This window comes from Microbacterium sp. Z11_20 (assembly GCF_057197605.1).
In genome coordinates, this window is sequence record NZ_JBXVOQ010000006.1 from 1 (window position 1) to 225,314 (window position 225,314).

At 70.2% G+C, this 225,314-nt stretch carries 216 protein-coding genes, 3 tRNA genes, 1 other RNA gene, 1 pseudogene and 2 riboswitches (1 of these 223 running past the window's edge); of the genes and pseudogenes, 97 read left to right on the forward strand and 124 right to left on the reverse strand.

What is annotated here, in order from left to right; all coding sequences use genetic code 11:
• Positions 1-945 precede the first annotated feature (945 nt).
• Positions 946-1,566, reverse strand: a complete 621-nt coding sequence (locus AC2DFQ_RS14340; RefSeq protein ID WP_484534354.1) for a hypothetical protein — start codon at positions 1,564-1,566, stop codon at positions 946-948.
• A 328-nt stretch (positions 1,567-1,894) separates the two neighbouring features.
• Here AC2DFQ_RS14340 and AC2DFQ_RS14345 point away from each other — a divergent pair, with 328 nt between their 5' ends.
• The 3 genes from AC2DFQ_RS14345 (at position 1,895) to AC2DFQ_RS14355 (ending at position 4,534) form a co-directional block, all read left to right on the forward strand.
• On the forward strand, positions 1,895-2,851 hold the full coding sequence (locus AC2DFQ_RS14345) for a hypothetical protein (protein WP_484534355.1): 957 nt from the start codon (positions 1,895-1,897) through the stop codon (positions 2,849-2,851).
• Positions 2,852-3,003: 152 nt separating this feature from the next.
• Positions 3,004-3,561 (forward strand): RNA polymerase sigma factor, encoded by a 558-nt coding sequence (locus AC2DFQ_RS14350; protein WP_484534356.1) that lies wholly within the window; start codon positions 3,004-3,006, stop codon positions 3,559-3,561.
• 85 nt (positions 3,562-3,646) lie between these two features.
• Positions 3,647-4,534, forward strand: coding sequence for a hypothetical protein (locus tag AC2DFQ_RS14355; RefSeq protein WP_484534357.1), 888 nt, complete (start codon positions 3,647-3,649; stop codon positions 4,532-4,534).
• Positions 4,535-5,029: 495 nt separating this feature from the next.
• Here AC2DFQ_RS14355 and AC2DFQ_RS14360 read toward each other — a convergent pair whose 3' ends face one another.
• From AC2DFQ_RS14360 to AC2DFQ_RS14370, 3 genes are read right to left on the reverse strand one after another with little or no spacing between them, the layout of a single operon-like run.
• Positions 5,030-5,488, reverse strand: coding sequence for a hypothetical protein (locus AC2DFQ_RS14360; protein WP_484534358.1), 459 nt, complete (start codon positions 5,486-5,488; stop codon positions 5,030-5,032).
• Positions 5,485-6,471: a hypothetical protein gene (locus tag AC2DFQ_RS14365; protein ID WP_484534359.1), complete on the reverse strand. Its 987-nt coding sequence runs from the start codon at positions 6,469-6,471 to the stop codon at positions 5,485-5,487. Before AC2DFQ_RS14365 ends, AC2DFQ_RS14360 begins: the two co-directional genes overlap by 4 nt.
• Entirely contained in the window at positions 6,461-6,967 is a 507-nt protein-coding gene (locus tag AC2DFQ_RS14370) for an RNA polymerase sigma factor (protein WP_484534360.1), read from the reverse strand. Before AC2DFQ_RS14370 ends, AC2DFQ_RS14365 begins: the two co-directional genes overlap by 11 nt.
• A gap of 327 nt (positions 6,968-7,294) precedes the next feature.
• Here AC2DFQ_RS14370 and AC2DFQ_RS14375 point away from each other — a divergent pair, with 327 nt between their 5' ends.
• From AC2DFQ_RS14375 to AC2DFQ_RS14390, 4 genes are all read left to right on the forward strand, one after another.
• Positions 7,295-7,960, forward strand: a complete 666-nt coding sequence (locus tag AC2DFQ_RS14375) for a hypothetical protein (RefSeq protein ID WP_484534361.1) — start codon at positions 7,295-7,297, stop codon at positions 7,958-7,960.
• Positions 7,961-8,081: 121 nt separating this feature from the next.
• Complete coding sequence (locus AC2DFQ_RS14380; RefSeq protein WP_484534362.1) at positions 8,082-8,606, forward strand: RNA polymerase sigma factor; 525 nt, start codon at positions 8,082-8,084, stop codon at positions 8,604-8,606.
• Positions 8,606-9,211 carry a hypothetical protein gene (locus AC2DFQ_RS14385; RefSeq protein WP_484534363.1) on the forward strand — a complete coding sequence of 202 codons (606 nt, stop codon included), beginning with the start codon at positions 8,606-8,608 and terminating at the stop codon, positions 9,209-9,211. The genes AC2DFQ_RS14380 and AC2DFQ_RS14385 overlap by 1 nt, the downstream gene beginning before the upstream one ends.
• 206 nt (positions 9,212-9,417) lie before the next feature.
• Entirely contained in the window at positions 9,418-9,966 is a 549-nt protein-coding gene (locus AC2DFQ_RS14390; protein ID WP_484534364.1) for a hypothetical protein, read from the forward strand.
• Between the two features lie 135 nt (positions 9,967-10,101).
• Here the strand turns inward: AC2DFQ_RS14390 and AC2DFQ_RS14395 are convergent, their stop codons facing one another.
• Entirely contained in the window at positions 10,102-10,920 is an 819-nt protein-coding gene (locus AC2DFQ_RS14395) for a hypothetical protein (protein WP_484534365.1), read from the reverse strand.
• A 196-nt stretch (positions 10,921-11,116) separates the two neighbouring features.
• Between AC2DFQ_RS14395 and AC2DFQ_RS14400 the strand changes: the two are divergent.
• Positions 11,117-11,724, forward strand: a pseudogene (locus AC2DFQ_RS14400) (recombinase family protein).
• A gap of 79 nt (positions 11,725-11,803) precedes the next feature.
• Here AC2DFQ_RS14400 and AC2DFQ_RS14405 read toward each other — a convergent pair.
• Positions 11,804-13,777 (reverse strand): PLL family lectin, encoded by a 1,974-nt coding sequence (locus AC2DFQ_RS14405; protein WP_484534366.1) that lies wholly within the window; start codon positions 13,775-13,777, stop codon positions 11,804-11,806.
• A 115-nt stretch (positions 13,778-13,892) separates the two neighbouring features.
• Here AC2DFQ_RS14405 and AC2DFQ_RS14410 point away from each other — a divergent pair, with 115 nt between their 5' ends.
• Positions 13,893-14,582, forward strand: coding sequence for a helix-turn-helix domain-containing protein (locus AC2DFQ_RS14410; RefSeq protein WP_484534367.1), 690 nt, complete (start codon positions 13,893-13,895; stop codon positions 14,580-14,582).
• A gap of 357 nt (positions 14,583-14,939) precedes the next feature.
• Here AC2DFQ_RS14410 and AC2DFQ_RS14415 read toward each other — a convergent pair whose 3' ends face one another.
• Together AC2DFQ_RS14415 and AC2DFQ_RS14420 are read right to left on the reverse strand one after the other, a co-directional pair.
• Positions 14,940-15,383 carry a nitroreductase/quinone reductase family protein gene (locus AC2DFQ_RS14415; protein WP_484534368.1) on the reverse strand — a complete coding sequence of 148 codons (444 nt, stop codon included), beginning with the start codon at positions 15,381-15,383 and terminating at the stop codon, positions 14,940-14,942.
• Between the two features lie 66 nt (positions 15,384-15,449).
• Entirely contained in the window at positions 15,450-16,166 is a 717-nt protein-coding gene (locus AC2DFQ_RS14420; RefSeq protein ID WP_484534369.1) for an SDR family oxidoreductase, read from the reverse strand.
• Between the two features lie 160 nt (positions 16,167-16,326).
• Here AC2DFQ_RS14420 and AC2DFQ_RS14425 point away from each other — a divergent pair, with 160 nt between their 5' ends.
• Entirely contained in the window at positions 16,327-16,914 is a 588-nt protein-coding gene (locus tag AC2DFQ_RS14425; protein WP_484534370.1) for a TetR/AcrR family transcriptional regulator, read from the forward strand.
• 269 nt (positions 16,915-17,183) lie between these two features.
• Here the strand turns inward: AC2DFQ_RS14425 and ssrA are convergent.
• Positions 17,184-17,552: a transfer-messenger RNA gene (gene ssrA, locus AC2DFQ_RS14430) on the reverse strand.
• A gap of 169 nt (positions 17,553-17,721) precedes the next feature.
• Here ssrA and AC2DFQ_RS14435 point away from each other — a divergent pair.
• Positions 17,722-18,372, forward strand: coding sequence for an SIMPL domain-containing protein (locus AC2DFQ_RS14435; RefSeq protein ID WP_484534371.1), 651 nt, complete (start codon positions 17,722-17,724; stop codon positions 18,370-18,372).
• A gap of 3 nt (positions 18,373-18,375) precedes the next feature.
• On the opposite strand, the gene smpB is transcribed toward AC2DFQ_RS14435, so the two are convergent.
• The 4 genes from smpB to prfB form a co-directional block, all read right to left on the reverse strand.
• Positions 18,376-18,852, reverse strand: a complete 477-nt coding sequence (smpB, locus tag AC2DFQ_RS14440) for an SsrA-binding protein SmpB (RefSeq protein ID WP_135067402.1) — start codon at positions 18,850-18,852, stop codon at positions 18,376-18,378.
• A 77-nt stretch (positions 18,853-18,929) separates the two neighbouring features.
• Positions 18,930-19,844, reverse strand: a complete 915-nt coding sequence (ftsX, locus tag AC2DFQ_RS14445) for a permease-like cell division protein FtsX (RefSeq protein ID WP_484534372.1) — start codon at positions 19,842-19,844, stop codon at positions 18,930-18,932.
• Positions 19,841-21,187 carry a cell division ATP-binding protein FtsE gene (ftsE, locus tag AC2DFQ_RS14450; RefSeq protein WP_484534373.1) on the reverse strand — a complete coding sequence of 449 codons (1,347 nt, stop codon included), beginning with the start codon at positions 21,185-21,187 and terminating at the stop codon, positions 19,841-19,843. Before ftsE ends, ftsX begins: the two co-directional genes overlap by 4 nt.
• 86 nt (positions 21,188-21,273) lie before the next feature.
• Positions 21,274-22,383: a peptide chain release factor 2 gene (prfB, locus tag AC2DFQ_RS14455; protein WP_484508945.1), complete on the reverse strand. Its 1,110-nt coding sequence runs from the start codon at positions 22,381-22,383 to the stop codon at positions 21,274-21,276.
• 224 nt (positions 22,384-22,607) lie between these two features.
• On the opposite strand from prfB, the gene AC2DFQ_RS14460 reads away from it, so the two are divergent.
• Entirely contained in the window at positions 22,608-24,011 is a 1,404-nt protein-coding gene (locus tag AC2DFQ_RS14460) for an HNH endonuclease (protein WP_484534374.1), read from the forward strand.
• Between the two features lie 51 nt (positions 24,012-24,062).
• On the opposite strand, the gene AC2DFQ_RS14465 is transcribed toward AC2DFQ_RS14460, so the two are convergent.
• The 8 genes from AC2DFQ_RS14465 to AC2DFQ_RS14500 form a co-directional block, all read right to left on the reverse strand.
• Positions 24,063-24,857 carry an ABC transporter ATP-binding protein gene (locus AC2DFQ_RS14465; RefSeq protein ID WP_484534375.1) on the reverse strand — a complete coding sequence of 265 codons (795 nt, stop codon included), beginning with the start codon at positions 24,855-24,857 and terminating at the stop codon, positions 24,063-24,065.
• Positions 24,854-25,720, reverse strand: coding sequence for an ABC transporter ATP-binding protein (locus AC2DFQ_RS14470; protein ID WP_484508942.1), 867 nt, complete (start codon positions 25,718-25,720; stop codon positions 24,854-24,856). Before AC2DFQ_RS14470 ends, AC2DFQ_RS14465 begins: the two co-directional genes overlap by 4 nt.
• Positions 25,717-26,757: an ABC transporter permease gene (locus AC2DFQ_RS14475; RefSeq protein ID WP_484534376.1), complete on the reverse strand. Its 1,041-nt coding sequence runs from the start codon at positions 26,755-26,757 to the stop codon at positions 25,717-25,719. Before AC2DFQ_RS14475 ends, AC2DFQ_RS14470 begins: the two co-directional genes overlap by 4 nt.
• A 4-nt stretch (positions 26,758-26,761) precedes the next feature.
• Positions 26,762-27,751, reverse strand: a complete 990-nt coding sequence (locus AC2DFQ_RS14480; RefSeq protein ID WP_484534377.1) for an ABC transporter permease — start codon at positions 27,749-27,751, stop codon at positions 26,762-26,764.
• A 27-nt stretch (positions 27,752-27,778) separates the two neighbouring features.
• The gene (locus AC2DFQ_RS14485; protein WP_484534378.1) at positions 27,779-29,452 is read right to left on the reverse strand and encodes an ABC transporter substrate-binding protein; all 1,674 of its coding nucleotides are present in this window, start codon (positions 29,450-29,452) and stop codon (positions 27,779-27,781) included.
• 11 nt (positions 29,453-29,463) lie between these two features.
• Complete coding sequence (locus tag AC2DFQ_RS14490) at positions 29,464-30,615, reverse strand: Gfo/Idh/MocA family protein (protein WP_484534379.1); 1,152 nt, start codon at positions 30,613-30,615, stop codon at positions 29,464-29,466.
• On the reverse strand, positions 30,612-31,361 hold the full coding sequence (locus AC2DFQ_RS14495; protein WP_484534380.1) for a sugar phosphate isomerase/epimerase family protein: 750 nt from the start codon (positions 31,359-31,361) through the stop codon (positions 30,612-30,614). Before AC2DFQ_RS14495 ends, AC2DFQ_RS14490 begins: the two co-directional genes overlap by 4 nt.
• A 285-nt stretch (positions 31,362-31,646) precedes the next feature.
• Complete coding sequence (locus tag AC2DFQ_RS14500; RefSeq protein WP_484534381.1) at positions 31,647-32,501, reverse strand: LacI family DNA-binding transcriptional regulator; 855 nt, start codon at positions 32,499-32,501, stop codon at positions 31,647-31,649.
• Positions 32,502-32,574: 73 nt separating this feature from the next.
• On the opposite strand from AC2DFQ_RS14500, the gene AC2DFQ_RS14505 reads away from it, so the two are divergent.
• The 3 genes from AC2DFQ_RS14505 (at position 32,575) to AC2DFQ_RS14515 (ending at position 37,682) form a co-directional block, all read left to right on the forward strand.
• Positions 32,575-33,783, forward strand: coding sequence for an ROK family transcriptional regulator (locus AC2DFQ_RS14505; protein ID WP_484508935.1), 1,209 nt, complete (start codon positions 32,575-32,577; stop codon positions 33,781-33,783).
• A 66-nt stretch (positions 33,784-33,849) separates the two neighbouring features.
• Positions 33,850-36,339, forward strand: a complete 2,490-nt coding sequence (locus tag AC2DFQ_RS14510) for a glycoside hydrolase family 2 protein (RefSeq protein ID WP_484534382.1) — start codon at positions 33,850-33,852, stop codon at positions 36,337-36,339.
• Positions 36,340-36,404: 65 nt separating this feature from the next.
• Entirely contained in the window at positions 36,405-37,682 is a 1,278-nt protein-coding gene (locus tag AC2DFQ_RS14515) for an MFS transporter (RefSeq protein WP_484534383.1), read from the forward strand.
• On the opposite strand, the gene AC2DFQ_RS14520 is transcribed toward AC2DFQ_RS14515, so the two are convergent.
• Entirely contained in the window at positions 37,673-38,272 is a 600-nt protein-coding gene (locus AC2DFQ_RS14520; RefSeq protein ID WP_484534384.1) for a helix-turn-helix domain-containing protein, read from the reverse strand. The two genes, AC2DFQ_RS14515 and AC2DFQ_RS14520, sit on opposite strands and share 10 nt — an antisense overlap.
• Positions 38,273-38,338: 66 nt before the next feature.
• On the opposite strand from AC2DFQ_RS14520, the gene AC2DFQ_RS14525 reads away from it, so the two are divergent.
• A complete protein-coding gene (locus AC2DFQ_RS14525) occupies positions 38,339-39,271 on the forward strand; it encodes an NAD(P)/FAD-dependent oxidoreductase (protein WP_484534385.1) in 933 nt (310 codons plus the stop codon).
• Positions 39,268-39,891 (forward strand): SAM-dependent methyltransferase, encoded by a 624-nt coding sequence (locus AC2DFQ_RS14530; RefSeq protein WP_484534386.1) that lies wholly within the window; start codon positions 39,268-39,270, stop codon positions 39,889-39,891. The genes AC2DFQ_RS14525 and AC2DFQ_RS14530 overlap by 4 nt, the downstream gene beginning before the upstream one ends.
• A gap of 13 nt (positions 39,892-39,904) precedes the next feature.
• On the opposite strand, the gene AC2DFQ_RS14535 is transcribed toward AC2DFQ_RS14530, so the two are convergent.
• Positions 39,905-40,792 (reverse strand): helix-turn-helix transcriptional regulator, encoded by an 888-nt coding sequence (locus AC2DFQ_RS14535; protein ID WP_484534387.1) that lies wholly within the window; start codon positions 40,790-40,792, stop codon positions 39,905-39,907.
• 162 nt (positions 40,793-40,954) lie between these two features.
• Between AC2DFQ_RS14535 and AC2DFQ_RS14540 the strand changes: the two genes are divergently transcribed.
• Positions 40,955-42,463, forward strand: a complete 1,509-nt coding sequence (locus AC2DFQ_RS14540) for a GMC family oxidoreductase (RefSeq protein WP_484534388.1) — start codon at positions 40,955-40,957, stop codon at positions 42,461-42,463.
• 16 nt (positions 42,464-42,479) lie between these two features.
• Here the strand turns inward: AC2DFQ_RS14540 and AC2DFQ_RS14545 are convergent, their stop codons facing one another.
• The 7 genes from AC2DFQ_RS14545 to AC2DFQ_RS14575 are packed head-to-tail and all read right to left on the reverse strand — an operon-like array spanning position 42,480 to position 46,928.
• Positions 42,480-42,896, reverse strand: coding sequence for a pilus assembly protein TadG-related protein (locus AC2DFQ_RS14545; RefSeq protein WP_484534389.1), 417 nt, complete (start codon positions 42,894-42,896; stop codon positions 42,480-42,482).
• Positions 42,896-43,369 (reverse strand): TadE/TadG family type IV pilus assembly protein, encoded by a 474-nt coding sequence (locus tag AC2DFQ_RS14550; protein WP_484534390.1) that lies wholly within the window; start codon positions 43,367-43,369, stop codon positions 42,896-42,898. Before AC2DFQ_RS14550 ends, AC2DFQ_RS14545 begins: the two co-directional genes overlap by 1 nt.
• Entirely contained in the window at positions 43,344-43,766 is a 423-nt protein-coding gene (locus AC2DFQ_RS14555; RefSeq protein ID WP_484534391.1) for a TadE/TadG family type IV pilus assembly protein, read from the reverse strand. Before AC2DFQ_RS14555 ends, AC2DFQ_RS14550 begins: the two co-directional genes overlap by 26 nt.
• 4 nt (positions 43,767-43,770) lie before the next feature.
• Positions 43,771-43,965: a hypothetical protein gene (locus tag AC2DFQ_RS14560; RefSeq protein WP_484508927.1), complete on the reverse strand. Its 195-nt coding sequence runs from the start codon at positions 43,963-43,965 to the stop codon at positions 43,771-43,773.
• A gap of 22 nt (positions 43,966-43,987) precedes the next feature.
• Positions 43,988-44,917 (reverse strand): type II secretion system F family protein, encoded by a 930-nt coding sequence (locus AC2DFQ_RS14565; RefSeq protein WP_484534392.1) that lies wholly within the window; start codon positions 44,915-44,917, stop codon positions 43,988-43,990.
• A complete protein-coding gene (locus AC2DFQ_RS14570; protein ID WP_484534393.1) occupies positions 44,914-45,771 on the reverse strand; it encodes a type II secretion system F family protein in 858 nt (285 codons plus the stop codon). Before AC2DFQ_RS14570 ends, AC2DFQ_RS14565 begins: the two co-directional genes overlap by 4 nt.
• Positions 45,768-46,928, reverse strand: coding sequence for a TadA family conjugal transfer-associated ATPase (locus AC2DFQ_RS14575; protein ID WP_484508924.1), 1,161 nt, complete (start codon positions 46,926-46,928; stop codon positions 45,768-45,770). The genes AC2DFQ_RS14570 and AC2DFQ_RS14575 overlap by 4 nt, the downstream gene beginning before the upstream one ends.
• Before the next feature lie 165 nt (positions 46,929-47,093).
• Here AC2DFQ_RS14575 and AC2DFQ_RS14580 point away from each other — a divergent pair, with 165 nt between their 5' ends.
• Both AC2DFQ_RS14580 and AC2DFQ_RS14585 read left to right on the forward strand, forming a co-directional pair.
• Complete coding sequence (locus tag AC2DFQ_RS14580; protein WP_484508923.1) at positions 47,094-47,777, forward strand: helix-turn-helix domain-containing protein; 684 nt, start codon at positions 47,094-47,096, stop codon at positions 47,775-47,777.
• A gap of 79 nt (positions 47,778-47,856) precedes the next feature.
• Positions 47,857-48,609 carry an SDR family NAD(P)-dependent oxidoreductase gene (locus AC2DFQ_RS14585; RefSeq protein WP_484508922.1) on the forward strand — a complete coding sequence of 251 codons (753 nt, stop codon included), beginning with the start codon at positions 47,857-47,859 and terminating at the stop codon, positions 48,607-48,609.
• A 96-nt stretch (positions 48,610-48,705) separates the two neighbouring features.
• On the opposite strand, the gene AC2DFQ_RS14590 is transcribed toward AC2DFQ_RS14585, so the two are convergent.
• The 3 genes from AC2DFQ_RS14590 to AC2DFQ_RS14600 form a co-directional block, all read right to left on the reverse strand.
• Positions 48,706-49,167, reverse strand: coding sequence for a winged helix-turn-helix transcriptional regulator (locus AC2DFQ_RS14590; protein ID WP_484508921.1), 462 nt, complete (start codon positions 49,165-49,167; stop codon positions 48,706-48,708).
• A gap of 22 nt (positions 49,168-49,189) precedes the next feature.
• The gene (locus tag AC2DFQ_RS14595; RefSeq protein ID WP_484508920.1) at positions 49,190-49,891 is read right to left on the reverse strand and encodes an SDR family oxidoreductase; all 702 of its coding nucleotides are present in this window, start codon (positions 49,889-49,891) and stop codon (positions 49,190-49,192) included.
• A gap of 100 nt (positions 49,892-49,991) precedes the next feature.
• Positions 49,992-50,795 carry an SDR family NAD(P)-dependent oxidoreductase gene (locus tag AC2DFQ_RS14600; RefSeq protein ID WP_484508919.1) on the reverse strand — a complete coding sequence of 268 codons (804 nt, stop codon included), beginning with the start codon at positions 50,793-50,795 and terminating at the stop codon, positions 49,992-49,994.
• Positions 50,796-50,867: 72 nt separating this feature from the next.
• Here AC2DFQ_RS14600 and AC2DFQ_RS14605 point away from each other — a divergent pair, with 72 nt between their 5' ends.
• The gene (locus AC2DFQ_RS14605) at positions 50,868-51,464 is read left to right on the forward strand and encodes a TetR/AcrR family transcriptional regulator (protein WP_484508918.1); all 597 of its coding nucleotides are present in this window, start codon (positions 50,868-50,870) and stop codon (positions 51,462-51,464) included.
• Here the strand turns inward: AC2DFQ_RS14605 and AC2DFQ_RS14610 are convergent.
• Positions 51,461-51,763, reverse strand: coding sequence for a hypothetical protein (locus AC2DFQ_RS14610; RefSeq protein WP_484534394.1), 303 nt, complete (start codon positions 51,761-51,763; stop codon positions 51,461-51,463). The two genes, AC2DFQ_RS14605 and AC2DFQ_RS14610, sit on opposite strands and share 4 nt — an antisense overlap.
• Positions 51,760-52,599, reverse strand: coding sequence for an LLM class flavin-dependent oxidoreductase (locus tag AC2DFQ_RS14615; RefSeq protein ID WP_484508916.1), 840 nt, complete (start codon positions 52,597-52,599; stop codon positions 51,760-51,762). The genes AC2DFQ_RS14610 and AC2DFQ_RS14615 overlap by 4 nt, the downstream gene beginning before the upstream one ends.
• A gap of 123 nt (positions 52,600-52,722) precedes the next feature.
• Here AC2DFQ_RS14615 and AC2DFQ_RS14620 point away from each other — a divergent pair.
• A tRNA-Leu gene (locus AC2DFQ_RS14620) sits at positions 52,723-52,804 on the forward strand.
• A 53-nt stretch (positions 52,805-52,857) separates the two neighbouring features.
• On the forward strand, positions 52,858-53,628 hold the full coding sequence (locus tag AC2DFQ_RS14625) for a DedA family protein (protein ID WP_484534395.1): 771 nt from the start codon (positions 52,858-52,860) through the stop codon (positions 53,626-53,628).
• Positions 53,629-53,632: 4 nt separating this feature from the next.
• Here the strand turns inward: AC2DFQ_RS14625 and ku are convergent, their stop codons facing one another.
• Positions 53,633-54,601, reverse strand: coding sequence for a non-homologous end joining protein Ku (ku, locus tag AC2DFQ_RS14630; RefSeq protein ID WP_484534396.1), 969 nt, complete (start codon positions 54,599-54,601; stop codon positions 53,633-53,635).
• A gap of 67 nt (positions 54,602-54,668) precedes the next feature.
• Between ku and AC2DFQ_RS14635 the strand changes: the two genes are divergently transcribed.
• Positions 54,669-57,146, forward strand: coding sequence for an ATP-dependent DNA ligase (locus AC2DFQ_RS14635; protein ID WP_484534397.1), 2,478 nt, complete (start codon positions 54,669-54,671; stop codon positions 57,144-57,146).
• Between the two features lie 3 nt (positions 57,147-57,149).
• Here the strand turns inward: AC2DFQ_RS14635 and AC2DFQ_RS14640 are convergent, their stop codons facing one another.
• From AC2DFQ_RS14640 to murI, 4 genes are all read right to left on the reverse strand, one after another.
• The gene (locus AC2DFQ_RS14640; protein WP_484508912.1) at positions 57,150-58,064 is read right to left on the reverse strand and encodes a cation diffusion facilitator family transporter; all 915 of its coding nucleotides are present in this window, start codon (positions 58,062-58,064) and stop codon (positions 57,150-57,152) included.
• A gap of 79 nt (positions 58,065-58,143) precedes the next feature.
• A complete protein-coding gene (gene rdgB, locus AC2DFQ_RS14645; RefSeq protein WP_484534398.1) occupies positions 58,144-58,743 on the reverse strand; it encodes an RdgB/HAM1 family non-canonical purine NTP pyrophosphatase in 600 nt (199 codons plus the stop codon).
• A gap of 3 nt (positions 58,744-58,746) precedes the next feature.
• Positions 58,747-59,481, reverse strand: coding sequence for a ribonuclease PH (rph, locus tag AC2DFQ_RS14650; protein WP_484508910.1), 735 nt, complete (start codon positions 59,479-59,481; stop codon positions 58,747-58,749).
• A gap of 79 nt (positions 59,482-59,560) precedes the next feature.
• Complete coding sequence (gene murI / locus AC2DFQ_RS14655; RefSeq protein WP_484508909.1) at positions 59,561-60,379, reverse strand: glutamate racemase; 819 nt, start codon at positions 60,377-60,379, stop codon at positions 59,561-59,563.
• A gap of 56 nt (positions 60,380-60,435) precedes the next feature.
• On the opposite strand from murI, the gene AC2DFQ_RS14660 reads away from it, so the two are divergent.
• Complete coding sequence (locus AC2DFQ_RS14660) at positions 60,436-61,773, forward strand: nicotinate phosphoribosyltransferase (RefSeq protein ID WP_484534399.1); 1,338 nt, start codon at positions 60,436-60,438, stop codon at positions 61,771-61,773.
• Here the strand turns inward: AC2DFQ_RS14660 and AC2DFQ_RS14665 are convergent.
• The 3 genes from AC2DFQ_RS14665 to AC2DFQ_RS14675 are packed head-to-tail and all read right to left on the reverse strand — an operon-like array spanning position 61,770 to position 65,191.
• Complete coding sequence (locus AC2DFQ_RS14665; protein WP_484508907.1) at positions 61,770-62,036, reverse strand: DUF3039 domain-containing protein; 267 nt, start codon at positions 62,034-62,036, stop codon at positions 61,770-61,772. The genes AC2DFQ_RS14660 and AC2DFQ_RS14665 overlap by 4 nt on opposite strands.
• A 39-nt stretch (positions 62,037-62,075) precedes the next feature.
• On the reverse strand, positions 62,076-63,635 hold the full coding sequence (locus AC2DFQ_RS14670; protein WP_484534400.1) for a hypothetical protein: 1,560 nt from the start codon (positions 63,633-63,635) through the stop codon (positions 62,076-62,078).
• Positions 63,611-65,191: an ABC transporter ATP-binding protein gene (locus AC2DFQ_RS14675; protein WP_484534401.1), complete on the reverse strand. Its 1,581-nt coding sequence runs from the start codon at positions 65,189-65,191 to the stop codon at positions 63,611-63,613. The genes AC2DFQ_RS14670 and AC2DFQ_RS14675 overlap by 25 nt, the downstream gene beginning before the upstream one ends.
• A 190-nt stretch (positions 65,192-65,381) precedes the next feature.
• Here AC2DFQ_RS14675 and AC2DFQ_RS14680 point away from each other — a divergent pair, with 190 nt between their 5' ends.
• Both AC2DFQ_RS14680 and AC2DFQ_RS14685 read left to right on the forward strand, forming a co-directional pair.
• Positions 65,382-66,074, forward strand: a complete 693-nt coding sequence (locus AC2DFQ_RS14680) for a phosphocholine cytidylyltransferase family protein (protein ID WP_484534402.1) — start codon at positions 65,382-65,384, stop codon at positions 66,072-66,074.
• Positions 66,075-66,118: 44 nt separating this feature from the next.
• Positions 66,119-67,090 (forward strand): hypothetical protein, encoded by a 972-nt coding sequence (locus tag AC2DFQ_RS14685; protein ID WP_484534403.1) that lies wholly within the window; start codon positions 66,119-66,121, stop codon positions 67,088-67,090.
• Here the strand turns inward: AC2DFQ_RS14685 and AC2DFQ_RS14690 are convergent, their stop codons facing one another.
• Positions 67,091-68,362: a CDP-glycerol glycerophosphotransferase family protein gene (locus tag AC2DFQ_RS14690; protein ID WP_484534404.1), complete on the reverse strand. Its 1,272-nt coding sequence runs from the start codon at positions 68,360-68,362 to the stop codon at positions 67,091-67,093.
• Between the two features lie 41 nt (positions 68,363-68,403).
• Here AC2DFQ_RS14690 and AC2DFQ_RS14695 point away from each other — a divergent pair, with 41 nt between their 5' ends.
• Positions 68,404-69,498, forward strand: a complete 1,095-nt coding sequence (locus AC2DFQ_RS14695) for a glycosyltransferase family 2 protein (protein WP_484534405.1) — start codon at positions 68,404-68,406, stop codon at positions 69,496-69,498.
• 39 nt (positions 69,499-69,537) lie between these two features.
• Here AC2DFQ_RS14695 and AC2DFQ_RS14700 read toward each other — a convergent pair whose 3' ends face one another.
• The 3 genes from AC2DFQ_RS14700 to AC2DFQ_RS14710 are packed head-to-tail and all read right to left on the reverse strand — an operon-like array spanning position 69,538 to position 73,875.
• Positions 69,538-71,016 (reverse strand): CDP-glycerol glycerophosphotransferase family protein, encoded by a 1,479-nt coding sequence (locus AC2DFQ_RS14700; RefSeq protein ID WP_484534406.1) that lies wholly within the window; start codon positions 71,014-71,016, stop codon positions 69,538-69,540.
• On the reverse strand, positions 71,013-72,257 hold the full coding sequence (locus AC2DFQ_RS14705) for a CDP-glycerol glycerophosphotransferase family protein (RefSeq protein WP_484534407.1): 1,245 nt from the start codon (positions 72,255-72,257) through the stop codon (positions 71,013-71,015). The genes AC2DFQ_RS14700 and AC2DFQ_RS14705 overlap by 4 nt, the downstream gene beginning before the upstream one ends.
• 40 nt (positions 72,258-72,297) lie before the next feature.
• Positions 72,298-73,875, reverse strand: a complete 1,578-nt coding sequence (locus AC2DFQ_RS14710; protein ID WP_484534408.1) for a S1C family serine protease — start codon at positions 73,873-73,875, stop codon at positions 72,298-72,300.
• 99 nt (positions 73,876-73,974) lie between these two features.
• On the opposite strand from AC2DFQ_RS14710, the gene AC2DFQ_RS14715 reads away from it, so the two are divergent.
• Positions 73,975-75,177: an aminotransferase class I/II-fold pyridoxal phosphate-dependent enzyme gene (locus AC2DFQ_RS14715; RefSeq protein ID WP_484534409.1), complete on the forward strand. Its 1,203-nt coding sequence runs from the start codon at positions 73,975-73,977 to the stop codon at positions 75,175-75,177.
• A gap of 12 nt (positions 75,178-75,189) precedes the next feature.
• Here AC2DFQ_RS14715 and AC2DFQ_RS14720 read toward each other — a convergent pair whose 3' ends face one another.
• Entirely contained in the window at positions 75,190-75,996 is an 807-nt protein-coding gene (locus AC2DFQ_RS14720) for a carbon-nitrogen hydrolase family protein (RefSeq protein WP_484534410.1), read from the reverse strand.
• Positions 75,997-76,171: 175 nt separating this feature from the next.
• Here AC2DFQ_RS14720 and AC2DFQ_RS14725 point away from each other — a divergent pair.
• Both AC2DFQ_RS14725 and AC2DFQ_RS14730 read left to right on the forward strand, forming a co-directional pair.
• Positions 76,172-76,245 (forward strand) — tRNA-Met (locus AC2DFQ_RS14725).
• A gap of 155 nt (positions 76,246-76,400) precedes the next feature.
• Entirely contained in the window at positions 76,401-77,966 is a 1,566-nt protein-coding gene (locus AC2DFQ_RS14730) for an MDR family MFS transporter (RefSeq protein WP_484534411.1), read from the forward strand.
• 86 nt (positions 77,967-78,052) lie between these two features.
• On the opposite strand, the gene AC2DFQ_RS14735 is transcribed toward AC2DFQ_RS14730, so the two are convergent.
• Positions 78,053-78,505 carry a MarR family winged helix-turn-helix transcriptional regulator gene (locus AC2DFQ_RS14735; RefSeq protein WP_484508894.1) on the reverse strand — a complete coding sequence of 151 codons (453 nt, stop codon included), beginning with the start codon at positions 78,503-78,505 and terminating at the stop codon, positions 78,053-78,055.
• 89 nt (positions 78,506-78,594) lie between these two features.
• Here AC2DFQ_RS14735 and idi point away from each other — a divergent pair, with 89 nt between their 5' ends.
• From idi to AC2DFQ_RS14770, 7 genes are read left to right on the forward strand one after another with little or no spacing between them, the layout of a single operon-like run.
• On the forward strand, positions 78,595-79,146 hold the full coding sequence (gene idi, locus AC2DFQ_RS14740; RefSeq protein ID WP_484534412.1) for an isopentenyl-diphosphate Delta-isomerase: 552 nt from the start codon (positions 78,595-78,597) through the stop codon (positions 79,144-79,146).
• Positions 79,143-80,210, forward strand: coding sequence for a polyprenyl synthetase family protein (locus tag AC2DFQ_RS14745; protein ID WP_484534413.1), 1,068 nt, complete (start codon positions 79,143-79,145; stop codon positions 80,208-80,210). Before idi ends, AC2DFQ_RS14745 begins: the two co-directional genes overlap by 4 nt.
• Entirely contained in the window at positions 80,207-81,076 is an 870-nt protein-coding gene (locus tag AC2DFQ_RS14750; protein WP_484508891.1) for a phytoene/squalene synthase family protein, read from the forward strand. The genes AC2DFQ_RS14745 and AC2DFQ_RS14750 overlap by 4 nt, the downstream gene beginning before the upstream one ends.
• Positions 81,073-82,623 (forward strand): phytoene desaturase family protein, encoded by a 1,551-nt coding sequence (crtI, locus tag AC2DFQ_RS14755; RefSeq protein WP_484534414.1) that lies wholly within the window; start codon positions 81,073-81,075, stop codon positions 82,621-82,623. Before AC2DFQ_RS14750 ends, crtI begins: the two co-directional genes overlap by 4 nt.
• Positions 82,624-82,625: 2 nt before the next feature.
• On the forward strand, positions 82,626-82,952 hold the full coding sequence (locus tag AC2DFQ_RS14760; protein WP_484534415.1) for a lycopene cyclase domain-containing protein: 327 nt from the start codon (positions 82,626-82,628) through the stop codon (positions 82,950-82,952).
• Positions 82,949-83,254, forward strand: coding sequence for a lycopene cyclase domain-containing protein (locus AC2DFQ_RS14765; RefSeq protein WP_484534416.1), 306 nt, complete (start codon positions 82,949-82,951; stop codon positions 83,252-83,254). Before AC2DFQ_RS14760 ends, AC2DFQ_RS14765 begins: the two co-directional genes overlap by 4 nt.
• On the forward strand, positions 83,251-84,141 hold the full coding sequence (locus AC2DFQ_RS14770) for a prenyltransferase (protein WP_484534417.1): 891 nt from the start codon (positions 83,251-83,253) through the stop codon (positions 84,139-84,141). The genes AC2DFQ_RS14765 and AC2DFQ_RS14770 overlap by 4 nt, the downstream gene beginning before the upstream one ends.
• A gap of 63 nt (positions 84,142-84,204) precedes the next feature.
• On the opposite strand, the gene AC2DFQ_RS14775 is transcribed toward AC2DFQ_RS14770, so the two are convergent.
• A complete protein-coding gene (locus tag AC2DFQ_RS14775) occupies positions 84,205-87,117 on the reverse strand; it encodes a UPF0182 family membrane protein (RefSeq protein WP_484534418.1) in 2,913 nt (970 codons plus the stop codon).
• A 58-nt stretch (positions 87,118-87,175) separates the two neighbouring features.
• Positions 87,176-88,300, reverse strand: coding sequence for a YlbL family protein (locus AC2DFQ_RS14780; protein ID WP_484534419.1), 1,125 nt, complete (start codon positions 88,298-88,300; stop codon positions 87,176-87,178).
• A gap of 126 nt (positions 88,301-88,426) precedes the next feature.
• Between AC2DFQ_RS14780 and AC2DFQ_RS14785 the strand changes: the two genes are divergently transcribed.
• A complete protein-coding gene (locus AC2DFQ_RS14785) occupies positions 88,427-89,818 on the forward strand; it encodes a zinc-dependent metalloprotease (protein WP_484534420.1) in 1,392 nt (463 codons plus the stop codon).
• Positions 89,819-90,573: 755 nt separating this feature from the next.
• Here AC2DFQ_RS14785 and AC2DFQ_RS14790 read toward each other — a convergent pair.
• A complete protein-coding gene (locus tag AC2DFQ_RS14790; RefSeq protein WP_484534421.1) occupies positions 90,574-92,325 on the reverse strand; it encodes an ATP-dependent helicase in 1,752 nt (583 codons plus the stop codon).
• Entirely contained in the window at positions 92,322-93,227 is a 906-nt protein-coding gene (gene nudC, locus AC2DFQ_RS14795) for an NAD(+) diphosphatase (protein ID WP_484534422.1), read from the reverse strand. Before nudC ends, AC2DFQ_RS14790 begins: the two co-directional genes overlap by 4 nt.
• A gap of 63 nt (positions 93,228-93,290) precedes the next feature.
• Between nudC and AC2DFQ_RS14800 the strand changes: the two genes are divergently transcribed.
• Positions 93,291-94,640: a protein kinase family protein gene (locus AC2DFQ_RS14800; protein ID WP_484508881.1), complete on the forward strand. Its 1,350-nt coding sequence runs from the start codon at positions 93,291-93,293 to the stop codon at positions 94,638-94,640.
• On the opposite strand, the gene AC2DFQ_RS14805 is transcribed toward AC2DFQ_RS14800, so the two are convergent.
• Both AC2DFQ_RS14805 and AC2DFQ_RS14810 read right to left on the reverse strand, forming a co-directional pair.
• On the reverse strand, positions 94,624-97,902 hold the full coding sequence (locus tag AC2DFQ_RS14805) for an ATP-dependent DNA helicase (RefSeq protein ID WP_484534423.1): 3,279 nt from the start codon (positions 97,900-97,902) through the stop codon (positions 94,624-94,626). The genes AC2DFQ_RS14800 and AC2DFQ_RS14805 overlap by 17 nt on opposite strands.
• Positions 97,899-101,021, reverse strand: coding sequence for an ATP-dependent helicase (locus tag AC2DFQ_RS14810; RefSeq protein WP_484534424.1), 3,123 nt, complete (start codon positions 101,019-101,021; stop codon positions 97,899-97,901). Before AC2DFQ_RS14810 ends, AC2DFQ_RS14805 begins: the two co-directional genes overlap by 4 nt.
• 128 nt (positions 101,022-101,149) lie before the next feature.
• On the opposite strand from AC2DFQ_RS14810, the gene AC2DFQ_RS14815 reads away from it, so the two are divergent.
• Both AC2DFQ_RS14815 and AC2DFQ_RS14820 read left to right on the forward strand, forming a co-directional pair.
• Entirely contained in the window at positions 101,150-101,374 is a 225-nt protein-coding gene (locus AC2DFQ_RS14815; protein WP_484508878.1) for a DUF3107 domain-containing protein, read from the forward strand.
• Positions 101,375-101,378: 4 nt separating this feature from the next.
• Entirely contained in the window at positions 101,379-101,669 is a 291-nt protein-coding gene (locus AC2DFQ_RS14820) for a hypothetical protein (RefSeq protein WP_484534425.1), read from the forward strand.
• Positions 101,670-101,697: 28 nt separating this feature from the next.
• On the opposite strand, the gene AC2DFQ_RS14825 is transcribed toward AC2DFQ_RS14820, so the two are convergent.
• The gene (locus AC2DFQ_RS14825) at positions 101,698-102,414 is read right to left on the reverse strand and encodes a ferritin-like fold-containing protein (protein WP_484508876.1); all 717 of its coding nucleotides are present in this window, start codon (positions 102,412-102,414) and stop codon (positions 101,698-101,700) included.
• 150 nt (positions 102,415-102,564) lie between these two features.
• On the opposite strand from AC2DFQ_RS14825, the gene AC2DFQ_RS14830 reads away from it, so the two are divergent.
• Positions 102,565-104,025 carry a DEAD/DEAH box helicase gene (locus AC2DFQ_RS14830; RefSeq protein ID WP_484508875.1) on the forward strand — a complete coding sequence of 487 codons (1,461 nt, stop codon included), beginning with the start codon at positions 102,565-102,567 and terminating at the stop codon, positions 104,023-104,025.
• Positions 104,026-104,078: 53 nt separating this feature from the next.
• Here the strand turns inward: AC2DFQ_RS14830 and AC2DFQ_RS14835 are convergent, their stop codons facing one another.
• Positions 104,079-104,942: a PHP domain-containing protein gene (locus AC2DFQ_RS14835; RefSeq protein ID WP_484534426.1), complete on the reverse strand. Its 864-nt coding sequence runs from the start codon at positions 104,940-104,942 to the stop codon at positions 104,079-104,081.
• 83 nt (positions 104,943-105,025) lie between these two features.
• Between AC2DFQ_RS14835 and AC2DFQ_RS14840 the strand changes: the two genes are divergently transcribed.
• Complete coding sequence (locus AC2DFQ_RS14840; RefSeq protein WP_484534427.1) at positions 105,026-106,057, forward strand: endonuclease/exonuclease/phosphatase family protein; 1,032 nt, start codon at positions 105,026-105,028, stop codon at positions 106,055-106,057.
• A gap of 29 nt (positions 106,058-106,086) precedes the next feature.
• On the forward strand, positions 106,087-107,505 hold the full coding sequence (locus tag AC2DFQ_RS14845) for an aminopeptidase P family protein (RefSeq protein WP_484534428.1): 1,419 nt from the start codon (positions 106,087-106,089) through the stop codon (positions 107,503-107,505).
• 40 nt (positions 107,506-107,545) lie between these two features.
• Here AC2DFQ_RS14845 and AC2DFQ_RS14850 read toward each other — a convergent pair whose 3' ends face one another.
• The gene (locus tag AC2DFQ_RS14850; RefSeq protein WP_484534429.1) at positions 107,546-108,223 is read right to left on the reverse strand and encodes an alpha/beta hydrolase family protein; all 678 of its coding nucleotides are present in this window, start codon (positions 108,221-108,223) and stop codon (positions 107,546-107,548) included.
• Complete coding sequence (locus AC2DFQ_RS14855; RefSeq protein WP_484534430.1) at positions 108,220-108,900, reverse strand: YflT domain-containing protein; 681 nt, start codon at positions 108,898-108,900, stop codon at positions 108,220-108,222. Before AC2DFQ_RS14855 ends, AC2DFQ_RS14850 begins: the two co-directional genes overlap by 4 nt.
• 69 nt (positions 108,901-108,969) lie before the next feature.
• On the opposite strand from AC2DFQ_RS14855, the gene AC2DFQ_RS14860 reads away from it, so the two are divergent.
• Genes AC2DFQ_RS14860 through AC2DFQ_RS14870 form a run of 3 tightly spaced genes read left to right on the forward strand, consistent with a single transcriptional unit; the run spans position 108,970 to position 111,964 of the window.
• Complete coding sequence (locus AC2DFQ_RS14860) at positions 108,970-110,283, forward strand: magnesium transporter MgtE N-terminal domain-containing protein (protein ID WP_484534431.1); 1,314 nt, start codon at positions 108,970-108,972, stop codon at positions 110,281-110,283.
• A complete protein-coding gene (locus AC2DFQ_RS14865) occupies positions 110,283-110,810 on the forward strand; it encodes a DUF1003 domain-containing protein (protein WP_484508868.1) in 528 nt (175 codons plus the stop codon). Before AC2DFQ_RS14860 ends, AC2DFQ_RS14865 begins: the two co-directional genes overlap by 1 nt.
• Positions 110,807-111,964: an Mrp/NBP35 family ATP-binding protein gene (locus tag AC2DFQ_RS14870; RefSeq protein ID WP_484534432.1), complete on the forward strand. Its 1,158-nt coding sequence runs from the start codon at positions 110,807-110,809 to the stop codon at positions 111,962-111,964. The genes AC2DFQ_RS14865 and AC2DFQ_RS14870 overlap by 4 nt, the downstream gene beginning before the upstream one ends.
• Before the next feature lie 11 nt (positions 111,965-111,975).
• Here AC2DFQ_RS14870 and AC2DFQ_RS14875 read toward each other — a convergent pair whose 3' ends face one another.
• Positions 111,976-112,356: a twin-arginine translocase TatA/TatE family subunit gene (locus tag AC2DFQ_RS14875; protein ID WP_484508866.1), complete on the reverse strand. Its 381-nt coding sequence runs from the start codon at positions 112,354-112,356 to the stop codon at positions 111,976-111,978.
• A gap of 71 nt (positions 112,357-112,427) precedes the next feature.
• Between AC2DFQ_RS14875 and AC2DFQ_RS14880 the strand changes: the two genes are divergently transcribed.
• A complete protein-coding gene (locus AC2DFQ_RS14880; protein ID WP_484534433.1) occupies positions 112,428-113,066 on the forward strand; it encodes an O-methyltransferase in 639 nt (212 codons plus the stop codon).
• Positions 113,067-113,121: 55 nt separating this feature from the next.
• Here the strand turns inward: AC2DFQ_RS14880 and AC2DFQ_RS14885 are convergent, their stop codons facing one another.
• From AC2DFQ_RS14885 to dapE, 3 genes are all read right to left on the reverse strand, one after another.
• The gene (locus AC2DFQ_RS14885; RefSeq protein WP_135067559.1) at positions 113,122-113,292 is read right to left on the reverse strand and encodes a DUF3117 domain-containing protein; all 171 of its coding nucleotides are present in this window, start codon (positions 113,290-113,292) and stop codon (positions 113,122-113,124) included.
• Between the two features lie 84 nt (positions 113,293-113,376).
• Positions 113,377-114,585 carry a hypothetical protein gene (locus AC2DFQ_RS14890; protein WP_484534434.1) on the reverse strand — a complete coding sequence of 403 codons (1,209 nt, stop codon included), beginning with the start codon at positions 114,583-114,585 and terminating at the stop codon, positions 113,377-113,379.
• Entirely contained in the window at positions 114,567-115,643 is a 1,077-nt protein-coding gene (dapE, locus tag AC2DFQ_RS14895; protein WP_484508863.1) for a succinyl-diaminopimelate desuccinylase, read from the reverse strand. Before dapE ends, AC2DFQ_RS14890 begins: the two co-directional genes overlap by 19 nt.
• A 60-nt stretch (positions 115,644-115,703) precedes the next feature.
• On the opposite strand from dapE, the gene dapD reads away from it, so the two are divergent.
• Positions 115,704-116,660, forward strand: a complete 957-nt coding sequence (dapD, locus tag AC2DFQ_RS14900; RefSeq protein WP_484534435.1) for a 2,3,4,5-tetrahydropyridine-2,6-dicarboxylate N-succinyltransferase — start codon at positions 115,704-115,706, stop codon at positions 116,658-116,660.
• Here the strand turns inward: dapD and AC2DFQ_RS14905 are convergent, their stop codons facing one another.
• From AC2DFQ_RS14905 to AC2DFQ_RS14945, 9 genes are all read right to left on the reverse strand, one after another.
• On the reverse strand, positions 116,661-118,265 hold the full coding sequence (locus AC2DFQ_RS14905; protein ID WP_484534436.1) for an L-lactate permease: 1,605 nt from the start codon (positions 118,263-118,265) through the stop codon (positions 116,661-116,663).
• Positions 118,266-118,367: 102 nt separating this feature from the next.
• Positions 118,368-119,663, reverse strand: a complete 1,296-nt coding sequence (locus tag AC2DFQ_RS14910) for a citrate synthase (RefSeq protein WP_484508860.1) — start codon at positions 119,661-119,663, stop codon at positions 118,368-118,370.
• Between the two features lie 189 nt (positions 119,664-119,852).
• Positions 119,853-120,959 (reverse strand): succinyldiaminopimelate transaminase, encoded by a 1,107-nt coding sequence (dapC, locus tag AC2DFQ_RS14915; RefSeq protein ID WP_484534437.1) that lies wholly within the window; start codon positions 120,957-120,959, stop codon positions 119,853-119,855.
• Between the two features lie 10 nt (positions 120,960-120,969).
• Positions 120,970-121,290 carry a ferredoxin gene (gene fdxA / locus AC2DFQ_RS14920; protein WP_484508858.1) on the reverse strand — a complete coding sequence of 107 codons (321 nt, stop codon included), beginning with the start codon at positions 121,288-121,290 and terminating at the stop codon, positions 120,970-120,972.
• 9 nt (positions 121,291-121,299) lie between these two features.
• A complete protein-coding gene (locus tag AC2DFQ_RS14925; protein WP_484508857.1) occupies positions 121,300-121,722 on the reverse strand; it encodes a histidinol dehydrogenase in 423 nt (140 codons plus the stop codon).
• Positions 121,723-121,789: 67 nt separating this feature from the next.
• Positions 121,790-122,104, reverse strand: a complete 315-nt coding sequence (locus AC2DFQ_RS14930; protein WP_484508856.1) for an AzlD domain-containing protein — start codon at positions 122,102-122,104, stop codon at positions 121,790-121,792.
• Positions 122,101-122,850, reverse strand: coding sequence for an AzlC family ABC transporter permease (locus tag AC2DFQ_RS14935; protein ID WP_484534438.1), 750 nt, complete (start codon positions 122,848-122,850; stop codon positions 122,101-122,103). Before AC2DFQ_RS14935 ends, AC2DFQ_RS14930 begins: the two co-directional genes overlap by 4 nt.
• Before the next feature lie 65 nt (positions 122,851-122,915).
• The gene (typA, locus tag AC2DFQ_RS14940) at positions 122,916-124,826 is read right to left on the reverse strand and encodes a translational GTPase TypA (RefSeq protein WP_484508854.1); all 1,911 of its coding nucleotides are present in this window, start codon (positions 124,824-124,826) and stop codon (positions 122,916-122,918) included.
• 88 nt (positions 124,827-124,914) lie between these two features.
• Positions 124,915-126,678, reverse strand: coding sequence for a dipeptide ABC transporter ATP-binding protein (locus AC2DFQ_RS14945; protein ID WP_484534439.1), 1,764 nt, complete (start codon positions 126,676-126,678; stop codon positions 124,915-124,917).
• A 62-nt stretch (positions 126,679-126,740) separates the two neighbouring features.
• On the opposite strand from AC2DFQ_RS14945, the gene AC2DFQ_RS14950 reads away from it, so the two are divergent.
• Positions 126,741-127,340, forward strand: a complete 600-nt coding sequence (locus AC2DFQ_RS14950; RefSeq protein WP_484508852.1) for a PH domain-containing protein — start codon at positions 126,741-126,743, stop codon at positions 127,338-127,340.
• Positions 127,341-127,354: 14 nt separating this feature from the next.
• Here AC2DFQ_RS14950 and AC2DFQ_RS14955 read toward each other — a convergent pair whose 3' ends face one another.
• The 3 genes from AC2DFQ_RS14955 to AC2DFQ_RS14965 form a co-directional block, all read right to left on the reverse strand.
• Complete coding sequence (locus AC2DFQ_RS14955; protein ID WP_484534440.1) at positions 127,355-128,434, reverse strand: ABC transporter permease; 1,080 nt, start codon at positions 128,432-128,434, stop codon at positions 127,355-127,357.
• A gap of 31 nt (positions 128,435-128,465) precedes the next feature.
• Positions 128,466-130,010: an ABC transporter permease gene (locus tag AC2DFQ_RS14960; RefSeq protein ID WP_484534441.1), complete on the reverse strand. Its 1,545-nt coding sequence runs from the start codon at positions 130,008-130,010 to the stop codon at positions 128,466-128,468.
• Positions 130,011-130,152: 142 nt separating this feature from the next.
• Positions 130,153-131,937 (reverse strand): ABC transporter family substrate-binding protein, encoded by a 1,785-nt coding sequence (locus AC2DFQ_RS14965; RefSeq protein ID WP_484508849.1) that lies wholly within the window; start codon positions 131,935-131,937, stop codon positions 130,153-130,155.
• Between the two features lie 174 nt (positions 131,938-132,111).
• Between AC2DFQ_RS14965 and AC2DFQ_RS14970 the strand changes: the two genes are divergently transcribed.
• Together AC2DFQ_RS14970 and AC2DFQ_RS14975 are read left to right on the forward strand one after the other, a co-directional pair.
• Complete coding sequence (locus AC2DFQ_RS14970; RefSeq protein WP_484534442.1) at positions 132,112-132,945, forward strand: CPBP family intramembrane glutamic endopeptidase; 834 nt, start codon at positions 132,112-132,114, stop codon at positions 132,943-132,945.
• Between the two features lie 204 nt (positions 132,946-133,149).
• Positions 133,150-134,121, forward strand: a complete 972-nt coding sequence (locus tag AC2DFQ_RS14975) for a hypothetical protein (protein WP_484534443.1) — start codon at positions 133,150-133,152, stop codon at positions 134,119-134,121.
• Between the two features lie 139 nt (positions 134,122-134,260).
• Here the strand turns inward: AC2DFQ_RS14975 and gcvP are convergent, their stop codons facing one another.
• From gcvP to AC2DFQ_RS14995, 4 genes are all read right to left on the reverse strand, one after another.
• The gene (gene gcvP / locus AC2DFQ_RS14980; RefSeq protein WP_484534444.1) at positions 134,261-137,185 is read right to left on the reverse strand and encodes an aminomethyl-transferring glycine dehydrogenase; all 2,925 of its coding nucleotides are present in this window, start codon (positions 137,183-137,185) and stop codon (positions 134,261-134,263) included.
• Entirely contained in the window at positions 137,182-137,592 is a 411-nt protein-coding gene (gene gcvH / locus AC2DFQ_RS14985) for a glycine cleavage system protein GcvH (protein ID WP_484534445.1), read from the reverse strand. Before gcvH ends, gcvP begins: the two co-directional genes overlap by 4 nt.
• Positions 137,589-138,713 (reverse strand): glycine cleavage system aminomethyltransferase GcvT, encoded by a 1,125-nt coding sequence (gcvT, locus tag AC2DFQ_RS14990; protein WP_484534446.1) that lies wholly within the window; start codon positions 138,711-138,713, stop codon positions 137,589-137,591. Before gcvT ends, gcvH begins: the two co-directional genes overlap by 4 nt.
• A 47-nt stretch (positions 138,714-138,760) precedes the next feature.
• A riboswitch (glycine riboswitch) is annotated at positions 138,761-138,869 on the reverse strand.
• Positions 138,870-138,964, reverse strand: a riboswitch (glycine riboswitch).
• 72 nt (positions 138,965-139,036) lie between these two features.
• On the reverse strand, positions 139,037-140,209 hold the full coding sequence (locus AC2DFQ_RS14995) for a MarP family serine protease (protein ID WP_484534447.1): 1,173 nt from the start codon (positions 140,207-140,209) through the stop codon (positions 139,037-139,039).
• 187 nt (positions 140,210-140,396) lie between these two features.
• Here AC2DFQ_RS14995 and AC2DFQ_RS15000 point away from each other — a divergent pair, with 187 nt between their 5' ends.
• The 6 genes from AC2DFQ_RS15000 to AC2DFQ_RS15025 are packed head-to-tail and all read left to right on the forward strand — an operon-like array spanning position 140,397 to position 147,051.
• On the forward strand, positions 140,397-141,125 hold the full coding sequence (locus AC2DFQ_RS15000) for an NUDIX hydrolase (RefSeq protein WP_484508842.1): 729 nt from the start codon (positions 140,397-140,399) through the stop codon (positions 141,123-141,125).
• An 11-nt stretch (positions 141,126-141,136) separates the two neighbouring features.
• On the forward strand, positions 141,137-142,462 hold the full coding sequence (gene nadA / locus AC2DFQ_RS15005) for a quinolinate synthase NadA (protein ID WP_484534448.1): 1,326 nt from the start codon (positions 141,137-141,139) through the stop codon (positions 142,460-142,462).
• Positions 142,459-144,117, forward strand: coding sequence for an L-aspartate oxidase (locus AC2DFQ_RS15010; RefSeq protein WP_484534449.1), 1,659 nt, complete (start codon positions 142,459-142,461; stop codon positions 144,115-144,117). The genes nadA and AC2DFQ_RS15010 overlap by 4 nt, the downstream gene beginning before the upstream one ends.
• Positions 144,117-144,974, forward strand: a complete 858-nt coding sequence (gene nadC / locus AC2DFQ_RS15015; RefSeq protein WP_484534450.1) for a carboxylating nicotinate-nucleotide diphosphorylase — start codon at positions 144,117-144,119, stop codon at positions 144,972-144,974. The genes AC2DFQ_RS15010 and nadC overlap by 1 nt, the downstream gene beginning before the upstream one ends.
• Before the next feature lie 2 nt (positions 144,975-144,976).
• Positions 144,977-146,116, forward strand: coding sequence for a cysteine desulfurase family protein (locus tag AC2DFQ_RS15020; RefSeq protein WP_484534562.1), 1,140 nt, complete (start codon positions 144,977-144,979; stop codon positions 146,114-146,116).
• On the forward strand, positions 146,113-147,051 hold the full coding sequence (locus AC2DFQ_RS15025; protein WP_484534451.1) for a glycosyltransferase family 2 protein: 939 nt from the start codon (positions 146,113-146,115) through the stop codon (positions 147,049-147,051). The genes AC2DFQ_RS15020 and AC2DFQ_RS15025 overlap by 4 nt, the downstream gene beginning before the upstream one ends.
• Positions 147,052-147,116: 65 nt before the next feature.
• Here AC2DFQ_RS15025 and AC2DFQ_RS15030 read toward each other — a convergent pair whose 3' ends face one another.
• Positions 147,117-149,015, reverse strand: coding sequence for an ABC transporter ATP-binding protein (locus AC2DFQ_RS15030; RefSeq protein WP_484534563.1), 1,899 nt, complete (start codon positions 149,013-149,015; stop codon positions 147,117-147,119).
• A 190-nt stretch (positions 149,016-149,205) separates the two neighbouring features.
• On the opposite strand from AC2DFQ_RS15030, the gene AC2DFQ_RS15035 reads away from it, so the two are divergent.
• On the forward strand, positions 149,206-150,699 hold the full coding sequence (locus AC2DFQ_RS15035; protein WP_484534452.1) for a DHA2 family efflux MFS transporter permease subunit: 1,494 nt from the start codon (positions 149,206-149,208) through the stop codon (positions 150,697-150,699).
• 64 nt (positions 150,700-150,763) lie between these two features.
• The gene (locus AC2DFQ_RS15040) at positions 150,764-152,413 is read left to right on the forward strand and encodes an FAD-dependent oxidoreductase (RefSeq protein ID WP_484508836.1); all 1,650 of its coding nucleotides are present in this window, start codon (positions 150,764-150,766) and stop codon (positions 152,411-152,413) included.
• 4 nt (positions 152,414-152,417) lie between these two features.
• Here the strand turns inward: AC2DFQ_RS15040 and AC2DFQ_RS15045 are convergent, their stop codons facing one another.
• Positions 152,418-153,248, reverse strand: coding sequence for a DNA-formamidopyrimidine glycosylase family protein (locus tag AC2DFQ_RS15045; RefSeq protein ID WP_484508835.1), 831 nt, complete (start codon positions 153,246-153,248; stop codon positions 152,418-152,420).
• A 119-nt stretch (positions 153,249-153,367) separates the two neighbouring features.
• Here AC2DFQ_RS15045 and AC2DFQ_RS15050 point away from each other — a divergent pair, with 119 nt between their 5' ends.
• Positions 153,368-153,868: a GNAT family N-acetyltransferase gene (locus AC2DFQ_RS15050; protein ID WP_484508834.1), complete on the forward strand. Its 501-nt coding sequence runs from the start codon at positions 153,368-153,370 to the stop codon at positions 153,866-153,868.
• A gap of 20 nt (positions 153,869-153,888) precedes the next feature.
• Here AC2DFQ_RS15050 and AC2DFQ_RS15055 read toward each other — a convergent pair whose 3' ends face one another.
• From AC2DFQ_RS15055 to AC2DFQ_RS15075, 5 genes are all read right to left on the reverse strand, one after another.
• Positions 153,889-154,632: a formylglycine-generating enzyme family protein gene (locus AC2DFQ_RS15055; protein ID WP_484534453.1), complete on the reverse strand. Its 744-nt coding sequence runs from the start codon at positions 154,630-154,632 to the stop codon at positions 153,889-153,891.
• 85 nt (positions 154,633-154,717) lie between these two features.
• The gene (locus AC2DFQ_RS15060; RefSeq protein WP_484508832.1) at positions 154,718-154,996 is read right to left on the reverse strand and encodes a GlsB/YeaQ/YmgE family stress response membrane protein; all 279 of its coding nucleotides are present in this window, start codon (positions 154,994-154,996) and stop codon (positions 154,718-154,720) included.
• Between the two features lie 197 nt (positions 154,997-155,193).
• Positions 155,194-155,592: a VOC family protein gene (locus AC2DFQ_RS15065; protein WP_484534454.1), complete on the reverse strand. Its 399-nt coding sequence runs from the start codon at positions 155,590-155,592 to the stop codon at positions 155,194-155,196.
• Positions 155,593-155,633: 41 nt separating this feature from the next.
• Positions 155,634-156,335, reverse strand: a complete 702-nt coding sequence (locus AC2DFQ_RS15070; protein WP_484508830.1) for a hypothetical protein — start codon at positions 156,333-156,335, stop codon at positions 155,634-155,636.
• 112 nt (positions 156,336-156,447) lie between these two features.
• Positions 156,448-156,594, reverse strand: a complete 147-nt coding sequence (locus tag AC2DFQ_RS15075; RefSeq protein ID WP_484508829.1) for a hypothetical protein — start codon at positions 156,592-156,594, stop codon at positions 156,448-156,450.
• Between the two features lie 147 nt (positions 156,595-156,741).
• On the opposite strand from AC2DFQ_RS15075, the gene AC2DFQ_RS15080 reads away from it, so the two are divergent.
• From AC2DFQ_RS15080 to AC2DFQ_RS15105, 6 genes are all read left to right on the forward strand, one after another.
• A complete protein-coding gene (locus tag AC2DFQ_RS15080) occupies positions 156,742-156,969 on the forward strand; it encodes a hypothetical protein (RefSeq protein ID WP_484534455.1) in 228 nt (75 codons plus the stop codon).
• Positions 156,970-157,019: 50 nt separating this feature from the next.
• A complete protein-coding gene (locus AC2DFQ_RS15085) occupies positions 157,020-157,646 on the forward strand; it encodes an SRPBCC family protein (protein ID WP_484534456.1) in 627 nt (208 codons plus the stop codon).
• Positions 157,643-158,311 (forward strand): DUF4166 domain-containing protein, encoded by a 669-nt coding sequence (locus tag AC2DFQ_RS15090; RefSeq protein WP_484508826.1) that lies wholly within the window; start codon positions 157,643-157,645, stop codon positions 158,309-158,311. Before AC2DFQ_RS15085 ends, AC2DFQ_RS15090 begins: the two co-directional genes overlap by 4 nt.
• A 102-nt stretch (positions 158,312-158,413) precedes the next feature.
• A complete protein-coding gene (locus AC2DFQ_RS15095) occupies positions 158,414-159,772 on the forward strand; it encodes an APC family permease (RefSeq protein ID WP_484508825.1) in 1,359 nt (452 codons plus the stop codon).
• Positions 159,773-159,856: 84 nt separating this feature from the next.
• Positions 159,857-160,156, forward strand: a complete 300-nt coding sequence (locus AC2DFQ_RS15100; protein WP_484508824.1) for a hypothetical protein — start codon at positions 159,857-159,859, stop codon at positions 160,154-160,156.
• Positions 160,157-160,312: 156 nt separating this feature from the next.
• Positions 160,313-160,657, forward strand: a complete 345-nt coding sequence (locus tag AC2DFQ_RS15105; protein ID WP_484508823.1) for a LysR family transcriptional regulator — start codon at positions 160,313-160,315, stop codon at positions 160,655-160,657.
• 10 nt (positions 160,658-160,667) lie between these two features.
• On the opposite strand, the gene abc-f is transcribed toward AC2DFQ_RS15105, so the two are convergent.
• The 3 genes from abc-f to AC2DFQ_RS15120 all read right to left on the reverse strand — a co-directional run bounded on the left by abc-f (position 160,668) and on the right by AC2DFQ_RS15120 (position 163,478).
• Positions 160,668-162,326, reverse strand: coding sequence for a ribosomal protection-like ABC-F family protein (gene abc-f / locus AC2DFQ_RS15110; RefSeq protein ID WP_484534457.1), 1,659 nt, complete (start codon positions 162,324-162,326; stop codon positions 160,668-160,670).
• 62 nt (positions 162,327-162,388) lie between these two features.
• Positions 162,389-162,643 carry a PLDc N-terminal domain-containing protein gene (locus AC2DFQ_RS15115; protein WP_484534458.1) on the reverse strand — a complete coding sequence of 85 codons (255 nt, stop codon included), beginning with the start codon at positions 162,641-162,643 and terminating at the stop codon, positions 162,389-162,391.
• A 55-nt stretch (positions 162,644-162,698) separates the two neighbouring features.
• Complete coding sequence (locus tag AC2DFQ_RS15120; protein ID WP_484508821.1) at positions 162,699-163,478, reverse strand: alpha/beta fold hydrolase; 780 nt, start codon at positions 163,476-163,478, stop codon at positions 162,699-162,701.
• A 52-nt stretch (positions 163,479-163,530) separates the two neighbouring features.
• On the opposite strand from AC2DFQ_RS15120, the gene AC2DFQ_RS15125 reads away from it, so the two are divergent.
• Positions 163,531-164,046 carry a hypothetical protein gene (locus AC2DFQ_RS15125; protein ID WP_484534459.1) on the forward strand — a complete coding sequence of 172 codons (516 nt, stop codon included), beginning with the start codon at positions 163,531-163,533 and terminating at the stop codon, positions 164,044-164,046.
• A gap of 83 nt (positions 164,047-164,129) precedes the next feature.
• Here AC2DFQ_RS15125 and AC2DFQ_RS15130 read toward each other — a convergent pair whose 3' ends face one another.
• From AC2DFQ_RS15130 to AC2DFQ_RS15140, 3 genes are all read right to left on the reverse strand, one after another.
• Complete coding sequence (locus AC2DFQ_RS15130; RefSeq protein WP_484534460.1) at positions 164,130-164,819, reverse strand: SDR family oxidoreductase; 690 nt, start codon at positions 164,817-164,819, stop codon at positions 164,130-164,132.
• 42 nt (positions 164,820-164,861) lie between these two features.
• Entirely contained in the window at positions 164,862-165,326 is a 465-nt protein-coding gene (locus AC2DFQ_RS15135) for an aromatic ring-opening dioxygenase LigA (protein WP_484534461.1), read from the reverse strand.
• A gap of 189 nt (positions 165,327-165,515) precedes the next feature.
• Complete coding sequence (locus AC2DFQ_RS15140; RefSeq protein ID WP_484534462.1) at positions 165,516-166,034, reverse strand: hypothetical protein; 519 nt, start codon at positions 166,032-166,034, stop codon at positions 165,516-165,518.
• A 774-nt stretch (positions 166,035-166,808) separates the two neighbouring features.
• On the opposite strand from AC2DFQ_RS15140, the gene AC2DFQ_RS15145 reads away from it, so the two are divergent.
• Positions 166,809-167,834 (forward strand): DNA cytosine methyltransferase, encoded by a 1,026-nt coding sequence (locus AC2DFQ_RS15145; protein ID WP_484534463.1) that lies wholly within the window; start codon positions 166,809-166,811, stop codon positions 167,832-167,834.
• A 41-nt stretch (positions 167,835-167,875) separates the two neighbouring features.
• On the opposite strand, the gene AC2DFQ_RS15150 is transcribed toward AC2DFQ_RS15145, so the two are convergent.
• Positions 167,876-169,825: an ATP-binding protein gene (locus tag AC2DFQ_RS15150; protein WP_484534464.1), complete on the reverse strand. Its 1,950-nt coding sequence runs from the start codon at positions 169,823-169,825 to the stop codon at positions 167,876-167,878.
• Between the two features lie 685 nt (positions 169,826-170,510).
• Here AC2DFQ_RS15150 and AC2DFQ_RS15155 point away from each other — a divergent pair.
• Positions 170,511-170,861, forward strand: coding sequence for a hypothetical protein (locus AC2DFQ_RS15155; protein WP_484534572.1), 351 nt, complete (start codon positions 170,511-170,513; stop codon positions 170,859-170,861).
• A complete protein-coding gene (locus tag AC2DFQ_RS15160) occupies positions 170,783-171,124 on the forward strand; it encodes a tyrosine-type recombinase/integrase (protein ID WP_484534465.1) in 342 nt (113 codons plus the stop codon). Before AC2DFQ_RS15155 ends, AC2DFQ_RS15160 begins: the two co-directional genes overlap by 79 nt.
• Here the strand turns inward: AC2DFQ_RS15160 and ychF are convergent.
• Together ychF and AC2DFQ_RS15170 are read right to left on the reverse strand one after the other, a co-directional pair.
• On the reverse strand, positions 171,076-172,149 hold the full coding sequence (gene ychF / locus AC2DFQ_RS15165; RefSeq protein ID WP_484534466.1) for a redox-regulated ATPase YchF: 1,074 nt from the start codon (positions 172,147-172,149) through the stop codon (positions 171,076-171,078). The two genes, AC2DFQ_RS15160 and ychF, sit on opposite strands and share 49 nt — an antisense overlap.
• Before the next feature lie 407 nt (positions 172,150-172,556).
• Entirely contained in the window at positions 172,557-173,306 is a 750-nt protein-coding gene (locus AC2DFQ_RS15170) for a class I SAM-dependent methyltransferase (RefSeq protein WP_484534467.1), read from the reverse strand.
• Positions 173,307-173,463: 157 nt separating this feature from the next.
• Between AC2DFQ_RS15170 and AC2DFQ_RS15175 the strand changes: the two genes are divergently transcribed.
• Entirely contained in the window at positions 173,464-174,063 is a 600-nt protein-coding gene (locus AC2DFQ_RS15175; RefSeq protein WP_484534468.1) for an exonuclease domain-containing protein, read from the forward strand.
• Positions 174,064-174,095: 32 nt separating this feature from the next.
• Positions 174,096-175,391: a DNA recombination protein RmuC gene (locus AC2DFQ_RS15180; RefSeq protein WP_484508810.1), complete on the forward strand. Its 1,296-nt coding sequence runs from the start codon at positions 174,096-174,098 to the stop codon at positions 175,389-175,391.
• A 17-nt stretch (positions 175,392-175,408) separates the two neighbouring features.
• On the opposite strand, the gene AC2DFQ_RS15185 is transcribed toward AC2DFQ_RS15180, so the two are convergent.
• Complete coding sequence (locus AC2DFQ_RS15185) at positions 175,409-175,618, reverse strand: UDP-N-acetylmuramyl pentapeptide phosphotransferase (RefSeq protein ID WP_484508809.1); 210 nt, start codon at positions 175,616-175,618, stop codon at positions 175,409-175,411.
• Positions 175,619-175,924: 306 nt separating this feature from the next.
• On the opposite strand from AC2DFQ_RS15185, the gene AC2DFQ_RS15190 reads away from it, so the two are divergent.
• Positions 175,925-177,277, forward strand: a complete 1,353-nt coding sequence (locus AC2DFQ_RS15190; protein WP_484534469.1) for an HNH endonuclease signature motif containing protein — start codon at positions 175,925-175,927, stop codon at positions 177,275-177,277.
• 31 nt (positions 177,278-177,308) lie between these two features.
• On the opposite strand, the gene glpX is transcribed toward AC2DFQ_RS15190, so the two are convergent.
• Positions 177,309-178,298: a class II fructose-bisphosphatase gene (gene glpX / locus AC2DFQ_RS15195; RefSeq protein WP_484508807.1), complete on the reverse strand. Its 990-nt coding sequence runs from the start codon at positions 178,296-178,298 to the stop codon at positions 177,309-177,311.
• Positions 178,299-178,483: 185 nt separating this feature from the next.
• Between glpX and fbaA the strand changes: the two genes are divergently transcribed.
• Positions 178,484-179,515: a class II fructose-bisphosphate aldolase gene (gene fbaA, locus AC2DFQ_RS15200; RefSeq protein ID WP_484534470.1), complete on the forward strand. Its 1,032-nt coding sequence runs from the start codon at positions 178,484-178,486 to the stop codon at positions 179,513-179,515.
• A gap of 49 nt (positions 179,516-179,564) precedes the next feature.
• Here fbaA and AC2DFQ_RS15205 read toward each other — a convergent pair whose 3' ends face one another.
• The 5 genes from AC2DFQ_RS15205 to AC2DFQ_RS15225 are packed head-to-tail and all read right to left on the reverse strand — an operon-like array spanning position 179,565 to position 182,984.
• Positions 179,565-180,116 (reverse strand): MOSC domain-containing protein, encoded by a 552-nt coding sequence (locus AC2DFQ_RS15205; RefSeq protein WP_484508805.1) that lies wholly within the window; start codon positions 180,114-180,116, stop codon positions 179,565-179,567.
• A gap of 9 nt (positions 180,117-180,125) precedes the next feature.
• A complete protein-coding gene (locus AC2DFQ_RS15210) occupies positions 180,126-180,803 on the reverse strand; it encodes a zf-HC2 domain-containing protein (protein WP_484534471.1) in 678 nt (225 codons plus the stop codon).
• A complete protein-coding gene (locus AC2DFQ_RS15215; RefSeq protein ID WP_484508803.1) occupies positions 180,800-181,303 on the reverse strand; it encodes a sigma-70 family RNA polymerase sigma factor in 504 nt (167 codons plus the stop codon). The genes AC2DFQ_RS15210 and AC2DFQ_RS15215 overlap by 4 nt, the downstream gene beginning before the upstream one ends.
• Positions 181,304-181,344: 41 nt before the next feature.
• Positions 181,345-181,926 carry a DUF6264 family protein gene (locus tag AC2DFQ_RS15220; RefSeq protein WP_484508802.1) on the reverse strand — a complete coding sequence of 194 codons (582 nt, stop codon included), beginning with the start codon at positions 181,924-181,926 and terminating at the stop codon, positions 181,345-181,347.
• Complete coding sequence (locus AC2DFQ_RS15225) at positions 181,923-182,984, reverse strand: 4-hydroxy-3-methylbut-2-enyl diphosphate reductase (protein ID WP_484534472.1); 1,062 nt, start codon at positions 182,982-182,984, stop codon at positions 181,923-181,925. Before AC2DFQ_RS15225 ends, AC2DFQ_RS15220 begins: the two co-directional genes overlap by 4 nt.
• 73 nt (positions 182,985-183,057) lie before the next feature.
• On the opposite strand from AC2DFQ_RS15225, the gene xseA reads away from it, so the two are divergent.
• From xseA to AC2DFQ_RS15260, 7 genes are read left to right on the forward strand one after another with little or no spacing between them, the layout of a single operon-like run.
• A complete protein-coding gene (xseA, locus tag AC2DFQ_RS15230; RefSeq protein WP_484534473.1) occupies positions 183,058-184,362 on the forward strand; it encodes an exodeoxyribonuclease VII large subunit in 1,305 nt (434 codons plus the stop codon).
• 10 nt (positions 184,363-184,372) lie between these two features.
• Positions 184,373-184,600, forward strand: a complete 228-nt coding sequence (locus AC2DFQ_RS15235) for an exodeoxyribonuclease VII small subunit (protein ID WP_484508799.1) — start codon at positions 184,373-184,375, stop codon at positions 184,598-184,600.
• Positions 184,600-185,229, forward strand: a complete 630-nt coding sequence (locus AC2DFQ_RS15240; RefSeq protein ID WP_484534474.1) for a DUF4245 family protein — start codon at positions 184,600-184,602, stop codon at positions 185,227-185,229. The genes AC2DFQ_RS15235 and AC2DFQ_RS15240 overlap by 1 nt, the downstream gene beginning before the upstream one ends.
• Before the next feature lie 35 nt (positions 185,230-185,264).
• Positions 185,265-185,876, forward strand: coding sequence for a carbonic anhydrase (locus AC2DFQ_RS15245; protein WP_484534564.1), 612 nt, complete (start codon positions 185,265-185,267; stop codon positions 185,874-185,876).
• Between the two features lie 34 nt (positions 185,877-185,910).
• Positions 185,911-187,305 (forward strand): class II fumarate hydratase, encoded by a 1,395-nt coding sequence (locus AC2DFQ_RS15250; protein ID WP_484534475.1) that lies wholly within the window; start codon positions 185,911-185,913, stop codon positions 187,303-187,305.
• A gap of 25 nt (positions 187,306-187,330) precedes the next feature.
• On the forward strand, positions 187,331-188,758 hold the full coding sequence (locus tag AC2DFQ_RS15255; protein ID WP_484534476.1) for a sensor histidine kinase: 1,428 nt from the start codon (positions 187,331-187,333) through the stop codon (positions 188,756-188,758).
• A complete protein-coding gene (locus AC2DFQ_RS15260; RefSeq protein ID WP_484508795.1) occupies positions 188,755-189,411 on the forward strand; it encodes a response regulator transcription factor in 657 nt (218 codons plus the stop codon). The genes AC2DFQ_RS15255 and AC2DFQ_RS15260 overlap by 4 nt, the downstream gene beginning before the upstream one ends.
• 202 nt (positions 189,412-189,613) lie before the next feature.
• Here AC2DFQ_RS15260 and phoH2 read toward each other — a convergent pair whose 3' ends face one another.
• Positions 189,614-190,918 carry an RNA 5'-3' helicase PhoH2 gene (phoH2, locus tag AC2DFQ_RS15265; RefSeq protein ID WP_484509980.1) on the reverse strand — a complete coding sequence of 435 codons (1,305 nt, stop codon included), beginning with the start codon at positions 190,916-190,918 and terminating at the stop codon, positions 189,614-189,616.
• A 277-nt stretch (positions 190,919-191,195) separates the two neighbouring features.
• Complete coding sequence (locus tag AC2DFQ_RS15270) at positions 191,196-191,981, reverse strand: isoprenyl transferase (protein WP_484534477.1); 786 nt, start codon at positions 191,979-191,981, stop codon at positions 191,196-191,198.
• A gap of 68 nt (positions 191,982-192,049) precedes the next feature.
• Between AC2DFQ_RS15270 and trhA the strand changes: the two genes are divergently transcribed.
• Positions 192,050-192,790 carry a PAQR family membrane homeostasis protein TrhA gene (gene trhA, locus AC2DFQ_RS15275; RefSeq protein ID WP_484534478.1) on the forward strand — a complete coding sequence of 247 codons (741 nt, stop codon included), beginning with the start codon at positions 192,050-192,052 and terminating at the stop codon, positions 192,788-192,790.
• A 3-nt stretch (positions 192,791-192,793) separates the two neighbouring features.
• Here trhA and AC2DFQ_RS15280 read toward each other — a convergent pair whose 3' ends face one another.
• Positions 192,794-193,078 carry a hypothetical protein gene (locus AC2DFQ_RS15280; RefSeq protein WP_484508792.1) on the reverse strand — a complete coding sequence of 95 codons (285 nt, stop codon included), beginning with the start codon at positions 193,076-193,078 and terminating at the stop codon, positions 192,794-192,796.
• 64 nt (positions 193,079-193,142) lie between these two features.
• On the opposite strand from AC2DFQ_RS15280, the gene AC2DFQ_RS15285 reads away from it, so the two are divergent.
• Positions 193,143-193,538, forward strand: coding sequence for a DUF4307 domain-containing protein (locus tag AC2DFQ_RS15285; protein ID WP_484508791.1), 396 nt, complete (start codon positions 193,143-193,145; stop codon positions 193,536-193,538).
• A gap of 93 nt (positions 193,539-193,631) precedes the next feature.
• On the forward strand, positions 193,632-194,123 hold the full coding sequence (gene greA / locus AC2DFQ_RS15290) for a transcription elongation factor GreA (protein WP_484534479.1): 492 nt from the start codon (positions 193,632-193,634) through the stop codon (positions 194,121-194,123).
• Positions 194,124-194,126: 3 nt separating this feature from the next.
• Here greA and ilvA read toward each other — a convergent pair whose 3' ends face one another.
• Both ilvA and AC2DFQ_RS15300 read right to left on the reverse strand, forming a co-directional pair.
• Positions 194,127-195,383: a threonine ammonia-lyase gene (gene ilvA, locus AC2DFQ_RS15295; protein WP_484534480.1), complete on the reverse strand. Its 1,257-nt coding sequence runs from the start codon at positions 195,381-195,383 to the stop codon at positions 194,127-194,129.
• Positions 195,380-196,600, reverse strand: a complete 1,221-nt coding sequence (locus AC2DFQ_RS15300) for an AI-2E family transporter (RefSeq protein ID WP_484534481.1) — start codon at positions 196,598-196,600, stop codon at positions 195,380-195,382. The genes ilvA and AC2DFQ_RS15300 overlap by 4 nt, the downstream gene beginning before the upstream one ends.
• Before the next feature lie 62 nt (positions 196,601-196,662).
• On the opposite strand from AC2DFQ_RS15300, the gene AC2DFQ_RS15305 reads away from it, so the two are divergent.
• Together AC2DFQ_RS15305 and AC2DFQ_RS15310 are read left to right on the forward strand one after the other, a co-directional pair.
• Complete coding sequence (locus tag AC2DFQ_RS15305) at positions 196,663-197,934, forward strand: winged helix-turn-helix domain-containing protein (protein ID WP_484534482.1); 1,272 nt, start codon at positions 196,663-196,665, stop codon at positions 197,932-197,934.
• Entirely contained in the window at positions 197,931-198,836 is a 906-nt protein-coding gene (locus AC2DFQ_RS15310) for a hypothetical protein (RefSeq protein WP_484534483.1), read from the forward strand. The genes AC2DFQ_RS15305 and AC2DFQ_RS15310 overlap by 4 nt, the downstream gene beginning before the upstream one ends.
• Positions 198,837-198,871: 35 nt before the next feature.
• Here the strand turns inward: AC2DFQ_RS15310 and AC2DFQ_RS15315 are convergent, their stop codons facing one another.
• The gene (locus AC2DFQ_RS15315) at positions 198,872-199,441 is read right to left on the reverse strand and encodes a LemA family protein (RefSeq protein ID WP_484508785.1); all 570 of its coding nucleotides are present in this window, start codon (positions 199,439-199,441) and stop codon (positions 198,872-198,874) included.
• Between the two features lie 187 nt (positions 199,442-199,628).
• Here AC2DFQ_RS15315 and AC2DFQ_RS15320 point away from each other — a divergent pair, with 187 nt between their 5' ends.
• The 3 genes from AC2DFQ_RS15320 to AC2DFQ_RS15330 are packed head-to-tail and all read left to right on the forward strand — an operon-like array spanning position 199,629 to position 201,222.
• Positions 199,629-200,222: a sulfite oxidase-like oxidoreductase gene (locus AC2DFQ_RS15320; RefSeq protein WP_484508784.1), complete on the forward strand. Its 594-nt coding sequence runs from the start codon at positions 199,629-199,631 to the stop codon at positions 200,220-200,222.
• Entirely contained in the window at positions 200,219-200,941 is a 723-nt protein-coding gene (locus AC2DFQ_RS15325; RefSeq protein WP_484508783.1) for an FAD-binding oxidoreductase, read from the forward strand. Before AC2DFQ_RS15320 ends, AC2DFQ_RS15325 begins: the two co-directional genes overlap by 4 nt.
• On the forward strand, positions 200,941-201,222 hold the full coding sequence (locus AC2DFQ_RS15330) for a DUF6510 family protein (protein ID WP_484508782.1): 282 nt from the start codon (positions 200,941-200,943) through the stop codon (positions 201,220-201,222). The genes AC2DFQ_RS15325 and AC2DFQ_RS15330 overlap by 1 nt, the downstream gene beginning before the upstream one ends.
• Before the next feature lie 381 nt (positions 201,223-201,603).
• Here the strand turns inward: AC2DFQ_RS15330 and AC2DFQ_RS15335 are convergent.
• From AC2DFQ_RS15335 to AC2DFQ_RS15385, 11 genes are all read right to left on the reverse strand, one after another.
• Positions 201,604-201,679 (reverse strand) — tRNA-Leu (locus tag AC2DFQ_RS15335).
• 28 nt (positions 201,680-201,707) lie between these two features.
• Positions 201,708-203,114, reverse strand: a complete 1,407-nt coding sequence (locus AC2DFQ_RS15340) for an NAD(P)/FAD-dependent oxidoreductase (RefSeq protein WP_484534565.1) — start codon at positions 203,112-203,114, stop codon at positions 201,708-201,710.
• Between the two features lie 26 nt (positions 203,115-203,140).
• Positions 203,141-204,412, reverse strand: coding sequence for a S8 family serine peptidase (locus AC2DFQ_RS15345; protein WP_484508781.1), 1,272 nt, complete (start codon positions 204,410-204,412; stop codon positions 203,141-203,143).
• The gene (locus tag AC2DFQ_RS15350) at positions 204,409-204,927 is read right to left on the reverse strand and encodes a DUF501 domain-containing protein (protein WP_484534484.1); all 519 of its coding nucleotides are present in this window, start codon (positions 204,925-204,927) and stop codon (positions 204,409-204,411) included. Before AC2DFQ_RS15350 ends, AC2DFQ_RS15345 begins: the two co-directional genes overlap by 4 nt.
• A 52-nt stretch (positions 204,928-204,979) precedes the next feature.
• Entirely contained in the window at positions 204,980-205,483 is a 504-nt protein-coding gene (locus tag AC2DFQ_RS15355; RefSeq protein ID WP_484508779.1) for an FtsB family cell division protein, read from the reverse strand.
• A gap of 33 nt (positions 205,484-205,516) precedes the next feature.
• Positions 205,517-206,797 carry a phosphopyruvate hydratase gene (gene eno, locus AC2DFQ_RS15360; RefSeq protein WP_484534485.1) on the reverse strand — a complete coding sequence of 427 codons (1,281 nt, stop codon included), beginning with the start codon at positions 206,795-206,797 and terminating at the stop codon, positions 205,517-205,519.
• A 93-nt stretch (positions 206,798-206,890) separates the two neighbouring features.
• Complete coding sequence (locus AC2DFQ_RS15365) at positions 206,891-207,571, reverse strand: O-methyltransferase (RefSeq protein ID WP_484508777.1); 681 nt, start codon at positions 207,569-207,571, stop codon at positions 206,891-206,893.
• Between the two features lie 31 nt (positions 207,572-207,602).
• Entirely contained in the window at positions 207,603-208,601 is a 999-nt protein-coding gene (locus AC2DFQ_RS15370) for a DUF1648 domain-containing protein (RefSeq protein ID WP_484534486.1), read from the reverse strand.
• Positions 208,598-208,948 carry a GntR family transcriptional regulator gene (locus AC2DFQ_RS15375; protein WP_484534487.1) on the reverse strand — a complete coding sequence of 117 codons (351 nt, stop codon included), beginning with the start codon at positions 208,946-208,948 and terminating at the stop codon, positions 208,598-208,600. The genes AC2DFQ_RS15370 and AC2DFQ_RS15375 overlap by 4 nt, the downstream gene beginning before the upstream one ends.
• 39 nt (positions 208,949-208,987) lie before the next feature.
• The gene (hisS, locus tag AC2DFQ_RS15380) at positions 208,988-210,244 is read right to left on the reverse strand and encodes a histidine--tRNA ligase (protein WP_484534566.1); all 1,257 of its coding nucleotides are present in this window, start codon (positions 210,242-210,244) and stop codon (positions 208,988-208,990) included.
• Between the two features lie 39 nt (positions 210,245-210,283).
• Positions 210,284-211,018: a nucleoside triphosphate pyrophosphohydrolase gene (locus tag AC2DFQ_RS15385; RefSeq protein WP_484534488.1), complete on the reverse strand. Its 735-nt coding sequence runs from the start codon at positions 211,016-211,018 to the stop codon at positions 210,284-210,286.
• 58 nt (positions 211,019-211,076) lie between these two features.
• Here AC2DFQ_RS15385 and AC2DFQ_RS15390 point away from each other — a divergent pair, with 58 nt between their 5' ends.
• Positions 211,077-213,746 carry a phosphoenolpyruvate carboxylase gene (locus AC2DFQ_RS15390; protein WP_484534489.1) on the forward strand — a complete coding sequence of 890 codons (2,670 nt, stop codon included), beginning with the start codon at positions 211,077-211,079 and terminating at the stop codon, positions 213,744-213,746.
• Positions 213,747-213,758: 12 nt separating this feature from the next.
• Here the strand turns inward: AC2DFQ_RS15390 and AC2DFQ_RS15395 are convergent, their stop codons facing one another.
• Complete coding sequence (locus AC2DFQ_RS15395) at positions 213,759-214,358, reverse strand: gamma carbonic anhydrase family protein (protein WP_484534490.1); 600 nt, start codon at positions 214,356-214,358, stop codon at positions 213,759-213,761.
• Positions 214,359-214,398: 40 nt separating this feature from the next.
• Positions 214,399-217,998, reverse strand: coding sequence for a transcription-repair coupling factor (mfd, locus tag AC2DFQ_RS15400; RefSeq protein WP_484534491.1), 3,600 nt, complete (start codon positions 217,996-217,998; stop codon positions 214,399-214,401).
• A gap of 104 nt (positions 217,999-218,102) precedes the next feature.
• Here mfd and AC2DFQ_RS15405 point away from each other — a divergent pair, with 104 nt between their 5' ends.
• On the forward strand, positions 218,103-218,651 hold the full coding sequence (locus tag AC2DFQ_RS15405; protein WP_484508770.1) for a hypothetical protein: 549 nt from the start codon (positions 218,103-218,105) through the stop codon (positions 218,649-218,651).
• 22 nt (positions 218,652-218,673) lie between these two features.
• Here AC2DFQ_RS15405 and pth read toward each other — a convergent pair whose 3' ends face one another.
• Together pth and AC2DFQ_RS15415 are read right to left on the reverse strand one after the other, a co-directional pair.
• A complete protein-coding gene (gene pth, locus AC2DFQ_RS15410) occupies positions 218,674-219,255 on the reverse strand; it encodes an aminoacyl-tRNA hydrolase (protein ID WP_484508769.1) in 582 nt (193 codons plus the stop codon).
• 42 nt (positions 219,256-219,297) lie between these two features.
• Complete coding sequence (locus AC2DFQ_RS15415; RefSeq protein ID WP_484508768.1) at positions 219,298-219,924, reverse strand: 50S ribosomal protein L25/general stress protein Ctc; 627 nt, start codon at positions 219,922-219,924, stop codon at positions 219,298-219,300.
• A 207-nt stretch (positions 219,925-220,131) separates the two neighbouring features.
• Here AC2DFQ_RS15415 and AC2DFQ_RS15420 point away from each other — a divergent pair, with 207 nt between their 5' ends.
• Positions 220,132-220,254, forward strand: a complete 123-nt coding sequence (locus AC2DFQ_RS15420) for a hypothetical protein (protein ID WP_484508767.1) — start codon at positions 220,132-220,134, stop codon at positions 220,252-220,254.
• Between the two features lie 19 nt (positions 220,255-220,273).
• On the opposite strand, the gene AC2DFQ_RS15425 is transcribed toward AC2DFQ_RS15420, so the two are convergent.
• Complete coding sequence (locus AC2DFQ_RS15425; protein WP_484534492.1) at positions 220,274-221,752, reverse strand: gluconokinase; 1,479 nt, start codon at positions 221,750-221,752, stop codon at positions 220,274-220,276.
• A 115-nt stretch (positions 221,753-221,867) separates the two neighbouring features.
• Here AC2DFQ_RS15425 and gndA point away from each other — a divergent pair, with 115 nt between their 5' ends.
• The 3 genes from gndA to AC2DFQ_RS15440 form a co-directional block, all read left to right on the forward strand.
• On the forward strand, positions 221,868-223,457 hold the full coding sequence (gene gndA / locus AC2DFQ_RS15430) for an NADP-dependent phosphogluconate dehydrogenase (RefSeq protein WP_484534493.1): 1,590 nt from the start codon (positions 221,868-221,870) through the stop codon (positions 223,455-223,457).
• Between the two features lie 57 nt (positions 223,458-223,514).
• Positions 223,515-224,513, forward strand: coding sequence for an NAD-dependent epimerase/dehydratase family protein (locus tag AC2DFQ_RS15435; RefSeq protein ID WP_484534494.1), 999 nt, complete (start codon positions 223,515-223,517; stop codon positions 224,511-224,513).
• A gap of 71 nt (positions 224,514-224,584) precedes the next feature.
• On the forward strand, positions 224,585-225,314 hold the 5' portion of the coding sequence (locus AC2DFQ_RS15440; protein ID WP_484508763.1) for a response regulator transcription factor. Its footprint extends 5 nt past the window's final position; 730 of the gene's 735 nt are visible here — the first part of the coding sequence; the start codon lies at positions 224,585-224,587; the stop codon falls past the right edge of the window.

The window sequence follows — 225,314 nt, forward strand, 5'->3', positions numbered from 1 at the left end:
CCTGCATCCAGGAAGTGTTGATCCCGCCCAGCAGGGCGCCGGTGTCGAGGCCCTGCATCCAGGAAGTGTTGATCCCGTCCAGCAGGGCTTCGCGCTCGGACCGATCAGTTGGAAGCTCGGGCAGGTCGGACTCGGTCACGCTTCTACTGAATCAGATCCCTGAGACACGGGGGTTTCGTAGCGGACGAGAGATCTCAAGCGTGCGACGCTCGGGCACATTATGTGAGCCGCACGATGAACGACCGGCATGCGAGCAGACCCTTGCTACCAAGACGAACGTCGCCGAGGGACGCTCGGTTGGGCCGCTCTGCTCAGTCGTGAAGTAGGCCAATGAGCAGGGCGGACACATCCGAATCTGGCCAGGTTTCCTGCTGTAGTCCGTCCGCCCCGTATGCGATCACGTCCCAGCCGTCAGGCTGCCACACCAAGACAACGATCATTCCGCCGTTGCAGACTGTACGAAGACAGGTCTGGGTCGACTGTGAGAAGTCGACCCAGTCGTCTGGAATGAATCGCTCGCCGGGAAGAGGGATCAGGAGCGGGCGGATTGACTCATCGCGATAACGCATTTAATCCAGGGGCTCCTTGCTGGGAAAATCTTTCTTGAGCTGAGGGGTTGGGACCTGCTGCCATCGCCGCAAAGTCTGGGCGTCGAAAATGGGAGACCTCATTGGCCACGCAACCCACGGTCGCGGACTGACGGCCCGCGTTGCTTGGGCTGCCAGAAAGACCCGCTCGAGTCCGCGTTGCACCTCGGCGATGTCAAGTTGGTAGTAGCCCTTTACATCCCCGTCTCGACGTATGTAGACGACCGGCAGCCAGATCGGCGTACCCCCGGTGTTGTCGGCATGGATCACCAGCTGATGACCGATCTCACCTCCGACTTGGTAGTTGCTCCACAGAGCAGTGTGGAAGCTGTCGGCGCTCGTACGCTGATCCCGGTGTCTACCCTGCATTGCCGTGCACAGTGGTCGAGAAGTGTTGGACGGCCGCCGGCGCGGGGTCGTGAACTGAGCCACCCATCTCCACCAACTTGCGGCCCTTTGCTGTCGGCCTGGGACGAGGTGGTGCTGCGTACTGGTCGACGCTCGGCCCTTCGATAAATCCCGCCTCTTCGAGCAGCGCGCCCGCCCCCTCGAGCTCTCCAGGCGTAAACAGCACTCCGTGGAGGTTGAGTTCGGTCGCAAGGAAGGCATCGGGATCCGGGGCGCCTCCTCGCACCTCCATTTCGTCATAGAGCCACTTCAAGTAGCGATCTTGCAGGCCCTGGCGACGCAGTACCGGGGCCCGGCGCAGGCGATCGAACTCCTCCGCCTTTGCCCTGCCGGCGGGCTGCAGCCACACGCCCTGAAGACCGGCGACAGAACGGAAACCGTTCACCAGCCCGCGCTGTCGAAGCAGTTCGAGATGGTGCTCGACGGCCTCGCGGCCAAGGTCGTCAGCATCAAGGTGCTCGGTGACTTGGTCGACGCTGACCGCTGCGGCCGTCGTGACCTGGGTGAGGTCACTAAGCGCGACGAGGACGCGGAGGGTTCGTGATGTCTCGGGCGAGATCTCCGGTGGCACGACTTCAGGCTATCGGTGGGCCGACCGCTTGATTGATGCAGGCACGATTGCTCGCCGTGATTTCGGTTGTGTCAGATGGGGATCCCCTTGCGCATCTCCCCACTTGCGCAGCGGAGAACCTCCGAATGTCCACCGGCCTGCGGCACGGGCAAGGTGGGCTCGGGCAGATTGTCGCCGAAAGCCAGGCCAGGATGAAGGAGACGGTCGCGTTTGAGCGCGAACCGTTGGTGTTGCCGTCACTGGAATCGTCGCCCCTGAGTGTCAGGATCTACTCCGTTGTCCAACCTTGGAGGGTGAGAGCTACCGAGCTCGGAAGAGAGTGTGCAGCGTGATCCACACCCGTCCTATCGCCCTGGTCGCCGTGGTCGGCCTGATGCTTCCCCTTACGGCGTGCGCGTCTGCGGCGGGCAGCTCGCCGTCACTGACGGCGACGTCGTCTCCGACGGCTGCGCCGTCTGCGGAGGTCGAGCTGCCGTCGCAGGATCGTTCTCGGTGGGTGATGCCGCTCGATGAGTTCCAGGACCCGTCGACGGATGCGCTTCTTAGCTATGCCGAGAACCTGCTGGTCGCGGATTGCCTTGGAGAGGAGGGCATTAGCTGGCCAATTCCGTGGCAACCGACCGATGATGAAAGCTACCTCGAGCCTGAAGCCAACATTTCTGGCTTCCCAGCGCTCACCGTTGCTCTCGCAACGGAGTCCGGGTACCACGTCAACTTCAACCCCGGCTGGAGAGGAATCTCCTATGAGTCCACACAAGAGCTGAACGCCATCGCACTCTCGACGCCGGGGTTCGAGCCTGTCGTCGCGGCGTGTCTCGACGAGGCTCGCCAGCAGGTGCCCACTCTCGCCGTAAGCGAATCCACCAACCAACTGCTCGCGTGGAGAGCCGAGACGGACTTTCTGGCAGAAGACCCTCCTGCTGTCGTGGACGCGGGGGCGCGGTGGCAGCGGTGCCTGAAGGATGCGGGGTACGTGTCGGTACCAGACTCACCGTACGAGAAGGTCGAAGCGGACTCCTGGATGCCCTCGGACGAGATGATGGCTGAGGTCGGAATTCCGCCTCGCGAGGCTGAATTGACGCAGAAGGAAATAGACCTTGCGGTGGCGGACGCCTCGTGCCGGGAATCCTCGGGCTGGTCGGAGGCGTACTACCAGAAGGTCTGGGAGGCGCAGGCGAAACTCGTGTCCGAGCATGCCGACGAGCTGATCCGCATTCGTGAAGAGTGGGAAGCAGCACGTGAGATCGTGCTGGATGTAGTCGCTGCCCACGCTCCTGAGCAGTGATCGTGCGTCAGGCGGTTCTCGCGGCACGCGTTCGGCCGGCCGAGACCCTTCGACAGGGAATATGACGATGTCGTGTCAGGATCGGGCGGCAATAACAACCTTTCTCGATGAATGCTCTACACAGCACACCAACTGCGGCCTGAAGGAGGCGGGTGAACGATCGACGCGACGCCTTCGAGGCGCTCTTCGCCGAACACCACGCTGCCGTGCTGCGGTATGTGGAGCGACGTGTTGATGACAGAGAACAAGCCCGCGAGCTGACCATGGACTGCTTCGAGATCGCCTGGCGCCGTTACGACCGAGCTGCGCCGTTCCGTCGCCCCTGGCTGCTGCAAACTGCACGCAACCTGGTCGGCGACTCCTACCGGCGCCGCGACCGCGAACGCGAGGGAATGCGAACACTCGCCGCAGCGTCCGACGGGCCGGACACCACTTTCCAGAACGTCGACCTGCGCCTCGCCTTACGACACCTTACGGCCGCGGATCGGGAAATCCTCGAGCTGTTCTACTGGGACGGGCTGACCGCACCCGAGATCGCCCAAGTCGTCGGATGCCGAACCTCAGCTGCCTGGAAACGACTCAGCCGGGCACGAGACGCCCTCCGATCACTCCTTGAAGAACCCCGCAGGCCTCCTACCAGCTCCGCCCCCATCAGGAGTGCCACCGCGCGGCAAGTGGGAGGGGGTGCGATGGGTTATGTCATGGACTGACGAGAAGATCGAGCGGGTCATGCGCGACATCGACCCGGCAAGGACGGCACCCGACGCATCCCCACTCCCAAGGGAATGGTCCCAAATGCGGAGCATCATGGTCTCCACTCCGCCGCGGCGAAGCATCCTTCGCCCCATCGCTCGATGGGGCTGGACCGTACCGGTTGCCGCCGCCGTGGTTGTCGTCGCGCTCACGGTAGGACCGATTGCCGCAACACCCTCATACGCCGCCACACCCCCACCGCTCACGATCCAGCCACTCGACGACACTATCGACGACGTCCTCAGCGAATCCCTCGACATTCTCCACGCGGCAACAGCGACGACACCATCACGGGATGCTGAGGTCGTCCGATGGTCGTTGCGGGAGGACGGCACCGATAACCCGGTCATCGTGCCGGAACGGCAAGAATGGGTGTGGAATGCGGACGGCACTGGCTACCTGTCAGCGAGAGCCGGCGCCCCATACTCCGTCACTAACGATGGGAAGATCGTCGAACCAGTCGGCGACGCGCCCGACGAAGGCGACCCGATCGAGACGGCTAGGTCGTCCCCGAGCGATTTCGGCTTCTTCCCCGACGAGCCACCCGCGGATGCTCGCGAGATGCGCGACTACCTCACCGTCCAAGCACACCTCCCCGACGATGCAGACGCGCTCGCTTGGTGGGGCGCGATCAGCCTGCTTCGAGACGAATGGACACTCACCGCGGATCAGCAAGCGGCCGCGCTCGAGATCCTTGCCGCCACAGGGGGACTGAGCGTGCTCGGCACCGTCGAAGACCGATTCGGCCGCGACGGCATCGCCCTCTCCGTGACGTCCGCCAACCGCGACCAATTCGGCGCCACCATCGTGCTGGACGAAGCCAGCCGCCAGATCATCGCAGCCGACATCACCTACAACGGCGGTAGCAACCGTCTCGACCTCGACACCGGATCCGTCATCGAGTACTCCGCCTGGCTCCTGCCCCGCTGAGCTCGGAGGCCACCCCCGCGTTGCTGCCGTTGTGCGCGGGAGGGGGACCACCAAGCCCGACGCCCACCCTCGACACCACACGTGAAATCAGACCAAGAGACAGGCAATGAGCTCATACCCGGTCGGTCCCGCTGACATCGAACTACCACCGACCGAGCCCATTGAGATCTCGTGGCCCCTAGATACACCCACGACGACCCCCAGCCAGCCTGAACGCTCCGACGTGTGATCGCGTCACACAGGCGTAGTAGAGGGGCACCTCGAACGGGGGTCGGTCACCGGGCTAGCCGGTGCCCGTAGATGGATCGATTAGCGGCCGTTCTGCGAGACGATTGTCAGCGATCAGTGATGAATGCGGGCCGCCCGCTCGGCCAGCGATGACCCGCTGGAAGCGGACGCGTGATGAAAAAGGGGCGGACGCAGCGACCCGAACACCGCGCCCGCCCGGTGCGCTCCCCGCCACCGCGAAGCCAGCGGGACGGGGGTTGGAGGCTCCTAGGAGCAGCGCACGTTCGTGACGACGCCGAAGACGTTCGCTGAGGTGTTGGCGTAGGCGGTTGCGACGACGGCGGTGCCGTTGCGTGCCTGCAGGGTGCCGGAGGAGCGGGCGTTGGCGATGGAGCCGACTCCGGGGAGAGCGGTGGTGGAGAACGTGCCACAGCTGGTCCAGCTGAGCATCGAACCTGTCAGGTTTGCTGACCGGTACGCGCACACCCTCCCGGTGGCGCAAGACCCGACCGCGTCGATTCCCACCTCGTCGGCGACGGTCAGCGTCATCCGCCGCTCCGGCCACGTGACGGTGTTCTCGTCGATGAGGACCCCGCCGGGCTGGTGGGCGAGAGCGTATTCGATGTCGGGGTGCAGGGGTTGTGTCCCGTGGGCGGCTGCGCCGGTGAGGACGCCTGCGACGATGACGGCCGTGCCGAGGATGACGGATGCGAGCTTGTTCTTCACTGGGCCTCCCACATGGTGTACGCGATCACAGCGCCGGCGGGGATGTCCCCGTCGGGTGTGACGCGCGTCGATTCGATACCGACGATTCGTCCGGTGTCGGCGCTGATGAGCAGCGTCGTGCGGATGTCTGGGTGCGCGGCGGAGTCCGCGGTGATGCCGAGCACTTCACGCCCCGCCCGGTCATGCCCTGTCCCGAGGACGTGCACGCCGTCCTGCGCGAGCACCAGGCGCAGCAGCGCGGCATGCTGGGCGGTCTCGAACGTCCACCACCGCATGGCGCTGTCGATGAAGTCCATGACGTCGGCCCCGTCGAAGGTGTCTGGGAGCCCGAGCCCGTGGAGCAGCGCCTGCATCGCTTCGGGGGTCTCCCCTGAGGGTTCCACCGGCGGGACCCCCATCTCACCCTGCTGGTAGACCGTCTCGGTGAGCACCGACCCCACCGCTGGGGCGTCCTGCTCCGGGATGGTGGAGGTGGCCCCGTCCGCCCAGTACGGCTCGGCCGCGACGACTTGCACCGTGCCGGAACCGTCCGGCTCCCAGGTGGTGGTGGTCACCTGCGGGCAGATGGCGACCGCCTGCCGCCCCTCCGGCATCTGGGTGATCTGGATGTACCAGCCGACGGTCTCGGTGTGCCGGCTCTGCGCTGCCCCTTCGGCCGCGTGCAGGCGGGTGGTGGCCATGGCTGTCACCTCCTCCACGGTCATCTCCTCGGCGTTCGAGAACGTGATGGGGCGCGGGGTCAGCGCCGCCTGCGCGCGGGGTCCAGGGGCGAGGAAGACGGTGACCACCGCGAGGATGACCACGAGGGCAGCTGCGGCCGGGAGCGCGATGAGCGCGGGGGTCCCCCGCAGGTGCCGGATGGGGGCGGGGCCGAGAGCGATCCGGTCCCGCAGCGCCATTTGCGCGGGGGTCAGGGTCGCATCCGCCGGGGTCCGAGCGGGGTCGGCAGCGCGGAGCAGGAGGTCGAGGTCCTCATCCCTCATCGTGCTCACCTCCGGTCCTGGCGAAGTCCGGTTGCAGGATGTCGCGCAGCTTCGCTCGTGCTCGGCTGAGGGCGACCCAGAGGGCGGGGGTGGAGCATCGCAGCACCTTCGCGGCTTCCGCCGCGGACAGCCCATCCCAGTACGTCAGCATGATCGCTTCGCGTTCGCGTTCGGACAGCGACAGCAGGGCGTCCCGGATCACGAGGCGTTCCAAGGTGCCCAAGTGCACCACCGGCTCCTCGACGAGCCGCTCGAGCGCGGCTTCGGCCGCCCGCCGCCGGCTGCCGCGCTTGTAGTGGTCGCGGAGCTTGTAGGAAGCCGTGAGGAACAGCCATGGCCTGTCCACCTCTCGTTCCTGCCCCAGTCGCACCCATGCCAGCTCGAAGGTCTCCGCGGCGATGTCCTCAGCGACCTGCTGATCGTCCACGCGACGTTCGGCGTACCGGAGTACAGCGAGGTAGTGCGCCTCGAACAGCAGCGTGAACGCTTCCGTCACCCTTACCCCGTTCGTCAGCGCGGACTCATCTGTACATGGACGCAGGGGCCGGATCCTTACACGCGCCAGCGAAATTGGTTCCGGCGGGCCGTCCCGAGCCCTACCGTTTCTGGACCGATCCAGATTCTGTCAAATCTGGACCCGGTACAAGATCCCAGATTTCGGTGTCTCCAGCCAAGCTGAAGCGTGGCAGGATAACTATGCCCGTGCGATTCCTGCCACTACGGCCCTGGCACTGCGGTCTGGGTGTTAGGACCGGCTTCCGGCGTCCATGTAGTGAGTGAACCGGCTCAACAGCAGCCAGGACCATCCATTCAAAGGAGAATCATGGATATTCGGCGCCATCTCACCATGGCCATGACCCCATTCGCGGTCGCCGGCCTTGTGTTGGGCGGGGGGATCTCTGCCCACGCCTCCCAAACCCCCGACGACCCGCTGGTGGCCGCGGCCCAGGAGGCCGACGAGCGCGGCTACATCGTGGTCGACCCAGCCGATGCCGAGGTGGTGGGTGGAGCCGTGTTCTACCCGACCGGCCCCATCGCCGAGGACACGCTGGTCGTGATTGCCGATGGGGACGGCTCACTCCCCGACGGGCTCACCGAGAGCAACCTCGCGCGGGTGGCTGACCAGGCCCGCTCAGCTCAGGCCGACGATGATGACGACTTCCACATCGCGGCGGTGTGGAGCGCCACGAGCGCCGGATGGTCCGGGGCGTACACCGGCGGCTCACTCATCGGCTGGGACGACACAGCGGTCGCCAGCTACTCGTTCCACACCGCGGCCGGCTACAACCAGCGGGCCTCTGGGAACGGGTTGGGCTACTACCGGGGGTACAACGGCAGCCAATTCGGCACCTGGTCGCAGTGGTACTACGTGGGCATCGCCTCCAGCACCGGCGCTGGCGGTTCCGTCCCGTGGGGCAACGTCGCTGCCACCAAGAAGTTCCGTGCCCTCTGCACCCAGACCACCGCCTGCTGGGGCAACTGGAACTGACCGGCGGGGACGACCAGGAGCTGGGGCGGACGGTGTCACGCCCCAGCTCCTGCTTCTTTTCGGCCCGACCGTGAACCTTTCACGCTGCGCCGGACACTATTAACCAAGAGGGAAGGTCACCATGGACGAGACAGAGCAGTGGGCGCGTGCCCGTCGCGGCGATCATGACGCGTTCGGTGCGATCTTCGACCTGTACCACTCCCGTGTCTTCGCGCGGGCCTACCGGCTGCTCGACAGTCACGAGGATGCCAAGGACGCCGTCGCCATCGCGTTCCTAGAGCTGTGGCGTAAGCGCTCGTCCGTCCGCGTGCTGGACGGCTCTCCCCTGCCCTGGCTCCTGACCACCGTCGCTCACGCCTGCCGGAACCTGGCGCGTTCCCGACGCCGCTACCAGTCGCTTCTGCGTCGCACCCCTCCCCCGCGATCTGTGGACCCTCCGACCGTTCCCGACGAGACCGGCGTCATCGCGGCGTTGAGGCGCTTGCCCGCCCGTGAGCAGAGCGTGGTGGTTCTCACCGTGCTGGAGGGCTACCCGCATCAGGCCGCGGCCGAAGCCCTCGGCGTCCCCGTGGGCACGGTCAAGTCCCGACTCAACCGCGCGAAGGCGCGGCTTCGCGACGAGATGAATGAGGTGGAGATCGCATGATGTTCGACAACGACCGCTTGGCAGAGCCCGAACGGGAGCGGCTGCGTTCGCTCGTCCTCGACGGGACCGCCGAGCTCGACGCTCGCCGCCAGCGCCGCGGCCGCGCTGTGGCCGCGGGCCTCTCCGTCGCCCTGGTCGCGGGAGTCGTTGCGGGAACGGGCTTGTTCCTCGGCAGCCAGAACGCGCAGGCGCCCGCCGCACCGGCCCCTCAGGGCGCGGAGGTCCCCCAGCCGTGCTCGGATTACGCCGGCACCGATGACCAGCTTGCGCCGGGCTCAGAACCTATCGCCGCGGCCGCGCGCGCAGCCACTCTCCCCAAGGGCTTCATCATCAGCCCCGCCATCAGCATTGCCGACTCCGGCGACGGGTGGGAGGTGCGGGTGCGAGTGTGCGGTGACGAGCCGACCCGGGCCGTCCTGGTCCAGGCGGGCAACACCATCGCTTCTCAGATGGCCGACGAGTCTGACCGCGTCACGGCCTTGACCATCGAGGCGTGGTCCCCCGTCGCTGAGGACGCCATTGCAAAGGACGCCGACGTTTCCGAGGTGACGGCCAACTTCCAGCTCACCGACTGGAACGCGCCGCCGGCGGATGCGTGGCGCTGACCCACACCCCGAGCAGAGCGTCCTTCTTCCCTGACGAGTAGACCCCGCCGTAGAACAGCTCTTCTCGGACGGTGAACCCGTGGGCTTCGAGGTCCTCAGCTGTGATGATGACGCGGTGGTGTCCGCGTGCTCGATTCACTTAGCCCCGCCGGAGGCGACTAAAACGCTCATCGGTCAATGTCGTCGACCTGCCCTAGCCTTCGAGAGTGGACTGGGGAAACGTTGCCGAATGGGTCGGTGCCGTCGGAACGATCGGCGCGCTCCTGTTGGGGATCGGTCTACTCGCCCGCGATCGCGCGATCTCCCGACGGAAGAGCGTCGACGACCTAGTCACGTGGCTCACCTGGCGCCAGGTCCCCGACCGCGAGCAAGGGGCGCGACTCGAGACCATGGTGCATGTCTGTAACCGCGGCTCTAGTGCGGTCTATGCTCCGCTGCTGTTCTACCCGGACGCGCGCGGCGGCTACGGTTCCGAAATCCTCAGCGCAGATGGACAGCCGACGATGCTGGCACCCGGCGCAGAGGTGGAACACGTCATGCAGGGCTCGCCTCGCAACACGGTTGCCCGGTACGTCCTGTTGACCAGCCACGAAGGACGAGTGTGGATCCGCAGGGTCGACGAGCACCGGTACGCCAATGCCCTGGGTCATATCCTGCTTGTTCTACTGTTTCTCATGTTCGAGCGCCACGACGGCGCAAGCTCTCGTCGACGTCGCCAGCGAGCAAGGGCCGCTCAGGCTTCGCTCACCGGCTAGCAGTTGCCCTCAGCAGGGGCCCTTGCCGCGCTGCGCCCGCATTGGGGTCGTCGAACGGTCCTGAAGCGGGCGTCCCGCGTATCAAGGGTGCTATTCCGAATGTGCGGCTACAGAGGGTAGACCGAGATCGTCTGTCTAGATTCTTTGGACGGTGAGACTTATCAGGTCGAGCGCGGCCATGCAGTCGACGCCCGCCAGTTGGAATACCCCGCCATCGTCGTTCGCATATGCCCGCAGTCGGATGACGACATTCACCCAACGCATCTCCCCGCCCGGGATGGTGAAGTCCACGCTCATCACCGGACAAGAGCCACCTTGGCCGCGTCGATTGGCGATGCCATTGCCTGGTGCAGCGCTGAAGCTCTCGTTCAGGAAGGGCACAACCTGCAGCGGAGAAATCGGGCCCCCCAGGTCGTACGCCTGTATTTGCACCTCACCCTGCACATGAGCAGACGGTGCTTCTCCGACGAAAGCGACCTCGACACCTGCGCACATAAGCCTCCAGGTGGCCCACACCGCTAGGCCCGGAGTGACCCGGACACGCGTCGTCTCACTCGCAAAGAGGCCGCGGCCCACCCATTCGATCGTGACGACCTCGTCGGGGTGGTCACCGCCGGAGAGACTCCCCGCGTTCGCCCATGCCTCGATCTTCGAGTTGATGTGCGATTTCTGGTCTACTGGCCAGGAGTACTCCCACCCAGGCAGAATCTGCTGGAAGGGCGCCCCCTGGGACACATCTACCTGGCCGCCCCCCGGCGGCCCAAAAAGGTACGGGAACGCGTCAGGCTTGAGTATGTCGCGCAGGAAACGCCGGGGCTTCACCGCTAACAAGTCCGGCCCGAGCCAATCGATTAGAGCGTCCGGGTCTCGACGCTCAATCGGCGGCAGAATCGGCGTGTTGGCGAGGATGATCTCGGCGGCAGGGCCGAGATTGCGTCGTGACTGGGCGTCCACAGCGAAACTCTCCCCAAAATTAGCGACTCGACACCGCCGTGACGCGGTGTGCGTACTGTCTACTCCGGCACCCGAGCCTTGTCCACGCGGGTCGCGGATCCCAGAACTGAGGACGGAGGCAACCGCGAGGGGTCCAGAATGTTCATTTGCGGATCCTCATCGTGTGGCGTCAGTAGCGCGGCACGACGCTGGGCCTATGGATGGAATGCAGATTGGATACGCCAGGGTCTCGACCACGGATCAGGACCTCACCGCTCAACGCGACGCACTGCTGCGTTTGGGCGTTCAGGACGCGCACATCTACGTCGACCACGGCATGACCGGCGCGAATCGCGCCCGACCGGGATTGCGGGAGGCGCTTGCCGCGGTGCGAAGCGGAGACACCCTCGTCGTGACGAAACTCGACCGGCTCGCCCGGTCGCTGAGAGATGCGCGCGAGATCGCGGATGAGCTGACGTCGAAAGGCGTCGCACTCAGCCTCGGCGGGAACCGGTACGATCCCACCGATCCCGTCGGTCGACTGCTGTTCAACGTGCTCGCCATGGTGGCGGAGTTCGAGCGGGACCTGATCAGCTGCGCACCCGGGAGGGGATGGCGGTCGCCCGCGCCAAAGGGAGGTTGAAGGGAAAGCAGCCGAAACTGTCGAAGACGCAGCGGGCCCTGCTGTTCGAGGTGCACGATCGAGGCGAGTACACCCAGACCGAGATCGCGGAACTGTTCAGCGTCTCGCGCGCCACCGTTCACCGCGAGCTTCAGCATCGCCGTGAGAAGTTTCTCGCATCCTGCGAAGCGCACATCTTCTAGCGCCCTCGGAGCCGCGGTCGCTCAACTCGGGCGCCCAACTCATTGTTGGATGAGCGGTTGAAGCCGTATCAGGCATCCATCAGTTCTGCCACCTATGCCACAGCGCATGGTCTGTGCCGCGAGCAAAGATCTCTAGTCGCCCGTCCTCGTTTGACGCTGCAGCGAGTTCGGACGTTAACACGCCCCCTAGGGGCGCCCAGTCAATCCACTTCCCGTTCGGGTCTTGCCATCGATGCCACAGTGCATTGTCCGTGCCGCGTGCAAAGACTTCGAGTCGTCCATCCGCATTGAGGGCGGCCACCGGGTCGGTGGTGATCAGGCCACCAAGACTCTTCCAGTCTGACCACTTCCCGTTCTGCGCCGTTTGCCAGACGTGCCAAAGAGCGTTGTCCGAGCCGCGCGCGAATGCTTCCAGACGGCCGTCCGTGTGGCGTGCGACGGCGACGTCGCTCGCCAGCGCACCGTTGAGGGGCGCGCCAAGGGTGCCCCAGTTTGACCAGGGTCCACTGCTCGGCGCCAATTGCCACATATGCCAGAGAGCGTTGTCAGTACCGCGGCCAAAGACTTCAAGCCGCCCGTCTTCGTTCGTTGCAACCGTGATGTTTGAGGCGAGCAGGCCGCCGCGGGATGCCCACTCAGACCACCGTCCACTAGGGGCGGTTTGCCACACGTGCCAGAGCGCGTTGTCAGGACCGCGCACGAACACTTCGAGGCGGCCGTCGGCGTTGCGTGCCACTGCGAGGTCGCTGGTCAGCGGTCCACCAAGCGGGGCTGCAAGTGGATCCCAGTTTGACCAGGGGCCTTTTCCCGCGCCCTTTTGCCACTTGTGCCAAAGTTTGTGGTCAGTTCCGCGCGCAAATATTTCCACTCGTCCATCGGCGTTCATCCCGACCGCGACGTTTGAAGTGAGCGCCCCGCCCAGAGGATCCCAGTCCGACCAGTCGCCATTCGGTTTCGTCTGCCACTTGTGCCACGCCGCTGTGTCAGCACCGCCCTTGAAGACCTCGAGACGGCCGTCGGCGTTCTTGATCACCGCGGTGTCCGTAGTTAGTTCGCCACCGAGGCTTGCCCACGCGGACCAGAAAGTGAGGGACTCGATCAGCAACCGCACCGTTGTCGGCGATGCCTCAGCGACGGACACACGGAGGTTGCCCTTGCTTGTGACTACGGATGCGCCCTGTGAGGCCGGAACAGCCCCGATCTGCACCGAGATACGCGACCGGTCATCAACCCCGGTGAGGTGGGCTACAACCCAACCGGTGCCTCCTTCCGGCAGCGCCCTGTCCCAATCCCGTCGAGCCCGGTACTCGATGAGCAAACGTTGATCGGGAACGAGGTCGTCTGCGTATACGCACACCCTCTGGGCCGATTCGGGCGTTGGTGCCCCGGGAAGCGCCGAGAATGTTACTTCGGCGGACCGGCTACCGGACTGAAGCTGGGGGCTGATGTTCACGCCAAATCTCGTCAAATCGAGCCACCCACAGGCGCGAAGTGTTGTGGCAGCAGCTCCGGGACCAGAATCGGCGTACTGCACCCCTACAGCGTTGTTCTGGAGCCTCGGCTCGACAAAGCTGAATTTTCCTCCTTCTAGGCCCATAACGCAGAACGGGTCGCCGTACTCGATCGGTCGAGTTGGAGTATCGAGGTTGGCGTGAAGCGCACCGAGCTTGTGTAGCAGTTCGTGTTGCACGATTGCGGGGTCGAGGTCCTTCGCAGCCATGTGCGTGTACTCGGCCGGTGTTGCTCCCAGGTTCGCGCCGATCTTGTCGATCAACAGAATGAAGTGGTCGTAGTGCGCGAGAGAGACACGGAGGATACCTTCCACCATGGGCCTGACCGAGGCTCCCGCCGTGAACGCCAAAGCGTCCCACTGCTGACCAGTCAGAGGCAACTGCACCCAGTCGAAGACGCGAAATTCAAACTTCTCCCGACCGCCAGATTGCTGCTCGATGAAATGGCCGGCGTTGGCGATGATCGGGTGAATGAACTGCCGCCCATAGCTGGTGACACGAGGCAAGTCACTGCAGTACACGGGGAGAACAGCAAGTTTCATTTTTCCTCCAACGAAACCTGAGCACTCTGTCAGGCTTGAGCACGCTCATCCTCTAGGCGTGCTCCGGAGCTCGCCTAGTAAAAAGGCGACACGTGCGGTGTAGGTGGGAGAGATCATGCGCCTTGTGCAGTCCGCATCCGCCTCGGTGGCGCTTCGCCGCCACGTTCGTGCGTTCGCGCAGCGCACCAGGGATGGGGCCTCCGAACACCAACCGATGCCGGCCTATCTGGAGACGATCATTCAGTTCGACTTCGGCGCACCGCCTGTCGTGCGATCACTGGGTGGAGGGTGGGAGACTGCCCGCCGCCGAAGCGTGGTGGGCCCGCACACCTCCGCCGATACCAGATTGCGGTTCGACGGCAAGACCGACACGTTCGCGATCTTTCTCGAGCCAGCGGCGCTGTGTTCGCTGTTCGGCATACCTATCAGCGCGGTGATGGAGACCCATTTCGACGCGGAAGATGTTCTCGGAACGCCAGTAGCTCACCTTTGGGATGCCCTCGCCGAAACGACTGACTTCCGACACCGGGTGCGACTCGCGGAAGCGTTCCTTCACCGACATGGTGACCTCGAATCGGCCAACACCATCACCCTCGCTGCTGTGAATCTTCTCGTCCAGCAGCGTGGTCGGACTGCCATCCCAGACATTGCGTCGAAGCTCAACGTCAGTGTTCGGCAGCTGGAGCGCTTCTTCGACCGGGATATCGGCATCACTCCCAAGCGATTCGCGCGAGTGGCGCGGTTTCAAACCGCTCTCGACGCCCGTGTCACAGCCGAACCGACCGTGGCTGCAGATAGCGCATGATGTCGGGTACTTCGACCAGATGCACCTCATACACGAGTTCCGATCTTTCGGCGGGTTACCCCCCACCCTCACCCTCGAGCGGCTGGGCGACTCCCGTCCCGCAGCCCTCGCCGCAGCGGCCGGCTAGCGCAGTCGGTCCAGACTTGCTGCAGGGGCGGCCTTTCCACCCTCAATCGACCCTGACCCGTTCCCAGCAAGCGAACGACGTCCGCGAGCACTTCCGCGCGCGCTGATGGTCGTCAACGGATAGCTCGTTGGTATCGGAACCGTCGCTCGATCAGCGACCGCTTATGGGCAGGGGATGACTCACTTGCCGCGGCGTCTATGTACGGCAGCGCGGCGGACCCGTCTTCGCGGTCACGAAACGCTCTTCGTCGATGTAGGGATGTCGGAGAAGACAATTTCCACGAGCGGGCTCCCGGCCATCCAGTCCTCGACGTGCTGGGGTTGTCGAACGATGGCGGGATTGTGGGGTTGGTTGAAGTCGTCGACGATGTACTCGAAGATTGGCTGCTTCTGCGCGGGATCGGTGATTGGCAGTGCGGTCGCCCGAAGGTCGGCTCGGATGCCGTGTTTGAGATGGAAGACGAACTCGGGGTTGGCCAGCAGGTTCGAGTACCAGTCGCGGCGTGCGGGGGTGCTGCTGAGGTACCACCGGCCATAGACGCGATGGAACCAGATCTCGATCCGGCGAGGCTTGCCTGACCGGGCGCCGATGGTGGTGATGTCGACGGTGCGCTGCCAGGCCGTGGAATCACGGCTGATGTTCAGCGCGCTCAGGATCTCGGTGGTGCTGGGCATGATTTCTCCTCGTGCGTCGCGCCTCGCCCTGGACGAATCCAGGGCGAGGCGGAGGATGGTGTGTGGTTAGACCGTGAGGTCCCATTCGGCGGACTGCGCTTCGCGGGTCTCGTGCTCCATCGACGGCGGGAACACGTTGCGGTATGTGGTGATCTCGCCGGTGATGATCTTGACGATCACGTCGACCATGTTCTGCGGGTCTTCCTGCCCGACCAGGGTGAACGGCGGTTCCCACCCCGGCAGGATGGCCGTCTCCGGGTCATACCAGTACGTCGACGCTTCGAGTGCGGTGTCGTTGAAGCCGGTCAGATAGAACCCGGGCTGCACGGTCGCCACGGTGATGCCGATGGGCTTCAGCTCCTCGCGCAGAGTCGCGGCAATTGCTTCAATGGCGTACTTCGTCGCGCTGTATGCGCCTCCGAATGGTGGAGTCTGCAGACCCGCGTCAGAGGAGTTGAACACGATCTTTCCACTGCCCCGCGCGGCCATCTGTCGGATGAAGCCCTTGGTCAGTTCCATCGGGGCGAACACGTTCGACTCGAAATTCGCCCGAAGGCGGGACATCGGGAGGTCCGTCAGCGTTCCGCTGTGGGCGACGCCGGCGTTGTTGAACAAGACGTCGACGTCGTAACGGAGGGCGTGAGCGACATCGATCTCGTCGAACAGGTCGAGCTTGATGACCTCGATGTTTTCCAAACCTGCTGCCGCGATCTCCTGACGCAGCTGCCATGCCTGCGGCCAGATCTGCACGCCGGCAATCACCCGATATCCGAGGCGACGCAAGGTCGAGTGCGGTGAGGCGGCCGAAGCCGCTGCCTGCGCCGGTAATAAGAACGGTCTTCATGATCTTCCCAACTTCTAAAAATACTAACTGGTCCGTATGTGACCGTAGCTCTAACCGTCCAGGATCTCAAACGGACTAGTTAGTAGTTATGCTGGAGGGATGACGACGAGGAGCAAGGGTGAAGCCACGATGCGGCGAATCCTCGACGCCGCCTCCACGGAATTCGCCCACTATGGGATCGCCGGAGCGCGGGTGGACCGGATCGCTGCCGCCGCGAACTCCTACAAGGGCCAGATGTACAGCTACTTCGGCAACAAGGACGCGCTCTTCGACGCGGTCTATGCCGAGCACATCGGTTGGATGATCAATTCCGTTCCGCTTCGCGGAGACGACCTGCCGGGCTATGCGGCTGAGTTGTACGACGCGTACCTCGCCCACCCGGAAATCGTCCGACTCACCACCTGGGCACGCCTTGAACGCCACCCCGTCGGCGACCTCTACAACGACGGCACCGACCACAACCGGGGAAAGACCGATGCGATCCGGCAAGGCCAGAAGTCCGGCAGCATCGACCCCTCCCTCGACGCCGACGACATCCTCTCGATCGTTACAGCCATGTCGATGGCATGGTCCCCGGCCAGCGCGCTCGTCGCAGCCAGCGCGGACGAACCCGGAACGGTGCACGCACGCCGCAAGAGCGCTCTCGTAGCGACGGTGCGCGGGGCGTTCTCCGCGCCCCATCGCTAACGAGCACGGCACTCAGGCGACCGCACCTTGGTAGCCGGATAGCCGTCGGGTGAGTGCGCATGATGCCCCCGCTACGATCTCTGCGGCCGGGACGAAGCCTCGCGACATCCCACCGTCGTCCGCTAACTACCGAGACAGCGCGATCGCCCAGCCGGAGCCACGAAGGGTCCCGCAACGTCGGTCTTGTCGAGGCACCTCATCGACAACAAACGAAGGCCCCGAACCCGCGTGATTACGCGGCAATCGAGGCCTTGTTCGGTGACAGCGGCTGGTGGAGATGGGGGGAATCGAACCCCCGTCCATCGCTGAGATATCGCGTCTTCTCCGGGCGCAGTCTGTGCAGACGTTCTGCTCGGCTCCGACCTTTGTCACAGACACCTAAGTCGACGAGCCCAGCCTGGGAAGAGTCCCGAGCGGCGTCCAGACGCCACCGCTCAGCAAGTCCCCTAGATGACGCCAGAATCCGTAGCGGGAACGCCTACGGTCTGACGGAGTTCAGGCTCGCTTAGGCAGCGAGGGCGAACTCAGTGCGCTTGGTTTCGGCACTTATTGTTTTACAGGGAGCGTTTACGAGATAACCCTGTATCCTCGGCCCGCTTCTCGCGAATTCACAGGCGATGTCGAAACCGATCATCCCCGTGATCCTCCGTGTGGAGGGGCCACTGTCACGCTGTGGAGTTGTGTATCCGGAAGCCGAAGCATCCGGCCTCACAGACTACAACGGATGCTGCGCCCGTGCCATTCCCGAAGGCCCCGCCGTGGGCCCTCCTCCCGCCTGACTCACACGATGCGCCGTATGCTCGCGGCATGAGCGAGGTCGTGGTCACCGTCCGGGGCGAGCAGGAACGGCGCGTTGCACCGGAGCACGCCGTCGTCAGCCTTGCGGTGCGAGCGGACGGCCCGGTGCGCGGTCCGGTCGTCGAGCGCGTCACGACGCTCGCCGCACCTCTGCGCGACGACCTCGTCGCGCACCAGCGCTCCGGCGAGGTGGTGGAGTGGTCGAGCGGTCGGGTGTCGGCGTGGTCCGAGCGCCCGTGGAACGCCGAGGGCCGCCAGCTGCCGCCCGTGCACCACGCGTCGATCGACATCGTCGCCACGTTCGGCGATTTCGTCGCCCTGTCGTGGTGGATCGGCGAAGTCGCCGAGGCCGATGCCGTCCAGGTGACCGACGTCCGGTGGGAACTCTCCCCCGCCACCCGCGCCGAGATCGAACGCGAGGTGGCCGCCGAGGCGGTGCAGGTCGCGGTCGACCGCGCCCGCGCCTACGCCGAGGCGCTGGGCCTGGAGTCGGTGACGCCGTTGGAAATGGCCGACGCGGGGCTGCTGCTGCCGCATCCCGAGCGCGGCCCGGTGATGATGCGGGCGATGGCGGCGGATGCGCCGGGCGCGGGCGTGGCGTTGCAGCCGGCCGACATCGTGGTCAGTGCCGCGGTCGAAGCGCGGTTCCTCGCCCGCTGAGCCTCAGTCGCCGAGGCGGTTGCGCGAACGCATCGCGCGCTCGGCCTCGCGCTTGTCTTCGCGCTCACGGATCGTCTGACGCTTCTCGAACTCGCGCTTACCCTTGGCGACGGCGATCTCGACCTTGGCGCGGCCATCGGAGAAGTACAGCCGCAACGGCACGAGGGTGTAGCCGCCCGCTGAGACCGCGTGGGAGATCTTGATGATCTCGTCCTTGTGGAGCAGCAGCTTTCGCGTGCGCTTGGTCGCGTGGTTGGTCCAGTGCCCCTGCGAATACTCGGGGATGTGCACCGCGTCGAGGAAGGCCTGACCACCGTCGATGTAGGCGTAACCGTCGGTGAGGTTGGCCCGCCCCTGGCGGAGCGACTTCACCTCGGTGCCGGTGAGGACGAGGCCTGCTTCGTACGTCTTCTCGATCGCGTAGTCATGACGGGCACGACGGTTGGTGGCGATGACCTTTTCGCCTTTTTCACGAGGCATGTCCCACCTCCCTCGGATCCCGGGCACACGCAGCCGTTCAGTCTACAAGGCCTGGGCCCGCCCTCGGTCGCTCCCGCTCAGGTGCGGAGCCAGCGGCGAATGGCAAAGCCTGCCGACAGGGCCGCGAGCACCACGCCGATGAGGACGATCACCGGCACCACGATCGCGATCTCGGCCGGACCCACCCACGTCGTGACGAACGTGATCCGGCTGCGGAGATAGTCATCGACCCCGAAGTTCACGATCGCCCACACCGCGGTGCTCGCCAACGCCGAACCGATGAGGGCGGCCAGAACGCCCTCCAGCACGAACGGGGTCTGGATGAAGCGGTTGGATGCTCCGACCAGGCGCATGATGCCGATTTCCCGCCGGCGCGCGAAGGCCGAGAGCCGGATGGTCGTCCCGATCAGGAGGACCGCGGCGATGAGCATCAGCCCAGCGATTCCGACCGCGATATAGGTCGCGACCGTCAGCGCCGAGAACAGTGGCTCGAGGTACTGCATCTGGTCCTGCACCTCTTCGACACCGTCCATACCGCCGAATCGCTCGGCGATCACGTCGGACTGGCTCTGGTCGATCAGGTTGATGAAGAAGCTCGCGTTGATCTGGTCGGGCGTCAGAATGTCGGCGTAGTCCTCGCCCAGTTGCTCGAGGGCATCCTCATAGGCGTCCGCGCTGGTGACATAGCGGTAGTCGCGGATCAGCGGGGCGAGCGCTTCTCCGTCGAGCGCACCGCGCACTTCCGCGATCTGCTCCTCGCTGGCGACGCCGTTCACGCAGGTATCCGAGTCGGACACGCTCGTGCACATGTGCACGGCGACCTGGGCGCGGTCGACCCAGAAGTCGCGCATCTGGCCGATCTGCATCTGCATGAGCATCGCCGCGCCGACGAAGGTCAGCGAGACGAACGTGACCAGGACGACGGAGATCACCATGGAGGCGTTGCGGCGGAGGCCCTGGAACGCCTCCGAGAGGATGAGGCCGAATCTCACGAGGTGGGCCCCACTTCGTCTTTGCTGTCACCGAGTCCGAGCCGATCGGCGAGCCCGAGCTCGTCGATGTCGACGGGTGGCAGATCGAGGGCCACCGGACGGGTGTGGGTCGAGAGCTGCTCGCCCTGCTCCATCGCCGCGGCCTGCTCTGGCGGCACCGGCATGTGGCTGTCGGATGCGGCCGGGGCGGCGGGCGCGGATGCCGCTGCCGCGCCAGCGGCGGCTGCGCCGGCTGCGGCGGCTGCGACCGGATCGGCTGACCGATCCCGTTCCGGGACGGCGGGTTGTTCCGGGCGCGCCGCGGCGGGCGCCGCCTGCTCCGGACGCGCCGCGGCCGCGGGGGCCGGTGCGGGTGGCCAGACGGCGGGTTCGGTGCGCGCACCGGGTGCGGGGGGCCACGCCTCGGCCTCATCGGCAGGGGATGCCCACGCGTCGGCCCCGGCCGCTTCCGCAGCGGGGGCGACCGACCCGTCACGCAACGCGGCCTCGCCGAGCGCCTCGGCCGCGACGGGGGCGAGCTCGTCGGCCGCCGCATCCAGGCCGGGGCCAGCGCCGGGCGCGACGTGGGCGACCTCGCGCTGCACCTCGAGCACGGCCGTGAGGGCGGCCACTGCCGCGGCGCCGCGCTCGACCTCGGGTGTGAGGCGGGGAAGTCCGGACGTGTCGCCGTATCCGCCGTGCCGCTCGTCGCGCATCATCTGGCCGTTCTGCAGCTCGATGACGCGTCGCTGCATCTGGTCGACGAATCCGGCCTCGTGGGTGGCCATGACCACCGTCGTGCCTCCGGCGTTGATCCGCGCCAGCAGCTGCATGATGTCGATGGAGGTGCCGGGGTCGAGGTTGCCGGTCGGCTCGTCGGCCAGCAGCACCTGCGGACGGTTCACGAGGGCCCGGGCGATGGCGACGCGCTGCTGCTCACCGCCGGAGAGCTCGTGCGGCAGCCGCTTCTCCTTGCCGCTGAGCCCGACGAGGTTCAGCACCTCGGGCACGGCCTGCTGGATGAACCCGCGGGATGCTCCGGTCACCTGGAGCGTGAACGCCACGTTCTGGAACACCGTTTTGGTCGGGAGCAGCCGGAAGTCCTGGAACACCGCGCCCACGTGGCGGCGGAAGTAGGGCACCTTGCGGTTCGAGAGCGTGCGCAGGTCGCGGCCGAGAACCACCACGCGGCCACTGCTCGGGGTCTCCTCGCGGAGGATGAGGCGCAGGCACGACGACTTCCCCGACCCGGAGGCTCCGACGAGGAACACGAACTCCCCGCGTTGCACCTCGAAGTCCACCGCATCCAGGGCGGGTTTGGAGGTACCGCGATACCGCTTGCTGACGTTCTCGAACCGGATCATGGCGCATTGAGCCTAAGCTCCGGCCGCGCCCCACCCCGCCGTGACGCGCCGCCGGGCGCGGATGCCACCGGCGTGCGCGCGAGGACTCAGTCGTCGTCTTTGCGCTTGCGCCACCGGATGCCGGCGGCGATCAGGCCATCGAGGTCGCCGTCGAACACCGAGGCGGGGTTGCCGACCTCGTACCCGGTGCGGAGATCTTTCACGAGCTGCTGCCCGTAGAGGAAGTAGGAGCGCATCTGGTCGCCCCAGCTGGCCGTGATCGTACCGGCGAGTTCCTTCTTCTTGGCGGCTTCCTCCTCGCGCTGGAGGAGCATCAGTCGGGTCTGGAGAACGCGCATGGCCGCCGCGCGGTTCTGGATCTGCGACTTCTCGTTCTGCATCGACACGACGATGCCGGTCGGAAGGTGGGTGAGGCGCACGGCCGAGTCGGTGGTGTTGACCGACTGCCCGCCCGGACCCGAGGAGCGGAAGACGTCGACACGCAGGTCGTTCTCCGGAATCTCGACCTGAACGGCCTCTTCCATGACCGGGATGACCTCGACCGCGGCGAAGCTCGTCTGCCGCTTGTCGGCCGACCCGAACGGGCTGATGCGCGCCAGGCGGTGCGTGCCGGCCTCGACGGACAGCGTGCCGTAGGCGTACGGGGCATCCACCTCGAACGTCGCGGACTTGATGCCCGCGCCCTCGGCGAAGGACGTGTCCATGACCTTCACGGGGTACTTGTGACGCTCGGCCCATCGCAGGTACATGCGCATGAGCATCTCGGCGAAGTCGGTCGCGTCGTCGCCGCCGGCACCGGAGCGGATCGTCACGACGGCACCGCGGTCGTCGTACTCGCCGTCCAGCAGCGTCTGCACCTCGAGCTGCCCGATGATGTCCTCGAGCTCGGCGAGCTCCCGGCGGGCCTCTTCGGCCGCATCCTCATCGTCCATCTCGTGGGCGAGCTCGACCATGACGTCGAGGTCGTCCAGACGCTGCTCGATCTCGGTGATGCGGCGCAGCTCCGTCTGACGGTGGCTGAGGGCGCTCGTGACCTTCTGCGCCTTGTCGACGTCGTCCCAGAGATCGGGCGCGCCGGCTTCCTCACTCAGACGCGCGATCTCGGTGGCGAGTCCCTCGACGTCCACGACGGATTTGATGTCGCTGAAGGTGGAGCGCAGGGCCTGGATGTCGGCGGAGGGATCGAATTCGAGCATGGCAGTTCAGCCTACCGCCGCCAGGTGCCGCCCGCCGCGGGCACGGCCTCCGCTCCCCCGTCCTCCGCCGTGTTCCCCGCTCCTCCCTCTGCTGCGCCTCGGCCCCTCCCCCGGCTCCTGCTCCGTCCTTCCCTCGGCTCGTTCCCCGGAACTTGGGCATTCGGGTTCTCCACAGATGCGCGGACATTCGAATGAATGTCCGAACCCCCTGCGACAATGGAGTCATGACCAGCCCCACCGCCGCCATCGCCGAGGCCCTCTTGGCACTGGAATCGGCGTGGGGCGATGCGCCCGACACGAGCGCCCTGCCCGACGCGACGGTGAAGCTCGTCAACGAACGTCTTGCCGATGTGCGCCGTCGCGTCGACGGGCTGCACGCGCGCGTGGCCGCGGAGGTCGCCGCGCGGTCGCGACCCGAACTCGGGACCGAGGGGCTGGCCCGGAAGAACGGTTTCCGCACACCGGCGAAGCTCATCGCCGAGGCGACTGGTGGCCACACGGCCGATGCCGCGCGGCTCATCCAGGTGGGCCAGGCCACCGCACCGCGCATGTCGCTGTCGGGTGAGATCCTCCCCGCGAAGCACCCCCACATCGCCGCCGCGATCGATGCCGGCCGCGTCAGCGTCGCCGCCGCGGGCGCGATCACCACGATGCTCGATCGGGTGTCGCTGCGCGTCGACGCGGCAACCCGCGACCACGCCGAGGAGACCCTCGCGCGTCAGGCTCCGCTTCTCACCTACGACGAGCTGCTCGCCGTCCTGCGTCGCGCGGAGGCGCATCTCGATCCGGACGGCCTCGAACCCAGGATTGCCGAGCAGCACGGCGAGCGGTCGCTGAAGATCACGCAAGACCCGGCGGGGATGACCATCCTCACCGCCCGGCTCGATCCCGAGTCGGCCGCGCCCGTCGTCGCCGCGATCGAGGCCATCGTCACGCACCAACTCCGTACGTCCCGCGGGCACAACGACTCGGACGCCGAGTCTTCCCACCGCGGCACCGGCGCTGCCGTCGAGGAGACGCGGGCACTCACCCAGATGCGCGCCGATGCCCTCGCCACGATCTGCCGTCATGCCATCGGCTGCGATCGTGACGCGCTCCCGGGTTCAGCCACCACGGTGGTGGTGCGGATGACCCTCGACGATGTACGCACCGGCGTCGGGGTCGCCACGATCGACGGGATGGAGGCACCCATCGACGCCGGAAGCGCACGGCGGATGGCCGCCGCCGCCGACATCATCCCCTGCGTACTCGGCACCGACAGCGAGGTACTCGATTGGGGTCGAGCCAAGCGCCACTACACGCGGGCGCAGCGGCTCGTCCTCGTCGAGCGAGACGGCGGCTGCTCGTCCTGCCACCTGCCTCCCGCCTTCGCCGAGGCGCACCACATCCGCTGGTGGGAGCGGGATTCCGGGCCGACCGACCTCGACAACGCGATCCTCCTGTGCACGTCGTGTCACCATCGGGTGCATGCCGATGGGTGGGAGATCCGCATCGACACCCCGCCGGGGGCGCCACCCAGCGCGGGCTCGGTCTGGTTCATCCCTCCCCCGCACGTCGACCCGAACCGCACCCCCCGACTCGGCGGCCGACGACGGTTCGACCCGCTCGCCTGGAGCCTGACGGCCTGACCCCGGGCCCGACAGCCTGACGCCGGGCGAGGCCTCGGGCGCCGCGGGCCCTCACGGTGCAGCGACGGCCCGGAAGTGGTGCTCGGGATCGGGAGAGGCCGCCAGGAGGCGCTTGGTGTAGTCCTGCTGGGGGTTCAGGATGACCTCGTCGGCGGGGCCGCGTTCGATCACCGACCCCTGGTACAGCACGAGGATCTCGTCGCTGAAGTGCCGGGCCGTCGCCAGGTCGTGCGTGATGTAGAGCACCCCGAGGTTCTCCTCTCGCTGCAGCCGGCCGAGGAGGTTGAGCACACCGAGCCGGATGGACACGTCGAGCATCGACACCGGCTCATCCGCGATCAGGATGCTCGGCTTCGGCGCGAGCGCTCGGGCGATGGCGACCCGCTGGCGTTGACCGCCGGAGAGCTCGTGGGGCTTGCGAGCGGCCATCGCCTGGCCGGGAAGCTGCACCCGGTCCAGCAGCGCCGCCACCTTCTCATCGAGGTCGCCACGATCCGCCTGCCCGTGCAGGAGGAGGGGGCGCTCCAGATGATGCGCGATCGTGTGGAAGGAGTTCAGCGACGCGAACGGATCCTGGAAGACCATCTGCACTTCGCCGCGATAGTGACGAAGGCCCGCCCCCCGCCTGGACACCGGCTCGCCGTCGAGCAGGATGCGCCCGCTCGAGGGCCGTTCGAGTTGAGCGAGCATCTTCGCGATGGTCGACTTGCCGCTCCCGCTCTGCCCGACGAGCGCGACCGTCCGCCCCGGCTCCAGACGGAAGCTGACGTCGTCGACGGCGCGGATCACCTTCCTCCCCCGGCCGCGATACTCCTTGGTCACGTTCTGGAACTCGAGCACGCTCATGCGATTCCTCCGAGGACGGGCGTCTCGTCACGTCCGCTGCGCACGAACCCCCCGCGCTCGCCCGTGAGGCTGGGGAACGACCGCAGCAGCTGCTGCGTGTAGGGATGCTGCGGGTCGCGGTAGATGGACTCCGCCGTGTTGAGTTCGATGATCTCCCCGCGCAGCATCACTGCGATGCGGTCGCTGATCTCCAGTAGGAGTGGCAGGTCGTGCGTGATGAAGATGACCGAGAATCCGAACGTCTTCCGCAGTTCGCTGATCTCGTGGAGGATGTCGCGCTGCACCAGAACGTCGAGGGCGGTGGTCGGCTCATCCATGATCATCAGTTGGGGCTTCAAGGCGAGGGCCATCGCGATCATGACGCGCTGGCGCATCCCGCCGGAGAGCTCGTGCGGGTATGACCGGATCCGGTCGCGGCCCACCCCGATGAGATCGAGCAGGGCTGCGCTCTGCTCGACGCGCTCCTTCTTCGGCATCTCCGGTCGGTGGGTGGCGAAGATGTCGACGATCTGCGAGCCGACGGTCGTCACCGGGTTGAGGGCGTTCATCGCCCCCTGGAAGACCATCGACACCTTGTCCCAGCGGTAACGCCGCAGCGCCGGGACGCTCAGGGCGTTGATGTCGATATCCGTGCCGTCGCGATCGTGGAGGACCGCCGAACCGGAGGTGATGACGGCGGGTGGCCGCAGCAGGCGGTTGATTCCGTAGGCCAGCGTCGTCTTCCCGCATCCGGATTCACCGGCCAGGCCGAGCATCTCCCCACGGCCGAGCTCGAGGTTGACGTCTCGGACGGCGTGGACCGGCTCGTCGACCTCGTACACGATGTTGTAGTCGCGAATGCTCAGCAGCGTTTCGCCGCTCATGCGATCACCCCGCCTTCGGAGACACCCTGGAATCGCCGCTTCAGGCGCTTCTTGTCCTTGTGCAGCTTCGCCGTCCGCAGCTTCGGGTCGACGATCTCGTCGATCGCGAAGTTCACCAGCGACAGGGCGCCCCCGAGAACCGCGATCATCACACCGGGCGGGACGAACCACCACCAGGCACCCAGCGTCAGCGCGAACCCGTTCTGCGCCTGGAAGAGCATGGTGCCCCACGTGAAGGTGCCCGACGCGCCGAGGCCGAGGTAGCTAAGCCCCGCCTCGCCCAGGATCGCGGCGATGATGGCGAGGACGAACTGCGCGGCGAGCACCGGAACGAGGTTCGGCAGGATCTCCACACCGATGATGCGCCATGACTTCTCCCCCGCCACCCGGGCGGCCGCGACGTAGTCGCGACTTCGGAGGCTCAGCGTCACCGACCGGAGCACGCGCGCCGACGCCGCCCAGCTGGTGATCGCCAGCACGATGGCCAGCACCCAGATGTTCTTGTCGGCGACATAGCTGGAGATGACGATCACGAGCGGGAGCCCCGGGATGACGAGCATGACGTTGGTGAAGAGCGAGAAGGACTCGTCGACCCATCCCCCCGCATAGCTGCCGATCACGCCGAAGACGACGGAGAGGAACAGTGCCACGACGCCGACCGTGATGCCGATCAGTAGGGATCCACGGGTCGCGTAGGCCAGCTGAGCGAAGACGTCCTGTCCGGTCTGGGTCGTGCCCAGGATGAACTCCGCCGACGGTGGCGTGCGGCCGGCGTCGCGGATCGCCAGCGGGCTGCCGACGAACAGGGGACCGAGGATTCCGAAGAGCGTGATGGCGAGGATGAGCCCGAGCCCGACGGCGAGCTTCGGGGGGATGGAGCGGAGAACCGCCCAGGGCGAGCGACGGGAGCGCGTCGCACGCGAGCGCTGAGCGGCGAATGCGCTCGTGACGGGCTCCATGCCGTCGCGGCGGACGGTCGAGGGCTCGTCGACCGGCGGCTCGGTGAGGATGCTGCCGGCGGGAGGCGGATTCGTCATGGGTTCAGCTCCTCGCTCGCGTGCGTGGGTCGATGAGGCCATACAGCAGATCGACGATGAGGTTCGCTCCGAGGACGGCGACGGTGATCACCAGGAACACGCTCTGCATGAGCGCATAGTCGCTGTTGTTCACCGCCTGGAGCAGCGTGCTGCCGATGCCGGGATAGGAGAAGACCTGCTCGGTGACGATGGAGCCCGACACGACGAAGCCCAGCGAGATTGCGAACCCGGCGACCGAGGGCAACACGGCGTTCCGCGCCGCGTAGTTCATCATGATCCGAGTGGGGCGGAGCCCCTTGGCCTCGGCCGTGACGATGTAGTCCTCGGAGAGCGTGGAGACCATCATGTTCCGCATCCCCAGGAGCCACCCACCGAACGACGACACCACGATCGTGATGGCGGGCAGGATGCCGTAGTAGATCGCGCTGGAGATGAAGGACCAGTCCCACCCGGGGCTCGAGGTGAGGTAGTTGTAGCCGCCGCTCACCGGGAACACGCGGGTGACCACGGCGAACAGGTACAGCAGCAGCAGCGCGAGCCAGAAGTAGGGCACCGCCTGGAACATCGTGGTGACGGGGACGAGGTTGTCCAGCCACGACCCGCGCTTCCATCCGGCCAGCATCCCGAGCACGATCCCGACGACGAACGCGATGATCGTGCTCAGGCCGATCATCGCGACCGTCCAGGGCAGCGCCTGACCGATGATCTCCACGACCGGTTGCGGATAGTAGGTGATCGACGTGCCCAGGTCGCCGGTGGCGATCCCCGCCAGATAATCCCAGTACTGCACGAGGATCGGGCGGTCCGTTCCGCCGCCGAGGAGGAGGGTGACGCTGTCGCGGAGCTCGGGGGTCACCGGCCCCCGAGCCGCGAGCTTCTGAATCAGGATCTCCACCGGATCCCCCGGCAGCAGCCGCGGGATCAGGAAGTTGATCGTCAGTGCACCCCACAGCGCCACGACGTAGAACCCGAGCTTTCTCGCCAGGTACCTCATCGTTGCCTCCTCCTCGACGCCGAACGGTCAGCTCGCCGGTTCGATGGTCTTCAGGACGATGCCGTTGTCCCAGGCGCGGTCAGGCCGCGGGTAGGCGTACATGTCCCCGTCGCTCGGCCACCCTTCCGCCTTGTCGGTGTTGAAGATCGACAGCGCCGAGTTCACCAGGATGGGGATGTAGGGCATGTCGCGGACGATCTCGCCCTGGATCGTGGCGTACTGCGCCGCCTTCTCGGTCTCATCCTGGGTGGCCGATGCGGCATCGATGGCCGCATCCACCACCGGGTTGGCGTACCGCACGTAGTTGCGGTTCGACGTCTCGCCCACCGGCGCGGTGTTCGCGGAGTGGAACGAGTTCAGGTAGACGTAGTACGGGTCAGCCGCGACGCCCTGGCCGACGGAGTCGAGCGAGAGCTGGAAGGTGCCCTTCACCTTGTTGTTGGTCCACTGCTGGTACGACACCTGGGAGGGGCGAAGCTCGATGCCCGCCTCGAGGAGCTGCTGCGCGGACGCGTCGATCGCGGCGATGTAGTCGGTCCAGCCGGTCACCACCTCGACGGTGAGGCTGACGCGCTCCCCGTCCTTGGCGAAGATCCCGTCTCCGCCGCGGACGTAGCCGGCGCCTTCGAGCGCGGCGATGGCTGCGTCGACGTCGGGGCTCCCCGGAACCGGCTCGCGGTACGCCTCCGCGATCCACTTGTCGTCACGGCCCAGCAGGGCGAATGTGGGCGAGGTCTGGCCGTTGTATCCGGAGAAGGCCAGTTCGTTCAGCTGATCCCGGTTGAGCGCGTGGTAGATCGCCTGCCGCACGGCCGGATCGGTCTGCGGGCCCTCGCAGCCCAGCTCGACGCTGGAGCAGGTGAAGAATGCGGTCTGGTTCAGCGGCGTGTTCGAGTACTCCAGTGGCGTGCCCGCGAAGACCTCGTCGATGTCGGGGAGGAAGATGCCCGCCCAGTCGATCTGCCCGGACAGGAGCGTGTCGGTCGCCGACTGGTTTCCGGTCAGGGAGATGTAGCGCACCGAGTCGATCTCGGGCCGTCCGCCCCAGTAGTCCTCGTTGGCAGCGAGCACGTAGTTCTGGGAGTTGAACTCCTCGAGCTGGAACGCCCCGGTGCCGACCGGTTCGGTGTTCTGGTTCGTCGTCGGGTCGTCCCACTCCGACCAGATGTGCTCCGGCACGATCGCGGTGTTGCCGAGGTACGACACGGCGTCCGTGAAGGAGGGCACCGGGAAGGTGAACACGACCGTGTTCTCGTCGGGCTGGCTCACCTCCGCGTCGAACCCGGCCGTGTTGAACGCGGGCGTCTCCTTGATCAGGTTGAAGGTGAATGCCACATCGGCGGCGCTGAACGGCTCGCCGTCGCTCCACGTGACGCCCTCGCGCGTGCTGATCGTCAGCACCGTTCCGTCCTCGTTGAAGGAGTACTCCTCGCCGAGCAACGGCTCAGGCTCCGTGCCGCTGACGATGTTGTAGTAGAAGAGCGGCTCGTAGATGACCCCGAGGGTCGACTGCAGTGCACCGGCGATGAAGGGGTTGAAGTTCTCGGCGAAGTCGCCCGTCACGCCCGTGTAGGTGACGACCTCGGTGCCTCCGGCCGCGTCGTCGGAGGAGTCCCCCGGCGTGCATGCGGTGAGGGCCAGCACGGAGGCGAGCGCGAGGCCCGTCCCGGCCAGCACCGCCTTTCTGATGCGAGTGCGCATGGTCTTTCCTTTCATCGTTGAATGGCTGCGGTACTGCGGGAAATGCCTGATGCTGCCTGCTCGAGCGGGATGGGCGCCGAGGGGTCCCACCCGTCGGGGAGCAGCGGGATCGGGGCGAAGGTGCTCTCGACCTCGACGATGCGTCCGGTCTCGGCCGCCTCATCCAGCGCCGAGAGAACGTCCACGAGGTGATAGGCCAGCTCGCCGTTCGCTCGCTCGGGGCGCCCCTCGGCGATGGCCTGAGCGAGTTCGGCGACGCCTGTTCCGCGGGTGAACCGAGGCGCGGCGGTGCGAATCACTTCGGGTTCGTCGCGTCCGGCACGCCAGAGCTGCACGTCTCCGGTGAAGGTGTTGGGATCGGGGTAGACCAGGGTTCCCTCCGTGCCCGAGATCTCCACGAACCCGACGCGGCGGCGTTTCGACTCGAAGCTGAAGACGCTCTGGGCGCTGGCCCCGCCGTGGAACCACAGCGTCGCCCCGATGTGGGTGGGAACCTCGACGGTGAACTCGTCGCCCGCCCGCGGACCGGACGCGATCACCCGACGCTCGTGAGCCTTCGACGCGCTCGCCGACACCCGGGCGACGGGGCCGAACTGCTGGAAGAGCGTGTACAGGTAGTACGGGCCCACGTCCCACATCGGCCCGCCCCCCGCCGCGTACAGGAACTCGGGGCTGGGATGCCACGATTCCGGGCCGGGCGTCTGGAACAGGGTGAGACCGGTCAGCGGGCGGCCGATCGCACCCGAGTCGACGAGGCCGCGCGCGGTCTGCAGGCCCGCCCCGAGGAAGGTGTCCGGGGCGGCGGCGATCCGCAGGCCCCGGGTCTCGGCGGCGCGCAGCAGCCGCGCAGCGCCGTCGCGGTCGAGCGCGAGCGGCTTCTCACTCCACACGTGCTTGCCCGCCGCGAGCGCCTGAAGACCCACCTCGACATGTGCGGCGGGAGTGGTGAGGTTCACCACGATGTCCACCTCGGCCGAGGCGAGGAGCTCGGCCGTGGTCCCGGCGTTGCGGATGCCGTACTTCTCCGCCTGTGCCCCCGCGCGGGACACGTCCAGGTCTGCCACGAAGGCGACGTCGAGGGAGGGGAACCGCGTGAGGTTGTCGAGGTACTCGGTGCTGATGACCCCCGAGCCGATGACGCCGACGCCCAGCCGGCCGGTCACGCGGCGACCTCCGCCTCGGCCAGGTACGCGTGGCTCTCGGCGACGGCTGTCCACATGTCACCGGTGTGGTCGTCCAGCTCCACGACTCGCAGAGCCGTCGGCGCGGCGGCGAGGACGGGAGCGAAGTCCATCGCGCCGGCCCCGACAGCGAGCTGATCCGTTTCGACGGGAGTGACGGGGCCGTCCTTGATGTGCAGCGCAGTGACCCTCTCCCCGAGCCGGCGGAGCAGGGCGGGGATGTCGGGCTCTCCCCCGACGGCGGCCCAGTACGTGTCGAGCTCGAGGTGCACGGCAGGGTCCAGGTCGGCCGCGAGGGCCTCGAACGCGCTCACGCCCCCGAACCGGTTCTGGAACTCGAAGGCGTGATTGTGGTGGCCGATGCGGAGCCCCTCATCCGCGGCGCGGCGCGCGATGTCGTTGAGGTCGGCCGCGATACCCGCGACGCCTGCCCGCGAGGTCCAGCGGCTCTCGTCGATGGAGGGCGAGTAGATCGTCCCGACACCCAGCTCCTTCGCGGCCCGGAAGATCGGATCGAGATCTTCCCCGACGAGGCGGGCGTGCGCGGACGGTGCCGTCATCCCGGTCTCAGCCAGCCCCGCACGGTAGGCCTCGGCGCGCTGCACGAATCCGTAGAGCTCGACCTGCCGGTACCCGATCTCCGCGATCCTCCGGAAGGTCGAGCCGGCGTCCGCGTCGAGCTCGGAGCGGAGCGTGTACAGCTGCAGCGAGATCCGGTCGGCGCTCACGAGGCGGCCCGGCCCGCGCTCCGGGAAGGGAATCGGCCACTGCGTCGGATCATCGCTGCTCCTCCATACCCGGCATCCGGGGTGTTGCCCTCGTTGGCGCGGCTTTCAGCCAGGCACTTTCTTATCCCAATTGAGAAAGCTATGTCAATCAATTTAAGAAAGTCGAACGCAGGGCAAGTCGCGGAATCGTCCGTCGACGTCGGCGCAGAGCCCGTGCAGACCCCGCGGACACAGGGGCCATCGCCGCGGACGGGATGGGGAGCGCGGGCTCGCCGGAGGGACGATTCAGGCGTGCGTGGGCGCGGGTCCCGTGCTCGCCCGCCCGATGACGACCGTGTCCTGGGTCACCGACTCGCCGCCCTCGACGTCCAGGAGCGCACGCCCGACCAGCTCCCCGAGTCCTCGCACGTCACGCGACACCGCGGAGAGCTCCGGCTCCGCGAGCTGGCAGACGGCAGAGTCGTCCCACGCCAGGATCGACAGGGTCTCGGGCACCGACCGTCCACGCTCCCGGGCGACACCGAGCGCCGCCTCGGCCATCACGTCGTTGTCGAAGATGATCGCCGTCAGTTCGGGATGAGCATCCAGCAGCGCGCGCGTGCACGCCGCTCCGGAGTCGGCGCTGTAGTCGCCTTCGACGACCCAGCCGGCGATGCCGAGCCTCGTCAGTTCGCGCTCGAAGGCATCCGACCGGACGCGGGTGTGCATGTATGCGGCGGGTCCGGCCACCCGCCCGATGGCCCGGTGGCCGAGCTCGGCGAGGTAGGTCAGCGCGCCGGTCATGGCCGCGTCGTTGTCGACGCGGATCGCCAGATGCCCGTCGTCGCCGCCGCCGCCGACGAGCACGGTCCGCAGCCCGAGGTCTCGGCACAGCGCCGGCCGAAGGTCGTCGTCGACGAGGTCGGAGAGCACGACGCCCTCCACGGTCCCGTTCTCCGCCCAGCGGCGGTACGTGGCGAGCTCCTCCTCGAGGGTCGTCACGATGTGGACGAGGATGTGGGCGTGATGCGCGTCGAGGAGGCCGTCCACGCCGTCGAGCAGGCCGGTGTAGAACGGGTCGAGACCTCGATGCCCGTGAACCCGGCGGCGGACGGTGCCGAAGGTGCGGTCCTGCACGGCGGGTTTGGCGGTGGCGGGCATGACAGCGATTATGGCCGGTATATCGTGCGGAGAAGGTGCACCCGCTTCATCCCGATCACGGAGGACCTTCATCGTGAACAGCCGCACGCCCCTCGGCGCGAGTCGCATCGCCGTGCTCGAGGCCATCCACGCCGCCGAGGCGGTGAGCCGCGTCGAGGTGGCGCTGCGCACGGGCCTCACTCAGGCGACGGTGTCGAACGCGGTGCGCGACCTCATCGACGCGGGCCTGGTCATCGTGACCGGCGAGCGCACGCCGACCCGCGGAAAGCCGCGCACCCTCCTCCAGGTGAACCCGCTCGCCCGCTGCGCCATCGGGGTGCAGCTCGGCGCTGACGCCATCGTGGTGTGCATCACCGACGCCGTCGGGGCAGTCGTCGCCCGTACGCGGCTTCGGGGCGCGCGCGAGGACGAGCCCGGCGAGGTGATCGACCGGATCGCCGCGACCATCGAGGCTCTCATCTCCACGACCGCGCTGTCCCGCGATGCCATCGTGGGCATCGGCGTCGTCAGCCCCGGTCTGGTCGACATCGACGACGGGGTGATCCTGCGCTCCCGTTCGCTGCGGCGCTGGGTCGGTTTCGCTCTGCGGGATGCTGTGGCCTCGGCGACGGGGTTCCGGGTGGTGATCGACAACGACGCCACCGCCGCGGCGCTCGGCGAATTCTGGCGTCGCAGCATCCCCGAGACCCTGGCGCACTGCACGGTCCACATGGGCGCGACCGTCGGCGTCGGCATCCTCGTCGGCTCCACCCCCTACCGCGGAGCCAGCGGGAACACCGGCGCGATCGGCCCCATGCGCATCCGCCGCGGCAACTCGTGGCAGGGCACCACGGTGGATGACGTCACCACCCCGCGGGCCGTGGCCGAGCGCGCCCACCGCGCCATCGCGCGGGGCGTGAGCACCGCCATCACCCTGAGCCCGGAGCGGGACTGGTACCTCGACTTCCAGAGCATCGCGATCGCCGCCGTGCACGGCGATCAGCTCGCCCTGGATCTCATCCTGGAATCGGCCGAGCACCTGGCCGACGCCCTCGTGGTCGTGGTGAATCTGCTCGACGTGGATTCCATCTCGCTGGCCGGCCCGGCGTTCGCGACGGCCGGAACCCTGTACCTCAAGCACCTGTCTCAGCGCATCGCCGACGAGGCGTTCGCCGCCGAACGTCACCCGATCCGCCTCCGTCTCACCGAGCAGCCATCCGACGCCGCGGCCATCGGCGCGGCCGCGCTGATCCTGCAGCAGCAGTTCGCTCGGCGGGAGGCGCCGGAGCCGATCAGCGGTTGACTTAGTTAACCCGGCGATGAAAGTATCGGGATCCCCGCCGTACACCGACGTTCGCTCGGAGCCCCGATGACCTCTTCGAACCTCTCGCTCGACGGGGCGTGGACGGCCACCGCCGTCTCGGGCCGCGTGCCGGACGACCTCCGGAAACGTGAGATCGCCGCGACGGTTCCGGGATGCATCCACCTCGACCTGCTCGCAGCCGGTCGCATCGCCGATCCCTTCGACGGCGACAATGAATCGGCTCAGCAGTGGATCGGCGACACCGTGTGGCGCTACGCGCGCACGTTCCGGTGGGAGCCGACCCGGGCCGACCGCCATGACCTCGTCGCCGCCGGCCTCGACACCCTCGCCACGGTCACTATCAACGGCACGGTGGTGGCCCAGACGGCCAACCAGAACCGCAGCTACCGCTGGAGCGTCGGGCACCTGCTGCGCGAAGGAGACAACCGCATCGAGGTGACCTTCGACGCGCCGGTCCCCGCCGCGGAGCGCGCGGAACGCGAGCACGGCGGGGAGAGGTTCCACGTCAACCACCACCCCTACAACGCGCTGCGTAAGACGGCATCGAACTTCGGGTGGGACTGGGGCATCGACGCGGCCACCAGCGGCATCTGGAAGTCCATCGGGATCCAGAGCTGGAGCGGCGTGCGCATCGACAGCGTGCGGCCGCTCGTGGAGGTGACCGGCACGACGGGGCTGCTCTCGGCGCACGTGCAGCTCGACGAGGTCGGGATCCCCCAGTGGCACGACGTGACGGTCATCGTCAGCCGCGACGGCGCGGAGGTCGCCCGTTCCGGCGCTGCGGTCCGCGGTTCCGGAGTGGTCGACGTCGCGGTGCCGGACGTCGAGCTCTGGTGGCCGCGGGGCCATGGATCCCCGACCCTCTACGACGTCGAGGTGCGTGCGGGCGATGATCTCTGCACGCACGAGGTCGGCTTCCGCACCGTCGCGCTCGCCACCGAGGCGGATCGGTGGGGAAGCGCGTTCGAGCTGCGAATCAACGGACGTCTCGTGCAGGTGCGCGGCGCGAACTGGATCCCGGACGACGCCTTCGTCCCGCGGATCGACCGCGAGCGGATCGAACGGCGTGTCGCCGACGCCACCGAGGCGAACATGAACCTCCTCCGCATCTGGGGCGGGGGCATGTACGAGTCCGACGACCTCTACGAGATCTGCTCCCGCGAGGGGGTGCTCGTGTGGCAGGACTTCCTGTTCGCGTGCGCGGCGTACGCCGAAGAACCCTGGCTCGCGGACGAGGTCGAGGCCGAGGCTCGCGAGGCGGTGACCCGCCTGTCCGCACACGCGAGCCTGGTGCTGTGGTGCGGGAACAACGAGAACCTCGTCGGGTACGCCGACTGGGGCTGGCGCGCGCACCTGGACGGGCGCACGTGGGGCGAGGGCTACTACACCCACCTCCTCCCCGGCATCGTCGCCGAGCTCGACCCCACCCGGCCCTACATCCCGGGGTCGCCTTCCTCGCCCTCTGCTCTTCTGCCGCCGAACGCGCCGACGGACGGCACCGTGCACATCTGGGATGTGTGGAACGCGAAGGACTATCGCGCGTACGCCCAGTGGCGCCCGCGCTTCGTCGCGGAATTCGGCTTCCAGGGACCGCCCGCCTACACGACGCTCTTCGACGTGGTGCACGATGATCCGCTGCATCCGGAGGGGCGGGATCTGCTCGTGCATCAGAAGGCCAACGACGGCAACGGCAAGCTCGAGCGCGGATACGCGGGTCACTTCCCGACGCCGCGGACCATCGACGACTGGCACCTGACGACGCAGATCAACCAGGCCCACGCGCTGCGCTTCGGCATCTCGTGGTTCCGCTCCCTCGCCCCGCTCAACACGGGCACCATCGTGTGGCAGCTGAACGACGACTGGCCCGCCATCTCGTGGGCCGCCGTGGACTGGGCCGAGCGCCGCAAGCCCCTCTGGTACGCCCTCCGCGACGTCCACGCGCCCCGCTTCGCGACCTTCCGGGAGCGGCAGAACCACGAGGACGGCGAGGACGGACTGCGGTTGGTCGTGCTCAACGACACCGCACACGGGTTCCAGAGCGGCGTCCGGTTCGCGCGCGTCGGGTTCGACGGCACGGTCCTCGCCGCGGCCGAGTCCCACGTCGCTGTCGAGCCGCGCGGGTGGGGCCACGTTCCCGTGCCCCGCCACGTCGCGGAGCCCGAGGACCCAGCGGCGGAAGTGCTCGTCGCCACGTTCTCGGACCCGTCGCTCGCGCGCGTTCTCGTCGACCTGGCGGAGCCGGTGGATCAACGGCTCGATCCCCGGGCACTGTCCGCGACCGCGCACGCCACGGCCGCCGGAGCGGTCATCGACGTCACGGCGAGCGCCTACGTGCGCGACGTCGTCGTGCTCGCCGACCGCGCCGATCCGAGCGCATCCGTCGACCGTTCGCTCGTGAGCCTCCTTCCGGGCGAGAGCGCCCGGTTCGTCGTCCGCGCTCAGGGGTCTCTGTCGCCCAGCTCCGTGCTGGATCCGCGGGTGCTCCGCAGCGTGAACCAGCTGCTCGGCGACCCGGTGGGCGCCCCCCTCCGCTAGGGCCGGAGCCGCCGCTCGGGCGGCCGGTCGCACCGCCGCGCGCCCGGCTGGCTAGGGTGGGAGCGATGAGCGACTCGCCGCGACACGTCCTCCGGCGGTTCGCGCCCATGATCTACGGGCCCACCGTGCTCTTCGCGGCCGGCGAGGGCGCCGTCCTCCCCCTCATCCCCGTCATCGCGAGCAACCTCGGCGCCGGCGTCGCGCTCGCCGCCCTCGTCGCCTCGGCGCTCGTCGTCGGACAGCTCTGCGGCAACATCCCGGCCGGGTGGGCCGTCGCCCGCTTCGGCGAGCGTGCGACGATGGCGACTGCCGGATTCCTCGCCCTCGGGGGCATCGTGGCCATGGCGCTCGCCCCGAACCTGCCGCTGTTCGCGGCGGCGGTCTTCCTCATCGGGTTCTGTGCGGCGGCCTTCGGGCTCGCGCGACACTCGTTCATGACCACGCGCGTCCCGCTCGCCTTCCGAGCACGCGCGCTGTCGCTGCTGGGCGGCACGTTCCGGCTGGGGATGTTCCTCGGCCCGTTCGTCTCTGCAGCCCTCCTGGCGATCTTCGGCGACGAGCACGCGGCGATCTGGTTCTTCGCCGTCGTCCTCGCCGCGGCCATCCTGCTCGTGCTGCTCGGTCGCGACCCCGAAGAGACCCTCGCGGCCGAGGAGAGCGCCGCACGTCGGACTGCCGCCGGCGGGCACGACGCCGAAGACAGCGGCGAAGCGGTGACCGGATCGATCCCGGTGGTGGAGCGCGTCGGCGTGTTCCGCACGCTGTGGCGCTTCCGGGGCGTCCTCAGCCGGCTGGGCCTGGCCGCCGCATCCCTTGCGGCCGTGCGTTCGGCTCGACAGGTGGTCCTACCGTTGTGGGGCGTGTCGATCGGCCTCGACGCCCAGACCATCGCGCTCGTCGTCGGGGTCTCCGGCGCGATCGACTTCGCGCTCTTCTACGCCAGCGGCCAGGTGATGGACCGCTTCGGCCGGCTGTGGGCGGCGCTGCCCGCCATGTTGCTGATGGGCGCCGGCTTCCTGGCACTCTCGGTCACGCACGACACCGCCGAGCCCGGGCTGTGGTTCGCGCTCTTCAGCGCCGTCCTGGGCGTGGGCAACGGCCTGTCCAGCGGCATCCTCCTCACCCTCGGCGCGGATGTCGCCCCGCCGGCCGATCCCGCACCCTTCCTCGGCTCGTGGCGCACACTCACCGACGCCGGCGGCGCGGCCGCACCCCTCGTGGTCTCCGCCATCACCGCGGTGGCCTCGCTTCCGGTCGCGATGGCCGTGGTCGGCGTCGTCGGCTTCCTGGGCGCCGCAGGGTTCGTCCGCTGGGTGCCGCGCTTCGTCCCGCGTCAGAACTGATCCGGGGCGAGCGCGCTCGGTGAATCCCCGCTGTCCCCCGCCGCCACGTAGGTGTGCATCCGGGCGCCGGCCTCGTTGAAGATGCTGATCACCACTGCCGGACGCGAACCGGCGGCTGAGAGGGCGTGCGGGGTGCGCGTGTCGAACTCGGCTGCCTCCCCACGAGCGAGGGTGAGGTCCTGCTCCCCCAGGCGCAGCCGGAGGCGACCGCTCACGACATAGAGCCACTCGTAACCGTCGTGCACCCGCAGGTCGGGGAGCTCGGCCACGGGCGGGTAGGTGACCCGGTAGGTGTGGATCGGTGAGCCCTCGGGCGCCAGCGGGGCGATGGTCATCCCCTCCCGCCGGATCACGGGGCGGCGCACCCGGGGGTCGGGTGTCTCCGGACGGACGAGATCGTCGATGCGGATGCCGAGCTGCCGGGTGAGCGGGAGCAGCAGCTCGAGGCTCGCCTGCCGCTTCCCCGACTCCAACCGCGACAGCGTGCTGGCCGACATCCCCGCCCGCGCGGCGAGCTCCTCGAGCGTCAGATCCCGTTGGCGACGCGCGTCGCGCAGCCGCACACCCACCTGTCGCAGCTCCTCCGACATGGCGCTCCTTTGCTGATTTCGCAAATCTGTTTGCGTTTCTGCCATTGTGCCGCGAGATTGGGGCGCATGGAAGACGAACAGTGGGATGTCATCGTGATCGGCGGCGGCGTGGCGGGTCTCAGCGCCGCCCTGATGCTCGGACGGGCGCGCCGCCGCGTGCTGGTCATCGACGCGGGGAGCCCCCGCAACCGCTTCGCCGCGCACCTGCACGGGGTGCTCGGTAACGAGGGGACCGATCCCGCGGCGCTTCTCGAACGCGGACGCCGTGAGGCTTCGACCTACGGCGTGCAGTTCCACGCCGCATCCGTGGCCCGGGTGGATGAAACGGCAGAGGGGATGCAGGTGGCCGTTGCCGGGAGCGGTATCCGCGCCGCCCGCGCGGTCATCGTGGCCACGGGGGTCTCCGACGACCTGCCCACCATTCCGGGGCTAGCGGAGCGGTGGGGGCGCACGGTGCTGCACTGCCCCTACTGCCACGGGTGGGAGGTGCGCGACCGGCACCTCGGCGTGCTGGCCACGTCTGCGCTGAGCCTGCATCAGGCGCAGCTGGTCCGTCAGTGGAGCGACCGCGTCACGGTCTTCACCGCCGCCCTCGGCGACCTCGACCCCGCGACCGAGCGGCGCCTCCACGCGCGCGGCATCGTCCTCGTGGCAGCGCCCGTCACCGCGATCATCGGCGACGGGGAGGAGATCTCCGCGGTCCGCACGCAGGACGGCGACGAGGTTGCGGTGGACGCGATCTTCACCGGCGGCACGCTCCGCCCGCACGACGACTTCCTGTCGCACCTCGGGCTCGCCCGTGAGGAGAACCCGATGGGCGACTTCTTGCGCGTCGATGCGATGGGCAAGACCAGCAGCGACCGCATCTGGGCCGCGGGCAACGTGGTCAGCCCGGGGGCGAACGTTCCCCTGTCCATCGGCGCCGGCACCTCGGTCGGCGCGGTCGTGAACGCCGCGCTCGTCTCCGCCGACTTCGACACCGCCGTGGCGGCATCATGACGACGCCGGAGGCCATGCCGGCGGAGTTCTGGGAGAACCGGTACGCGAACACCGAGCGGGTGTGGTCGGGCGCGCCCAACGTGACGCTCGCCCAGATCGTCTCCACCCTCCCGCCCGGTCGCGCCCTCGACCTCGGCAGCGGAGAAGGAGCCGACGTCCTCTGGCTCGCGGAGCACGGGTGGGAGGCCACCGGGCTCGACATCTCCCCCACCGCCGTGGCCCGCGCCCGGGCCGCCGCATCCGCCGCCGGACTCTCCCTCCGGGCGAGATTTGCCACCGTGGACCTCGCCGCGTGGATGAGCGACGAGGGCTACGACCTGGTGACCGCAAGCTTCTTCCAATCGACGGTCGCCCTCGCGCGCGCCGATATCCTGCGTCGCGCGGCCGGTCGCGTTGCGCCAGACGGCCACCTCCTCATCGTGTCGCACGCGGGGTTCCCACCGGGGGCGCACGTGCCGGAGGGTGCCAAGCGTCTCTTCCTCAGCCCGGCAGAAGAGATCGCGGCCCTAGCCCTCCCTCCGGAGGAGTGGACGACCGTGATCGCCGAGACGCGCGGGCGGCCGGCGACCGGGGGGCATCCGCCTCACGAGGACGCGGTCGTGATGCTTCGGAGAAGGTGATCGGCCGTCGGCGTCACGCCGGGCGCCCCACGCGCTCCCCCGCCGGGGCCTGCCCCCAGCTGGCGAGCATCAGGAGGCCGTCTTCCGACGGCGATCCCTCCGGCGCCATGTAGACGACGACTTTCTGGTCCTTCTCCCCGGGCACGTCGAGGGCCTGGTACTCGATCGTGAGCTTCCCGGAGATCGGATGGGTCATCCGGATCGTCCCGAAACTGCAGCGATGCACGCTGTACTCCGCCCGCACGCGGCGAAAGTCCTCGCTCTTCACCGTCAACTCGCCGATGAGTTCGTTCAGAGCGGCGTTGTCGGGGTGAGAACCGGCGTCGGCACGGAGAACGGCCGCGGCCTCGGAGGCCGCGGTCTCCCAGTCGTCGTAGAGGCCTCTCGCCTCGGGCGACAGGAAGATCCACCGGGCAAGATTCCGCTCACGCGAGGGCACCTTGGTGAAATCGAAATAGAGCGAGCGGGCCAGGGGGTTCATCGCGAGGATGCTCATCCCCAGTCCCATGACGAGCGCAGGGGACGTGTGGAAGGCGGCCAGCGTGCGGTGCACGTTCGGCTTCACGCGGGCGGTGTCCTCGCGCGCCGACCTGCGGGGGTCGTAGTTCTTCTGCGCGACGAGAGCGAACAGGTACTCGCGCTCTATCGGATTCAAGCGCAGGGCGGATGCGACCGAGGCGAGCACGGCGTCGGACACATGGCGGGTGCGTCCCTGCTCGATCCGCGAGTAGTAGTCGACGCTCACGCCGGCCAGGTGCGCGACCTCTTCACGGCGCAAACCCGGGACGCGACGGGACGAACCGGAGCCGCGCTGCACCGAGTCATCGAGCCCCACATCGGCGGGGACGAGCTTCGCCCGGCTCGCGTGGAGGAACTCTCTCAGTTCGTCTTCGATCGCCATATGCCCATCATCCACCGCGAAAGCGGGCAGGGGGCGGTGTGGGTGGCACTGCCAGACCTAGGCAGAACGGTGCGTGCTGCGGCCTCTCCCGGAGCCCGCCGCCCGGTTGAACTGGACATCGCGGTTCACAGAAGCGACCCGACGTTACGGAAGGACTATCCCATGACTCTCGACACCTATGACGTGCTCATCGTCGGCGGCGGATCGGCAGGCGCTGTTCTGGCCAACCGGCTCAGCAGCGACCCCTCCCGATCCGTGCTGTTGATCGAGGCAGGCACCGCTTACCCCGCAGACGGCAACCCCGAGGTCATCCTCACGGCGAGCATGGTCGGCGGCGATGCCGAGCACGACTGGGGCTACACCGGCCGTCACAATTCCCGCGTGCCGAACCAGGCGATTCCGCGGGGAAAGGTGCTCGGCGGGAGTTCTGCGGTCAACGCCGCCGTCGCACTCCGGGCCCGGACATCCGACTTCGCGAAGTGGGAGGCCCGCGGGCTTGCGGGGTGGTCGTTCGCCGACGTGCGGGAGACCTACAAGTCTCTGGAGAACACCCCGGACGGGGATGATGCGTTCCGCGGGCGCACGGGGCCTCTCCCCATCCGGCAGCGCCGCTACGAAGAGAGCACCGTCTCGATGCGCGCGTTCATCGACGCGGGCGTGGCCGAAGGCTTCGCTCGCGTCAACGATCCCAACGGCGCCGACCAGGACGGAGCCTCGATGAACCCCCTCAACATCGTCGACGGGGTGCGCCAGAGCACCGCTCTGACGTATCTGACCGCCGACGTGCGTTCCCGCCCCAATCTGACGATCCTCGGCAAGACGCACGTCGATCGTGTCGTTTTCGAGGGGACGACCGCTTCCGGCGTGATCACCGCCGACGGGCAGGCCTATTTTGCCGGCGAGGTCATCCTCTCGGCCGGCACGTACGGGAGCGCCGCGATCCTGATGCGCTCGGGCGTGGGCCCGGCCGAAGACCTGACCCGACTCGGTATCGACGTCGTGGCCGATCTGCCCGTCGGGCGGCGGCTGCAGGACCACCCGTTCTACTACAACGTCTACGCCTTGAAGCCCGGCGCCCTCGAGATGAGTCCCCAGTTCGGCGCCATGCTGTGGGTGAAGTCCAGTGACGCCGAGGATGGTGACCTCGACCTTCAGATCTCGGTGAGCCACCTCTTCGATCCGGCGAACAGCCCCACCGGCGGCGCCATCGTGCTGGCGGTCGCCCTCGTCCAGCCGGAGTCGTTCGGAACCGTGACCCTGCCGAGCACCGACCCGCTGGCAGCGCCCGTCATCGACCTCAATCTGCTCTCCACGCCGCGTGACCGCAGCCGTATGCTCGAGGCCGTCAAGCTCAGTCGTCGGGTCGCGCGTAACGAGATCTTCGCGGCTGTCGCCGAAGAGATGGTGCCCGGCGCGCAGGTGCAGTCCGATGAGGATCTCGCCCGAGCGATCGATGAGCAGATCGCCTCCTACGCCCACCCGACGTCGACGGTGCCGATGGGCGGACCGGATGACCGGTGGGCCGTGGTGGACGGCGGCGGTGCCGTGCGGGGGCTCGCCGGCATCCGCGTGATCGACGCCTCCATCATGCCGGTCGTGCCATCGGTGGCGACGAACGTGACGACGATCATGCTCGCCGAGCACATCTACAAGAACACCCTGGCGCGATAGGGCGGGGGTCCCCGCCTCACCGCAGCGCGTTACGGCTGGTGGCCGTCGCCGACAGAGCCACGCCGTCGGGGACGAACATCGTGATCACGGGCGGATGCCACGTGCCGGCGACGGTGACGCGGGCAGAAAGCCCGTCCGGCGTCGTCGCGGCCACCAGGGTCGCTTCCTCCCCGACGGCCGCCACCATGTCCGTCGCCTGCGCGAACACCCCGGCGTCCGTCAGGTCGGTGCGCGGCTGCCCCGACTCCACGGTCAGGGTGAAGCCGTCGGCGGCGGCGAGGGCGGCCGCATCGGCGAGCGAGTCCAGGCGTTTCTGCGCGAGGTACAGGCTCGTCGCGTTGGCGCACACCAGGACGAGCACGAGGGCGAGCACCGCATAGCCGATCGTGAGGAGGAGGATGCTCCCCTCCTCCTCACCGCGGCGGATCACCATCAGCCCTCGCCCCAGAATCGCGACACCTTCTGGGCCGCCGATGCCTCGATCGGGATGCGGGCGATCCGGTCCAGTCCCAGCACGGGAGGAACGAGCGGCAGCGACACCTCCGTCCGTACGGTCACCACGACGGTGGCCCCCGCCTCCGGGCACGCGGATGGCGCGTCGCGGCACGACACGTCGACATCGGCGCGGTCCGGATCGATGCCGTACTCGGTGACGACGGTCGCGAGGATCGCCGATGCCCGAGCGTCCGCCGCATCCGCCCCCTCCGCCGTCGCCACCGCACGGGCGATGTGCCGGGCGCCCGACTCGGCTCCGAGGCTCTGGCCCTGGATCATGCCGAGGGCAACGATCAGGTAGACGATGGGAACCAGGAGCAGCAGCCCCACGAAGATGAACTCCAGCGCGGCGGACCCGGTGTCATCCGCGATGCGCGTCCGCAGCTCACTCCAGAGTCTCGAGCGGCGCATGCCCAGTCACCTCCAGAGCCCGCTCGACGCCCATCAGTCCCAGGAGGGGCAGCGTCGTGCGCACCGTGACGCGGACGGCGGGGCTCCCCCCGCCATCCGTCTCACTCACGGCGATGTCGCGTGCATATGCCTCGCCCACCGCGCGGGCGACGATCCCCCGCGTACGCTCGGCACCCTCGGCGAGGCTCGTGTCGGCGAGGGCGGCATGGAAGGCCCCCTCCACGGCGGCGTCGTGCACGACGTTCCGCACGTAGACCCCGAGGGCGAGCTGGATCACGGCGAGTGTCAGGAGCGTCAGAAGCGCCCCGACGAGCACGAACTCGACCGGGCTGGAGCCGGCATCGTCGGCGAGCGCCCGTCGCACGCGGCGCTGCAGCGCCGCGCCGTGCCCGTGCATGGGGTCACAGCCCGGAGACGCGGGCGATGGCCTGCTCGAACAACTGCGCGAGCGCCGGCCCGGCCAGCGCCCAGATCACCACGACCAGGCCCGCCGTCATGAGCGTGATGAGCACCCAGCCGGGCACGTCACCGCGCTCATCGGCGAGCGCGTCCCCCCATGCGGTGCGCAGGCGGTGCATCAGATCGATCCGTCGCATGCGGTGTCCTCCTTTCCGGCGGTCAGCCGATTCCGAGTCGAAGCAGGAAGATCCCCGGGAACACCGCGTACAGGACGCTCAGAGGGAGGATGAGGAAGACCAGCGGGATGAGCATCAGGATCTCTTTGCGCCCAGCCTGCTCGATGAGCGTCCGCTTGGCGTCCTCGCGCGCGTCGCTGGCCTGCGCCTGCAGCACCTGGGCGAGCGGCGCCCCGCGATCCAGCGCCGCCACCACCTGGTCGAGGGCCCGCGAGAGCGCGGGGACCTGCACGCGGCGTCCGAGCAGAGTCAGCGCCTCGGTCAACGGTTCGCCGGTCCCCACCGTGAGGACGCTCTTGCGGATCTCACCCGTCAACTCCCCCGAGCCGACCTCGCCCACCCGCCGCAGCGAGTCGAGGATGCCTTCGCCCGCCGACAGGCACAGCGCGAGGAAGTCGAGCACCGTCGGCAGTTCCTCCTGGATCCGCTGCGTGCGTCCGCGGGCCGCCCACGTCAGCCGGGCGTCGCACAGCACGATCGCGGCGGCGGCCGCCACCGGTGCCACGATGACGGCCGCGGGCGTCAGCCGCCCGATCAGCGCCACCACGACGACCAGGAGGCTCCCGGCCCCGAGTCCCACCAGGCCCCAGATCAGTTGGCGCGCGCGGAAGGCCGCGGAATCCATCGCCCACCCCGCCTGGCCCAACCGATGAGAGAGCGCCTCGGCGCCCCCGAAGAGCGCTGCCGCACGGTGCAGCGCGCCGCGGACCGCTTCCCGCAGGGTCGGCACCGGCGACAGGGCGGGTCCGAGGCCGAGCGGGTCGGTGACGTCGCGGATGTACGGGGCGATGCGTCGCGCGAGGGTCGGGGCGCTGACACGGGGCGCGAGGGAGACGAGGAGGCAGACGCCGACGCCGAGTGTCGTTCCCAGCACCACGGCGATCGCGGACTCCGTGAGAGATCCCGGGGTCATCCGAACCACCTCCGCGGCTCGGGAAGTCGACCGATCCGCAGCATGAGCCGGAACGCGATGATCGAGACGAGCCCACCGGCGAGGATGAGTCCGACGCCCTCCGGGCTCGCGTACGCATCGGCGCCTTCGGGCCGCAACGCCAGCAGCACGAGGATGATCCACGGCGCGACCACGCCGAGCACAGCGGCTCCGCGGATCCACGACTGCCGGGCCTCGACTTCGCCGCGCAGCAGGGCGTCGGCGCGCACCGACGCCGCGAGAGAGCGCAGCACCGTCGGGAGTTCCGTGCCACCGACCTGGCGCGCCATCCGCAAGGTCTCGATGATCCGATCTGCGACCGGGTCGGCCAGCGCGGTCTTGAGCCGTCCGATACTGGAGTCGAAGTGCCCGGAGGCGTGGATGTCCACGGCGAAAGCGGAGAAGGCCGGGCGCAGAGAAGGCGGGGCCGCGCCGGCGAGGCTGGCGACCGCGTCGGGAAGCGACATCCCGGCCCGCACGGAGGCGATGAGGAGGTCGCACACGTCCGGCCAGAGGTTGCGCCGCGACCGCAGGAGGCGCAGGCGCCTGGCCCGCAACCAGACGATCGGCGCCGACGCCCCCGCACCGGCGACCACGAGCGCGAACGCCGGCACCGACGTCACGAGCCATGCCAGCGCGGCCGCGACGATCCCGCACGCCGCCGAGACCACGATGACGACGCGGGGACGCACTCCCGCGAACCCGGCCGATTCCAGCAGCCGCGACAGCGCACCCGGGGACGCGGCCTGGGCGGGACGCGTCGACGCCGGCCACAACCACGGGGAGGCCACGAGGAGGGCACCGGCGGCGAGAAGGGCGCCGAGGAGGATCGTCACCGCCTGCTCCCGGGGACGACGCGGCGCACCTCTGGGGCATCGCCGAGGATCCGGCCGGTGGGCTGGACGATCTCCGCCACGCGGCGCCGTCCGGAGGCGTCGCGTTCGCAGTGCACGACGAGGTCGACCGAGCGCGCGACGGCGGCGGTGACGAAGGTCGCGTCGATGTTGCGACCGGCCAGCAGCGGGAGGGCCGCGAGTTTGACGAGGGCCTCCGGGGCCGAATTCGCGTGGATGGTCGCGGCGCAGGGCACACCCGTGTTGAGGGCCAGAACGAGATCGAGGGCCTCTGCGTCGCGTACTTCGCCGATCACGAGCCGGTCGGGGCGCATGCGCAGCGCCTCCTTCACCAGGCGCCGCAGGGTGACTTCGCCGGTGCCTTCCAGGCTCGGCTGGCGTCCTTGCATCGCGACGAGATCGGGCGCGTCGACGGCCAGTTCGAATGTCTCCTCCACCGTCACGATCCGTTGCGCCGAGCCAGCCGCGGCGACGAGAGCGCCCAGGAGCGTCGTCTTGCCGGCGTGCGTGGCTCCGGAGACCAGGATGCTCCGCCCCTCGCGCATCGCGCGGGCGAGCAGGTCGGCGGCATCCGCGCCCACCGAGCCCGTGCGCACGAGATGCGCGAGGTCGCGGTACGCCGGGAGGAACTTCCGGATGTTCACGGCCCAGTGGCGCCGCGTGATGTCGGGGATCGCGACATGAAGACGCGACCCGTCCGGGAGCGACGCATCCACGAAGGGCTGGCTGAGGTCGACGCGGCGACCCGTCGTGTGGAGCATCCGCTCGACCAGGTCGCGCACGACGGCGTCGGTGAGCGCGAGCGGCACACGCTCGGCCTGCCCGCCTCGCGCGACGAACACGCGGTCCGGAGCGTTCAGCCAGATCTCCTCGATGGTCGGGTCGTCGAGATACGGCTGGAGGGGCCCGAAGCCCGACAGCTGCGCGAGCACGTCGCGGACGCATCCGGCTTCGTCGTCGATGGGGTCGAGGCCGCGGGCGAGGGCGTAGTCGTTGTGGCGGCGCACCTCGCCGACGACGATGCGGGCCGCCGCGTCGGGGTCGCGGGTGGGGTCCGCCTCCTCGGCGCGGAGCCGCTCACGCACCCGCTCGGTCACCGCGGCGACCGCGGAACCCGGGGAGACGTAGGCGAGGCTCACGCGGGAATCCTCGCAAAACCCAGATGGGCACGCAGAAGTTCTCCACACCCCCGCGGCGTTACCGGGCGGGTCTGGTGGTCCCGGCAGAAAAGGGAGGTGTGCCCCGGCGCCATAACGCGGCCCGTGAACGGGCCCCCCTCTCCCTGCGGTCGCTAGCGTGGAACGGTGAGTGATGCGGAACACGTCGAGGCGAAGACCCCGTCAGGCGCCCCTCGTTCGGTGATAGCGGGAGCATTCGCGATCGTGCGCACGCTGCTCGACCGCAACGAGACAGTGTCCTCGACGGCACTGGCCCGCGCGACCGGCATTCCACGGTCCAGCGTGATCCGGCTGCTGTACCAATTGGAGGGCGAGGGAGTCGTTCGCCGCGAGGACGGACACTGGTCGGCCCGCGTCCGCCTCATGGATCAGCACGGCAGCCGCGCCGCATACCCCCGTGCCGAGACAATGGGCCTGCTGCAGTGGCTGGGCGCCCAGAGCGGCGCGACCGTCTCCCTCGTGAGCGAAAGTCGCGGGACGTTCACGGCAGATGTCATGCTCGCCGGCCGCGACCTGCTGCCTATCCGGGCCAGGCACGGCTCGTGGATGCCACCGGACAGCGCAGCCGCGATAGCGATATCCGGCGCGCGGCGAAGCGGCGCACGCCGCTCAGTCGTCGCTGTGGACCGGGAGCGCTGCATCGCGGGCCTGACCTGCATCGCCGTGCCCCTCGATGGGGGCGGCAGCGTGCCGCCCCTGGCGCTCCAACTGGCGACCGCCCCGGAGAATGCCGCTGACCGGCATGCGCCTCTCCTTCTCCGTGCCCGCGAGGCTCTTCTCGAGATGGCCGGCGGCGCGTCCGCTGAGTGAACGATTCCGCCAATCCGCCCCCGGAATTGGCACGATGACATGGCCCGATTCGCGGCGCACACCCCCCGGAAGGCGCACCATGTCGAAGAGTGTTCTGATCACCGGCGCCGGGCGAGGGCTCGGACGAGCGGCCGCCCTGGCATCGCTCGCCGCCGGGTTCTCCGTGATCGGCACCACCAACTCCCATCCCGAGGATGCTGCTGAGGTCACGACGGCTGCGGGAGCGGGACGCGCCGGCGACCTCGAGTTCACGCATTTGGATGCGAAAGATGTCGGTTCGTACGGGCTCTTCGTGGACAGCATCCGCCGTATCCTGCAGCGTCGCGGCGCGACGGAGTTGTTCGCGGTCGTGAACAACGCCGGCATCGGCACCTACGCCCCCTACGGCGACACGAGTGAGGATCAGTTCGACGAACTCTTCTCCATCAACGTGAAGGCGCCGTTCTTTCTCACGCAGAGGCTGCTGCCACTCCTCGGCCGCGGGTCGCGGGTCGTGAACCTCACGTCTGCGATCACCCGCGGTGTCGTCCGCGGGATGTCGGCCTACGCCATGACCAAGGGTGCCATCGAGGTCATGACCAGGTACCAGGCCGCCGAGCTGGCCGAACGCGGGATCGCGGTCAACACGCTGATGGGAGGCGCGGTAAACACCGACTTCGGCGGTGGAATCATGCACAGCCCGGCCGTCCAGGCGATGGCGGCGGACGCCATCACCTGGGGACACATCGCCGAGCCGGCGTACATCGCCGACGCCGTCCCGCTCATCCTGTCGACCAACTTCTCCTGGGCGACCGGGAGCGTGGTGGATCTCTCCGGAGGGCAGTCGATCTGACGAACGGATGCCGCGCCGATGGCGACGACCCGTCGTGCTGCCACCGTTTCACCACCGCCCTCCACGGCCGCGGCGGCGGCCCACCCGGCTCCCAGGTCAGGAGCGGGGTTCCTTCACGCGCCGGGCGATCACGTCGACCGGAGATGAGCCCTGCGGCGACACGAAGGCGGCGGCTACCGGATCGCCTTCGCTGGTCGTGAAAGTGATCGACCCTTCCAGGCTGGATGGCGCGTGCCGTTCTCCCCACTGCTGGAGCGCGAAGATCGGGAGCGCCAGCTCTCTCCCGGCTTCGGTGAGCACGTATTCGTGCCGGGTGCGCTCTCCGGCGTCCTGGTAGGTCTGGCGCGTCATGATGGACGCGTCGACCAGGAGTAGGAGGCGGGCGGTGAGGATGTCGGGGGCGACGCCGAGCCGGGCTTTGAACTCGGCGAATCGGGTCACCCCCGCCAGGGCTTCACGGATGATGAAGAACACCCATCGCTCCCCGACGATGTCCACGGCCTTGGCGAGCGAGCACTTGGTGTCGCCGCGGTATTCGGTCGTGTTGTCCCCGGGCATTGACGGCCTCCTGTCGGTGTGGTCAGTGGGCGAATTGGGGGTACAGCTGAGGGATGCTCTCACCGAGCCGGCCCTTCCATACTGCCGTGCTGTCGTCCCCGAACAGGTCGAGGGCACCGGCCTCGAACTCGTCGAAGGCGCGACGAGCGACATCCTTCGGATCGTTCTTGGGGCCGTCGTACCAGGCCATCATGTCGGTGTCGGTGCTGGCGAGCGACAAGGAGGCCACCCGGGTCCCCTGCCCGGCCAGCTCGAAGCGGAGGCTGTTGGTCGCCGCCAACAGTGCCGCCTTGGATGCCCCGTAGCCACCGGAGGCGTCCATCGCCAGGTAGGCCATGATCGAGACGACGTTGATGATCGCGCCGCCGCTGTTTGCGGCCAGGACGGGCGCGAACTGGCGGACCATGTCCATCGTTCCGAAGTAGTTCGTCTCCATCTCGGCGCGGGCGTCGGCCGGATCGCTGCCAAGGAGCGGAGAAAGGGTCGTGAGGCCTGCGTTGTTCACCAGGAGCGTCGTGTCGGCGGCGAGTTCTGCGGCGGCAGCCACCGATCGCGGGTCTGTGATGTCGAGCTGTACGGGGATGATCCCCTCGATGTCGATCGTGGAGACATCGCGCGCCCCGCCGTAGACCTTGGCGCCGCGTGCGAGCAGCTCCACCGCGAGGGCCTTGCCGAGTCCGCGGGCGGCTCCGCTGACGAACGCCACCTGTCCGCTGATAAGCATTGTTTTCTTCCCCTTCTGAGTTGGAATGTCCTACCTAGGAAACTACTCCGCTGCGTAGGAAACCACAACTCAGGACTTCTGGGGGCGCAGATTTCTCGTCCTACGGCGCCATCAACCGCCCCATCATCGCGGTCATGCGGCGTCGTCCGAGGAGCGGTGCGACGGCTGCGACCACCCGGTTCCGGCCGCCGACGATCGCCGTGGGTCCGGCGATGCCCGGATCGAGCGCGTCGAGCGCGGTGTCGACAACGGCGCTCGCGGGCACGCGGCGAGCGCCGCCCCCCGCCGCATCGCCGGCGACGTCGAAGAACTCCGTCTGCGTCGCACCAGGGGACAGCGCCATCACCCGCAGACCGGTGTCGCGGGCTTCGTACCAGAGCGCTTCGGTGAAGCTGAGGACGAAGGCCTTGGATGCTCCGTAGACCGCCATCGTAGGACTGGCGGCATAGGCGGCCATGCTGGCGACGTTGATCAGGAAGCCATCCCCCCGCTCGCGCAGGGCAGGGAGGAACGCGTGGCTGATCTCTACGACGCTGGACACATCGAGCGCGATCTCCGCCCTCAGCCGCGCCAGCTCCTCCTCGTGGAACAGTCCGTGATTGGCGAAGCCCGCGTTGTTCACGACGCTCGTCACGTCGATCCGCCGTTTCGCGAACTCCGTCCGCAGCGTCTCGCCGATCCCGGGCTGCGCCAGATCGATCGGCACCGTCGACACCGCAACGGAGTGCGCGCTCCGGAGTTCGGCGGCCAGCGCGTCGAGCCGGTCGGCGCGACGGGCTACGAGCACCAGGTCGCTCCCCCGCGCGGCCAACCGCCGCGCGAACTCGGCGCCGATGCCGGCGCTGGCTCCCGTGATGAGTACGGTCTGGTCGGCGTAGTGGATGGATCTCTGTCGTCGGGTCATGAGTGCATGGTATGCCTCTTTGGCACTCGGTGCCAGGGAGGCATTTGAGATTGCGCAGGCTACGATGGGCCCGTGACACCAGTGGACGAGGCACCAGGACTGTGGGCGCGATCACGCCGACGCGCGTACGACGAGATCACCGCCGTCGCCATGGAGCTCTTCCTCACCGGCGGCTTCGAGCAGACGACGATCGATCAGATCGCTGCCGTCGCCGGTATCTCCCGCCGGTCGTTCTTCCGCTACTTCGGAACGAAGGAAGACATCGTCCTCGGCCACGTCGCCGCGGAGGGAAGCGCTCTGCGTCAGCAGCTTGAGCAACGACCGGAGGGCGAGGACATCTGGGCGGCGCTCCGCGGGGCTCTGGTCGCCTCGGAGACACGGGCACCCGACGAGAACCGAATGCTGGCGATCGCCCGGATGCTGTACCGGACGCCGTCCCTCCGCGCACGCAGCATCGAGAAGCACCTCCGCTGGTACGACGACCTCGTTCCGGAAGTCGAGCGACGCCTCGGCGGCGACGAGACGGGGATGGCGCTGCGGGCACGGGCGATCGTGGGCTGCGTCATCACGTGCCTGGACCTGGCCGGCGAGGCCTGGATGGAGGATGAGGCGACCGAGCCGCTCCTGGTCTACTTCGACCGCGCGCTCGCGGCTATCCGTCGCCCCTAGCGCCGCTCCCCCAGAACGCGCCGGATGTCCTCGGCGACGACGCGCAGGTCCGCGCCGACCTGGTGTCCCCCAGGCAGCGAGCGCGCAACGGCGCCCGGGATGGCTGCGGCGTAGAGGTCACGGTGGGCCTGGGCGATCGCCGAGTGCCACAGCCGATTGTCGGCGCCATCGTCGTCGGGCATCGTGGGGAAGTCGACCGAGTACTGCTCTCCCAGGTGTTCGGCGAGGCTGGCCGCCAGCGGAGCATCCTCCTCGTGAGCACCGGCTCCCGCACCATGGACGAAGACGACGCCGATCACGTCAGGGGGTCCTCGTCATCGGACGGCATTGACGCCAGCGCAGCGCGGGCCACGCGGGCCACGTCGAACAGGGCACGCGGGTCGGGGTCACTCTCCTCGGGCGAGAACACGATCGTCGTGAGCCCGGCCGAGACGAACGCGATGGCCTGCGCGGCGGGATCGGCAGCGGGCTCGACGTATCCGACCACCTGCAGGCGCTCGCCCTCCAGGGGCGAGCCGACGCGCCCCTCCCGCACGACAGCGACCGCCGCGGCGACGGCCTCCGCGGTCGGCACATCGCCGAGCACGACGCCGTCGGCGATCTCGCCCGCCAAGCGCAACGCCTTCGGCCCGTTCGCGCCGAGAAGGATGGGCGGCACAGCGGACGGCAACGGCGGGTGGCTGAGCTGCACCCGATCGAGCTGCACGTACCGGCCCGCGGCACTCACCTCGTCACCGCGCAGCAGGGCACGCACGGCCGCGGCATACTCCCGCATCAGGGTCAGCGGGCTCTCGACCGCGGCGCCGGCCTGCACCATCCACTCGCGAACGCCGTGCCCGAACGCCGGCACGAACCGACCGGGGTGGATCCGCGCCAGCGCCGCGATCTCCATCGCCGCGAGCGCGGGGTTGCGCAGCGGTGTCGGCATGAGCCCCAGACCGACCCGCACGCGAGAGGTGACCGACAGGGCCGCCGTCGAGGTGACCAGTCCCCCACCCCAGAAGCTGTCCTCCCACAACCACAGATCCTCGACCCCCTCGGACTCCACCGCCCTCACGGCGGCCAGGAGATCCTCGGGAGGCAGCTGCGGCCGGATGACAACACCCACCCGCGCACGCTGCTCCGCTTGCTGCACGGGCAGAGCCTATCCGAGACCCCCGACGCCCACAGCGGGGGCCGCCGCGGCCGCTGCCGGACGCGGGTTCGGGGGATTTCCCCACCGTCGGGGCAGGGGGGCTCACCTAGACTGAACCCACTCGCGGGAGTGGTGAAATCGGCAGACACGCAGGATTTAGGTTCCTGTGCCTCCGGGCGTGTGGGTTCAAGTCCCACCTTCCGCACGGCGGCGCCTGCGCGCCGGCCTCCTCGCCGACCGAACGACGGGATCGCCCTGATGCTCCACACCGCTCTCATCCCGTGGCTCGACCCGGAAACGATCATCACGGCCGCGGGTCCCTGGGCACTGCTGGTGGTGTGCCTCATCATCTTCGCCGAAACGGGGCTCCTCGTCGGGTTCCTCCTGCCCGGCGACACGCTGCTGATCATCTCCGGGCTGCTCTCCCACTCCACGACGGTCGCTCCTCACGGCGTGTTCGGGCTCAACGTGTGGGTGGTGAGCCTCCTCATCGGCCTGGCGGCCTTCCTCGGCGGCGAGGTGGGCTATCTCATCGGCCACAAGGCGGGCCCGGCGATCTTCGAGCGCAAGGAGTCCGGGATCTTCAGCGTCAAGAACGTTCAGCGCACGAATGCCTTCTTCGAGCGTTTCGGCGGTCTCACCGTGATCCTCGCCCGCTTCGTCCCGATCGTCCGGACGTTCGCCCCGATCGCCGCCGGCGTCGGCCACATGAACAAGTGGAAGTACACCCTCTACAACCTCATCGGCGCGGTGATCTGGGGGATCGGACTGACGATGCTGGGCTACGGCGTCGGCCTCATCCCGCCCGTCCGCGACTTCGTGACGAACTACATCGACGTCATCCTGCTGGCGGCGGTGGCCGGCACGATCGGATTCGTCGCCTTCCACTACTTCCGGGAACGGGCGCACGCCCGGCGGGCGCCGCACGGCGGCGACCCGGAGACCGACGCGAGCGAAGCGCAGTCGCTCGTGCTCGACCCCGATGCGACGGGTGACGCTCCGCGCCGTCCCGAGGCACCGCAGAGCTGAGCCGTCAGGAGGCCTTGGCGGTCTTCTTCTTCGCCGCGGTGGTCTTCGGCGCGGTGGTCTTCGACGACGACGCCGTCTTGCTCTTCTTCGGTGACGTGGCCGTGGATGGCGACGTCGACGCGGACTTCGACGAGCCGGATGCTGCGGCCGACGTCTTCGGAGCATCCTCGGTCGTGCCGCCTCGCGCGGCGCGGCTGCGCTCGACGCTCGCGCGGAGGGCCTCCATGAGGTCGATCACCTCGCCGCCGGAATCCTCGTCCTCGGTCTCGCCGAAGGTGGCGGCGGTGTCCAGGGCGTCTCCCTGCTCGAGCTTGGCGTCGATGAGGGTGCGGAGCTCTGCCTGATACTCGTCGGTGAACTCCTCGGCATCGAAATCCTTGGCGAAGCTCTCGACGAGAGCCGCCGACATCTCCAGCTCCTTCGCCGAAATCCGCACCGACTCGTCCAGCGCCGGGAACGCCGCCTCCCGCACCTCATCGGCCCACAGGAGGGTCTGCAGAACGAGCACGTCGCCGCGGACGCGCAGCGCCGCCAGCCGGGTCTTCTGCCGCAGCGAGAACCGGACGATGGCCGTGCGGTCGGTCTCCTCGAGCGTCCGCCGCAGCAGCACGTAGGCCTTCGGAGAGGCGGAGTCGGGCTCGAGGTAGTACGCGCGATCGAGCGTGAGCAGGTCGACCTGATCGCTCGGGACGAACTCGACCACGTCGATCTCGCGGCTGCGCTCGGAGGGGAGGGACTCGAGGTCTTCCTTGGTGAGCACCACCGTGCGGTCGCCGTCGTCGTAGGCACGGTCGATGTCGGAGTACGGCACGACCTCGCCGTCCACCTCGCAGATGCGCTGATAGCGGATGCGGCCGCCGTCCTTGTTGTGCACCTGATGCAGCGGTACGTCGTGGTCCTCGGTCGCGGAGTACACCTTGACCGGCACGTTCACGAGACCGAAGGTCAGCGCGCCCTTCCAGATCGCCCTCATCACACCAGTAGACACCTGTCACAGCAATCGCGGAAACCCCTTGCGATCGGCCGCTACGGTGGTGCACATGGCCGCGGGAGATCAGACGGTGCGCATCGACGGCCGGCGCCTGCGGATCACGAACCTCGACAAGGTGCTGTACCCAGAGACGGGGACGACCAAGGGCGAGGTCATCGCGTACTACACGCGCATCGCGCCCGCGCTCCTGCCCCACGCCGCCGGGCGGCCGGTGACGCGAAAGCGCTGGCCGGACGGCGTGGGCACGGCGGAGGACCCGGGCATGTCGTTCTTCGCCAAGGACCTGGAGGCTGGGGCCCCCTCCTGGGTTCCGCGTCGCCCCATCCCGCACTCCTCCGGCCCGAAGGATTACCCCCTCGTCGGCGACGTGCCGACCCTCGTCTATCTCGCGCAGGTGGCGAGCCTCGAGCTCCATGTGCCCCAGTGGCGGTTCGCACCCGACGGCGGCCGGGGCAACCCCGACCGCATCGTGCTGGACCTCGACCCAGGACCCGGCGTCGGACTCGCCGAGTGCGCCGAGGTGGCCCGGCACGCCCGCGCGATCCTCACCGACATGGGCATGGACCCGTATCCGGTCACCAGCGGCAGCAAGGGCATCCACCTGTACGCGGCGCTCCCGGGTGAGCAGTCCAGCGACGCCATCACGGCGTTCGCGAAGGAGCTGGCCCGCGCGATCGAGGCCGACTCCCCCGACCTCGTGGTCAGTCAGATGGCCAAGTCCGCCCGGCCGGGCAAGGTCTTCATCGACTGGAGCCAGAACAACGGCTCCAAGACCACGATCGCGCCGTACTCGCTGCGCGGCCGCGCACATCCGACGGTCGCCGCCCCCCGCACGTGGGAGGAGCTGGATGACCCGGGCCTCCGGCACCTGCTGTTCGACGAGGTGGTGGAGCGCGTCGACGCCGGCGGCGACCCGATGGCTCCGCTCGGCTTCGCCGCGGGGGCACGGGGCGCGGACGACGGCCCCCTGAGCGTGTACATCGCCAAACGCACTGCCGGGGCCACACCCGAACCGGTGCCGGAGAACCCCGTCGGAGCCACCGCATCGGAGGGGCTGCACCGCTTCGTCATCCAGGAGCACCACGCGACGCGGCTGCACTGGGACCTGCGTCTGGAGCACGACGGGGTGCTCGCCAGCTGGGCGGTGCCCAAGGGCGTGCCGTCGACCACGTCGCGCAACAACCTCGCCGTGCAGACCGAAGACCACCCGATGGAGTACGCGACCTTCTCCGGCACCATCCCGGCCGGACAGTACGGCGCCGGCACCATGACCATCTGGGACGAGGGCCGGTACGAACTGGAGAAATGGCGCGAGGATGAGGTGATCTTCACGCTCGAGGGCCGCGCCGGGGGCCCGGTGGGGAGGGTCCGCCTGGCGCTCATCCGCACCGACGGCAGCGGGGAGAAGTCGACGTGGCTGCTGCACCGCATGAAGATGGATGCGGCAGGTCATCCCCAGCCCGACGGGGAACCCGTCGTCGCCAGGGACCCGTCGGCGATCGCGCCGGCGGACGGGGAACCCGTCGTCGCCACCGACCCGTCGGTGATCCCGCCGCCCTCCGAGCTGAAGCCGATGCTGGCGACCTCCGCGGCCCCGGGCATCGCCCGCCAGGCGGCCAGTCGCTGGGGCCACCCGTGGGTCGAGGGGAAGTGGGACGGGATCAGGGCCATCGGCGTGTGGGACGGCACGCGCCTGCACCTGCGCGCCCGAAGCGGCAACGACGTCACGGCGAAGTACCCCGAACTGACCGCCGTCGACCTGGGCCTCGGCCCCGAGCCCGCGGTGCTCGACGGCGAGATCGTCGCGCTGGACTCCCGGGGCCGGCCGAGCTTCCCGCTCCTTCAGACGCGCATGAACCTCGCCAAGTCGCGGGAGATCGCCCGCGAGGCCACGCGCACTCCGGTGAAGCTCTTCCTCTTCGACATCCTCTCCCGCGGCGGCCGCGACCTCGCCCCGCTCCCCCTGTCCGATCGTCGGGAGCACCTCGAGGAGTACGCCGCCGCCGCATCCGAGCCGGTCGTCATTCCGCCCGTCTTCGACGACGTGGATGCAGCGCTGGCGGCCAGCCGCACTCTGAGCCTCGAGGGCATCGTCGTGAAGGACCCCGGTTCTCCCTACCGCCGCGGGGCTCGCTCCGAGCAGTGGCTCAAGGTCAAGCTGACGCGCACCCAGGAGGTCGTGATCGGGGGGATTCGCCCGGGAAAGGGCGGGCGCCACGGCACGATCGGCTCACTCCTCCTGGGCATCCCGGACGGCGAGGGCCTGCAGTACGCCGGCCGAGTGGGATCGGGGTTCAGCGAAGCGACCATCGCCCTGCTCGAGGCGGAGTTGCGTCCCCGGCGCACCGACGAGAACCCGTTCGTCGAGGTGCCGCGACCCGACGCGCGCGACGCCCTGTGGGTGCGCCCGGACCTCGTCGGCGAAGTCGAATTCGCCGAGTTCACTCCGGGCGGGATCCTCCGCCATGCCCGCTGGCGGGGTCTTCGCCCCGACAAGTCGCCGGACGAGGTCGTGCGCGAGTCCTGAGGATCACGCGTGTCGGGCGTCGTCGTGCTCGATGTGACCGGCCGGCTCGAGCTGGAACGTGGAGTGCTCGACATCGAAGTGCTGCGACAGGCACCCCTGGAGGGACGCGAGGATGCGGCCGGACCGACCGTCGGTGAGCGCCGCGTCCTCGACGATCACGTGCGCGCTGAACACCGGCGCCCCGCGGGTGAGCTGCCACACGTGCACGTCGTGCACGCCCACGACCCCGGGCGTGCTGAGCATGTGGTCGCGGATCTCCTGCACCTGCATCCCCTTCGGTGCCGCCTCCCCCAGCACCGACCCGACCTCGCGCAGGAGGCCGAGGGCGCGTGGCACGATCATCGCCGCGATGAGGAGTGAGGCCACCGCATCCGCCGGCGCCCACCCGGTCGCGAGGATCACGATCGCCGCGACGATGACGGCGGCCGATCCCAGGAGGTCGCCCAGCACCTCGAGGTAGGCGCCGCGGACATTGATGCTGCGACGCTGCGCGCCGCCGAGGAGCCACATCGCGGTGGCGTTCGCGATGAGGCCGACGACGGCGACGGCCAGCATGAGACCGCCGGAGATCTCCGTCTCGGCCGGGTTCATGAGGCGCAGCACGGCCTCGACGGCCACCCACACCGACAGGACCACGAGGATGATGCCGTTGGCCAGCGCACCGAACACCTCGGCGCGCTGATAGCCGAACGTGCGCCGGTCGTTCGCGGGCCGGGCAGCGACCGCGCTCGCCACGAGCGCGATGACGAGGGCGGCGGCGTCGGTGAACATGTGCGCGGCGTCGGCGAGGAGGGCGAGTGACCCCGACAGGGCCGCGCCGACGATCTGCACGACCATCACGACGGTCGTGATCGCCAGCGAGATCGCCAGCAGGCGGCGATTGCTGCCCCCGCGGATCCCCCGTGCGTGATCGTGCATACAGCCAGGCTACGACCGAGTCGCCGCCGTCAGCGGCGGAACCGCCCTCTCGGGAACGAGAACGGTTCTCTCTCGCGGCTCAGACGCGCTCGAGCAGCGGGACGAGCGCGGCGAAGGCACGCGCGCGATGCGAGACCGCGTTCTTCTCCGCCGCCGACCACTCCCCGACCGTCCGCTCGGCGCCGGGCTCCTGCCCGTCGGGGACGAAGATCGGGTCGTACCCGAACCCTCCCGCCCCGGATGCGGCGGGAGCGAGCCGCCCGGGCCACCGGCCCTCGACGGTGTCTTCGCTTCCGCCGGGAACGACGAGCGCGATGGTCGAGACGAACTGCGCGGTGCGGTGCGGATCGGCCACATCGGCGAGCTGGTCCAGCAGCAGCGCCACGTTGGTCGCGGCATCCTTGGCGTGGCCGGCCCAGTACGCCGAGAAGACCCCCGGCGACCCGCCGAGCACGTCGACGCACAATCCAGAGTCGTCTGCGAGCGCGGGGAGCCCCGTGTGCGCGGCGGCGGCACGGGCTTTGATGAGGGCGTTGTCCACGAAGGTCACGCCGTCCTCCACGGGTTCGGGGCCGTCGTAGGCGATCACCTCGAGGTCGGGCCGCACGGCGGCCACGATCGCCGCGAACTCCGCCACCTTGTGCGGGTTGTGGGTCGCCAGGACGATCTGCCGCGCCATGGGTCAGCCCGCCAGCGCCGCGGCCTGCGCGTCGCGCAGTCGGCCGCATCCGGCGACGCCGAGTTCGAGCAGCCGGTCGAGCTCGCTCTTGTCGAAGGGCGCGCCCTCGGCCGTGCCCTGCACCTCGACGAAGAGGCCGCGGCCCGTGACGACCACGTTCATGTCGGTTTCGGCGCGGACGTCTTCGACGTAGGCGAGGTCGAGCATGGGCGCGCCGTCGATGATGCCGACCGACACGGCCGAGACCGAGTCCACGAGCACTTCCGAGCGCTGCGCGATGAACTTCCGCTCCTTGCCCCAGGCGATCGCGTCGGCCATCGCCACGTAGGCCCCCGTGATCGCGGCGGTGCGGGTCCCGCCGTCGGCCTGGAGCACGTCGCAGTCCAGGACGAGGGTGTTCTCCCCCAGCGCCTTCGTGTCGACCACGGCCCGGAGGGCCCGGCCGATCAGGCGCGAGATCTCGTGCGTGCGGCCGCCGACGCGTCCCTTGATGCTCTCGCGATCGTTCCGGCTGTTCGTCGCCCGCGGAAGCATCGCGTACTCGGCGGTGACCCAGCCCTTGCCCTTGCCGGTCAGCCACCGGGGCACGCCGTTGGTGAACGACGCCGTGCACAGCACGCGGGTGCCTCCGAAGCTGATGAGAGCGGAGCCTTCGGCATGCGCCGACCAGCCGCGTTCGATCGTGACCGGTCGCAGTTGGTCGACGGCGCGGCCGTCTGCGCGGGTGATGTCGGTCATCGGGTGCCTTTCCTTCGGGTGATGTCGTCGTTCGGCAGTTCCCGTCGGGTCCTGCCGGAGTGGGTGGGGATGCGGCGCGTCAGCGGGGCAGGTCGATGGCGCCGGTGTGGACGAGGTGCACGTCGCGCACCTCGCGGCCCATGAGGCGGTGGGCGAGGCGGACGAAATCGTCGACGGAGTCGCCGGTGGCTTCGTAGACGTGGGAGGCGACGGCGTCCGGTCGCGTGAGCAGGTCGCGGCTCACCAGTTGGCGGTAGACGTCTTTCGCGGTCTCGGTGTCGCTGGAGACCAGGCTCACCTCCGGCCCCATGACATAGCTGATCGCGCCTTCGAGGAACGGATAGTGGGTGCAGCCCAGGACGAGGGTGTCGACGCCGGCGTACCGCAGCGGCGCGAGGTACTCCTCGGCGACGGCGAGCACCTCGGGCGAGTCGGTGACCCCGGCCTCGACGAACTCGACGAACCGGGGGCACGCCTGCGCGAACACCGTCAGCTGCGCGTTGACTTCGAGCATGTCCTGGTAGGCGCCGGAGGAGATCGTCCCCTCCGTGCCGATGACCCCGATGCGGCCGTTGCGGGTGGTCGACATCGCGGTACGCACGGCCGGACCGATCACCTCGACCACGGGAACGTCGTAGCGTTCGCGCGCGTCCCGGAGCATCGCGGCGGAGGCGGTGTTGCAGGCGATGACGAGCATCTTCACGCCCTGTTCGACCAGCGAATCGAGCACCTCGAGGGAGTACCGCCGCACGTCGGCGATCGGCTTGGGGCCGTAGGGCGACCGGGCGGTGTCCCCGACGTACAGGATGGACTCCCGCGGCAACTGCGCCGACACAGCCCGGGCGACGGTGAGACCACCGACACCCGAGTCGAAGATCCCGATCGGCGCCTCATCCACGACATCCCACCCTACCCGCGACTGCCGGCACGCCGATCGGTGGATAGGGTGACGGAATGAGCGCGAGCACCGCCCTGCACACGGACCGGTACGAGCTGACGATGCTGGAGGCGGCGTTGCGGGACGGCACCGCCGACCGGCGCTGCGTCTTCGAGGTTTTCGCGCGGCGCCTCCCCGGAGCCCGCCGATTCGGCGTGGTCGCCGGAACGGGGCGGCTCCTCGGGCTGCTGCGCGACTTCCGCTTCGGCGATGAAGAGCTTCGCTTCCTCCGCGACGAGAAGGTGGTCGACGCCCCGACGCTCGACTACCTGGCCGACTACCGCTTCGGGGGTTCGATCACCGGGTACCGCGAAGGCGAGCTGTACTTCCCGGGCTCGCCGGTCCTGACCGTCGAGGGCACGTTCGCCGAGGCGGTCCTGCTGGAGACCCTGGCGCTCTCGGTGCTCAATCACGACTCGGCGATCGCGACCGCCGCCGCTCGCATGAGCGTGGCCGCCGGCGATCGCCCCCTCGCCGAGATGGGCTCGCGCCGCGCCGGCGAGGATTCGGCCATCGCGGCGGCCCGTGCCGCCTACATCGCCGGATTCAGCGCGACGAGCAACTTGGCCGCGGGGCGCCGGTGGGGAATTCCCACCATGGGAACGGCGGCACACGCGTGGACGCTCCTCCACGACACCGAAGAGGACAGCTTCCGCTCTCAGATCGAGGCGCTGGGAACGGACACCACGCTGCTCGTGGACACCTACGACATCCGCACCGGCGTGGAGACCGCGGTCCGGGTGGCCGGCACGGGCCTCGGCGGTGTCCGCATCGACTCCGGCGACCTGCCGACCGTGGCCGCCGACGTGCGCGCGCAGTTGGACGGGCTCGGCGCGACCGGTACCCGCATCACGGTGACCAGCGACCTGGACGAGTTCGCCATCGCAGCCCTCGCCGCCTCTCCGGTCGACGCCTACGGGGTGGGCACATCGGTGGTGACCGGGTCGGGAAGCCCGACGGCGGGGATGGTCTTCAAGCTGGTGGCCCGACAGGATGCCGCCGGCTCGTGGGTGGGTGTCGCGAAGGCGTCCACCGACAAGGCGTCCAAGGCCGGGCGGAAGGCCGCCTTCCGCACGCGCGATGACGGTGTGGCCACCAGCGAGCTGATCGTCGTGTCCGACGGGTACGAGGAATTGGACGACGCATCCGCCCACCCGGACGCCCGCGCACTGCAGGTTCCCCTCGTGACCGAGGGCGAGATCGACACGTCAGCGGAGGGGCATGCGGGGGTCGCGGCCGCGCGGGCCCATCACGCGCATGTTCGAGAGGAGCTGCCGGTCCGCGCGCTGGCCCTCAGCCGCTCCGACCCCGCCCTGCCGACGGTGTTCCGCGACGCGGCCTCGATGGCCCGCTAGCTCTGCAGCGACTCGTAGATCTCTTTGCAGGTGGGGCACACCGGGAACTTCTCCGGATCGCGGCCGGGGGTCCACTTCTTGCCGCACAGGGCGCGCACCGGCTTGCCGGTGATCGCGGACTCCAGGATCTTGTCCTTCTTGACGTAGTGCGAGAACCGCTCGTGATCGCCCGGCTCGACGCTCTCCTCGCGGATGAGCTCTTCCAGCTCACGGTCGAGGGTGGCGATTCCGCCCGGATCGGGCTGTTCGACTGGCGTGCTCATGATGTGCCAGTGTAGCCGCGGGGAGGGGTCCGCGGCCCGTCAGGATGTCTCGGCGAGCTCCATGATGCGGTCGCCGCGGCGCGCGAAGACCGCCGCACCGATCGCGACGCCTGCCAGCAGGACGATCACACCCGCGGCCACCCCTGCCCACAGGGCCGGCATCGCGTAGGACACGTCGTCACTGACGGTCAGCCACCCCCACCACAGCGCCGGGGCGCTGAGGACGATCGCGCCGATCATGACCAGCGCCTGCGAGATCCCCCCGCCGGCGCCGGTGCGCTGAGGCTGCTGGAAGGGGCTGTCCCCGGGGTGCGACACGGCGTAGGGCGCGGCGGCCGAGGCGATGCTAGAAAGCCCCAACCCCGACAGGAACAGCGCCGCGCACACGCCCGCGAGGGCCGGGAGGACGGCCCAGCGACCGTGCACCGCAGCCGCGACCGAGACGGCGATGGCGAGAACCGGAACCGCGATCAAGACGATCGGAACGAGCCGCCCCACGCGGTCGGCCGCACCCCGCACACCGCTGGCGATGTGCATCCAGATCGCGGTGGAATCGTAGGCGACGTCGTTGTGCGGCATCCATCCGAAGAACAGCGCCAGAACCGGAACCGGCACCAGCGCCGCGATGGCCACCGGCACCCCGGCCACCAGGAGGGGGACGACGGTCAGGAGCGCCGCAACGGGCACGACGAGGATGTTGACGAGGTAACGGCGGTCGCGGAACCAGTACACCAGGCTCCGCGCGGCCACCACTCCCCCGGGCGTACCCGGCGTGACGGCGAACCACCCGAGCCCGCCGCGCTCGCGGACGGCGACGGGTCGCTCGACGCGCGTGAGCATGTGGTGGACCAGAGCCGCCCACGCCGCTGCGAGGGCCAGCACGGTCACGACGGCGACGACGAGCGAGACGGCCACAGCGGAGCCCGACTGGAAGGGCAGGCCCCACGCCGCCCCCAGCGGCGTGAGCGCCAGCACACCGGCGGCCTCCCGCAGCTGGGCGGGCACGGCGCCGCGCCATTCGAGGGAGGCGAGGAACACCCCCACCGGCACGACCACGACCAGCACCCCGACGAGGAATACCCCGGTCAGTTCGCGCGAGCGACGCTCCCGCACCACGAGGGCCGCGACCGCCTCGCTCACCCGCGCCAGAAGCGCGCAGGTCAGCACGCTGAGCACGACGGATGCGCCGCCCAGTCCCGGCGTGGCACCCTGCGTACGCCACATGAGGGCCGCGCACACCGCGAGGGCGAGCACGACCAGGATCGGCACGCTGACCACGCCGGTGACCGCCAGGGCCGCCGCGAGCGGGCCGGGCGGCAGGCCGACGACGGCGAACCGCCGCGGGTCGAGCGGGTCGACGGCGCCGAGCACGAGCGGGGCCGCCGCGAACCCCAGGGTGATGGCCGACCCGCCGAGCACCGTGACCACGTGCGCCGCGGCCGTGGAGGCATCGCGGAGGCTCAGGATGGCGATCCCCGCCACCGCAGTGGCCGCGGCCAGGACGATGAGTCCGACGGTCATCCGCAGGACGTGACGCCGGTCTCCTCGCAACGCGCCGAGGAGGGTGGCCAGTCTCAGTCGGAGAAGGCGTGCAACCACTCGAGCCCCTCCACGTCGCCCATGCCGCCGGACAGTTCGAGGAACCGGTCCTGCAGCGTTCCGGCGCCGCGCACCTCTTCCACCGTTCCCTCGGCGAGCACCTCGCCGGCCACGAGCACCGCCACCCGGTTGCAGACCCGCTCGACCAGCTCCATGCCGTGGCTGGAGAGGATGACCGTGCCGCCGTGTGCGACGTAGGTCGTGAGGATGTCCAGGATCACCGCACTGGAGACCGGGTCGAGGGATTCGAAGGGCTCGTCGAGCACGAGCAGGCGCGGCGAGTGGATCATCGCGCCGGCGATCATGACCTTCTTCGTCATCCCGGTGGAGTAGTCCGACACCGACCGACCGAGCGCGTCGGTCAGGTCGAAGGCGCGGGCGAGGTCGATGATCCGCTTCTCTACGACCGGCGCCGGCAGTCCCCGAAGAACCCCGTAGTAGTACAGCAACTGGCGACCCGTGAGGCGATCGAACGTGCGAAGACGGTCGGGGAGCACGCCCATCACCTGCTTGGCCTGGGTCGAGCGCGTGCGCGCGTCGAGACCGTTGACGGTGATGGTGCCCTCGTCCGGGCGCAACAGCCCCGCGATCATCGACAGGGTCGTGGTCTTGCCCGCGCCGTTGGGGCCCACGATCCCGTAGAAGGAGCCTGCGGGGACGGTGAAGCTCACCCCGTCCACCGCGCGCGTGCCGCCGAAGGTCTTCCTGACGCCCTGGAGGACCAGAGCGGGAACGGCGCCGTCGGCGTCGACCACCGGCTCCTCGAACACCGTGGCGAGGGCGGCGTCGTCGGAGCCGGGTTCCGGCTCCGGTGCGATCTCCGGCTCGGGCGCGGGTTCGACGAGGACGTCCGGCTCCGTCACCTCGACGAGCTCCGGCTCCGTCTCCGCGACCAGTTCGGGCTCCGTCTCCGCGACCAGTTCCGGCGCGGTCTCCGCGACGAGCTCCGGCGCCGTCTCCGCGACGAGTTCCGGCTCGGTCTCCGCGACGAGTTCCGGCTCGGTCTCCGCGACGACCGCCGGCGCGGCCGGGACGGGGGGAACGGGCGGAAGCGGAGGGCGGGGCGGGATGACCAGCCCGGGCGGCAGCGGCGGGGGCGGTCCGGGCGGAACGACGTCCGCCGCGTCCGTGGCCGGGTGCTCCGCGGGGGCGACCGCCACCGCGTTCGTCGGCTCCGACTCGGTGGTCACCGCATCCGCGGGCTGCGCCTCGGTCATCACCGCATCCGCGGGCTGTGCGATCGTCGCCGGCGCGTCGCTCACCGAGCGTGCGCGCGCGGCTGACGGCCGCGGGGCGGGCTTCTTGGTGGTGGGCTTCCGCGCCGCCGCGGGCTTCTTCGTGGCGGGTTTCTGCCCCTCGGCGGACGTCGAGGCGGGCTGGGCGATCGTCGGCCTCTTCGGAGCAGGCTTCTTCCCGGCCGGGGCAGCCGGGCGCGCGGACGCGCCCGTTCGCGCAGGCGTGCGGGGCTTGGGGGGCGTCGTGGGAGCCGCCTCCGCGTCGATCTCCGCATCGACGTCCGGGGGCGAACCGTCAGGCAGCGGCAGCGAGGCTGTCATCCGTCCAAACTATCAAGGTCACCCCGTGCACCGACCTGGTGTTCCCCTGTGAGACGGGGACACCGCGGGTCACGAATCGGCAACGGGTGAGGGATATTGTGCACCCTTCCAGCCATTATCGCTACCATGAGGGGCGCACAAAGGAGTGGCATTCCGGTGAACCGGAAGTGAACCAACCTCAGGAGCAACAGTGTCCCCTCAGATCGTCATCCTCGCCGCCGGCCTCGGCTCACGGCTCGGCCGCAGCCTTCCCAAGCCCCTCACGGAGCTCGGTGACGGTCGCAGCATCATGCAGCAGCAGCACGACAACGTCCACGCTGCCTTCGGCCCCGGCGCGCGGATCCTCACCGTCGTGGGGTATCGCGCCGAGACGATCGTCGATGCCTTCCCCAAGGCCGACTACGTCTACAACGAGCGCTACGACCAGACCAACACATCCAAGAGCCTCCTGCGCGCCCTGGCTCAGACGGGCAAGCGCGGCGTGCTGTGGATGAACGGCGACGTCGTGTTCGATCCGCGCATCCTCGGGCGGGCCATGCCGTTCATCGAACGCGACCAGTCCTTCGTCACCGTCAACACGGCGAAGGTCAGCGACGAAGAGGTCAAGTACACCGTGAGCTCCGAAGGGTTCATCAAGGGGCTGTCGAAGACCGTCGTCGGCGGGATCGGCGAGGCGGTGGGGATCAACTTCATCTCCGCCCGTGACAAGAGGGCGTTCCAGCGCCAGCTCGCCCGCGTGGGCGACCAGGACTACTTCGAGCGCGGCCTCGAGCTGGCCGTCGCCGAAGACGGCCTGCGCCTGGAGCCGATGGACATCTCCGACCTCTACGCCGTCGAGGTCGACTTCGCCGAGGACCTCGAGCGCGCCAACCTGTTCGTCTGACGACGCACGGGCACCCTGCAGACGCTCGTCATAGGATCGCCGTGATGAGCGACAAGGTCCACCGCATCCACTCCCTTCCGCAGGACGCACCGTGGTCCGGCGGGCTGCCGCCCGTGGGATCGGAGGAGCATCCGCGCACCATCCGCGCGCTCGACCGGGTGCTCGCCATCCAGCGTCCGGCCGTGCTGGCCCACCTCCGCAGCATCCGCCTCCGCCACCCGGATGCGTCGCCGCTGGAGATCGTCGGGATCCTGGAGCGTCGTTACCTCGCCGCCGTGACCGCGGGAGGCGCAGCGGTGGGCGCCACCGCCGTCGTACCCGGGGTCGGCACCGGCGTGACCCTCGCCCTCAGCGGGGCCGAGACCGTCGGGTTCATCGAAGCGACGGCGCTGTTCGCGCAGTCGATCGCCGAGGTGCACGGCATCGCCCTGGTCGATCCCGACCGCGCGCGCGCCTTGGTCCTCACCCTCATGCTCGGCAAGGAGGGCGTCGACCTTCTCGCCCAGCTCGCCGGTCAAGCCGGCGGGCGCGGCCCGACGCGGGCGGGCTACTGGGGCGAGATGGTGACCAAGACGCTCCCACGCGCCGCCGTCGGTCCTCTCGTGGACCGTCTGAAGTCCACCTTCATCCATCAGTTCGCCATCCGCGGCGGTGCCTCCTGGGTCGGGAAGGCCCTCCCCTTCGGAATCGGCGCCGTCGTCGGCGGGGCGGGGAACCACATCCTCGGTCGGCGCGTCCTCGTCGGATCGCGCCGGGCGTTCGGCGTTCCCCCGGTGCGGCTTCCGGCCGAACTGGAGCCCGCGCCCGGCACGCGCCGGGTCGAACAGTCCGCCCGCGCCGGCGCGCAGCGCATCGGCGGAGCGGTGGCCGGTGCCGCCGGTAGCGCCGCGCGCGGGGTCGCGTCGGCGGGCCGGACGGTCGGCGAGGCGACCCGCCGCGCAGGTGGCGCCGCCCGGCGGGCGCTCCCGGGGCGCTCGTCCTCGCCGGAGGGCGAGGACGGCGGATCACCCCGCTGATCAGTCCTCGATGTGGGGCTCGTCGCCGTCGTCGATGTCGTGTTCGGCGCCGGGCCGCGAGTGCCACTGCTCCCAGCGCTCCATGAGGGTCTCGATCGCCGCGGTGAAGCGGGCGGTCGCCGCCCCCGGGGCGGTGTCGCCGAAGTAGTAGCGCACCCAGTGCTGCAGCCGTGCCACCGACTCCGGGTCGGCCAGGACGCGGTCGGATTCGGCGACCACGGCTCCCGCATCCGCAGCATCCAGCCACTCGCACGCCGACAGGTATCCGTGCGTGTCGACGACCGCCTCGGGGTCGGCCGGCCGCGTGATCAGGAGCGGCTTGTCGGCGGCGAGGCGGTCGTAGACCATCGCGGAGATGTCGACGATCGCCAGATCGGCCACCGCCAGCTGCCACCCGAGTTCCGCACCGGCGTCGTGGACGTGGTTCGCGCCGGGGTCGGCGGCGTTGGCGGCCTCGAGCGCCGCGATGATGCGGCGGTTCGCTGCACCGTACTCGGGGTCGACGACGCCCGAACGCGGGTGCGGGCGATAGACCACGCGGTGACGCCCCGTGGCCAGGAGCGCCGAGACGAGGGCTTCCCCGTGCGAGCGGATCGATCCATAGTGCGCCGACGGGCGATCGCCCTCCCACGTGGGGGCGTAGAGCACGACGGTGCGGTCGTCGGGGGTGTACGGCAGCGCCCCGGAGTAGTGGTCGGCCTGGGGGCGGCCGATCGAGAAGGTCCGCGCGTCGAGGTCGTAGTCCCACAGCACCCGGTCCAGACGGTCGCGTGCGGCATCCCCGGCCACGAAGGCGTAGTCGTACGCCTTGAACTGATTGGTGGCCATGTACATCTTGTCGGACTCGCCGTGGTTGATGAACACGTGCCAGCGGTGCCCGTACCGGAACATCTGGAAGTTGCGGGTGTTCTGGTTGACGTAGAGGACGACGCGGATGTCCTGGGTCGCGACGAACTGTTCGAGGTCGCGCACGGAGGGCACGTACGCCACCGGCAGGGCGTCCTCGGCCATGAGCGCCCGCGCGCCGAACGCGGAGCGGGCCAGCACGACGACGGGCCAGCGCTCGGCGATGCCGGCCAGCGGCTTGTACCACTGACGCATCTGGTACATGTTCACCCCGCCATCGGCGAAGTACACCGCGATGCGATAGTGGTGCGGCGGATGCGGCGGCTGCGTCTGCACCACGCGGCGCACCGCGGCAACGGCCCCCCGGTTCGACAAACCCTTGCGGAAAAGGCTCCACGCGAGCTTGACGTCACTGAGCAGTCGCATCCTTCCAGCGTACCCAGGCGGCGCCGTGACATGATCGACGGATGCATGTCGCCGCTCCTGGACGCAGGGATGCGCCGGTCCCCGCGGACGGAGCCGGCGTCACGTTCGTCATGCCGGTCCTCAACGAGGAGCGGTACCTGCGGCGGGCCGTGGAGACGGTCCTGGCCCAGGATGTGCCCGGCCCGGTCGAGCTCGTCCTGGCACTCGGTCCGTCCTCCGATCGCACCGCCGAGATCGCCCGCGCGCTCGCCGACGAAGACTCACGGATCCTCCTCGTGGACAACCCCGCAGCAGACATCCCGATCGGGCTGAACCGCGCCATCCGGGCGGGCCACTACCCGACGATCGTGCGCGTGGACGCCCACTCCGAGATCGCGCCGGACTACACGCGGCGCGCTCTGGCCACTCTCGCCCGGGTGCGGGCCGCCAACGTGGGCGGAGTGATGCACGCCGAGGGGCGAACGCCCTTCCAGCGCGCCGTCGCCCGCGCGTACAACTCCCCCATCGGCCTCGGCGGCGGCGCGTACCACGGCGGCACGAAGGAGGGACCGGCCGAATCGGCGTACCTCGGCGTCATGCGCCGCTCCGTCCTCGAGGAAGTGGGCCTGTTCGACGAGTCCATCCGCCGCGGCGAGGACTGGGAGCTCAACCTGCGGATCCGCCGCGCCGGGTACCGCGTGTGGTTCGACCCCGAACTGTCCGTGGTCTATTGGCCCCGCGAGAGCTGGGTTCGTCTCGTCCGGCAGTTCCGCGCCACCGGGGCGTGGCGGGGCGAGCTGGTTCGGCGCTACGGCCGCCGCAACTCCCTGCGATTCTTCGCTCCCCCGGCGCTCGTCGCCGCCGTCGGGCTGAGCGCCGCCGTCGGGGCGTTGCAGGCCACCCGGGTCATCACCGGACCGTCGTCGCGGATCGCGTCGGTGCTACACCTGCCGGTCGCCGCCTACGCCGTGCTCATCGGCGGGGTCGCGGCGGGACGCGGGGGTGGCAAGGGATGGCGCGACAAGGTGTGGACGCTGGCCGTTCTCCCCACGATGCACCTGTCGTGGGGAGCGGGATTCGTCGCAGGTCTGTTCACCGGCGCGCGCGACACCGTCGACACGTCGCGGCTGGACGGGCGCAACACCCCCCTCCCCTGATCGCGCACCGCAGCACCCCGAGCGGGCCCTAGGGCCTCCTCACCGCGTGAGGCCGTCGGCCGCATCCTCGACGAGTCGCTGGTCCAGGATGCGCGCCACCACGCGCTCGGCGGCGCGGCCGTCGTCGCGGGCGTTGAAGGTTCTCCGCCAGCGGTCGTAGCGATCGGCGTGATCGGCGGGATCGCCGTCGCGGATGGCGGCGAGCAGTTCTTCCTGGGTGCGCACGACCGGCCCCGGAGCGGCGTCGACGAGGTCGAAGTAGAAGCCGCGGAGTTCCCCGCGGTAGTGCGCCATATCGGGCACCAGGAAGTACATCGGCTTGCCGGTGACGCTGAAGTCGAACATCACCGAGGAGTAGTCGGTGATGAGAGCGTCGGCAGCGGTGAGCAGACGTGAGGTGTCGGGGAATCCCGTGACATCGATCACCCGCGGTCCTTCGGCGTCCTTGCCGGAGAGGATCGTCCGGGAGTGGCCGCGGACGAGGACGACCGCCCCCAGTTCGTCGGCGAGCGCGGCCGGATCCAGGAAATCGACGATCTCGTCCCGGTCGTCGCGCCACGTCGGGGCGTAGAGCAGCACGCGAGCGTCGGCGGCGATGCCGAGATCGCGGCGGGTCGCCGATCCGTCGTCCGTGACCAGAACGTCGTTCCTCGGATATCCCTCCACCCAGATGGGGCGACGGAAGAACGCATAGGCCTTACGGAGGATCCGCCCCGCATAGGGGTTCTGCGCGAGCAGCACGTTCCAGCGCCGGGATTCCTTGATCACGGCCGCCGCCCGGCGCGGGTCGAAGCCGGGACGGTGCAGGGCGAGGCGCTTGAGGGGCGTACCGTGCCACGTCTGGAAGACGACCTGCCCCGGACGGCGGACGAAGCGCCGGCGCATCCAGTCGTTGATCACCAGCAGGCGCGATGCGCCGCGGGCGCGCCACCACTGCGGGCTTCCCTCGACCACGGCGATCGCGCCCTCGGGGACCTGCACCGACAGGTCGACGACGCTCCAGTACCGCGTGACGCCGGGCGCGCGGCGCGCCAGCTCCCGGTCGATCGCGAGCGGATTGCAGCTGGCGTTTCGGCCGTAGAAGCTCTCGAAGAAGACCGCGTTCTCGAGCTCGTCACGCCCTGCAGCGTAGCGTCGCTCGAGGGCGTCCTGGCCCTCGCCGGAATCGTACGCGGGGTCGACCGGCGGCCGGATCCGCACGTGGGTCCCGTCCCACGACGCCCGCAGCGTACCGAGCGCCGCCACCGGCAGCGCGGTGCCCGGTGGGTCGGTGTCGGTCGCCTCGCCGGGGTCGATCACGAGGGTGTACTCGCCCGAGGGAAGCGGCAGCTCAGGACCGCCCCAGCGGGACGCCGTCAGCGCGATGACCGCGCGCCACGTCTGCCCGTCACCGCTCAGGCGCGCGGAGGCCGAGGCCCGGCGGCCCACGAGCGACACCGCGTCGGGGCGGGGGCCGGTGCCGGACACGTCCAGCGTTGCGACGGCATCGTCGCCGACGTGGAAACGAGCGTCGGTCATGGGGCTCCTCTCGTCGCGCCGAGTGCGGCGCGGATGGCTTCGTAGACCCTCTCGGTGTTGCGACCGTCGCGGAAGGCATGCACGCGTTCGCTCAGAGCGAACGACCGGGCGATGCGGTCACCGGGATCGCGGAGCACCGCCTCGAGCTGGCCGGTGAGATCGTCCCACGACGCGGACCAGTCCGTCCCCGCGACATCGGAGTACCGGCCGTACATCCCCCGCCGCGCGCGATAGTCGTCCAGATCCGGCGCGAGGTACAGCACAGGGAGGGGGACGAGACCCGCGTCGAAGGCCAGCGAGGAATAGTCGGTGACGAGCACGTCCATCCCCGGCAGGAGTGGCGTGACATCGCGCACGAGGTCGCTTCCCAGCGCACGGACGCGGTCGGTGGGGAACGGCGGGCGGTACTCCCCCGCACCGAGCGGATGCGACCGCACGAGGAGCACGGCATCACCCTGCTCCAGCACGTCGACGATCGTGCGCCACTGCGCCGCCGTGGGCACGGCCGGGTCGGGCGCGCCGTCCCGCCAGGTCGGTGCGTACAGCACGAGGCGGGTGTGGGCCTCGACCGGCCCCGCCGCCTCCGTGATGGCCGCCAGCGCCGCGGCGCGGCGATCAGCCGGTGTGCCGCGGGAGAGCACGTCCACGCGCGGCTCCCCCGTGACGGGAACACGCTCCGCCGGCAGAGCGAACGCCGACTCGAGCCGCCCGCGCACGAGGTGGGAGGCTGCCGGCAGGATGCGGATGCGGCGCGTGGCGGCGGCGTACATCCGCCGGAGGAGAGCGCGCAGGAGGCGGGACCCCGGGAGGATGCGGCTGCGCAGCGTCTCCGGAGAATCCAGGCCGATGCGCTTGAGGGGGATGCCGTGCCACAGCTGAACGATGAGGGCCCCCGACACGGCATAGCGGTTGACGTCGCCGAATCCATGCGTGATGACCACGACACGGGCCCGTGCCGTGCGCCAGAATCCGCGGAGGCCCGCCTTGCGCACGTGCGGGATGCCGCGCCGGGCGGCATCCTCGGCCTCATCGGCGCCGGCGACGAGCCACACCGCCCGTTCCCCGGAGGCGGATGCGTGCTCCCACAGCGCGAGCGCACCGTCGGCGATGCCCACGGCGCATCCGAAGACCCACTCGTCGCGCGAACGCGGGATGACGGCGGTGGCGATCCGGCCCAGGGCGTAGATCGGCATGCTCAGGAGCTTCCGCGCATTTCCCGCGCCGAACGAGAAGGACGCCACCCCGCGAGCCTATCGCGGGGTGGCGTCCGAGCCTGAGCGCCTACGGGGTGAGCTCGCCGAGGGTCACGTCCGCGGTCTGCGGCTCGCCGTCGCGCACGTAGGTCAGTGCGGCCTCCGCGCCGGCGGCCAGTGCCCGCACCTGCGCGGTGAGGTCCGTGGCGTTGGTGATCGGCTTGCCGTCGAACTCGATGACCACGTCCCCTTCGCGGAGCCCCGCCTCCTCGGCCGCGCCTCCGGAGACGACGTCGGCGATGTAGGCACCCGCGATGTCGGAGCCTTCGACCGCCGCCGCCGGCTGTACCGTCGCGCCGAGCAGGCCGTGTGTCGCCGAACCGCCCTCGATGATCTCGTCGGCGACGCGTTCGACGATGTCGGAGGGGATGGCGAAGCCGACGCCGATGTTGCCGCTCTGCCCGGACGACCCGCCCGCAGAGGCGATCGCGACGTTGACGCCGATCAGACGACCTTCGGAGTCGACGAGGGCGCCGCCGGAGTTGCCCGGGTTGATGGCCGCGTCGGTCTGGATGACCGAGATGCTGATCGTCTCGGTCGATCCCCCCTGCTGGCCCTGACCGAAGTCGAAGTAGAACGGCTCCTCCTGGCCGGGCACTTCGGCCTCACCGTCGGTCTCCGCGTCGTCGGGGGCCGCGGCCGAGGCCACGGAGATCGAGCGGTTGAGCGCGCTGATGATTCCGGTGGTGACCGTGCTCGACAGGCCGAGCGGTGCGCCGACGGCCACCGCCTCGTCCCCGACGTTGAGGTCGTTGGAGTCGGCGAACTCGATGGGTGTCAGACCCGACGCATCCTGGAGCTGGATGACGGCCAGGTCGTAGACCGGGTCGGTGCCGATGATCTCGGCGTCGTACACCCGGCCGTCCGCCGTCGTCGCCGTGATGCGGGCGTCGGCGGTGGCACCGTCGAGAGTGACGACGTGCGTGTTGGTGACGACGTAGCCGTCGTCGCTCAGGATGACGCCGGAACCGGTGCCGCCCCCGCCGTCGCTGCTCGCGCTGATGGTCACCACGCTGGGAACCACCGTGGCCGCGATCGCGGCGGTCTGGTTGACGTCGTCGGTGTCGTTGAGCGTGATCGTCTGCGGGCCGGTGACCGGCGAGGACTCTGATCCGCCCCACATGCTCAGTCCGGCGTAGGCGCCGCCCAGTCCCGCCGCCCCGCCCACGAGGGCTGCCGCCACGATCAGTGCCACGACCTTGCCGGCGCCGGACTTGGTGCGGGGAGTGGACTCCTCCTCGCGTGCGAGCGGAGTGGTCGGCTGGGTCGTCGCGGTGGCGGGGCCGAAGGCGTGTGCCGCCGGCTCACCGGCGTACGCGGGTCGCGTGCCGTAGCCCGCCTGCGGCGTACCCGCGTAGGGCGCGCGCGGGGGCTGCGGTCCCCGTGGGGGCACACCCCACCCGGAGGGGGCCGGCGCGCCGTGCGGCGGCACGGCGCCGGGGTGCGGCGGCGTGGCCGCCTGCCCCGCACCGGGAGAAGCGGGCGCCGGGGCGGCGGAATCCGGCGCCGGCGTGACGGGGGTCTCGGTGGCGGGCGCGTCGGAACCGTCGTTCGGCGAGGATGCCGGGACGTGACGTTCGGGGCGCTCGCCCTGGTTGTCGCTCATGGGTGTGCTCCTTCTGTCAAGCGTGTACAGCCTGACTCCGGTTGCTGTGGTTTTTCTATGGTGCCGCCGGGATCCGACTATGCGACTAGCGTGAGGGGGATGCAAGAGATTCCGGGGGCCTGGCGGCGAGCTGCCGACGGTGCCGGCCTCCGCGCACCGGACGGATCGGTCGTACCCACCATCTTCGCCGAGATGAGCGCTCTCGCGGTGAAAACCGGCGCGATCAATCTCGGGCAGGGTTTCCCCGACGAGGACGGACCGGCCGTCGTGCTCGACGCCGCGCGCGACGCCATCGCCCACGGCGTCAACCAGTACCCGCCCGGCCGCGGCATCCCCGAGCTCCTCACGGCCGTCGCCGAGCACCAGGAGCGGTTCTACGGCCTCCGCCCCGACCCGCAGCGCGATGTCCTCATCACCGCCGGGGCGACCGAGGCGCTCGCCGCGACGCTGCTCGCGCTGCTGGACGGCGCCGACGACGAGGTCGTGGTGTTCGAGCCGTACTACGACTCGTACGCGGCGTGCATCGCGCTGGCCGGTGCCCGCCTCGTCCCCGTGCCGCTACGGTGGCCGGACTTCCAGCCCGACCTCGACGAACTCGCCGCCGTCGTGACCGACCGCACCCGGGTCATCCTGGTCAACGACCCCCACAACCCCACCGGTACGGTCTTCTCCCGGGAGGTCCTCGAGCGCATCGTGGAGCTGGCCGAGCGTCACGACGCCGTCATCGTGACCGACGAGGTCTACGAACACCTGGTCTTCGACGGTGCGCATGTGCCCATCGCGACACTGCCGGGCGCGTGGGATCGCACGGTCTCCATCTCCTCGGCGGGCAAGACGTTCTCGGTCACCGGGTGGAAGATCGGCTGGGTCACCGGACCGTCGGCGCTCGTGTCGGCGGTGCTGGCCGTCAAGCAGTTCCTGACCTACGTCAACGGGAGTCCCTTCCAGCCCGCCATCGCCACGGGGCTCCGCCTGCCCGATGAGTTCTTCACCGGCATCGCCGCGACCCTCCGCGACAAACGCGACCTTCTCGGCGCGGGGCTGCGCGCAGCGGGCTTCGACGTCTCCGTGCCGAGCGGGTCCTACTTCACGGTGGCGGATGCGGCGGCTGTGGGTGCCACGGACACCGACGAGTTCTGTCGCGCGCTGCCGGCACGGGCGGGGGTCGTGGGCGTCCCGCTGACCGCGTTCGCCTCCGCCCCCCACCGTGGGCGCTACCGGACGCTCGTGCGGTTCGCCGCGTGCAAACGCATCGGCGTCCTCGAGGACGCCGCGTCCCGGCTGTCGCGCCTGAACGCCTGAGCCGGCTCCCGGTCAGGCCGGCTCGACGCGGAAGCGACGCAGCTTCAGTGCCGGATTCACCCGCCGCACGCGCTCCACGGCCTCGCGGTCCAGGTGGGCGACGGCCACGTCGGTGGTCGTACCGACCCCCGCGGCGACCACGCCCTGCGGGTCGACGATGAGCGAGTTGCCCACGCCGAGGGGCGGCGGATGATCGGCTGCCGCGACGAACAGCGTGTTCTCGATCGCGCGCGCCTGGAGGAGCGTCCGCCAGTGGTGCTCTTTAAGGGGTCCGCGTACCCACTCCGCCGGCACGAGGATGACGTCCACGTCCGCATCCGCCAGCACGCGCGCCACCTCGGGGAACCTCAGGTCGTAACAGGTCATCAGCCCGAACCGCATCCCGCCGACCTGGAACGTCTCGGGGGGCGCGATGTCGCCCGCCTGCACCCAGTCCGACTCGCGCTGCCCGAACGCGTCGTAGAGGTGCAGCTTGCGGTAGACCGCCAGCAGTCCCGTGCGATCGACCGCGACCACGGCGTTGCGGACGCGGATGCCGTCATCGGCGCTTTCCAGCAGCCCCGCGACGATCGTGACGTCATGCGCCTCGGCGAGACCGACGAGGGCCGAGACGAACGGGCCGTCGACGGTTTCGGCATTCTCCGCCAGCGAGGAGTCGAAGGGATCGATGAAGCTGCTGGAGTACTCGGGGAAGACGACGACCTGGGCGCCGCGCGCCGCCGCCCGGGCGACCAGGCCCCCGATGACGTCCACGTTCGTGGCGACGGAGGCGGCGGGCGCGAACTGCGCCACCGCGACTCCGACCGAATCGCCGCTCATGCGTCTCCCCCTCCGTCGCGCCGGACGCGGATCGCCACGGGCACCACCACCCACAGTACGAGGATGCGGCCGCCAGGACGACGAGCGCGAGCCGCCCACCCCACCGCCTGCGTCCGTCACGCGGCCGGGGGCGGAGCAAGGCCCCTGCGGTTCCGTGATAAGCTTTTGATCGTGCCGCGGGGTGGAGCAGTTCGGTAGCTCGCTGGGCTCATAACCCAGAGGTCGCAGGTTCAAATCCTGTCCCCGCAACAAAGAATAGGCCCCGGATCAGAGATATTCATCTCCGATCCGGGGCCTATTGCTCTGCCTGACGCGATGACGTGAGCGGGCGACCGGGTGCGGACGCCCGCGGCCCGAAGCGCAAGGGGGTACGCGCCGGCGTGGCGTCGGGTAGAGACGTTCGCATGAGCCCCTCCGCGACCACCGACGACACGCCCGACGTGGGCATGTCCCGCCGCCGGGTCGGTGTGATCTTCGGCGCCCTGCTGGCGGCGATGTTCCTCTCCGCTCTCGATCAGTCGATCGTCGGCACCGCACTGCCCACGATCGTCGGTGAGCTGGGTGCGGCCGAAGGCGAGGGCTGGGTCGTCACGGCGTATCTGCTCGCGATCGCGATCGTGATGCCCATCTACGGCAAGACGGGGGATCTGATCGGTCGCCGCGTGCCGTTCCTGGTGGCGATCTCGCTGTTCCTGGTGGGCTCCACCGGCTCGGCCCTGGCGGGTTCCTTCGCGGAACTCATCGTCTGGCGCTCGGCGCAGGGCCTGGGCGCCGGGGGGCTGGTCATCCTGTCGCAGGCGACCATCGCCGACATCGTCTCGCCGCGCGACCGCGGGAAGTTCATGGGTCCGATGGGCGCGGTGTTCGGCATCGCCACCGTCGCCGGGCCGCTGCTGGGCGGCTGGTTCACGGAAGGTCCCGGGTGGCGGTGGTGCTTCTGGACCAACGTCCCCGTCGCCATCATCGCCCTGGCGATCGCGTGGTTCGCCCTGAAGCTCCCCTCGCGCCGACCGGCGCGACGCTTCGACGTGGGAGGCGCACTGCTCCTGGCGACCACGACCGCGGGGATCGTCTTCCTCACCAGCTGGAGTTCCCTCACCGGCGGAGCCGGCTACGATTGGCGCGACCCCCGGCTTCTGGCCCTGACCGCGGTGACGGTGGCCGCGTTCGGCAGCTTCCTCTGGATCGAATCCCGCGCGGCCGACCCGATCGTCCCGCTGCAACTGTTCCGCAGCCGCACGTTCACCGTGGCCGCGCTCATCGCCCTCGTGCTGGGCATGGCGATGTTCGCTGCGCTGTCGTTCCTGCCGACCTTCCTGCAGATGTCGGAGGGCGTCGGAGCGACCACATCCGGCCTGCTCATGCTGCCGATGACGGCGGGACTGATGATCAGCTCGCTGGCCTCGGGCCGGCTCATCACCCGCACCGGACGGTACAAGGTGTATCCGATCGTCGGGATGGCGCTCGCCACCGCCGGCCTGGCCTGGCTCACCCAGATCACCGGCGGAATGTCCACCGTGCTGTTCGGCGCCATGATCTTCGTGCTGGGGCTCGGGCTCGGCCTGGTGATCCAGACGATCGTGATCGCCGCCCAGAACGCCGTCTCGCCCGACCAGGTGGGCGTGGCGACCTCGACGAACAACTTCCTCCGCGAGATCGGCGCCGCCGTGGGAACCAGCGTCTTCTCCGCCGCCTTCACCGCCCGGCTCACGACCACGCTGAGCGAGGCGACCCGCAACGTCCCCGCATCCGACATACCGTCCGGATTCGGTGCCTCGTCGCTCACTCCCGCGGCCGTCGACACCCTCCCGGCGGACCTGCGCGATGCCGTCGTCACGGCGTACGCCGACGCTCTGGCGCCGTCCTTCTGGCTTCTCGTGCCGCTCGGGCTGGCCGGCTTCCTCATCGCCTTCTTCATGAAGGAGCTCCGCCTGTCGGACAAGCCCGCCCTCGCGTCGCGCGCCCGCTAGCGTCCCACGAGATCCCGTATCCGCGAGAATCCACTGCGGCGGCGAGAATCCCGCGCACGACCGCATCCTCGCCGGGCAGCTCGCGGTCAGTGGGGGTCGACGGCGTCGGCGATCTCGCCCAGGAAGCGTGCGATCACGGCGAGTTCCTCGTCGGTGTACTCCTGCGCGACCTCCCGCATGGCGTTCAGATGGGCCCCGAAGTGCTCGAAGAACTCCCGGCGGGTATGGTCGGTGAGTTCCACGACGCGGGCACGGCGGTCGTGCGGATGCGGGAGACGCTCCAGGTGTCCCGTCGCGGTGAGGCGATCCAGGAGCTTGGTCGTGGAGGCGGTGGAGATCCGCAGGTGCCGCGCGACATCGTGGGGGCTCACCGTCTCCCCGCGCTGCTCGCGGACGATCAGCATCCGCAGCGCCGCGAGGTCGGTGGCGTTCATGTCCATGTCGCCCTTCATCCCGCTGTGCATGCGATCCATCGCGTCGCTGAAGGCGCGCACGGCGAACAGCGCCTCGGTGACGCTCTCCCGCCTTGTACCAGGCATCGGCGCAGCGTGCGACAAGATGGACACTCCCTTCCTCCGCTTGTATAGTCGGCCCCACTCGCTAGATAAACTAGCAAATCGGAGGCCTGATGATCGAGACCGAACATGTCGTGCTCCTGGACGACGACGGCCGGGAGATCGGAACAGCCCCGAAGAGCAGTGTGCACGGTACCGACACCGCTTTGCATCTCGCCTTCTCCTGCCACGTCGTCAACGACGCCGGTCAGGTGCTCGTCACGCGCCGCGCACTGGGCAAGACCGCGTGGCCCGGCGTGTGGAGCAACTCCTTCTGCGGGCACCCCCGCCCGGCCGAACCGGTGATCTCCGCGGTGCGCCGTCGCGCGTCCGACGAGCTCGGCCTGACCCTGTCGGACCTCGAACTTGCCCTCCCCCTCTTCCGGTACCGCGCGACCGATGCCAACGGCATCGTCGAGCACGAGATCTGCCCGGTCTACACCGCGCGGACGAGCGACGAACCCGAACTGAATCCGCGGGAAGTCGCGGATGCGGAGTGGGTCGACCCCATCGACCTGGCCACCGCCCTGGACGCCACCCCCTGGGCGTTCAGCCCCTGGCTGGTGCTCCAGGCGGAGCAGCTGCGCCTGTTCGGCGCTCCCCGCGAACGGCGACGCGCGTCATGATCACGCAGGCCTCTGCCCCCGCGACCCGCGAGGCGATCGATGGGGCCATCGACACCGTGCTCGAGCGCCTTCGCCGGCGGATGGCGGGACGGGACGACTCCGCCGACGCCCTGGCCGCCGCCATCCAGCGGGCCGGCAGCGGGGGCAAGCGTTTCCGTCCCACCCTCGTGGTCGCGGCCTTCGAGACCCTCGGTGGTGCGTCCGGAGAGGAGTCGCTCTACCCGGTGGCAGCCGCCTTCGAACTCCTCCACACCGCGTTCGTCGTGCATGACGATGTCATCGACCACGACATCCTGCGCCGCGGCGTGCTCAACGTCGGCGGGGAGTTCCGCGCCCGTGCCCGCTCCCGGGGAGCGGATGCTGCCGGTGCTAGCGCGCTCGGCGACGCGGCGGGCATCCTCGCCGGCGACCTGCTGCTGCACGAAGCCATCCGGCTGGTGGCGCTGGCGGACGTGTCCACCGGCACCCGCAGGGAGCTGCTCGCTCTCGTGGAGGAGGCGGTCATCGTCTCGGCCGTGGGTGAGCTCGCCGACGTCGAGAATGCCGTGGTCGCCGACGCGGGCGTCGCCGCCGAGGCCATCCTCGTGGCCACCGCGAACAAGACCGCCGTGTACTCCTTCTCCGCGCCGCTGGAAGCCGGTGCCATCCTCGCCGGCGCACCCGTGTCGGCGCGCACGGCGCTCCGCCGCTTCGGCGCGCACCTCGGGCTGGCCTACCAGCTCGTGGACGACCTCATCGGCGCCTTCGGACCGGCCGCCGTGGCCGGAAGGACCGAAGGCGGAGACCTGCGCGAGGCCAAGCGCACGCCGCTCGTCGCCCTCGCGCGCGAAAGCGACCGGTGGCCCGAGGTCAGCGACGCGCTCGCGCGCGCACACACCGGACCGGTGGCCGTCCGCGCGGCGCAGCACGCGCTCGCCGCCTCCGGGGCACGCCAGCGCCTCGAGCTCCTTGTCGGGGAGACCCTCGACCAGGCCCGGGACATCGCGTTCGAGGCGCTGCTCCCCGGCGCGACACGGGCGATGCTCTTCGACCTCGTCTCCGCCGTGCGGGAGCGCGTTCCGTGAGCCGCCGGCCCGCCGGACTCGCGCTCTACGACCGCACGGCGCAGGATGCCGCAGCAGCGGTCATCGCGCGGTACTCGACCTCGTTCGCCCTCGCGTGCCGCCTTCTCGGTCCGCGGCCGCGGCCGCACGTCCGCAACGTCTACGCTCTGGTCCGCGTCGCCGACGAGGTCGTGGACGGTCCGGCCGCGGACGCCGGGCTCAGCCGCGCGCGGGAGCGCGACGTGCTCGATGCCCTCGAACGGGAGACGCTCGACGCCATCACGCGCGGGTTCAGCGCCAACCTCGTCGTCCACGCCTTCGCCCGTACCGCTCGCGAGTGCGGCATCGGGGAGAGTCTGATCTCCCCGTTCTTCGCGTCGATGAGGACCGACATCGACACAACGTCTCACGACGCCGGCTCCCACGATGCCTACGTGTACGGTTCGGCCGAGGTCGTGGGTCTCATGTGCCTCCAGGTGTTCCTCAACGCCGGTTCCCCCCGTCCCGCCGCGGCCCCCGACGGCCTCGCCGACGGCGCCCGGCGCCTGGGCGCGGCCTTCCAGGACGTGAACTTCCTCCGCGATCTCGACGATGACGCCGGGCGGCTGGGCCGGGACTACCTGTCGGGTGCGGCCGCGGGCGCGCGGCGCATCGAGGTGCTCGACCGCATCGACGACGACCTCGCCGCCGCGGCGGCCGTGATCCCGCGGCTCCCCCGCGACTGCCGCCGCGCCGTGTCGAGCGCACACGATCTGTTCGCCGAACTGTCCCGGCGTCTGCGCCGCGCCCCTGCCGGCTCGGGGCGCGTGCGCGTCCCCGATGCGGTCAAGGCCGCCCTGACCGCACGGGCGGCGGTGACCGCCCGCCCGCAGGGGCGGAGCCGATGACGCGCACGGTCGTCGTCGGTGGCGGGATCGCGGGACTGGCCTGCGCAGCACTCCTCGCCGCCGAGGGGCACGACGTGACCGTGTGCGAAGCGCGCGCGGAGGTCGGCGGGCGGGCGGGCTCGTGGGAGCAGGACGGGTTCCGCTTCGACACCGGCCCCAGCTGGTACCTCATGCCGGAGGTCTTCGAGCACTTCTTCGCGCTGCTGGGCACCAGCGCCGAGGAACAGCTCGACCTCGTGCCGCTGCATCCGGCCTACCGCGTGTTCGGCGCGGAGGGCACGCATCCGCTGGATGTGGTGTCGGGGCGGGATGCGGCGACCTCGCTGTTCGAATCCGTCGAGCCCGGCGCCGGCGCCCGGCTGGACGCCTACCTGGATTCGGCTGCCGACGCGTACGACCTGGCCGTCAGCCGTTTCCTGTACGACCCGTACTCGTCGACCGCCGGGCTCCGCGATCCCGCCGTGGTGCGCCGCCTGCCGCGCCTCCTGCCGCTGTTGACCCGCTCCCTGGCCCGGCATGTCGAGTCGCGCTTCACCGACCCGCGGCTGCGGCAGATCCTGGAGTACCCGGCCGTCTTCCTCGGCGGATCGCCCTACGGGGTGCCGAGCCTCTACCACCTGATGAGCCACCTCGACATGAACGACGGCGTGCGTTACCCGCGAGGCGGATTCACCGCTCTCATCGCGGCCATCGAGCGCCTCGCCCGCCACAACGGCGCGCTCGTGCGCACGGCGGCGCCGGTGGCGGAGATCCTCGTACAGGGCGGCGCGACCCGTGGGGTGCGGCTGGGATCCGGCGAGGTGGTGCCGGCCGATGTGGTGGTCTCCACCGCGGATCTCCACCACACCGAGACCCGCCTCCTCTCCGACCCGGCCGACCGGACCTATCCGGAGAGCTGGTGGCGCACCCGCACGCCCAGCCCGGGCGCCCTCCTGGTGCTCCTGGGCGTCCGCGGGTCCCTTCCCCAGCTCGCCCATCACTCGCTGCTGTTCGCCCCCGCCTGGCGGGAGAACTTCGAGGCGATCTTCGGTCCGGACTCCCGCATCCCCTCGCCCGCGTCCCTGTACGTGTGCCGGCCCAGCGCGACGGACGCCACCGTCGCCCCGGACGGCGACGAGAACCTCTTCGTGCTCGTGCCGGTGCCCGCCGACCCGGCGCTCGGGCGGGGCGGGGTGGGCAGCGGCGGGGACGCGGCCATCGAGGCCGCCGCCGATCGCGTGCTCGAGCAGATCTCGCAGTGGTGCGGCATCCCCGACCTCGCCGAGCGCATCGTCGTCCGCCGGACGATCGCCCCGGGTGACTTCGCCGCCGATCTGAACTCATGGCGGGGCAACGCGCTGGGGCTGGCGCACACCCTCCGCCAGAGCGCCGTCTTCCGCCCGCGCAACGCCTCCCGCCGCGTGCGTGGCCTCTACTACGCCGGAACCTCGGCCCTCCCCGGGATCGGTCTGCCGATGTGCCTCATCTCGGCCGAGCTCGTTCTCAAACGGCTGCGCGGTGACCGCTCCCCCGGGCCCGTGGCCGAGCCCGTCGCCACGGCGGTGTGAGGGTGCCGGGCCTCTACCTGCTCGCCATCCTGATCTCCGCGGCCGGGATGATCGTCCTGGACATCCGGCTGCGCCTGATCGGGCCGCGTGCGCCGTGGGCGACGCTGGGTGCGGTGGCGGTGGGAACGGCGTTCTTCCTGGCGTGGGATGCGGCGGGGATCCTCACCGGGGTGTTCGTCAAGGGCGGAAGCCCGCTCCTCCTGGGCGTCGACCTCGCGCCCCACCTGCCGCTGGAGGAGCCGGTGTTCCTGGCGTTCCTGTGCTACCTCGCCCTCGTGTCGTGGGCGGGGGCGGACCGTCTGCTCACCCGCCGGGGGGCGCGGGCATGACGTATCCGCTCCTGATCGTGCCCTTCCTCGTGGTCACCGCGATGGTGACGGCGCTGTCGGCCCTCCGCCCGCGGTTCGGTGCGCGGATGCGATCCTCCGCCGCTGCGGCGCTCGTGCTCATGGCCCTGACTGCGGTGTTCGACAACGTCATGATCGCCCTGGACCTGTTCACCTACCCGCCCGAGCACCTGTCCGGCCTGCGCATCGGTCTCGCCCCGCTGGAGGACTTCGCCTATCCGCTGTGCGCCGCCTTCGGCGTGCCGGCCGTCTTCGCGCTGCTGCAGACCACGGAGCCCTCGTGAGCGCCCCGCCGCTGCGGCCCGCCGGCGTCGTGCGCGACCTCCTGGTCTCCTCCCGCCCGGTGAGCTGGATCAACACGGCGTACCCGTTCGCTGCGGCGTACCTCCTGACCGCGCAGCGGATCGACCTCCCTCTCGTCATCGGCACGGTGTTCTTCCTCGTGCCCTACAACCTCGCGATGTACGGCATCAATGACGTCTTCGACTACGAGTCGGATCTGCGCAATCCGCGGAAGGGTGGCACGCACGGCGCGGTCCTTGACCGCCGGATGCATCGAGTCACGCTGTGGTCCGCGGCCCTGGGGTGCGTCCCGTTCATCGTCGCGCTGGTGATCCTCGGCGGTCCGCTCTCGTGGCTCGTCCTCGCCGCGAGCCTGTTCTTCGTCGTGTTCTACTCCGCGCCGCCTCTGCGGCTGAAGGAGCGGCCCTTCGCCGACTCGGTGACCAGCAGCATCCACTTCTTCTCCCCCGCGGTCTACGGGCTCGTCCTGGCCGGTGCGACCTGGACGTGGCAGCTCGTCGTGATCATCGTGGCCTTCGGGCTGTGGGGCGTCGCCTCGCACGCCTTCGGGGCCGTGCAGGATGTCGCCGCCGATCGCGCCGCGGACATCTCGTCGATCGCGACCGCCCGCGGGGCACGGTGGACGGTGCGCTTCGCACTCCTCTGCTATGCGCTGGCGGGGCTCGTCATGCTGGCCACGGCATGGCCCGGACCCCTGGCCGCGGCGCTCGTGCTGCCCTACCTGGCCGTCGTGTGGCCCTATCGATCGGTCACCGACGCGACCGCCGATCGGGCGACGGCCGGCTGGAGCCGGTTCCTGTGGATCAACCAGGTCGCCGGCTTCGGCGCGACCCTTCTGCTGATCTGGTGGGCGCTGATTCGACCCTGAGACCCCCGCGCGGTGTCCCACTTCTGCAGGTTCTGACGGCTCAGATCCTGCAGAAGCGGGACATCACTCGCCGCTCTGGGCCTCTTCGAGCGCGAGGAGCCGCTCGACGGCTGCGGTGAGGCGGGCGTCCGCTTCACCGAAGGCCGCGAAGTCGCCGGCCTGCAGGGCCGCCTGGCGTTCGGTGAGGGCGGTTCGCGCCTCTTCGAGCGCTGCCTGGTACTCGTCCGCGGGGACCGTGGGGGTCTCCGGTTGTTCGGTACCCTCGCCCGGGTCGGTGGGAGCCTGATCCGGCTCGTCCGGGATCACCTCGCCGTCGCCGGTGTCGGCACCGGAGTCGCCGCCGAACAGCTCGTCCAGCGCCTCGTTCAGGGTCTCTTCGAAGGCGATCTGCTCTCCGAAGGCGACCAGGACGCGACGCAGCTGCGGCAGCTGCGTGCCGCTGGAGGACTGCACGAAGACCGGCTGCACGTACAGGAGTCCGCCGCCGACCGGGAGGGTCAGCAGGTTGCCGGGAAGCACCTGCGACTGGCCCTGCTGCAGGATGTTGATCTGCGAGGAGACGGCCGTGTCGGAGTTGAACGTGTTCTGCACCTGCCCGGGGCCGGGGATGGTCGTGGCGGAGTCGATCACGAGCATGCGCAGCTTGCCGTAATCCTCGCCCTTGGTGCCCTCCTCGGATCCGGCATCGGAGTCCACCGCGAGATACCCGGTGAGCACGTTGCGGCTGCTCCCCTGCGACGAGGGGATGAAGGTCGTGAACATCGAGTACGTCGGTGCCTCCTGACCCGGCATCTGCATCGTCAGGTAGTACGGCGGCTGCAGGCGGCTGTCATCCTGTGGGTCGTCCGGCGTCGCCCACGCGTTGTCGCGCTGGATGAAGGACCGCGCGTCGTCGACGTGGTAGACCCCGAGCATCGACCGCTGCACCTTGAACAGGTCGGTGGGGTAGCGCACGTGGCTGATCAAGTCGGCCGACATCTCGCTGTAGGGCTCGAGGGCGGTGGGGTAGACGTTCTGCCACGCCTGCAGCACCGGGTCCTCGTCATCCCACGCGTAGAGCGTCACGCTGCCGTCGTAGGCGTCGACGGTGGCCTTGACCGAGTTGCGGATGTAATTGATGTCGTCCAGCGCGTAGCGGGGCGCGGGGTTGTTCGTGTCGGCGATGGCCGAGGACAGGCTCACGCCGGACGAGTACGGGAAGTTCGCGCTCGTGGTGTAGGCGTCGATGACCCACTGGATGCGCCCGTCGACGACGGTGGGATACGGGTCGCTGTCCAGCGTGAGGTACGGCGCCACCTTCCGGATGCGTTCGCTCGGGTCGCGGTCGTAGAGGATCTGCGAGTCCTCGTTGACGGCGTCGGAGAAGAGGATCTGCTCCGACTGGAACTTCAGCGCGTAGATGAGGCGGTTGAACACGTTCCCCACGCTCGGGCCGCCGTCGCCGGTGAAGGTGGTGCGGGTGTCGGAGCCGCCGTCGCTGCCGATCGGATAGTCGAGCTCGATCGGCTCTGTCCCCTCCGGCGCGCCGACGATGGAGTACTCCGGTGAGTACTCGCCGAAGTACACGCGCGGCTCGAAGTCGGTCTCGGAGAGGAAGCCCGTGGACGGGATGGCCTGCTCGAGGAAGACCGGGTCGCCGTCCGGCGTGCGCTCGTTGCCGGCTGCGGCCACCATGCCATAGCCGTGCGTGTACACCAGCGAGGTGTTCTGCCATGTGCCGGCGTCGGAGAGCTGGTCCATGTTGAGTTCGCGCACCGCGACGATGGTGTCCTGCGACTGGCCGTCGATCTGGTACCGGTCCACGTCCAGCACGTCGGGGAACTGGTAGTAGGCGCGGTACTGCTCCAGCTGGCGGACGGTGGGGCCGATGATGGCCGGGTCCATGATGCGGATCTGCGCCGTGGTCGCCGCATCCGCGCGCAACTGCCCCGCCGCGACGTCGGTCTCGGCGGTGAAGTCCTGCTTCTCGAGATCGTCGATCCCGTACGCCTCTTTGGTCATGTCGATGTTGCGCTGGAAGTACTCGCTCTCCAGCTGCAGCGTGTTCGGGCGCACCTGGAACGTGGTGACCACCCACGGATATCCGACGCCGAGCACGAGGGAGGACACCACCAGCAGCGCCGTCGCGATGAGGGGGTAGCGCCAGCGGCCGATCACGGCGGTGACGAAGAAGAGGATCGCCACCAGAACGGCGATGATCGCGAGGATCGTCTGGCCGGGGATGGTGGCGTTGACGCCGGTGTAGCCGGGTCCGGTGATGCGGTCCCCCGCCTCGACCAGCGTGCGGTAGCGGTCCAGGTAGAGGCTCGCGCCCTGCACGAGGACGTAGAGACCGGCGAGGACGGCCAACTGGATGCGTGCCGCCTTGGAGATGCGCAACTCCCGCTGGCCCACCCGCACGGAGCCGTACAGGTACGCCACGAGGGCGGTGAGCAGCAGGCAGATCAGGAGGACGGCCGACGCGAAGCCCAGCACCGCTCCGTAGAACGGCATCGCGAACAGGTAGAAGCCGGTGTCGAGGCCGAACTGGGGATCGGTCTGGTCGGTGGCGACGCCGTTGAACCACAACCACGTGGTCTCCCACTGGGCGGACGCGGCGAACCCGGCGAAGAAGCCGAAGAAGATCGGGATGCCCCACATCGCCAGACGGCGGAGCGGCTCGACGACCTCCTGGTAGCGGTCCAGCTGCGAGCTCAGCCGCGCGTAGACGGGGCGCAGCCGGTACGCCAGCTGGATGGCGCCCCACACCGGCACCGCCATGGCGAGGAAGCCCACCACGAACATCACGACGCGCGCGATCCACTGGGTCGTGAGCACCTCGGTGAAACCGAGCTGACGGAACCACATCCAGTCGGCGTAGAGGCTCGCGAACACGAAGAAGCCCACGACCAGCGCGGCGATCACAGCGAGGGTGATCGCGATGACACGTCGGGAGCGGTTGGGCGTGGCCGGCTTCGGAGGAGAGGTCGTGGTCACCCTCCCATCTTAGGCGGCACCGTCCAGGGGAACGCCCTGGATGCCGCGAACCGGGCCCTCAGCCGGCGGTGCAGGTGGGGAGAGCCTCGACATCGCCGTCGGTGCGGATCGCCTCGAGGACGGCGAGGGCGTCGTCGAGCTCGTCGACGGAGAACACCTGAAGCCCCTCGGGGACGTGTCCGACCACTTCGTCGCAGTTCGCCGAGGGCGCGAGGAAGTACTCGGCGCCGGCGTCGCGGGCACCGAACAGCTTCTGACGGATGCCGCCGATGGGCCCCACCTCGCCGGCCGCGTCGATGGTGCCGGTTCCGGCGATCTGCTGCGCGCCGGTGAGATCGCCCGGGGTGAGCACGTCGATGATCCCGAGGGCGAACATCATGCCGGCACTCGGACCCCCCACGTCGTCGAGCTGGATGGTGACCTCGAACGGGAAGTCGTACACGGCGGTGAGCCGAACGCCCACGAGCCACGTCGTCTCGCCCTCGGCCTCGGTCTCGCGCGGCGTCACCGAGACCTCGCGCTCGGCTCCGTCGCGCTCGATCAGGAGCGTCACCGGCGCGCCGCGGCCGGCCACGACGGCGTCGCGCACCTGCTGGGCGTCCGAGACCTCATCGCCGCCGGCGCCGAGGACGACGTCGCCCGGTTCGAGGAGGCCTTCGGCGGCGGAGTCGTCGGTGAGGGAATGGATCGCGATCTCCGCCGTGACGTCGTAACCGAGCTCGCTCATCGCCGCCGCGGTCGCCTCCTGCTGCGAGTCGACCATGAGCGCGGCGTTCTCCTCGTTGCGCTGCACGGTGCTCTGCCCCGGCGGAAAGACCCGGTCCAGCGGAATCACCGCGCGGGAGGGGTCGAACCAGGCCACCGCCAGCTCGAACCAGGATGGCCGGCGTTCGGGGTTCCCGACCACCTGCACCGTGAGGAGGTCCAGCGCCCCCTCGGGCGGGTAGGTCTCGGCGTCCTCCACGGAGATGAGCGGCACCTCCTCGCCGTCGGCGTCGGTCACCGTCCCAAGGGTGTTGTACACCGGACCCGGCTGCTGGATCACGTAGGCGGTGGGCAGGAAGGTGAGGAGCAGCAGTGCGACGAGGGCGATGCACAGCGCCCAGAGCCCCGTGATCGCGCTGCGGCTCCAGCGGCGGCGAGGCGCGGGCACGATGGTTGTGTTCTCGTCGAACAGCGCCACGAGAGGCCTTTCTTCGCTGGTCGTTCGCGACCGGCGTAAGAGACCAGAGGGTCAGCCGGGGAGTGCGAGTAGTGCGTACGACTAGCGTAGATCGCCAGAACAAAACCCGGCTGAAAGGCGGCTGAAGTGGCGGACGAGGACCGGAGCCCCGAAGAGGAGTTCCAGGAGCTTCTGCGTCGCCTGCTCTCGGGAGAGGGCGGCGCGATGGATGCGGAGCAGCTGTCGCGGCTGTCGGGCATGCCCATCGACCCCGCGACGATGCAGACCATGATGCGCCACCTGCAGGGCGCGTTCGCCTCCGGCGACGACGGCATCTCGTGGGAGCTGGCCAAGCGCCAGGCGCTGCACATCGCCAATCAGGACGACCGCGGCATCACCGCCGGCCAGCGCACCGACGTGGATGCGGCGCTGGGACTGGCCGCCCTGTGGCTGAGCGAGGCGACGACGATCTCCGACCTCGCCGCCCCGCCGCGCGCGATCACGCGCGGGGCCTGGGTGGAGGCCACCCTTCCCGTGTGGCAGGAACTGGCGGAGCCGGTGGCCACCTCCATCGCGGATGCGCTCACCAACGCGCTGGGCGCGCAGGCGCCGGAAGACATGCAGGATCTCATCGCCGGCGCCGGGCGTCTCATGCGCAGCGTCGGGGGGTCGCTGTTCGCCACCCAGCTCGGTCATGTCGTCGGCCGCCTGTCCACCGAGGTGGTCAGCGGCGGAGACGTGGGCATCCCGGTCATGCCCGCCGGCGACGCGGCCATCGTGCCGCAGAACTTCGCCGACTTCGGTCGCGATCTGGAGATCCCCGACGACCAGCTCGCGCTCTATCTCGCCACCCGCGAGCTCGCCCACGCACGCCTGTTCCGGCATGCCCGGTGGCTGCACCTCCAGGTCATCTCGCAGGTGCGCGAGTTCGCCTCCGGCATCCACGTCGACACCGACGCCCTGGAGCAGCTGGCCGAGCGCTTCGACCCCTCGGAGCCGGAAGAACTCCGCCGTGCGCTGGAGAGCGGCGCGCTCCTGCCGCCGCGGTCCGAGGAGCAGACGGCCGCCCTCAGCAGGCTGGAGAACCTCCTGGCCACGATCGAGGGGTGGGTGGACGTCGTCACGGCCGACGCCACGACGCGCCTGCCCTCGGCCGAGCGCATCGCCGAGGCCGTCCGCCGTCGGCGCGCGGTGGGAGGCCCCGCCGAGCAGGCGCTGAGCTCCCTGGTGGGGCTGGAGTTGCGGCCACGGCGGATGCGCGAAGCCGCCGCCCTGTGGCGGGCCGTCACCGAGGCGGTGGGGGTGGCCGGTCGCGACGCACTGTGGGACTACCCCGACCTCATTCCGACCGCCGAGGACATCGACGATCCCGCGGGCCTCGTGGCCCGCCTGTCGGCGCAGGCGCGCGGCGAGGCGCCGCAGAACGACGCGATCGACGACGCTCTCGCTCGGCTTCTGGCCGAGGAGAGCGGCGACGGGGAACCCGCCCCCGGGTCCGACCCGGACGACACCGCGCCGGATGGCCCGCGACAGGTCTGACCGCTCCTCCCCACCACCGGGAATCGCTCCGCGCCGGCGCCGGGTGTGGACAGGCCCCCCGGCCGTCCACCCGGCGGAGCACAATCGGGCCATGCTGCGTTTGAATCCCGCTCACCCACCGCTGTGGCGCGACGCCACGACCCTCCAGTTCGGCGTGGAGGGCCTGGCCCGCCTGGAAGAGCCGCAGCCCTGGGAAGAGCATCTCCTCGCGGAGTTGGTGCGCGGCATCCCGGACAACGCGCTCGCCGGCCTGTTGAAGTCCCGCCGCATCCGCCGCGGGCAGGCCGACGCCTTCTTCGCCGAGCTCCAACCGGTGCTGCAGCGGACGCCCCCGGCGCCGCGGATCGTGCTGCAGACCGCGGATGCGGTCGACGCGGCGATCGCGGACCTCGTCGCGGCGGCACTGGAACGCACCGGCGCGCAGGTGCAGGTCGCCGCGTGGAACCCGTTCGTCTCGGCGGTCGCACCCCCGGGGTGGACCGTGGTGGTTCTGGCCGCGCACCTGGTGGAGCCGCGCCGCGCCGCGGCGCTCGTCTCCGGTGACGTGAGACACCTGCCGCTCGTGTTCGACGGCGCCGGCGCGACGGTGGGTCCGGTCATCGAGCCGGGGGTCACCGCCTGCCTCGCCTGCGATGCCGCCCATGCGCGCGACGTCGACCCGGCGTGGCCGCTCCTGGCCAGTCAGCTCGTCGGGCGGCGCTGCGAGGTCGATCCCGACCTGGCCGTGGAGGCGGCGCGGGTCGCGGTGCAGGTGATCACCGCGCCGACGACGACTCCCGCGCGGTCGGTACGCCTGCGCGCGGACGCCCCGAACCGCGTGTGGCGGGTGCATCCTCCGCACGAAGGATGCGGGTGCCGATCTCTTGCAGGAATCGCGACGGAGTGCGAGACATCCGCCCTCGACCCCGCGACCAGCTCAGGGACAGCGTTCGCCCGGCCCGCGTGATGCCGACATAGGCGAGCCGGCGTTCCTCGTCGATGTCCTCGAAGGTCGTGGCGTAGGAAATGGGCAGAAGCCCCTCGCTGAGCCCCACCAGGTGCACGTGGTCCCACTCCAGGCCCTTGGCCGCGTGAAGGGTCGCCAGAGTGACGGTGCGGGTGGCCGGCTCATGCTGATCCTTCGCCCGGCCCACCAGATCGTCGGTGAAGGCCCGCAGGCTCGTGCCCGCCGGCGCGTTCTCGGCCAGCAGCAGGAGGGCCGCGCGCGCCTCCCACGCGTCACGGAGGGCGCCGCCGGCCGGCGGCGGCTCCTCCGTCAAACCCAGGGAGCGCAGCACATCCCGTACGGTGGCGACGAAGTCCGTCTCGATCGGCGCGACGGAGGCTGCCCGCAGGGCGAGCACGGCCTGCCGGACCTCCGGCTGGTCGAAGAATCGTTTGCCCCCCAGCACGGTCGTGGCGACCCCCGCCGCCGCGAGGGCCGCGAGGTGAACGGCGGACTGCGCGTGCGAGCGGTACAGCACGGCGATGGCGGAGGGCTCGACGCCGCCGGAGATCGCCTCCGCGATGGATCGGGCGACGGCCGCGGCCTCCGCCTCGTCGTCATCGAATCCGCGGACGACCGGAACCGGGCTCGCGCCGGCCGGGCAAGCGGGGGCGAGCTGGAGAGCTCCCGGACGCCCGCGCATCAGCGCATTGGCGACCTCGAGGACCGGCGCCGCCGACCGGTAGTTCGTCTCCAGCCGGAACACCTGCGCGTCTTCGTGGGTGCGCGCGAAATCCAGCAGGTAGCGCGCATCGGCACCGGCGAAGGAATAGATCGTCTGACTGGGGTCGCCGACGACGCACAGGTCACGGCGGTCGCCGAGCCACACCTGAAGGAGCCGGTACTGCAGCGGCGAGACGTCCTGGAACTCGTCGACGGTGAAGTGGCGGTACTGCTCACGCACCTCCTGGGTGACGCGGGGCTCGGCCTCCAGCATCCCCGCGCACGCCAGCAGCACGTCTTCGAAGTCCATCTGGCGCCGCTCGTCCTTGAGCTTCTCGTAGGCGCGCTGCAGGTCGGCGACCTGCTGCAGGTCGAGGCGTCCGATGCCCGAGGGCCGGGCCTGGGCGAACGCGTCGACGCTGCGCATCGTGATCTTGCGCCACTCGATGGCGCTGGCCACGTCGCGCAGCGTCGGGGTGTCGGGGTGTAGCTTCAGCCCATCGGCGGCGTGGGCGAGCAGCTTGACCTTGTTGCTGACGAGTGAGGGCGCGGAGTCTCCCGTGAGGGACGGCCAGAAGTAGTTCAGCTGCGCCAGGGCCGCGGCATGGAACGTCCGGGCGGCCACTCCCCCGACTCCGAGGGAGCGCAGGCGCCCGCGCATCTCGCCGGCCGCCTTCGCGGTGAAGGTCACGGCCATGACGCGCCCGGGAGAGTACGCGCCCGTGTCCACGCCGTGGGCGATGCGGTGCGTGATGACCCGGGTCTTGCCGGTGCCGGCCCCCGCGAGGACGCAGACCGGACCGCGCAGCGCCGAGGCGGCCGCGCGCTGCTGCTCATCGAGGCCGTCGAGGGCGCTCATGAGGAGCCTTCGTACCACCCGCGGATGAGGCGGGAGGCGATCGAGGCCGAGCCGGGGAGCTGCAGGGCACCGCGGCCGGCCAGCGCCTCGCCGATCTCGGCGCGGGTGAACCACCGCACCGCGACGATCTCCTCGCCGTCGGCGAGCGCCACCTCCTCGGCGGCCGCGGCCGCGGTGAACCCGAGCATCAGCGAGCGCGGATAGGGCCAGCCCTGCGACCCGCGGTAGCGCAGGTCGCCGACCGTGACGCCGGCCTCCTCACGCACCTCGCGCACGACGGCGTCCTCGAGGGACTCCCCCGCCTCGGCGAATCCCGCGAAGCACGAGTAGCGGTCCGCTCCCCACAGGGCGTTGGAGCCGAGCAGCAGCACGTCGGGGTCGCCCTCGCGGGTGACGGCCACGATCACGGCCGGGTCGGTGCGGGGGAAGTGCTCGCGACCGCAGGCCGGGCAGTGCCGCGCCCAGCCGGCGTGACGCAGGAGCGTGCGCGATCCGCAGGCCGGACAGTACGGCGCGTCCACGAGCCAGCGCCCGAGCGCGACAGCCGTGACGAGCAGACCCGCGTCGTCGGCGGGGAGATCGCCGGCGATCGCGCGGAGGGCTCCCCACCCCCCGGGTGCGGCGACGGGGTCCTCCCGCTCGGGGGGGAAGGAGGCCGCGAGCACCGCGGCACCGTCCGGCCGGCGCCCGAGGAAGGCCCACACCGCATCTTCGGGCACGTCCGCGACCCGCGCGGGCGCCAGAGTCCCGTCCGGGGCCAGCGGGACGGCGTCACCGCGCACGACCAGCACGACGGTGTCCGGGTCGGCGAAAGCGCGCGCGAGGAGGTCCTCGGTCATGCGCTCGGTCGGGGATCGGTCCACCGGACCGATGCGAGCCGGAGGCGTGACGGGAACCGTCATCAAGAACCTCTCTCACAGGCGTGGCGCGGGGGCGGGGCGACGCGCCCGGCCTACCCTGGGCGCATGGCACGCTCACCTCTCACTCTAGCCGCGTCGGTGACGGCCGCTCTGCCCCGCATCGCCGTGGTGGGAACCGCTTCGCTCACCGAGGGGGGCGCCGGTCGCTTCGACGCCGCCCTCGTCCACCTGGAGGACGGCCGCGAGGCGGTCGTGCGGGTGCCCGTGAGCGAGGATTCCGCGGCCGAGCTTGCGGCCGAATCACGGGCGCTGGTCGCCCTCACCCCGGGCGTGCGCGCCCTGCTGCCCTTCCGCGCCCCCGAGGTTCTCGGGGAGACGGGGTCGGGGGCGTCGCGGGTGCTGGTCGTGGACTACCTCCCCGGCTACCGGGTCGAGCCGGCGCACCTGCCCAAGGGCCCGGGCATCGCCTCCGCGATCGGCGCGGCGCTCGCGGCGATCCACATGCTGCCGCCCTCGATCGTGCGCACCGACGGGCTCCCCGTGCGCACGCCCCAGCAGGTGCGCGACGACGTCTCCCGTCTTCTGGACCGGGTGGAATCCACCCGCCGCGCGCCGGATGTGCTGGTCGATCGCTGGCGCCGGGCCGTGGAGACCGACGAGCTGTGGCGCTTCGACTCCGCCGTGGTGCTCGGCGGGGCGACGTCGGCGACGTTCCTCCTCTCCGACGAGGGCGACGACGTCCGCGTGGTCGGCGCTCTCGAATGGAGCGGGCTGAGCGTCGGGGACCCCGCGACCGACCTGCGGTGGCTGGCCTCCGCTCCCGAGGCGTCCGACTCCGTGCTTGCCGGATATGCCGCCGATGCCGCCCGGGCACCCGATGCTCTGCTGCGCGAACGCGCGCGCCTGTACGCCGAGCTGGAGTTCGCCCGGTGGCTCGTGCACGGCGTGGACTCCGGCGACACCGTCGTGGTGGATGATGCGGTGGCGCTCCTGGATGCCCTCGCCGACGGCGTGCGCGGAGACCGGATCGTGCCCGACGGCCCGGTCGACCTGGATGCCGCGCTGGCGTTCGTCGAGCGCCTGCCCGAGCCGGCCGCCGCACCCGTGGACACGTCGATGCAGACCGACACCTACGATCCCGAGATGCTGTCGCTGTTCCTGGCCACCGAGCGCGACCGCGCCGACGGGAAGGCGGAGGCCCCCGACTTCGGGCTGGACGGGCTGCGGCCGCCGGAAGACACGGCGACGGCGCCCATCGACATCACGGGGTGGGCGCAGGATCGTTCCGCCGATCCGCGCGAGGCGCCCGCTGCGGCTCCGACCGATCACGAGCAGGATGACGAGCAGGACAGGGAGCAGGACGGCGAGCTGATCGACGAGGCCGACCGGGCATCCCGCGCGGCGCTGCGCTGGTGGGGCCGGGAGGACGACACCCGCCTCAGTTCCGGAGGATGAGTCCGTCCGCGACGTAGAACAACGCCACGTCGATCTGCTCACGTGCCACGCCGTGACGCTGCGCGTAGGCCTCGCGGTACAGCTCCAGCTGCAGCATCCGCTCGCTCCTCTCGCCCACCGTGGCCGGCGGACGACCGGTCTTCCAGTCGACGATCTCGATGCGCTCTCCCCGTCGGTACACCGCGTCGAGCTTGCAGATGACGATGTGCGGACGGCCGTCCAGGTCGCTCGCGACGTAGTCGATCTCCGTCTCCACCTCGAGCGGGCGGAGCGTCGCCCACTCTGACCGCTCGAAGTTGGCCTGCAGGCGTGCGAGGTCCGCGGCATCCGCGGGGGACGCATCCGGATGCTCGTCGTCGTCCCAGAGCGCGTCGTCCAGCCCCGTTCCCGTCCCGACCAGCCCCGAACGCTGCTCCACCCACGCGTGGAAGAGCGTGCCCAGGCGGGTCTGGCGGTAGGGACGCTCCGGCATAGGCCGATCGAGCGCCTCGACCGTTCCCGCGTAGTCGGCGACGAAGTCCTTGTACCGGGATGCGGGGATCCGCACCGGCGCCGCACGCTCGCGGGGGCTCAGCCGCGCTGCCCGCTCGGCCAGCAGCAGCTCGGTCTCCGCATCCGGGGCGGCCGGCGGGGCGGCACGCGCGCGCTCGACCTCGGCCGCCGCGGCGGCCACCGCCGGGCGGCGCGCGCCCAGGGGGTCCATCGGCCAGTGGAGGAGACGCCGCTCCCCGCCGTACGGGTTGTCGCCCGGGTCTTCCCGGGGGAGATCGATCTCGAGCGCGTCGACGACCTCGTCGAGGAACACGCTGCGGGTGCGCGGACGCTTGGTGCCCGCCCAGCTCGAACCGCTCAGCAGCAGGTGGTCCCGCGCGCGCGTGATCGCCACATAAGCCAGCCGCCGGTCTTCGGCGAGCTGGCGCGCGCGGTTGGCGGAGATGTAGTCGTCGATGGCCGCCTTGAGCTCCTGCTGGGTCGCCGCCGACCGCCACGCCAGCTGAGGAAGCCACCGCGCGTCGCCGCGGAACTCCGTGGGAAGCACCCCGAATCCCAGCCACCCGCCCGTGTCTCGGGGCAGGGACGGCAACTCGTCGGCGACCATCCGCACGACGGCGACGGCATCCCACTCCAGCCCCTTGGAGCCGTGGATGGTCAGCAGCTGCACGACGTCGTCTTCGGGCGGTTCGGTGCGGGGGGCGAACTCGTCGAGCTTCTCGGCATGGTCCAGCCACGCCAGCAGGCTCGACACCGAACCCGACTCGTCGGCGGCGAGAAACCCCGAGATCTCGTCCACGAACGCGCGCAGCTGCGCCGAGGCGATCCGGGCGGGCCCCCGGGACTCGTTCGCGGCCAGCTCGATGTCCAGACGCAGCTCCCCCTCGATGAGGCGGACCAGCTCGGGGATGGGAGCCCCGACGGCACGGCGGAGGCCCGCGAACACCGCACCGGCTTCCCGCAGGCGCGCCCGCGCTGCGGGCGTGAAGTCGGCGAGCCAGCGGTGCTCGTCGCTCTGCCGCGCGACGAAGTCGAGGGCGTCGACCAGCGACGCGCGGTCGGCGCCGGGAATGGCCCGCAATCGTTCGGTGACGGCCGGATCCAGCGGCTGCAGGGCGGCGTCGTGAGTGGCCAGGCGCCGGGCCAGCAGCGCCAGCCGGCGAAGATCGGCGAGTCCGATCGCCCAGCGCGGCCCCGACAGGAGACGCAGAAGCGCCGATCCGGCGTCGGGGTCGCTGAGCACGCGCAGTGCGGCGACCACGTCGACCACTTCCGGGGTGGTCAGAAGCCCCCCCAGCCCGAGGATGCGGTGCGGGATACCGCGCCGCCCGAGCGCGTCGCCGAAGCGCACCATGTGCTTCTTGCTGCGGAAGAGGATCGCACCGGTGGTCGCGGCCCCGCCGGCCGCGCGGGCGGCACGCACGCCCACGAACCACTCCGCCACGCGATCGGTTTCGGCATCCAGGTCACGGTCGAACAGCGTTGTGATCTCGCCCGCGGGAGCGCCGGGGCGCGCGCGCAGGGGGTCGACGCTCACCGCCGCGCCGCGGGCGAGCGGCTGCAGCACCGCGTTGGCGGCATCGAGCACCCGGGCGCTGTTGCGCCAGCTCGTCATCAGTGAGAATCGCTGACATCCGCCCTCCGGCGCGAAGGCGGCCGGGAACCCGGCGAGGTTGCCGGCGCTGGCTCCCCGCCACGCGTAGATGGCCTGGTGGGGGTCGCCCACCGCCATGACGCCGGTCCCGGCGAACAGGGCCGCCAGCAGGTCGGTCTGCACGACCGACGTGTCCTGGTACTCATCCAGCAGCACGACGCGGTAGCGGCCGCGCACCTCGTCGACGACGGCCGCGTGACCCCGCACGATCTGCAGGGCGCCGGCGACCTGGTCGGCGAAGTCCATGACCCCCAGCCGCGCCTTCTCGCGGTCGTAGTCGCGTGCCAGTCCCGCCAGCATCGCCAGAGCGCCGACCTTCCGCTCCGCCTCGGCGACCTTGCTGTACACCGTCACCTGGCGGGAGGTCGACGGGCGCGTCAGGACGTCGGCGAAGGCCTCCGGGAACGCAGCGAGCGCGTCGAGGTCGACGAGGTTGTCCACGCCGTCGCGCGCGATCCGCAACGCGGCGTCGATGATCGTGCGCGGGGCCTCGGGGCGCGCTTCCAACTGCGGGTCGTCGGAGGTGAACACGACCCGCCGCATCAGCAGCCAGGCGGCCGACTCCGACAGGATCGCCGACTCGCCGTCGCGGCCGATGCGCACGCCGTGCTCGCGCACGAGGGCATCGGCGAAGCTGTTGTAGGTGGCGACGGTCGGCCGGTGGAGCAGCTCGTCGCCGTCGCTTTCGGCCGGGACGGCACCGGAGCGGCGCGCGAGGTCGTCCAGGAGGGCTGCGCGCTCGGCGTCGGCTCGCGCGCCGGTGCCGAGCGATGCGAGCGGGTCGAGCTCCCCGGCGGCATGAAGGCCCGTCAGCTGAGGCAGGAGCCCGCGCCGCTCGAACTCGCTGAGGCGCTGCAGACGCAGGGCGATGCGTTCGGCCAGCTCCCCGGCGGCCTTGCGCGTGAAGGTGAGGCCGAGCACCTCGTCGCGGCGCACGATGCCGTTGGCCACCAGCCACACCACGCGGCCGGCCATCGTCTCGGTCTTGCCGCTGCCGGCACCGGCCACGACAAGCGCCGGTTGCAGCGGAGACTCGATGACGGCGGCCTGCTCCGCGGTGGGCGGGAACTGCCCCAGGGCGGCCGCGATGGTCGCGGCCGAGAGGACGGTGCTCACGACGCGCTCACCGCCGCGATCGTGTGGATGCGGCAGACCCCGTACGCGTACTCATCGCGGCAGTGCTCCTCGTAGGCCGCCGCGAAGGTCGTTCCCCGCATGACGGACACGGCCTCACCGACACGCGCGACGAACGCGGCCCGCTGGTCGTCGTCGAAGGGCGCCTGGGCCGGGGTGACGTAGTCCGCCGATGCCGCGGTGGGCCGGAGGACGAGCAGCTTGGCACCGCCGGAGGGCATCCCGGCGACACCGTCGATCGCGCCGGCCGCGTGGGCGAGCTGATACGCCGCCAGCTGCGGGTTGTCAGCGACCTTGGCGTCGCTCTGCGGTTCGTTCTTTCCGGTCTTCAGATCCACGATCACCACCGACCCGTCCGGCCCCACCTCGACGCGGTCGATATCGCCGCTGAGCACAGCGCCGTGAGCGGCGGTCTCCTCGATCGGGATCGGCACCTCGAAGTGCCTCTCGGCCCCGAGCAGGCGCCCGCCGGACGCCTCGAAGCGTGACAGGTACAGCGCCAGCCGGCGCACCAGATCCCGGGCCCGCGTGCGCTCGGCGCGTTCGCGCCATGCGGCTTCGAACTCCAGTTCACCCCATCGCGCTTCCACGGCCGCCCACAGCGCCTCCTCGTCCGAGGACCCCGCGGTCTCCAGGGCGGCATGCAGCACCGTCCCGATGCCCGCCGTCATGCCCTGACGGTCGCCGCCGAGGTCGGCGATCACCCAGTCCAGCTGGCATTCCTCCAGCGCGTGCAGCCGCGACGGCGACACGCGGACGGGTTCGGAGTCGAGGTCGCGCAACGGTGCGGTCGAGGTCGGCGGCAGCATCCCGTACCACGACGCGGGGTCCGCCCCGGCGACACCCGCCGCGGCGAGCACCGCCAGCTGGCCGGCCGCCGCCCGGCGCTGCGGGGGCGTGGTGCGGGCGCTCGTGAGGGCGCGCCGGTGCTGGGCCACGAGGCCGCGCAGCGACAGCGGATGCTCGGCGAGCGCACCGGCCGGCTCAGGGGCGGGCAGCATCTCGAAGAACACGCTCGGGCCCTGGTCGTCGTCATCGACGGCGGTCACCACCAGCCGTGCGTTCGCGCGGGACACCGCCCGCGCGAACAGCCGCAGCTCGTCGTGCATCGCCTGACGCCGGCGGTCGAGGATCCCCGCGGCGGGCGCGTCCGGCCGCAGCACGGCATCGGCGAGCCGCCAGGTCTCCAGGAGTCCGCCGCGCACGCGCGTGTTCGGCCAGATGCCGTCCTGCACGCCCGCGACGATGACCGTGTCGAACGATCGGGCCGCGGCGGCGGCGGGGGTCAGGATGTGGACGGCGTCGGCCCGCTCCACGTCGTCCAGGCGGTCTTCGGCGACGTCGCTGTCGCGGACGGCCCGGATGAAGGTGGCCGCCGGCTCGCCCGGCTGACGCTCACCGAATCGCTTCGCCGCCTGGAACAGCGCCACGAGTGCGTCGAGGTCGCGATGGGCCTGGTCCGCGATCGCTCCGCTCCCCCGGGCCGCCTCCCGCCACGCCCGCTGGAGGCCGCTGCGCTCCCATACGGTCCACAGCAGCTCGTGGGCCGTGGCGCGCTCCTCCGCCTGGGCGCGCACCGCCGCGAGGGTGAGAGCGAAGCGTGCCGCCCGCCGGGCCTCGCGCGTGTCCAGGGCCTCGAACTCGAGAGGATGACGCACGCCCGACGCGAGCAGGTCGGCCGCCGTCCGCTCGCCGCCGGAGGCCAGTTCGGCCGAGCGGAGCAGCATGCGCAGCCTCCGCAGCTCGATCGGGTCGAGCCCCCCGAACACGCCGAGCAGGGCGTCGGCCACCTGGGGCGGAGTCCACGCCTCGGGATCCTGGACGGCGAGTTCCACCACGGCGAGCAGGTCGCGCACGGGCCGCTGCATGCCCAGGGGACGGCCGGGGCCGCTCGCCCGCGCCGGGACGTCGCGGGCGGCCAGCTCGGTCTCGATGGCCGCCACCTGCCGGGAGTCGTGGGCGATCACGGCGCATCCGCGCCATGGCACCCCGTCCAGCACATGCCGCTCCCGCAGGATCCGGGCGACGGCATCCAGTTCCTCGGCCGGTGAACGCAGGAGATACGCGCGCACCGAGCCGTCCGCGCCGGCCCCACCCGGCGGCCGGCGGTGCGCCACGACACCGGCCGCGCCGATCCGCGACGTCACCGATCGGACCAGGTCGATCTGCGGCGGGGTCCCGCGATGAGGCGTGCCCAGCACCTCCACCGTGCCCAGCACCTGCGCCAGCCGCGCGAAGTTCTCCGGCGTGGCTCCGCGGAACGCTCCGGACCCCACATCCGGGTCGCCCCACGCGACCACCCCGATCCCGCGCTGCCGGCACGCCTCGAGCAGTTCGACGCCCCCGGCGGTCAGCTCCTGGGCGTCATCCACCAGGATGCAGCGAAGCCCCGCGAACCGCCCCAGCGTCGCCGCCGGCGCGAAGCGCACGATCCCGATCGCCTCGCGGACGAGGCCGGCGGCGTCCCGGTACGCCCCGCGCATGTCCGAGCGCACCCGTTCGTACTCGCGGGCGAAGGACGCCAGTGCACGCCAGACCGGAACGCCCCGGCGCTCCGCGAGCGCCTCGAGGTCGTCGGGGCCGATGCCCAGCGTCGTGCACTCGGCGAGGAAGGCCCGCACGTCGCTGCGGAACCCCCTGGTCGCTCGGATGCCGGGGCCGAGGTCCTCCGGCCAGCGTCGCAGGCCCGACACCTCGTCCTCGGCATCACCGGCGAGGAGATCCTGGATGATCTGGTCTTCGTCGCGACCGGTGAGCAACTGCGGCGGTTCACCGCCGGTGTGCACCTCCGCGCCGCGGACGAGGTGGTAGGCGAACGAGGCCACCGAGCGGGCGATCGGGCCGGCGGTGGCCCGTCCCACCGCGAGCCCCAGCGGGTCGCGCAACGCGGTGGCGCCGGGCCGCGTGGGGGTGAGGACGAGCAGATCGTCCGGGTCGACCCCGTCGGCCACGAGCGCACGCACCCGGGCGACGAGCGACGCGGTCTTGCCCGATCCCGGCGCGCCGACCACGACGGCCGAGGCATCGGCGGGCAGACCCGCCGCGGCACTCTGCGCGTCGTCGAGGGCTGCGTCCGCGACGAACGTCTCCCCCGGAACCATGCCGGCAACGCTACCGGCGGTTTCCGACATCGTTCGCCCAGAGCGTTGCGCCCGCGGGCGGGCAGGCCAAGCCGCTGTCGTAGAGTTTTCGATGGTGCCGGATCGACCCCGGCAGGAAGGCAGTCCCCGTGGAGATCCGCATCGGAATCGCGAACACCGGCCGAGAGCTCACCTTCGAGACCTCGGAGTCGTCGGAAGCCGTCAAGAAGGCGGTGGCCGATGCGCTGGATTCCTCGGCCACGCACGTGACCTTCACCGACAGCAAGGGCAACGCCTACATCGTCCCCACCTCGGGCCTCGCCTTCGTCGAGGTCGGCACGGAGGACACCCGCCGCGTCGGCTTCGTGGCCTGAGCACGTGCAGATCGTCCTCGGCATCCTGATCGCCGCCGTCGTCGGGATCGCCGTGCACTACGCCCTGCCGCAGAAGGCCACCCGGGGGGCGGCGCTGGCACCGCTCCTGGCCGCAGCCGTCGGGGCCGTCGCCTGGACGACGCTGACCTGGATCGGCCTCGGCCCGGACAACGCGCTCCTGTGGCTGGCGGCGGTCGCGCTCCCCGCCGTCGTCACGGTGCCGGTGATCGCCTGGCTCGGTGCATCGCGCGTGCGGGCGGATGCCGCCACGCGCGAGCGGCTCCGCCTCCGCTGATCCGGCGGACAACCGCGCCGCTACCGCGTCAGGCCGCGAGACCCATCGCATCCATCCGACGGGCGTGGCCGGCCATGAGCGCCGTGAACACCGGTTCGACCTTGGCCTCGCCGGCCGCGTCCAGGGCGCGCGTGCGCAGTGCCGCTCGGGCAACCAGCAGCGTGTCGCCCACCAGCCGCCGGCCCCACAGTGCCAGGAGTGACGTCCACTCCGAGTCGCTCGCGATCGTCTGCTGCGTGATCTCCACGATCGCCTGGCGGTCATCGTCAGCGCGGAGGATGCGGGCCACCCGACGCCCGGTGTCGCCGTAGCTCGCCGACAGCGCGAGGTAGAAGTCATCCAGCATCCCCGCGGTGATGTGCACCGACAGCATGGTCTCCTGGGCGCGGACGCCGTGGGTGGCCCGGCGGAAGGCGTCCAGCTGTTCCCGGAAGGGCAGCATGAGTGCGGTCGGCTCGTCGCCGCGCTCGCGGATGAGGGCGACCAGCTCCTCGTGCTTGCGCAGCGCTGCGCCCGCGGCGCGGGAGAGCGACTCCTTCTGGGCGAGCTCGGGGGTGGAGGCGATCAGCTCGCTGAGCGTCTCGAAGAATCCCAGCTGCAGGTACGCGGCCTGCCCGAGGTACGTGTCGACGTCGGGCGCGAGCTCTTCGAAATCGACACGCGTGGCATCGCCCACGTCGCCGCGCGAGCGCAGTGTCAGGGCGCGCCCTTCGGGCCGACGACGGCGACGGAACCACTCGAACACGGGGTACAGCCTAGGCGCGACCGAGGTCGGCGCGCGGGACCGGTATCCTGGAACAGCCCCGGCATCGGATCGGGGCCCCGCGCCTGTGGCTGAGTGAAGGGCGTGGACCTTCGACACCAAGGCGGATCCTCCGCCGGACAGGCATCTATCGTGACGACCTTCGCCGAGCTCGGCGTGGACCAGGACATCGTCGACGCTCTCGCGTCGAAGGGCATCATCGATGCCTTCCCGATCCAGGAGCAGACCATCCCCCTCGGCCTTCCCGGCCAGGACATCATCGGACAGGCCAAGACCGGTACCGGCAAGACCTTCGGCTTCGGCATCCCCGTCGTCCAGCGGCTGGGCCTCGACCCCGAGCACGGGGTGCAGGCGCTCATCGTCGTCCCCACGCGTGAGCTCGCGGTGCAGGTGTACGAAGACATCGACATGCTCACGCAGAACCGCTCCACCAGCGTCGTGGCCATCTACGGCGGCAAGGCCTACGAGGGCCAGATCGAGCAGCTGAAGGCCGGCGCGCAGATCGTCGTGGGTACCCCGGGCCGGCTCATCGACCTCTCCAACCAGCGTCTGCTCGACCTCTCCCACGCGCGCGAGGTGGTCCTCGACGAGGCCGACAAGATGCTCGACCTCGGCTTCCTCCCCGACATCGAGAAGATCTTCACGAAGCTTCCCGCCATCCGCCACACGCAGTTGTTCTCCGCGACGATGCCGGGTCCGATCGTGACCCTCGCCCGCCGCTTCATGACCAACCCGATCCACATCCGCGCCAACGACCCCGATGAGGGCCTCACGCAGGCCAACATCGAGCACCTGGTCTACCGCGCGCATTCGCTGGACAAGGACGAGATCATCGCCCGCATCCTGCAGGCCGAGGGGCGCGGCAAGACGGTCATCTTCACGCGCACCAAGCGTGCAGCGCAGAAGCTCGTCGACGAGCTCGGCGACCGCGGGTTCAATGCCGCCGCCGTCCACGGCGACATGAGCCAGGAGGCGCGCGAGCGCTCGATGGCGGCGTTCAAGGCCGGGAAGCGCGACGTGCTGATCGCCACCGACGTCGCCGCGCGCGGCATCGACGTCGATGACGTCACCCACGTCATCAACCACACGATCCCCGACGACGAGAAGGCCTACCTGCACCGGGCGGGCCGCACCGGCCGCGCCGGCAAGACCGGAATCGCCGTCACCTTCGTCGACTGGGACGACCTGCACAAGTGGGCACTGATCAACCGCGCCCTCGAGTTCGGTCAGCCCGAGCCCGTCGAGACGTACTCGTCGAGCCCGCACCTGTACTCCGCCCTCGGCATCCCCGAGGGCACGAAGGGCCGCCTGGTGACGGCGCCCAGGGCATCGACGGAGAAGAAGGCCCCGGTCGAGCGGAGATCCGCCGACAAGCCCGCAGCCGATGACTCGGCGGATGCGACGCGTCGCCGTCGTCGGCGCCGGACCGAGGACGCTGCCCCCCAGGACGCCGCGGTCGAGCCCGCCGCGCGGACGCAGGGCGAGGGCACGCACGACGGCAGCGGCACGGAGCACCACGACGGCAACTCCGCGCCTCGCCGGCGTCGGCGTCGCCGCGGTGGCGCACGGACCGACGGCGCCCCCGCGGCCTGACTCGCCCCGCCGCCTGACTCGCCCCGCGGCCTGACCGCGGGGCGGGTCGGCCGCTACGGGTAGACCGGTGAAGTGCCGGTGCCGGCGGCGAGGATGCGGGCCACCATGTCGTCGGACGTGGTGTTCTCCCCCGGCCGGTTCGGCTTGCCCAGGCCGTGGTAGTCGCTGGATCCCGTGAGGATCAGGTCCCGTTCGGCGGCGATCCGCCGGATGGTGCGCTTGCCCGACTCCAGGTTCTCCCGGTGGCCCAGCTCGAACCCGGCGAGGCCCGCGCGGAGCATCTCGTCCAGGAGCCCCAGGGGAAGCAGTCCCGCCCGTCCGGCGGGATGCGCGATGATCGGGACGCCGCCGGCGCCGACGATGAGCTGCACCGCGGTCACCGGGTCGGGCGCGTACAGCGCGATGTAGTAGTCACCGCCGGGGCTGAGGATGCCGTCGAAGGCCTCCGCGCGGTCGCGCACCAGCCCGCGGGCGACGAGCGCGTCGGCGATGTGCGGGCGTCCCACCGTGGCGCCGTCGGTGGTCTGCTCCACGATGTCGTCCCACCCGAGGTCGTAGTCGCGGGAGATGCGCTCGGCCATGAGGCGCGCGCGATCCAGGCGCGACGAACGGATGCGGTCGGTCATCGCGCGCAGCTCTACCTCGTCGGGATCGACGAGGTAGGCCAGCAGGTGGACGCTGCGCCACTGATGCCGTGCCGACAGCTCCATCCCGGGGACGAAGGTCATGCCCAGCGATGTCGCGGCGTCCGCGGCCTCGGCCCATCCCGATGTCGTGTCGTGGTCGGTGAGGGCGGCCGTTCGCAGGCCGTGCCGGTGGGCGGCGGCCATGACCAGCGCCGGCGCCTCGGTGCCGTCGGAGTGGGTCGAGTGCAGGTGCAGGTCGCTCGGGCCTTCGAAGCGTCGGGGCGTCTGCACTCTCCGAGCGTATCGCGGCAGTTACCGCCGCCCCGGGTGTCGCGTCCGCCGATCTCCCAGTGAGCTGCTCTAGAGTCGCGGACGTGCGCCGTCTCCTCGGATTCCTCGTGGCGGGGCTCTGCATCCTCGCGGCGGCGGTGCTCACCTGGCCTCAGCTGTTCCAGGTGGAGCGCACATTCCCCATCGCGCAGATGATCGCCTTCCGCGGGCCGATCGCCGCCGGGTTCGCCGTTCTCGGGGGGCTGGCCCTGCTGCTGGCGCTCATCCGGCCCCTCCGCGCCCTCGCGCTGTCGCTCGCGCTCATCGCCCTCGTCGCCGGTGCGGCCAACGGCGCGATCCTGTTCTCGCGGGGCCTCGGCAGCGACACCCTGCCGGAGAAGACCGAGACGAGCGTCCGCGTCCTCACGTGGAACACGGCCGGATCGGCCACCACGGCCGACACGATCGCCCAGATCGCGGTGGCCATGCAGGCCGACATCGTGACGCTTCCGGAGACGACGATCGAGACGGGCGAGCAGGTCGCGATCGCCATGCGGGACCTCGGCTCGCCCATGTGGGCCCATCACGCGGCGTACGGCGAGTACGGCGTCGACGGATGGGATGCGACCTCCACGACCCTCCTGATCGCCCCCGCTCTGGGGGATTACGCCGTCATCGAGTCGTCGCAGGACGGGTCGAGCAACACCTCGACGGTGCCGAGCGCCGTGGCCATGCCGGTCGACGGCGAAGGCCCGACCGTCGTGGCCGCGCACGCCGTCGCGCCTCGGCGGGAGTACATGACCGCGTGGCGCCACGACCTGCAGTGGCTGGCCGATCAGTGCGCCACGGCGAACGTCATCCTTGCCGGCGACTTCAACGCGACGCTGGATCACATGTCCGGGCTGGGAGTGGACGGCGGGGCACTCGGGCGCTGCCGCGATGTCGCCGCCGACACCGGCAACGGCGCGCTGGGCACGTGGTCCACGGCGGTACCCGCACTGCTGGGAGCCCCGATCGATCACGTCCTGGTGTCTCCGGAGTGGACGGCCAGCGGGTCGGTCGTGCTGAAATCCCTCGACGGCTCCGGCAGCGACCACCGCCCGCTCGTCGTGCAGCTGGAGCCATCCGGGCGGTGAGCCGCCCTCCCGGTGAGAGACTGGGACCCATGGACACCACAGGTGAGAGCGACACGATCACTCCGGCCGACGAGACCGCTTCGTCGAACACCAACCGGCGTCAGCCGTTCCCCCGCGGCTTCCTGGACACCATCTCCACCGGATGGGCCGAGCGCCCCGAATCCCTCCCGACGCGCCGCGAAGCCGCCGCGTGGACGGCCGCGCGCCGCGATGCGGTCTCACGCGCTTTCCCCGGCCGGCGCCTGGTGATCCCCTCCGGCGCGCTCCGCCAGCGCAGCAACGACACCGACTATCCCTTCCGCGCCCACTCCGCTTTCGCACATCTGACCGGGTGGGGCGCCGACGCCGAGCCCGACGCCGTGCTCGTCTTCGAACCCACCGGACGCAGCGGCCACGAGGTCACGCTGTACTTCCGCGAGCGCGCCGACCGCAGCACGCCGGAGTTCTACGGCAACGCCGCGATCGGTGAGTTCTGGATCGGGCCGCGCCCCTCCCTGGCCGCGGTCTCCGCCGATCTCGACCTGCCCACCGATCACCTCGACGCCTTCGAGGCGGGCGACGGCGACCTCGTCGTCGACGACGACCCCGACCTCACGCGCGTCGTCTCCGAGCTGCGCCTGGTCAAGGACGACTTCGAGATCGCCCAGCTCCGCGCCGCGGTGGATGCCACGGCGCGCGGTTTCGACGACATCGTCGCCGACCTCCCCCGCATCATCTCCCACCCCCGCGGCGAGCGGGTGGTGGAAGGGGTCTTCCACACCCGCGCGCGCACCGACGGCAACACCGAGGGCTACGACACCATCGCCGCATCCGGCCCGCACGCGTGCTACCTGCACTGGACCCGCAATGACGGCGCGGTGGTGCCGGGCGACCTCATGCTCGTGGATGCCGGCGTGGAGATGGACAGCCTGTACACCGCCGACATCACCCGCACGATCCCCGTGAGCGGCCGGTTCACCCCCATCCAGCGCGCGATCTACGAGGCGGTGCGGGAGGCCGCGGATGCGGCGATGGCCGCCGCCCGTCCGGGCGCGAAGTTCCGCAGCGTCCACGAGGCTGCGATGACGGTCATCGCCGAGCGGGTGGCGGAGTGGGGTCTGCTGCCGGTGACGGCGCAGGAGGCTCTGGATGCCGATGACGGCGGGCAGCACCGCCGCTACATGGTGCACGGCACCAGCCACCACCTGGGCCTGGACGTGCACGACTGCGCGCAGGCGCGACGCGAGATGTATTACGACGGCATCCTGGAGCCGGGGATGGTCTTCACGATCGAGCCCGGACTGTACTTCCAGGTGGATGATCTCACGGTGCCCGAGGAATACCGCGGCATCGGCGTGCGGATCGAGGACGACATCCTCATGACCGCCGACGGCCCGGTGAATCTCTCGGCCGCGATCCCGCGCACGGCGGACGAGGTCGAGGCCTGGATCGCGGGCCAGGCGCGCTAGCGGGCTCCGACACCCGCCGCGCAGGTCGCCGCCGGCGGGATCACGACCGCTCGCGCAGGAACGCCGCGACCAGCGGCGCGAGGTCTGCGCCGAGCACCGCGGCATCGCGTGGGCGGCCCCTGCCCTCGAACGAGTGCCCGCCGCCCTCGACCCAGATCAGGCGCGCGTCCGGGCAGGTGGCGACCGCATCCTCCAGCTGCGCGTGCGGGTCGACGAACGGATCCCGCGTTCCGGAGACGAACAGCTGCGGCTGAGGCACCCGGGGCAGGTGCGCCACGCGCGCCTTCGCGGGGTCGCCGGGCGGATGGAGCGGATAGCCGAGGTAGACGAGGCCGGCGGGGTCGATGGCGCCGTCGGCCGCCGCCATCGACGCCATCCGTCCGCCGTACGACTTCCCCGCCGCCCACACCGGGGCCGCGCCGCCGCGCTCGCGGAGCCATCCCATGACCGCGCTCCACGTGGCGATGGCATGCGCCGGTGGCCCGGGCATGCGTCGCCCGGCCGCGCGGTAGGGAAAGTCGAACAGCACCGTCTCGACACCGTGCTCATTCATGCCGCAGGCGAATCCCGTGAGGAACGGATGCGTCCGCCCCGCCCCCGCGCCATGGGCGATCGCGATGGCGGCCCAGGCCCCGGTCGGTGCGGCGTGGTCGGCCGGGATCGAGACCGTTCCCGAGGGGAGGTCCACCTCGATCCCCTGCGGCTGGTCGGCGCTCACCCCTCGGTGCGTTCTCCGTAGCGCGGGGGCTCGGGTGAGGCCGGCGCGGACGGCGGCTCGGGAGTGCCCTCCCCCGGCATCCCCGGCAGCGGCGGGACGGGCGGCGTTGCCGGCTGGGCACCCGGGTCGGGGAGCCGCTCACCGTACTGCGGCGGCACCGCGTCGCCGCCGACCGGACCCGGCGCGGGCGGGGGCACCGCGACCGTGGCCGCGGGCCCGAGGGTCTGCCGCGCCTTGGGCAGGCTCCCCGGCACCACGCACACCTCGTAGCGGTCGGCGGTCACCTGCATCACCGACGCGAAGTCGCGGCGGCGCCGCACGATCGAATACGTCACGAGGCTCATCAGCATCCCGATCGCCACACCCACCAGGAGCACACCGAGGAACACCGAGATCTGGACCGTCGGCATGCCCAGCACGAAGATGAAGGAGAACAGCAGACCCAGCAGCAGTCCGTTGATCGCTCCCGATCGCGCAGCCGTGGCGTAACCCAGCCGTCCGGTGACCCGTTCGATCGAACGCAGCCCCTGCCCGACGATCGCGATGTCGCGGGCGGGGATCTCGGCGGCGATGAGCGCCGAGACCGCCTTCTGAGCAGCCTCGTACGTGGGGAAGGTCGCCACGGTCTCCCCCACCGCCTCACGACCGGGAGGGACGCGTCCGCCGAGCATGCTCATCTGTCCATCTTGTCACGCAGGGGGCGGCACGCCCCTGCCGATGGGGGGCCGCGGGACTACGCTGGGAGCGTGAGCACGCAGAGGGTCTTCGTCGCGCGTCTGGCCGGATGCGCCGTCTTCGATCCGGCCGGCGACCGCCTCGGCAAAGTGCGCGACGTCGTCGTCATCTACCGCTCCGCCGGCCCTCCCCGCGTGGTCGGCCTCGTCGTGGAGATCCCCGGCCGGCGCCACGTGTTCCTCTCCATCGGCCGGGTGACCTCGATCGCGGGCGGCCAGGTCATCACGACCGGCCTCATCAACGTGCGCCGCTTCCAGCAGCGCGGCGGTGAGGTGCGCGTGCTCGCCGAGCTCGTCGGCCGCCGCGTGTACCTCAACGACGGCTCCGGCGACGCCGTCATCGAAGACGTCGCCATCGAGCGCAGCCGCCTGGGGGAATGGGACATCGGACAGCTGTTCCTCAGGCGCCCGAGGACCAGCGCATCCCCGTTCGCGAAGGGCCCGACGACCTTCGCGACCTGGGCGGAGGTGCGGGAGCAGCCATCCACCGGCGGAGCGCAGTCGGCCGAGCAGCTCGTGGCCACCTACGCCGACCTCAAACCCGCCGACCTCGCCAACACGCTGCTCGATCTTCCCGAGGAACGCCTGCTCGACGTCGCCGGGGAGCTCTCCGACGAACGCCTCGCCGACGCGCTGGAGGAGATGCCCGAAGACGAGCAGGTGCGCATCCTCGAGCGCCTCGGGGACGAGCGGGCCGCCGACATCCTCGACGCGATGGAGCCGGACGACGCCGCCGACCTGCTCGGCCAGCTCCCCGAGGGCCGCCTCGAGCAGTTGCTCGAGCTCATGGAGCCCGACGAGGCCGACGACGTCCGCGCGCTGCTGAAGTACGGCCCCGACACCGCCGGCGGGCTGATGACCCCCGAACCGATCGTCCTGTCCGCCGACGCGACCGTCGCCGAGGCGCTCGCCCTCATCCGTCGCCACGAGCTGCACCCGGCCCTCGCCGCATCCGTCTTCGTCACCCTGCCCCCGTATGAGACGCCCACCGGCCGGTTGCTGGGCACGGTCCACTTCCAGCGGATGCTGCGCTATCCGCCGCACGAGCGCCTGGGCGCGATCATCGACGACACCCTCGATCCGGTGCCGGCCACCGCGTCGGCGGCCGAGGTCGCACGCCTGCTGGCCAGCTACGACCTCGTCTCGCTCCCCGTCGTCGATTCCGCGCACCGTCTGGTCGGGGCGGTGAGCGTCGACGACATGCTCGATTACCTGCTGCCCGAGGACTGGCGCTCGCACAACGGCGACGACCCGAGACCGCGCACCACCAACCGGCCCCAGCCCGCCACGGCGGGCGTGCCCACCACCACCCCGAGGAGGCGCTGATGGCCCGTCCCGCACGGCAGGCGGTAACCCTCGATGCCCCCCTCGGCCGCGGCGGGGTGCTGCCTCCCCGCGCCCCGCGCCCGTCCCGCGACCGCTTCGGCCGCTTCTCCGAGTCCTTCGCGCGCGCGATGGGCACGTCCGCCTTCCTCCTGGGCATGACCGCGTTCGTCGTGGTGTGGCTGGTGTGGAACAGCACCGCCCCGCGTGAGTACCAGTTCGACCCGTCGTCGATGAACTTCACGCTGCTGACGCTGATCCTCTCCCTCCAGGCCTCGTATGCGGCGCCGCTGATCCTGCTCGCGCAGAACCGGCAGGACGACCGCGACCGCGTGCAGATCGAGCAGGACCGTCAGCGTGCCGAGCGCAACCTCGCCGACACCGAATACCTCGCGCGGGAGATCGTGGCGCTGCGGATGGCGGTGCGGGACATGACCGAGGGCGTGCTGACGAAGGACGCGCTGCGCTCGGAGCTGAAGACGCTTCTGAAGGAGCTCGACTCCCCCGAACGCGACACGACCACGCAGTGACGGACGCCGCGCGGACCGATGCGGTGCGCTCGGCGGTCTCGGCCGTGAGCGATCCGGAGTTGCGCCGTCCGCTGGGCGAGCTCGACATGATCCGCGCGGTGTCGGTCACGGGCGACCTCGCCCACGTGGACATCGCGCTCACGATCGTGGGATGCCCCGCCGCCGATCGCATCGAACGCGACGTGCGTGCGGCAGCGGCGTCCGTCCCCGGGATCACGGGGGTCGACCTGAGGATCGGGGTCATGACGCCCGAGGAGCGGCGCGCGCTCACCGAGCGCCTCCGCGGCGGACGGCCGGCTCGCCAGATGCCCTTCGGCGCCGACTCCCTCACCCGGGTCATCGCCGTCACCAGCGGCAAGGGCGGCGTGGGAAAGTCGACCGTCACGGCCAACCTCGCCGTGGCCCTGGCTCGGCGCGGCCTGCGCGTCGGACTCGTCGACGCCGACGTGCACGGGTTCTCGATTCCCGCCCTCCTCGGGCTCGTCGACGCCGACGGGCTCCCGCCCGCCCCCACCCGCATCGACGACCTCATGCTGCCCCCGGTGGCGTACGACGTGAAGGTCATCTCGATCGGCATGTTCCTCCGCCGACCCGGCGAGTCCGCCGCCGGCGCCGTCGCCTGGCGGGGGCCGATGCTGCATCGCACGGTGCAGCAGTTCCTGACCGACGTGTATTTCGGCGATCTCGACATCCTGCTCCTGGACATGCCGCCGGGCACCGGCGACGTCGCGATCTCGGTGGGGCAGATCCTGCCCCACGCCGACGTGCTCGTGGTGACGACGCCGCAGGGCGCCGCATCCGACATCGCGGTGCGCAGCGGCCTGGTCGCCCGTCAGACCGGGCAGCGCATCATCGGGGTGGTGGAGAACATGGCGGCCCTGACTCTTCCCGACGGTTCGACGCTCGACCTGTTCGGCGCGGGCGGCGGCGCGGACGTGGCTCGGGCGCTCTCCAACGATGCCGATGGCCCCGTCCGGCTGCTGGCATCGATTCCCCTCAGCCCGGCCCTGCGGGCGGGGGGAGACTCCGGAATACCGGTGGTCGTCGGTCAGCCCGAGGATGCGGCCGCCCAGGCCGTGGAGGAGCTGGCGTCATCGATCGCGGCCGCCGGCCGCGGCCTGGCGGGGCGGTCCCTGCCGGTCTCGCCCCGCTGAGGGCCGAAGGGTCAGGTGGCTTCCGAGTCGAAGGGAGGCGCCTCCCCCGGCCGGAACGCCGGTGGGGGCGGAGGGGTCGTCCCGGCGCTCGTGGCGGCGCCGGCGACCGAGGCCGCGCGCACCGTGGCCACCGGGGCATCCTCCAGGAGCGCCTCGCGGATGATGCGCCGAGGGTCGTACTGGCGAGGGTCGAGCTTGCGCCAATCCACCTCGTCGAATTCCGGGCCCATCTCCTCCCGCATGCGCGACCGCGCCCCCTGGAGGAGGTCGCGCGCACGCACCGCGAGGCGCGCGAGATTCTCCGCGTAACGGGGCAGACGCTCGGGGCCGATGAGCAGGGCCGCGATCACGCCGATCAGCAGCAGCTTCTCGATCGTGAGCCCGAAGAACATGACTTCAGGTTACCCGCCGCGCCTCGGCGATCGGCAGGACGCGGCCACGTAGTCTGGCCCAGGAGGTCGGGATGAGCGGATCAGAGGCGAATCAGCGGTTCGTGCTCGAGGCGACGGTGGAGCCGGAGCACATCGCTCGCGCGCGTGCCCATGCCCTCGAGCTGGGCGCCGACCCGATCAGCCCGCCCGTCGGCGCGCAGACCGCGGTCATCGCGGCCGCCTCCCGCGCGCTGAACATCGTCGAGATCGGAACCGGCGGCGGCGTGTCGGGGCTGTGGCTCCTGCACGGCTCGCCCCGCGCGACCCTGACCTCGATCGACAGCGAACCCGAGCACCTCGGTGCCGCGCGAGCCGCGTTCGCCGAGGCCCGCATCCCCGCCGCCCGTGCCCGCTTCATCACCGGTCGCGCCGCAGACGTCCTCCCCCGGATGAACGAGGCGTCGTACGACATCGTCTTCGTCGACGCCGAGCCCGAGGGCGTCATCGAGTACGTCGAGCACGGTCTGCGCCTCGTGCGCGCCGGAGGCACGGTGCTGGTGCCCCGCGTGCTCGCCGGCGGCGCGGTGGCCGACCCGGTGCGCCGCGACCCGATCACGCGGGCGTACCGCTCGCTCATCCAGGAGACGCAGTCATCCCCCGCCGTCATCGGTGCGCTGTCGACCGTGGCCGAGGGCCTGCTGCAGCTCACCACCGTCACCGAGCCCCGCTGACACGGGAACGGCCGGCCCCGACAGGGACCGGCCGTTGCTTACGGAGGGGACGGCGTCAGGCGCCGACCACCCCGCCCAGCACGTCGTAAAGCTCCTTGGCCTCGGCGTCGTTGACCGAAACGACCAGGCGCCCCCCGCCCTCCAGAGGAACGCGGACAATGATCAGGCGCCCCTCCTTCACGGCCTCCATCGGTCCGTCACCGGTTCTCGGCTTCATGGCTGCCATCGCGGGCTCCCTTTCCTCATAGGTCGCTCCCAGTTTATCGTGCGCACCGGTGCGTACGGCGCGCGTCCCCAGGCCCTTCCCGGCTCACGGGATCTGCCAGTACGTGTTGCCGAGCGCATACATGTGGAAGATCCACCACCACTGGCCGGCCAGGCCGGCGAGAAGGACGCCGATCCGCCAGGTCGGCGAGGGCGGAGCAGCCAGTGCACCGGTCAGCGGCGTCAACGGGAAGAGCAGGCGGAAGGTGCTGGACTGCGGGAAGAACACCGCGAGCAGGTAGACGAGGTAAGCCGCCGACCACAGTCGCACCTCGGGTCCGAGCCGGCGCACATGCGGCTCGAAGAGCAGGGCCGCCGCGACGAGGAGGATCAGCATCCCGAGGGCGACGTACCCGGCCGCCTCGCCCATCCCCCACGTCCGGAACCAGAACGCGGCGGCGGCCAGCGACCCCTCGAACGGGACGAACGCGCCATCGGCCCCCGGAATCCAGTTGCGCCGCCAGGCCAGCTCGGTCGCCAGATACGCCGCGGGATCGCCCGTGACGATCGCCGCGATCGCCTGCCACGCGAAACCGACCGCCGTCGACACCGCGCCGAGCGCCACGATGTGGACGATCTCGCGTGCCGGCAGCGGCTCGCGGGAACGGCGGAACCACCGCCAGATCCCGAAGAGAGCGAGGAACAGCGCGAAGGCGAGGATGCCGGGGCGGGTGAAGCCCATCACGGGCACGAGGAGATAGAGCCACCCGTACCGCCGTCGGAGCACGCAGGTGAGAGCCAGAAGGAGAAAGAACACGAACAGCGCCTCGGCATAGGCGACCTGGAACAGCGCGCCCAGGGGGCCGGCGGCGAAGAAGACCACGGCCCACAGGGAGGCGGTCTCCTCCAGCTTCCGGCGCACCAGGTGGTACAGCGCGAGGCTCGCCCCGTAGCCGGCGGCCAGCGAGATCACCACGGCCCCCGCGCCCCACGAGCCGAGGAGGGTTCCGAGCCCGGCGGCGAGGAAGGGGTAGAGCGGGAGGAACGCCCACGCATTCTCCGCGACCGCTCCAGAGGCCGTCAGCGGGAGTTCTGCCGGATACCCGTTCACCGCCGCGAACCAGTACCACTGGCCGTCCCACCCCACCGCCAGTTCGGCGATCGTCGCATCCGCCCCGAAGCGGGAGCCGGGGCCGGAGAGCTCGGCGGCGGCGAAGAAGAACGCGGTCGTGACCAGGCGCGCCGCGAGATAGAGGATGCCGATCGTCGCGGCGACGGGGAGCCGCCGCGCGCGGGTCAGGAGTCGCTCAGCCACGCCCGCAGGCCGCGCTCGACCTCGACGATCTGGGCCAGCGGCACGCGCTCCTCGTCGTGATGGGCCAGCTGCGGGTCGCCGGGGCCGTAGTTGACGGCCGGGACACCCATCGCGGAGAAGCGCGCGACGTCGGTCCATCCGTACTTCGGGCGGGGCTCCGCGCCGACGGCCGCGACGAACTCCTGCGCGAGCGGCGCATCCAATCCCGGGCGGGCGCCGTCGGCGAGATCGATGACCTCCACCTCGAACCCGGCGAAGACGTCGCGGACGATCCGGGTGGCCTCCTCCCCATCGCGGCTGGGCGCGAAGCGGTAGTTCACCTCCACCTCGCACGCGTCGGGGATGACGTTGCCCGCCACGCCGCCGGCGATCCGCACCGCGTTCAGCCCCTCCCGGTACACCAGGCCCTCCACCTCCACCTCGTGCGGACGGTACTCCGCCAGGCGCGACAGGATGGGGGCGGCCTTGTGGATGGCGTTCTCCCCCACCCACGCGCGGGCGCTGTGCGCCCGGACGCCGTCGGTGCGCACGATGGCCCGCAGGTTGCCGTTGCACCCGCCTTCGACCTGGCCGTTGGAGGGCTCCCCGAGGATGGCGAAGTCTCCGGCGAACAGGTCGGGGCGCGTGCGGGACAGCCGCGTCAGCGCGTTGAGGTCGGCATCGACCTCCTCGTGGTCGTACCACATCCAGGTGATGTCGACGCGGGGGGCGACGAGCTCGGCGGCCAGCCGCAGCTGCACGGCGACGCCCGCCTTCATGTCGACCGTGCCACGACCCCACAGGTAGGGCTCACCGTCGACCTCGACGTCGCGCGTGGGGAGGTTGCCGTTGATCGGAACGGTGTCGATGTGCCCGGCGATCACAACGCGCTGAGCCCGGCCCAGGTGGGTGCGGGCGACGATCGTGTCACCGTCGCGGACGACCTCGAGGTGGGCCAGCGGGCGCACGGCCTCCTCGATGGCGTCGGCGAGGGACTGCTCCTCTCCCGAGACGCTCGGGATGTCGCAGATCGCGCGCGTGAGGTCGACGGATGAGGCGGAGAGATCAAGGGCTGGCACCCCCCGATCCTACCGACGCCGCGTCGGAGCGGCGGAGGGCGAGCCACTAGCGTGGGAGGCATGAGCGACGAGCGGTGGGTGCACGGGCTGGGCCTGGCGACGGTGGCGGCGGATGGGACCGTGCTGGACACGTGGTACCCGGAGCCGGCCCTCGGGCGCCTCCCCCTGGGGTTCAACCCGGCCATGCCTCCCGCGGCACTCGAGCAGCTCGCCGTGGCGGACCCGCGCCGCGCCGTGGAGGTGGAGGTCGTCGCCCTCGAGATCGACCTGGATGCGGCGCCCGCCTCCACGTCGGATGCCTATCTGCGCCTGCACGCCCTCTCGCACCGCCTCGTCCGCCCCAACGAGCTCGATCTCGACGGCATCTTCGCCCACCTCCCCACCGTCGCGTGGACGACGGCGGGGCCGATGCATCCCGGCGAGGCGACGCGGTTGCGCCCCCTGCTGCTGCGCGAAGGCGTGCAGGTGCAGGGGCTGGACAAGTTCCCGCGCCTGCTGGACTACGTGACCCCCGCCGGCGTCCGCATCGCGGACGCATCACGGGTACGGCTGGGCGCCTACCTCTCCCCCGGCACGACGGTCATGCACGAGGGGTTCGTGAACTTCAACGCCGGCACGCTCGGGGCCTCCATGGTCGAGGGCCGCATCTCCCAGGGCGTCGTCGTCGGAGACGGCAGCGACATCGGAGGGGGCGCCTCGGTCATGGGGACCCTGTCGGGAGGCGGTACGCACCGCGTCTCCATCGGGGAGCGCACACTCCTGGGTGCCAACGCCGGCATCGGCATCTCCCTGGGCGATGACTGCGTCGTGGAGGCGGGCCTGTACGTCACGGCCGGGACGAAGATCACGCTGCCCGGCGAGGCCCCCCGGCCCGACGGTACGCAGCCCGTCGTGAAGGGCGCGGAGCTCTCCGGCCGGTCCGGCCTGCTCTTCCGCCGCAACTCCCTCACCGGCGCGGTCGAGGTCGTTCGCCGTGAGGGCGTCGGCGTGGTCCTCAACGAGGCGCTCCACGCCTGATCAGAACACCAGGTACAGCGTGAAGCTCCAGAGGCAGATCACCGCGAGCATGCCGAGGCTGTAGAGGATCGACGCCCGCAGGATGTCGCTCTCCCGGCCGGACAGCCCCACAGCGCCGGCGGCGATCGCGATGGACTGCGGCGAGATCACCTTTCCGGTGTTGCCGCCGGCGGTGTTGCCGGCGACCGTCAGCGCCGGGTCGGCGCCGATGCCCTCCGCGGTGACCACCTGCAGCGGGGCGAACAGAGTGTTGTTGTTGACGACCGACCCCGTGAGGAACACGCCGATCCAGCCGATGATGGGGGCCAGCAGCGGCACGACGGGACCGAGGGCGGCAAGGGCCGACCCCATGGACGTCGACCCGCCCGAGTAGTTGGCGATGTTCGCCAGCGCCAGGATCAGGGCGATGAGCACGAGCGCCTGCCACAGGGTGCGCAGCGTCGCCCCGAGCTCTCCGAACAGCGCCTTCGCGTTCAGGTTCGGCGTCGTGAGGTACGACACGATCACGGCGAGGAGAATCGCCGTGCCGGTGGCGTTCAGCGGCGTGAAGTCCCACGTCGCCGTCACCGGGTCGCCGGCGGCGTTCGCGATCTCACCGGTGAGACCGGGGATCCAGACGGGGAAGACCGCGCCGGCCAGCGGACCACCCGAGGTGAACAGCCCTTTGAACGCGGGGAGGCTCCAGATCAGGACGAAGCCGGTGAGGATGTAGAACGGGCTCCAGGCCACCGCGATCTCCCGGAGGCCGTGCCGCTCGATCACCGGCACCGCGCCGCCGTCCTCGCGGAAGTGACTGCGCGGCTGCCACACCCGGCCGAGGGCGACCAGCGCGATCATCGCCCCGAGCCCCGCGCCGATATCGGCCAGTTCGGGGCCGAGGAACCACAGCACGCCCCCCTGGATGCCGCTGAAGACGATCGTCACCGTGACGGTGGCCGGCAGGGTCTCCTTCAGGCCGCGCCACCCGTCGAGGATCATCACCAGCAGGAACGGGATCAGGATCGTCAACGGCTGGAGGATGACGACCATCGACCGCGACAGGATCGTGAGGTCGATGCCGGTGACCTGCGAGGCCACGATCACCGGGATGCCGATCGCGCCGTACGCGCCGGCGGCGGCGTTGGCGACGAGGGAGATCATGGCCGCCTTGAGCGGGCGGAACCCCAGCTGCACGAGGAGTGCGGCGCAGATCGCGATGGGCACCCCGAAGCCGGCGGCGCCCTCCAGGAACGCGCCGAACGCGAAGCTGATCAGGAGCACCTGGATGCGCTGGTCGGGCGAGATCCCGCCGATCGACGAGCGGATGACGTCGAATCGGCCGCTGGCGACGGCGAGGCGGTACAGCCACACCGCCATGACGATGATGTACGCGATCGGCCAGATGGCGGTGAGGACGCCGATGAGGCCGGCCCCGGCAACGGCCGATCCCGGCATCCCGAACGCCCACAGGGCGACCACCACCTCCGCCACCAGCGCGATGACCGCCGCGATGATGCCCTTGAGCTTCAGCACCACCAGGCAGAAGAGGAAGAGCAGGATGGGGATGGCCGCCACGAGCGCGGAGAGCCAGAGGCTCCCGAAGGGGTCGGTCGTCTGCTCCCACATGGCCGCCTCCGCTCGTGCGGATCGATTCCCGCGGTCCGCAAATTACGCGCGCGAAAGCGTCCGGTCACCCCCTTGCGCGACGGCGAAGACGAGCAGCGTGGATCAGACCCCGGGGTAGTCGCGCTCCGCGGCGCCGGTGTACAGCTGCTGCGGACGGCCGATCTTCGTCTGCGGGTCGCTCTGCATCTCGCGCCAGTGCGCGAGCCAGCCGGGCAGACGCCCGATCGCGAACAGCACCGTGAACATGCGGGTGGGGAACCCCATCGCCTTGTAGATCACGCCGGTGTAGAAGTCGACGTTGGGGTACAGGCGGCGCTCCTTGAAGTAGTCGTCCTTCAGGGCGATCTCCTCGAGATCCTTCGCCAGATCCAGCAGCGGGTCGCTCACGCCGAGGGCTTCGAGCACCTCGTCGGCCGACTCCTTGACGAGCTTGGCGCGCGGGTCGTAGTTCTTGTAGACCCGGTGGCCGAAGCCCATGAGCTTGACGCCCTCCTCCTTGTTCTTCACCCGCTCGACGAAGCGCTCGACGCTCTCGCCGGAGTCGCGGATGCGCCCGAGCATCTCCAGGACGGCCTCGTTCGCGCCGCCGTGCAGCGGTCCGTAGAGCGCGTTGATTCCGGCAGAGATGGAGGAGAACTGGTTCGCACCGGTGGAACCCACCAGACGCACGGTCGAGGTCGACGCGTTCTGCTCGTGGTCTTCGTGGAGGATGAGGAGGCGCTCCAGCGCGCGCGACATGACGGGGTTGACGTCGTACTCCTCGCTGAGCACGCCGAAGTTGAGCTTGAGGAAGTTGTCGACGAAACCGAGTGAGTTGTCGGGGTAGAGGAAGGCCTGGCCCACGCTCTTCTTGTGCGCGTACGCGGCGATCACGGGGAGCTTGGCCAGCATCCGCACGGTGTTCAGCTCGACGTGCTCGGGGTTGTGCGGGTCGGACTCGCTCTCGTAATAGGTCGAGAGCGCGGCGGTGGCCGCCGACAGCACCGACATGGGGTGCGCCGTGTGCGGGAGGGCGGAGAAGAAGCGCTTGAGGTCCTCGTGGAGGAGGGTGTGGCGTCGGATGCGCTCGTCGAAGGCGGCGAGCTCGTCGGCGGAGGGCAGTTCGCCGTAGATGAGCAGCCACGCGACCTCGAGGTACGTGCTGTTCTTCGCCAACTGCTCGATCGGGTAGCCGCGGTAGCGGAGGATCCCCTGATCGCCGTCGATGAACGTGATAGCGCTCTTGGTGGACGCGGTGTTGACGAAGCCGTAGTCGAGAGCCGTGTGGCCGGTCTGACGCGTGAACGTCGAGATGTCGATGCTCGGCACCCCATCGGTGCCGGGCAGCACCGGGAACTCGGCCGTGCGTTCCCCGACGGTGAGGGTGGCCTTCTCGTCCTGCGTTCCCGTGTCGCTCACTGCGCCTCCTTGCGATTCCTGGTCGCGTTCAACCCGCTCACCCCGGAGGCACGTCCGCGCGCGCCGGGCCGGCACGGACGACGTGGATGGTCACCTCATCCCCGTGCTCGTACAGCCTAATGGGCGTGCGGGACCAGGACGGACACGGCCAGAGGGGTCCCCCTCCGAATGGAGGGAGGCGCCCACACGTCAGGCAGAGCGCAGTCTTTCCGCCGCCGCCGCGATGCGTTCGTCGGTCGCCGTGAGCGACAGCCGCACGTGTCGGGGGAAGTGCGGACCGTAGAAATGGCCGGGACCGGCGAGGATGCCGAGGTCGGCGAGCCGGCCGAGGCTGTCCCACGCGTCGCGGTCCTCGGTGGCCCACAGGTACAGGCCCGCCTCGCTCGCATCGATGCGGAAGCCGGCCGCCTCCACGGCCGGTTTCAGCAGCGCCCGGCGCCGGCGGTAACGCTCCTTCTGGGCCTCCACGTGCGTATCGTCGGCCAGTGCTGCCGTCATGGCGGCCTGCACGGGGGCGGGGGGCATGAGCCCCAGGTGACGACGGGCGGTGAGCACCGGCGCGATGAGCGCGGGGTCGCCGGCGAGGAAGGCGGCGCGGTACCCCGCGAGATTGGACTGCTTGCTCAGCGAGTACACCGACAGCAGCCCGGTGAGGTCGCCACCGGTGACCTGCGGGTCGAGGATGCTGGGGATCGGGGACTGCGCCCACGGCTCGTCCCACCCGAGTTCCGCGTAGCACTCGTCGGAGGCGAGGACCGCACCGAGCGCGCGCGCTCGGTCCGCCGCGCGGCGGAGAGCCGGCGCATCCAGCACCCGCCCGTCCGGGTTTCCGGGCGAGTTGAGCCATACCAGGCGCGTGCCGGCCGGCCACTCGTCGGGATCGTCGGCGGCGAAGGGCGTCGCCCCCACCAGGCGCGCTCCCACGTCGTAGGTCGGGTACGCCGCTCGCGGATGTACGACGACATCCCCCGGCCCGAGATCGAGCAGGAGCGGGAGGAGGGCGACCAGCTCTTTGGAACCGACCGTCGGGATGACGTGGGCGGGGGTCAGGCCCGGGACTCCCCTGCGCCGGTGGTACCACGCCGCGATCGCCTCGCGGAGATCCGCGGTCCCGGAGGTCAGCGGGTACCCGTGCGCGTCGGTCGCGCCCGACAGGGCCGCAGCGATGACGGCGGGCGTCGGATCCACCGGGGAGCCGACCGACAGGTCGACCAGGCCGCCCGGATGACGACGGGCCTTCTCCGCGTACGGGGCGACCGCGTCCCACGGGTAGTCAGCGAGATCGCCGACCCCCATCAGGAGGCGCTCACTCGCCCTGCGGCGGCAGCACCGCGATGACGGGGTGATCCTTGTGGATCACGCCCACCTTCGCTGCGCCCCCGGGCGAACCGATGTCGTCGAAGAACTCGACATTCGCCTTGTAGTAGTCCTGCCACTCTTCGGGAAGGTCGTCCTCGTAGTAGATGGCCTCGACCGGGCACACGGGTTCGCACGCACCGCAGTCGACGCATTCGTCCGGGTGGATGTAGAGAGAGCGTTCCCCTTCGTAGATGCAGTCGACCGGGCACTCGTCGATGCACGCGCGGTCTTTGACATCCACGCACGGGAGGGCGATCACATACGTCACGGATTCAGTCTACGTGGGCTCACCGGGGCGGGCGGCCGGTTCGGCGCGCAGCCCGGACAGGTCGGGCCACGCGACGACGAGGGCGACGAGCACGGGTACGGCGATGGTCCAGGTGAGAGGGATCCATTCCGTCTCCGGCGAGGAGGGGGCAACGATCGCGGAACCGCCGGGGCCCACGTTGCTGAACAGGAACGTCACGAGCACGACCCCGAGGCCGCCTGCCAGCGCCGTCCACCGGTCGGCGGTGAGCGTGCGGAACGCGACGAGCAGCGCACCTGTCCCCACGATCGCGAGGATGAGCCCCACCGGGAGAGCACCGAGGGCGAAGGCGTGGCCGACGGTGGCGGCGGTGCCGTACACCGCCCCGATCAGGAGCGACACCGTCCACGTGAGAATGCGCGCTGCGAGGAGCCCGGCCGCCGGAGAGGTCACCGCGACAGTCTAGGTGCCGGTGTCGCGATGCCGCGGGCAGCGCTGCCGCCCCGGGGACGAAGGCCCGTCATACCGCCCACCCCCACAGCCGCAGCAGCGCGGCGGTGACCGCCGCGGCGAGGACCACGACGAGGAACGGGGCACGAAGCGCCAGTAGCCCGGCTGCCACCAGGACGGCGGGGATGCGCGCGTCCACGACCACGGCCTGGCCGGCGCCGAGCGTCTGCACGGCGACGAGGGCGGCCAGCAGCGCCACGGTGAGGAGATCGGCGATCCGCGCCGGCCGAGGGGCCTCCACCCATCGGGCGGGGAGGAGATAGCCGACCGCCTTCAGCGCGAGGCAGATCACCGAGGCCAGGAGCACCGCCGTCCACATCGTCATGGCAACCCCCCTCGTTCGGGCACATCGAATTGTTCCGGCGGCGGCTGGTCGGCGCGGCCGAGCCAGTTGAACCATCCCACCACCACCGCGACCACGGCCGCCGCGATCACGGGCAGCCCCGGCATGAGCGCAGGGGTGAGCACCGCAGCGATGACCGCCGCGCCCGCGCCGACCGCGATCGCCTGACGTCCCCGCAGCCGGGGCCACAGCAGCGCGAGGAACGCCGCGGCCGCCGCCGCATCCAGCCCGTACTGACGCGGGTCTCCGAGCACGTCGCCGAGGAGCGCGCCGACGAGGGTCGAGAGGTTCCACCCCACGTAGATGCCGATCCCCGTCACCCAGAAGCCGAGGGTGCGTGCACGGGGGTCGGTCTGTGCGAGCGAGACCGCGATCGACTCGTCGATCGTGAACTGCGTCGCGCCGGCGCGTCGCCAGAATCCCGGTCCGATCACCGGCGACATCCGCATCGCGTAGGCGACGTTGCGTACTCCCAGCAGCGCGGAGGAGGCGATGGCGGCCGGAGCGGCCGCGATACCCCCCGCGCCCACGACGCCCACGAACGCGAACTGGGAACCGCCGGTGAACATGAACAGGCTCAGCACGCACGTCTGCCAGACATCCAGCCCGGAGGCCACCCCGAGCGCACCGAACGAGATCCCGTACGCGCTGGTGGCCAGGGAGACGGCGATCCCCTGCCGGCCGGCCCGGCGCTGCTCGTCGACAGGATCGGGAGGCGGCGAGGTCACTCGCGCCAGCCTAGCGGCGGCCGACGACGCCCGGGCGGGCCTCCGCGCGCACCGGGCGTCGGCGGTCAGACGTTGGCGTCCTGGCGCTTCAGGCGGCTGGCGGCGCGGCCGCGCTCGGTCTGGTCGAGGACGACCTTGCGGATGCGCACCGTTTCCGGGGTGACCTCGACGCACTCGTCCTCGCGGGCGAATTCCAGGCTCTCCTCGAGCGACAGCTGGCGCGGCGGGGTCATCGACTCGAACGTGTCGGAGGTGGACTGACGCATGTTGGTCAGTTTCTTCTCCTTGGTGATGTTGACGTCCATGTCGTCGTTGCGGGAGTTCTCCCCGATGACCATGCCCTCGTAGACCTCCTGCGTCGGCTGCACGAAGAACGACATGCGCTCCTGCAGGGCGATGATCGCGAAGGGGGTGACCACGCCCGAGCGGTCGGCGACGATCGAGCCGTTCTGGCGCGTCACGATGCTTCCGGCCCACGGCTCGTAGCCGTGCGAGATCGCATTGGCGATGCCGGTGCCACGGGTGGTCGTGAGGAACTCCGTGCGGAAGCCGATGAGGCCGCGCGAGGGCACGACGAACTCCATCCGCACCCACCCGGTGCCGTGGTTGGTCATGTTCTCCATGCGGCCCTTGCGGGCGGCGAGCAGCTGCGTGATGGCGCCGAGGTACTCCTCGGGGGCGTCGATGGTCAGGTGCTCGAACGGCTCGTAGGTCTTGCCGTCGACCTTCTTGGTGACCACCTGGGGCTTGCCCACGGTCAGCTCGAAGCCTTCGCGGCGCATGTTCTCGACGAGGATCGCCAGGGCGAGCTCACCGCGGCCCTGCACCTCCCACGCGTCGGGGCGGCCGATGTCGACGACCTTGAGCGAGACGTTGCCGATCAGTTCGCGGTCCAGGCGGTCCTTGACCAGGCGCGCGGTGAGCTTGTGGCCCTTGACCTTGCCGGCCAGGGGCGACGTGTTCGTGCCGATCGTCATGGAGATCGCCGGCTCGTCGACGTGGATCTGCGGGAGCGGCCGCACGTCGTCGGGGTCGGCGATCGTCTCGCCGATCGTGATGTCGGGGAAGCCGGCGATCGCGACGATGTCGCCGGGGCCGGCGCTTTCGGCCGGGTAGCGCTCGAGGGCGCGGGTCTTCAGCAGCTCGGTGATGCGGGCGCTGCTGACGGTGCCGTCGGCGCGCACCCACGCGACCGTCTGACCCTTCTTCAGGGTGCCGTTGAAGACGCGCAGGAGCGCGAGGCGGCCGAGGAAGGGGCTCGAGTCGAGGTTCGTGACCCAGGCCTGCAGGGGCGCCTCGTCGTCGTAGGCCGGCGCCGGCACGTGCTCGAGGATCGCCTCGAACAGCGGCTCGAGGTCGTCGTTGTCGGGGAGGCTGCCGTTCTCGGGGCGGTTGCGGGATGCTGCGCCGGCACGCCCGGAGGCGTACACGACGGGGACGTCCAGCAGGGCGTCGACGTCGAGGTCGGGCACGTCGTCCTGGAGGTCGGACGCCAGCCCCAGCAGCAGGTCGTGGCTCTCCTCCTCCACCTCGGCGATGCGTGCGTCGGGACGGTCGGTCTTGTTGACCAGCAGGATGACGGGGAGCTTGGCTTCCAGCGCCTTGCGCAGCACGAACCGGGTCTGCGGGAGCGGCCCTTCCGAGGCATCCACGAGGAGGACGACGCCGTCCACCATCGACAGTCCGCGCTCGACCTCGCCGCCGAAGTCGGCGTGGCCGGGGGTGTCGATGACGTTAATGGTCACCGGCGTGTCGGTGTGCTTGCCGGAGTAGGTGATCGCCGTGTTCTTGGCGAGGATCGTGATGCCCTTTTCCCGCTCGAGGTCGTTGGAGTCCATCGCGCGCTCCTCCATGTGCTCGTGAGAGCCGAAGGAGCCGGTCTGCCGGAGCATGGCGTCCACGAGCGTCGTCTTGCCGTGGTCGACGTGCGCGACGATCGCGACGTTGCGCAGATCGGAACGGAGGGCATGCGCCATGAAGGTGTCCTTGAAGTTTCGGGGTTCGCCCGGAATCGGGCCGACCCATTCTACCGGCGCGGCGCTGTGTAGCGGCTGCACCGCGAATTCAGGATGCGTCGCCCTCCGCCAGGAGCAGTTGGTGGCGCAGTTCGCGGCGTGCTGCCTGGGTCTCCGGATCCGGTACCGGGATGGCTGCGATGAGGCGCTGCGTGTACGGCTCCTTCGGCGCGCGCAGGATCTCGTCGCGCGTGCCCTGCTCCGCGATCCGCCCCCGATGGAGCACGACGATGCGATCGGCGAGCGCATCCACCACGGCCAGGTCGTGGCTGATGAAAAGGCACGCGAAGCGGTACTCCCGTTGCAATTCGCTCAGCAGCTCCAATACGCGGGCCTGCACCGAGACATCCAGCGCGCTCGTGGGTTCGTCGGCGACGAGAAGCCGCGGCTTGAGGGCGAGTGCACGCGCGATGCCGACGCGCTGCTTCTGGCCCCCCGACAGCTCGTGCGGGTAGCGGTTGCGGTAGCTGCGCGGCAGACGCACCTCGTCCAGGAGCTGCTCGACGCGCGCGTCGAGCAGCTTGCCCTTGGCCTCGCCGGCGAGCATGATCGGCTCGCCGATGCTCTCGCCGATGGGCATACGGGGATTCAGCGACGACGAGGGGTCCTGGAAGACGATGCCGACCTTGCGGCGAAGCGAGGCCACCACCTTCCGAGCGCCGGTGCTGATGTCGATGCCGTCCACGACGAGACGCCCCTCCGCGATGGGCTGCAGGCCGATGGCGGCCCGCCCGATCGTGGACTTGCCCGACCCCGATTCGCCCACGAGCCCGACGATCTCCCCCTCGGCGATACCCAGCGTCACGTCGTCGACGGCGCGGAAGGCGGCGACGCGACGACGCTTGCCGTACTCCACCGATACGTGGTCGAGTTCGAGCACGGGCTTGGCGATCACGGGAGCGGCGGCGGCTTCGGCGATCGTCGCCTGATCCACCCCCGCCTCGACCTCTTCTACGACGTGCGCCAGGCTCTCCACGACATCGACGGCCTCGTGGTCGCCCGACTTCTCGCCCAGGCGCGGCACGGCGGCGAGGAGTTCGCGCGTGTAGGCCTCCTGCGGGTTGCCGAGCACCGCCCGCACGTCACCCTGCTCGACGATGTCGCCGTCTTTCATCACGACGATCCAATCCGCCAGGTCGGCCACCACGCCCATGTCATGCGTGATCAGGAGGATCGCAGAATCCATGCGGTCGCGAAGGTCGCGCAGCAGGTCCAGGATTTCGGCCTGCACGGTGACATCCAACGCCGTGGTGGGCTCGTCGGCGATCAGCAGCGCCGGGTCGAGGCTGATCGATTGGGCGATCATCGCACGCTGACGCTGGCCGCCGGAGAGCTGGTGCGGGTAGGAGTCGAACGCCGTGGCCGGATCGGGGAGTCCGACCAGGCCGAGGAGTTCCAGGGCGCGGGCCTTGGCCTCGGAAGGGCTCTTGGAGGTGTGGCCGCGGATCGCCTCGATGATCTGGAAGCCGACGGTGAGCACCGGGTTGAGGGCCGTCATCGGCTCCTGGAAGATCGCGGCCACCTCCGTGCCGCGCAGTTGACGCAGGGCCCCAGGCTGCAATCCCAGGATCTCGCGCCCGTTGACGCGGATGCTGCCACGCACGCGGCTGTTGCGGGGCAGGAGTCCCAGGATCGACATCGAACTGGCGCTCTTGCCGGAGCCGGACTCCCCCACCACCGCGACGACCTGGCCACGCGCGATGGAGTACGTCAGGTTCTTCGCCGCCGGGACCCAGACGTCGTCGACGGCGAAGTCGACGCTGACGTCGGTCATCTCCAGCGCCGGGGTCGCCGGCTGTGCGGTCGAGGTCATGACAGCGTCCTTTCCGTCCCGCGCGGCGGGAGCGAGACGTCGGGGAATGGGACAATGAACGGATGCCACGCGTCGTGTTCCGTTCGAGGTTCAATCAGGTGTTGAGCATCGTGACGTGGGTGGCGCTGGCGGGAGTGGCCCTGGTGACCGTGCTCACGCCCGGCGTCGCCGCCGCGCCCGGCATCATCCTGGGGGCCGCGAGCGGCGTGGCCCTCGTGTGGGCGCTGCTGTGGTCGCCCCATGTGGCCGTCGACGACGAGGCCGCAGAGATCGCCAACGTTCTCACCGAGTACCGCGTCCCCTGGGCCGCGCTCATCCACATCGACACCCGTTACGCCCTGGTGCTGCACACCCCGCGGCGCCGCATCAGCGCCACCGCGGCACCGGCGCCCGGCGCCATGACCTCTGTCCGAGCCGCGCGCGCTCACCGGCGCTCGGAACAGCCCACCCGGCCGGACGTGCGGCCGGGCGATCTGCCGACGACGGACTCGGGACGCGCTGCTGAACTCGTCCGGGATCGCTGGCACCGGCTGCGCGACAGCGGGCGCATCGAACCGGGGGTGGCCGACCGGACCGAACTGCAGGTGCGTCCGCGCCTCAGTGCGATCGTTGCCATCGTCGCGGGTGCCGCCGGACTCGTGGGGGCGATCCTTCTGGTGTGACCTGCACGTCGGAGTCATGGCGCTGGGGGTGTCGACGTGGGGGGCGCGGTGGCGACGGGCGCGGTGGACGCGGCGGTCGAGCGCGTCGAGGTCGGCTCCTTCGTGCGCCGCAACGAGAATTTCTTCTGCTTGGGGTCGAACGCGTCGCGGAGCCCGTCGCCGACGAAGTTCACCAGGAGCGCCAGCAGCACGATGAACAGCGCGGGCCACCAGAACAGCCACGGGCGGGTCTGGAAGGCGGACTGGTTGTCGGAGATGATCAGGCCCAGCGACACGTCCGGCGGCTGCACGCCGAGGCGGAGGAAGCTCAGCGCGGTCTCCAGGAGGATGGCTGCGGCAGCCAGCAACGTCGCCGCGACGATCACGACGCCGATGGCGTTCGGGAGGATGTGCTTGAAGATGATGCGGGCGTCGCTCGCGCCGGCCACCCGCGCCGCTTCGACGAACTCGCGCTCGCGCAGGCTCAGGAACTCCGCTCGCACGAGGCGCGCGATCGTGGTCCACGAGATGAGCGCGAGGAAGAACGCGAGCGGCCAGACGCCGAGACCACCGGTCGCCCGGCCCACGACGGCGCCGATGACGATGATGGGGATGACGATGACGACATCGGTGATGCGCATCAGGATCGAATCCACGATGCCGCGGTAGTAACCGGCGATCGCGCCGACGACCGTGCCGATGACGGTTCCGACGATGCTGATGACGAACATCACGACGATGGAGTTCTGGATGCCGCGCATCGTCATCGCGAAGTAATCGATGCCGATCCGGTCCTGCCCGAAGGGGTGCTCGCCGAAGGTGACGCCGGAGCCGCCGAGCCACTGCGGGACGAGCGAGAGCGTCGGTGCACCGCCGTTGAGCTGCGTGTTGAGCGAGGTGTAGTTGTGCTTCCACCATCCGGGGATGGGACCGAGTCCCACCGCCGAGATGGAGAACACGGCGATCAGGAGGAACAGGATGCCGGAGACGAGGGCGACCTTGTTCGCGAGGAACCGCCGGAGGATCAGGCGCCCCTGGCTGACGCCGACGGTGTGCTCGTCCTCCCGGGACAGCGGCGCCGGGGTCAGTGCCGGTTCGGGCATCATCTGGGTCATCGGGTGACCTCCGCAGGTCGGAAGATGGCGATCATGCGACGACCCGAACGCGGGGGTCGAGCAGGGCGTACGCGAGGTCCGCGAGGAAGTTGAACGCGATCGCTGTGACGGCGATGATCAGGAAGTACCCCATCACGGGGTTCACGTCCACTCGCTCGATGGAGGAGACGAAGAGCGACCCCATCCCGCTGATGGCGAAGACGCGCTCGGTGATGACCGCTCCGCCGAGCAGCGTTCCGACGTCGGTGGCGATCAGAGTGACGATGGGGATGAGCATGTTCCGCAGCGCGTGGCGCATGACCACGGTGCGCTCGGACACGCCCTTGGCCCGAGCGGTGCGGATGTAGTCCTGGTTCATCACGTCGAGCATCCCGGCGCGGGCGTATCGCGTGTAGCTGGCGAAGGAGATGAGCAGCAGCGCGATGGTGGGCAGGAGCAGATGGGTGAACGAGTCGATCCCCGACAGCCAGACATCACCCGAGAACCCGGGGGTGCTCGCACCCACGGTCGCGATCGGGCGGCCGTTGATCCTCGGGTTGTTCATGTAGACCTGCCAGGACTGCATGTAGCGATCGAGGACGACGAAACCTGAGGAGATGACGGCGACGATGCCGCCGATACGCGCGGCCATGCCGCGATCGGGCCCGCCCAGGAGGAATCCCGTCGCTAGGCCGACGGCCAGCGCGAGCAGGCCGAGGATCAAAAGGGTCCCGAACGTGGAGACGTCGAACAGGCCCTGCAGCGCGAAATAGCAGAGGTAGGCGATCGCGCCGTTGAGGCCGGCGATGAGCAGTGCCCGGCGGTTGTCGAGCCCCGCCAGGAGCGCCGTGGCGAGGATGACCGTGCCGCCGATGAGCAGGAGGAGTCCGACGGGGCCGAGCCCCGGCTGGCGGAACCAATCGGTCACATCGAAGTACACCAGGAGGGCCGCGCTCGCCGCGCCCGAGACACCGGCGACGATGAGCCGGCGACGCCCGGGCCCGCCGATCATCGCCTGCCACACGATGGCGCTGACCACGGTGAGTGCGACGATCACCCCGAGGGGGATGGTCGTCTCGGACTGCAGGAAGTTGTTGAACCCGATGGCCAGAAACTCCTTCAGGAGCACGGCCACCAGGAACGCCGGGAGGGAGTACAGGAAGAAGCTCAGCAGCGTCACACCGAAGTCGAACCCGCTGTACTGGCGCAGGGCCGTAACGACGCCCACCGCGACACCGAGGATGATCGCGACGAGGAAGGAGATCATCACCAGCTGCAGAGTCGAGGCCATGGCCGCAGGCAGGATCTCCGTGACCGGGGCGTTCGAGATGGTCGACCCCAGGTCGCACGTGCCGACAAAGGGGACGAGGCACTGCGCGGCGCCGCCGAGCCACAGGAAGTACCGCAAGACCGGCGGCACGTTGAGGTCGAGGTCTGCGATGCGGGCAGCGATCAGCTGCTCACGATTCGGGGCGTTGCTGCCTTCCAGGTCCTGGAGGGGGTTTCCGGCGTTGGCGGCGAGCACGTACATGATGAACGACGCGGCGAGCAGCACCAGAACGGAGACGGCGATGCGCCTGAGGACGAATCCGACCATCGCGTGTCACTTCTTTCGATCGGTCCGACTCACGGGGGAACGTGTTTCGGAAAGAGTAGTCGCGCTCTCTCACGCGCGAAGGTGCGGGGTGCCGGAGCCGTATGACTCCGGCACCCCGCAGGTCACCCGGGTGTCCCCGAGATCAGTCGGCGAGCGTCCACTCCTGCGCGTTCCAGACCAGTCCGGTCTGACCCCCGAAGTACTCGACGCCCGCGACGGTGCCGTTGTCTGCGAACAGACCCGGCAACTGGAAGAGCGGCAGACCGTAGAAGTCGGCGGCGGTGGCCGCGTCGATCTCGACCTTGATCTCCGACAGGCGATCCTCGTCGACGGTCACCTGGCTCTCGTCCACGAGCTCGTCGACCGCCGCGTTGGAGTAGAGGTTGTAGTTTCCACCACCGGCCGTCTTGAAGATCTGCGGAAGCGCAGCGTTACCGGCACCCGGCGACACCCACCCGAAGATGGACGCGTCGTAGCTGCCGCTGCCGAGCAGGGAGCTCCAGTCGGGCGATCCGGCATCCTCGATGACGAAGCCCGCCTCCTGGGCCGACTGCTGGATGGCCCGGAAGCTGTCCACGCGGTTCGGGTTGTTGGTGTTGTAGAGGATCCGCACCGTGGGAGTGGCGCCGTTCAGCAGCGCCCGGGCACCCTCGATGTCGGGTTCGGTGTACTCGTCGTACCCGCTCGCGGCCACCGCATCCTCGTACTGTGCGTCCGTGGGCAGGAAGATCTGCGAGTTGAGCACGCCGGCCTCGGGGTTGATCGGGGTGACGATCGAGTCGAGGATCTGCTGACGCGGGACGGTCATGAGGAACGCCTCACGAACGGCCGGGTCGGCGAAGACACCGGCGAAGGTCAGGTCGAGGTGGTCGTACGCGAGCTCATCGCCGGAGTGGACGGTGGCGTTGGCATTCTCCAGGGCCGTGAGGGTGTCGGCAGACGGCTGCGGCTGGATCGCGTTGACCTCGCCGTTCTGAAGTGCCGTGACCTGTGCGTTGGCGTCGCCGATGAAGCGGAGGATCAGCTGGTCGTACGCCGGCGACATGTCGCCCTGGTACTCGGGGTTCCTCTCCAGCGTGATGCTCGACTCCGGCACGAAGTCGGTCACGATGAACGGACCGCTGGCGACCAGCAGGCTCTCATCCGTCGGCATCGCGGTGACGTCGTATCCGGTGTTCCAGAACTCCGCGGCCGCCTGCAGCGTCGGGTTGGCCGGCACCGGGGCGTCGGGGTTTCCCTCGGGCAGCGTGTTGATCGTCGCGATGAACTCCTCGAGCGGGACGCCCGCCTTCTCCGCGATGACGTGCGCCGGCTTGCCGATCGGGTTCACGAGCTCCCAGTCGACGTACGGGGTGGAGTAGGTCAGCGTCATCGACATGTTGTCTTCGCTGATCTCAGGGAAAGAGGTCGTGTCCAGGCCCGCGGTGCTGCCGGCGAGTGTGAAGTACTGCGTTCCGCCGTTCGTCGACTCGCCCGTCGCGGGGTCGATGACGGCGTCGTCGAACCAACCGGAGTTGATGACCCAGTTGACGAGCATGTCATCGGCGGTGATGGGTTCGCCGTCGCTCCAGGTCAGCCCCTCGTTGAGGGTGTACTCGACCGTCAGCGGGTCGTCGGAGATCTTCTCGTACGTTCCGAAGTCCTCGTTGGGCAGGATGCTGTAGTCCGAGTCGAGACGGAGGAAACCGCCGAGACCGAGTCCGCCGCTCACACCGGTGAGGTAACCGACCATGCCGTTGGTGTTGAGGTTCGCGTCGGGGGTGTCACCGTTGAACGACGTGAAGGCGTTGGTCGTCGCGATGGTGATCGTGCCGCCCTCAGAGGAGGTCTCCTCCTCGGTCCCGCCGCTCGTCGTGCAGCCGGCGAGCGCGAGAGCCGCGACTGCGACACCGGCTCCCGCGGTTAGGGCGCGCTTGCGCCATGTCATTCCCGACACATTTCCTCCTGTGGAAAGGGTGATGCACCCGCCGAGGCAGCGATGCCATTTCCGGGGGGCACGGATACGAAAACTGTAGGGAGGCGTGCAGGGTTGGTCAAAACGTGTGTGGAAAACGTTACAGACACTTAACTCGCGGGGAACGGCGTGTGGCAATCTGACAAGATGCGGGTATCCAGCGAGCGAAACGCGGATGGGTCGGCCGCATCCCTCGGCCGCGCGGGGCGCGTCCGTCTGCGGTGGGAGATCGGCCTCGTCTTGGCCGTCAGCGTCGGCCAGTCCGCGCTGTACTCCGTTCTCTCCCTCGTGCGGGCGTCGCTGCGGACCACCCCGATCGGGCAGCAGCAGACGCAGCTCAACCCCACGCGGGATGCCGAGGCGGCGTGGGATGCTCTTTACCGGTTTCTCGACATCGCGTTCTCGCTCGCGATCGTCGCGCTGGTCGTCTATCTGCTGTGGGAGCCGGGGCGCAATGCGCTGCAACGCATCGGGCTCGATTTCCGCGGATTCGGGGGCGACGTCGCCCGGGCGGCGCTCCTGGCACTCGCCATCGGCATCCCGGGGCTGGCGCTGTATGCCGTGGGACGCGCGCTCGGCCTGAACGTGGCGGTGGTCGCGTCTCCGCTGGACACGGCATGGTGGGTGGTGCCGCTGCTGGTGCTGGCGGCCGCGCGGGCGGGGCTGACCGAGGAGGTCATCTTCGTCGGCTACCTGTTCGATCGGCTGCGGCGCCTCGGCTGGTCGTGGTGGAGCATCATCCTCGCCACCGCGGCCCTTCGCGGCGCGTATCACGCGTACCAGGGCTTCGGCGCGATCGTCGGGAACTTCGCGATGGGCGTCGTGTTCGGGTGGTGCTACCGCCGGTGGGGCCGCGTCATGCCGCTGGTGATCGCGCACACCGTCATCGACGTCGTCGCCTTCATCGGCTACCCCCTCGCCGCCGCCCTCTGGCCCACCGTCTTCGCCCCCTCCCCTCCCCCGTCCCCCTCCCCGTCCTGACCTCCCCCGTCCTGACCTCCCCCGTCCTGACCGCGAGACTGCACCGTGCCGACGAGAGCGCGGCATTATGTCGGGGTCTCGTCGGCAGGGTGCGGTCTCGCGACCCCGACGGCCACTCCTCCACAGGGCGCGTTACGGGATGCGTCATCCACCGGGCTTGCGGGGCGCCCGCTCGCGGGCGGGGGGCGGGTGGATCGTGGCGGGATGATCGAGGACCCGTTACCCGCTGCCGCCAGTCCCGTCCCGCTCCTCCGCGCGCGCGACGCTCCGCACACGACCCGCGCGGTGCGTTCGGGCGACCTCACACCGGTGCTGCGAGGCGTTTACGCCCCGACGCAAGACTGGTCACGCCTCGCACCCTGGGAGCGCTATCTCGCGCGGGTCCACGGCGCCGTGCTGCAGCATCCCGACGAGCCGACCTGCTTGGAAGCGGCGGCGGCGATTCACGCGCTCCCCATCTTCGGCGACCCCGGACTGGTGCACCTGCTCGGGGACGGATCAGCCACCTCGCGCGTGACGGGCGGCATCCACGTGCACACCAGCCGAGATCCTCGTTCCATCGTCACGATCCGAGGAGCGCTGGCGACGAGTCTCGCGGACACTGTCGTGGACATCGCACGGACCCGCCATCCTGCAATCGGGCTCGCGGTTGCGGATGCCGCTCTCGGCCGCGACCCTTCCCTGACGGCGGAGGCACTGGTCGCGCTGAACGAGGCGCGAGCATCCTCACGTGGTCGACGGCACGCTCGGTGGGCGCTTCATCGAGCATCCGCGGCGTCAGAATCGGCGCTCGAATCCGTCGATCGGGCCGTGATCGAGTGGCTGGGATTCCCTGACCCCGAGCTCCAGGTATGGATCGGCGAGGGGCCCGACGCGGACCGCGTCGACAAGTGGTGGCCGGAGTTCGCCGTCGCCGGCGAAAGCGACGGCGATCTGAAGTACGACGGCCGGTACGGCGATGCATCCGTCGCTCTACGGAAACGTCACGGGCGCGACGCACGCCTGTTCCGCAACGGCGTCCGCGCCGTGCCCCACTGGGGGTGGGTCGAGGCGCTGGCGAGCGACCCGCTGGAGGCGATACTGGCGTCGGCGGGGCTGCCGATCATCCGAGCCCAGAACTCGGCGCAGCTTTTCGCCCTTCGCCGAGCACTGCGCACCCCCACCGGACGCGCCTGACAGCGAGACTGCACCCTGTCGACGAACCTGCGACATTATGTCGCGCGCTCGTCGGCAGCATGCAGTCTCGCCGCGAAGCCGGCCGGGCCGGGCGGGCCGGGCCGGGCGGGCCGGGCGGGCCGGGGCCGGCCGGGCCGGGCTAGGCGAAGGCCTCGACGGGAGGGCAGGCGCACACGAGGTTGCGGTCGCCGTAGGCCTGGTCGATGCGGCGGACGGGGGGCCAGTACTTCGCGCGCACAAGCGAGCGCACGGGGTACACCGCGGTCTCGCGGGAGTAGGGATGCGACCACTGCGCGGTCACGACCGACTCCGCGGTGTGCGGGGCGCCCACGAGCGGGTTGTCGTCGGCCGGCCACTCCCCCGCCGCCACGGCGTGCGCCTCGGCGTGGATTGCGATCATCGCCTCCACGAACCGGTCGAGTTCGCCGAGGTCCTCCGACTCCGTCGGTTCCACCATGAGCGTTCCCGCGACCGGGAACGACATCGTGGGCGCGTGGAACCCGTAGTCGATGAGGCGCTTGGCCACATCGTCGACGGTGACGCCGGTCTCCTCCCGCAGCGGACGGAGGTCGAGGATGCACTCGTGCGCGACGAGCCCGCCCTCCCCCGCGTAGAGCACCGGAAAGTGCTCGCGCAGCCGCGCGGCGATGTAGTTCGCACCGAGAACGGCGGATGCCGTGGCATCCCGGAGCCCCTCGGTGCCCATCATCCGCACGTACGCCCACGAGATGGGGAGGATCCCGGCCGACCCGTGCGGGGCGGCCGACACCGGCCCGCCGTCGAAGACGGCGCCCGCGCGATCAGCGCTCGAGAGAACACCGTGGTCGGCCCGCTGCGAGAACGGATGCGACGGCAGGTACGGCGCCAGGTGCGCCTTCGCCGCGACGGGCCCGACCCCCGGTCCCCCGCCGCCGTGCGGGATCGCGAAGGTCTTGTGGAGGTTCAGGTGCGACACGTCGCCACCGAGGTCGCCGAACCGGGCGTAGCCGAGCAGGGCGTTGAGGTTCGCGCCGTCGACGTAGACCTGGCCGCCGGCGTCGTGCACGGCCTGCGTGATCGCCAGCACGTCGTGCTCGTACACGCCATGCGTGGAGGGGTAGGTGATCATGAGCGCGGCGAGCTCGTCGGCGTGCGCGGCGATCTTGGCGCGCAGGTCGTCGAGGTCGACGTTGCCCGCCTCGTCGCACGCGACCACGACCACCCGCATCCCCGCCAGCACCGCGGATGCGGCGTTGGTGCCGTGCGCGGACGACGGGATGAGGCACACCACCCGGCCGAGCTCGCCGTTGGCCCGGTGGAACCCGCGGATGGCGAGGAGCCCGGCGAGCTCGCCCTGCGAGCCGGCATTGGGCTGCAGCGACACGGCGTCGTACCCCGTGACCTCGGCCAGCCACCGCTCGAGCTGCTCGATGAGGGCGAGGTACCCGCGGACGTCCTCCTCGGGGGCGAAGGGGTGGACGCGGGAGAACTCCGGCCACGACACCGCCGCCATCTCGGTGGCCGCGTTGAGCTTCATCGTGCACGAGCCCAACGGGATCATGCCGCGGTCCAGCGCATAGTCGCGGTCGGAGAGCAGCTTGAGGTAGCGCATCATCGCCGTCTCGCTGCGGTGCGCGGAGAACACCGGGTGGGTGAGGTACTCGTCCGCACGCCGCAGGCTCGACGGCACGCCGCGCACCGGTTCGGCGCCGGCGAATTCCAGGCGACGCTCGCCCGTCTCGGGGAGGCCGAATGCGGCGGCGACGGCGGCGAGGTCTTCCGCGGTGGTCGTCTCATCGACCGACACGCCGACGGTCGTGTCATCCAGCCACAGCAGCTGGTATCCCCGTTCCCGGGCGCGGCGGATGACGTCCTCCGCCCGGCCCGGCACCGACACGCGGATGGTGTCGAAGAACGACTCCGAGACGAGGATGAGGTCGTAGTCGCGCAGCTCCGCGGCGAGCGCCTCGGCCTTGCGTGCGACCTCGGTCGCGATGGCGCGCAAGCCGTCCGGGCCGTGGTAGACGGCGTACATGGCGGCCATGACGGCCAGCAGCACCTGCGCGGTGCAGATGTTCGACGTCGCCTTCTCCCGGCGGATGTGCTGTTCGCGGGTCTGCAGCGACAGGCGGTACGCGGGATGCCCCGCCGCATCCTGCGACACCCCGACGAGCCGCCCGGGGAGCTGACGCTCGAGCCCGGCGCGCACGGCCATGTACCCGGCGTGCGGTCCACCGAATCCCAGCGGCACGCCGAACCGCTGCGTCGTGCCGACCGCGACGTCGGCACCGAACGAACCAGGCGAGCGCAGCAGGGTGAGCGCGAGGAGATCGGCGGCCACGACCGCGAGCCCGCCCTGACCGTGGACGGCCTCCACAACCGGGGCCGGATCCCAGATCCGCCCGGATGCGCCGGGGTACTGGATGAGCGCGCCGAAGACCTCCTCGTCCACGGCCTGAGCCGACAGGTCGGCCACGCGCAGGTCGATCCCGACGGCCTCGGCCCGGTGGCGCAGGAGGGCCCTCGTCTGCGGCAGCGCGTCGGAGTCGACGAGGAACACGTTCGAGCGCGATTTCGATGCGCGGCGGGCCAGCAGCATCCCCTCGACGACCGCGGTGGATTCGTCGAGCATCGACGCGTTCGCCGTCGCGAGCCCCGTGAGGTCGCTCACCATGGTCTGGAAGTTGATGAGCGCCTCCAGGCGCCCCTGCGAGATCTCCGGCTGGTACGGCGTGTACGCGGTGTACCAGGAAGGGTTCTCCAGCACGTTGCGGGCGATGACCGACGGCGTGAACGTGTCGTAGTAGCCGAGCCCGATCATGGGACGCGCCGTGCGGTTCTGCGAGGCGAGCGCGCGCAACTCCGCGAGCGCCTCGGCCTCCGTGGCCGCGGGCGGGATGTCGCTGGTCGCGCGGTCGCGGACCTGGATGGCGGCGGGCACCGCCGTCCGCACGAGGGCGTCGACGCTGTCGTACCCGAGCACGTCGAGCATGCGGCGCTGCGCCGAAGCATCCGTGCCGATGTGCCGCGCGGCGAAACCGGGCACGGCGTCCGCCCGGCCGGACGCGGAAGCGGATGCGGTCATGACGGGCCGCCGGTGAGCCGCGTGTATGCCGCGCGGTCGAGGAGCTCCGCGTCGCCGGAGGCGGGGTCGACGCGGATCTTCAGCAGCCAGCCGTCGCCGTACGGATCGGAATTCACCAGCGACGGGTCATCGACGACCGCGTCGTTCACGGCCACCACCTCACCGGCCAGCGGCGCGTATAGCTCGCCGACCGACTTGGTCGATTCGATCTCGCCGCAGATCTGACCCGCGGTGACCGCGGAGCCGGTCGCGGGCAGGTCGACGAAGACGATGTCGCCGAGCTGATCGGCGGCGAAGTCGGTGATGCCGACGGTCGCCACCGTCTGCTCCGAGCCGGTCGACAGGTCGCCGTCGAGCGCGACCCACTCGTGCTCGGGGGTGTATTTGAGGGCGTCGAGATCGGTCATTTCTTCCTCCGATAAAAGGGCAGGGCGGTCACGGTCGCGGGGATGCGGGTCCCCCGTACGTCGAGGGACAGTTCGGTGCCCGGCTCGCTGACACCGGGGTCGACGAAGGCCAGCGCGATGGGATGCCCGAGGGTCGGGCTCAGGGCCCCGCTGGTGATCTGCCCGACCACGGCGTCGCCGTCGTGCACGGCATACCCGGCGCGCCCGGCGCGGCGGCCCTCGGAGACGAGCCCCACGAGCACGGGCGCGTCGGCGGATGCGGCGGCATCCAGCCCGGCCCTCCCCACGAAGTCGTCCTTGTCGGCGGCGACGACCCGGCTGAGGCCGGCCTGGGCAGGCATCACGCCGAGGCCCAGCTCGTGGCCGTAGAGCGGCATCCCGGCTTCCAGCCGCAACGTGTCGCGCGCCGCGAGCCCGGCGGGGACCAGGCCGAACGGCTCGCCCGCCGCGAGCACGGCGTCCCAGAGCGCGCCGGCCGCCTCCGCCGGCACCAGCAGCTCGAACCCGTCCTCGCCGGTGTACCCCGTGCGGGCCACGTGCACGGGCACAGGGTCGCCGGCGCGGGGACGGAAGAGCGCGTGGGCTAAGCGGTAGTACTTCTGCTCGTCGATGGCCGTGGAGTAGTCCGAGAGATCGGCGACGGCGGCGAGGACGGCCGCTGCCCGCGGGCCCTGCACCGCGATCAAGGCGGTCTGCTCGGTCTCATCGGTGACGGAGACGTCGAAGTGCTCCGCCCGTTCCGCGAACGCCTCGGCCACCGCATCCCGGTTGCCCGCATTGGCGATGACCAGGAAGTGATCCGGGCCGTGCCGGTACGCGATCACGTCGTCGACGATGCCGCCTCCCGGCGCGAGGACGAGGGAGTACTTGGCCTGGTCGACCGCGAGGGCCGACAGGCGCCCCGCCAGCGCGTAGTCCAGGAAGGCCGCGGCATCGGACCCGCGCACATCGAACTCGGCCATGTGCGAGATGTCGAAGAGCCCGGCCGTCTGGCGCACGGCGTGGTGCTCGGCGAGGTCGGAGCTGTACCGCACGGGCATGAGCCACCCGCCGAAGTCCGTGAACGACGCGCCGAGGGCCTCGTGGCGTTCGTGCAGCGGCGTGGTGCGGGGGCCTGGCATGAGTTCTCCCGTCGCGATCGGGCAGGCACCGGACGGTGTCTGTGAACTCCCCCTCTGTCATCGGCCTGAGAGTTTCGCCGCCGCATCCGAAACGGGATGCAGCGGCTTTCACCGTCGGCGGACCGGGCGGTGCATCCCGATCGCTTTCCAGAGTGGCCGACCCAGGCGGTACGCGGACCTGAGAGATTGGCGGGGAGGCTTGCTCCTTCGGTGCCCGGCAGGGTGCGCCCGGGCTCTCCCGCGGGGGTTGAGGCCGATATTCGGTTGTCAGCCGGAGCCGGCGGCCGCCCGAGGGCGATCCGCGCGGCCAGCATAGCGCGCGGTCAGCGCCGGCAGGACCCCGAGGGGACGGCGGCGTCGAACGCGTCGAGCTGAGCGAGCACCGGGTTCAGTTCGGTCGGGGTCATCGCGTACCCGATGTCATCGCCGACGTCGGAACGGGCGAACACGACGCCGGCCACCTGCCCGTCGGTGGTGAGCAGCGGTCCGCCGGAGTTGCCCGGCTGCACGGTGGCGGCGAGGGCGTAGATCTCGCGCGGCGCCGAGGAGGAGTCGGAGATGTCGGGCACGGCCACGGTGCCCACCGACACGACCTGTGCAGCGCCCGAGGTGAACGGGCCCCCGTGCGGGTATCCCTGCACCACGGCGGCAGCGCCCACGGGGAGCGTCGGCGACACTGCGAGCGGGTCGGCGTCGAGGCCCTCCACGGCGACCACGGCGAGGTCGTCCACGGGGTCGAAGTACACCACGCGTCCGTCGCGCGCCGCTTCGCCGGGCAGTTCCACGACGGGCTGCTCCACGCCGGCGACCACGTGGGCGTTGGTGACGACCAGTTCCGGTGAGACGGCGAACCCGGTCCCGCTCGCGGTGATTCCGCACGCATAGGCGACGCCGGTGATCTTGGCCACCGACTGCGCGGCGCGAGCCAGGGCGGGGTCATCCAGCGCGACATCCGGTGCACTCGGCGTGACCGCGGGCTCGAGCAGGCGCCCGAGGGTGGGAAGTCCCTCCTCGAACACCGATCCGCGCAGCTGGGCGAGCGCGGCCCGCACCGGAGCCGGGGTCGCCCAGTCGATCGTGCGCAGAACCGTCGAGGATGCCAGGGCACTGGAAACCACGGGAGTACCGGTGGAGACGAGGGCGCCGCCGACGAAGGAGATCGCCAGCACGGCGGCCAGGCCGCTCACCACCCCGCCGAGGATGCGCTCGGGGATGCGGAGACGGATGCGGTCGACCCCACGGCGGAGGCCCCGCCCGATCGCCGACCCGATGGCCGCGCCCAGGAGCAGGAGGAAGATGCCGGTCGCCGCGACGGCGAGCGTGCGCCACGCGGCCAGGGGCACCCACGTCCCCACGAGCGGCATGAGCCAGTACGCCGCCACTGCGCCGACCGCCAGCCCCGCGAACAGCCCGACGCTGGCGAGGAACCCGCGACGCACACCGATGAGTACCGAGACGGCCAGCAGCACGATCAGGAGGACGTCCACGAGCAGCACGGGTTCACGCTAGGCGCGAATCCTGGGAACCTCCCCCGTCGAGTCGCCACGTTCCGTTGTTTCTCGCACGGATTTCCGACGTTTGCTGGCGAGTCGACGGGCGGGCGGGTGGGGGGTGGGGGCGGGATGGGGGGGCGCTTGCGCTTCGGGTCACTCTGACACTAAGATCCTGGCAGTAAAGGTCATGATGACACAAACCACCGCATCCCGCCCCGGCGTCGACGACGCCCGCGTCGCCGTGTCCACCGTGATCTTCAGCCTCCGGCGCCGCCCGGAGGACGACGTCGCGGCGCTCGTCCTCCCCCTCGTGCGCCGCACCCGCGAACCGTACGACGGCGCGTGGGCGCTCCCCGGTGGATGGCTCGACCCGGCCGAGAGCCTGGATGCGGCGGCCTCGCGCACGCTCGCCGAGACCACGGGCCTGACCCCCAGCTACCTCGAACAGCTCTACGCCTTCGGCGCCGTGGACCGCTCCCCCACCCGCGTCGTCTCGATCGTGTACTGGGCGCTCCTTCGTGCCGACGAGGTCGACGCGCAGGTCGCCGCGCACGCCCAGGGCGGCGATGCGCCGGAGAACGTCGAGTGGTTCGAGGTCGCGAACCTCCCGCGTCTCGCCTTCGACCACAACGACATCGTCGAGTACGCCCTCTGGCGCCTGCGCAACAAGGTCGGCTACAGCCGCATCGCGCACGGTCTCCTCCCCGCCGAATTCACTCTCGCGGAGCTCCGCGAGGTGAACGAATCGATCCTCGAGCGGCGCCTGGACCCGGCCAACTTCCGCCGCCAGGTGGAAAGCTCCGGCACCCTCATCCCGACCGACCGCTTCCGCACCGGGAGCCACCGACCCGCTCGCCTGTACCGCTACAACCGGGACGTCGAGCTCGCCGACCGCGGGCCCCTGACGACCCGCAACTGATCGGAATCGACATGCCCGCGACGCTGCTCAACCCGCACCCGATCGACCCGTCGGTCGACCACGAGATCCAGGCGATCGTTGCCGGCGCCTCGACCTCGTCCACCTGCACCACCGACCTCGCCGCCGGCCCGTGGGCCTTCGACGTGCGCCCCGGCTACGGACCCGGTGCATCCATGGGCGACGTCATCCCCACCGGAGCCCCGCGGCAGGGCGAACTCCCGGCGGAGTACCGCGACGCCCCCGCCGACGAGCTGGACCACCGCATCCGCGCCGCCAAGGCCGCGCTCGGCGATCGCGTCATGGTGCTCGGCCACTTCTACCAGCGCGAAGAGGTCATCCGCCACGCCGACTACGTGGGCGACTCGTTCCAGCTCGCCGGCGCCGCGAAGGCGCACCCGGAGGCGGAGGCGATCGTGTTCTGCGGCGTGCATTTCATGGCCGAGACCGCCGACCTGCTCTCCCAGCCCGACCAGGCCGTCATCCTGCCGAACCTCGCCGCCGGCTGCTCAATGGCCGACATGGCCGACATCGACCAGGTGGAGGAGTGCTGGGAGCAGCTCGAGGAGGCCTTCGGAGATCTCGACACCCCGGGCCCCGACGGTCTCGTCCCAGTCGTGCCGGTGACGTACATGAATTCCTCGGCCGCGATCAAGGGCTTCGTCGGCCGGCACGGAGGGATCGTCTGCACGTCGTCCAACGCGCGCACCGTGCTGGAGTGGGCGTTCGCGCGCGGCCGCCGCGTCCTGTTCTTCCCCGACCAGCACCTGGGACGCAACACCGCCAAGGCGATGGGCGTGCCGCTGGACCAGATGCCCCTGTGGAACCCGCGCCGCCCCCTCGGCGGGAACGACGAGATCACGCTCCACGACAGCCGCGTCATCCTGTGGCACGGTTTCTGCTCGGTGCACCGCCGCTTCACCGTCGACCAGATCGACCAGGCCCGCGCCGAGCACCCGGGCGTGCGCGTGATCGTGCATCCCGAGTGCCCCATGGACGTCGTGGATGCCGCGGATGAGGCGGGCTCCACCGACTTCATCCGCAAGGCCATCGCGGCTGCGACGGAGCCCACCACGTTCGCGATCGGCACCGAGGTGAACCTCGTGCAGCGCCTCGCGGCGGAGTACCCGCAGCACACGATCTTCTGCCTCGACCCGGTGGTCTGCCCCTGCTCGACCATGTACCGCATCCATCCCGGCTACCTCGCCTGGGTGCTGGAATCCCTCGTGCGCGGCGACGTCATCAACCGCATCACCGTGCCCTCCTCGGTGTCGGAGCCCGCCACGGTCGCCCTCGAGCGGATGCTGGCGGCCAAGCCGCAGGCACAGGTCGGGTCGTGACCGCGGTCGTCGTGATCGGCTCCGGCATCGCCGGACTCGCCGCGGCACTGCACGCCAGGGCGGCGGGGTGCACCGTGACGCTCGTCACGAAGGACGTGCTCGAGCACGCCAACACGCGGTTCGCCCAGGGCGGCATCGCCGGCGTGCTCTTCGACGACGACAGCATCGACGCGCACGTGCGCGACACCCTCGCCGCCGGGGCGGGACTGGCCGACCCGGCGGCGGTGCGCGTCCTGGCGACGGAGGGTCCCGCGCGCATCCGCGAGCTGGTCGAACTGGGCGTCGCCTTCGACCGGGGCGCGGACGGCTCCTACGCGAAGGGCCGGGAAGCGGCCCACTCCTACCCGCGCATCGTGCACGCCGGCGGCGACGCCACCGGGTGGGCCATCGAGCGCGCCCTGGCCGCTCGCGTGCGCGCCGCGGACGTGCGCGTGGTCGAGCACGCCTTCCTCGCAGACCTCGCCGGGAGCCCGGAACGCGTCACCGGCGTCGATGTGGTGCGCCGGCGCCGCGTCCCCGGCTCCGCGGGCGCCGAGGACCGCCTCGAGCGGATTCCGGCGGACGCCGTGGTGCTCGCCACCGGCGGGGCGGGGCAGCTGTACGCGCACACCACCAACCCGGCCGTGGCCACCGGCGACGGCATCGCCGCGGCCCTGCGGATGGGAGCGGCCGTGAGCGAACTCGAATTCGTGCAGTTCCACCCCACGGTGCTCCTGGGTGAGACGGTGCTCCTGGGTGAGACGGTGCTCCTGGGTGAGACGGTGCTCCTGGGTGAGACGGTGCTGCCGGGGGGCGCGCCGTTCCTGGTGTCCGAGGCCGTGCGGGGCGAGGGCGCCACCCTCATCGACGACGACGGCCGTCGGTTCGCCTTCGACGCGCACCCGGATGGGGAACTCGCCCCGCGGGACGTCGTCGCCCGTGCGATCGTGCGCGCGATGGAAGCCCAGGGCGGGCGTCCGGTGCGCCTGGATGCCCGCGGCCTCCGCGCGACGCCGGAGGCGACCGCCGCGTTCCTCGCCGACCGGTTCCCGACCATCGACGCCGCGGTGCGCGCCCGCGGGTGGGACTGGGCCCGCGAACCCATCCCGGTGACCCCGGCAGCGCACTACCTGATGGGCGGCGTCGACACCGACCTGCACGGCCGCACGAGCGTGCCCGGCCTCTACGCGGTCGGCGAGGTCGCCCGCACCGGCGTGCACGGAGCGAACCGCCTCGCCTCCAACTCGCTGCTGGAGGGCGCGGTCTTCGGCGCGCGCGCGGGGGACGTCATCGCCGCCGACGCGCGATCAGCGTGGCCCGCCACCGCACCGGCGCCCGCTCGCCCGCCCCGGGGCGCCTCCGTGCGTGCGCTGGCCGACCCCGGTGCGGGGGGCGAGCGATTCTCGCGCCCCGCCCTGCAGCGGCTGATGTGGGACGCAGCCGGCGTCGAGCGCTGTGCGCCCGCGCTCGAGCACGCGGCATCCGTCATCGCCGGCTGGCGCGCCACCCGGCCGGCCGCAGCCACGGTGCCCGAGCACGAGGACGCGAACCTGCTGCTGGTGGCCGAGCACCTCGTGGCGGCGGCCCGTGCACGCACCGCGTCGGTCGGTGCCCATTTCCGCGTCGACGCCGCGCCGGCAGCATCCGCCGCGCCGGCCATGGAAGGAGCCGCCTGATGCTCACCCCCGCCCTGATCGAGCGCACGGTCGCCGCCGCCCTCGAGGAAGACGCCCCGTGGGGCGACGTGACCAGCGCCACGCTGATCGTCGAGACCGCCGTCGCGCGCGCAGAACTCGTCGCCCGGGAGCCCGGGATCTTCAGCGGGGGCGAGGTCTTCGCCGCCGCGTTCTCCCTCACCGATCCCCGCACCCGCGTCGACCTCCTGGCCGAGGAGGGCGAGTACGTCGAGGCCGGCGCGACGCTGGCACTGGTCTCCGGTCCCGCCCGGGCCGTGCTGACCGCCGAGCGCATCGGGCTGAATTTCGCGCAGCGGATGACGGGGATCTCCACGCTCACCGCGCAGTACGTCGCCGAGGTCGCGCACACCGGGGCCCGGATCGCCGACACCCGCAAGACGACGCCGGGCCTGCGGGCCTTCGAGCGCCACGCCGTGCGGATGGGCGGGGGTCACAACCATCGCTTCTCGCTCTCGGACGCGGTCATGGTGAAGGACAACCACCTCGCCGTGCTCGCCCAGAAGGGGGTGTCGGTGACCGCGGCCCTGCAGGGGGCGATCGCGCAGCTGCCGCACACCACCCACGTCGAGGTGGAGGTGGATCGTCTGGACCAGATCGAGGCGATGCTCGCCGCCGGGATCGGCACGATCATGCTCGACAACTTCTCCCTCGCCGACCTGCGCACCGGCGTCGCGCAGATCGCCGGTCGCGCCATCGTGGAGGCCTCGGGCGGCGTCGATCTGTCCACCGTCCGTGCCATCGCCGAGACGGGCGTCGACGTGATCTCGGTCGGCGCCCTCACGCACTCGGCGCCGGCGCTCGACCTCGGTCTGGACGTGCGCGTCGGCCCGGCGTGAGCATGCTCTACCTCGACGCCGCTGCCACCACTCCCGTGCGAGGAGAGGTGCTCGAAGCGATGATGCCGTACCTCACACGGGAGTTCGGCAACGCGTCCAGCCACCACACCGTGGGCGAAGCCGCCGCATCCGCCCTCACCGACGCCCGCTCTCGCGTGGCCTCGGTGCTCGGCATGCGCCGCGGCGACATCGTCTTCACCTCCGGGGGCACCGAGGCCAACAACCTCGCGGTGAAGGGCATCGCGATCGCCGCTCAGCTCAATCGGGGCGCCGCGCGCGTGATCACGACCGCGATCGAGCACGAGTCGATCCTCGCGTCGGCCGACTACCTCCGCCGCGTGCACGGGTTCGCCATCGACGTCGCGCCCGTCGACGCCGGGGGCCGCGTCGACGTCGCCGCTGTGGCCGGGATGCTGCGGGAGGACACGGCGCTCATCAGCCTCGGGTACGCCAACAACGAGGTCGGCACGGTGCAGGATGCCGCCGCCCTTGCCGCCGTGGCCTCGGCCGGCCGCATCCCCCTCCACCTCGACGCCGTGCAGGCGGCAGGCTGGCTGGCGCTTGACGCCACCGGCGCCGACGCGCTGTCGATCGCCGGGCACAAGATCGGCGCGCCGAAGGGCACCGGCGTGCTCGCCGTCCGCGGCCGCATCCCCCTCGAGCCGCTGATGCACGGCGGCGGGCAGGAACGCGGACGCCGGTCGGGCACCGAGGACGTCGCCGGAGCCGTCGGATTCGCCACCGCCCTCGAGCTCGCCGAGGCCGACCGCGCCGAAGTCGCCGTCCGCGTCGCTGCCCTGCGGGACGAATTCGTCGCCCGCGTCCGGACGCTGCTGCCGGATGCCCGCGTCACGGGCGATCCCATCCACCGGCTCCCCGGCACCGCGAGCTTCGTCTTCCCCGGCACGAGCGGCGAGGCGATCCTCCTCGAGCTGGAACGGCGCGGCGTCGTCTCCTCGAGCGGGTCGGCGTGCGCGGCGGGCAGCGACGAGGCCTCCCACGTGCTGGTGGCCCTGGGGATCGACACCGACACGGCCCGCACCGCCGTGCGGTTCACTCTGCCGCGGTCGCTGTCGGACTCGCTCGCGCCGGTCGCCGACGCGCTGGCCGCCTCGGTCGCGGCGGTACGATCGGGCGCGTGAGCGCGATCACCGTCATCGTGCCCGGGCACGATGTGGCGGAGTACGTCCCGGACGCCCTCGATTCGCTCCGGGCGCAGACACGCACCGACTGGGCGGCGGTGCTCGTGGACGACGCCTCCACCGACGCCACGGGCCATCTGTTCGCCGCCGCCGCCGACCGGGATCCGCGGTTCCGGTTCGTGCGGCACGACACCCGTCGCGGGCTGGCGGCGGCCCGCAATACGGGCCTTGACCTCGTCGACACCCCGCTCCTGGGGTTCCTCGACGCCGACGACCGCCTCCGTCCCGATGCGCTCCGCCGCCTCATCGGCGTCCTCGACGCCTCCGGCAGCGACTTCGCCGTGGGCGCGTACGTCCGCCTCCGCCCCGACGGCGTCGGCGGCTACGCGGCCGGGTCGGTGCAGCCGTGGGTGACCGCTGCGACGCACCCGGCCCGCGTCGCCACGACGCTCGTCGAACACCCCGACGCATCCGGCAACATCGTGGCGTGGTCCAAGGTGAGCCGGACGGAGTTCTGGCACCGCACGGGCCTGCGCTTCCCCGAGGGCCGCCTGTACGAAGACCAGGTCGTCGCGCAGCGGATGTACGCCGGCGCCCGCGCGTTCGACATCGTGCCCGACGTGGTCGTGGAATGGCGCGAGCGCGCCGACGGCACCTCGATCACGCAGGGGCGGCACACCCTTCCCGTGCTGCAGGAGTACCTCGCCGCGATGCGGGGCGGCATCGACGTGCTCGCCGCGGCCGGCATGCACGCCGCCGTGCAGTCGCGGGTCCGCCTCATCCTGACCATGGACGTCCCGCCGCTCGTGGAGCTCGCCCGCACCCACCCCGACGGCGCCTACCGCCGCGCGCTCGGCGCCTTCGTCCGCGACATCCACGCCCTGTCCGCCGTGCCGGCCGAGACGCCCGCGGTGTCGGCCGCCCTGCTGTGGTGACCCGCTTCCCGCCGGCGACCGTTGCCCGTGCACCAGCCCGAAGACGGCGACCGTAGGCACGCGGCTCAGGATTCGGCGATGGCTTCCTCGGTGAGGACGCGGCTGGCCGCCATCTGCTCCGCGGCCAGACTCGCGTAGAGGCCTTCTCGAGCGAGGAGCTCGGCATGCGTGCCGGATTCCACGATGCGTCCCGCGTCCACGACGTGGATGACGTCGGCGCCGATGACGGTGGAGAGGCGGTGCGCGATCGAGAGGGTGGTGCGCCCGCGCGCGGCGGCGTCCAGCGCCTCCTGCACGATCCGCTCCGACACGGTGTCCAGCGCGCTCGTGGCCTCGTCCAGCAGCAGCACGGGCGGGTCCTTCAGGAGCACCCGGGCGATCGCGATGCGCTGCTTCTCCCCGCCCGAGAGGCGGTAGCCCCGCTCGCCCACCACCGTGTCGTATCCGCGCTCGAACCCGGCTATCACGTGGTGGATGTTGGCGGCGCGGCAGGCCGCCTCGACCTCCGCGTCGGTGGCATCCGGCTTGGCGTACCGGAGGTTGTCGCGGATCGTCGCGTGGAAGAGGTAGGTCTCCTGCGACACGATGCCGATCTCGTCGATGATCGCGGCCTGCTGCAGCCGACGCACGTCCGCACCGGCGAACACCACGGCCCCCTCAGAGGCCTCGTACAGCCGCGGCGTGAGGTAGAGGATCGTCGTCTTGCCCGCCCCCGACGGCCCGACGAAGGCGACGTGCGTGCCGGGTTCGGCGGTGAACGAGACGCCGTCGAGGGTCGCCCGGCTTTCGGCCGATGCATCCGGGTAGCGGAAGACGACGTCTCGGAACTCGATCCGTCCGACGGGACCGGGGGCCTCGGACACCGGGATGGCGTCGGGCGCGTCGCCGATGGCGGGCACCAGGTCGAGGTACTCGAAGATGCGCGCGAACAGCGCCGCCGAGGTCTGCAGGTCCAGCGCCACCCGCATGAGGCCCATGAGGGGCATCAGCAGCCGCGCCTGGACCGTGGTGAACGCGACGACGGTGCCGGCGGTGATCGTGTCCAGCCCGCCGGTGACGAGGTAGCCGGAGACGAGGTAGATGATCGCGGGGACGCTGGACATCAGCACCTGGACGACCGCGAAGAACCCCTGACCGCTCATGGCCCGGCGCACCTGGAGACGCACCTGGTTGACGTTCTCGGCGGCGAAGCGCGCCGACTCGGTGCGCTGGCGGTTGAAGGACTTCGACAGCAGGATGCCGGAGACGCTCAGGGTCTCCTGGGTGATGGAGGTCAGCTCCGACAGCGACTCCTGCGTCTCCCCCGCGATGCGCGCGCGCACCTGACCCACCCGTCGCTGCACGAGGATCAGCACCGGCATCATCACGACCGCGATGATCGTCAGTCGCCAGTCGATGAGGATCATCGCCACGAGCGAGGCCGCCACGGTCACGACGTTGCCGAGGATGCTCGTCACCGTGTTCGTGAGCACGCCCGACACCCCGCCGACGTCGTTCTGCAGGCGCGACTGGATGACGCCGGTCTTGGTCCGCGTGAAAAAGCCCAGCTCCATCGACTGGAGATGCTCGAACAGGCGCACCCGGAGGTCTCCGGTGACCCGGTTGCCCACCGTCGAGGTGAGCCAGGTCTGCGCGACGCCGAGGGCTGCCGACAGCAGGAACAGCGCGATCATGATGAGGACCAGCCGCAGGAGCAGCGGCATGTCGGGCGGCCCGCCGGCGACGGGGAACAGTGCGTCGTCGAAGATCCGCTGCACCAGCAGCGGCGGGATGACCCCGACCGCCGCGGCGACGACCACCAGGATGCCCGTGACCACGATGCGTCCCCCGTACGGACGGAACAGCGCGATCACGCGGCGACCGAGGTTCTGCACCCGCGGGGCCTCGGCGTTCAGGCGACGCTGAGCCCGGACGTCCACGCCACGGAACGGCGAACCCCCGCCTCCGCCGCCTCGTCCGCCCATACTCATGCGGGCCAGCCTACGTCGGCACACGGACGCCGCCGACTAGGGTGGAGGCGGGGCCACGGTCTCTTGCGCGCGACGCATTCCGGCACGAATCGGGAATACCGCGCCGGAGCCCACCGTTGTCGTGTGGGCTTGCCACCGACTGCTGGTGGCGACCTGGCATCCCCAGAAACACCGAGGAGCACCCGTGGCCGCCGCCCAGACCGACAGCACAACCGTCGCCGCTTCCGCGCAGCGCGACCTCAGTCCCCAGGAGAGCCGCGTCATCTGGCTGCTGCTGGTGGCCGCCTTCGTCGCGATCCTCAACGAAACCACCATGGGCGTGGCCATCCCCCGGCTCATGGTCGATCTGGACATCACCGCCGTCGCCGCGCAGTGGCTCACCACGGCGTTCATGCTCACGATGGCCGTGGTCATCCCGATCACCGGATTCCTGCTGCAGAAGTTCACGACGCGTCAGGTCTTCATCGCCGCGATGACCCTGTTCTCCCTCGGCACGCTCGCGGCGTTCCTCTCCCCCGGCTTCCCCACGCTCATCGCGGCCCGCGTCATCCAGGCCTCCGGCACGGCGATCATGATGCCGCTGCTGATGACCACGCTCATGACGATCGTCCCGCCGCACCAGCGTGGCCGCATGATGGGGCGCGTGAGCATCGTCATGGCGCTCGCCCCGGCCATCGGCCCGACCATGTCGGGCCTCATCCTCGACTCGCTGGGCTGGCACTGGACCTTCGGCATCGTGCTCCCGATCGCCCTCGTCGCCCTCTTCGTCGGAGCGCGGTGGATCACCAACCTGGGCGAGCCGCGCAGGGACGCGCCCATCGACGTGCTGTCCGTCGTGCTGTCGGCCTTCGGATTCGGCGGCGTGGTGTTCGGCCTGAGTCAGATCGGCGGCGGCGGCCACGGTGGTGCGGACGCGGCGGCGGCCGACGCGATGTCGAACACGACGCTCGTGGTCTCGCTCACCGTCGGGGCGATCGGTCTCGCGCTGTTCGTGTGGCGTCAGCTGGTCAAGCAGCGCTCCGACTCGGCGCTGCTGGATCTGCGCGTGTTCCGCTCGGCCAACTTCTCCCTCTCGGTCGCGCAGCTCGGCATCATGGCGATGGCGTTCTTCGGCGCGATCACGCTCCTGCCGCTGTACCTTCAGGACGTCCGCGGCCTGTCGCCGCTGGACACGGGCCTCATCATCCTCCCGGGCTCCCTCGCGATGGGCTTCGCCGGCCCGGCCATCGGGCGCATCTACGACCGCTGGGGCACGCGCGTGCTGCTCATCCCCGGCGCCTTCGTCACGAGCGCGATGCTGTGGGTCTACACCACGGTCGACGCCACGACCGCGATCTGGCTGATCGTGGCCGTGCAGACGGTGCTGTCGCTGGGGCTCGCGATGTCGTTCACGCCGCTGTTCACCGCGTCGCTGGCGTCGTTGGAGCCGCGGTTCTACTCGCACGGTTCGGCGATCGTCGGCACGGTGCAACAGGTCGCGGGCGCAGCCGGCATCGCCCTGCTCATCACCGTGATGTCCTCCGCCAGCGCCGCCCACAGCACCGATGGCACCGCCGACGCCTCCGGCACGCAGGCGGCGTACCTGATCGCGGCACTGCTGTCGCTTCCGACGATCGTGGGCGCTTTCCTCATCCGCAAGCCCGCCGACGCCCCCGCGGGCGCCCCGGTCATGCACTGACCTCGGACCAAACCACCTGAGCTTTTCCGCCCCTGCCCGGGGTGGGAAGGAATAACCTGTCCCCGTGGGAAAGACTGAAGCCTTCGAACACGCCCAGGAACGCGCGATCTCCGCACCCTTGAGCGACCAGCAGTGGGAGCGCATCCTCCCCTTCGGCACGCCCGACGAGGTGCAGGCCGGAGATTATCTCTTCCGCTCCGGCGACCGCGAGTACGACCTGATCCTCGTCGACACGGCCGAGGTTGAGCTCGTGCGCGACTCGCTGTGGTGGCTACCGGAGACCGTCATCGCGACCATGGGTCCGCGCACGTTCGCCGGCGAGCTGGGTCTCCTCAACGAGCAGGGAGCCTTCCTCTCGCTGCGGGTGACCCGCCCCGGCCGCATCCATCGGGTGACGCGCGCGTCGCTTCGCAAGCTCATGAGCGAGGACGACGATCTGTGCGACCTCCTGCTTCGCACCCTGTGGCTGCGCCGTGAGTCGCTGCGCCGCGGTCCGGCCGCACTGACGCTGAAGTTCGTCGGTGCACCATCGACGAAGAACTTCCAGTCCCTGCGCCGCTTCGCCGAGCGGCTCGATCTCGTCCACACCGCGCACGAGGTGCAGCCGGGCGACTCGTACACCCTCGAGCACCACAACGTGCCCGCGGAAGACCTTCCGATCGCCTTCATCCAGGGCGAGCCGATCCTGCGTGCCACTCCGGGGATCGTCGCCGAGCGCCTGGGGCTGAGCTATCAGGGCGACGCCGATGAGGTCGTCGACCTCGTCGTGGTCGGCGGCGGACCGGCAGGTCTGGCGGCGGCGATCTACGGCGCCTCGGAGGGGCTGAGCACGGTCCTGCTGGATGCGGTGGCCCCCGGCGGGCAGGCCGCCGCCACGTCGCGCATCGAGAACTTCCTCGGATTCCCCTTCGGCGTCAGCGGGAGCGACCTGATCGGGCAGGCGTCGCTGCAGGCGCTGAAGTTCGGCGTGCGCGTCTACGCGCCGTGCGAGGCGGCCCAGCTGCGCTCGACGGACGACGGCCTGGAAGTCACCCTCACCGACGGGCGCATCATCCACACCCGCACCGCCATCGTGACCTCGGGGGCCTCCTACCGGCGTCTGCCGCTGGAACGCTGGGCGGAGTTCGAAGGCGCCGGTATCTACTATGCCGCGACCCAGTTCGAGCTCCGCCACGTCGTCGACTCTCCCGTGGTCGTCGTGGGCGGCGCGAACTCGGCGGGGCAGGCGGCCCTGTACCTCTCGGCCCACGGCTCCCCCGTCCGCCTCGTCGTGCGCGGCAACGACCTGGAGCGCCGCATGTCGGCGTATCTCATCGACCGGCTGCACGAGGATTCGTCCGTGGAGGTTCTCACCGGGGCGAACATCACGGCTCTGGAGGGGGACGGGTCGCTCCAGCGGGTCCGGATCGACGCGGTCGGCGACGTCGACGCGCGAGGCCTGTTCTGCTTCATCGGGGCCGACCCGGCCACCGGATGGCTCTCCGAGCTCGATCGCGATGCGGACGGATTCCTCCGCACCGGTATCGACATCCCGGCGGAGCGTCTCGGCGTCAACTGGTCGCGCCTCGGGCGGGAGCCGCTGCCGTTCGAGACGTCGATCCCGCGGGTGTTCGCCGCGGGAGACGTGCGTCGCGGATCGATGAAGCGCGTGGCCGCTGCCGTGGGTGAAGGGTCCAGCGCCGTGGCCTCGGTGCACCAGGCGCTGGCGGGCTGAGCCCTCACGCGGGAAGCGGTACGCCGCCGGTCTGGCACGTCGGGCAGTACTGCGCGGCGCCCTTGCTGCCCGGGACATCCTGCACCTCGCCACCGCAGACGGGACAAGCCTGGCCCGTCCGCCCGTGGACCCGCATCGACGCCACCTTCTCGGCCTTCTGCCGGTCCAGCGGAACGCCGCGGCGGGCGGCGAAGGCGCCACCGAGGACCGAACGGATGGCGTCGTAGAGCCGTGCGCGTTCGTCGGACGTGAGGTCTGCCGCGTGCACGAGCGGTGACAGCCGCGCCGCGTGGAGGATCTCGTCGGAGTAGGCGTTGCCGATCCCGGCGAGAGACTCCTGCTCCTGCAGCAGAGCCTTCAGCTGCTTGCGACGCGTACCCAGCGCCCGCTCCAGCTCCGCCGGCGACCACTGGTCGGCCGACGGGTCGGGACCGAGCTTGGCGACCGCCGAGACCTCACCCGGGTCATCGACGACGGAGACGCCGAGCGACAGCCAGTCGCCCGCATCCGTCAGTGCGAGCTCACCGCGACCCGGGAACCCGATCGTCACGATGACCGGTGCGGCTCCCTCGGGGGCATCGTCCCCTTCGCGGCGCCACGTCGCCCATCCCGCGCGTCCGAAGCTGATGACGAGGTCGGGGCCGTCGGTGAGGAGTGCGACGTGCTTGCCGAAGCGGCGGACATCCTCGACCGTGCGCCCGGTCAGCTCGCCCAGCCCTCGCGCGCGCGTCTTCAGCGCGCGGAACTCGGCCACATCGGTGTCTCCGACCACCGCACCGGTCAGGGTGCCGCGCAGAAACCCGGTGAGCGCGTCCACCTCGGGTGATTCGGGCACGTGATCCTCCCCCGGTGTTGCTCCGATCGTAGGGCGCATCGGCCGCTAGAGGGTGGAGGCCGCGCGGCGCCTTCTCCTCACCCGCTCGGGGCGCACCGGCCGGTCAGTAGGCTGGGCGCATGAGCGCGCGAGTCCTGCCCGACGGTGCGGTCCTGAGGCCCGCGGAGCCGGGCGACGAGTCCGGCATCCTCTCGTGCATCGTTGCGCTGGCGGTGTACGAGCGCGAGCCGGATGCGGTGGAAAACTCCGTCGAGGCGCTCCGCGAGGCGCTGTTCGGTGCCGATCCGCGCGTCTTCGCGCACGTCGTGGAGCGTGAGGGCGACATCGTCGGGATCGCGGTGTGGTTCCTCACGTACTCGACCTGGACGGGGCGGCACGGAATCTGGCTCGAGGATCTGTACGTCGACACCGACAGGCGCGGCGGCGGATACGGCACGGCGCTGCTGTCCGCCCTCGCGGCGCTGTGCCTCGAACGCGGCTATTCCCGTCTGGAGTGGACCGTGCTGGATTGGAACGCCCCGTCGATCGCGTTCTACCGCGCCCTCGGCGCACAGCCGATGGAGGAGTGGACGACGCAGCGGGTCACCGGGGACACGCTCGCCGCCCTCGCCGCACGCTGACCGCCGCTCGCGCGTACCCGTCAGCGCCTGGGCGTCCACCCTGGCGGGAGGGGGGTGTCGATGTCGGCTCGCTCGCGGTCCACGCGGGCCGACCATCCCTGAGCCTCGGCGCTCTGGTCGAAGCCGCCGCGGGCGACACGGAACCCGACGTCGTCGTGCGTGGAGCGCGGCGGCCCCCCGCGGCGCGTGCTCGCGCGCACGCTCCAGGCGTCGTCGGCGAACCCGCCGCCCCGGAACACGCGGTAATCGTCGTAGCGGGCGGGGTCGAGGAGATCCCAGCACCACTCCCACACGTTGCCGAGGGTGTCGAACAGCCCGTTCAGGTTCGGCAGCTTCAGTCCCACGTCCTGCGCCGCCGTCACGCCGTCCCCGCTCGTCCACGCGATCTCGGCCAGTGGGCCGTAGTGCGGCGCCGTGGAGCCGGCGCGGCACGCGAACTCCCACTCGGCCTCGGTCGGGAGGCGGTAGCCGTCGGCGTCCACGTGCCACGTGACCTCTTCGCCGTCGAAGGTGTACGCCGGATCCCACCCCTCCCACTCCGAAAGGGCGTTGCAGAACCGGATGGCGCGCAGCCAGCTCACCTCCACCGCCGGGCGGCGGGGATGCGGAGACGGCACGCCGATCGCCTCGCCCAGCTGCTCCTGCGTGACGGGGAACACGCCGATCTCGAACGGTTCGAGCTCCACGGTGCGCCGTAGACGTCGGCGCGCGTCGTGCAGCTGCACGCTGCCGGCAGGGATGCGCGCCATTTCCAGATCTGCCACCGGGGAAGTCTCGCACGCCGCGGAAACGCCGGAGGCCGCACGAGGTCGATTCCTCGTGCGGCCTCCGGCCGATCCGGTTACGGCATCAGCGGTTGCGCGCTCCGCGGCGGGAGACGGCGACGTAGATGCCCAGCACGATGATCGCGCCGAGGATGGAGCCGATGATTCCGGCGGCCTGCAGGAAGCCGCCGTTCGGGTCGCTTCCGAAGATGAGGAATCCGAGGAACCCTCCCACGAACGAGCCGACGATGCCGAGAACGATGGTCATGAGAATGCTCATGCTCTGCTTCCCGGGGATGACAGCGCGGGCGATGAAGCCGGCGATGAGGCCGACCACGATGAGGCCGAGGATGGTCCAGAGCATGATCTCTCCTTTGTCGGGTGAGCGCCGGGCGGGTGCGCGGCGCTCCAATGGGACGCGGAACAGGCTAACAGAACCCTGAAACCTGGCTTCACATCCGCGCTCGCCCCTGGACGTGGACGGGACGATGCGCTAAAAGGTCTGCCCCGACGCAGCGTTTGCCGGCTGGGCGCCCCTGGGCGCGTTGTGCCCGGGCTCCTTCAGTTGTGCTCGTATCCGACCAGCCAGGTGACTCCGTACCGGTCACGCACCGTGCCGTCCGAGACGCCCCAGGGGCGCTCCTGGAGCGGATCGATCACCGTGCCGCCCTCCGAGAGCGCGGCGAACCACTGCCGGAGCACCTCGGGGGCGGCGGCGCCGAGGAGCGACAGCAGCAGGCCCTCCACCGAGAGCGGACGCTCCTGGCCCGCCGCATCCGCACCGAAGAGATCCACGGGGCCGCGCAGGATGCCGTGGGCGATCGCGTCACTGGGCCCGTCACTCCGCGCGAACTCGGCGAACGTGTGGAGGGTGAGCTCGCCACCGAAGACATCGCGGTAGAACCGCAGAGCCTCCGAGGCCGCTCCCGGGAAGTACAGGTACGGGGCCGGCGCCGTCATCCCGCCACGCTAGCGCCTCGAGCAAGCGGCGGCGGACCCGGCTAGCGGGCGAGTCCGACGCGGTCGACCTTGCGGTGGTAGCGCATGCCGGCCATTCCTCCCAGGATCGCTCCCGCGAGGGTAACGATCGCGGCTCCCACGGCGGCGAGGATCCCGGTCGTGGTGGCCGTCTCGGGGGTGACGGGGATGCGGGGGAAGCCGTTCAGGTTGCCCAGGATGTCCCACTGGCTGCCGGCAATCGCGGTCACGACGGCCACGATGATGGCGATGACGATCGCCCAGATCCACACGGCGAGGCCTTGCTTGGCGCCGCTGAACCGCGCCATCCGGCCGGCGACGTAGCCGCCCGCGAAGTAGGCGATGAACAGGACCAGCCCGATCACGATGGCGCTCACGATGCCGGCCCCGCCGGGGTTGTCCGCCGCGGCGTCGGCAGCCTCCTCCACCGATCCCTCCGCGTTGAGCCCGACCGCTGCACCGATGGCGGCCACCAGGGCCGTCAGGAGCACCGCCGTGCCCATGGCCGTGAGCCACCCGAAGAAGGCCGACCCGAACTTGAAACCGCCGAAGCGTTCCTTCTCCCGCGCGAGCGCGTCGTGATGGACGGCGCGTGCCTGGTCATCCGATACGGCGGTGTTCGAGTCGACGGTGTGGGAGGCGTCGGCGCGCGAAACGCCGGCGTCGGTCGGCTGGGCATCGTACGGGCGCGCGGACTCTCGGCGCTCGGGGGTGTCTCCACTCATGTCGGTGAAGGTAGGCGCTCGCGCGCATGTCGGGCGCCGGGTTGTCCTGCGCGCGAAACCGGCGTAGCCTCCCGGCCCCGGAGGAGAAGGGCCGCCGGCGCCCCTCGCCGACCTAGCGCTTCTTGATGTTGGTGATCGCGTCGGTGTCGGCGGCGCGGCCGTTCGCCGCCCGCTTGTCCGCCTTCGCGACGCGCTTTTCCTTCAGCGTCTTCGCCGGTGCGGTCTTGCCGCCTTCTTTACGCGTGGACTTCTCACCCATGAGGTCTCGCTCCTTCGAGAGTCGCGATGACCCTGTAGGCCTGAGGCTACACGTGCGCGGGTGTGCCGACCGCCGCTCGGACGAGCGGACATCGTGCCCGAGGTCAAGGGGCGTTTGCGCGGGACGGTCGTGCCGCAGCATCGATCCATGACATCCGATGCACACGCCAACGAGCCTCGCCCGACCGATGAGACCGATGAGACCGAAGTCGTCGAGCACGTCGCCGACGAGATACGAGACGACATCCGTCACGGGCAGGTGGAGGAGGATGTCAGTCACGTCCTCGAGGACCGCCTGGAGGAAGCGGGGGTGCACCTGCGCCCCGAAGTGATCGAGGACCTCGCGGAAGAGATCGAGACCGACGTCTCCACCTGACGCGCGCTCGGCTGCGCCGCGGATGCGGGTGGCCGCCCTAGTCTCGAGGGGTGACGCGGCGGGGCATCTACGTGGAGGCCGTCATCCGCGGCGACCTCGACACGCTCTGGCGGCGGACTCAGGATCCGGTGGACCACGTGCGGTGGGACGTGCGGTTCTCGCGGATCGCCCCGACCGGCGCGACAGAGGCGGGCGCGACGCGCTTCACGTATGAGCGGCGCACCCCGGTCCACCTCGTGCGCGGCGTGGGGATCAGCCTCGGCGAGGCGTCGCGGCCGGATGGCACCCGCACCTCGGCGCTGCGGTTCGCCACGACGGATCGCCTGTCCCCCCTCCGCTCCGGGCGGGGATACTGGCGCTACATCCCCACGCCTGAGGGCGTGCGCTTCGTCACCGGATTCGACTACGCGCCCGGATGGGGACCGCTCGACATCGCTGTGCGACCGCTGGTGGGATGGGCGACGGCGTGGAGCTTCGATCGCCTGCGCCTCTGGGTCGAAACCGGCACGCCACCGGAGAACTGGCCGCTGCGCAGCGTGCTGTGGTGGTGGCGACGCGATCGCCCTCGTGCGGCGCGGTGCCGGCGCTCGCCCGAGGGGGGATCGCGCCGAACCGACCAGCTCGCTCACGCCCCGGCCACCCTCGCGACCCTCCCCTCCCCCGAGCGGACGCGATGACGTCGATCTTCGCGCGTGTCCTCGGTGACGACTTCGACCGCCTGCATCCGATGCTCCAGCGCCGTTTCGGGGTCGGGGTGGATGCCCGCGAGGCCTGCATCGGCCGAGGCGTCATGAGCCGGATCCGCCGCGGCCCGTGGTGGACGGTGCCCTTCCTGCAGATCGGCCGACTCCGCAACATCCTGATTCCGGATGTCGGCGCCGACGTGCCCTTCGTCATCCACAACTACCCGTACGTGGATCCGCTCGGACGCGAGACCGTCACCTTCGTGCGGGAATACACGATCGGGCGGCATGTGCGCCGGTTCGACGCCACGATGATCCTCCATCGCGGCCGGGTGGTCGACTACCTCGGCACCCACCAGCATCTCGCCGTCGACCTCGACCTGCGGGTCGACGAGCGCGGCGGGCTCGTCCTCACCTCGGACGCGCAGCGGTTCTATGAAGGGCCGATCGCATTCCGCTTCCCCATGTTCCTGAGTGGGCGCGCGACCCTGCACGAGTACTTCGACGACGAGGACGGCCGATTCCACATCGACCTCGAGGTGCACAACGATCGGCTCGGGTTCCTCTTCGGCTACCGCGGAGCCTTCGAGTGCGAGTGGACGAGCGCGACCGACGCCCCGGCCCGGCTGAAACCCCGACGGCACGAAGCGCGCACGTAGACAGCGCCTCTTCCCCGCGGAGTGCGGCCGACAGCATAGAGCACGCCCCTGGAACGTCGAGGGGGATTGTGCAGACACGTGACGGGACGTTGGAGTGGTCCGATGACCAAGGACACCGCCGCGAGCGCCCCGGAAGCCAAGCACGGTCTCAAGCGCGCCGTCGGGGCTCCCCTGCTGTTCGCGTTCATCGTGGGAGACACGCTCGGAGCCGGCATCTACACGCTGGTGGGCACGATGGCCGCCGATGTGGGTGGCGTCATCTGGCTGCCGCTGCTCATCGCCCTCGTCGTGGCGTTGCTGACCGCGGGAACCTACGCGGAGCTCATCACCAAGTACCCCCATGCCGGCGGAGCCGCCCGTTACGTGGACCGCGCCTTCCACGCGCCGTATCTGTCGTTCCTGGTCGGATTCCTCATGATGGCGTCGGGCATCACGACAGCCGCAGCTCTCGCCAACGCCTTCGCTGGCGACTACCTCCAAGCCCTCATCGAGGTGCCGTCCGTTCCCGTGGCGATCGCCTTCATCATCCTGTTGACCCTGATCAACCTGCGCGGGGTGCGCGAATCGCTGGGCGCCAACCTCGTCGCCTCGGTCATCGAGGTGACCGGCCTCGTCATCGTGATCGTGGTCGCGGCGATCGCGTGGGGCGCCGGGCGGGGAGAGCCGGCGCGCATCTTCGAATTCGCCCCCGACGTGCCTCCGCTGGAGGGGGCATTCGCCGCATCCATCGTCGCCTTCTTCTCGTTCCTCGGATTCGAAGCCGCCGCGAACATGGCCGAAGAGGTGAAGAACCCATCGCGGGCCTACCCCCGAGCCCTCTTCGGCGCGATCATCACGGCAGCCGTCGTGTACCTCCTCATCGCGGTCGGCGCGGTGATCGTCATGCCCCCCGCCGAGCTCGCCGAATCCACCGGACCGCTGCTGGACGTGGTGGCCGCCAGCGGCGTCGGAATCCCGCCGTGGCTCTTCGGTCTCATCGCCCTCGTGGCCATCGCGAACGGCGCACTGTTGTTCATGGTGATGGCCAGCCGCGTCGGCTACGGCCTGGCCGAAGCGAACCTGCTTCCCCGGGCGTTCGCGCGCGTCCTGCCCCACCGGCGTACGCCGTGGGTCTCGATCCTGGTGGTCGCGGGAGCCACCATCGCCCTGAGCGCGGTGGGGGATGTGGCTACGCTGGCCGAGACCACGGTGCTGTTGCTGCTGCTGGTCTTCCTCGCCGCGAACGTGAGCGTGCTCGTCCTGAAGAAGGACAAGGTCGACCACGCGCACTTCACCGTCCCGAAGATCGTCCCGGTGCTCGCGATCATCGCGAGCATCGTGCTGCTGACGCAGCAGAGCGGGATCGTGTGGCTCGCATCCCTCGGCTACATCGCCGTCGGATCGGTGCTGTTCTTCATCGCCCGCCATGGGCGCAAGCGTGGAGAGAGGCGCGAGGAGGAGCGGAATCGGCGCGAGGGTTAGGTAGCGTCGGTGTGCGCACCCGCCGATGCAGAGGAGTCCCATGCCCGTCATCCCGCCGCCCCACGGCGCAGAGCCGATGACCGCATGAGAGCCGACATCGGGACCCGCCGTGTCCAGCTGACGCTGCACAAGCCCTGGTTCGCGCTCTACGCGGGCATCAGGCCGACCGTCGTCATCCAGGGGCGAGGCCAGCCCGCACAGTGGGGTCCCGGCACGTGGCAGCTCCCGGCCGAGGAGACGGCGGTGATCGCGGTGTTCCTCTTCACGCGCCTATGGCGTTTCGGCCGGGCCGAGGCCGCCCTCGAACCGGATGACGCGCCGTCGCTCGTCTACCGGGCCCCCGCGCTCCCGTTCCTCCGAGGGCGCCTCCGCGGGGACGCGTAGCCGGTCGGGCGCATCCGCCGGGACGGGGAGGCGGACGCTCGCGCGCCCCGGGGCGACGCGTCTGGTCGCCACGGTGCCGGGAGCGGTTTACGCTTCCCAAGCGGACTTTCGCGGCTCCCACCCGCCGCGAGCCGCCCCCACCACCGAAAGGCACCTGTGAAGATCGCCCTGCTCCGACGGTTCGTCGCGGCTGCCGAAGAACTGCACTTCCCCCGCGCCGCAGAGAGACTCGGCATCCCGCTCGCTTCTCTCTACACGTCCATCGAGAAACTGGAGGCGGAGGTCGGGCACCCGCTCTTCCGGCGCGAGGGCGAGACACGGCTGACGCAGGCCGGGGAGCTTCTCCTCATCGAGGCGAAGGAACGGATCGCCGCCGCGCCGCCGCCGGCCGAGGCCTCCGTCGCCCCCGCCGGCGGGAAGGCCAAGGCCTCGAAGGGCAAGGGCCGGGCGCCGGTCGTGAAGGGGCAGCCGAAGCCGTACAAGAAGCGTCAGGGTCGCTAGGCGGCCGCCCCTACAGCTCGGTGACCCGGCCCGACTCGACCCGCCATTGCCGGTCGGTGTGCACGGTCGCGAGCATCCGACGGTCATGGGTGACCAGCAGGAGGGTGCCGTCGTAGGACGCCAGCGCCTCTTCGAGCTGCTCGATGGCGGGGAGGTCGAGGTGGTTGGTCGGCTCGTCGAGCACCAGGACGTTCACGCCCCGGGCCTGGAGGAGGGCGAGCCCCGCCCGCGTGCGCTCTCCTGGCGACAGGTCATCGACGGGGCGGGTGACGTGGTCGGCCTTGAGCCCGAACTTCGCCAGCAGCGTGCGCACCTCGCCGGAGGCCATCTCGGGGACGAGCGCTTCGAACGCCGCGGCGAGCGGCTGAGACCCGGCAAGGAGGGAGCGCGCCTGGTCGATCTCGCCGATCTGCACGCTCGCGCCGACACTCGCGCTTCCCTCATCCGGCGCCTGCCTCCCGAGGAGCAGCCGGAGGAGGGTGGATTTGCCGGCGCCGTTGGGGCCGGTGATGCCGATGCGCTCCCCCGCGTTGACCTGCAGCGAGACGGGACCGAGGGTGAACGAGCCTTGCCGGATGACCGCGCCGCTGAGTGTCGACACCACGGAGCTGGAGCGAGGCGCCGCCCCGATGGTGAACTCGAGCTGCCACTCCTTGCGCGGCTCCTCCACCTCGTCGAGCCGGGCGATGCGGCTCTCCATCTGGCGGACCTTCTGGGCCTGCTTTTCGCTCGACTCCGTCGACGCCTTGCGCCTGATCTTGTCGTTGTCGGGCGCTTTCTTCATGGCGTTGCGCACGCCCTGGCTGGACCACTCCCGTTGGGTGCGGGCGCGTGAGACGAGGTCGGCTTTCTTGTCGGCGAACTCGTCGTACTTCTCCCGCGCATGCCGGCGGAGGGTCGCCCGCTCCTGGAGGTAGGCGTCATAGCCACCGCCGAAGACACGGTGGGAGTTCTGCGCGAGGTCGAGCTCCAGCACACGCGTCACGGAGCGGGCGAGGAACTCGCGGTCGTGACTGACGAGCACCACGGCGCCGCGGATGCCCCGGACGAACGCTTCGAGCCGCTCGAGCCCGTCGAGGTCGAGATCGTTGGTGGGTTCGTCCAGCAGGACGATGTCGAATCGCGAGAGCAGCAGCGCCGCGAGGCCGACACGCGCCGCCTGCCCGCCGGAGAGCGAGGTCATCAGCGCGTGCTCCGCAGCGCCGATACCCAGGCCCAGGTCGGCGAGCGCGACCGGGACCCGCTCGTCGAGGTCGGCCGCGCCGCTGGCCAGCCAGCGCTCCAGCGCGGTCGAGTAGGCGTCCGCGGGGTCGACGCCGGGTGGTGCGAGCGAGGGATCCCCGAGAGCGGCGGCCGCAGCATCCATCTCCCGCGTGGCCTCGGCGCACCCGGTGCGTCGCGCGATGTACTCGGAGACGGTTTCGCCGGGGATGCGTTCGTGCTCCTGCGGCAGCCATCCCACGAAGGCATCGACCGGCGAGAGGGCGAGGGTGCCGGCCTGCGGCTCGTCGATGCCCGCGAGCAGGCGGAGGAGGGTGGACTTTCCCGCGCCGTTGGCCCCGACCACTCCGACCACGTCGCCCGGTGCGACCGTGAGGTCGAGCGAGTCGAAGAGCGTGCGATGGCCGTACCCGCCGGCCAGGCCCGAGGCGACGAGTGTTGCAGTCATCCTTCGATCCTGTCACCCCCGCACGCGCCCGCCGTCCGGGACGCTGCGGGGCGCGCGGCAGCTCAGCGGCGGTGCCGGATGCCGATACTGAAGTAGGCCGCGGGCCCGATCCAGTTGACCAGGATCGCGGGGATCCAGGCCGGTTTGGGTCCGCGCACCTCGTCGGGATCGCGACGCGCGAGGTCCCAGAACGCCAAGAATGCGAACGTCACCTGCACGAGGCCGAGAAGCCCCAAGCCGGCCTTGGCGCCGGCGGAGAGGGCGGGGAGCGCTGAGAGGGCCTTGCGGGAGTGGATCATCGAGTGGCTTTCGTTCATGCGTCCATCCTGCTCCTCGAACGGCGGAAGCACACGGTCTTGCCTCCGCGGGGAATCAGTCCCAGGCGAGGTAGTCCTCGATCTGCATGCCGATGTCGCCGGGATGCGTCAGGGGAAAGAGGTACCCGCCCCCCTCGATGCGCGCGGCGCTGGCACGGTCGGCGGCGGATGCCTGCAACTGATCGCCGTTCGCGGGCACCGTGACCCGGTCATCGGTGCCCTGGAGGATCAAGACCGGCAGGGTCGGGGCCAGCGGCATCCAGTCGTCCGTGGGGGTGGCCGCCAGAGCCGAGGACTGCAGCGGCTCGACGGTGAGGTCGCGCGAACGGGAGAAGACGCTCCACGCCCACGTCGGGTCGACCGAGGCGCCGGCGAGGACCCGCATCGCGTCGATCGCATCCGCGTCCGCCGCATTCGACAAGGCGGTCCGCAGCGCCTCCGCCGCGTCGTCGGCCACCGGCTCCGTGCCCTCGACGCCCATCAGGAGCACGCCCTCGGTGCGGTCGTGGTGGTCCAGCGCGACCGTACGCGCCAGCGCGCCGCCGAACGCGTGTCCGCCGATCCACGCCGACGCGAGGCTCAGGTGATCGAGGACGTCGATGACGTCCTGCGCCAGATCGTGCAAGGTCAGGGCTGCATCCGCATCGCTCGGCCGCCGGACGCCGATCCGGATCATCCGGAAGCCCTCCTCGACGAGGACGTGGGCCAGAGTGCCGAGGGAGGAGATGCTCAGGCCCCGAGCGGGCAGGAGCACCACCGCGGGGCCCTCGCCCTCATCGACGAAGGAGATGGCACGGCCATCGGGTTCGAAGGTCTGGGGCGTTGCAACTGTCATACGTCCATTCTCCCGGATGGTGGGAGAGTCGCCGTCACACTAGCCTGCCCTCATGACGTGGCAGGACTTCTGGAGCACGACGTTTCCGGCCTACCTCGGTGCCCTCGGATCGATCGCCGCCAGCGCGGTGGCGGTGGCCGCGTTCATCCGCGACATCCGGACCCGCGCCGGCCTGCGGGAGGTGGCCGACGCCGCCACGACGGTCGAGATCACGTCGACCGGCGGCGCGCGAATCGCCCCGGAGCAGCCGCCGACCGTATGGCCGGGGCCTCCGGCCGATCGCACCGAGGAGCCGCACAGCGAGGAGCCACGTCTGGAGCTCACGACGCGGGGGACGCAGACGGTACTGCGCAATCTCGGTGCCGCGCCGATTCGGATCACGGAGCTGCGTGTGCCGTCCGGGGGCAAGGAACTGACCCTCCGCGACCCGCTTCCCGCGCGGATCGAGCCGGGCGAGGGTTACGGTTTCGTCATCCGGGATCTGCTGGGCGGGCCGGCCATCGCGGCGCTGCTGGTGGGCTGGTCGGACGCCGACGGCACCACCCGGCTCAGCCGCTTCTTCATCTGATCACCCGCGCCAGAGCGGACAGGTCGTCCACGTCGAGATCGATGGATCAGCGGTACCCGTTGCGCGCGGAACGGAAGCGCGCGTCAGACGCCCGATCGGATCGTCAGCTCCGGGATCTGCGCGTCGCGGGGCAGATCGAGCACCGTCAGCATGCTGGTGACCACCGACTCCGGATGCATGAACGCAGCGGGGTCGTACGGCTTGCGCTCCTGCTCGTGAACCCGTTCCTGCATCGCCGTCGCCGTGCGGCCGGGGAAGACCGACGACACCCGCACACCGTGTGAGGCTTCCTCTGCCCGCAGCGAATCGGCGAGCGCCTTGAGCCCGTGCTTGGAGGCCGCGTACGCGGCCCAGTCCGCAGCTGCACGCAGGCCCGCGCCGGAGTTGACGAACAGAACCTGCCCCTTCGCCGCCCGCACCGCCGGGAGGAGCAGTCGGGTCAGCTCCGCGGGCCCGACGAGGTTCACGTTCAGCTGCGACGTCCACAGTGCGACCGGCATCTCGGCGACGGGACCGAGGTCGACCACGCCGGCGACGTGGATGACGGAGTCCAGCCGGGCGGGGAGCTCCTGGGGTGACAGCGCCGCCGCCAGGTCGGCCGGCGCCGCCAGGTCGGCGACCACGGTCTTCGCTCCGGGGAACCGCTGCTCGAGTTCAGCCGCGCGAGCCGTGCTGCGCGCGAGGAGGATGACGTCGTCGCCGCGGGCGCGCAAACGCGTCGCGAGCGCGGCGCCGATACCCGACCCGGCGCCGGTGAGGAAGTGCACGGTCATCGCACCATCCTGGCACGCGGGTGTCGGCCGGGAGCGGGGCTCTCAGCCCTGGTCGACTCGGCGCAGCTGCGAGCCGACGATCAGGAAGAAGGCGCCCAGGCCTGCCACGAGGGCACTCACCCCATAGGCCAGGACCGACGTCATCAGCGAGGTGCGCAGCGACGCCGCCGTGGACAGCGTCGCGCTCTGCTTGCGCAGTTCCCGTTCCTCGTCGCTGCCGGCTTCCACCTCCCGCAGCGCGTTGCTGATGTCGGAGAACGTGCGCCGACCCGCGCCCCGTTCGGCGTTGGCCTTGATGACGAGCGCCTCCGCGTAGGCCGTCGCCGGACCCTGCACAGCCTTGCCCGCAAGCACAGGGGCGTTTCCCGGCACGGTGATGTTCTCGTCGCGCAGCTGCTTGGTCACAGCGAACCATGCCCCGGCGCCGCCGGCGAGGAGCACTGAGCCGGCAGCGACGGCGAGGCCCCCGACACGGCGGATGCGGGAGATAAGGGGCAGAGAGGTCATCGATCGTCCTTCCGGGCGCGAGTGTATAGACGAATCCTCGCAGGTCCGCCTCTGTGTTGGCCGTCGATGACCGCCTGGGCGGCTTCGGCGGGCGCGCTACCACTACGGATGACTAGACCCCCATCACCCTCCCGGTCGGTAGGCAGCCGCCAGCGCCATGCACTCGATCCCGTTGCAATGGATCGGTAGTCAACCGATCGTGTACACCATGCCGCGATGTTCGTCTGCCAGCTGGCGGACAAAGCGTTGCGCGCGACGCAAGTAGTCGAATACGTACGCTATTTCGTGCTCCGGATCGGCGCCTGGGCGCATAGCATCCCGGAACCGGACGATCGCCTGAGCATCGTCGATGTCCGTCAGGTCGCTCGCGATATCCGGGATCTCATCGGGTGGCAGTACCCGCACCCACGGGTCCCATCCCAGGCCATGCGAGGTCACGTTACCCTCGAACATCCGAAATGCTGGCCGCGCATGCGCGTCCGCCAATGTCGGGCCCGTCAGCGCCTGAAGATCCCGCCACGCTTTGTCCAAATAGAGCATGTCCCGTTCGGGAACCGTCTGTTCGAACGTCGCGACGCTGATGGCGGCGCCTGGCTCGAGTCCCCACGCGTCCGCCAACGGATCAGCCGAGAGGATGCTGTGCGGGTCGGCGAGCGCCCGTGCTGTCAGGTGCTGGTCGAAGGCGTACGCGTAGTATCTGATTCCCATTCCGCCAGCGTGCCCGTGCGTGATTGCGCGTGGTCGCCAGCGACGGCATCTGTGCGTCCAGACAGCGGGCGTGCCCCTGTGGAGGAGCCGCCGACGGGGGCACCGCGGGATCCCTCCGTCGCCGCTTCAATACGGAGCACATGGCGACGCGGAGCTCACCGCGTCGTACGTCAACGGGGGCGCGAGTGCACCACTCGATGAGCGATCCAGCAAAATCCACCTCGATCACCTCCTCGCTCACGCTGCGGTCGCAGTCGCCTCGGAAGAAGCGAAACAGATGAGCGCTCAACTCGAGCTCGTCGACCTCATCCAGCCCTCAACTCTGCGGGATGAACCCGGCCCAGGTGTCGAATCGGGCACTTATCGGCATCAACGTATGCGGGGCCACCGGACAGCCGACCCATCGGCGTGTCATTTCAACGTTTATGTTTTCACTGAGCGCGCCAGCCCCGTGCTCGCCCTGGTACGCGAAAGGATTCCTAACAAAGGACGACCCGCGCCTCGGTCCGCGTCGAGTAACGTGCAGCAGTTCCGCAGTTCCGCAGTTCCGCAGTTCCGCAGTTCAGTCATCCTAGGTCCCGAGCAATCCCGCAACCGGCTCCGCCGCGGGCGGGGAGTCGCGCGCACGTCGATCTGGGTTACGCTCCGTGCTGGCACAGCGCCACCGGGCGGCCCGCCACTTCGGCGCGCCGCGCGCGAAACTAGCGATGCCCCAGGGCCAGCGAGAGCTAGAGTCGAGGGTTGATACCGCTTGCGCTAAAGACAGGATCCACGATGCCCCCCCGACCTAAGGCCATCGACCTGTTCGCAGGCGCGGGCGGCGCAACACAAGGTCTTCGCGACGCAGGCTTCGATGTGATTGGTGCGGTTGAAATTGACGCCGACTCAGCCTCGTCGTACCGCCTAAACCATCCCGAAGCGCGCGTATGGGAACGTGACATAAAGTCCATTTCGGCGACAGGCATGCGGGACGAACTAGGACTGGCAGTAGGCGAGCTGGCGCTCCTCAAGGCATGCCCGCCGTGTCAAGGTTTCTCCACTCTCGCGGAGGGCCGCATCAGCACTGATGATGCGCGCAATGACTTGGTAGGGCACACCATCCGCTTTGTAAGAGCATTCAAGCCAAAGAGCGTGCTGCTCGAAAATGTCCCGGGCCTGCGAAGAGACCGCCGACTGAAGGAGCTTCTCGACGCACTCCGCAAGCTTGGCTACGCAGCTAAGAGCTACTCCGTGAACGCAGCAGATTTTGGCGTTCCGCAGAAGCGCCATCGGCTGATCGTCGTTGCGCTTCGAGGGCTTCGATCGAGCCTTCCGAAGCAGCTGACCCCGGAGGATCCTGAGGCCCCAGTAACCGTACGGGAAGCATTTGAGGCCCTCGACGATGTTGATTTGTCGTTCGACGCTCTGAGCGAAGAGCGAATGGTTCCGCCAATGGTCCAACGCCGGATCGATGCGATTCCGGAAGCTGGGAGCCGCTTTGACCTTCCGGCAGACCTTCAACTCGCTTGCCACGTCAAGTTTGATGGGCGACGGAATGCGACAGGTTCCTATGGACGAATGAAGTGGGACGCCCCCTCAGCCACGATGACCACTCGGTGCACGACACCCTCAAGCGGCCCCTTTATTCATCCTGGGAAGAACCGCCCGATCACACTTCGCGAAGCTGCATCTCTTCAGACGTTCCCCTCGAGCTACAGGTTCTCCGGCACGAGGGGATCCATCGAGAGGCAGATTGGCAATGCAGTGCCAGTCAAGATGGCGCAACGGATCGCGTTCGACCTGCTGAAGCGCATTGAGTAAAGAGTCGCTCGTCGCAAAGCATAGAAAGCGGCTTCATAAACCTAGGAGACGTCGAGGAGGTCCGCGTCTTCAGAGAGTGGTTCAGGGTCATCGAGGTCGTCGATCGCGGCAATCCGCGGATCTTCCGGTGCCCGATCTTTGATGACATCCAAGAAGTCGCGGTGTGCGCGCTCGGCTGCCTCGAGCAAGTGGTCCCACGGCTGGATCCTGTATCCCTGACTGATGAGGTCGTTGCGGAGTCCCTCAACACCGGGGGTCCGGCTCAGATGCGAATAGATCATGACTCCAGCGACGTTCGTCCGCACGGTCGACGCATTGCCCGCCCGACTGTTGCGCTCTTTGAGGGTGTTGACGTAGTCCTGCAGTTGCCGCAGTTCGGTCGTTCCAATAGTCTCGCCCGGTCGTTTCACTTCGATAACAATCGCCGTCGAACTGTCGCCTACACACATGAAGTCCAGTCGGCGCTGGTCGCCCTCATTTACCGCGCTGTGGAAGGTCTCTCGAAGTACCGTTTCGAGAGACCGCTCGTGATGGAGCATCTCCCAAGCGGGATCGATCAGCCAGGGATGTTCACGAAGTAGATCCTGCATGACTGGCTTCTCCGGGGCGCGTTCGCGGATCAGGCGCCGTAGGGTCTTCACGACTATCACGCGCCCACGGATAATCTGCGCGGTTTGCACGGCCTCAAGGATGTCCCACTCGGAGATCAGTTCGGTGAGGGAAGCTTTGGACTCCTGTGGCAGGGCGCTAAGTTCCTTGAGCAGCGCAAAGAACTGCTCGTTCTCATACGCAGACAGAAGGATCTGCACGATCTCGTCGAGCCGCTCACTCTCGATGGTAGGAGCGTCCGCAAGGGTATCGATCGCTTTGAGAAGCTCGCGCTGCTGCCTCTCCGGAAACTTCTCAATTCGGTCGAGGTACGGAGTGGATCCCCGAAGACGCTCCTTTTGCTTCTCCGCCCGCGCCGCTGCCCATTTGCGAAGCGCGTCTCGAACCATCCCTTGCCCCCACTCCAGGAGCGGCAGAGCGACCGGGTTTTCCCACAAGATCGTGGCGCGATCTGTCGCGATCAGGTCTTCGCCGAAGGCATCGAGTCCGTCAACAAAGACCTGGCCAGTGAGGTACTGCAAACCTAGTTGATTCTGCGTGCCGCCGCTCAGTTCGAAGAAAAACGGCGTCTGCGCTAGTTTGCCCCGCGAAAGGACCGAGACCCCGCGGATGTCGTCGTTCTTGATCGGCTTCTCCGTGAAGCCGACCCACCACGTCACGGTGCCCACGCCGCCTATGTCGACCGTGTCCACGCCCTCGGTGGGGTAACGGAACTGAAGCTCCGTGCTATCTGGCTGAAGTACCTGATCGTTGAGCTCAACCTCGAAAGTTGACCCCAGTATCGAGAACCGGCGACCCATGCTCCGAAAGAATGACTCCGACAGAATCCGGTTCTTGAGCTGGAGTTCCGTCAAGCGGATTTCTGTGCCGTCCTCGAGGTTCTCTCCTTCTGCGACGGCGCGGTCCTCCCGCACTCTCGGCTTGTACGCTCGCGTATTGCTCTCCAGAATTGCGTCATACGACATTTCGAAGCTGGTCAACCAGCCATTCTTCACCGACGTCACCGTGACAACTTTTGCGATGCCGAAACCGGCGAGCTTCCCGAGCCCCTTCCGTCCCAACACCAGCCGTCCGCTCGGTGAGCGATCATTCCCACTCGCCCGGCGGTCACGGCCAACGACCAAGTACTTGTCGTTCAAGTCGTCGAACGTCATGCCGATTCCGTTGTCGCTGATGACGATCTCGGATCCGGCGTCAAGTGCGGTGTCGAGCGGAATCTTGACCACAACCCTCGTCGCGTCGGCATCGTAGGAATTGGAGATTAGCTCAGCGATTGCGGGCACCGCGCCCGAGTACATCTGCAGCCCAAGATGCTTCACCAGGGATCCGGCGAAGTCCATTCTGAGTTCACGCGATGCCTCGTTCGTACTTGCGACGGTCATCTCCGAACCATATCGGAGGGCTGCGGTGGGGGCGCGCCGGATATAGCGCTTCGGTGCGCCGCACTCGAAGGGCAGCTCGGAGCGCTCGTGCGAGTGCGCTGCGGGCGATCGTTTGAGTCAAGCGCGCTTGGTCTTGCCCACTTATCGGGGCCCGAGCGATGAAGCCTCCGCGGATTTTGCGACTCGCGGCCACGGAATGGGGCCTGGGTGGCTTCGTGGTTGACGGGCACCGCAAGCCCGCCCCCTGCTCGGCATCGCAGTGAGCTCGAGTTGGCGGTTCCGGCCGGTCGATTCCATGTGTCAAAGAGAGATCGTCGACCAGGGCGAGGTGGGCGATGGCTAGCATCGAGCAGCGTCCTGACGGCGCGTGGCGCGCCCTCTACCGCGATGAGCTCCGCAAGCAATACTCGCGGCCCTTCCGCGCGCCAAGGGCGACGCGCAACGGTGGCTCGACGAGGTCGCATCGCAGTTCGTCACTGGGCAGTAAAGCCGGGCGCGGTCTCCCTCGGCGGCGCATACTTCGCCGACTGGTCGCAGCGCCAGGTGTGGGCGCCGACGACGGTGGTCGCGATGACCCTCACGGTCGCGAACTGCGCCTTCCTTGACGTCGGACTGCGCACCATCCGCCGATCTCACGTCGAGGCGTGGGTGAAGCAGATGCACGCCGGAGGAAGTCGCGGCGATCATGGCCGCCGCCGCGGACTGGTTCCGACCGTTCATCGCTTTCTGCGCCTCCCACCGCCAGATCCGCGTGCGACGGCAGGTGCCGCGCAAGCCCGGCGGCCTGGTCGACATGCGTCCGCCGAAGGACGGATCCGAGCGCGACATCCCTGCGCCCGACGAGCTGCTGAACCTGCTCAGCGAGCACCCCGCGAAGTGCCACCCGTTCAGCGCCGGTAAGTGGCTTTTCTACGGCAAGCGCAACGAACCGCCCCGCCAGAACACCGTCCAATACTGGTGGAACACGACGCTGAACGTGCCGGCGTCGGGCGCGTCCGGGTACACGACCTGCGGCACTTCTACGCGTCGGGTTTGATCGCTGCGGGGTGCGGTGTGGTGACCGTTCAGCGTGCCCTCGGACACGCGAAAGCGACCGCGACGCTGAACACCTACAGCCACCTCTCGGCCACCGCCGATGAACCACGAGGGCCGTTGCGGGCGCTCTCGTCGGAAACGTTCTGCGGACTTTGGCGGACTCCTTGCGGACTGGATCGCCAACTTCCGCGGAATTCCGCGGCAAAACGGGCCATTCAGTTGTTGAAGCGGAACTCCACCACGTCGCCGTCCTGCATGACGTAGTCCTTGCCCTCCAGGCGGGCCTTGCCGCGCGAGCGGGCCTCGACCACAGAGCCGGCGTCGATGAGGTCGTCGAACGAGATGACTTCGGCCTTGATGAAGCCCTTCTCGAAGTCGGTGTGGATGACACCGGCCGCCTGCGGAGCCTTCCAGCCCTTGCCGATCGTCCACGCGCGAGCCTCTTTCGGGCCGGCGGTGAGGTAGGTCTGCAGGTTGAGCGTGTCGAATCCGATGCGCGCGAGTTGGACGAGCCCCGACTCCTCCTGCCCGGTCGAAGCCAGCAGCTCGGCGGCATCCTCCGGGTCGAGCTCGATGAGCTCCGACTCGATCTTCGCGTCGAGGAAGACCGCCTTCGCCGGAGCGACGAGAGCGGCCAACTCGGCCTTGCGCGCGTCATGCGTCAAGACCGCCTCATCCACGTTGAAGACGAAGATGAACGGCTTGGCGGTCAGCAATCCGAGTTCACGGATGGGGGCGAGGTCGATGCCGGAGGCGGAGAGCAGCTGGCCCTTCTGGAGCGCCAGCTCGGCAGCTCGCGCGGTCTCGAGGACGGCGGGGTCGAGCTTGCGACCCTTGACCTCCTTCTCGTACCGCGTGATCGCTTTCTCCAGCGTCTGGAGGTCGGCGAGCTGCAGCTCGGCGTTGATGGTCTCCATGTCGCTGGCCGGGTTCACGGCGCCCTCGACGTGCACGACGTCGTCGTCGGCGAATCCGCGCACCACCTGGGCGATCGCATCCGCCTCCCGGATGTTCGCCAGGAACTGGTTCCCGAGCCCCTCCCCCTCGCTGGCGCCGCGCACGATGCCGGCGATGTCGACGAACGACACGACGGCCGGCACGATGCGCTCCGAGTGGAAGACCTCGGCGAGCTTCTCGAGCCGCGGATCGGGAAGATTCACCACACCGATGTTGGGCTCGATCGTCGCGAAGGGATAGTTCGCTGCGAGCACCTGATTCTTGGTCAGGGCGTTGAACAGGGTCGACTTGCCGACGTTCGGGAGACCGACGATTGCGATGGTGAGAGCCACGGGAGTCCAGTCTACCCGGGGGGATGCTGCGCCTCAGCGCCCGCCCGCCTCCCCCGGGCTCCGCCGACCGCCACCCCCACGCACGCGAGAAACGACGATCCGGACGAGACACCACGCGGCGCGTTATGTCTCGTCCGGGATGTTGTTTCTCGCCGGGCTGTGCGGGCGGGGCGCGCGGAGGGCGGCAGGGATGCTGTCACCCGGGTGCGCCGGCGCGCCGGGCGCGAGACATAACAACTCGGACGCGACAGGACGCGACGCGTTATGTCTCGTCCGGGGTGTTGTTTCTCGGCGCTGGGCCGACGCGCGCGGGCGGCGGAGGCGGGGGCGCTGGGCCGACGCGCGCGGGCGGCGGAGGCGGGGCGCTGGGCCGACGCGCGCGGGCGACGGCGGCGGGGACGGGCGGGCTAGGGGCGGATGGCGCGGAACGCGCGCGTGACGTAGGGAAGGTCGACCACGGCGGGGCCGACGGCGCCGATCTCGTCGCACAGGTCGGCGAGCGCCTGCTCGATGCGCGCGCGTTCGTCTGGCTCGGCGGTGAGGAGGTAGCTGCGCGAGCGGGCCATGGCGAAGATGTCGTCGCGCGTCATGGGGCGCGTCCAGCGCCAGGAGCGTTCCTCCACACGGTCGAACGGCGCACCCACGCTCGGACCCCCCTCGGCGAGCATCTCCTCGGCCTGGCTGCTGTGCATCGCCGCGGTGAGACGCTGCACCCACGGCGTGCGCTCGTCGCGGATGTTCCACACGAGGCCCAGCACTCCCCCGGACCGCAGCACGCGGGCCACCTCGGCCGATGCCGAAGGCACGTCGACCCAGTGCCACGCCTGACCGAGAAGCACCGCATCCAGCGCCGCGTCCGGGAGGGGCAGCGCCTCGGCGCGCCCGATGAAGGTCGGAACGCCCACGACGTTCGCGCGGAGGCTCTCCAGCATCCCGGCGTCCGGATCGATCGCGATGACCTCGGCGCCGCTCTCCACGATGCCGCGCGTGAGCTTGCCGGTACCGGCGCCGACGTCGGCGACGCGGAGCGCCCGGCCGGGCCCGCGCACGGGTTGCAGCATCCAGGCCACCGCCTCGGCCGGATACGACGGGCGTCCCGCCTCGTAGGTATCGGCTGCGGCTCCGAACGACGTCGACATCTCTTCGCGGCTGGCCATTCTTCGACCCTACGCGGACCCCCGGCCGCGGGATGTCCCACTTCTGCAGCTTTCGGCAACCCAGAAGCTGCAGAAGTGAGACAGCACAGCTGGAGGAATCGCCATCCCCGCGGCGCGCCTGACCGGCGGACACGGACCGGGCGGCGACTCTGGGGGCGTGCCCTTGGACTTCACCGCGATCGACTTCGAGACGGCGAACTCCAGCAATGCCTCGGCCTGCTCCGTGGGCATGGTGCGCGTGCGGGACGGCAAGGTCGTCGCAACGGCAGGATGGCTCATCCGCCCACCGGCCGGGCACGACACATTCGTCGACTTCAACATCGGCATCCACGGGATCCGGCCGGAGGATGTCGCGTCGGCTCTCGGGTGGAGCGCTCAGCTCGACCAGCTGACCGCGTTCGCCGGCGCAGACGTGCTGGTGGCGCACAACGCCGGCTTCGACATGGCGGTGCTCCGCCGCGCGTGCGAAGCGACCGGCGATGTATGCCCGCCGTACCGCTACCTGTGCAGTCTCCACGTGGCCCGTCGCACGTACGAGCTGGCGTCCTATCGCCTGCCCCTCGCCGCCGCGGCGGCCGGCTTCGGAGACTTCGCCCACCACGACGCCCTGGCCGACGCGCTCGCGTGCGCGCATATCGTGATCGACGCGGCCCGCCGCGTGCAGGCCGACGACGTGGATGCTCTCGCTGCCGCCACGGGCGTGCGGATCTCGGCGATCGCCGCCCCGCGCGTGGACGCGATGCTCGCCGTCGCCTGAGCGATGTCGGTGGCCGAGCACACAATGACGGCATGGACGCACTGACTCTTCCCCTGGTGGCGATCGCCTGCGTCCTCGTGGGTGCGCTCGCCGGGTTCGCCGTGGGCACGTCGCGCGCTGCCGCCCGCAGTGCACGAGAACGTGCCGACCTCGCGGCTCGTCTCGCCGGAAGCGAGGCGGGGCGGGCGGGCGTGCAGGCGCAGCTGGATCACCAGCAGCTGCTGTACCGCGAGCTGGCCGGCCAGACCCGCGCCGAGCAGGCGGCCCGGGAGGAGCGCGAGCGACGGGAGCAGACCGTGCTCCGGGCTCTCGAGCCCGTGCGGGAAACCCTCGGGACAATGCAGCGCAAGGTGGAAGAGCTCGAACGCGACCGCGGTGCCCAGTTCGCGACCCTGAGCGAGCAGCTGCGGCGCGCGTCCCAGTCGGACGAATCGCTGCGGGCGACGACCGAGTCGCTCGCCTCGGCCCTCCGATCGGGCACAACGCGCGGCGTGTGGGGCGAGACGCAGCTGCGCCGGGTCGTGGAGGCGGCCGGGCTTCTTCGCTATGTCGACTTCGATACGCAGTCGACGCTCGCGACCGACTCCGGCGGTACCGCCAGGCCCGATCTGATCGTGCGCCTGCCCGGCGACAAGACGCTCGCCGTGGACGCGAAGGTGCCCCTCGATGCGTTCCTGGAAGCCAGCGCCATTGCGTTCACCGCCACCGGCGCCGAGGGTGCTCGCCGCAAGTCGCTCCTCGACAAGCACGTGCGCGCCGTCCGAGCACACGTCGACGCGCTCGCGAAGAAGGCGTACTGGGCCGCGTTGCCCACCAGCCCCGAGTTCGTGGTGTGCTTCATCCCCAGCGAGTCGCTCCTGGCCGCCGCGCTCGAGGAAGATCCTGGCCTCCTCGACTACTCGTTCGCCAAGCGCGTGGCGCTCGCCTCCCCCGTGAACCTCTGGGCCGTGCTGAAGACGGTGGCGTACACGTGGACGCAGCAGGATGTGTCGCAGGAGGCGCGGCAGCTGTTCGCCCTCGGAACGGAGCTGTACGAGCGCATCGGGACCGTAGCCGGTCACGCCGATGATCTGCGGCGGGCGCTGGAGCGGACGGTCGACAGCTACAACCGGTTCGCCGGCTCACTGGAGAGTCGCGTGCTCGCCAGCGCACGCCGTTTCCCGGGCATCGACGACACCAAGCTGGATGCGGTTTCCCCGCCCCGAGCGGTCGAGACCCCGCTTCGGCGGTGGAGCGCGCCGGAACTGGTGGCCGTCGACCCGGCCGAACCCGTCGTGGGTGCGGACCTCGGCGACGTCCGGCAGCGGATCGAACTCGACGAGCGCTAGCTGCGGCCGCCAGTGGGTCAGGCGCCGCCGGGGACGAAGCTGAGCAGTGTGATGACCGCGCCGGAGACGAGAACGAACGCGCCCACCATCCACCACGCGCTGATCTGCTGTCCCTCTTCGCGCCGGACGCGGAACAGCACATCCGGCCGGCGTGCAGGGTCAACGGCGTTGGCGATGACAGCCTGGGCGCCCGTCTTGGGCGCCGGAGTGTTCGTCTGCACAGACATCTGGCGTTACCCCTCGATGATCGTTCTGAGAACAGCATCCCCATCGACACCATGGACAATTTTGCCAGACTTCGCCGCGGGGAGGTGTCACGACTCGATCACAGTGGCGACCTCATCGATCACCGCGGCGACCTGACGTCACGCTTCCAGCCCACGGCGCGCGCCACACCCGCTTGCGCGACGCGTCACGGCCGTGCGGGCTCCTGCCGGACGCACCTCCCCTCCACAGGACGCCCCCGCGAGGGATACTCCACAGAACCGGTCCGCGCCATCCGCAGTGTCGGAGGTTCATGCGATGTTTATGCCATGGAAAGCCCCGGTAGGTACGAAGATAACAGCGAGAACCCCGACCTCGCTGACATCGTCGACGGGCTGTGCGGGTATCAGGAAGCGGTGGCGGCACTCGAAGCCGAAGCGCTGTTCCACTTCGCGGCCGCCATGCGCATCGCCCTCTCCCGCATGGCCCATCGCCCCCGGATGGATCAGACGCGGGAGATGGTGCTGCGCGCCGTCGCCGCCGAGATCGGCGCGGCGCTGCGCTGGAACGACCGCGCGGTACAGCACCGGATGGGCGACGCGCTCGCACTCACCGAGAAGTTCCCCGCGACCGTCGAGGCGCTCGCCTCGGGTCGGATCACGCTGCGGCACGCCGCCGTCATCCACGACGCCGGCGCCGCCCTGCTGGGCGCGGACGAACGGGCGGCGTTCGAGCGGGTCGTTCTGGAGCGCGCGGTGAGGGAGACGGCGGCGCGTACCAAGGCGTTCGCCACGGCGCTGGCGGAGCGTCTGCATCCGGAATCGATCACGGTCCGCTTCCAGCGTGCCGAGCAGACCCGCATGGTCACGGTCACGGAGGTCGATGATGGGATGGCGGAGTTGCGTGCTCTTCTCCCGGCGGCCCTGGCCTATGCCATCCACGACCGTCTCTCCCAGCAGGCCCGCGCCATCCGCAGCGCCGCGGCCGACCCAGCGAACGAACGGCCGCCGGCACGAGACAGCGATGCCGACGCGAGAACGACCGCGGCCCCCGACGCCGTCCCCATCGGGGATACCCGCACCCTTCACCAGGTGCGAGCCGACCTGCTGTGCGACCTCGTCCTCACGGGGCAGCCCGCCATCGATCCGACGAAGGACAAGACGCCCGGCGGCCTGGGCGCGATCCGGGCGCGCATCCAGGTGACGGTGCCTGCCCTCACGGCAGCCGGCCGGACCGACCGCGGCGCGAGTATCGAGGGAAAGTGCCCCATCGATGCGGCGACCGCCCGCCGCCTCATGGCCGGAGCTCCCGGATGGGACCGGATCCTCACCGATCCCGTGAAAGGCACCGTGCTGGCCGTCGACCGCTACCGGGCCACCGACCCCATGGTCCGCTTCCTCGAGGCTCGCGACATCTTCTGCCGGTTCCCGGGGTGCCGCATGCCTGCCCGGCTCTGCGATCACGACCATAACCTCGACCACGCGCGAGGCGGGCCGACCGACGTCTGCAACCTCGCCTGTCTCTGCAAGCGACATCACACGCTCAAGACGGAGACCGACTGGGTCGCGACGCAACTGCCCGGCGGATCCATCGAGTGGACCTCACCGCTCGGACGCCGCTACGTCGATGAACCGATCCCGCGCGTGGTGTTCCTGCCCGACGGTGATCCGCCGCCGTTCTGAGCGCCCGTCTGAGCGCGGGTCAGAGCGTGGGTCAGAGCCACTTGGACGTGAGGTGCTCCGACGTGACGCGACGGAGCGTCCCGGATGCGCTGCGAAGGACGACGCTCTCCGTGTAGACCCAATCGCGGTCCCGCCGCACTCCCGCGACGAGCTGGCCGTCGGTGACGCCGGTGGCGACGAAGATCGTGTTCTTGCCCTTGACGAGGTCGTCCGCCTCGTAGACGAAGTCGTCGAACTTCAGGCCGTCGTCGGCGCCCTTCTGGCGCTCGTCATCGGTCTGCGGCCGCAGACGCCCCTGGATGTGTCCGCCGAGAGCCTTGATCGCACAGGCCGTGACGATGCCCTCGGGGCTCCCTCCGATACCGACGCACATGTCGGTACGGGCGTCGTGGCGGGCCGCATTGATACCGCCCGCGACGTCGCCGTCGCTCATGAGCCGCGTGCCGGCACCGGCGTCGCGGATGTCCTGGATGAGCTGCTCGTGGCGGGGCCGGTTGAGTACCGACACGACGATCTCATCCACGGGCTTACCGAGCGCCTTCGCCAGGCGACGGATGTTCTCGCCGATGGGAAGACGGATGTCCACGACCCCGACGCCGGCGGGACCGGTGACGAGCTTGTCCATGTAGAACACGTTCGAGGCATCCAGCATGGTTCCGGCGTCCGAGACCGCGATGACCGACAGCGCGTTCTGACGACCGGCCGCCGTCAGCGAGGTGCCGTCGATCGGGTCGACCGCCACATCGCACTGGGGCCCGCGACCGTTGCCCACCTTCTCGCCGTTGAACAGCATGGGGGCGTCGTCCTTCTCGCCCTCGCCGATCACGATCGTCCCGTCGAAGTTCACGGTGGTGAAGAAGGCGCGCATCGCATCGACGGCAGCGCCATCGGCTGCCTCCTTATCGCCGCGACCGATGAAGGGCACCGCGCGGATGGCGGCAGCTTCGGTGGCACGAACGAGTTCGAGTGCGAGGTTGCGGTCGGGATGCAGGGGGCTCATGTCGGCCGTAAGACTCACCATGCGGTCAGCCTATCGACGCGGGCGTAATGATCGGCCGTTCCGGCACCCGCGCGGCACGAAGGAATGCCGTTTCTTTCCCCTCAGGAAGATGCGCCGGTCCTCCGACGTGGCGGGGGTACTCCGTGGTGGGGAAAGCCCTTCGGTAGGCTGGCCGGGAACCCCCACTCCACGATCGAGGAGCAGTCATGCCCGTCGCCACGCCCGACCAGTACGCCGATATGCTCGACCGCGCCAAGGCCGGCGGCTTCGCGTACCCCGCCATCAATGTCTCCAGCTCGCAGACCATCAACGCGGTGCTGCAGGGTCTCACCGAGGCCGGTTCGGACGGCATCCTTCAGGTCACCACGGGAGGCGCCGACTACTTCGCCGGGCACACCGTCAAGGGCCGCGCGACCGGCGCCCTCGCTTTCGCGCGCTACGTCACCGAGGTCGCCAAGAACTACCCGATCACGGTCGCCCTGCACACCGACCACTGCCCCAAGGACGCTCTGCCCGGCTTCGTCCTGCCGCTGATCGAGGCCTCCGAGGAGGAAGTGAAGGCCGGGCGCAACCCGATCTTCCAGTCGCACATGTGGGATGGCTCCGCGGTGCCGCTGGACGAGAACATCCAGATCGCCCAGGAGCTCCTCCCCCGCCTGCACAACATCAACGCGATCCTCGAGGTCGAGATCGGTGTCGTCGGCGGCGAGGAGGACGGCGTCCAGCACGAGGGGTCGAACGAGGCACTGTACACGACGGTCGCCGACGTCACGAAGGCGGTGGAGGCCCTCGGCCTCGGCGAGAAGGGCCGCTACATCTCGGCGCTGACCTTCGGCAACGTGCACGGCGTGTACAAGCCCGGCAACGTCAAGCTCCGCCCCGAGCTTCTCGGCGAGATCCAGGAGGGCATCGCCTCGCGCTTCGGCACCGGCCCCAAGCCCCTCGACCTCGTCTTCCACGGCGGCAGCGGCTCCACCGACGAGGAGATCGCGCTGGCCGTCCGCAACGGCGTGGTCAAGATGAACATCGACACCGACACGCAGTACGCGTTCACGCGCGCGATCGCGGGGTACATGTTCAGCAACTACGAGGGCGTCCTCAAGGTCGACGGCGAGGTCGGCAACAAGAAGCAGTACGACCCCCGCGCGTGGGGCAAGGTCGCCGAGTCGGCGATGGCGGCGCGGGTCGTCGCGGCCACGCAGCAGCTCGGCTCGCACGGCAAGTCGCTCGGCGCCTGAGCACGAGCTCTTCTCGGATGCCCCGGCCGATGGTCGGGGCATCCGTCGTTCACGCCGGCGCGCGGAAGTCGTCGAGGAGCCCGGGCGCGCCCTCCGGCACCGTCAGCACCTCGATCTCGTCGCCGGCGCGGATGCTGCCCACCCGGCGCACACGCAGGTACGGGCCCAGCCGGCGCTCGGCCGCGAACCGGCGCACCCAGCCGCGTTCGTCAGAACCTCCCACCCACCGCGCGAACGTGGCGCACGGCGTGCGGGGCATCGTCACCACCACCTCGACCGTGTCGCCGATGCGCCACGCCTCCCCGATACGCGCGGCATTGACGTCGAGCCCCTCGACGCGAAGGTTCTCGCCGAACCATCCCGGCGGCAGTTCTCGTCCCAGCTCGCGCTCCCAGAATTCGGCGTCCTCCTGCGCATAGGCGTACAGCGCCTTGTCCACTCCGCCGTGGTGCTTGCGGCTGGCCTGCACGTCGCCGCGGAGGCCGTACTGACCCACGCGCACCGCTCCGGGGACCGGTCGCTTGTCGATCGCCGTGACGCCGAGGAATCCCGCGTCGGGACGAAGCTGGTGGACGGTACAGACGGCAAGAACACGGGGCATCCCGCGATGCTACTTCTCCGCGTCGTACCGCATGATCACGTCTTCACCGTCGAGCGTGCGGATCTCCACCGCGCCGATCTCCCCGACGGGCAGGTCGGTCCCCGCACTGAGGTTCGTCGTGGAACCGGGCGACGCGCGCCATGTCGACACCGTCGTCGTCCCGCCGTCGGCGTCCACGACGGCGAGCGCATAGGGCCATCCCCCCTCCGGGGCATCCAGCACGTCGCCGCTGTAGCGGCAGACGAGGTCGATGCGCGTTCCCCACGCGACGTTCGTCAGGCGCACGGAGGCCTCCAGCGGCGCTCCGACCAGGTCGGTCAACGCGTACACCTCGCCCCGCGGCTGCGTCACCGCGACGGTGACCGGCACGGCGATGGCCCCGATGATCAGGGCGCCGGCCGCCGCGAGCGTCCACAGCGTGCGCCGCCGTCGCCGCCGGCGGGCGCGCTGCATGAGGCCGTCGCGCACCCCCGGGGCCGGCTCGGCGGGCGTGGCATCCATGGCTCGCGCGCGGTCGGCGGGCACGCGCGAGAGCAGCCCAGCCGTCGGGGCGAGTTCTGCTACCGCGCGGCGGCATTCGTCGCACTCCGCCAGATGGTCTTCATATGCGCGGCGGTCCGCGGGCGACAACGCCCCCAGGACGTACGCCGCGTCCCACTCCGCAACGCGATCGTGTTCGGGATTCATCGCGTCACCCCCCTCTCCTGCAGAGCGAGCCGCAGAGCGCGCAGACCGTAGTGCAGCCGCGACTTCACGGTGCCCTCCGGGATGCCGAGTTCCTCGGCCGCCTGCGCGGTGCTGCGCCCGCCGTAGTACGCCACCACGATCACCGACCGATGATCGGAGCTGAGCGCCGCCAGCGCGTCCTCGATGAGGAGCGCGTCGAACAGCGCGTCGGAGTCATCCGGCCCCGCGCGCTCGGGGAGTTCGGCGACCGGCGCCTCGTGCCGGCGCCGCGCGCTGCGGGCCTCGTCGATCACGAGGTTGCGCGCGACGGTCATCAGCCATGCGCGCGCCGATGCCGGATCCTCCAGGATCCGCGGGCTCCGCCACGCGCGCAGCAGGGTCTCCTGGACGACGTCGTCCGCCCCGGCTCGGTCGCCGGTGAGACTCACCACGTACCGCCACACGGGCGCCGCGTGGGCGTCGTACAGGGCGCCGAGCTGCACCTCGTCGTTCCCGCGCATCGCACCTCCCCCAGATCACACGAGATGCGGGCGCCCGGGGTTCACCGAGCGGCGGAGAATCGTCCGACGAAGTCCGCGAACGCGGGGTCACCGGCCAGCGGGACGGTCAGGCACGCGGCCACCAGGAGGACCGTGACGGCACCGCCCACCAGCGGAATCCAGAACGTGACGCCGCCGCGGCGGAGCCGCCACCACGCCAGGAGCGCCGTGGCCACCCATCCCGCGATGTAGACCGTGCCCGCGATCGGACCCCAGAGGTTGGCGGCCTCGAAGTTGCTGAAGGACGCGTCCACCCCCAGCAGCCCCAGGTATTCGTCGGCGAAGCCGGCGAAATCGAACAGTCGCGGAGCGGTGAAGATGACGTTGAACAGGCCGTACGCGAGAAGTCCGATGGTCACGACGCGGTCGGCCAGGCGCCATCCCGTCGCCGGCGCCGGACGCGACGCCGACCGCGGAGCATGCGCCGTCGAGACGCGACGCGCGTCGGGGGGCGACTCCGGCTCCGGACGCACACCCGCCTGGAGAGCGTCGGTGACCTCGGGCTGCGCGATGCGCGCGCGCTGCTCCTCGGGCGAGGCATACTCCCCGTACTGCGGGCGCGGCCGCTGACCGCCGTCGCTCACGCGCGTCCCCGCCCGCCGAGCGCACGGGCGTCGCGACGGCCGGACGGGTCCGAGCGCAGCTCCTTGGGGAGCGAGAACATCAGATCCTCCTCCGCGGTTCGCACCTCTTCGACGTCCCGGTAGCCGGCACCGGCCAGCTCTGCCAGCACCTCGTCGACGAGCACTTCTGGGACGGATGCTCCGCTGGTGACGCCGACCGTCTCGACCCCGTCGAGCCACTCCTGCTGCACCTCGTCGACGTAGTCCACGCGGTAGGCCGCCTTCGCGCCGTGCTCGAGGGCCACCTCGACCAGACGGACGCTGTTGGAGGAGTTGGCCGAACCGACCACGATCACCAGATCGGCGCCCGTGGCCACCTTCTTGATCGCCACCTGACGGTTCTGCGTGGCGTAGCAGATGTCATCGGAGGGCGGGTCCTGCAGCTGCGGGAAGCGGATACGGAGCCGTCGAACGGTCTCCATCGTCTCGTCGACGGAGAGGGTGGTCTGCGAGAGCCAGACGACCTTCGACGGATCACGCACCTCGACGGTGTCGGCCTCATCCGGCGAGTTGACGATGGTGACGTGGTCGGGCGCCTCCCCCGCCGTCCCCTCGACCTCTTCGTGGCCGAGGTGGCCGATGAGGAGGATCTCGTGGTCGTCGCGCGCGAACCGCACCGCCTCGCGGTGCACCTTGGTGACCAGTGGGCAGGTCGCATCGATCGCCTGCAGCCCCCGGTCGGCCGCTGCCGCCACGACGGCGGGCGACACCCCGTGAGCGCTGAAGACGACGTGGGCACCCGGCGGCACCTCATCCACCTCGTCGACGAAGACGGCACCCTTGGCCTCGAGTTCGCTGACCACGTGGACGTTGTGGACGATCTGCTTACGTACGTACACCGGGGACCCGAACCGCTCCAGCGCCTTCTCCACGGCGATCACCGCGCGATCCACACCCGCGCAGTATCCACGGGGAGCCGCCAACAGGACCTTCTTGCGTCCGGCGACCGGGATATCCTGGAGCCGCCCACGACGCCCCGGAATCCGGGGGACGGGCAGCGAAACGACGGGAGTGCTCACCCTTCGAGTGTACGAGGGCGCCCCTGTACGACGGCCGATATCCGGCCGATCGGTGATGCATCTGCGAGAACCCATGACCACGTTCCACCCCGAGGCCGTTCCCGGGCAGCCACCCCCGGCCGATTCGGTGCCCCCGCGCGACTCGACGATGCACGCGCCCACCTCCGTGGCGCGGCTCAACGACACCATCCGCGGCTTCGTCGATCGCTGGGGCTCGGTGTGGGTCGAGGGCGAGGTCACGAGCTGGAACGTCCGCGGCGGCAACATCTTCGGGCGGCTCAAAGACCTCGCCACCGACGCGACGATCTCCTTCCGGGTGTGGTCCAGCACCGCGCAGCGGCTGCCGAAGGACTTCGCCACCGGCGATCACGTGATCGCGTGCGTCAAGGCCGACTACTTCCCCCGCACGGGGGACTTCAGCTTCGCCGTCTCCGCGATGCGTCACGTGGGCCTGGGCGATCAGCTCGAGAAGCTGGAGCAGTTGCGCACCACGCTCCGCGCGGAGGGACTGTTCGACCCCGCTCGCAAGAAGCGCCTGCCGTTCCTCCCCCGGCTCATCGGCCTCATCACCGGCGAGAACTCCGACGCAGAGAAGGATGTGCACCGGAACGCGGAGCTGCGCTGGCCGCACGTGCGGATCCGCACCAAGCATGCCGCCGTGCAGGGCGACCGGTGCGTTCCGGAGACGATCGCCGCACTCAAGGCGCTGGACGCCGACCCGGAGGTCGATGTCATCGTCATCGCGCGCGGCGGCGGCGACCCGCAGACCCTCCTGGGATTCAGCGACGAGAGGCTCCTGCGCGCCGTGGCCGCGGCATCCACTCCGGTCGTGAGCGCAATCGGCCACGAGAACGACCACCCGCTGCTGGACGATGTCGCCGATCTTCGCGTGTCGACACCCACCGACGCGGCCAAGCGCATCGTCCCCGATGTGAGCGAGCAGCGCGCACACGTCGCCCAGCTGCGTGCGCGGCTGAGCAGCCGGCTGTCGCAGCGCGTCACCCACGACATCGCACAGCTGGAGCAGCTGCGCTCGCGCCCGGTGCTGCGCACCCCCGATGCCCTCCTCACCGGACGGGCGCAGGAGATCTGGATGCTGGGAAACCGCGGCCGCGACATCCTGGACCGCCTCGTGTCCACGCACGACCGCCGCACCACCGAGCTGCGCGCGTCGTTGCGCGCCCTCTCCCCGTTGGCGACCCTGTCGCGCGGGTATGCCATCGCCCACATCGCCGACGGGGTGATCGTGCGCGACGCCGGGCAGGCGCCGGCTGGGACCGAGGTGCTCGTCACCGTGGCTCGCGGCTCGATCGCCACCCGGTCCGAAGGCGAGGTGGCCGAGTCGGCCGCGGCGGCCGCTGGGAAGGAGCCCAACTAAGATGGCAGGTATGACCGCGTCGCACTCCGGCACCGCCGATGTCGCGACTCTGTCGTTCGAACAGGCGCGTGACGAACTCGTGCGCGTCGTCGCCGAACTGGAACAGGGCGCGCCCACGCTCGAGGAGTCACTGGCGCTGTGGGAGCGCGGTGAAGCACTCGCCGCCCGGTGCGAGGAGTGGCTGCTGGGCGCCAAGCGCCGCCTGGACGCCGCCCGCTCGGACGCCGCGGAGTCGTGATGGCACGCGTCGTGGCCGAGCTCGGGCGTCCCGAGACCCCGGATGAGACCGCCGCCCGCAAGGCGGCGTCGTCCCAGGCGTACCGGTCCAGCAAGACCTTCCGCAATCTGCTGACCGCTCTCGTGGTGATCCTCGTCGTGGTCGCCGTGGTGGTGTTCGGCGTGCCGCGCGGCGAACCGGCCGAGCGACCGCCGATCGACGTGGCCGCCGAGGCCGCCGCGCTCAGCGACAACCTCCAGCGTCCCGTGCTCATCCCCGAGGTGCCCGAGGGCTGGCGGGTGAACGGCGCGTCGCTCGAGAGCGGCGCCGTCGACGCGTGGACCGTCGTGTACGCCCCCGACGACACCGCCGGGTTCCTCCGCGTGGCGCAGGGGTTCGACGCGGACGAGGCGTGGCCGGCGGAGATCCTCGCCGGGAGCCGCCCCGACGGCAGCGTGAGGATCGACGGCATCGTGTGGGACGAGTACACCGTCTCCGACCCCTCTCGCGCGGCCAACGTCTCGTACGCCCTGGCCACCGACGCCGGACCCGACCTCGTCATGGTCTACGGGTCCGCCTCCCGCGATGCCGCGGTCACCGTCGCCGAGGCCCTCGCGCCGAAGATCCTCGACCTGCGAGCAACGTCGTGAGCGCCCACCCCACCCCCCGAGCCGTGTGGGACGAGATGAGGCAAGGCAACGCCCGCTTCGTCTCCGGTCAGCCGCGCCATCCTCGTCAGGACGTCGAACGCCGTCACGAGCTCGCCGGCGGACAGCGCCCCCGCGCGGCCCTGTTCGGATGCTCCGACTCCCGCCTTGCCGCCGAGATCATCTTCGACGAAGGGCTCGGCGACCTGTTCGTCGTGCGCAACGCCGGTCAGATCATCTCCGACTCGGTCGTGGGGAGCCTCGAATACGCCGTCGCGGTGCTCGAGGTGCCGCTGATCGTCGTGCTCGCGCACGACGCCTGCGGCGCCGTGGGTGCCGCGATCGAGAGCGTCCAGCCCGATGCCCCCCTTCTTCCGCCGCTGATCTGGCGCCAGATCGCCTCGATCGTGCCTGCGGTGCGACGCGTGCAGCGCGCCGACCCCACCGCCACCCCCGACACCATCGACCCCGAGCAGGTCGGACGCGTGCACCTGCGAGACACCGTCACGCAGCTGCTGCACGCCTCCGAGCTGATCAGCGAGGCGGTCGCGGAGGGCCGACTGGCCGTCGTGGGCGCCAACTATCGGCTCGCGGAGGGGACCGCCGCCCCCGTCGTGATCCTGGGTGACGCGGGCGACCCGCTGCCCTGACATCCACCACCATCGGCAACAGGAGGACGACGACGTGACCGACACCGAGTACCGCATCGAGCACGACACCATGGGTGAGGTGCGGGTGCCGAAGGACGCCCTGTACGCCGCGCAGACCCAGCGTGCAGTGGAGAACTTCCCCATCTCCGGCGATGCCCTCGACCCGGCGCAGATCGTCGCCCTGGCACGCATCAAGAAGGCGGCGGCCCTCGCCAACAAGGAGCTCGGCACCCTCGACGGCGGCATCGCCGACGCCATCGCCCGCTCGGCCGACCGCATCATCGCCGGCGAGTTCGCCGACCAGTTCCCCATCGACGTGTACCAGACCGGCAGCGGCACGTCCTCGAACATGAACATGAACGAGGTGCTCGCCACTCTCGCCACCGGCGACCTGGGCTCCCCCGTCCACCCCAACGACCACGTCAACGCCTCGCAGTCGTCCAACGACGTCTTCCCCACCTCGGTCCACATCGCCGCGACCCAGGCGCTCATCGACGACCTCATCCCGTCCCTCGACCACCTCGCCGTGGCTTTCGAGGAGAAGGCGGACGCGTGGAAGGACGTCGTCAAGTCCGGCCGCACGCACCTGATGGATGCCACGCCGGTCACGCTCGGCCAGGAGTTCGGCGGGTACGCGCGCCAGATGCGGCTGGGCATCGAGCGGGTGCAGTCCGTGATCCCCCGCGTGGCGGAGGTGCCGCTGGGCGGTACCGCTGTCGGCACCGGGATCAACACGCCGGTCGGGTTTCCCCAGAAGGTCATCGAGCTCATCGTCTCCGAGACCGAACTGCCGATCACCGAGGCGGAAGACCACTTCGAAGCCCAGGCGAACCGCGACGGCCTGGTCGAAGCATCCGGAGCACTCCGCACCATCGCGGTGTCTCTCACCAAGATCAACAACGACCTGCGGTGGATGGGATCCGGTCCCAACACGGGCCTGGGTGAACTCCACATCCCCGATCTGCAGCCCGGATCCTCGATCATGCCGGGCAAGGTCAACCCGGTCGTTCCCGAAGCCACGCTCATGGTGTGCGCGCGGGTCATCGGCAACGACGCCACGATCGGCTGGGCCGGCGCGTCGGGCGCGTTCGAGCTGAACGTCGCGATCCCCGTCATGGGCACCGCGCTCCTGGAATCCATCCGTCTGCTGTCCAACGCGATGCGGGTGCTCGCCGACAAGACGATCGCGGGCCTGGAGGCCAACGTCGAGCGCGCGGCCGCGTACGCGGGCATGTCGCCCTCGATCGTGACACCGCTGAACAAGCTCATCGGCTACGAGGCGGCGGCCAAGATCGCGAAGCACTCGGTCGCAAGGGGGATCACCGTCCGCGAGTCCGTGATCGACCTCGGCTACGTCGAACGCGGGGAGCTCACCGAGGCCCAGCTGGACGAGAAGCTCGACCTGCTCTCGATGACGCACCCCGGCTGACGCGCTCTCACGTCATAATCGAAGCGTGAGCCGCACGCCGAGGATGGCCTCGGCGCGCGCGCGGATCCTGGGGGCAGTCCTCGCCGTCGCGTGCGCCGGGCTCGTCGTGGTGGGCGGAATCACGTTCGTGGTGCTGCGGAGCCAGGTGATACAGAACGCCGACGCGCAGCTGCAGGGCTTCGCCACGGCGCTCGCGGCCGAGGAGATGACCGACCGCGAGTCCGTGCTCACGGCCGTTCGCAACCTCGTGCCCGCCCGCACCGACGGCACGATCGCCGTGGCCGATGGCACGGTGCTCGCCTCCGCGTCCACCTCGGCCGGACTCGACCTCGCCGACGACGAGGACTTCGTCCGCGCGGTGAGTGCGCAGGCTCCGGCCGATGCCACGTTCGACACCGTGCAGAGCGACCTGGGGCTGCTCCGCTACGTGGCCGTCCCCGAGGGTGACGTCGTGGTCGCCCACGCCGTGCTGCTGGACGCGCGCATGCAGCTGGTGGCCACCGGCATCCTCACCTACATGCTTGCCGGGATCGGGATGCTGATGGCCATGGCCATCGTCGGCTGGTTCGTGATCGGCCGGCTGTTCTCGCCGCTGCGGGACCTCCGGGCGACGGCGGATGCGGTGACCATCGACGACTTCGGCACACGGCTGCCCGCCGAGGGGAACGACGAGATCTCCGACCTGACTCGCACGGTCAATTCGATGCTCGATCGCATCGAAGGGTCCGTCGACGTGCAGCGGCAACTCCTGGACGACGTACGCCACGAACTGAAGACGCCGATCACCATCGTCCGCGGGCACCTGGAGACGATGGACGTCCGCGACCCGGTCGACGTCGCCACCACGCGCGACATCGGCATCTCGGAACTCGACCGCATGACACGTCTCGTGGACGACATCGATCTGCTGGCCGCCGTCGAGGACGGGGCGTTGACGATGAGCGTGGTCGACGTCGACGCGCTCACCGCCCACGTGGGAGAACTCGTGACCGGGATCCCGGGGCACCAGTGGCGCGTCGAGACCCGCGGGTACGGTCGCGTGGAGGGCGATTACGACCGGCTCCTGCAGGCCTGGCTGCAGCTGGCCGACAACGCGGCCAAGTACACGCCCGAGGGGACGCTGATCGAGATCGGCAGCGCCGTGGACGACGACGGCGCGCGCCTGTGGGTGCGCGATCACGGACCCGGGATCCCGCCGGCGTCGCGTCACCGCATCTTCCGTCGCTTCCACCGTGCGGAGGGGCGGCGGACGGTCGGCGGATCGGGACTGGGGCTCGCGATCGTGGACGCGATCGTGAAGGCGCACGACGGGCACTGCTCCGTCACCGACACCGCGGGCGGCGGCGCCACCTTCACCATCCACATCCCGCCCGGACGCGGACGCGCGCCGGCGGATCTCCCGGCTCCCGTGCGCGCCGGCGACGTCGTTCAGCAGCGGGAGGCCTCCGGATGACGCTCATCCTCATCGCCGAAGACGAAGGCCGCATCTCGGCATTCGTGAGCCGAGGACTCGAATCCGCCGGCTACCTCACCGCCGTCGTCGAAGACGGCGCGGAAGCCCTCGAGGTGGCCCTGTCGGGCGAGGCGGATCTGATGCTGCTGGACATCGGGCTGCCGTCGATGGACGGCTTCGAGGTGCTCCGCCACCTCCGCGGCCAGGGCTCCACCCTTCCGGTCATCATGCTCACCGCCCGCTCCAGCACGCGCGACACGGTGGACGGGCTGGATGCCGGCGCCAACGATTACATCGCGAAACCGTTCAAGTTCGACGAGCTCCTCGCGCGGGTGCGCTCACGACTTCGCGAGACCGTCCAGACCAGCACGATCGCCGTGGTGCACGGGGACGTCAGCCTCGACGTGCTGGCGCGGCGGGCGACCGTCGCGGGGCGCGAGGTCGATCTCAGCGCGCGGGAGTTCGCCCTTGCCGAGCAGTTCCTCCGCCATCCCGGCCAGGTGCTCAGCCGCGAGCAGCTTCTGAGCCGGGTGTGGGGGCTGGACTTCGACCCCGGTTCCAACGTGGTCGACGTGTACGTGCGCTATCTCCGCGGCAAGTTCGGGCACGAGCGGATCAGCACCGTGCGCGGAGCGGGCTACCGCTGGGAGTGAGATCCCACGAGAGAGCCCCCGGCGCTGGGGGACGCCGGGGGCTGGAATGCCCGGAGTTTGGGGGAAAGTCCGGACGTGTTTCTCGTGGGTGTCCGCCTGGGGGGCGGACCGGGGTTCCCTCGCGATGACTACATCATCCGTCAGGTTCGTGAGAACGGGCGGAACCGCACGTGAGACTGCTCTCATGTGCGGTTCCCCCGGCTCACGAGAGCTCGCCGGCCTCCAGGAGGTCGGTCACCAGCGCGGCGATGGCGGAACGCTCCGACCGTGTGAGAGTCACGTGGCCGAAGAGTCCGTGGCCTTTGAGGGTCTCGATGACCGAGGCGATGCCGTCGTGCCGCCCCACCCGGAGGTTGTCCCGCTGACCCACGTCGTGGGTGAGCACGACACGCGAATTCTGTCCGATCCGGCTGAGCACGGTGAGAAGGACGTTCCGTTCGAGTGACTGCGCCTCATCCACGATCACGAATGCGTCGTGCAACGACCGCCCACGGATGTGGGTGAGGGGAAGAACCTCGAGGAGCCCCCGGGCGAGAACCTCCTCCAGGACGTTCGGCGAGACGACCGAGCCGAGCGTGTCGAAGACCGCCTGACCCCAGGGGTTCATCTTCTCGGCGGCGTCCCCGGGCAGGTAGCCGAGCTCCTGACCGCCCACGGCGAACAGCGGGCGGAAGACGATGATCTTGCGCTGCTGCTGGCGCTCCAGCACCGCCTCCAGTCCTGCGCAGAGCGCGATCGCCGACTTGCCCGTGCCCGCGCGGCCCCCGAGCGACACGATGCCCACGTCGGGGTCGAGCAGCAGGTCGATCGCGATCCTCTGCTCGGCCGAACGGCCGTGCAGACCGAACACGTCGCGGTCGCCGCGCACGAGCTTGTACGCGCCCTCCCCGGTGACCCGCCCGAGCGCCGATCCGCGCTCGGAGTGGATGATGAGCCCCGTGTTCACCGGCAGCCCCACCACGGCGGGGCTGGAAGCCACCTCCGACTCGTACAGGTCGCTCATCTCGTCGCCCCCCACGTCGAGGTCGGCGATACCGGTCCATCCGGAGTCCACCGCCTGCTCGGCGAGGTACTCCTCCGCATGCAGCCCGAGGGAGGCGGCCTTGACGCGCATCGGCATGTCCTTGGACACCACCGTGACCTCGGTGCCGCCCTGGGCGAGGTGCATCGCGACGGCCAGGATGCGGGTGTCGTTGTCGCCGAGCCGCATGCCGGAGGGGAGCACCGCGGGATCGGTGTTGTTGAGCTCCACCCGGAGCGTCCCGTCGGCGCCGACGGGCACGGGGAAGTCGAGTCGGCCGTGCTCGATGCGCAGCCCGTCGAGGTGGCGCAGGGCCTGCCGGGCGAAGTAGCCCAGTTCGGGGTCGTGGCGCTTGGCCTCGAGTTCGGTGATCACCACGACGGGGATCACGACGGAGTGCTCGGCGAAGCGGAAGAACGCGCGCGGATCGCTCAGCAGGACCGAGGTGTCCAGGACATACGTGCGGAGCTCCTGCTCCGTCGACAGGTCGCCACCGGCGACGTTGTCTTCGGAGACGGAGTCCTCGGAGACGGAGTCCTCAGCGATCGAGCGACGTGGCTTCAGTGATGCTCGTGCGGTCACAACCCACTCCCGACCCGGGTGCTGCACCCGGCAGTCTCGAGTCGACCAGTGGTTGCGAGTCGCGATCCTGAAGGCCGACCCGACCGGGCTCCTTGCCCGATGCGATCACCGTACGACCGGCGGCGGAACCGCCCCGTCTCCGACACACCCGCAGATGTGTCGGGGAGGTGAATTCGGCGTTTCAGCCGCCGTAGCGGCGGTCGCGATCGGCGTAGTCGCGGATGGCACGCAGGAAATCGACCTCGCGCAGATCCGGGCCGAGTGCCTCGACGAAGTAGAACTCGCTGTGCGCGCTCTGCCACAGCAGGAAATCGCTCAGGCGCTGCTCCCCGGAGGTGCGGATCACGAGGTCGGGGTCGGCCTGCCCGCCGGTGTACAGGTGCTCCCCGATCTGCTCGGGGGTGAGGCTCGCCGCGAGCTCCTCCAGCGAGCCGCCCTCCCGATCGTGCTGGCCGATGATGCTGCGCACCGCATCGACGATCTCGCCCCGCCCGCCGTAGCCGACGGCCAGGTTCACATGCAGGCCGGTGTGCTCGCGTGTGCGCTCCTGCGCATCGGCGAGCACGCGGGCAAGCTCCGGCGGCAGGATCTCGGCGCGTCCGACGTGCTGCACACGCCAGTTGCGCTCGTGGGAGAGCTCCTCGGCGAGTTCGGCGATGATCTCGATGAGGTCGGCCAGCTCCCGCGAGTCCCGCTTGTTCACGTTGTCGGTGGAGAGCAGGTACAGCGAGACCACCTGGATGCCGAGGTCATCGCACCAGCGGAGGAACTCGCGCATCTTCGCCGCGCCGGCACGGTGGCCGTGCGCAGCGGTCTCGTACCCCAGCTGGCGTGCCCAGCGACGGTTGCCGTCGATCATCATCGCGACGTGATGCGGAACGGTCTCCGGCTGCAGACGCCGGCGGAGGCGGCTGATGTAGAGCCGATAGAGCGGCCCTCTGCCCTGGTTGCTGCGGCCGCCGGTCACGCGCTCTACGCTACCGCGCGCACCTGAACGTGCCGGTACGGGCATGCACCGACCCGTAGGCTTTGGGTGTGAGCCATCGCACGCCTTCCGCCGCCGAGGATTCCGAGGGCGCGCACCTTCCGGAGCTGCCGCTGATCGAAGCCGGCGCGGTGGGCGCGCAGAGCGAGATCAAGCCGACCTGGCGTGGCTGGATCCACGCGGCGACCTTCCCGATCGCCGTCGTCGCGGGCATCGTGCTGATCGCTCTGGCCCAGGGCGCCCCGGCGAAGTGGGCCTCGGCGGTGTTCATGGTCACCTCGATGATGCTGTTCGGCAGTTCGGCCCTGTACCACCGGTTCGACTGGAAGCCGAGGACGCGGGCGATCCTCAAGCGGATCGACCATGCGAACATCCTGCTGCTCATCGCCGGCACGTATACGCCGCTGGCCGTGCTCGCGCTCCCCACCGACAAGGCGATCATCCTGCTCGGGGTCGTGTGGGGCGGGGCGATCCTGGGGATCTTCTTCCGGATCTTCTGGCTCAACGCCCCGCGCTGGCTGTACGTCGCCCTGTATCTCGCGCTCGGCTGGGCCGCCGTGATGTACCTGTTCGACCTCTTCGCGGCCAACGCCGCCATGATGACCCTGGTGCTGGTCGGCGGGCTGCTCTACACGGGAGGCGCGATCGTGTACGCGCTGAAGCGCCCGAACCCGTGGCCCGGACACTTCGGCTTCCACGAGATCTTCCACGTGTGCACGGTGCTGGCGTTCCTGTGCCACTGGACGGCGAGCCTGCTCATCGCGCTGCATCCCGCCTATCACGCCGGCTGACGGTCACCGCCGGGTGGGGTCTTCCCGCGGATCGATGTCCTGATCGTCGACGGTGCTCGCCTCCGAGGCGGCACGGGCCTGTTCCTCGGCGTCCAGTTCGGCGGCGACCTCCTCGCGGTAGCGCCCGCGTCGGATGCGGCGGAGCATGTCGAGGATGAGCAGCACCACCGCCAGCGTCAGCAGGGCGATCACGAGGAATCCCATGGGTCCGGGGGTCACCAGCTCGGCCGGCGGCGCCGACGGCGTCGGCGACGGTGTGGCCGCGGCGGCGATGATCGCGTCGTACATGGGTCCTCGTTCCGCGCCGGAGCGCATAGCCTGGAGTGACCAGCCTAGAACGCGCCGGAGAACGATGACCACGCAACACATGCTCGACGAGCGATATGGCGTGCGGCGATCCCGGCGGCGCCGGATCGTCGGCTGGGTGGTGGTCGGAGTGCTCGCCTCGGCGCTGGTGATCTGGCTCGGCGGGACGACGGTGGCGCGCACGCTGGCTTCCGCCGACGTGACCGGGACCGCCTACGACGTGGTGGACGAGCGCACCGTCACCGTGACGTTCCAGGTCTCCGCGCCCCCCGGTTCGGCCGTGGCGTGCGCCCTGGAGGCCCAGGACGAGGAGCACGGGATCGTCGGCTGGCGCATCGTGGAGTACCCGGCGACCGAGGAGCGCGGCCGCGCCTTCACCGAGACGATCCCGACCGTGGCGCTGGCCACGACGGGTTTGGTGAACAGCTGCTGGGTCACGTAGTCTATGGGCACCATGACGCCCCGGCTGACGCCGGGGCGTTTCCATATCCCCGGGCCCGCAGACGCCGGCCCACTCGAGGCGAAGGAGAGCGACGTGTCCAGCGACGCACCTGAGACGTTCCTCACGCAGGAGGCCTACGATCGGCTCGTCACCGAGCTCGAACGCCTCTCCACCACCGGCCGGGAGGAGATCGCCAAGCGCATCGAGTCCGCGCGAGAAGAGGGCGACCTCAAGGAGAACGGCGGCTATCACGCCGCCAAGGACGAGCAGGGCAAGCAGGAGGCGCGCATCCGCACGCTCCAGCACCTGCTGAAGAACGCGAAGGTCGGCACGGCTCCCGAGAGCACCGGCATCGTGGAGCCCGGCACGATCGTGACCGCCCTCGTCGCCGGCGGCGAGGAGCGCTTCCTCCTCGGCAACCGTGAAATCGCCGTCGACTCCGAGCTCGACGTCTACAGCGAGGCATCTCCTCTGGGCGCGGCGATCATCGGTCTGCGCGAGGGTGACAAGGGCGCGTACACGGCGCCGAACGGGCGCGAGATCCCCGTCGAGGTCGTGAAGGTCGAGACCTACTCGGGTCAGTGACGCTCAGTCGGCGACGATCGTCGGCAAGAAGCCGGCAGCTTCCAGGGTCGCCATCACGACAGCCTGGTGCTCGGCACCCCGCGTCTCGACGCTCAGTTGCAGGATCACCTCGCTGATCTGCAGGCCCTGGCCGTGCCGGGTGTGCAGCACCTCGATGACGTTGGCTCCGGCCTCCGCCAGGAGTTCTGACACGCGGGCGAGCTGACCGGGCCGGTCGGGAAGCGGGATGCGGAGAGTCATGTACCGCCCGGATGCCGCGAGCCCGTGCGCGACGACGCGCTGCAGGAGCAGCGGGTCGATGTTTCCTCCGGAGAGGATGGTGACGGTCGGTCCTGCCGCGGGCACCTTTCCGGCGAGGATCGCGGCGACTCCGACCGCTCCCGCAGGTTCCACGACCTGCTTCGCCCGCTCCAGCAGCACGAGGAGCGCCCGGGCGATGTCGTCCTCCGTCACGGTGACGACCTCGTCGACGTACTCCTGGATGAGCGCGAAGGGGAGGTCGCCCGGGCGCGCCACGGCGATGCCGTCGGCGATCGTCGGCCGGGTGTCCACCTCCAGGGGCCGCCCCGCCTTCAGAGACGACGGGTACGCGGCCGAGTTCGCCGCCTGCACACCGACCACCCGGATCGTCCGACCCGCGGCTGCGGCGCGCATCTTCGCCGCGGCGGCGACGCCGGCTGCCAGCCCTCCCCCGCCGATCCCCACGACCACGGTGCCCAGGTCCGGCATCCCGTCGATCAGCTCAAGGCCGAGCGTGCCCTGCCCGAGCACGATATCGGGGTGGTCGAAGGGGTGGATGAGCACCGCGCCGGTGCGCTGCGCGTACTCGGCCGCCAGCCGGAGCGGAGTCTCCACGGTCGCGCCCTCGAGGATGACCTCGGCCCCGTAGCCCCGCGTGGCCAGGAGTTTGGGAACGGGCACGCCCAGCGGCATGAAGATCGTCGCGCGGATCCCCAGCTGCTGTGCCGCGAGGGCGACGCCCTGCGCGTGGTTGCCGGCCGACGCCGCGACGACGCCGCGGGCGCGCTCCTCGGCGGTGAGCCGCGAGAGGCGGTAGGTCGCCCCGCGGATCTTGAAGGAGCCGGTGCGCTGCAGGTTCTCCAGCTTCAGGTGCACCGGGACGCCCAGCACTTCGCTGAGGTGCTGGGATTCGTCCTGGGGCGTGCGGACGATGATCCCCTGGAGGGCGTTCGCGGCGTCTTCGAAGCCGGCGAGGGTGGGCAGGGCCATCGACGCGGACGTGGATGCGGACGTGGTCATGCGGTGCTCCCCCGGCGCCTGGGGACGGTGCGCCACATCAGGTCGGCCGCCGGCGGAGGCGCTCCCGAGTCCCAGGCGCGTCTGCTGAGGTACACGGCCACGACGTTCACGAATGCCGCCAGCGGGACGGCGAACAGGGCCCCCGGGATGCCGCCCACCATGGCTCCCCCGGCGACGACCATCACGACGGCCAGGGGGTGCACCTTCACGGCAGACCCCATGAGGAGCGGCTGAAGCACGTGGCTCTCGAGCTGCTGGACTCCCAGCACGACCACCAGCATCCAGAAGGCGATCCACGGGCCGTTGTAGACGAGCGCGATGAAGATCGCCACGGCGCCGGTGACCACGGCGCCCACGAACGGCACGAAGGCGCCGAGGAAGACCAGCACGCCGATCGGGATGGCCAGGGGGACGCCGAGGAAGAAGGCGCCCAGCCCGATGCCGACGGCATCGATGGTGGCCACCAGCAGCTGCGTGCGGGCGTAGGTGACCACGGTGGTCCACCCCGCGCGGCCGGCTCCGTCCACGGCGGGACGGGCGGCGCGGGGGAACAACCGCGTGGTCCATCGCCAGATCCCGCCGCCGTCGGCGAGGATGCACAACAGGATGAAGAGCGTCAGGAGCAACCCCGTGACCACGTGGCCCACGGTGCTGCCGATCGCCAGTGCCCCCGACAGCAGCAGCTCGGCCTGCTCCTGGGCGAAGCCGACGGCCTGCTCCAGAGCGTCGTCGATCTGCTGCGGCGTGAGGTCCATCGGCCCGTCGATGAGGTATTGCCGCAGCTGGGCGACCGCGTCCACGGTGCGATCGCGCACCTCACCCCATTCGCGGGTGATCTGCCACACCGCCAGCCACATCAGCCCGGTCACGATCGAGAGCGTCCCGATCACCGAGATGACGATCGCCAGCCACCGCGGCCACCGATGGCGGAGCATCCACGACATCGCCGGCGACAGGAGCGCGGAGACGAGGATGGCGATGAGCAGCGGGATGACCAGGAGCTTCAGCTGGATGACGAGCCAGATCGCCACCGCAGCGGCCGCGGCCAGCACCAGAAGCCGCCAGGCGTAGGCCGTCGCGACCTGGAGCGCGCGGGGAACCGTGGTCTCGGTCACCTCGGTCACCTCGGTCACCTCGGACACCTCGGGGGGCGTCGGCGGCCGGCGTCGCAGCGCATCGAAGAAGGAGCCGCGCTCTTCGGGTCCGGGGCCGCTCATTCCGCCAGTCTAGGCGCCGCTCCGCTGGGTCGCTGTCGGCGCCCGGAACTAGGCTGAGGCGGGTGAGGACGACGCTGAGCGCAGCCGAAGCGCGGCGCGTGGCGCTCGCGGCGCAGGGCTTCTCGCGCCGCCCGGACGAGCAACCGGGCACACGCCGCCTCTCCGCCGCGGTCCGCCGGATGGCGACGTTGCAGATCGACTCCGTCAACGTGTTCGCGCGTTCGCACTACATGCCGCTGTTCTCCCGCCTGGGGCCGTACGACACCGAGGCGCTGGACCGGCTGCTGTTCTCCCGCCGCGCCCCGTACGTGGAGTACTGGGCGCACGTGGCATCCTTCATCCCCGCCGAGGACTGGTCGCTGTTCGCCTTCCGGATGCAGGCGCTGCGCGAGAAGTACGCGGCGCCGGGCTCGTGGGTGGCCGCCCATCCCGACACCATCGCGTGGGTTAGGGCGGAGCTGGCCGCCCGCGAACCGCTCCGCCCGGCGCAGATCGAGGGAGACCTTGACCGAGATTCCCGCGGCCCCTGGTGGGACTGGGGCCAGGTCAAGCAGGCGCTGGAGTATCTGTGGCTGTTCGGCGAGGTCGCGATCGCCGGGCGTCGAGGGTTCGAGCGCCGCTACGCGCTGGCCGAGCAGGTCATCCCCGCCGACGTCCTGGCGACCCCGGTGCCCCGCGCCGATGCCATCCGCGAGCTGGTGCGCCGCGCGGCACGCGCGTACGGCGTGGCGACGGCCTCCGACCTCGCCGACTATTGGCGCATCCGCGACCGACCGGCGGTGCTCACGGCCGTGCGCGACCTCGTCGACGGCGGAGAACTCGTCCCCGTCAGCGTCGAAGGGTGGACCGCGGGCGGACGTCCGGCGCCGGCGTGGATGCATCGTGACGCGGTGCTGCCCCGACGGGTGGATGCGGCGGCGGTGCTGACGCCGTTCGACCCGGTGGTGTGGTTCCGCGATCGTGCCGAGCGCGTGTTCGACTTCGCGTACCGCATCGAGATCTACACGCCCGCGCCGCGTCGGCAGTACGGGTACTACTCGCTCCCCGTGCTCGTCGGAGACGACATCGTGGGGCGCGTGGACCTGAAGGCGGATCGCGCGACGAGCACGCTCCTCGTGCAGTCGGCGTGGTGGGAACCGGGCAGGCCCGCGGACGCGGCGGAGCGCGTGGCTCGGGAGCTGGAGAGCGCCGCGCGGTGGCAGGGCCTGGAGCGCGTGTCGGTCTCGCGCTGGGGTGATGCCGTGGACGACCTCGCCGCCGTCCTTCCCTCCGCGGTGCGGCACGATCGGGGCGCGAGCGAGCCGGTGGCCCTCGCACCGGAGGAGCCGGTGTGAAGCGGCGCACGGCGATTCTGATGGGGGCCGGCGCGGCGCTGGCCCTCATCGTCGGCGGAATCGCGACCTGGGCGGCGACCCGCCCCGCCGGCGCCGCCGAGGCCGCCGACGCCTACCTGAGCGCTCTGGCCGCCGGTGACACGGATGCGGTGACCGAGCTGATCGGCGCAGCCGAGGACGAGCGGCGTCTCGCCGACGCCTTCTCCGCCGCCTCCTCCTACCTCGAGGACCCGCGCGTGAGCGACATTGCCGAGAGCGGACCGGCCGCCGACGTGCGCGCGACCGCCGCCTTCGACGGCGTCGAGCGCGACGTGTCCTTCGCCATGGAGCGGAGGGACGGCCGCTGGCACGTCACGGGCGACTCCCTCGCGATGGTGGAGATCACCACGACCGTCGGCGACGCCGTGCAGGTGGGGGACGCGGTGATCCCGACCGGGTCCGCCGCCCTCCTCCCCGCGATCTACGAGTTCACCGCTTCTCCGCGCCGCCTCGTGACCGGATCGGCCACGGTTGCCGTCTCCACCGACGAGCCCGCCGATGTCCATGTCGAGGCATCACTCACGCCCGACGCGACGGCGCTCGCGCAGGAGCAGCTCGACGCCTACGCCCGGGAGTGCGCCGCGGGAGGCACCGACGTGCCCGGCTCGTGCGGTCTGCGCATCCCCTGGGCTGCCGACCTCGCCTCGGCATCGGCCTTCGCGTTCCGGATCGAGCGGTTCCCCGCGCTGTCCGTCTCCCCCGACGCACGCTCTTTCGAGGCCACCGGCGGCATCGTCGTCGCCACGGTGACCGGCACGGACCGCAGCGGAGCGCCCGCGTCGTTCACCTACCGCGACGACGCCTGGGCCCTCCGCGGTGAGGTGCGCGTGAGCGGGGACGAGATCGTCCTCGGCGTGCGCTGATCAGAGCGGGCCCGCCGGCCCTTCCCGGAGTCGCGTCAGAACTGCACGCGGGGCGGCTCGGCGATCGCCGCGCCGTCGACCACTTCGAAGAACTCGCGCTCGGTGAAACCGAGGTTGCGCGCGAAGAGGTTGTTGGGGAACACCTGGATCTTGGTGTTCAGCTCGCGGACGCCGCCGTTGTAGAACCGGCGCGAGGCCTGGATCTTGTCTTCGGTGTCGACGACCGACTGCTGCAACTGCAGGAAGTTCTGGCTGGCCTGCAGCTGGGGGTACGCCTCGGCGACCGCGAAGATCGATTTGAGGGCCTGCTGCATGTGCCCCTCGGCGATCCCGGCCTCGGCCGGGCCTCCCGCCGACAGGGTCTCGGCCCGCGCACGCGTGACGTTCTCGAACACCGCCTTCTCATGCGCTGCGTATCCCTTGACCGTCTCGATGAGGTTGGGAAGCAGATCGGCTCGGCGTTTGAGCTGAACGGTGATGTCGCTCCACGCCTCGTCGACGCGGACATTCAACTGCACGAGCGAGTTGTACGTCGCCCACAGGTAGATGCCGGCGATGACGACGATCGCGACCACGATCAGGACAGGGATGAGCCATTCCCACATGTCCAAGTCTCCGTTCGATGAGTGCCCCTCATCCTAATGGGACCGCGCCCCCTCTTCCTGCGCGAGTTCCCATCTCCCAGTCGTTACCCACCCAGGACGCCGGTCCTGGGGGGTACTCGCCCCGGACCGCCCGCATCCCCTACGCTGTGCCGAAAGCTGTTCCCGCGCCGCATCCCGGGAGGTTCTCATGGCCGTTTTCTCACGGGGTTTCGGCGCCCGTCGGCGGGAGTCCGATCCCGACCTGCCGCCCGGACAGTACCTGACCCAGGACTTCCCCGTGCTCTCGGCCGGGCCCACGCCGCGCATCGACACCGCGGAGTGGACCTTCACGATCCGCAACGAGCACGGGGCCTCACGCACGTGGACGTGGGAGGAGTTCCTCGCTCTCCCCATCGAGGACGTCTCCACCGACATCCACTGCGTGACGCGCTGGTCGAAACTCGGCACGTCGTGGCGCGGCGTCTCCCTCGACACCCTGCTCGCCGAGGTCGACACCGACCTCGAGTACGCGATGGCCCACTCGTACGGCGGCTACACGACCAACGTGGCGCTGGAAGACCTCACCGGCGGCCGGGCCTGGATCGCGTTCGAGTTCGACGGGGAGCCGCTGGACCCCGAGCACGGCGGGCCTGCACGACTGCTGGTGCCGCACCTGTATTTCTGGAAGAGCGCGAAGTGGGTGCGGGGCCTCACCATGCAAGACCACGACGACCCCGGATTCTGGGAGCAGAACGGGTACCACATCCACGGCGACCCCTGGCGCGAGGAGCGCTATTGGTGACCGTCGGGGACTGGTCGCCGGCGCGGATCGCACAGGTCGAGCAGGCAACCTCCACCGCGCGGATCCTCCGCCTGCACGTCCCGGGGTGGCCCGGGAACCTCCCCGGACAGCACCTGGACCTGCGGCTCACCGCCGAGGACGGCTATCAGGCGGTGCGCTCGTATTCGATCGCATCCTTCGGCCCGGGCGAAGACGTCGAGGTCGCGATCGACGAGGTGCCCGACGGCGAGGTGTCGCCCTATCTCGTGCGGGATGTGCAGGCCGGGGACGAGCTGGAGGTGAAAGGCCCGCTGGGCGGGTACTTCGTGTGGCACGACGACGACCCCTCCCCCGTCCAGCTGATCGCCGGCGGCTCCGGCATCGTGCCGCTGCTGGCGATGGCCCGTGCGCGGGCGGCGTCGGCCGCGTCGGCGCCCTTCCGGCTGCTGTACTCGGTCCGCACGCCCGCCGACGCCCTGTACCGCGACGAGGTGGAGCGGCTGGATGCTGCGGGCATCGCCCTCACGTGGATCTTCACCCGCTCCGGCCCGCCGGGGTGGGCCGGTCGGGTGGGACGCATCAGCGCGGACGACCTCCGCGCGCACGCCACCCCGCCGGACCTGGCACCCGCGGTGTTCGTGTGCGGTCCGACGGGGTTCGTCGAGGCCACCGCATCCGCCCTCGTGCAGCTCGGTCACGATCCGGTGCGCGTGCGCACCGAGAGATTCGGAGGTACGTGATGAGCAGATCCCGCGCCCTTCCCGGGCCCGTACGCCTCGTGGACGGCAACGCTCTGGCGGGCATGCTGGCCGGCGCTCTCGCCATCGACCCGACTGTGCTCGCCCTGACGTGCGGTCACTGCCGGGATCGGTTCCTGTTGGCCGAGACGGTCGTGGAGCGCGAGTCGGATTCGGCGCTGGTGCGCTGCCGTTCGTGCACGCATACGCTCCTCACCCTCGCCGACGAGCCTCACGCCCTGGTGGTGCGGATCGGCACCCTGGAGCTGCGATTCCCTCGCTGACGCGGACGAATGGCTAGCGCTGGTCCTGCGGCTGGAGCGCCTGGTGGTCATCGGCGCGGGCCGGTTCGGGTTCAGGGAGGAAGGGATCAGCGGTTGACATGCGCGGATTGTGCCACGCCTCACCGAACAACGCGTGAACGCGGGATGCTGGGAGGTCACCGTGCGGCGCAACGCGGTCACGCATCGCAAGGCGTGACCCTCCCCCGCTCGCGCCTGCAATCCGATCGGGTGAGGGCACCGAACAATCAACGCTGGCACACACTGGGGGATGCCAGCTCAGGTGCCTTCCGCTCTTCACCGGGCGGGAGGCACCCACCCAACGGCCTCTCCACCGCAACGCAGAAAGCCCCCTCCGCGCCGGCGCAGGGCGGGCTTCGGTACTGGTACCCCCGGTGGGACTCGAACCCACACTGAAGCGATTTTAAGTCGCCTGCCTCTGCCATTGGGCTACGGGGGCGGGACCTTGCCCGCTCCCACCGTAGCGTTCAGCCGCGAGCGGCGACCTTCTCGCTCGTGGCCGGCTTCGTGGTCTTGGCGGCCGGCTTCTTATCGTCCGCGTTCGCCGGCTGCTGCGGGCGCGGGCGGGCGGCGAACTCCTCGAACACGTAGCGCGGAGTCTGCACGGCCTCGAGGTTCACGATGTCGCGGCCGAGCCAGAGGTTGTTCCACCATCCCCACAGCACCCGCCACTTGCGCTCCCACGTCGGCATCGCCAGGCCGTGGTAGCCGCGGTGAGCCACCCACGCGGGGAATCCCTTGATCGCGATGTTGCCCGACTGGAAGGCGCCGTTGTACAGGCCCAGACCCGCCACGGCGCCGAGGTTCTTGTGGATGTACTCCTTGGGCTCCTCACCACGGAGCACCGCGGTGATGTTCTTCGCGAGGAGCTTGCCCTGACGCACGGCATGCTGCGCGTTGGGCACGCAGAATCCGCCCACGCCACCACCGGTGAGGTCAGGCACGGCGGACACGTCGCCGGCCGCCCACGCGCCATGGACGATCTCCTCGGCGGTGCCGACCCGCAGGTCGGGGCGGGTGCGGATGCGGCCGCGCTCTTCGACGGGCAGGTCGCTGCCGCGCACGACGGTGGGGTTGGCCATGACGCCCGCCGTCCACACGATGATGTCGGTGGGGAGGATCTCGCCGGTGGAGAGTTCGACGTTGCCGTCGACGGCGCTGGTGACCTGGGTATCGAGGTGCACGTAGGCGCCGCGGCGGGCCAGGTCTTTCAGCACCCACTCGCTCGTCTTCATCGACACCTCAGGCATGATCCGGCCCATGGCCTCCACGAGGTGGAAGTGCGTCTCGTCGAAGGAGAGCTGCGGGTAGTAGGTCAGCAGGGATGAGGCGAACGAGCGAAGCTCGGCGATCGCCTCGATTCCGGCGAAGCCGCCGCCCACGACGACGACGGTGAGCAGACGCTCCCGCGCGGGGCCGGGGGGAAGAACCGACGCCTTGTCGAAGTTCGACAGCAGCAGGTCGCGCACCGCGACAGCCTCTTCGATGGTCTTCAGCCCGATCGCGTTGTCGGCGATCCCGGGGATCGGGAACGTCCGTGAGACGGCCCCGGCGGTGACGACGATCTGGTCGTATTCCTGCTGCCACGGCTCGCCGACGATCGGGGTGAGCGTGGCGACCTTGTTCGCGTGGTCGATACCGGTGACCTTCGCCGCGAGGACGGTGGTCCGCTTCAGGTGCCGGCGCAGCGGCACGACGGCGTGGCGGGCCTCGATCGAACCTGCCGCCACCTCGGGGAGGAACGGCTGATAGGTCATGTAGGGCAGCGGGTCGACGATCGTGACCTCGGCTTCCCCGCGACGAAGCTGCTTCTCCAGCTTCCAGGCTGTGTAGAAACCTGCGTATCCGCCACCGACGATGAGGATTCTGGGCACGGTGCTGGTCACGGTGGAAGGAACTCCTAGGTGGGTGGGCTGCTCGGCGTGCGCGATTCGCGTGCCAATCGGATACGCCGGGCGGCAGCGGTGAGGCCGAGCACCACCATTATAGACGCCAGGGTCCCGGCAGCGAGCGGAAGGCTCCCGTAGCGCAGGGAATCCTCGTTCGGAAGCAGCGGGTGATCGCGGGCCGACGCCGTGTCGGCCTCAGGCAGCGGCGGGACGTCGACGGGGCCGAGCGACGGCTGCGGAGCCGGCTCGGCATCGGCGCGGCGGTAGAGGCGGATCCATTCCGCGAGGTCGCCAACCGGGTTGACGCTGACGGTCGGCACCTGCGCGCTGACGGCTGCGGCGGCGTTGACCAGCCCGTAGCCGTACAGCAGGTCGGGGTGCGATCGCGCGCCCACCGCCGGGGTGGCCGTGCTGATGAGGCGGTTGAGGACGTTGTCCGCATCCAGATCCGGATGCGCCGACCGGACGAGGGCGGCGATACCGGCCACGATCGGGGCGGCGCCACTCGTTCCGTTCCACTGCACGAGTGTGCCGTCGGCGGACACGCCCATGAGCCGCTCGCTGGGGGCGGACACGCCGATCGTGAGCCCCTGGGTCGATGCCTCGATGCTGGCGACTCCGGAGGGGTCGACCCCGCCGACGGTGAGGACGCCCGGGATGGTCGCGGGCGCGCCGACGCGTGTGGTGCCGCTGCCCCGGTTGCCCGCGGCGACGACGATGACCACGTCGTTGTCGAAGGCGTACATGAACGCGTCGTCCCACGACGGGTCCCACTCGAGGGTGTTGGTCGTCAGCGACATGTTGATGACCTTCGCGCCGTTGTCCACCGACCAGCGGACGGCCTCGGCGATCTGGTCCCGCACCGGAACGGTGCGCCCGGAGATGTCGATCGAGACCGAGAGCAGCTCCGCCTCGGGGGCGACTCCGATCATCCCGCGCCCCTCGCCCGTGCCCCGCGCGCCGGCGAGCGAGGCCACCCAGCTGCCGTGGTTGGCATTGGCCCCGCCGATGGGGGTCCGCCCGTCGGTGCTTCCCAATCCCGACATATCGGCCCCGCCGACCACGCCGCCGAATTCGACCGGGTTCCGCCCGACGCCGGTGTCGATGATCGCGACGCGCACGCCGGCCCCGCGCGTGACCTGCCACGCCTCGCGGACGCCGTACTGGTCGAGCCAGTACTCCCCCGCCCGCACCGGGTCGGTGGGGTCCTCGGGCACGGCGGCCGCTCCGGCGAGGGTCGCGGCCAGGACGAGGGCCGCCGCGGCCGCGGCGACCCTTCTCATCCGAGCGCTCCGGGTCGGGCGCACGTGCAGCGACGGGGGGACCAGCTCGCCCGCTCCAGCGCGAGATCGCCGATCGGGTTGACTCCGGGCCCGGCTGCGAGGGCGTGGCCGGCGAGCGCGTGCAGGCACTTGACGCGCGTCGGCATGCCGCCCGCGGAGATCCCCGCGATCTCCTCGGGTTCGCCGTATGCCGCGCGGTCGCGCAGGTAGGACTCGTGAGCGCGCTGGTAAGCCGCGCGCAGGTCGTCGTCCGCATCGAGTTCGTCGGCGAGCTCGCGCATCACGTGGTCGGCCTCCAGCGCCGACAGGGCCGCCGTGGCTCCCGGGTGCGTGAGGTAGTAGAAGGTCGGAAAGGGCGACCCGTCCGTCAGTCGCGGCGCGGTGGCAACGACCAGCGGGTTACCACACACGCAGCGCGCAGCCACGCCCACCACGTCGCGCGGTGGGCGTCCGAGCTGTTCGTGCAGGACCGCCAGGTCGGCGGCGGTCGCGGGCGGAATCGGGGGGGTGCTCATCCCCGCCAGGTTACCGTCACCGGCTGCGAGGGCGCTGGAGCGCGACGGGAGGTCACGGCGCCGGCGCCGGCACCCCGATGGTGGGTGCCGCGGTGCGGGCGAGCCCGGAAGTGGCGACCGACCGCACGAGTTGCGACATCCAGTCGGTGCGGGTCTGGGCGACCTCGTCGGTGACGGTGCCCTCTTCCTGCGGCAGCGCGGCGGCGGGCAGGTCGTTGTCCACGAGGTAGACGACCTCGCCCGGCTGCACGTAGTACAGCCGCTCCCGCGCCTGGGTGGTGATGTAGGCGGGGTCCGTCCAGCGTTCCTGCTGCGCCTCGAGGTCGGCGACCTCCTGCTCGCTCAGTGCTACCGCATCCCGGAGCGCCTCGATCTGCTGACGCTGGTCGACGTAGGTGCCCACGGTGGGGACGAGCACGAAGGCGGCCAGCACCACGAGCCCGAGCATGATCACCATGAAGCCCGAGAGGCGGATGCCGCCGAGCCAGCCGCGCACGTCGACGCGCTCGGGCGCGCCCCCGGACGTGCGAGAGGGGGGAACCGTTCCTCGAGGCACGGTTCCCCCCTCTCGTCGAAGCTTCGCGGCCGCTTACGCGGTGTAGCGCGGGAAGGCGGAACGGCCGGCGAACTCCGCCGCGTCGCCCAGCTCCTCCTCGATGCGCAGAAGCTGATTGTATTTCGCGACGCGCTCGCTGCGAGCGGGCGCGCCGCTCTTGATCTGCCCCGAGTTGACGGCGACGGCCAGGTCGGCGATCGTCGTGTCCTCGGTCTCGCCCGAGCGGTGCGAGAGCATCGTCGTGTAGCCGGAGCGGTGGGCCAGGTCGATGGCGTCGAGCGTCTCGGAGAGCGTGCCGATCTGGTTCACCTTGACCAGCAGGGAGTTGGCAGCCCCTCGCCGGATGCCTTCGGCCAGGCGCTGCGGGTTGGTGACGAACAGGTCGTCGCCGACCAGCTGCACGCGCTTGCCGAGCTTCTCGGTCAGCGCGGTCCAGTTGTCCCAGTCGTCCTCGGCGAGGGCGTCTTCGATCGTGACGATCGGGAACGCGTCGACGAGTTCGATGTAGTAGTCGGTGAGCTGATCGGCGGTCCAGTCCCTGTTGTCGAGGCGGTACACGCCGTCGTTGAAAAACTCGGTCGCCGCGACATCCAGGCCCAGCGAGATCTCGCTGCCCGGGGTGAAGCCGGCCTTCTCGATCGCGCGGACGAGGAATTCCAGGCCCTCGCGGTTGCTGGGCAGGTCGGGGGCGAAGCCGCCCTCGTCGCCGAGGCCCGTCGCGTAGCCGGCGGCCTTCAGCTCGCCCTTGAGCACGTGGTACACCTCGGTGCCCCAGCGCAGCGCCTCCGCGAAGCTCGAGGCCCCGAGGGGCGCGAGGAAGAACTCCTGCATGTCGATGCCGTTGTCGGCGTGCTCGCCGCCGTTGATGACGTTGAACAGCGGAACGGGCAGCAGGTGCGCGTTGGGTCCGCCGAGGTAACGGAACAGCGGCAGGTCGGCGCTGTCGGCGGCGGCCTTGGCCACGGCCAGGCTCACCCCGAGGATGGCGTTCGCCCCGGAGCGGGACTTGTTCTCGGTGCCGTCGGTCGCGATGAGGATCTCGTCGACGATGCGCTGCTCGCTGGCGTCGACGCCCTCGATCGCGGGGCCGAGCTCGTCGATGACGGCGGCGACGGCCGCGAGCACGCCCTTGCCGTTGTAGCGGGTCTTGTCGCCGTCGCGCAGCTCGTACGCCTCGAAGGCGCCGGTGGATGCTCCGGACGGGACGGCCGCGCGCTGGACGATGCCATCGTCCAGCAGCACCTCCACCTCGACGGTCGGGTTTCCGCGCGAATCAAGAATCTCGCGCGCGTTGACAGCCTCGATAAGTGCCACGAAGGACTCCCTAAAGGTTCGGGGTGTGAGGTATGCGGAGCGTCGTCGGTCCGGGGTCGAGTCTAGTGATGCGGGCGCCGGGCCACAGGGCGGTCAGGACGCGGCGTCCGTCACCACGGCCACGGCCACGCCGTCCCAGCCCTTCGCGTCCAGCGTCTGCAGCGCGGTGGCGTCGAACCGCGGATCGCGCCCCAGCATCTCCAGGCCTTCCCGGACGCCCGCCACCTGCGGCTCGGTGACGTCGGGATCGGCCACCTTCCCCGACCGCACGACGTTGTCGACGACGACGACGGTGCCGGGGTGTCCCAGTCGCGCGGCCCAGTCGAGATAGACGGTGTTGGATTCCTTGTCGGCGTCGATGAAGACCAGGTCGAACGCCTCCTCGCCCGCCAGCGTCGGCAGCACGTCGGCGGCCCGGCCTTCGCGTACGTCGACCCGATCGGCGACGCCGGCGCGTTCGAGGCTGGTGCGCGCGACGGCGGCGTGGCGGGGCTCGGCTTCGATGCTGATGACGCGTCCGCCCTCCGGCAGCGCCCGGGCGAGCCAGATCGTCGAGTATCCGCCGAGCGTGCCGATCTCCAGCACGCGCCGCGCCCCGCTGATCCGCGCCAGCAGGTGCAGGAACTTGCCGTTGAGTGGCGCCACCTCGATGGCGGGGAGCCCCGCGCCCTCCTGGTCGGCCACCGCCGCGGCGAGGTCGGGATCGGAGCCGACGAGGGTGTCGGTGAGGTAGGCGTCAACCGCCTGGAAGGACTCTGGAGTGAGAGCGGTCATGTCGTCAGCCTCGCCGCCGGCCGCGACGCCGTCAACCGTCAGCCGACTCGCGCGCGGACAGCGCCGCCAGGACGGCCGCGGCACCTGCGGCGTCCGGACAGGTGACCACGAACTGCCGGCCTCCGGTCCGCGTGACGCAGATGGCCGGACCGCTCCTCAGGACGATGCCGAAGCGCCCGGGCACCGACCGCAGCCCCCATCCGCCGAACTGGCCCATCGGCTCGACATGCTCGACGGCGACGTGGGCGATGTCGGAGACGGGGACGAAGAAGCGCGGCACCCCGACCACGGACCGCACCGTGATCCCCGTCGCATCCACGCGGATGCGGAACGCGCTCGTGGTCAGCACGAGTGCCAGCAGCGCCACGGCGATGACTCCGAGGAGGAGGGACGCACCCGGCTCGGAGCCTGCGGCCCCCGCCACAGCGGCACCGGCGAGGCCCACGCAGATCAGGACGAGAAGGGTGAGGACGCCGGGATGGATCACGGCCACCCCGAACCACGCGGCACGCTCGCGCGGCGCCAGGCTGAGCTCAGGCGCCGCCTCCGCCGCACGGACGGAGGCCTCGCGGGGCTGCAGGAACCAGGCGAGGGCGCCGGCTGCGACAGCCGCAGCGAGGCCGACGGGCATCGCGGGTTCGACCGAGGGCGCATCGGCCGGGTCGGAGAGGCCCCGCTGCGCGAGGAAGGTCGCGGTGAACAGGAACGCGAGCAGGGCGGACAGCGCTGGTGCCAGTGCGCCCATGAACCGGTACGACCCCCCTCGGTCACCGCGACGGAGCCCCTGCAGCGTGGTCAGCGCCAGCAGGAGCGGGAGGCCGAGCGCGAATCCGACGGAGAGCAGAGGTTGCGTCCACGCCGGGGCGAATCCGTCCGGACGGCCCTCCGCGTTCCAGTGGATGGCAACCTCGCCCGGCATGCTCGGGAGGGCGAGGAGTTGCAGGACGAGGGCGGCGATGGTGAAGGCCACCGGTAGCACGAGGGCGACGATCACGAACCGCCGCAGGGCGGGTGGATGGGAGGGGGTCATGAGGCGATCTCCTTCACGAGGGCGGCAAGGGCGGATGCGCTCAGTCCGAGGGTGCGTGCCCTCGTGACGAGGCCCGCGATGTCGGCATGCAGGGCGGCCAGTGGGAGGGCCCCCTCCGTCACGACCGCGCCGCGGCCGCGGCGCATGTCGACGAGACCCTCGTCGCGGAGGTCCTGGTAGGCGCGGAGCACGGTGTGGAGGTTGACGCCGAGCGACGAGGCAAGCTCCCGCGCGCTGGGGAGGCGCTCTCCCGGCAGCAATTCGCCGGATGCCGCGGCGGCCCGCACGCACGACGCCAGTTGCGCGAAGAGAGGTTCGTCGCTCAACGGGTCCACGCGGAAGATCATGGAACTATTCTAGTACAAGTAGAACAGCATCGTCGGTGGTCAGGACAGCGGGCGCAACTCCAGGTCGGCGGCGGTGGTGCCGGCCGAGACGGTCGCGAAGGCGGCGTAGCCGTCGGCGGCGGCCCGCTCCAGCAGGGCCTTGAGGTTCTTCGTGCGCTGCTCCAGGCGCACGCGTCGTCCCTCGGCGATGAGCGTCGATTTCAGCGTCACGAGTTCGGCGACGGGAACGTCGCGATCGTGCACGAGAACGACGGCCTCGGATGCGGCATCCTCGCGCTCTGCGACGAGGTCGACGATCCGCTCGAAGCCGATGGAGAAGCCCACGGCGGGCACGTCCTGCCCGAGGAACCGGCCGATCATGCCGTCGTAGCGCCCGCCGCCGCCGAGCGAGTACGTCACCGACGGGTGGGCGAGCTCGAAGATCGTGCCGGTGTAATACCCCATGCCGCGCACGAGGAAGGGGTCGAACTGCAGCGGAACAGCATCGCCGGCCCGGGCTGCTGCGACGGCGTCGCCGAGCGCGACGAGGGAGGCGATGACGTCGGCGGGCGCGTCGTCGGGGAGCGCCGCGCGGATCTGCTGCACGCCGTACGGGTGGTGCTCGAGCGTTCGCGGACGTTGCAGGAACGCCGCGAAGGAGTCGACGGCCTCGGGCGTCGCGCCGCGGTCGCGCAACTCCGCGGCGACGCCGTCGGGGCCGATCTTGTCCAGCTTGTCGATCGTGATGAGGACGCCCGGGCGCTCCTCGGCGGCGAACCCGAAGCTTCCCAGCATCCAATCCAGCGCGCGGCGGTCGTTGACGCGGATCGTGCCGCCCTCCAGGCCCAGCGCGTCCAGGGTGTCCAGGCTCGCGACGAGGAGCTCCGCCTCGGCGCGCGCCGTGGCGTCGCCGATGACGTCGATGTCGCACTGCACGAACTGGCGGTACCGGCCCTTCTGGGGTCGCTCCGCGCGCCACACCGGCGCGACCTGCACCGCGCGGAAGACCGCGGGAAGCTCTGCCCGGTGGCTGGCGTAGAACCGTGCCAGCGGCACGGTGAGGTCGTAGCGGAGGCCGAGGTCGGTCAGCGCCGCCGGGTCGTCGGCGGCGGCGCGGATGGCGTCGGCGTCCAGCCCGCGCTTGAGCACGGTGAAGGCAAGCTTCTCGTTGTCGCCGCCGATGCCGGAGTGCAGCCGGGCGTACTCCTCCATGACGGGCGTCTCGATCTCGTCGAACCCGTGGGCGCGGTAGCGCTCACGGATGACGGCGAGCACACGCTCACGGCGGGCCTTCTCAGCGGGCAGGAAGTCGCGCATGCCGCGCGGCGGGGTGACGGAGGGCACGCACCTAGTCTCTCAGGCCTGCTCGCCCCCGCCGCGCGCGGCCTCGGCCGCGCGCACCTCGTCGGTCAGCACCCGGAGCCGTTCCCGCAGCGCCCGCTCCGCGTCCCAGCCCTGCGCACGCGCGTCGGCGACGAGCGCCAGCAGCGCGTCGCCGAGTTCGGCCTCGCTCCCCGGCCGAGAAACCACATTCTGGCCCAGACGCCCCGCGTCGCCGGGTTTCTCGTCCGGAACGTGGTTTCTCGCGGAGGTGACGCCGACCTGCGCCGCCCGGCCGAGGAGCTTCTGCGCGAGGGCGAGCGACGGCATGTGCGCAGAGACGCCCTCCAGCACACTCGTCCGGGCGCGCTTCTCCGCGGCCTTGGCCGCATTCCAGTGCACGAGCACCTCTTCCGGGGTGTTCGCCACCGCGTCGGCGAAGACGTGCGGATGCCGCCGCACCATCTTCTCCGTGAGCCCCCGGGCGACGTCGTCGATGTCGAACGGCGCCTCGGCGTCGCGGGAGGCGATCTCCGCGTGGAAGAGCACCTGCCACAGCAGGTCGCCGAGTTCCTCCCGCAGTTCCTCACGCGTCCCGGATTCGACGGCGTCGATGACCTCGGCGCTTTCCTCCACCAGGTAGGGGACCAGCGCGCGGTGGTCGATCTGCCGCGTCCAGACGCAGCGGTCGCGCACCGCGCGCATCGTCTCGGCGGCTTGGCGCAGCGCGTCTCCCCCGTCGCCGGGCCCGTGGTCATCCGGTGGTGCCATCCCGCCACGATACGAGCATCATGACGCGCCCGGCATCCGGTCCGGATAGTTTTGAGGGATGCGTGACGTGACCCAGACCGAGCCCGTCGACCTCGTCGGCCGATTCGAGGCCGGCCAGGAGCTGCCCGAGGAGATGCGGGCCGACGTGCGCCTCCTCGGGTCGCTCCTCGGACGCGTGCTGCGCGAGAGCGGCTCCCCCGGGCTGTTCGGGGACGTGGAGCGGCTGCGGACGGCGACGATCGAGGCCTACACGGACGAGACGCCCGAAGCCTTCGCGCGTGCCGCGCGCATCGCCGACGGCTTCACCGTGCAGCGCGCCGACGAAGTGGCGCGTGCCTTCACGTGCTACTTCCACCTCGTGAACCTCGCCGAGGAGCATCAGCGGGTGCGGGTTCTCCGCGAACGCGACGGACGCACCGGTTCCCCCGGGGATGCCGACTCCATCGCCGCCGCCTACGCGCAGCTGTCCGAGGAAGTGGGAGAGGATGCCGCGCGCGACCGGTTGCGCGCACTCCGGTTCCACCCCGTCTTCACCGCGCACCCGACCGAGGCGCGGCGCCGGGCGGTGTCCAGCAGCATCCGCCGGCTCTCCGAACTGCTCGGCGGCTACGACGGCGCCGCCCACGAGGGGCCGGCGCGCCGCCGGGCCGAGCGACGCATGATCGAGGAGATCGACGTGCTGTGGCGGACGGCGCCCCTCCGCTCGGAGAAACCCTCCCCGACGGACGAGGTGCGCGCGGTCATGGCCGTCTTCGACGAGACGCTGTACACCGCCGTCCCCCACGTGTACCGCCGAGTGGACGACGTCCTCCAGGGCGACGCGGCCGGCGCCCGCGCCCCCCAGGTGCGCCCCTTCGTACGCCTGGGGTCGTGGGTGGGTGGCGACCGGGACGGCAATCCGTTCGTCACGGCGTCGGTGACGCGCAAGGCGGCAGCGATCGCGAGTGAGCACATTCTGCTCGGGCTCGAGCGCACCGCCCTGCGGGTGGGCCGGGGGCTCACCCTGGATGCGGCATCCACCCCGCCCAGCGACGCCCTCGTGACGCTGTGGCAGCGGCTGCGGGCCGCCGACGAGGATGCCGCGGAGCAGATCGCGAAGCGCTCCCCCGACGAACCGCACCGCCGCATCCTGTTGATGCTGGCCCGCAAGATCGCCGCGACGCGCACGCGCGACGCCGACCTGGCCTACCGGGATCCCGAGCACCTGCTGGCCGACCTCCGCATCGTGCAGGACTCCCTGGTGGCAGCCGGCGCGGTCCGGCAGGCGTACGGCCACCTGCAGCAGCTGGTGTGGCAGGTGGAGACGTTCGGCTTCCACCTCGCCGAGCTCGAGGTCCGGCAGCACTCCGCGGTGCACGCGAGCGTGCTCGCCGAGCTCGACGCCGGTGAGCGGAGCGAGCAGGCCGAGGAGGTGCTCGACGTCTTCCGCGCGATCGCGTACATCCAGGAGCGCTTCGGCCCCCGCGCGGCCGGCCGCTACATCATCTCGTTCACGCGCTCGGCCGACGATCTCGCCGCGGTGCATCGCCTGGCCCGATATGCCGTGGGTGAGGGCGGCACGCCGCCCGTGCTCGATGTGATCCCGCTGTTCGAGACCTTCGCCGACCTCCGGGCCGCGCCCGGCATCCTCGCCGAGATCGTCGAGCACCCCGAGTTCGCCGCACGCCTGGATGCCACGGGCCGGCGCCTGGAGGTGATGCTCGGGTATTCCGACTCGTCGAAGGACGTCGGCCCGGTCGCGGCCAACCTCGCGCTGTACGACGCGCAGTCCGAGATCGCGGAGTGGGCGCAGCGCACGGGAATCGAGCTCACGCTGTTCCACGGGCGCGGCGGCGCGCTCGGGCGCGGCGGAGGCCCGGCGAACTCCGCCATCCTCGCCCAGCCTCCGCATTCGGTGGACGGGCGGTTCAAGCTCACCGAGCAGGGCGAGGTCATCTTCGCCCGGTACGGCGACCCGGCCATCGCGATGCGGCACATCGACCAGGTGGCCGCCGCGGTGCTGATGGCCTCGGCGCCGTCGAACGAGGCCCGCAACCGCGAGGCCGCCGAGCGCTACGCCGACGTCGCCGCCACGATGGACGCCGCATCCCGGGAGCGCTTCTTCGCCCTCGTCAAGGCGCCGGGCTTCGCGCCGTGGTTCGCGACCGTGACGCCCATGGAGGAGATCGGGCACCTGGCCCTCGGATCGCGCCCGGCCCGCCGCGGCCTGTCGGTGGAGTCGCTGGAAGACCTCCGCGCCATCCCGTGGGTGTTCGCGTGGACGCAGGCCCGCATCAACCTCGCCGGCTGGTTCGGTCTGGGCTCGGCCCTGGAGGCGGTCGGCGACGAGGAGCGCCTGCGCGAGGCCTATCGCGAGTGGCCGCTGTTGCGCACGCTCGTGGACAACGTGGCCATGAGCCTCGCGAAGGCGGACGTGCGCATCGCGCAGCGCTACCTGGACCTCGGCGATCGCGACGATCTGGCAGAGCTCGTCATGGCGGAGATGCACCTGACCCGCTCGTGGGTGATCCGGGTCACCGGGGGCGACGAGCTGCTGGAGACGAAGCCCACCCTGCAGCGCGCCGTCAAGATGCGGAGCCCCTACGTCGACGCCCTGTCGCTCCTGCAGCTGCGTGCCCTGCGGTCGCTGCGGGAGGCCCCGGCCGATGCGGAGCGAGACCCGGAGCAGGAGCGACTGCTGCTGCTGTCGGTCAGCGGTGTCGCCGCGGGGCTGCAGAACACCGGCTGAGCCGACCGCCGGTCAGTCGAGCCGCACGTCCCTCTGGTGACGGGCGAGGCTGCGCCCGTACCGCTCGGTGAGCTGCACCATGAGGTCGGGGGTGTCCCGGTCGACGCCGAAGACGTAGCCGGGGAAGTCGAGCTCCTTCTGGGCACCCCAGATCTCGCCGTGCTTGTCGGGCGGCAGGATCAGCACGGGGTCGCCCACCGCCACCCAGCCGATCGGCACGACGCTGCGTGCGGGGAGCACCGAACGCAGGTGCACGACGGCATTGATGCGCACTTCGCTGCGCTCGCCGATGCGCGCCCCGTTGAAGACCCGCGTGCCGGTGGCCAGGAACACCTCGTCGCCGATCGTCGCCCCCGAGATGCTGGCCATGGGACCCACGAGGGTGTGGTCGCCGATGCGCGCCGCGCCCGCGGCGCTGGCCCGGATGAGCGCGTTCTCCATCACGATCACGCTCGTCCCCAGTACCACCGGGCCGCCCTCCGCGGTGATGACGGCGCCGTGCAGCACCTGGCAGTCGGCGCCGATCGTGACATCGCCGCTCAGGACGGCCGTGGGGGCGATCACGGCGTCGGGGTGGACGCGGGGCCGCGCCCCGAGGTGCTCGAACTCCACTGGCCCTCCTCGATCGGTGCCAGCGTAGCGCCCGTCCGGTTCAGGATGCTGTGGACGTGGCCGGCTCCGCGGCCGGGGCGGGGCGCGTCTCCTCGGGGAAGAGCTGGTCGAGGAGCTGGGCGACCCACCCGATGAGCCCCCCGTCGGTGTCGGCGGGCGGCAGCGGAACCACCAGCGCCTCTCCCCCGGCGACGATCTTGGCCTTGGGATGCAGTCGCTGCAGGCGCACGCGCAGGGAATCCGGCAGGTTCGCCGGCGCGAGCCGCAGGTTGGGGCCCATGGCCACGACGTCGGCGAGGCCCGCGCGCGCGGCGCGGCGGCGCAGGCGCGCGACGGCGATGAGACCCTCCACCTCGCGGGGGGGCTCGCCGTAGCGGTCGCGCAGTTCGTCCACGACCGCGTCGATGGCGTCGTCCTTGGCGGTGGCGGACGCGGCGGCCGAGAGCTTCTGGTACGCCTCCAGGCGCAACCGCTCACTGTCGATGTAGGTCTCCGGCAGGCGCGCATCCACGGGGAGCTCCAGGCGCAGCTCGGTCGGACCCTCGGTCTCCTCTCCGCGGAACGTCGCGACGGCCTCGCCGATCATGCGCAGGTACAGGTCGAACCCGACCCCTGCGATGTGCCCGGCCTGCTCGGCGCCGAGCAGGTTGCCCGCTCCGCGGAGCTCGAGGTCTTTCAGCGCCACCTGCATGCCGCTGCCGAGGTCGTTGTTGACGGCGATGGTCTCGAGGCGGTCGGCCGCGGTCTCCGACAGGGGCTTCTGCTCGTCGTAGAGGAAGTAGGCGTAGGCGCGTTCGCGGGCACGCCCCACGCGGCCTCGGAGCTGGTGGAGCTGGGACAGACCGTACTTGTCGGCCCGGTCGATGATGATCGTGTTGGCGTTGGAGATGTCCAGCCCGGTCTCGACGATCGTCGTGCAGACCAGGACGTCGGAACGGCGCTCCCAGAACGCGTCGACGACCTCCTCGAGGGCGTGCTCGCCCATCTGCCCGTGCGCGACGGCGATGCGCGCCTCCGGCACGAGCTCGGCGAGCTCGGCGGCGACCCGCTGGATGGACTGGACGCGGTTGTGGACGAAGAACACCTGACCCTCGCGCAGCAGTTCGCGCCGGATGGCGGCGGCGATCTGCTTGTCGTTGCGCGGGCCGACGTACGACAGGATCGGATGCCGGTCCTCCGGCGGGGTCTGCAGCGTCGACATCTCCCGGATGCCGGTGACCGCCATCTCGAGCGTGCGCGGGATCGGGGTCGCACTCATCGAGAGGATGTCGACGTTGGTCTTGAGCTTTTTCAGCGCATCCTTGTGCTCGACGCCGAAACGCTGCTCCTCGTCGATGATGAGGAGACCCAGGTCTTTGAAGATCACCTTCTCGGTGAGGATGCGGTGCGTGCCGATGACCATGTCGATCGTGCCGTCGGTGAGGCCCGCGAGGATCTGGCGGGCGTCCTTGTCGCTCTGGAAGCGCGAGAGCGCCCGCACCTTCACCGGGAACCCCGCGAAGCGCTCGGTGAACGTCTCGGTGTGCTGCTTGACGAGGAGGGTGGTGGGGACGAGCATCGCGACCTGCTTGCCGTCCTGAATGGCCTTGAACGCCGCGCGCACGGCGACCTCGGTCTTGCCGAAGCCGACGTCGCCGGAGAGGAGCCGGTCCATGGGGATCGGCTTCTCCATGTCGGCTTTGATCTCGTCGATCGTCTGCAGTTGATCGGGCGTCTCGGCGAAGGGGAAGGCCTCCTCGAGTTCGCGCTGCCACGGGGTGTCGGGTCCGAACGCGTGCCCTCTCGAGGCCATCCGCGCCGAGTAGAGCTTCACCAACTCCACCGCGATGTCGCGCACGGCCTTGCGCGCGCGGCCTTTGGCCGCGGCCCAGTCGCTTCCGCCCATCTTCGACAGGGTCGGCGCCTCCCCGCCGACGTACTTCGAGAGCAGGTCGAGCTGGTCGGTGGGCACGAAGAGCTTGTCACCGGGGTATCCCCGTTTGGACGGCGCGTACTCCAGCACGACGTACTCGCGCGTGGTCTTCACGGGGTTGCGCCCCCCGCTGGACACCTCGCGCTGCGACAGCTCGACGAAACGGCCGATGCCGTGCGTGGCGTGCACGACGAAATCCCCGGGCTTCAGCTGCAGCGGGTCCACGACGTTCCGCCGCCGCGAGGCGAGCTTCTTCACCACGCGCGCATCGCTGCCGATCGTCCGCCCGTAGAACTCGCTCTCGGTGAGCACGGCGAAGCGCGCCTCGGGGAGCTGGAAGCCGCGCTCCAGCGGGGCGACCACGAGGTGGGCGACGCCCGGTTCGGGAACGTGGAGCACATCGTCCACGCGGCGGGCGGCGATCCCGCGCTCGGCGAGCACATCGCGCGCGCGATCCACGAGGCCGGCGCCGGAGGCCACCACCACGACGCTCCAGCCCTCGGACAGCAGCGTGCCGATGTGGGCGGTCGCGCCGTCGACGTTCCCCTGGAACGAGGGCACGGCCTCTCCGCGGATACGGATCGCCGCGTCATCCACGTCGAGGCCCTCGGCGGATGCGTCGGCGGCACCGGAGTCGAACGCCGACAGGCTCCACCACACCCCGCCGCGTGCCGCGGCGGCCTCCCGCAGCTCCGCGAGGGTCAGGAAGTCTCCCGCGTCCAGGTCGATCGGGGTACGCGCGCCCGCCGTCGCCGCCGACCACGCCGCCTCCAGGAACTCGCGGTTGGTCTCCCCGAGCGTCCGGGCGCGGGCGACGGAGCGTTCAGGATCCACCAGGGCGACCGCGGAGTGCTCGGGCAGGAAGTCGACCAGGGGCACGAGGCGATCCACGAGGATCGGCATGAGCGATTCCATGCCGTCGGTCGGGATGCCCTCGGACATCCGCTCGAGCATGGAGCGGAGCCCGGGATACTCGTCACGCAGCGCACCGGCCCGCGCACGCACGTCCGGCGTCAGCAGCAGCTCGCGGCTCGGAATCAGCGAGACGCTTGGCACGGCGCCGGGAAGCGAGCGCTGGTCGGCGACGGAGAAGGCACGGATCTCATCGACCTCGTCGCCGAAGAAGTCCACCCGGACGGGGTGGTCGGCGTTGGGCGCGAAGACGTCGAGGATGCCGCCGCGCACGGCGAATTCCCCCCGGCGCGACACCATGTCGACCCGGTGGTAGGCCAGCTCCACGAGACGGGCCGAGACGGAGTCGAGGCCCTGCCCGCGGCCGCCGACGGACAGCTCGATCGCGGCCACGTCGCCGAGTCCCGCCATCAGCGGTTGCAGCGCGCTGCGCACGGAGGCGGTCACCACGAGCGGGGCGGCGCCGTCCCACGCGGCGATCCGCCGCAGCACGTCGATGCGACGGCCGACCGTCTCGGCGCTCGGGCTCAGCCGCTCGTGCGGGAGGGTCTCCCACGCGGGGAAGTGCAGCACCTCCGCACCGGGGAGCACGGCCGACAGCGCCGGACCCAGCGACTCGGCGCGACGCCCCGTGGGGGCGACCACCAGGACCACGCCCGGGTGTCCCGCGGCACGGCGGCGTTCGAGGAGCGCGGCCAGGACGGGGACGTCCAGGCCGTCCACGAGGGAGAACTCGGCGTCGGCCACTGACGCGGATGCCGCGTCCCGGAACGAGTCGGCCTGCTCGAGGGCGCGCACGATCCCGGGAATTGTCACTTGGAAAGTCTACGGCTCGGTGCCGACACCGGCGCGGCGGTGTGTCGGGGTAGGGGGCGCACCTAGACTGACCGCGACCGCGATCAAGAACGAAGGAAGTGGCCATGAGCACGAATCCGCCGAGCACGAACCCGCCCGAACCGCAGGGCCAGCCCACCCCTCCCCCCGCCTACCCCGCGCCGACCGATTCCCCGTCCGCCTACCCCGCCGCGAGCTACGCGCCGCCCGCCGGCGAGGCGGAGCCCCAGACCAAGACCAAAGGACCCTCGGGACTGGGCATCATCGCCTTCGCGGCGGCCCTCGCCGGCGCCGTCATCGGGTCCATCCTCGCCTTCATCGGCGGCATGCAGCTCGGCGGCCTCGCGCAGTTCGCCGAGGTGACCGACAGCGGTTCGGTGAACGTGGACGGCAACAACCTGCCGCCGGAGGGCCAGCAGATGGCTGTCGCCAGCGCCGCTCTGATCTTCGCTGCGTTCGCAGTGTGGGGCATTCTCGCGCTGTGGGGGTTCATCCAGGGCATCGTGGCGGCCGTGAAGGACCGTGGTCGCGCGTGGGGTATCGCGGCGATCGTCATCGCCCTGCTCGGCGTCGGCGCGGTCGCCACATTCTCGGCGATCGGCGGCGCCGCCGGCGTGGCCCCGTACATGTCCTGACCCGCGGGTCGGATCGAGTACGTCAGCGGGGTGCGTGGAAGCGCTGCTGTGCGGCGAGGAGCCCCTCGCCCACGGTGGTCTCCACCGCATCCGCGGCATCGGCGATGAGATTGGGCAGGGTCGCACGCTCCTGCGCGCCGAACGGGTCGAGCACCCAGTCGGCGGGGTCCTGACGACCTGACGGACGCCCGATTCCCACGCGAACGCGCGGGAAGTCGGGCGTCCCGAGCGCCTTGGCCACGTCGCGGACACCGTTATGTCCGCCGTGACCGCCGCCGGTCTTGAGCTTGATCGTGTCGAACGGGATGTCGAGCTCGTCGTGGACGACGATGATCCGTCCGGCGTCCACGCCGTAGTACTTGGCCAGGTTGGCCACGGGGCCGCCCGAGACGTTCATGAAGCTGTTCGGCTTGGCGAGCACGAGCTTCGCGCCGCCCGGCTGCAGCCACGTCTCCGCCACCCGCGCGTTCGCCCGATGCGCGGCGAATCTCTCCGCGCGGCGGCGGGCGAGCTCATCGACCACCATCTGCCCGACGTTGTGCCGGGTCGCCTCGTAGCGCGGGCCGGGATTGCCCAGGCCCACGACCAGCCATGTCTCAGCCATCGCGGACCTGGGCGCCCCTCACGAATACGGAAGAGCCACCGGTCACTCGGACTCGGCGGACTCCTCGGACTGCTCCTCGGCCACGGCGGCGTCGGCCTCCGCGATCTCGTCCTCGGCCGCGAGCGTGTCGGTCGGAACCGAGACGGCGACGATGAGCGTCTCCGGGTCGGCGATGAGCACCGAGCCGGCCGGCAGCTTCAGGTCGGCGGCGGTGATGTGCGTCCCGTCCTCGAGGCCCTCGACGTCGACCTCGATCGACTCGGGCAGCTGCGTGGCGTCGGCCTCGATCAAGATGGTGTTGGCGTCCAGGTTGGCCAGGGTGCCGGGGGCGGGCTCACCGACGACGATCACGGGGACGTCGACGGAGACCTTCTCGCCCTTCTTGACCACGAGCAGGTCCATGTGCTCGATGATCTGGTGAACCGGGTCCTTCTGCACATCCTTGACGAGCGCGAACTCGTGGGTGCCGCCCGCGACCTCGAGATCCAGCAGCGCGTTGGCGCGGCGGATGAGCAGCGACACCTGGTGACCGGGGAGGGCCAGGTGCAGCGGATCGGTCCCGTGGCCGTACAGGACGGCGGGAATCTTGCCCGAGGCGCGAAGGCGACGGGCGTGGCCCTTGCCGAAGTTCTCGCGCAGCTCGGCGCTGACCTTGTTGTCTTCCGACATGATGAGTTCTCCTTGCGGGCCCACGGGCCCGGTGTGGGGGTCTGGTTTTCGACTCGAACGCGACGCGTGAGGAAAGCCGTGGGCCTGCTTCACCGCGTCGATCACGGACGCACCGCCCTGGGCTGACGCATCCCTCGCCGAAGTATCTGTCCCGAGTCTACCAGCGGCACCGCTACCATGAAGACGCAGCCGACACCCGGAGGATCCATGCCCGCTGAATTCTTCTCCCACCTCATGCTGTGGATCGTGGGCGGCATCACCGCGCTCGGCCTGATCGGCACCGTGGGCGCGTTCTGGTCGCTCGGCCGGGGCGGCTACCGCCAGGACTGACGTCGTCACCGGGACGCCGTCAGGGGCCGGGCGTCGTGCGGGCGTAGTGCTCGAGGTAGCGCTGGAAGCCCTCGTCGTAGTGCGCGCGTAGCTGCTCACGGGGTCTCACCATGCGCACCGGCTCGCCGTCGAGAGCGGGGTGCCGATCGGGTTGACCGCTCGCCCGCAGGCCCATCCGCACCGCTCCGATAAGCGAGCTGTGCTGCCGGGACGACGCTTCCATCGGCATCCCGAAGATGTCGACGGTCAGCTGAGTCCAAAACGGCGATGCCAGGACTCCCCCGGAGAGGATGATGCGCCGCGGGCTGCCGTTGAGCGCCGTCAATTCGGTGAAGCAGTGGAACAGGGAGTACACGATGCCTTCGAGCACGCCCTGGTAGATGTCGACGCGGCTGTGGTGCGGCTGGAGTTCGACAAGGCCGCCGCGTCGCTGGTCCTGCCACCCGGGGCTCCGCTCTCCGAACAGGAAGGGCAGGAAGACGGGCAGGTCCCGGGCATCCGCTTCCAGGTGCGGTTCGATCGCCGCATAATCGGTCGCCGCACCGAAGAAGCGCTCCTTCGCCCAGTCGACACAGTTCCCGCACCCCGACGTCGCCGCCCCGCTGAGCGGCCCGAGCGGCGATCGGTAGGACCAGGTGCTCATCGTGCGCGAGAACGACGGATGCTGCGTGGCGAACCGGAGCGCGCCGCTGGTGCCCATCGAGAACGTCATCTCCCCGTCGCCTGTCGCACGCTCCCCGACCTGGTTGAGACCTCCGTCGGGCTCGGGGACGAGGACCGGGACGCCGGCGGTCAGGCCGAGAAGCGAGGCACCCTCGTGCGTCAGCGGTGCGGTGTCGTAGGCGGAGCGCAGCGCCGGAAGGACGACGCCGCGGAGCCCCAGCCGCGAGATCACCTCGGCGTCCCAATCGGCGGTGTGGGCGTTGAGCAGGCCCGTGCCCGAAGCCTGCGATGCACTCATCCATACCTCGTCCGTCAGCCGCGCGAAGGTGAAGGTCGGCTGGTCCATGGCCACAAGCCCGACGGGGAGCACGCCCTCCTCGCGCAGGTGCATGAGCTTGAACGCCGGGTAGGAGGCGTTCACGAGGCAGCCGGTGCGCTCGTAGAACCACCGGGTGAAGCCCGCGTCCGCACGCAACCGCGCGCACAGGTCTTGGGCGCCGGTGTAGGGCCACTCCATCACCGCGGTGACCGCGCTGAGATCCGGACGTCGCAGAGTCAGACCGTGCCATGTGCCGCTCAGCACGATGAGGTCGACCGCCATCCCTGCGGCCAGCTCCCGGCCGAGCGCGACGAGCTGGGAGAAGATGGCCTCCGCGTCGCGTACCGCCGCATCCGGGCCGGGCACATCCAATCGGCGACCACGGACCGCGGTCGTGCCGAGCGCGGTGTCGAAGAGCAGCGCCTTCGCCGACGTCGTGCTGGCCTCCAGCGCGAGGATGATCATCGTGCTCCGTTCGTTACCGACATCTTTCCAGTCGTCGGGTCGTGGCGGCATCCGGCGACGCGGTCGCCGGCGCCGTGGCCCACCCGCGGCGATAGGCTGAATCCGATCCGACCGGCGTCCCCCCGATGCGGGCGCCCCCCTCCGCCTCGAACGATCAGGAGCCCGCGTGTCCGCAACCGATTCCCAGACGAACCTGTCCCCCGACCAGGATCAGGCACCCTCCGAGGCGGCGAGGAAGCACGAGGGCGCGCCTGCCCCGGAAGACGTCCCCCGCCCCACCGCCGAGGCCGGTACCCACGCCCCCGACGTCGCCGGGGGCCCGGCCAACATCGGTGTCGTCGGCCTCGCGGTGATGGGATCCAACCTCGCCCGCAACCTCGCCAGCCGCGAGGGGAACACCGTCGCGGTGCTGAACCGTTCCCGCTCCAAGACCGACGAGCTCGTCTCCGCCCACCCCGAGGCCGGATTCGTCTCGGCCTTCTCGTACCAGGAGTTCGCCGCGTCCCTGCAGCGACCGCGCACGGCAGTGATCATGGTCAAAGCCGGCGGCGCGACGGATGCGGTGATCGAAGAGCTCGTGCGCGTGTTCGAGCCCGGCGACATCATCGTCGACGGCGGCAACGCGCTGTTCACCGACACCATCCGCCGCGAGAAGGCGGTGCGCGAGACGGGCATCAACTTCGTGGGGATGGGCGTCTCCGGCGGTGAGGAGGGCGCGCTGAACGGTCCGTCCCTCATGCCGGGCGGATCGGATGAGTCCTGGACCACGCTCGGCCCGATCCTCCGCTCCATCGCCGCGGTCGCCGAGGGCGAAGCGTGCGTGACCCACGTCGGCCACGACGGCGCCGGGCATTTCGTGAAGATGGTGCACAACGGCATCGAGTACGCGGACATGCAGCTGATCGCCGAGGCGTACGACCTCATCCGCCGCGGAACAGGCAAGAGCCCCGCCGAGATCGCCGACGTGTTCGCCGAGTGGAACCGCGGGGAGCTGGAGTCGTACCTGATCGAGATCACCGCGGAGGTCCTCCGCCAGACCGACGCGGAGACGGGTCGGCCTCTCATCGATGTCATCGTCGATCAGGCCGGCGCCAAGGGCACCGGCGCCTGGACGGTGCAGACGGCCCTGAGCCTCGGGGTGCCCGTCTCCGGGATCGCCGAGGCGACCTTCGCCCGCTCGTTGTCCAGTCACCCGGAGCAGCGGGAAGTGTCAGGCGACCTCCCGGGTCCGACCGACGCGCTGGAGGTCGAGGACCCGGACGGGTTCATCGAGAAGATCCGCCTCGCCCTGTACGCGTCCAAGATCGTCGCGTACTCCCAGGGGTTCGATGAGATCCGCGCCGGAGCGGCCGAATACGGCTGGACCATCGACCTCGGCCGGATCGCCGCGATCTGGCGCGGCGGATGCATCATCCGCGCTCAGTTCCTCAACCGCATCACCGAGGCCTACGCCGCGACGCCCGACCTTCCGGTGCTGCTGACCGCGCCGTACTTCGTCGACGCCCTCACGCGGGCACAGTCCGCCTGGCGCGAGGTCGTGGCCACCTCCGCCCGTGCCGGCATCCCCGCTCCGGCGTTCTCCTCGTCCCTCGCCTACTACGACGGCCTCCGCGCCGAGCGCCTCCCGGCGGCCCTCATCCAGGGGCAGCGCGACTTCTTCGGCGCCCACACCTACAAGCGCATCGACAAGGCGGGCACCTTCCACACCCTGTGGTCGGGCGACCGCACCGAGATCGAGGCCGAAGACACCCACTGATCCGACGCCTCGTCGCCGGCCGCCACACGCGGGGGTCCCCGGCGTAGGGTCGGGGTTGTGACTTCACGACGCATCCTCTTCCTCGGTGGTTCCGGGGTCATCAGCACGGCCTGCGTGCGCTCGGCCGTGGCGGCCGGCCACGACGTCACGGTGCTCAACCGCGGCCGGAGCGCCCGCGCGCTGCCGAGCGACGTCCGCGAGCTGATCGCCGACGTCCGCGACGGCGACGCGGTCGCCCAGGCGCTGGGCGGAGAGGAGTTCGACGTCGTCGCCGATTTCGTCTCCTTCGTCCCCGCTCACGTGGAGACGGCTCTGGCCGCCGCCGCCGGAGAGAGGGCAGGGCAGTACGTCTTCATCAGCTCCGCCTCGGCGTACCAGAAGCCGCCGTCGCGGGTTCCGGTGACCGAGTCCACGCCGCTGCGCAACCCTTTCTGGCAGTACTCGCGCGACAAGATCGCGTGCGAGGACCTGCTGGTGGCGGCGTACCGCGAGCGCGGCCTGCCGGTGACCATCGTGCGCCCCTCGCACACGTACGACGAGACGCTGCTGCCCACGATGGGCGGGTGGACGGACGTCGCCCGCCTGCGGGCGGGCAAGCCCGTCGTCGTGCACGGCGACGGCACCAGCCAGTGGACCCTGACCCACAGCGACGACTTCGCCGTGGCCTTCACGGGCCTCCTCGCCAACCCTGCCGCGCTGGGCGAGGCGTTCACCATCACCGGCAGCCACGCCCCCACGTGGGACCAGATCTACAGGTGGGTCGCCCAGGCCGCGGGCGTCCCGGAGCCGCGCCTGGTGCACGTCGCCAGCGAGACGATCGCGGCGTGGGATCCGGACCTCGGTCCGGGGCTTGTGGGAGACAAGGCGCACTCGATGGTGTTCGACACCGCCAAGGTGCGGGCTCTGGCGCCGGAGTTCGGAACGACCGTCACGTTCGACGAGGGTGCTCGCCGCATCCTGGCCTGGTACGACGCCGATCCCGCACGGCAGCGGGTCGATCAGGCCCGCGACGCGCTCTTCGACCGCATGATCGCCCACGCGGATGCGGCCGGCTGAGCCGCGCCGCTCACAGCCCGCACATAGCGCACTCCATAGAACCCTGATAGGTGCTCGCGCACAATGGTGGCATGAACACGACCGCACCTTCGCCTGCGCTCACCCGTCCCGACGGAACTGCTCTGCGCGTCCTCGTGGTCGACGACGAGCAGATGCTCACCGACCTGCTGTCGATGGCCCTGCGCATGGAGGGGTGGGACGTGCGCACAGCCTCCTCGGGCCTCCAGGCGCTCCAGGCCGCACGCGATTTCGCCCCCGACGCCATGGTGCTGGACATCATGATGCCCGACCTCGACGGCATGGCCGTCCTCCAGCGCCTCCGCCACTCCGGCAATGACGTGCCCGTCCTCTTCCTCACCGCGAAGGACGCGGTGGCCGACCGCGTCGCCGGTCTCACCGCCGGTGGCGACGACTACGTCACCAAGCCCTTCAGCCTCGAGGAGGTCGTCGCGCGCCTGCGCAGCCTGATGCGCCGCGCGGGGACGGCGACCTCCGGAGACGTGGAGCCCATCCTGCGGGTGGGCGACCTGTCGCTCAACGAAGACAGCCATGAGGTGTTCCGCGGCGACGAGGAGATCGATCTGACGGCGACGGAGTTCGAACTCCTCCGGTATCTCATGCGCAACCAACGGAGAGTCGTCTCGAAGGCGCAGATCCTCGACCGGGTGTGGAACTACGACTTCGGCGGACGCTCCAGCGTCGTCGAGCTCTACATCTCCTACCTGCGCAAGAAGATCGACGCCGGCCGCGAACCGCTCATCCACACCATCCGCGGCGTCGGCTACATGATCAAAGCGCCGC

Coding starts and splice junctions, on each gene's coding strand:
- AC2DFQ_RS14550 (WP_484534390.1), bottom strand. CDS start 43,369: ATGCGCCGCTCGAGACTCTGGAGTGAGCTGCGGACGCGCATCGCGGAT.
- AC2DFQ_RS15425 (WP_484534492.1), bottom strand. CDS start 221,752: ATGCCGCCACGACCCGACGACTGGAAAGATGTCGGTAACGAACGGAGC.
- AC2DFQ_RS14405 (WP_484534366.1), bottom strand. CDS start 13,777: ATGAAACTTGCTGTTCTCCCCGTGTACTGCAGTGACTTGCCTCGTGTC.
- AC2DFQ_RS14685 (WP_484534403.1), top strand. CDS start 66,119: ATGAGCGACAAGGTCCACCGCATCCACTCCCTTCCGCAGGACGCACCG.
- AC2DFQ_RS15125 (WP_484534459.1), top strand. CDS start 163,531: ATGACGTGGCAGGACTTCTGGAGCACGACGTTTCCGGCCTACCTCGGT.
- smpB (WP_135067402.1), bottom strand. CDS start 18,852: ATGCCTCGTGAAAAAGGCGAAAAGGTCATCGCCACCAACCGTCGTGCC.
- AC2DFQ_RS14600 (WP_484508919.1), bottom strand. CDS start 50,795: ATGACCCGACGACAGAGATCCATCCACTACGCCGACCAGACCGTACTC.
- AC2DFQ_RS14520 (WP_484534384.1), bottom strand. CDS start 38,272: ATGTCGGAGGAGCTGCGACAGGTGGGTGTGCGGCTGCGCGACGCGCGT.
- AC2DFQ_RS15115 (WP_484534458.1), bottom strand. CDS start 162,643: ATGAACGAAAGCCACTCGATGATCCACTCCCGCAAGGCCCTCTCAGCG.
- AC2DFQ_RS15280 (WP_484508792.1), bottom strand. CDS start 193,078: ATGTACGACGCGATCATCGCCGCCGCGGCCACACCGTCGCCGACGCCG.
- AC2DFQ_RS15050 (WP_484508834.1), top strand. CDS start 153,368: ATGAGCGCGCGAGTCCTGCCCGACGGTGCGGTCCTGAGGCCCGCGGAG.
- prfB (WP_484508945.1), bottom strand. CDS start 22,383: ATGCTCGAATTCGATCCCTCCGCCGACATCCAGGCCCTGCGCTCCACC.
- AC2DFQ_RS15070 (WP_484508830.1), bottom strand. CDS start 156,335: ATGAGTGGAGACACCCCCGAGCGCCGAGAGTCCGCGCGCCCGTACGAT.
- AC2DFQ_RS14465 (WP_484534375.1), bottom strand. CDS start 24,857: ATGAGCGTGCTCGAGTTCCAGAACGTGACCAAGGAGTATCGCGGCCGG.
- AC2DFQ_RS14765 (WP_484534416.1), top strand. CDS start 82,949: ATGACGTATCCGCTCCTGATCGTGCCCTTCCTCGTGGTCACCGCGATG.
- AC2DFQ_RS14635 (WP_484534397.1), top strand. CDS start 54,669: ATGGCCGCGGGAGATCAGACGGTGCGCATCGACGGCCGGCGCCTGCGG.
- ku (WP_484534396.1), bottom strand. CDS start 54,601: ATGAGGGCGATCTGGAAGGGCGCGCTGACCTTCGGTCTCGTGAACGTG.
- AC2DFQ_RS15415 (WP_484508768.1), bottom strand. CDS start 219,924: ATGTCGGAAGACAACAAGGTCAGCGCCGAGCTGCGCGAGAACTTCGGC.
- AC2DFQ_RS15385 (WP_484534488.1), bottom strand. CDS start 211,018: ATGGCACCACCGGATGACCACGGGCCCGGCGACGGGGGAGACGCGCTG.
- AC2DFQ_RS15260 (WP_484508795.1), top strand. CDS start 188,755: ATGACGCTCATCCTCATCGCCGAAGACGAAGGCCGCATCTCGGCATTC.
- AC2DFQ_RS14735 (WP_484508894.1), bottom strand. CDS start 78,505: ATGCCTGGTACAAGGCGGGAGAGCGTCACCGAGGCGCTGTTCGCCGTG.
- AC2DFQ_RS14530 (WP_484534386.1), top strand. CDS start 39,268: ATGACGACGCCGGAGGCCATGCCGGCGGAGTTCTGGGAGAACCGGTAC.
- rph (WP_484508910.1), bottom strand. CDS start 59,481: ATGACCGACATCACCCGCGCAGACGGCCGCGCCGTCGACCAACTGCGA.
- AC2DFQ_RS14905 (WP_484534436.1), bottom strand. CDS start 118,265: ATGTGGGAGCAGACGACCGACCCCTTCGGGAGCCTCTGGCTCTCCGCG.
- AC2DFQ_RS14700 (WP_484534406.1), bottom strand. CDS start 71,016: ATGACCGACGCTCGTTTCCACGTCGGCGACGATGCCGTCGCAACGCTG.
- AC2DFQ_RS14625 (WP_484534395.1), top strand. CDS start 52,858: ATGCTCCACACCGCTCTCATCCCGTGGCTCGACCCGGAAACGATCATC.
- AC2DFQ_RS15100 (WP_484508824.1), top strand. CDS start 159,857: ATGAGAGCCGACATCGGGACCCGCCGTGTCCAGCTGACGCTGCACAAG.
- AC2DFQ_RS15350 (WP_484534484.1), bottom strand. CDS start 204,927: ATGAGCACCCCCCCGATTCCGCCCGCGACCGCCGCCGACCTGGCGGTC.
- AC2DFQ_RS15235 (WP_484508799.1), top strand. CDS start 184,373: ATGACCGCGTCGCACTCCGGCACCGCCGATGTCGCGACTCTGTCGTTC.
- AC2DFQ_RS15300 (WP_484534481.1), bottom strand. CDS start 196,600: ATGAGCGGCCCCGGACCCGAAGAGCGCGGCTCCTTCTTCGATGCGCTG.
- nadC (WP_484534450.1), top strand. CDS start 144,117: ATGCTCACCCCCGCCCTGATCGAGCGCACGGTCGCCGCCGCCCTCGAG.
- AC2DFQ_RS14540 (WP_484534388.1), top strand. CDS start 40,955: ATGACTCTCGACACCTATGACGTGCTCATCGTCGGCGGCGGATCGGCA.
- AC2DFQ_RS14955 (WP_484534440.1), bottom strand. CDS start 128,434: ATGACCCAGATGATGCCCGAACCGGCACTGACCCCGGCGCCGCTGTCC.
- AC2DFQ_RS14960 (WP_484534441.1), bottom strand. CDS start 130,010: ATGGTCGGATTCGTCCTCAGGCGCATCGCCGTCTCCGTTCTGGTGCTG.
- AC2DFQ_RS15365 (WP_484508777.1), bottom strand. CDS start 207,571: ATGACCGCTCTCACTCCAGAGTCCTTCCAGGCGGTTGACGCCTACCTC.
- AC2DFQ_RS15135 (WP_484534461.1), bottom strand. CDS start 165,326: ATGACCTCTCTGCCCCTTATCTCCCGCATCCGCCGTGTCGGGGGCCTC.
- AC2DFQ_RS15080 (WP_484534455.1), top strand. CDS start 156,742: ATGACATCCGATGCACACGCCAACGAGCCTCGCCCGACCGATGAGACC.
- AC2DFQ_RS15000 (WP_484508842.1), top strand. CDS start 140,397: ATGACACAAACCACCGCATCCCGCCCCGGCGTCGACGACGCCCGCGTC.
- AC2DFQ_RS14535 (WP_484534387.1), bottom strand. CDS start 40,792: ATGGCGATCGAAGACGAACTGAGAGAGTTCCTCCACGCGAGCCGGGCG.
- AC2DFQ_RS15030 (WP_484534563.1), bottom strand. CDS start 149,015: ATGGGCGGACGAGGCGGCGGAGGCGGGGGTTCGCCGTTCCGTGGCGTG.
- AC2DFQ_RS15020 (WP_484534562.1), top strand. CDS start 144,977: ATGCTCTACCTCGACGCCGCTGCCACCACTCCCGTGCGAGGAGAGGTG.
- AC2DFQ_RS15185 (WP_484508809.1), bottom strand. CDS start 175,618: ATGTCTGTGCAGACGAACACTCCGGCGCCCAAGACGGGCGCCCAGGCT.
- dapD (WP_484534435.1), top strand. CDS start 115,704: ATGAGCGACGAGCGGTGGGTGCACGGGCTGGGCCTGGCGACGGTGGCG.
- AC2DFQ_RS14375 (WP_484534361.1), top strand. CDS start 7,295: ATGGATATTCGGCGCCATCTCACCATGGCCATGACCCCATTCGCGGTC.
- AC2DFQ_RS14875 (WP_484508866.1), bottom strand. CDS start 112,356: ATGTTCTTCGGGCTCACGATCGAGAAGCTGCTGCTGATCGGCGTGATC.
- AC2DFQ_RS15155 (WP_484534572.1), top strand. CDS start 170,511: ATGGCCGCCGCCGCGGACTGGTTCCGACCGTTCATCGCTTTCTGCGCC.
- AC2DFQ_RS15190 (WP_484534469.1), top strand. CDS start 175,925: ATGGAAAGCCCCGGTAGGTACGAAGATAACAGCGAGAACCCCGACCTC.
- gcvT (WP_484534446.1), bottom strand. CDS start 138,713: ATGCCAGGCCCCCGCACCACGCCGCTGCACGAACGCCACGAGGCCCTC.
- AC2DFQ_RS15120 (WP_484508821.1), bottom strand. CDS start 163,478: ATGACAGTTGCAACGCCCCAGACCTTCGAACCCGATGGCCGTGCCATC.
- AC2DFQ_RS14380 (WP_484534362.1), top strand. CDS start 8,082: ATGGACGAGACAGAGCAGTGGGCGCGTGCCCGTCGCGGCGATCATGAC.
- AC2DFQ_RS15240 (WP_484534474.1), top strand. CDS start 184,600: ATGGCACGCGTCGTGGCCGAGCTCGGGCGTCCCGAGACCCCGGATGAG.
- AC2DFQ_RS14545 (WP_484534389.1), bottom strand. CDS start 42,896: ATGGTGATCCGCCGCGGTGAGGAGGAGGGGAGCATCCTCCTCCTCACG.
- AC2DFQ_RS15060 (WP_484508832.1), bottom strand. CDS start 154,996: ATGCTCTGGACCATCCTCGGCCTCATCGTGGTCGGCCTCATCGCCGGC.
- hisS (WP_484534566.1), bottom strand. CDS start 210,244: ATGCGCGACTTCCTGCCCGCTGAGAAGGCCCGCCGTGAGCGTGTGCTC.
- AC2DFQ_RS14675 (WP_484534401.1), bottom strand. CDS start 65,191: ATGACAGCCTCGCTGCCGCTGCCTGACGGTTCGCCCCCGGACGTCGAT.
- AC2DFQ_RS15075 (WP_484508829.1), bottom strand. CDS start 156,594: ATGGGTGAGAAGTCCACGCGTAAAGAAGGCGGCAAGACCGCACCGGCG.
- AC2DFQ_RS14355 (WP_484534357.1), top strand. CDS start 3,647: ATGCGGAGCATCATGGTCTCCACTCCGCCGCGGCGAAGCATCCTTCGC.
- AC2DFQ_RS14695 (WP_484534405.1), top strand. CDS start 68,404: ATGCATGTCGCCGCTCCTGGACGCAGGGATGCGCCGGTCCCCGCGGAC.
- AC2DFQ_RS14660 (WP_484534399.1), top strand. CDS start 60,436: ATGAGCGCGAGCACCGCCCTGCACACGGACCGGTACGAGCTGACGATG.
- AC2DFQ_RS14485 (WP_484534378.1), bottom strand. CDS start 29,452: ATGCGCACTCGCATCAGAAAGGCGGTGCTGGCCGGGACGGGCCTCGCG.
- AC2DFQ_RS15180 (WP_484508810.1), top strand. CDS start 174,096: ATGGACGCACTGACTCTTCCCCTGGTGGCGATCGCCTGCGTCCTCGTG.
- AC2DFQ_RS15210 (WP_484534471.1), bottom strand. CDS start 180,803: ATGAATCCCGAACACGATCGCGTTGCGGAGTGGGACGCGGCGTACGTC.
- AC2DFQ_RS14435 (WP_484534371.1), top strand. CDS start 17,722: ATGAGCGAGGTCGTGGTCACCGTCCGGGGCGAGCAGGAACGGCGCGTT.
- AC2DFQ_RS14425 (WP_484534370.1), top strand. CDS start 16,327: ATGACGACGAGGAGCAAGGGTGAAGCCACGATGCGGCGAATCCTCGAC.
- AC2DFQ_RS14845 (WP_484534428.1), top strand. CDS start 106,087: ATGGACACCACAGGTGAGAGCGACACGATCACTCCGGCCGACGAGACC.
- AC2DFQ_RS15420 (WP_484508767.1), top strand. CDS start 220,132: ATGCCCGCTGAATTCTTCTCCCACCTCATGCTGTGGATCGTGGGCGGC.
- AC2DFQ_RS14470 (WP_484508942.1), bottom strand. CDS start 25,720: ATGAGCGGCGAAACGCTGCTGAGCATTCGCGACTACAACATCGTGTAC.
- AC2DFQ_RS14460 (WP_484534374.1), top strand. CDS start 22,608: ATGACCAGCCCCACCGCCGCCATCGCCGAGGCCCTCTTGGCACTGGAA.
- AC2DFQ_RS14865 (WP_484508868.1), top strand. CDS start 110,283: ATGGCCCGTCCCGCACGGCAGGCGGTAACCCTCGATGCCCCCCTCGGC.
- AC2DFQ_RS14710 (WP_484534408.1), bottom strand. CDS start 73,875: ATGAGCGACAACCAGGGCGAGCGCCCCGAACGTCACGTCCCGGCATCC.
- pth (WP_484508769.1), bottom strand. CDS start 219,255: ATGGCTGAGACATGGCTGGTCGTGGGCCTGGGCAATCCCGGCCCGCGC.
- AC2DFQ_RS14965 (WP_484508849.1), bottom strand. CDS start 131,937: ATGACATGGCGCAAGCGCGCCCTAACCGCGGGAGCCGGTGTCGCAGTC.
- AC2DFQ_RS15285 (WP_484508791.1), top strand. CDS start 193,143: ATGACCACGCAACACATGCTCGACGAGCGATATGGCGTGCGGCGATCC.
- AC2DFQ_RS14790 (WP_484534421.1), bottom strand. CDS start 92,325: ATGAGCGCCCTCGACGGCCTCGATGAGCAGCAGCGCGCGGCCGCCTCG.
- AC2DFQ_RS15215 (WP_484508803.1), bottom strand. CDS start 181,303: ATGCGCGGGAACGACGAGGTGCAGCTCGGCGCCCTGTACGACGCCCAC.
- crtI (WP_484534414.1), top strand. CDS start 81,073: ATGACGCGCACGGTCGTCGTCGGTGGCGGGATCGCGGGACTGGCCTGC.
- nadA (WP_484534448.1), top strand. CDS start 141,137: ATGCCCGCGACGCTGCTCAACCCGCACCCGATCGACCCGTCGGTCGAC.
- AC2DFQ_RS15205 (WP_484508805.1), bottom strand. CDS start 180,116: ATGCCCCGTGTTCTTGCCGTCTGTACCGTCCACCAGCTTCGTCCCGAC.
- ftsE (WP_484534373.1), bottom strand. CDS start 21,187: ATGATCCGGTTCGAGAACGTCAGCAAGCGGTATCGCGGTACCTCCAAA.
- AC2DFQ_RS14930 (WP_484508856.1), bottom strand. CDS start 122,104: ATGACGATGTGGACGGCGGTGCTCCTGGCCTCGGTGATCTGCCTCGCG.
- gcvH (WP_484534445.1), bottom strand. CDS start 137,592: ATGACCGATCTCGACGCCCTCAAATACACCCCCGAGCACGAGTGGGTC.
- AC2DFQ_RS14385 (WP_484534363.1), top strand. CDS start 8,606: ATGTTCGACAACGACCGCTTGGCAGAGCCCGAACGGGAGCGGCTGCGT.
- AC2DFQ_RS14560 (WP_484508927.1), bottom strand. CDS start 43,965: ATGCGACGGATCGATCTGATGCACCGCCTGCGCACCGCATGGGGGGAC.
- AC2DFQ_RS15140 (WP_484534462.1), bottom strand. CDS start 166,034: ATGGGAATCAGATACTACGCGTACGCCTTCGACCAGCACCTGACAGCA.
- rdgB (WP_484534398.1), bottom strand. CDS start 58,743: ATGGCGCGGCAGATCGTCCTGGCGACCCACAACCCGCACAAGGTGGCG.
- fbaA (WP_484534470.1), top strand. CDS start 178,484: ATGCCCGTCGCCACGCCCGACCAGTACGCCGATATGCTCGACCGCGCC.
- AC2DFQ_RS15375 (WP_484534487.1), bottom strand. CDS start 208,948: ATGATCTTCCGCGTGGACCCGTTGAGCGACGAACCTCTCTTCGCGCAA.
- AC2DFQ_RS14515 (WP_484534383.1), top strand. CDS start 36,405: ATGAGCGACTCGCCGCGACACGTCCTCCGGCGGTTCGCGCCCATGATC.
- AC2DFQ_RS15145 (WP_484534463.1), top strand. CDS start 166,809: ATGCCCCCCCGACCTAAGGCCATCGACCTGTTCGCAGGCGCGGGCGGC.
- AC2DFQ_RS14475 (WP_484534376.1), bottom strand. CDS start 26,757: ATGACGAATCCGCCTCCCGCCGGCAGCATCCTCACCGAGCCGCCGGTC.
- dapC (WP_484534437.1), bottom strand. CDS start 120,959: ATGGGGGTCGGCGATCTCGCTGACTACCCGTGGGACGCGGTCGCCCCG.
- AC2DFQ_RS15095 (WP_484508825.1), top strand. CDS start 158,414: ATGACCAAGGACACCGCCGCGAGCGCCCCGGAAGCCAAGCACGGTCTC.
- typA (WP_484508854.1), bottom strand. CDS start 124,826: ATGGCGCATGCCCTCCGTTCCGATCTGCGCAACGTCGCGATCGTCGCG.
- AC2DFQ_RS15315 (WP_484508785.1), bottom strand. CDS start 199,441: ATGTGGGAATGGCTCATCCCTGTCCTGATCGTGGTCGCGATCGTCGTC.
- AC2DFQ_RS14855 (WP_484534430.1), bottom strand. CDS start 108,900: ATGAGCATGCTCGGCGGACGCGTCCCTCCCGGTCGTGAGGCGGTGGGG.
- nudC (WP_484534422.1), bottom strand. CDS start 93,227: ATGACGGTTCCCGTCACGCCTCCGGCTCGCATCGGTCCGGTGGACCGA.
- AC2DFQ_RS14880 (WP_484534433.1), top strand. CDS start 112,428: ATGAGCGGATCAGAGGCGAATCAGCGGTTCGTGCTCGAGGCGACGGTG.
- AC2DFQ_RS14800 (WP_484508881.1), top strand. CDS start 93,291: ATGGCACGCTCACCTCTCACTCTAGCCGCGTCGGTGACGGCCGCTCTG.
- AC2DFQ_RS14690 (WP_484534404.1), bottom strand. CDS start 68,362: ATGCGACTGCTCAGTGACGTCAAGCTCGCGTGGAGCCTTTTCCGCAAG.
- AC2DFQ_RS15065 (WP_484534454.1), bottom strand. CDS start 155,592: ATGACGGCGCCGGCCCCGTACCTGTACTTCCCGGGAGCGGCCTCGGAG.
- AC2DFQ_RS15370 (WP_484534486.1), bottom strand. CDS start 208,601: ATGACCCCCTCCCATCCACCCGCCCTGCGGCGGTTCGTGATCGTCGCC.
- AC2DFQ_RS14745 (WP_484534413.1), top strand. CDS start 79,143: ATGATCACGCAGGCCTCTGCCCCCGCGACCCGCGAGGCGATCGATGGG.
- ilvA (WP_484534480.1), bottom strand. CDS start 195,383: ATGACCACGTCCGCATCCACGTCCGCGTCGATGGCCCTGCCCACCCTC.
- AC2DFQ_RS14590 (WP_484508921.1), bottom strand. CDS start 49,167: ATGCCCGGGGACAACACGACCGAATACCGCGGCGACACCAAGTGCTCG.
- AC2DFQ_RS15405 (WP_484508770.1), top strand. CDS start 218,103: ATGAGCACGAATCCGCCGAGCACGAACCCGCCCGAACCGCAGGGCCAG.
- abc-f (WP_484534457.1), bottom strand. CDS start 162,326: ATGACTGCAACACTCGTCGCCTCGGGCCTGGCCGGCGGGTACGGCCAT.
- AC2DFQ_RS14665 (WP_484508907.1), bottom strand. CDS start 62,036: ATGAGCACGCCAGTCGAACAGCCCGATCCGGGCGGAATCGCCACCCTC.
- AC2DFQ_RS14480 (WP_484534377.1), bottom strand. CDS start 27,751: ATGAGGTACCTGGCGAGAAAGCTCGGGTTCTACGTCGTGGCGCTGTGG.
- idi (WP_484534412.1), top strand. CDS start 78,595: ATGATCGAGACCGAACATGTCGTGCTCCTGGACGACGACGGCCGGGAG.
- AC2DFQ_RS15345 (WP_484508781.1), bottom strand. CDS start 204,412: ATGAGAAGGGTCGCCGCGGCCGCGGCGGCCCTCGTCCTGGCCGCGACC.
- AC2DFQ_RS14595 (WP_484508920.1), bottom strand. CDS start 49,891: ATGCTTATCAGCGGACAGGTGGCGTTCGTCAGCGGAGCCGCCCGCGGA.
- AC2DFQ_RS15150 (WP_484534464.1), bottom strand. CDS start 169,825: ATGACCGTCGCAAGTACGAACGAGGCATCGCGTGAACTCAGAATGGAC.
- AC2DFQ_RS14510 (WP_484534382.1), top strand. CDS start 33,850: ATGACCTCTTCGAACCTCTCGCTCGACGGGGCGTGGACGGCCACCGCC.
- AC2DFQ_RS14970 (WP_484534442.1), top strand. CDS start 132,112: ATGCGGGTATCCAGCGAGCGAAACGCGGATGGGTCGGCCGCATCCCTC.
- AC2DFQ_RS15170 (WP_484534467.1), bottom strand. CDS start 173,306: ATGGCCAGCCGCGAAGAGATGTCGACGTCGTTCGGAGCCGCAGCCGAT.
- AC2DFQ_RS14715 (WP_484534409.1), top strand. CDS start 73,975: ATGCAAGAGATTCCGGGGGCCTGGCGGCGAGCTGCCGACGGTGCCGGC.
- AC2DFQ_RS15090 (WP_484508826.1), top strand. CDS start 157,643: ATGACGTCGATCTTCGCGCGTGTCCTCGGTGACGACTTCGACCGCCTG.
- AC2DFQ_RS14720 (WP_484534410.1), bottom strand. CDS start 75,996: ATGAGCGGCGATTCGGTCGGAGTCGCGGTGGCGCAGTTCGCGCCCGCC.
- glpX (WP_484508807.1), bottom strand. CDS start 178,298: ATGGTGAGTCTTACGGCCGACATGAGCCCCCTGCATCCCGACCGCAAC.
- AC2DFQ_RS14410 (WP_484534367.1), top strand. CDS start 13,893: ATGCGCCTTGTGCAGTCCGCATCCGCCTCGGTGGCGCTTCGCCGCCAC.
- AC2DFQ_RS15320 (WP_484508784.1), top strand. CDS start 199,629: ATGGCCGTTTTCTCACGGGGTTTCGGCGCCCGTCGGCGGGAGTCCGAT.
- AC2DFQ_RS14730 (WP_484534411.1), top strand. CDS start 76,401: ATGAGCCCCTCCGCGACCACCGACGACACGCCCGACGTGGGCATGTCC.
- AC2DFQ_RS15390 (WP_484534489.1), top strand. CDS start 211,077: ATGCGTGACGTGACCCAGACCGAGCCCGTCGACCTCGTCGGCCGATTC.
- AC2DFQ_RS14525 (WP_484534385.1), top strand. CDS start 38,339: ATGGAAGACGAACAGTGGGATGTCATCGTGATCGGCGGCGGCGTGGCG.
- AC2DFQ_RS15330 (WP_484508782.1), top strand. CDS start 200,941: ATGAGCAGATCCCGCGCCCTTCCCGGGCCCGTACGCCTCGTGGACGGC.
- AC2DFQ_RS14585 (WP_484508922.1), top strand. CDS start 47,857: ATGTCGAAGAGTGTTCTGATCACCGGCGCCGGGCGAGGGCTCGGACGA.
- AC2DFQ_RS14500 (WP_484534381.1), bottom strand. CDS start 32,501: ATGCCCGCCACCGCCAAACCCGCCGTGCAGGACCGCACCTTCGGCACC.
- xseA (WP_484534473.1), top strand. CDS start 183,058: ATGACCACGTTCCACCCCGAGGCCGTTCCCGGGCAGCCACCCCCGGCC.
- AC2DFQ_RS14945 (WP_484534439.1), bottom strand. CDS start 126,678: ATGACCTCGACCGCACAGCCGGCGACCCCGGCGCTGGAGATGACCGAC.
- AC2DFQ_RS15130 (WP_484534460.1), bottom strand. CDS start 164,819: ATGACCGTGCACTTCCTCACCGGCGCCGGGTCGGGTATCGGCGCCGCG.
- AC2DFQ_RS14640 (WP_484508912.1), bottom strand. CDS start 58,064: ATGCACGATCACGCACGGGGGATCCGCGGGGGCAGCAATCGCCGCCTG.
- AC2DFQ_RS14810 (WP_484534424.1), bottom strand. CDS start 101,021: ATGGTTCCGGGGGAGACGTTCGTCGCGGACGCAGCCCTCGACGACGCG.
- AC2DFQ_RS14885 (WP_135067559.1), bottom strand. CDS start 113,292: ATGGCAGCCATGAAGCCGAGAACCGGTGACGGACCGATGGAGGCCGTG.
- AC2DFQ_RS14555 (WP_484534391.1), bottom strand. CDS start 43,766: ATGCACGGGCACGGCGCGGCGCTGCAGCGCCGCGTGCGACGGGCGCTC.
- AC2DFQ_RS14950 (WP_484508852.1), top strand. CDS start 126,741: ATGCCACGCGTCGTGTTCCGTTCGAGGTTCAATCAGGTGTTGAGCATC.
- AC2DFQ_RS14565 (WP_484534392.1), bottom strand. CDS start 44,917: ATGACCCCGGGATCTCTCACGGAGTCCGCGATCGCCGTGGTGCTGGGA.
- gcvP (WP_484534444.1), bottom strand. CDS start 137,185: ATGACCGCATCCGCTTCCGCGTCCGGCCGGGCGGACGCCGTGCCCGGT.
- AC2DFQ_RS15245 (WP_484534564.1), top strand. CDS start 185,265: ATGAGGCAAGGCAACGCCCGCTTCGTCTCCGGTCAGCCGCGCCATCCT.
- AC2DFQ_RS14365 (WP_484534359.1), bottom strand. CDS start 6,471: ATGAGGGATGAGGACCTCGACCTCCTGCTCCGCGCTGCCGACCCCGCT.
- AC2DFQ_RS14975 (WP_484534443.1), top strand. CDS start 133,150: ATGATCGAGGACCCGTTACCCGCTGCCGCCAGTCCCGTCCCGCTCCTC.
- AC2DFQ_RS14415 (WP_484534368.1), bottom strand. CDS start 15,383: ATGCCCAGCACCACCGAGATCCTGAGCGCGCTGAACATCAGCCGTGAT.